The organism is Micromonospora sp. NPDC000663 (assembly GCF_042898105.1).
Classification (GTDB): Bacteria; Actinomycetota; Actinomycetes; order Mycobacteriales; family Micromonosporaceae; genus Micromonospora.
Genome location: NZ_JBIAYR010000005.1, coordinates 1 through 225,977, shown reverse-complemented (window position 1 = coordinate 225,977; position 225,977 = coordinate 1). Strand labels below are relative to the sequence as shown.

The window sequence follows — 225,977 nt, the reverse complement described above, 5'->3', positions numbered from 1 at the left end:
CACCGCGCCGGCAGGCCGACCGCTTCCCGGGCACTCGCCCACGTCCGCGAGAAGGTAGCCGCGTTGACGGGCTCGCCGCCGGCACCCTTGAATAGCAGGCGTGCGGCCCGGCGGACCGGCCGACGACGGTCCGTGTCGTCGTCGACCTCGACCGCGTCGCAGCCGTCGGCCAGGTGCTGACGCAGCGCCACCGCCACGACGTCAGGCAGCTCGACGGTGCGGGCGCTGGTGCTGGTCTTGACCGGTCCGAGGAACGGTTGACGGCCCTTGAGCACCTTGAGTTGGCGTCGAACGTGCACCTCCCGCACGTCGAAGTCGATGTCGTCCACCTCCAAGCCGAGGATTTCACCCAGGCGCAGCCCGCAGCCGGCCGCGAGATAGACAGTGGCGGCCAACCGGGCCGGAAGCAGACGCGCCAGGTCGTGCACCTGCTCCGCCGTGGGAAGCACCCGGCTCCCCCGGCTGACCGGCGGAAGCCGGATGCCCTTGTCGCACGGGCTGGCCGAGATCAGCCGGTCCCGCACCGCCATGGCGAACATCGAGCTGAGGTAGGTGTAGACCACCCGCAGCGTGGTCGGAGCGAGGACCGCGTTTCCTACAGGTGCGCCACTGAGCCGATGCCGGGGTAACCAGGTTTGCCAATGAGTAGGCCAACCCCGCCTGCGCTCAGGTGGCCTCATGTGGTCGAGCGTCCCCTCTTGGCGTCCACAAGGGCCCGTGCTCCGCGGCTTAGGACTTGTGAGGCGGAGTCTGCCGGCGGGCAGCGGCACGTGACTGATGACAGAACTAGAGCTAACGTATTTGGATGAACGTGAACTCTCGCAACTTTCGCTGCCGCGAGACGATTCATACGGTCACGACGGCGCAGCGGCCCGACCCAATGGAAGGCTCGATGCGGTGAGGCTAGTCATGGACGAGTCGGGGAACGGAAATACTTCCCAGCCGTTGATCGTCGGTGCCGTTGAACTGGGTGACGACGCAGATGACGTGGAGCAACAGGTCCGGGATCTGTATAAGCGCCTATGCGCAAAGAGGAGTTTTGTCGGACATCCGGGTTTCGATGAATTCCGAAAGAATGGATTTCACAGCGCAACTGACCCACTGGAGGTCTCCGGGCCATTCCTAGAGCTAATGCGCGTTCTCTTCTTTAGAGCGTATATAGTTGTCACTGATCGGACGGCCGTTCCCGGCAATACCGAAGCCGAGCGCATTGAGTTCATGTACGTAAAGCTGTTAAGCGATCTCTTGATCCGGCATCGTGACAAACCGGAGCTGCTCTGCATGATAGAGCAGAGCGAAGGCATGGGTGCCACTATTCGCCGGCTTCCCGGCAGCACTACCAGTCGGGCGCATAAAACGCTCGGCAAGGTAGCGCCTTTGCCGGAGCTGAAGATAGTTATGGTCGCCAAGGCGGACTACATGTCAGTCGCCATAATCGACTACATCATGTCGGCTGTGGCCAGATGGCTTCAAGCAAAACGCCCTGTAAGCCCTAAAGACTGGCCTTATAGAGCGTTCCGCGAGATAGAGCCATCCATTTCTCTACTCTATTCTTTTGAGGATGGGCGCATATCCAGCCGGAAGGAATCGCTTCATTGACGTGTGCTATACTGCGACCTGCGGTGGGGTTGCAGTCAACCTTGTGCGCGAGTTCGCGTGCGTTGCTTGATAGTCCTTGCATAGCGAGTGCGACCCTGCCGCCAAAAATCCGACGCCCGGGGTGATTAGTGCCATTCTCGGTTGATGATCTCGCGCAACATGCAGGCGTGTCGGCGGAAGTTCTGGAACGACTATCTTTGGCGCTTCCGCTTGGCGATGGACGACTCTATTTTTCCTGGACATCACGCAAGAAGCACGGCGGTATACGCGAAATATTCAAGCCGGCCGATCAATTCGATGCCATCACGAAAAACCTGCACCGAAGCTTCATGGACTTGTTGCCATACGATCCCCCCGGTCATGTCCATGGATTCGTCCGTGGGCGCTCCACGATCAGCAACGCGCGCCAACACCTCGGAAAGGACTGCGTATTGCGCGTAGACCTGGAGGACTTCTATCCCTCAATTAGAGCTGCAATGGTGCGAGCTTCATTGGAAGCGCAGGGATATGGCGATAAGGCTGCGGACACTGCGGTAAGCATCGTTACTATCGCCGGCAAGCTCCCAGCCGGGATAAGCACGTCACCCTTCTTGTCTAACCTGGTCTTCTGGGACACAGACCGGTCTCTTGCGGAGTATGCGGAGTCGGAGGGCCTTTCATTCACTCGATATGTGGACGATCTAGCCTTTTCCGGCGAGGTTAATGACCGTCATTTAGTGGATATCGAGCGCATTCTCGACGACGCTGGCTGGTCGGTGAATACACGCAAGACGGCCTTCATGCGCCGGGGTGGGCCGCAATATGTCACCGGCTTGTACGTCGGGGAGTCGGGCGGCCCACGGATCCCGCGAAAGACAAAGCGCCGCATGCGATGGATCCTGCACAAAATTTCAAAGTTCGGTTACGACACCTATATGGCAGAGTTCGGCGGCGAGGACGAGGCGATGCACCGGAATCGCCTATTGGGCTGGGCGTGTTACATTGCCGCAGTCGAGCCAGACTTTGGTTATCCCCTACTGCGAGCGTTCAATGACCTGGTTCCGGACGTGTATCCCGACTCAAGCGCATATGCTGACCTAGCTGGCTGGATCCACGTCGTAGACGACCTAGACGATCTCGCCTAGCCGCCCACGACAACTTTTCATCGTCCTCGCGGCGCAGCAGGCGTCGACGCCGAACTGATCTGCCGAGGTGATTGCGCTTGGCTTGCTGTCTAACGCGGCCGAGATTCCCGAAAACAGCACCTAGTCCGCCGCACATGCCCGCCAACATCAGCGTGTCGAGTCTCGCGATCGGGTGCCACTAGACTTGGCCTGGTAGATTCGCGTCTGGGGGTTGGTTGACCCTATATAGCCGTCGAGCAAAAGGAATTGTAGTAGCAGCTCGCCACCATCCCTTCTGGCGGAGATGTTCCTCCCAGTCTATTTCATTTAGTCTATCGACGGCAACGCAGTAGTGCAGGTCGTCTGCAGGGATGACGTTATGCTCGGTGAAATACCAGCCATCAAGCCGCTCAATGATCCGGCGAAGCGTTGACCGGTGGCCAAGAAGTTCCTGTGATCGAAGCTGGGTAACTTCGATGAGCATCTCAGAGAGGCTCTGGACCGACTCCGTGGGGTCGTTTAGGCCCACCCCAAGGTCGTGGCCCGATTTTCTGACCGCCCGCACAAGGACTTGATAAAAATCCTCTGCGGGCACCCCTTCCTCCCAGCGGTGCGACGAAATTATGTCGCCGCGATCCGTCTCCAGGCGAACTTCTAGGGTATGAGGTTCACTAATCACATACCGATAATGAAGATTCGTCTCCCAGATGGGAGATCGCACGCCGAGAGGGGTGATGATTCCGGTCTCAGTGGCGTTCTTTAGGCCGCGAAGTAGCGCTTCGCGTGACGGGTCCTGTGTCATTGAGCGATAGATATCCAGCTCTGATTCATGTTCTTGTCGCTGATTTTCAATCAGGGTCTGGCGAACGTCCTCAAGAGATCGCGCAGTCTCCTCGGATGCCTTCTTGGCCAAATCTGCCGTCACCTTGGCCTGATCCGCGACTTTCTCGATTCGCTCGAACCCAGTGCGCAACCGTGCGAGCACATACTCACCCGGAGCAAGCAGGAAAGCCACCACCGCAATATTGGCAAGCAAGTTGCTCCACCAAGGGTCGATGTCGCGCAGCAGCCAGGATGCCGCCGCGACGACTAGGCCTCCGGCCAGCGTTCCCCCGATCACAAGCATGCTTTTCATGTGCGGATACCCATTCTTGTTGAAGACGTGGTTAATCCTACGTTCCCCACGCAACCTAAGCACCGGCGCTAACGTCAGCGGCATTGCGGGACTTCAGCAGATCCACGTGCCGCAAAGCGCTCTAAATTCGCTACCCGTGCCACACAGACACCTCATCATTCGTCAATAGCGTTCGGAACACCACCCGCATGATCGGGTTCACTGACATGCGGCCGTCCGCGCGGAGGCCGCAGCTCAGTTGGCGTGCGACTGTCGCGCATCAGTCGACGGAGGCCAGCAGTTCGAGTGCAGTGCCGGTGAGAACTTTCCATACGTCTTCAAGGCGGCCCTGCGGGCCGCTCGCCGGCCACCTTCGCCGGCCGTCCGGCGGTGGCATCGGCGAGGCCAGCGGACGCGCCGAAGCCCGGCGGCATCCGATCAACGGTGACGCCGGGGCCTACAGCTTTCCGGGCTACGGACGAGCCGGTTGGTACTGTGCCGACGGAGGCCACCCGCCATGTCGATGGATGATCCACCGCAGGAAGCGACCGAAGCTGCCGTTGCGGAGTTGCTCAGTCTCACCTTCCTGTGGATCCGCGCCCTGTCCGCTCACCCGATCGAGGACCAATCGCCGGAAACGCTCGCGAAGCGCCGCCACCAGATCCACGAGTTGGCCGACATCTGCCACAACTTGCCGGGGCTGCTCCACCCGAGCAGGCGGCATAACCTCGCCGAAGGGCTTCGCTACCTGTGGCGCACATCGTCCCAGCGTAAGCGCGAGTGGATAACCGCCTGCTGGGACAGAGTCCACTATGACTACGGCTGGCTCACCGAACCGGGGTCCGAAGAGTTGGCCGCCGGCACTGGCAATAGCGCCTCCGGCGGGTAGGGCCTCCGGCCCTACGACCCGGGGATGGCCTCCGGCGGTCGGGGCTACTCGCCCCGAACCCTCGGCGACTCTGGGATGCCTCGGCCGCGACCGGGGACCCGTCGCCCACCAGAGGCCACCAGACCGCGCCGACCTGGTCCAGGTCGTTCGTCCAGTGGGGCGCTCCACCTGGACCAGGTCGGCGCGGTCTGGCAGGGCGGAGCCTGCGCGACGGGATGCCGCACCGGTCACCGTCGGAACCGCTCGCACACAACCCACCCCATGATCATTAGGTACACGAGGGGTACAGATGCCGCCTGGAAGCAGTGAATAACGATGAAAGTTGATATACGGCGTATGACCTGCTCAGGGGCTTGATCGACGCAACTCCCCCAGGTCAGCCGCCATGCGCGGTTAGTTCGCCATGTACTACGACTGCTGAGCTGCTACGACTGCTGATCAGTCACCCGCTCGAACGGCCCGGGCCGGCTTCGCAAACGCGGAGCCGGCCCGGCCCGTCTCCACACCCCGCTCCCCCACGCGCCCACGCCTACACACGCCCGCGCCCCCACGCGCCCACGCCCCGCGCCCCCACGCCCCGCGCCTGCACGCGCCCCGCTCCACGCCCCACGCCTCCGCCCGCCCCACGCCCCACGCGCCCACGCCCCGCGCCTGCACGCGCCCCGCCCCACGCCCCACGCCCCACGCGCCCACGCGCCCACGCGCCCACGCGCCCACGCCCCACGCCTCCGCGCCACGCGCCACGCGCCCGCGCCCGCGCCCGCGCCCGCGCCCGCGCCCAAGATCAGCTCAACTTCCCTGATGTTGCTGCCTCAGACGTCCGGGAGGCAGCAACATCCCCGATATTGCACGGATCTTCAATTGCCGATCTCACCGCACGACCTTGACCACTCCCGCGCGGTGATCACGCCGCCTGCGGGGCGTTCCGTCCGATTTGTTACAGGTCAACCTCATGATCACCGGGGCGGGGCCCGGGGGCCGTGGGAGTGGGCGGGGTGGGCGGGGTGCGGGCCGCGCGCGACGTATGCCGGAGGCGGGACACGCGCAGGATGAGCACGGCCAGGACCAGGGCGGTCATCGCCAGCGCGCCGGGGGCCTTGGTGAAGCGGGCCAGGTTGGTGCCGTCGGGCAGCACCAGGAAGGCGGCCGCCGCGACAGGCAGCACGAACCATGTCGTCCGGGTGGCGGTGAGTGCGAGCAGTGCCAGCGGCCAGGTCGCGTACCAGGGGTGGAAGACCGGGGACAGCACCACTGTGGCGACCAGTGCCAGCGCCGCGCCGTGCAGCGCCACCCGGGAGCGCACCACCTCCACCCGCTCCCCTGCGACACACGCATCGTCGAGCCGCGCCCCATCGAGCCACGCCCCATCGAGCCGCGCCCCGGCGACGCCCGCCCCATCGAGCCGCGCCCCGGCGACGCCCGCCCCATCGAGCCGCGCCCCGGCGACGCCCGCCCCGTCGACCCGCCGGGCGTCGTCGGATCCGTGCAGCACCCGCCAGGCCCGCCACCAGAGCACCACCAGCAGGATCGCGAGCAGCAGCAGCGCGGCAGCCCGAAGCACCTGCACCACCTGCGGGTCCTGGCCGATCAGCTCGCCGGCGTAGTCCACGACGAATCCGACGGCGGTGGGCGGGGAGGTCCACTGCTCCGAGTCGCCGCTGCGGGTCAGCCCGCCGATCCAGCCGAACCCGAGACCGGACAGCGCCGACGCGGCAAGCACCGCGCCGAGCAGCCCGCCGGCGAGCCAGCCGCCGTCGCGCAGCAGCTCCCGTACGGTGCAGCGGCCCCGCACTCCGGCCAGCACGGCGAACGGCACCACCACCACGGCGCTTGCCTTCACCGTCACCGCCAGACCGAGCAGCGCCCCGGCGAGCAGCAGCGCCGCCGGCCGGCCGGGCCGACGGAACACCATCAGCAGCCCGCACAGCAGCAGGCCCAGCATCACGGCGTCGTTGTGCGCGCCGGCCACCAGGTGTACGCCGACAAGCGGGCAGGCCAGCAGCAGCCAGACCGCCCGCCGGGGCGGCACTCCGGCCGCCCGGGCCAGTCGGGGCAGGCAGATCGCGGCCAGCAGCAGCCCTGCCACGGCGGTGACCCGTAGCAGCACCAGCGTCCCGGTGAGCCCGCCGCCGAGGTGCACCGCGAGTGCGGCGAGCAGCACGAACACCGGCCCGTACGGCGCCGGGGTGTCCCGCCAGATCGGCGCCACCGTCTCCACCCACGGGCAGCCGGCCGCGGCCACCCCGACGGCGTACGGGTCGACGCCGTGCGCGTACGTCCAGCCCTGGCAGGCGTACGAGTAGACGTCCCGGCTGCCCAAGGGTGGCGCGACGAGCAGTGGCAGTGCCCACAGTCCGGCGGTGACGTACGCCCACCGGGTCGACGGTGCTCCCCCGCGCAGTGACCACCATGCGCCGACCAGCAGCGCGGTGCCGGCCAGCCAGCAGGTGAGCGTGGCCGGGCCGTTCGGGGCTCGCCAGATCGACAGGGGTGTCACGCCCAGCGGGACGGCGTCGGGCAGAGCCCCGCCGAGACGGCCGGCCACGGCGAGCAGAACGGCGCCGAGCAGGCCCGCGTACCTGGCGGGAGAGGCACCGGGAGCGGTCACCGGCGCACCTTCCCCCAGTCGACGGCGACCGGCTGGCGGGCCGCCCGAGCCGACCGTACCAATCGGACGACAAGCACGATCACCAACAGCGTCATCAGTGGCGCCCCGACGGTCTTGGTGTAGCGGGGCAGGCCGGTGCCGTCGGGCAGCACCAGGAACGAGGCGACGAGCGCGACGACGATGAACCATCCGGTCCGTCGGGCGGTGGCGGCCAGCACGACCAGCGGCCACGTCCAGTACCAGGGGTGCACGACTGGGGCGAGCGCGACGGTGAGGGCGAGCGCGAGGCCGGCGTGGTGCAGGGGGTCGCGGGTGCGGGCCCGCCACCAGAGCCAGACGAGCAGCACGGCCAGGATGACAACGGCGATGCCGCGCGTCACCGGCAGCGCGTCGATGTGCCCGCCGAACAGCGCCGCGACATAGCCGACGGTCTGCCCGACGGCTGTCGACGGGGAGGTCCAGGCGACGGCGGCGCCGCCCTGGGAGAGTCCGCCGACCCAGCCGAAGTCCAGGCCGCCGAGGACCGTCACCCCCACGACGGACACGGCAGTGCCGGCGACCACCCAGCCGCCGTCGCGGATCAGCGTCCGGAGCCGGTACGGTCCGGCGGTGGCCGCCAGCGCGGCGAACGGCACCACCACCACGGCGGTCACCTTGATCGCCACCGCGAGTCCCAGGAGCAACCCGCCGACCAGCAGCATGGCGCGACGGCCCGGGTGGGATGCCACCACGGCCAGCCCGCCGACCAGCGCGGCGAGCATCAACACGTCGTTGTGCGGGCCGCCGATCAGATGCGCGGCGACGAGCGGGGATCCGAGTGCCAGCCACACGGCCCGCTGGGGCGGCACACCGGCCCGGCGGGCCAGGGCGGGCAGCGCCCACGCGGTCAGCACCACGCCGATCAGCGACAGTGCTCGGAACAGCACGATGCTGGCGGTCAACGAGCCGGTGATCTTGACCACCGCACCCGCGATGAGCACGAAGAGCGGCCCGTACGGCGCCGGGGTGTCGCGCCAGATCACCGACACGCTGTCCAGCCAGGGGCAGGGCAGCGCGGAGACGCCCTGCTCGTACGGGCTGATGCCGCCGACGAAGCTGGCGCCCTGGCAGGCGTACGCGTACACGTCGCGGCTGCCGAACGGCGGCGCGACGAGCAACGGCAGCAGCCAGAGCCCCACGGTGACCAGCGCCCACCGCGTCGACGGGCCTCCGTCGCGCAGAGCCCACCAGGCGTACGCCATGAGGCCGGCGCCTACCGCCCAGGCGGCGAGGATCAGCGGGCCGTGGGGCCCCTGCCAGATGCTGACCGGAGTGCTGCGCAGCGGGCCGCCGGGAAACGCGCCGCCGAGGTAGGCGGAGATCGCGAGCAGCGTCGAGCCGGCCAGGCCGGTCCAGCGCGCGAGGTGGGAAGGCACGCCCGACATGCTGCCAGCACCTCGGTCGGGGGACGACGGCAGCACCGTCAGCAGTGGTTCGCCGGCGTGAGTCCGCTGGACACCGTGTAGTCGCCTGCCGCACGGACCCGCACCTCGGTCCACCCGTCCGCGCCGGGGCGTACGCAGCCGTCCGGGCCGGTCAGCGAGAGCCAGCGTGACCAGCGCACCCGCACCGGCACGTCGCCGGGCGCGGCGGTCAGGCGGACCGAGCCGCGGTCGGCGGTGACGAGCTGCCCCGGGGCACCGACCAGCGGTGTCGGGTCGACAACTGCGTACATCCGCCAGGTCGGGTCGCTCCAGACCTCCCGCAGGTACGGCAGGCCGGCGCGGATCAGCGCGGCCTCGTCGCGGCCCCACCGGTCGGCGGGTGCGTCCGGGGCGAGCACGACGTAGCTCACCGCCTCGTGCCGTAACCACTGCTCGTACGTCTGCGCGCTCAGGCTGCCGTCGTAGAACAGCGCGTTGCGGTCGCTGTCGACCTGGCGTTCCCAGCCCCTGGCCAGTGGCACTGTCGGCGGCAGGTACGCGGACTCCCAGTGGTCGCGCAACGGCACCACCTCGACCCGTCCGACCGGCTGCCGCCTGTCGAGTTCGGTGACGAGCGGCCGGTAGAAGCCCGCGGCGCTCTCCGGCGAGCCGGCGCGGGTCACGTCGCTCGTCATCACCGGCGACTGCCACCACACGGTGGCGGCGAGCAGCCCGGCCAGCCACGGGCCGGGTAGCGCGGCGTAACCGGCGAGCACGGGCAGGGCGAACAGCATCGGCAGTCGCAGCGCGTTGGAGCCGATCGGGCTGGGCACGTAGTACGCGCCGACCAGGAGCAGCACGGTGAGCGCCGCGCCGATGCGCAGCACCCGGCGGCGGCGCGGCAGCACGACCGCCACCAGCACCGCGAGCGCGACGTTGATCCGCATCGACTCGGCCGAGTACGGCTGGGTGCCGCCGTTGCCGAAGAGGACCGCGACAGGTGCCAGCGTGACGGCGGGCGCCACGGCCAGGACGAGCCCCTCGGCGACAGGGCGGTCGATCCGCCAGCCGCCGGGCAGCGGGCGGCCCGGCCCGGCGCCGGTGCGCAGGGCGGACAGCAGCAGCGCCGCGCCGGCCAAGCCGGTGAACAGGCCCGCGACCGGGCTCGCCGCCGTGGCCAGGGCGGCGCATCCGGCGGCGAGTACCAGCCTCAGCCAGCGCGGCGGGCGGTCCGCGCTTACCGCGCAGAGCGCCAGCAGACCGAACGTCAGCCCGACGGCGAAGGTGATCCGACCGCTGGCCAGATTGCCGACAAGCACCACGGCGCCGAGGACGCCTGCCAGCAGGGGCCGGCGGGCCCGGTTGCGGGCGAACAGCCACGCCAGCGCGGCCGCGCCGAGCACGGCGGCGAGAGCCCCCAGCGGGCGCACCCCGACCAGCGCACCCCACCTGGCCGTGAAGAGGCTGTAGCCGTACTGGTTGACGCCGCCGTACCAGCCGAGGTCGATCGGTGTGCCGCCGTACCGGTCGGCGAACTCGGCGCGGGCCACCTGGGCGGCGAGGTCGGTGCCCATCGGCGGCGCGACCAGGAACACGGCGGCGAGGACCACCGCCACCCCGGTCGCCGCCGCCCAACCGGTGCGCTGCCCGGCCGGGCGCGTCGACGCGTCAGGCATCGAGGACACGTTCCGTGGCGGCTCGGGAGCGGCGGGCGGTGCGCAGGTACTCGTCGAGGAACTCCCCCGGGTCGTCGCGGCCGAGCAGCCGGACCACCCCGGCCAGCTCCACCCCGTGCCGGGGCAGTTGGTCACCGGCCCGACCCCGGACCAGCATCAACGCGTTGCGGACCTGCGCGGCCAGGGACCAGCCGGCGGCCATCTCCGCGGCGTCCGCCGGGTCGACCAGGCCCGCCTCGGCGGCGGCCGCGAGGGCGTCGAGGGTACGCGTGCCGCGCAGCGCCGGATTCGCGCCGGCATGCCGGAGCTGGACGAGCTGCACCGCCCACTCCACGTCGGCGAGCCCGCCCCGGCCCAGCTTGGTGTGGGTGGCCGGGTCGGCGCCCCGGGGCAGCCGCTCGGTCTCCACGCGGGCCTTGATCCGGCGGATCTCGACGACCTGCTCGCGGGTCAGCCCGTCGGCGGGGTAGCGCACCGGGTCGATCATCGCCTCGAACTCGGCGCCCAGGTCGGCGTCGCCGCAGACGAACCGGGCACGCAGCAGCGCCTGCGCCTCCCACACGCGGGACCAGCGGGCGTAGTACTGCGCGTACGCGGCGAGACTGCGCACCAGCGGACCCTGCCGGCCCTCCGGACGCAGGTCGGCGTCGACGCCGAGCGGCGGGTCGGGGGCGGGTACGCCGAGCAGCCGGCGCAGTTCCTCGGCGATGCCGTGCGCGGCGGCGCTGGCGGCGCTCTCGTTGCCGCCGGCGGGCGGGTCGTAGACGAAGAGGACGTCGGCGTCGGAGAGGTAGTTCGACTCGTACCCGCCGAGCCGGCCCATGCCGATGACGGCGAACCGCAGCCCTTCCGGTGCCGGTTGGCTGGCCTGGGCGGCCCGCAGCGCGGCGGCCAGTGTGGCGTCGGTGACGTCGGAGAGCGCCGTGCCGACCTCGGTGATGTCGGACAGCCCGGGTGCCCGCTTCGCGCCGTCCGCGCGGGTGGGCGCGGGTGCGAGCGCGCCCGCACGGCAGAGCACGTCGGCGCACGCCACCCGGACCAGTTCCCGACGCCGCAGTGCCCGCACCGCGCTTGTCGCCTCCACCGGATCGGTGTGCCGGGCCGCCGCCGCCAGGAACCCCTCGCGCAGCACCTCGCGGGAGCGCGGGGCCAGTTCGTTCTCCTCGGCCAGCAGCCGCAGCGCCTCCGGGTCGCGGGCGAGCAGGTCGGCGACGTACCGGGACAGGGCGAGGACGCGGGCCAGCCGCCGGGCCACCGGGCCGCCGTCGCGCAGCAGCCGCAGGTACCAGGGTGTGCTGCCCAGCTTGTCGGAGACCTTGCGGTAGTTGAGCAGCCCCCGGTCCGGTTCCGGCGCGTCGGCGAACTCGCTGAGCAGCACCGGCAGCAGGGTCCGCTGGATGGCCGCCGTACGGCTCACCCCGCCGGTGAGCGCCTGGAGGTGGCGCAGCGCCCCGGCCGGGTCGGCGAACCCGAGGATCTCCAGGCGGTGCCGCGCCGCTTCCGGAGTGAGCCGCAGCCCGTCGGCCGGGACCCGGGCCACCGACTCCAACAGCGGCCGGTAGAGCAGTTTGGCGTGCAGCCGGCGTACCTCGGCGGCGTGGGTGACCCACTCGGCCCGGAAGCTCTCCACGGCGCTGCGCCCCGGCGTGGCGGTGAAACCCAGCGCGGCGGCCAGCCAGCGCAGCGCGGCCGGCTCGGTGGGCACGGTGTGCGTACGCCGCAGGCCCTGTAGTTGCAGCCGGTGCTCGACGCTGCGCAGGAAGCGGTAGCCGCGCAGCAGGGCCTCGCCGTCGGCGCGACCGACGTAGCCTCCGGCGACGAGCGCCCGCAGCGCCGGGAGGGTGCCCGGCGCCCGCAGCGTCTCGTCGCCGCGCCCGTGCACGAGTTGCAGCAACTGGACGGCGAACTCGATGTCGCGCAGCCCGCCGGGGCCGCGCTTGATCTCGCGTTCCAGCTCCTTGGGCGGGATGTGGTCGATGATCCGGCGACGCATCGCCCGGACGTCCTCGACCGCCTCGGGCCGCTCGGCCGCCCGCCACACCAGCGGCGCGAGCTGGTCGATCCACTCCTGGGCCAGCGGCAGGTCACCGGCGGCCGGGCGGGCCTTGAGCAGCGCCTGGAACTCCCAGGTGCGCGCCCACCGGCGGTAGTAGGCGAGGTGGCTGGCGAGGGTACGCACCAGCGGGCCCCGGTTGCCCTCCGGGCGCAGCGCGGCGTCCACCGGCCAGGCGACAAGCCCACAGATCTGGATCAGCCGGGTCGCCACGAGGGTCGCGGCGGGCAGGTCGGCGTCCTCGGCCGCCACGAAGATGACGTCCACGTCGGAGACGTAGTTCAGTTCCCCGCCACCGCACTTGCCCATCGCCACGACCGCCAGCCGGGGCCGTTCGGTGCCCTCGGCCAGCTCGTCGACGGCGATCTCGTACGCCGCGGCAAGCGTCGCGTCGGCAAGCGCGGACAGCGCGGCCATGGTCTGTTCCAGGCCGCGCCCGCCGGTGAGGTCGGCCGCCGCGATGCGCAGCAACGCCAGCCGGTACGCGGCCCGCAGCACCGCCACCGAATTGCCGTCGCCTGCGGGTTCCAGCCGGCCCTCGGCGGTGGGCGCGAGCCCGTCCGGGGCGGTACGCAGCGCCTGGTAGTGCTCGGGGTGCGCCACCAGGTGGTCGCCGAGCGCCGACGAGGCGCCGAGCACCGCGATCACCCGCCGCCGCAGGCCGGGATCGGCGTGCAGATCCGCGAGCAGCGGCGACGCGGTGCCGCCTGTCGTGCGGCGTTCGGTCTCGACGATGCGGTGCAGTTGGCGCAGCGCCAGGTCCGGGTCGGCGGCCCGGGACAGCGCGGCCAGCAGTTCGGCGGCTGGCTCGTCGACCGGCTCCTGCTCGTCCGGTCGCCACAGCCCCAGCCCGTCGGGGCCGAGCAGGTCGGCGGCACGCGCCCCGCCGTCGCCGTCGGCGGTGCCGAAACCGTAGCGGGCAAGCCGGCCCGGCGCCCTGGTCGGTCGGCTCATCAGTGCCCGAGCAGCGGCAGGCCCCGCCGCACCGTGCTGTCGTCCAGCTCGCCGAGCGCGAGGGCGGCGAACCGGGCGGCGAACGGCTGCCAGACCTCCTCGACGTCCACCATCACCGAGTCGCACGCCGCGACGACAAGTTCGGGGTCGTACCCCAGCTCGGCGAGTTGAGCCGAGTCGGTGGCCCAGTCGGCGATCATCGCGGTGTCGCACTCGATGTGGAACTGCAGACCCCACGCCCGGTCACCGAGCCGGAACGCCTGATGGGGGTAGCGGGTGGAGGCGGCCAGCAGGGTGGCGCCCCGGGGCAGTTCGGTGATCTCGTCGGAGTGCCACTGCAGGACGTCCGGGATCAGCGGCACGTACCGGAACAGCGGGTCGTTCTCGGCGGCGTCGCGCCGGCCGACCACGCCGGGGCCGATCTCCGGCCCGGACGGGCTCCGCTCGACCAGGCCGGCGTGCGCGGTGGCGAGCAGCTGCGCGCCCAGGCAGACGGCCAGGGTGGGCACCCGGTAGCGGACCGCCTTGCGCAGCAGGCCCTCCACGGCGGGGAACCACGGCGCGCCGGGCGAGCCGTCCGGCAGCGGGTACGCCTGCTGGTCGCCGCCGAGCACCACGAGCGCCGCGTACCCCTCCAGGTCGGCGGGCATCTCGTCGCCGGCGTGTGGGCGTACGACCCACAGCTCCAGCCCGGCCTCGGTCAGCCACTCACCCAGCCGGCGGGCGTCATCCGTCGGGTCGTTCTCGATCACCAGCGCGGTTGCCACCCGTCGAGGCTAGCGGGTTCGCCGCGCAGGGCCACGCCCCGCCACGGGTCCGGCCGCCGGGCGCCGCCGCCCGCTGACGGTGTGGCTAGGCTCTGCGGTTGTGATCAGCGAGGATTCGGCAGTCGTCCGCCCACCGGTGCTGCGCCCGGGTGACGCGGTGGCACTCGTGTCACCGTCCGGGCCGACGTCGCCGGAGCGGGTGGCACGAGGGGTGGAACTGCTCACCGGTTGGGGTCTGCGGCCGGTGCCGGCGCCGAACGCGTACGCCCGGCACGGCTACCTGGCCGGTACTGACGACGTACGCGCCGCCGACCTGAACGCGGCCTTCGCCGACCCGGAGATCCGGGGGGTGATCTGCACCCGGGGCGGCTACGGCGTCCAGCGGATCGTCGACGCCATCGACATGGCGGCCGTGCGCCGCGACCCGAAGGTGGTGGCCGGCTTCTCCGACATCACGGCGTTGCAGTTCGCGCTGTGGCGGGGTGCCCGGCTGGCCGGCGTCCACGGCCCGGGCGCCGCCTGGCGGGACGAGCGCACCCCCCTGCGCTCGGCCGAGTCGTTGCACGCCGCCCTGATGACCACCGGGGACGTGTCGGTCAGCGCCGTCCCGGGCGAGGACACCTTCGCCGTCCGCGTCCCGGGTCGGGCCACCGGCACCCTGCTCGGCGGCAATCTCTGCATGATCGTCGCGTCGGTCGGCACCCCGGACCTGCCCGACCTGACCGGTGCGGTGCTGTTGATCGAGGACGTACAGGAGCCTCCGTACAAGGTCGACCGGATGCTCACCCAGCTGCGCCGGGCCGGCGCGCTGGACGGGCTGGCCGGGGTGGCGCTCGGGCAGTTCACCGACTGCGGGGACGGCTGGGACACCACGATCGTGGACGTCCTCACCGAACGCCTCGGCGACCTGGGCGTACCGGTCCTCGGCGGCCTACCGATCGGCCACGGCCCCGACCAACTGACCGTCCCGGTGGGCACCAGTGCGACCCTGGACACCGAAACCGGAACCCTGAGCGTCTCCCCCGCCGTCCGCTGACCCCCGGTGATCAAGAGGTTCGCGTCAGTTCCGGCCCGGATTCTGACGCGAACCTCTTGATCACGCGGCTGGGGTCAGGTGGGCCACCGCGCCGATCTCCAGGGCGGCCCAGACGCCGTCGGGGGTGACCGTGATGCCGTGGGGTTCGGCGTTGGGGGTTGGCAGGGGGTAGCTCTCGATCCGTCCGGTGGGGTCGAGGTGGCCGATCCGGTTGGCCCCCCACTCGGTGAACCAGGCGCCGCCGGCCGGGTCGGCCACGATGGCGTGCGGCCGGGCCGCCCGGTCCGGCAGCGGGATCTCGGTCACCTCGCCGTCCGGGGTGACCCGGCCGAGCTGACCGGCGGTGATCTCCACGAACCAGATGGCGCCGTCGCCACCGGGGGCGATGCCGACCGGGCCGGCGTTTCCGGTGGGCAGTGGGTGCAGGGTGACCCTGCCGTCGAGGTCGATCCGGCCGATGGCGTTCGCCTGGTTGAGGGTGAACCAGACCGCGTCGTCCGGCCCGGCGGTGATCATCGAGGCGAACGCGCCGGTCGCGGGTAGCGGGAACACCTCGACGCCTCCGTCGGTGTCCACCCGGCCGATCGTGTCGGAGGTCATGCCCGCGTACCAGAGCGCGCCGTCCGGGCCGGTGGCGATACCGCCCGGCCCCGTGCCGGCCGGCAGTGCGACCGTGCGCTGGTCGCCGTCGACGCTGATCCGGCCGATCCGGTCATCACCGGAGCGGGTAAACCAGAGCGCCCCGTCCGGACCGGCGGTGATGATCAGCGGTCGGCCACCCGCCGGGTCCAGCGGGTGGGTCCGTACCGCGCCGTCGACCCCCAGGCGGGCGATCGCGCCACCGTGGGCGAGCGTCAGCCAGAGTGCGCCGTCGGGGCCGGGCGTGATGCCGTACGGGCCGGCGCCCGGCTCGGCGAGGGGGATCTCCCGAATCTCGGCGGTCGTCACGAGGCGCGATCCTTTCGTCGGGGCTTTCCCACCCTGACCGTACGGACGGCGACGTCGCAACCGGTTTGTCCGGCTGCCGAGCCGGATTGCCAGCCCGCTGACAGGGTCGCCATGGGTTGCGCCCAGCCTCCCCGGTCACTGTCGGTGACGTCATCGCAGCACCAAACGACAATCTGGAGGACCGATGTTCCGCACGATGTCGAAGAAGCACCTGCTGGCCAGCGTGGCCGCAGCCGGTGTGCTCGGCGTGGGGATCGCCGCCCCCACGATGGCGTTCGCCGCTGACGGGGGCACCCCGACGCCGAGCGCCAGCAGCGCCGAGCGGAAGCAGGACCGGCACGGTGAGTTCGCCGAGAAGCTCGCCCAGGAGCTGGGTGTGCCCACCGAGAAGGTGACCGCCGCACTGGAGAAGCTGCGCGAGGAGCACAAGCCGGCCGACCGGCCGCAGCGCCCGTCCGCCGAGGACCGCCAGGCCGCCCTGAAGGAGCGGCTGGACCAGGCAGTCAAGGACGGCAAGATCACCCAGGAGCAGGCCGACGCCATCACCAAGGCCGTCGAGGCCGGCGTCTTCCCCGGCCCCGGCGAGAAGGGCGGCCCGGGTCACCGGGGCGGGCCGGTTGGCCACGGCGACAGGAGCGGGCCTGGTGCCAAGGACGGGCAGGGCGACAAGGGCGACAAGGGCAGCCCCGCCGGCGCCCCGGAGGGCTCCGACCAGCAGGACGCCCCGGAGGCCACGCCCGGCGCGTGATCCCGGCTTGATCCACACCGTTTCGCCGATGTGGCGGTGTCCGTACGCCTGGACACCGCCACATCGGGGATCTGGAGTCGATCAGCTCGCTGGACACCGCTCGGCGACCGGAGTCGATCAGCGCGGCGGACCGGCGCCGACGGCCTGCGTGGTCCGTCGGCCACAGCGGGCCGCCGGGCCGGGGCTCAGGCCTGCGCGGGTGGGGGCGCAAACAGTCCCACCCGGTTCCCGACCGGGTCGAGCAGTTGGGCGCGGACCAGGCCGCTCGGCGTCGTCGCCGGCGGCACCAGCACCGTGCCGCCGGCCGCCTCGGCCCGACGGCAGGTCTCCGCGACGTCGGCCACCTCGGCGTAGAACGCCGCGTAGTTCGGTGCGTCGTCGCTGATGGTCCGGATCGCCCCGCCGATCCCGGTGTCGCCACCGGCGCCTGTCACACGGTACGACGGGCCCTGCTGCTCGAAGGTCCAGCCGAACAGCTCTCCGTAGAACCGTTGCGCCTCTTCCGGCCGGTCCGTGCCGAACTCGAACCAGGTGATGGGCGTCGTGGACATGTACTGCCTCCAGTGTTTCCAAAGCCGGCCGTTCGGCCGTCGTCTGGAGCAGTCTCGGGCCCGTGCGCGACACCGTCCTGTCGGTGTTTCCGGATCACCTGACAGGGGTCAGACCAGGCTCACCGACCGGACCCGCTCGTGCGGAATGTCGAGATCGCTCGGGCGCCACTCCCGGGACACCACCTCGGACAGCGCCCGAACCATCCGGATCCGGTCGGTCCGGAAACAGCGCAGCTCGCCGCGGAGCCGACACCAGGCCACCAGATACCAGTGTCGGTGGTTGCCGAGGTAGCCCACCGGCTCGACGTCGCGGACCGAACCCGCGCCGTCGCGGTCGGCGTACCCGATGCGCAGCACCCGCCTCGCGGACACCGCGTCGGCGACGATGGCCGGGACGGGCGTGGCCGGCCCGTCGCCGACCAGGTGCACCCGGCCGGCGAGGCGGTGCGCCTCGGCGGCCTCGGCGGCCGGAAGCACCGCCACCAGCTTGCGCAGAGCGGTGCCACCCGGCCCGGCGAACGGCGTGCCCGCAAGCCGGTGCAGCGCGACAGCCATCGCCACCGCCTCGGCCGGGGTGAGGTTGACCGGTGGCAGGGTGCGGGCGCGGTCCAGCGTGTAGCCGCCGGTGCGCCCCGGCTCGGCCCAGATCGGCACCCCGGCCTCCTGGAGGGCGCCGAGGTCCCGTTCGATGGTCCGGCTGCTCACCTCGAAGCGGGCCGCCAGCCAGCGGGCGCTGCGCGGACGCGGCGACACCGCCCGCAACTCCTCGACCAGGGCGTAGAGCCGGTCCGTACGGTTCATGCCCGGCACGCTACGGCCGGGGTACGACGAACGCTCAGGCGATGCAGGCGCAGACGATGAGCGCTGCGCCGAAATGGGTGGCGGCGCTGACCCGGGCCGCCGGATGCGGCTCGGGCGAGCAGATGACCTCACCCAGCTTGCCGGGCGTGAGCAGGTCGAGCACGAAGAAGGCCAGCGCCATGATGCCCAGCCCGAGCAGGCCGAACACCACGGTGGAGGCGAGCCCCTTACCGAAGTCGCTGTAGCTGGTCAGGATCGCCGTGAAGACGATCCCGGCGATGCCGAGCTGGTTGGCGGCGAGCAGCAGCCCCGCGTTGGTGTTGCGGTCCACCCAGATCAGGTCCCGCAACCGCCCCGGCGTGAGCAGGTCGACCAGGCCGAACCCGGCCGCCATCAGCCCCACGCCGACGATCCCGAACACGACGCTCTGCCAGGCACCGCTGAGCAGATCCTCCAGCACCGACTGCCTCCCGACTCTCCGCCCGGAAGGGGTACCGGCGCGGTGATCGAGACGATAGCGGCAGCGCGCAACCGCGTCAGCCCCGGCGTTACAGCGCCAGGTAGCGCTGCCGCTCGTACGGGGTGACCTCGCGGCGGTACTGCTCCCACTCGGCCCGCTTGTTGCGCAGGAAGAAGTCGAAGACGTGCTCGCCCAGCACCTCGGCGACCAGCTCGGACTCGGCCATCACGTCGATCGCCTCGGCCAGGTTCTCCGGCAGCGCCTCGTACCCCATGGCGCGGCGTTCGGCGCTGGTCAGCGACCACACGTCGTCCTCGGCGCCCGGCGGCAGCTCGTACCCCTCCTCGATGCCCTTCATGCCGGCACCGAGCAGCACCGCGAACGCCAGGTACGGGTTGGCCGCCGAGTCCGGCGAGCGGACCTCGACCCTTGCCGAGTTCGGCTTGCCGTACGCGGGCACGCGGACCAGCGCGGAGCGGTTCAGGTGACCCCAGCAGACGTACGCCGGGCTCTCCGTGATGCGGTCCGGCAGGTGCTGCGGGAAGAGCCGCTTGTACGAGTTGACCCACTGGTTGGTGACGGCCGTGTATTCGCGGGCGTGCATCAGCAGGCCGGCGATGAACGACTTCGCCACCTTGGACAGCTTCATCGGGTCGCCCGAGTCGTGGAACGCGTTGCGCTCGCCCTCGAACAGCGACAGGTGGGTGTGCATCCCGCTGCCCGGCTGGTCGGTGAACGGCTTCGGCATGAAGCTGGCCTGCACGCCCGTGGAGAGCGCCACCTCCTTGACCACGTGCCGGAAGGTCATGATGTTGTCGGCGGTGGTGAGCGCGTCGGCGTACCGGAGGTCGATCTCCTGCTGGCCGGGCGCGACCTCGTGGTGGCTGAACTCGACCGAGATGCCGATGCGTTCCAGGGCCAGCACGCCCTGGCGGCGGAAGTCCCGGGCCACGGCGTGGGTGGTGTGCTCGAAGTAGCCGCCGGTGTCGACGGGCGTCGGCACGGACCCGTCCTGCGGGCCGTTCTCCAGCAGGAAGAACTCGATCTCGGGGTGGGTGTAGAAGGTGAAACCCTTCTCGGCGGCCTTGGACAGCCCTCGGCGCAGCACGTGCCGGGGGTCGGCCCAGGACGGGCTGCCGTCGGGCAGCAGGATGTCGCAGAACATCCTGGCGCTCTCGCCGCTGACCCCACCCTCGAACGGGAAGACCTGGAAGGTGGTCGGGTCGGGCATGGCCACCATGTCCGATTCGAAGACCCGCGCGAAGCCCTCGATCGCCGAACCGTCGAAGCCGATGCCCTCCTCGAAGGCCGACTCCAGCTCCGCGGGGGCCACCGACACGCTCTTGAGCGTGCCCAGCACGTCGGTGAACCACAGCCGGACGAACCGGATGTCCCGCTCTTCCAGCGTACGGAGGACGAACTCCTGCTGACGGTCCACTTCCCCAACCCCTCGCGACACTCTTTTGTCCGCCTTGGCCGGGCTCTACCCGACCTGACCGCCCAGTGTTCCCGGGCCCGGTTACGCAGACGTTACGCGAACCGCCGCCCGCCGTCCCCTCGTGTCCCGCCCGACGGTCGCAGACGCCGCCGTCGAACGCGCCGCTACCGCCGAATGACTCCGACGCGACTGGGGCAAGATGAGGACATGCCCACCCTGCGTCTCGCCCTGTCCCAGGTCAACCCGAGCGTCGGCGACCTCGCCGGCAACGCCGACCTGGTCCGCAGCTGGACTCGCCAGGCCGCCGATGCCGGTGCCCAGCTGGTGCTCTTCCCGGAGATGATGCTCACCGGCTACCCGGTCGAGGACCTGGTGTTCCGGCGGTCCTTCGTCGCCGCGTCCCGGGCGGCCCTGGAGCGGCTCGCCGCCGACCTCGCCGCGGACGGCCTCGGCGAGGTGCCGGTGGTGGTCGGCTACCTCGACGCAGACGGGCCGCCGCAGGTCAGCGGGGACGCGGAGCCCGGCCACGGTGCCCGCAACGCCGCCGCGCTCCTGCACGGCGGCACGGTGGCCACCCGCTACTTCAAGCACCACCTGCCCAACTACGGCGTGTTCGACGAGGACCGCTACTTCATCCCCGGCGACACGCTCACCGTGGTGCGCATCGCCGGGGTGGACGTGGCGTTGACGATCTGCGAGGACCTGTGGCAGGCCGGCGGCCCGTTCGCCGCCGCCCGGGAGGCAGGCGTCGGCCTGGTCGTCAACATCAACGGCTCGCCGTACGAGCTGAACAAGGACGACATCCGGTTGCCGCTGGTCCGCCGCCGGGCCGCCGAGGCGAACGCCACAATCGCGTACGTCAACATGATCGGCGGGCAGGACGAGCTGGTCTTCGAGGGCGACTCGATGATCGTGACCGCCGACGGGGAACTGCTCACCCGCGCCCCACAGTTCGTCGAGCACCTCCTCGTCCACGACGTGGACCTGCCGGCCGCGACCGAGCCGCCGGCCACCCAGACCGCCGCCGGCCTGCGGGTCGTCCGCGGCGCGGTGGACGGTGTCCCGCCCACCCCCTCGGGTCCGGCCGCCGTCGGCGGGCTGATCGAGCCGGTGGCCGACGAGGCCGAGGTGTGGCAGGCGCTGGTGCTGGGCCTGCGCGACTACGTCAACAAGAACCGCTTCCCGTCGGTGGTGCTCGGCCTCTCCGGCGGTATCGACTCGGCGGTGGTGGCCGCCCTGGCCGTCGACGCCCTCGGCGGAGACCGGGTCGTCGGGGTGTCGCTGCCCAGTCAGCACTCCTCCGAACACTCCCGTGAGGACGCCGCCGACCTGGCCAAGCGCACCGGACTGGACTACCGCGTCGAGCCGATCCAGCCGATGGTGGACGGCTTCCTGGCCAACCTGTCGCTGTCCGGGGTGGCGGTGGAGAACCTCCAGGCCCGGGTCCGCGGCGTCATCCTGATGGCGTTGTCGAACCAGGAGGGGCACCTGGTGCTGACCACCGGCAACAAGAGCGAGCTGGCGGTGGGCTACTCCACCCTGTACGGCGACTCGGTGGGCGGCTTCAACCCGATCAAGGACGTGTGGAAGACGCTTGTGTGGCGGCTCGCGAAGTGGCGCAACGCGGACGCCGCCCGCCGGGGCGAGACCCCGCCGATCCCGGAGAACTCGATCGGCAAGCCGCCGAGCGCCGAGCTGAGCCCCGGCCAGTTGGACAGCGACAGCCTGCCCGACTACGACGTACTGGACCCGATCCTGATCGGCTACGTCGACGGTGACCTGGGCCGCGACGGGCTCGTCGAGTCGGGCCACGACCCGGCGGTGGTCGACAAGGTGCTCCGCCTGGTGGATACCGCCGAGTACAAGCGTCGGCAGTCGGCTCCCGGCGCGAAGATCTCGATGAAGGCGTTCGGCCGGGACCGCCGCCTGCCCATCACCAACCGCTGGCGCGAGAAGGGCTGACCGTCCGGAGTGACATCCTGCACTGCGCCCTGCCGCGACCCGCTCCTGCGGTGCGACGATCGCGGTGGAACCCGGGGACCGCGCAGGCGGCCTCGAGGAAGGAGACAGTCATGGTGGAGTCCACTGCGAACGAGGTGACCGCCCTGTACGGCGGCCCGGCCACCAGGCGGGTCCGTACCCGCGACCTGATCGCCGCCAAGGAGCGCGGCGAACGGTGGCCGATGCTCACCTCGTACGACCAGTACACGGCGGGAATCTTCGACCAGGCCGGCGTGCCGGTGCTGCTGGTCGGCGACTCGGCAGCGAACAACGTGTTCGGCTACGAGACGACCCTGCCGATCACCGCCGACGAGCTGCTGCCGCTGGTGCGGGCGGTGGTGCGGGCCACCCGGCAGTCGCTGATCGTCGGCGACCTGCCCTTCGGCTCGTACGAGGAGGGCCCGGCCCAGGCACTGCGCACCGCCGTGCGGTTCATGAAGGAGGGTGGCTGCCACGCGGTGAAGCTGGAGGGTGGCCGTCGTTGCGCCGCGCAGATCGCCGCGATCGTCGGCGCCGGCATCCCGGTGATGGCGCACATCGGCTTCACCCCGCAGAGCGAGCACACCCTGGGCGGCTACCGGGTGCAGGGCCGGGGCGACACGGCCGAGGAGGTGCTCGCCGACGCGCGGGCGGTCTTCGAGGCGGGCGCCTTCGCGGTGGTGCTGGAGATGGTGCCCGGCGAGGTGGCCAAGCGGATCACCGCGGAGCTGCCGATCCCGACAGTGGGCATCGGGGCCGGCCCGGACACCGACGCGCAGGTGCTGGTCTGGCAGGACATGGCCGGTCTGCGCACCGGCAAGACCCCACGTTTCGTCAAGCGGTACGCGGACCTCGCCGGCACCCTGACCGACGCCACCCGCCGCTTCGCCGACGAGGTGCGCGGCGGCGAGTTCCCGGCCGCCGAACACACCTTCTAGACCGGGGGCGGCTCCTGAATGGGGGTGTTCCCCGCCCGGTCGGCGACGCCGCCGGGACGGCGGATGTTCGGCCGCTGCCGGCCGGGTAGCTGCCGGCCGGGCCGCTGCCGGTCAGGCCGCTGCCGGTCGGTAGCTGCCGGTCAGGTAGCTCTGGAGCGGCGGCCGGGTCCGCACGGCCTGAAGCTCGGCAGCCGCGGCATCCGCCGCTGGTCGGTCGCCGACGGATCCTCCAGTCAGGCGCATATCGATCTTGGTAACTGAAAGTGTCGTACGTTTGTTCTAGTGTCAGGACATGCTGGAGTCGTTGGCGCAGGCGGAGGAGGCAATCGCCGCCTGCACCGACGCACCAATCTGGGCTGCGGCGGAGCCCGACCTGCTCGCCACGCTCGACGCCGCACACCGCATCGAGCAGCGCCTCGCCGCCGTGAAACTGGCGGCGATCCGCGAACTCGACGGCCGTGGCACGCCGATTGCCCAGGGTGCGTCCTCCACCGCGGTCTGGCTCCGCGAGCGGCTGCGCCTCACCGTGCCCGCCGCCCGCCGGCTGGTCGACCTCGCCGCCACTCTCGACACCGGCAATCCCGGGGTACGACGCGCCCTCGCCGACGCGGACATCACCGTCGACCAGGCCCGAGTCATCGCCGACACCGTCGCGACCGTGCAGGATGTCGCCGGCACGCAGGCCGCCGACAAGGCCGTAGGCGTCCTCGTCGACTGGTCCGGCCAGTTCGACCCCGTCCGGCTGCGCATACTCGGCACCCGCATCCTCGACCACGTCGCTCCCGACCTGGCCGACCACGCCGCCAGGGCCGCACTCGACGCTGACGACCGCCGCGCCACCCGCGACCGGCACCTCACCCTCTCCGAGCAGACCGACGGCCGGCTGCGCCTCACCGGCACCCTCGACACCGAGGCCGCCGCCGTGCTGCGTGCCGCCCTCGACCCACTCACCGCGCCCTCGGGCCCCGACGACAAGCGCACCGCCGGGCAACGCCGCCACGACGCCCTCACCGACGTCTGCCGACTCGCCCTACGCACCGGCCAACTGCCCGAGAACGGCGGCGACCCCGCCCAGATCGTCGTCACCACCGGCTACGACGCGTTGACCCGCCAGCTGGGCGCGGGCAGCCTGGACACCGGCCTCGCACTCACCCCCGACACGGTGCGCCGGCTCGCCTGCGACGCCGCCATCCTGCCCGCCGTCCTCGGCGGCGGTGGTCACGTCCTCGACGTCGGCCGCCAACGACGCCTGTTCACCGGGCCGCTCCGGCGCGCTCTCGTCCTACGCGACCGAGGCTGCGCCTTCCCCGGCTGTGACCGTCCATCCCGCTGGTGCGACGCCCACCACATCCGGCACTGGGCCGACGGCGGGCCCACCAGCCTCGCCAACGCGGTCCTGCTCTGCGGCCACCACCACCGCCATCTTCACCGCGGCGACTGGACCGTCCACCTCGGCCATGACGGCCAACCCGAGTTCGTCCCACCCGCCTGGCTCGACCCCACGCAGGTTCCCCGCCGCAACCACTACCACCGACGAGCGTAGGCCGCCGACCAGCCACAACACCCGGCCACCCCCAAGGCCTGGCCGCTGACGAGCCGACGATTGGAGCTGGACCCGCCCCACACCCGTCGCCCGACGCACGACCGCCGGACGGGGCGACCAACGCCGCGCGCCAACAGCCACAGCAGTAGCGGCCGTGGCGTGCCCGTGGCCGCCCGCGACGCCGGGCCGCACAACGGTGGGCCGCGCAAACGCTAGGCCGCGCGACGCCGGACCGCGCGAAGGTGGGCCGCGCAAAGGCTAGGCCGCGCGACGCCGGACCGCGCGAAGGTGGGCCGCGCAAAGGCTAGGCCGCGCGACGGTGGGCCGCGCAAACGCCGGACCGCGCGACGCCGGACCGCGCGACGCCGGACAGACGAAACCCGGTACAACGAAACCCGGTACAACGAAACCAGGTACGACGAATCGCCGGCCAGCGAGTCTGGGTGGCGGCGGTCCGGTCAGAGGTCGGTGACGCGGATGCCGGCGTGGGCCTTGTAGCGCTTGTTGATGGCGATCAGGTTGGCGGTGAACGCCTCGATCTGGTGGGCGTTGCGGAGCCGACCGGCGTAGATGCCGCGCATCCCGGGGATCCGGGCGGCGAGCGCGGCGACCACGTCGACCAGTTCGCGGTCCTCGGTGCAGATCAGCACGTCCAGGTCGATGCGGTCGACGTCGGGGTCGGCGAGCAGCGGGGCGCTGACGTGGTTGAACGCCGCGCAGACCCGGGAGTCGGGCAGGAGCGCGGCGGCCTGCTGAACGGCGCTGCCCTCGGCGACTGTGAGCGCGTACGGGCCCTGCTTGTCGAAGCCGAGCGGGTTGACGCAGTCGACGACGATCCGGCCGGCGAGCGGCTCGGCGAGGGAGGCGACGGTTGCGGCGTGCCCGTCCCACGGCACCGCGATGATCACGATGTCGCTGCGCCGGGCCACCTCGTCGTTCGCCGCGCCGGCGATGCTGGCGTCGGCCGGCATTCCGGGCAGGGCGGCGATCTCGGCGGCGGACTCGGCGGCCCGCTCCGCGGAACGGGAGCCGATCAGCACCGTCTGCCCGGCCCGCGCGAACCGGTAGGCGAGGCCCCGCCCCTGGTCGCCTGTGCCACCGATGATGCCGACCGTCAGCCCGGACACGTCGGGCAGCGTGCTCGCGTCGTATGCCATGGGGTCATCCTTCCAAACCACCAGGCACGGCAGCAGCGCCGTGTGCTGTGACAATCCCCGCTGCCCCGGAAGGCCGCAACCGCGAGCCGGTTCAGGCCAGCTCGAACAGGACGGTGCGGGCCGCCGGGTCGGCGGTGACCAGGCGGACCCGGACCCGTTCGCCGAGCGGCAGGTCACCGAGGCAGCGGGCGCGTACCGGTGGGGTGTCCAGGGCGACAGTGCCGCCCGGCGGACGGGGGCGGGACTTGCCGTTGGGCGGGGCGTCGACGTCCAGGACCGCCGCGTCGAAGATCTCGCCGACCCGGTCCGCCAGCAGCACCGCCTCGGCCAGCTCGACAGCTCCCCGGCTGGCCGCCGAGGCGGTCCGGTCGGTGCTGGCCATCACCTCGGGCAGCCGGGTCAGGGCCTCACGCGCCCAGTCGGGCACCGACCGGCCCGCGTGCAGGGCCAGGCAGACCTCTGTGGCGTACCTGTCGGCGAGACGCCGCAGCGGCGCCGTGACGTGTGCGTACGCGGCGGCCACCCCGCCGTGCTGCGACTGCTCGGGAAGCGCGCCGTCGAAGGCGGTGTACGCGGCGCCGCGCATCAACTCGGCCGCCTGGTCGATGAACGCGGCGGCGCGCGGCTGGGCGGGGTCCAGCGCGGCGATCACCTCGCCCGGGCCGACGCCGTCGGGCCAGTGCACACCGAGCGGCGCGGCGGCGGCGCGCAGCCGCTGCACCGCCTCCGGTTTCGGGGCCGGCATGGTGCGCAGCAGGCCGACCCGGCCGGCCAGCATGATGTCGGCGGCGGCCATTCCGGTCAGCAGGGAGATCTGCGCGTTGTACTCCTCCATGGGGGCCGGGCCGCGCAGCACCAGCCGCCAGCCGTCGCCGTCGGGTTCCACGTCCTGCTCGGGAAGCGGCAGGTTGATGGCGCCGCGGCGCAGCCCTCGTACGGTCAGCAGGTCGCCGATCTCCGGCAGCAGGGCGATCGGCTCGGGCAGCCGTCCGGCGTCCGCGGCTGCCTGCACGCCTGTGTAGTCGAGTTTGGCCCGGCTGCGCACCAGTGCCCGTTCCAGTTCGACGGCCAGGGTGCCGCCGTCGGCGTCCAGGTCGATGGTCCACACCACGGCGGCCCTGTCGTCGTCGGGCAGCAGGCTGGCCGCGCCCTCGCTGAGCGTCAGCGGGTGCAGCGGCACGTGGCCGTCGGGCAGGTAGACGGTCTGCCCACGCCGCCACGTCTCGGCCTCCAACGCGCCGCCCGGGGAGACGTGCGCGGCGACGTCCGCGATCGCGTACCGCACCCGGTAGCCGCCGCCCGCGCGGCGCGCGAGGTGCATCGCCTGGTCCAGGTCGCGGGAGCTGGCCGGGTCGACAGTGACGAACGGTACGTCGGTGCGGTCGACGGGCGGCCGCGGTGGTGCCGCGGCCGCCTCGTCGGCCTCCTGCTGCGCGTCGGCCGGGAAGCCCTCGGGCAGGCCGAGTTCGCGGCGCAGCGCGCCGAAGTCGATGCGGGGTGCGAGCACGCGTCGGATGACCACATGTCAATCCTGACAGCGCCGCCGGTGATCCGCTTCCGGTGACCGGCCGAGATCTTCCGACAGCCCCACACCCGACGGGCGGCGGCCGCTCAGCCGGTCGCCTTCCGGGCGGTGCTGCGCGTACCCCGGCCGGTGGTGGCCCGCGCGGCGGCCGGGCGGGCCGGCGACTTGCGGGCGGTCACCTTGCGGGCCGGCGCCTTGGCCGCGACTGTCTTCTTCACGGGCGCCTTCTTCGCCGCCGCCTTGCGGGCGGCCGTCGACGAGGTGCCTGTCGACTTCGCGGCCGGAGCCTTCTTCGCCGGCGCCTTGCGGGCGCCGCCGCTCGGGCGGGTGGAGGCCGTCTTCTTCGCCGTCGTCTTCTTCGCGGGCGCCTTCTTGGCCGGTGCCTTCTTCGCGGCGGTCTTCTTCACGGCGGTCGCTTTGGTCGCGGCCTTACGCGCCGGCGCCTTCGCCGCGGCGGTTGTCTTCTTCGCCGCCGACGAGGTGGTCTTCTTCGCGGCGCCTGCCGTCTTCTTCGCCGCGGCGGTGGTCCTCTTCGCCGTACCCGTGGTCTTCGCCGCGGCGGTGGTGGTCTTGCGCGTCGCGGACGCCGGGGTCCGCTTCGCGGCGGTGGTCGTCTTGCGGGTGGTGGTCTTCTTCGCGGGGGCCTTCTCGGCCGCCGTCGTGGTCTTGGTGGTGGTCTTCTTCGCCGGCGCCTTCTTGGCCGCCGTGGTGGTCTTCTTCGCCGGGGCACGCCCCGCGCCGCCGGCCGCCTTGCGGGCCGGCGCCTTCGCGGCGCCCGTGGTGGACTTGCGCACGGGGGTGGTCCGGCTCGCCGCCGTGTTCCGCTCGGCCGCGGCGGTCTTCTTCGCGGTGGTGCGTCGGGCGGCCGGGCGGGTGGTGGCCTGCTGTGCTTCGGCCATCGTGGTTCCCTCCTTGGGGGCGTGCTCTCGCGTGCGTCCTCGCGGAGCACGAAATGCCTCGGCGCGGGCCGTCCCGCGCCGCCTACCTGTTCTCCCCGGCCCAACGGGCGTCCTCGGCGTCCCACGCTTCGTTGCGCTCCTGCACCCGTTGCAGGGCGTTCTCCGCGTCGGCCGCCGAGTCGTACGGACCGAGGACGTGCTTCGCCGGGCACACGTCGGCGTCGGTCTCGACCCGGTGGTGCCGGGTGCACCAGTAGTACTTCCCACCACGCTCACTGTCCGTCATGGGAATCACTGTGCACCGCCTACCGGCCGGCCGCCACCGGATCACGCAAGTGACCGACCTTCTCCACAGTAGATATGCTTTCCGCCCACGGGAGCAAAACGCCAGAAAACGGCCAGAACAATCAGCCGACTGTGGCCGTCGGATCGCGGCCTATGATCGGCCGGTGGCGATTCCGGACTACATCGCGGGGATGCGCAGGCACGTCGGACACGACCTGCTCTGGCTGCCGAGTGTCAGCGCGGTGATCCGCAACGACGCCGGTGAACTGCTGCTGGGGCAACGGGCCGACGACGGGCGCTGGTCGGTGATCAGCGGATTCGTCGAGCCCGGTGAGCAGCCGGCCACCGCGCTGGTCCGTGAGGTACGCGAGGAGACAGGCCTCGACGTGGCGCCGGTGCGGATGTCGAGCGCCGTCTCGCACCCGCACACCTACCCCAACGGCGACCGCTGCGAATACCTCAACCTGGGCTTCCTGTGCCGGGTGGTGGCCGGCACGGCACGGGTCAACGACGACGAGTCGCTGGATGTCCGGTGGTTCGCGATGGACCGGCTGCCCGAGTTGGACAAGCACGCCCTGCTGGTCCTCGCCTACGCCCTGCGGGACAACCAGGTGGCCGGCTACCTGCCGCCGGGCACCGGCTGGGACGACGTTCCGGACTGAGTCCGCGTACGCTGGCGGACTTTGCTTCTCCGGGAAGGGTCTGCCGTGGCCGAATATCCGCAGGACGTCGTACGCCGATTCCACGCCACCCCTGATCAGGTGGACGCGGGTCTGGTGGGCGAACCGCCCCGGGCATGGCGCTCGGTCGTCGTCGAGGACCACGACCCGGCGTGGGAGCTGCGGTACGCGAGCGTCCGTGCGCTGCTCACCGAGGCGCTCGGCGCCGTGGCGATCGGTGTGGAGCACGTCGGGTCGACTGCCGTGCCGGGCCTCGTGGCCAAGCCCGTCATCGACATCGACCTGCTCGTCGAGGACACCGCGGACGAGTCCGGCTACCTTCCCGCCCTCGAACGGCTCGGCTACCGACTGGTGCTGCGCGAGCCGTGGTGGCACGGGCACCGGATGCTCCTCAGCGCGGCGGAGGACGTCAATCTGCACGTCTGGCCGAGGGGCGCGCCCGAGCCCGTCCGGCACCTGCTGTTCCGCGACTGGTTGCGGGCGCATCCGGACGACCGTGAGCGGTACGCCGTGGCGAAGCGACGCCTGGCACGCGACACCGCCGGTCGACCGCGCGACTACAGCCTCGCGAAGAACGACGTCATCGACGAGATCTACGCTCGGATCTTCGCGGACAGCCAAGCGCCCTGAGCGATCGGACCCGGCGCGGCCGGTCGACCGCCCGCGCCCACCGACCGTCAGAGGGGCTGCTGCCGCATGATCCAGGTGGGCACCGGCTCCGGCAGGTGACCCGCCACCTCCCAGCCGGCGCGGCGGTACAGCTCGACGTTCGCCGGGTTGCTCGTCTCCAGGACGGTCGGTAGGCCGTCGGCGGCGGCGCGGGCCAGACCGGCGCGCATGACGGCCCGGCCCCAGCCGCGTCCGGCGTGGTCGGGGTGGGTGCCGAGGACGCCGAGGTACCAGAACGGGACGGTTGGCAGGGCGGCGTGCACGGCGTCGTCGTAGGCCTGCACGCGGGCCAGCACGTCGGCGGGGAAATGACCGGCGAAGCCGCCGCCCCCGTCATCGTGGCCGCCCGTGGCCGGGTCGGCTGGCGGCTCCCAAATGGCGACGGAGGCGCCGGCGCCGATCGTCCAGATGGACGACAGGTGCACCCGCTTGTCGAAGAGGTGCCCGAAGAAGGCGGCGGCGTGGACCGGGTACGTGTCCTCGTCGGGGAACAGGTACCGCAGGACGGGGTCCTTGACGAACGCGGCAACCAGGGAAACGACCACCGCGTCACGGTCCGCTGGGGTGGCGATGGTGATCTCGGGGGTGGTCACAGCAGACGACACTACCCCGAGATTGTGCGTCGATTCTGACCTCGCGACGGCCGTGATCCGGCGGAAGAAGGCAGACTCGCCTGATGGACATCGATCACTACCGACAGCACTCCCCGTACAGCGACCCCGGTCGGCATGCCGCGCTGCTCGACGCCGTCCCGGCCGACATCGCCTCGGTGGCGGCGACCGTCCGCAACGTGATCGTCCACTACCGCGCCGGCGGCGTCGAGTTGCCACCCGACCGGCTGGAGGAGGTGAACGGCCGCTGGGTGGACCGCATCCTCGACACCGACCAGTCCCGATTCCCGCTGCCCCTCGCCGCCGAGCGTCCGGCCGTCGACCGGGTGGCCGGCTGCTGTCGGGACTACACGCTGCTCTCGGTCGCGGTGCTCCGCCAGCACGGCGTTCCCAGCCGCAGCCGGGTCGGTTTCGCCTCGTACTTCGTGCCCGGCTGGCACCACGATCACGTGCTTGTGGAGTACTGGAACGGCCGCCGGTGGGTCTGGGCCGACCCGGAGGTCGACCCGGCCGGCGACTGGGGCTTCGACGGCTACGACATCGACCCGAAGGCCGGTCTCTTCGACTCGGCGGCGCGGGTGTGGTCGGCGTACCGGGCCGGGACGATCGACCCCGAGGTGTACGGCGTCAACCCGGAACTACCGATCCGCGGCGACTGGTTCATCCACAACTCCGTCCTGCTCGAGCTGGCCCACCGGCAGAAGGACGAGCTGCTGCTCTGGGACAGTCTGGACGCGATGACCGACGACGTCTCCACCGGGGACCTCACCGTCGTGGACGAGATCGCCGCGTTGCTGCTCGCCGCCGACGACGGCGACGAGGCCGCGGAGAAGGCACTCGCCGACAGGTACGCCAGTGACGCCCGGTTCCGCCCTGGCTCGCGGGTGCGCAGCATCTCGCCGGTCTCCGGCACCGTCAGCACTGTCGACCTGGGCACCCGCCCTACCCGAAGGTGAAGGCGTACGCCTCGGCGCCGGGCTCACCGAACGTGATCTCCAGGGTCCGCTCCCGGACCGCGCCGTCCTGGCGGACGAGCTGGTAGAGCCGGCCGTCCTGAAGTACGCCGTTGCCGTCCTCGTCGACGTCGACGCCGTGTGACGGGCCGGGAGCGTCACCGTCGAGCAGGACGCGGAACGGGATCGGCGCTCCCGCCCCGGAGGCCAGCACGAGATGCGCGTCGCGGGCGTGGAACCGGAAGGCGATGCCGCCGTCGGCCTGCTCCAGCACGACGTTCTCCGACCCGATCGTCCACTCCCCCGCCAACGCCCACTGGTTGAGGTCCAGGCGCTCGGGGATGTCGTAGGCGCGACGTTCGTCGAGCGCGGCGCCGGTCGGCGACGCGAAGTGTTCGCCGCGACTGAAACCGAGGTACGTCTCGGGCGTGCGCAGGTTGGTCCAGTCGGCCTCCGCCTCCGGGCCGAGCCCGTTGACGGGTACGGGGTTCCGCTCGATGCCGAGCAGTTGCTGGAGCACCCGCTCGGACTGCTCGTACCGTCCCTCACCGAAGTGTTCGTCACGGATGACACCGTCGGTATCAGCGAAATAGAGGGCCGGCCAGTACTGGTTGGCGAATGCTCGCCAGATCGCGAAGTCGCTGTCGACCGCGACCGGGTAGTCGATGGAGCGCGCCGCAACCGCCCGCCGTACCTGGTCGGTGTCGTGCTCGAACGAGAACTCCGGCGTGTGCACGCCGACGACGACCAGCCCGTCGTCGCGGTAGGCCCGCGACCAGGCCCGGACGTAGGGCTCCTGACGTAGCCAGTTGATGCACGTAAGCGTCCAGAAGTTCACGAGGACGACGCGCCCGCGCAGGTCGGCGGGGCCGAGTGGCTCGGAGTTGAGCCACTCGACCGCCCCGCCGAACGGGGGCAGGTGCACGGCCATCTAGCGCAGCGACCGAAAGGCGGTCCGAAGCTCCTCGGAGAAGATCTTTGGCTGTTCCCAGGCCGCGAAGTGCCCGCCCACGTCGAGCTTGTTGTAGTAGATGAGGTTGGGGTACGCCTGCTCGGCCCAGCTCTGCGGTGCCTCGTACAGCTCGTCGGGGAACACGCTCACGGCGACCGGGACGGTCACGCCCTTTGCCGCGAAGAACGACAGCTTGTTCTCCGCGTACAGGCGCGACGCGGAGATCGCCGTGTTCGTCAACCAGTAGAGCGAGATGTTGTCCAGGATGTCGTCGCGGGTGAGGCCCGCTTTCGCCCCGTCGAAGACCTGCGCGATCAGGGCCAGACTCTTCGCGTCGTGGTCGAGCAGGAACGACGCCAGCCCGACAGGGGAATCCGCGAGCCCGGTAAGCGTCTGCGGACGCGTCGCCATCATGAGGGCGTACGCGACGTGCTTCCAGACGTAGTTGGCTTCCTCGGCGGCACGCATCTCGTCGTCGGAGAGACCGGACGGCAGCGAGCCCATGGCGTTGTTCGCGCCCGTGGTGTCGCCCTGGAACAACAGGTCTATCTCGGTGGGGATCGCACCTGGCATGTTGGTGTGGATGCCGAGCAGTTCCGGGGGCGCCTGGATGCCCATCTGGTCCACGATTACCGCACCCCAGTCGCCGCCCTGCGCGACGAACCGGTCGTAGCCGAGCCGCTTCATCAACTCCGTCCAGGCGGTCGCGATCTTCTGCGGATTCCACCCCGACTCGGTCGGCTTGCCGGAGAAACCGTGCCCGGGTAGCGACGGGATCACCAGGTGGAAGGCGTCCGACGCGCTCCCGCCGTGTGCGGTGGGATCGGTGAGCGGCTCGATGATCTTCATTTGCTCGATCACCGAGCCCGGCCACCCGTGGGTGACGATGAGGGGCAGCGCGTCCTCGTGCTTCGAGCGCACGTGGATGAAGTGGATGTCCACCCCGTCGATGGTGGTCATGAACTGCGGTACGGCATTCAGTCGCGCCTCGACCTTGCGCCAGTCGTACTCCTTTTCCCAGTAGCGGGCGACGGCCTGGATCGTCGCGAGTGGCACGCCCTGCGACTGGTCGTCAACCGTTTCCTTGTCCGGCCAGCGGGTGGCCTTGATGCGCCTCTTCAGGTCATCGAGGTCGGCCTGGGGAATGTCGACCGAGAACGGCCGAATCTCCGTGGTGCCCGGACGGGTCCTGGTTGTGACAGCCATGCGTGTTTCCTCTCCGTCTAGGTTTGCGCCTCGCGAGGAGAAAATCATCTAGTGAAGGCTCTGCCCGGACTTGTGTGCCAATGGATTGGGCACGCCGCCGCCATATCTCGGAGCCTAGAACGCCCCACCCCGGGCCCGTGGCGATACGGCTCGTCAGCGCGTCTGCCCGGGGGCCGCGACGGCATGCTCGGCGGCTCGGCTGACCTGCTCCCAGCTCGCCCAGGTGTCCATCCGTCGGCGGGAGATGTCGAACGCCAGGTCGTAGACCATGCTCCCGAGCAGGAGCCGCAGCGGCGGGTCGTCGCTGTCGACCAGTTGCAGCAGCGCCTCGGCGGCCAGCCGCGGTTCGCTGTCGATCGAGCCTTCCGCCCACTGCCGTTCCAGCTCGGCGCGCAGTGGCGCGTAGGCGTCCATCGGGGTGGTGGCGCGCACGCTGGTGTAGAGGTCGGTCCAGTATCCGCCCGGCTGCACGATGCTGACAGTGATGTCGAAGGCCGCCGCCTCCATCGCCAGCGCCTCGCTCATGCCCTCCAGGGCGAATTTGCTCGCGCTGTACAGGCCGGTGCTCGGGAAGCCGCCGAGCGCGGCGATGCTGGAGACCTGCACGATGTGGCCGGACCGCTGGGCGCGCAGGTGCGGCAGCACTGCCTGACTGACCCAGAGCGCGCCGAAGAGGTTGACTTCGAACTGGGCACGCGCCTCGGCCTCGGTGAACTCCTCGATCATGCCCATGGACAGGGTGCCGGCGTTGTTGACGACGATGTCGAGCCGGCCGAAGTGCTCGACTGCGGTGTCAACTGCGGCGATGACCGCCGCCCGGTCGGTCACGTCGAGGGTCAGGGTCAGCAACTGGTCGGCGTACTTCTTGTCGAAGTCGGCCCGGGCGATTGTCCGGGCGGCGGCGACCACCCGGTCGCCCCGGTCGAGTGCGGCGTCGGCGAAGGCGCGGCCCAGGCCGCGGCTGGCACCGGTGATGAACCAGGTACGCATGCGCTTCTCCCCATTCCGAGACGAGACGGTCCGTCTCGCGATGGGCCGAGACTAGGGCCGCGACACCGCCACCGTCAAGACGAGACGGTTCGTCTCGTCGACTGGTACCCTGCCGCCCATGACGCCCAACACGGCCCGCCGGCGCGAGACCTCCCGCCGCGCCATCCTCACCGCGGCCTTCGACCTGCTTCAGGAAACGGGGTACGCGAAGCTCAGCATCGAGGGCATCGCCGCGCGGGCCGGCGTCGGCAAACAGACCATCTACCGCTGGTGGCCGTCGAAGGGCGCTGTCATCTTCGACGCCTTCCTCATGCTCAGCGAGGCCACCGAGGGTGGGCCGCCGACGCTGCCGGACACCGGCGACCTGGCGGCGGACCTGACAGTGGTGCTGCGCGCCACTGTCGAGGAGATGAACGACCCCCGGTACGAGCAACCGATGCGCGCGCTGGCCACCGAGATCGCGCTCGACCCCGAGCTGGCAGCGGCGTACGCCGAACGGTTGGACGGGCCGTTGAAGGAGGCCAAACGGCAACGCCTACGCAGCGCCCAGCAGGCGGGTCAGATCGCCGACGACGTCGACCTCGGCGTGGCGGTGGACCTGATCTGGGGTCCGTTGTTCAGCCGCTGGCTGCAGCGCAGCGGGCCGCTCACCGCCGAGTACGCCGACCTCGTCGTCGCCACCGCCCTCAACGGACTGTGCCCCCGCCGATCTGCCGGGTGACCAGCCCGACCGACCCGGCAGCCCGCAGCCGCCGGGCCGGCACTCGCCGAACTGTCAGAGCAGCTCGGAGCGGTACACGGGAGCCAGCTCGGCCGCGCGCTGCCGGCGCTCCGCTTTCTCCCCGTCGGTGAGCTGCGGCGGCGGCGCGTCCCTGCTCGCGACCTCGTCGCCGACGCGCATGAAGTATTCGTCCTGGGCCGCCGGGGTGCACATGCACAGCATGTGCGCGGGAGCGCCGGAGACGTTGCGGAAATTGTGCGGGGCGTTGGCCGGGATGTTCACGGTTGACCCGGCCCGCACGCTGCGCTTCTCGTCGCGGAAGGTGAACTCGATCTCGCCCTCAAGGATTGTGAACATCTCCTCGAAGTCGTGCCGGTGTGGCGGCGGGCCGCCGCCGTCGGGCACGAGCATGTCGATGAGGCAGTACTGCCCGTTGGTCTGCTCGCCGCTGATCAGGATGGTGTAGGTGCCCCCGGCGAGGGAGATGTGGGTGGTCGCGGGGTCGTCGGGGTCGACCACCGTCAGACTTCGGGTCGGGTCATCGTCCGGGATGCCAGCGGCGGCGCTGTTGAATTCGGTCATGCTGCTTGTCTCCCTGGCGCTGCAGTCATGACTCGCATCCTAGGGACTCCGTTACGGCGAGGTACCGCAACCGAACCGACCCGGGGCGGTCCGCTCGGGCGTTGTTGCGTCGCCGCGGCGTGCTGCGGCAACATCAGGCGCCGTGACGGCACCAGGCGCGGCCCGCGACAACGACATCCCGGCCAGCACGCCCCGGTTGAGTCGGCGGGTCCGGCACTGGTTGGCCGGTGCCGGGGTCACCGCCCTGGCCGCCGTCCTCGGCATCACCCTCGCCGTACGCGGCGGCGGCACCCCGGCCTGCGCCGCGCCGCCCACGGGCAACGCCGTCCACAAGGGAACGGCCAGCTTCTACGACGCGGGACGCTCGGGCGGCAACTGCTCCTTCCCGGGCCGTCCGGCGGACCGGCTGTACGTGGCCCTCGGCGCGTCCCAGTACTCCGGATCGGCTGCTTGCGGCAGCTACCTGGAGGTGAGCGGCCCGAAGGGCACGGTCCGGGTCATGGTGATGGACCAGTGCGGTGGCTGCGGACCCGGCAAGATCGACCTGTCCACCGAGGCGTTCACCAAGATCGCGGACCTGTCGCAGGGCATCGCGCCAGTGACGTACCGGGCGGTGGTGAACCCGCCACTCGACGGAGGGCTCACCTTCCGGATGAAGGGCGGCGCCTCGAAGTACTGGTTCGCGGTGCAGGTCGGCAACCACGGCAACCCGCTGCGCTCGGTCGAGGCGAAGGGGCCGGGTGGTGGCTTCCGCAAGGCCGCCCGGCAGAGCGACAACCACTGGACCATCGAGGGCGGGCTCGGGCCCGGGCCGTACAGCATCAGGGTCACCGACGTGTACGGACGCCAGGCGACCGCCACCGGCATCCGCATGGTCACCAAGCAGGTGCAACGCAGCACGGCCATCCTCGCCAGCGCTTCCCCCACGCCCAGCAGCTCACCCTCTGCCCCGCCGAGCCCCACCATCGCGCCCGCACCGACGCCTACGGAGTCGATCGCGCCGACTGCGGCGGTCGAAGCGCTCGCGGGTGCCGCCGCTCCACTCGACCGCCCCCGCTGCTGACCGCTTGGCCTTGAGGACCCGGTCGCGCCATGGTGCAACGGCCACCTACCTGACGAGTACGGCGGAGGCGAAAGAGAGAAGGGACACTCTCCGAGGCCCGTTGACATCCGTTTCGCGCGGGGACAGCGTTGTCATCGACTCATTTCCTCCATATGAGACGAGGAGCGCATCTTGCTCTATCGGAGTTCACGCCGCCGCAGCGCCACAGCAGCAGCCGCAGTCGGCATTCTCATCACGGGGCTGACACTCGCTCCCTCCGCGCCGGCCCAGGCCAGCCGTCACCACGCCCAAGACGGAGCCGTACGCTCGGGCAACGCACGGTTCGAAGTGCTGTCCCCCACCCTGATCCGTACCGAGTACCAGAAGGACGGCCGTTTCACCGACGCCGCCACGTTCAACGCCATCGGGCGCGACGACTTCCCCCGTACGCGTTTCACCAAGCGCGTCGATCACGGCTGGCTCACCATCGACACCGGCGCGATGACGGTGCGGTATCAGGTCGGCTCGGGCGCGTTCACCTCCGACAACCTGACAGTCCAGCTCAAGGCCGGCAAGCAGATCGTGCAGGGCAAGCCCTGGGCCGGTCACACCGCCCCGGCCTGCGCGTTCGGCGCGCTCTGCGAGGCCGAATCGCTGCAACTGAACGGCCCCGGCGTGGCCACCGACCACCGGGGATACACCGGGCGCGGCTTCGCGGCCGGCTTCGCCTCGTCAGGCGACTCGGTCACCTTCGCGCTCGACGCCCCGGCGGGCGGCACGAAGCAGCTCAGCGTTCGCTACGCCAACAGCACAGGCGGCGACGGCCAGAACGTGGCCCGCACCCTGACGGTCCGGGTCGACGGCGACGCCGGTCGCACGCTGACCCTGCCACCCACCGCGAACTGGGACACCTGGGGCCTGGCCACCGTGCCTGTCGACCTCACTCCGGGCCGGCACGAGATCAGCATCGTGCGAGGTCCCGACGACTCCGGCAACGTGAACATCGACAGCCTCGCCGTGGTCAACCCGGGTGACGCGTTCCCCGCGCCGGCCACGCCCCAGCCGCAGCCCCTGCGGTTCGGCACCCTGGGAGAGGCCGAGACCGGCGCGCTTACCGGCGGTGCGAAACCCGCCAACGACCACAACGGCGCTTCCGGTACGGGATTCCTTGCCGGCCTGGAGAACACCACCTCCGCCGTGGCTCTCACCGTGACCGACGTTCCGGCCGCTGGCGACTACCAGGTGCAGATCCGGTACGCCAACGGCCAGGCCGGTTCCCAACCGATCCAGACGCGCACCATGTCGGTCACTGCCGGAACCGCGGCGCCGGTCACGGCCACCCTTCCGCCGACCAGCGGGTGGGACTACTGGAACACCGTCTCCGTGCCGGTCCACCTCGACCGTGGCACCAACACCGTGACGCTGGGGTGCCCCACCGACGCCAGCTGCAACGTCAACGTGGACACTGTCGCCGTCACGAGCAAGGATTCCCCGCTGCTCGCCCCGCACGCGCCACTCGGCGGCTACCGCCGAGGTCTGGACGGCGTGACCGGTTCCGCCCTCACCGCACCGGGCCTGCTCTACCAGGACGGCTGGTACCTGCTCGACGACTCGGCCTCGGCGCTACGCGACACCAAGCCCCGGCCCGCCCCCGAGCAGGACGGCTACATCTTCGCGTACGGGCAGGACTTCACCCGGGGTCTGAAGGACCTGTCGACCCTGACCGGGCCCACGAAGCTGCTGCCCAAGTGGGCGTACGGCGTGTGGTACTCCGAGTACTACGACCGCACCGCCACGGAGTTCCAGGACCTGGTGGCCCGGGCCAAGGCCGAAGGCGTACCCATGGATGTTCTTGTCCTTGACACGGACATCAAGGCGCCTGACAAGTGGAACGGCTGGAGCATCGACCCCACCCGCATCCCCGACCCGAAGGCGTTCTTCGACTGGGCCAGGAAGCAGGGCCTGCACACCGGCATCAACATCCACCCGAGCATCCTCGGCTCGGACCCGAAGTTCGCCCAGGCGCAGGCCACCGCCAAGGGCAAGCTCCAGCGCGTCGGCTGCAACGGCGGCCCCGACTGCTACACGTTCGACTTCGGCGACCCGGACCAGCTCAAGGCGTACCTTCAGCTGCACGACCAGATGATCCCGAAGGGCAGCAAGGGCCCGGACCTGTGGTGGCTGGACTGGTGCTGCGACAACACGAAGTCCTCCCTCGAAGGGGTGACCGGGGACGCCTGGATCAACAAGCAGTACGCCGACAAGACAGGCTTCGCGTTCTCCCGGGCGTACGGCTCGTTGCAGGCCGGCGGCTACAGCAGCCCGACCCCGGTGGCGACCGGTCCGTGGGCCGACAAGCGCACCACGCTGCACTTCACCGGCGACACCACGTCGGACTGGTCGACCTTGCGGATGGAGGTCGGCTACACGCCCGGTGAGTCGGCCGCGACCGGGCTGGCAGCGGTCAGCCACGACATCGGCGGACACACCGGCGGCCTCCAGGAGCCGGGCACCGAACCGGGCAGCACCAAGCTGCCCGACGACCTCTACGCCCGGTGGGTGCAGTTCGGCACGTTCCAGCCGATCGACAGGCTGCACTCCAACCACAGTGACCGGCTGCCCTGGCAGTACGGCCCGGAGGCGAACGCGTCGGCCAAGAAGTTCCTGAACCTGCGCAAGGAACTGCAGCCGTACACCTACGCCGCCGCCAAGGAGGCCACCCGCACGGGTACGCCAATCGTCCGCTCGATGTACCTGGCGTACCCGAACGAGCAGGCCGCGTACGCCACCGCCGGTTCCCAGTACCTCTACGGGCCGGACTACCTGGTGGCACCCGTGACGACGCCGGGCACCACCGCCACGACGTCGGTGTGGTTCCCGCCGGGCAACAGCTGGACCGACATCTTCACCGGGAAGACGTACCGGGGCGGCACCACGCAGAACATCACCACCACCCTGGACACCATGCCGGTGTTCAAGAAGCACTGACGGCCGCCAGCCTTACGGGCTGGCTTCCACGGATCCAGACATCGGCCGGGTGGGGCAACCCACCCGGCCGGTTCGTCGGCGCGGCTCGTGGCGCCCAACAGGCCGGGCAACTCGCCGACGACGTCGACCTCGACGTGGCGGTGGACCTGATCTGGGGACCGTTGTTCAGCCGATGGCTGCAGCGCAGTGGACCGCTCACCGCCGAGTACGCCGACCTCGTCGTCACCACCGCCCTCGACGGGTTGCGCCCCCGCCAATGACCGCTTGATCCACTCGGCTCGGCTGTAGCGGACTGTCGGGTCGTCTCACCGTTTCGGTCGAGGCCAGCGCCACGCGGCCGCGTTGACGGCCCAGTATGCGGAGCGCGGGGATCGTGACCAGATTCAGCGCGAGCACGACGAGGAACGGCGTGCTGTGGTGGAGCGTGAACAGTGTGCCGAAGAGGATGGGGCCACCGATCTCGGCTGCCATGAACGAGTACTGCCACACGGCCAGGTAGTCGCCCCGTTCCGCCTCGGGTGCCATGTTGCTGACGATGGCGACCGATGTCGGCGCATGGAGGATCTCGGCGAGACTGAACGCGAGGACCGCCGCGGCGAGAGGAGCGACCGCGAACGGAAGCGCGGAGGATGCCGCGAACGCCAGCAGCGCGCAGCCCACAACCCATGCGACGGCCGCGGTCCGCAGCACGGCGAACGGTTCGCGGCGACCCGCTTGGCGGGCGCCGATGATGCCGAAGCCAGAGATGAGCAGCGCGTTCCAGACCAGCACGACGGAGCTGACCCATCCCGGGCCGTCCAGCGCCGTGTTCATGACCACCGGCACAGTCAGGCCCAGGAGGAGCGTCGAGATCGCGAAGACGACGTTTGTCGACAGCAGACCGAGAAGACGCCCGTCACGCAGCACCGTCCCCTGAGCGTGCGATGCGCCGGGAACCCGTGCGCGCGCTCGCGACCGTGCGACAGGCAGCATGAGCAGGACGGATGCCGCCAGACAGCCGGCGGCGACGAGTGCGAGCACGATATAGACCCGCGTGCCCGGAATCGTCAGCGCGACGCCGGTGATGATCCCGCCTGCCGCAATCCCCGCGGTGCGGGCGATGTTCGCCAGCGCGAACCAGTGCTGCTGCCTGGGACCGTCCTGCGCATGATCAGCGAGCGCCGCGAAGATCGTCGACCAGAACAGCCGACCGCCGATCGACATGGCCGCAGTGACGACGAAGACGCTCAGCGGGTCTCGGGCGAAGGCATAGCCGAGGTAGGCGAGCGCCTGAATGCCTTGCGCGATGAGTACGAGTCGGCGTGCACCGTATCTGTCGGCCAACCGGCCGGCCACGGCGGGCACCGGCACAGACGTGAAACCCGCGAGCCCCACGAGAACGCCGAGCATGCTCAGGCGGATGTCGGTGAGCTCGACGAAGAACACCAGCGAGAGCGGTAGGAACAGTCCGCTTCCGATGGAAGCGAACACAAGGGAGGCAGTAAGCGACGCGTCAATAGCGCGGCGCCCGGAGTGGACAGACATTGAAGACCTTCGCGAAAGAGGTGAACAGGGCAGCATCCATCGCCCGCGCGCCTCAAAGACCCGCGGGAGCTAGCCCTGTCTCACGTCCATTGCGAACTTCACGGCCATGACTGTACCCGCGCGCACGCCACTGAACGTCCGCGCCCGACTGCCTGCATCACCCACCCGCGCGCAGACCTCTCTGCGGGAGCGACACCTTCCGCCTGAGCCGTCACGTGTAGGCCGCCGAGCTGGGGGGGCGACGGACGGGTCGGTCTGAACGCCGGCTCATGAAGGTTAGACGTGCCCTGAGCAGGCAGCCGAGGCCGATAGCGATATCCCCGGGGCCCTTTCAGCGGTGGCCATGAGCGGGGGGCGTGGGCTGACCGAGGACCGCTTGCGACTCGTCGACGAGTCCGGTCAGGCGCGCGACCTCGGTGTCGGTCAATTGTTCGGCAACGTCGGAAGCTGCGATGTTGGACTGCAGGTGGTCGGTACTGCTCGTGCCGGGGATGACGACCATGGAGGGCGAACGGCGCAGCAGCCAGGCCAGTGCGATCTGGGCTGGTGTGGCACCTAGACGCTCTGCCGGGCCGGTCAGCTCTTGGTGGCCGCTGAGCCGTCCGGCGGCCAGCGGGAAGTAGGGGATGAAGAGGATGCCCTGGGTCTCGCAGTCGGCGAGGACCTGGACGCCACTGCGGTCAAGCAGGTTGAAGCGGTTCTGCACCGCCGCGATGGGCGTCATCTGCTGGGCGCGGGCCAGCATCTGCGGGGACGCGCCGGACAGGCCGATGCGGCGGATCAGCCCCTGGTCTCGCAGCTGGACGAGTACGCCGAGCGACTCCTCCAGCGGTACGTCCTGGTGCGCGCCGGGGGTGTCGCCGACGAGTCGGAGGTAGGTCAGCTCGCTCGCGTCCGTTCCCATGTCGGTAAGGGCCTCGTGAACCTGCCGCCGGACCGTCTCCGGGCGACCGTCGACGACCCAGGACTTGTCCGGGCCGCGCTCTGCGCCGACCTTGTTGCCCACGATCACGCCCTCGGGGATCGGTCCCAGCGCCTGCCCGATCAGCTGGTTCACCGTTCGTGGCCCGTAGGCGTTCGCGGTGTCGAAGAAGGTCACGCCCAGCTCGACAGCCAGGCGCAACACCCGCCGCGCCGCCTCCGGGTCGTCCGGGAATCCCCAGACCTGAGGGCCCGCGAGCTGCATGGCTCCGTATCCCACACGATTCATCGATCTCTCCTGCTGTATCACTGCGACGGCATTTACCGTATCGCTGACCGAACCAGTGATACGCCTTATGCCGTAGCATTGCAACCGTGGATGATGCGAAGACCCGCAGCCGGCGGCAGATCCTGGAAGTCGCAGCCGAGCTCCTGGAACGAAAGGGCGCGGAGGCGCTCTCCACCCGCGCCGTCGCAGCGGCGGCAGGCATCCGTGCCGCCTCCCTGTACCAGCTCTTCGGCGACAAGGACGGGCTCCTTTCGGCGCTGGCCATCCACGCCTTCGACCTTTACCTGGCGCAGAAGCACACCTTGTCGTCGAGCGGCAACCCGGTCGACGACATGCGCCGCGGATGGGACATGCATGTCGAGTTCGGCCTGAAACACCCCGCCTTCTACCTGCTGATGTACGGCACCGACCGCCCCGGCCGGCGCCCACCCGCCGCGCGGGAGGCTCAGGAACTCCTCATGACGTTCCTCGGCCGCGCCGCCTCCCACGGCCGCCTACGGGTGCCGCCCGTCCTAGCCGCCCACCTCACGCTGGCAGCGGTAACCGGCACCACGCTCTCCCTGATCGGCATCCCCGAGAGCGAACGCGACCCGGAGGTCTCACCGCGCATGCGAGAAGCACTCATCGACGCCCTGACCACCGACACGAGCCCAGCCCCGGACTCCACCCTCGCCGCTCGCGCCCTCGCGCTCGATGCCGCCCTCGGCGGGGCGGATCCAGCTGTCGTCCCGCTCCGCCCCGTCGAGACCGCACTCCTGCAGGACTGGCTCCAGCAGCTCGCCCGCTAGGACGAGCCGGCCCTCGAAGGCCAATTGTCAGACACGGCCTAGTTGCCGACGCCGAGGCTCGACATGAACGCCGCCGGGTAACGGTCACCGCGCGCGGCACCCTTCGGCACGGCCGCCTCGATCTGGTCGAGATCATCGGCCGACAGCTGTACGTCCAGCGCCGGCAACGCCTCGGTCAGCCGCTGCCGGGTGCGCGCACCGACCAGCGGAACGATGGACGGGTCCTGCGCCGCCACCCACGCGATCGCCAACTGCGCCACCGTGCACCCCTTGGCGTCGGCGACCCGGCGCAACGCCTCCACCAGGGCGAGGTTGTGCGACGCGTTCTCGGCGGAGAAGCGGGGACTGCGGTTACGCGGATCGTCCGCCCGCGCCGGCACCCAGTTTCCCGAGAGCAGGCCACGGCCCAGCACCCCGTACGCGGTCAGCCCGATGCCCAACTCCCGCAGCGTGGGCAGCACGTCTGCCTCAACCGCCCGCGACAGCAGCGAATATTCAATCTGAAGATCAGCGATCGGATGTACGGCGTGCGCCCGCCGGACGGTCTCCGCGTCGACCTCGGAGAGCCCCACGTACCGCACGTAACCGGCGTCGATCATCTCCTTGATCGCGCCGATCGTGTCCTCGACCGGCACCGACCGGTCCAACCGCGCAGGCCGGTAGATGTCCACGTAGTCAACGCCCAGCCGGGTCAGCGAGTAGCTGAGGAAGTTCCGCACCGAAGCCGGGCGGGAGTCCTGACCGGCAAACCGCATGCCCGGCCCCATTTGCTGCCCGAACTTCACACTCAGCAGGTAGCTGTCCCGGTCGCGTCCCCGCAACGCCTCCGACAGCAGCAGCTCGTTGTGCCCCATGCCATAGAAGTCGCCTGTGTCGACAAGCGTGACCCCCGCGTCCAGCGCGGCCCGTACGGTGGCGATGCTCTCCTCGCGATCGGCCGGGCCGTACGTGCCCGACATGCTCATCGCCCCCAGCCCCACCGCGGAAACCGTGGGACCCGTGTTGCCCAGAGTGCGTGTCTGCATCGAAACTCTCCCTCATCGGTCGATGTCAGCTCCACCCTGCGCCGCTTTCCGGCCCGCCGGCAGCGGAGCGCTTATCGTGGGAGCGCCGCTCCCTGGCTGGGTGCCCAGTCCCCGGGGCAGCATGGAGGCATGCAGCGTGAGCAGCTCGCCGACTTCCTGCGACGCCGGCGCGAGGCCATCCGCCCCGCCGAGGTCGGCATCGCCGACGGTCCCCGTCGCCGCACCGCCGGCCTGCGCCGCGAGGAGGTCGCCCTGCTCGCGGGCATGTCCGTCGACTACGTCGTCCGTCTTGAGCAGGGCCGCAGCAGCCAGCCGTCGACCCAGCTGCTCGGCGCCCTGGCCCGGGCCCTGCGCCTGACCGACGACGAGCGAAACCACCTGTTCCACCTGGCCGGCCACCAGCCGCCGCCCGCCGACGGCACCGCCCGCCTGGCCCGGACCGGCCTGGTCCGCCTGCTCGACCTGGTGGGCGACACCCCCGCCATGGTCCTGTCCGACCTCGGCGAGGTCCTGGCGCAGAACCGCATGTCGATCCTGCTCAGCGGCGACCACACCGGGCTGACCGGTGACCGCCGCTACGTCGCCTACCGCTACTTCACCGACCCGGCCATCCGCGACCTCCACGGCCCCGAGGAGTGGCAACGCCACGCCCGCCAGCAGGTCGCCGACCTGCGCGCCGTGGCTGGCCGGCGGGCCGGCGACCCGGCCGTGACCGGCCTGATCGAACGATTGCGGGCGGCGAGCGACGATTTCCGGCGGCTGTGGGCCGAGCACGAGGTGGCGGTGCGCCGGGCGGACCGCAAGACGTTCATGCACCCGCGCGTGGGCCGCGTCAGGATGGACTGCGAGACCCTGGTCACCCCCGACCTCGGCCAGCAACTGCTGGTGCTGACCCCGGCCGACGCCGAGGCCCGGGAGAAGCTTGAGCTGCTGCGCGTGCTGGGGATCGAGGAGTTCCCGGCCGCCGTGCCGCACTGACCCCTGTCGCAAACTTCCGCCGAGCTACACAAACACGGCCATGCGCTGCCCTCGCCATGCAGCCTTGAGCGGGTGAGCCGGGTGCACGGCGTCCCAGGCGGCCTGGTGGGCGACGGACGAGTCGACCTGTACGCCGGATTCTGTGCGCGGCGCGTACCCCTGAAGGTTTGCGCCGGCGGCGGCCATCCATCTCGGCCTGCCGTTGCCGGCAGGCTCCAGCGGCCTACCCGCAGACATCGGGCGGGCAGCCCTCAAGCGTCTGCGCCGGGTCGTCATCTTGCGGTGACGGCCCTTGCTTGGCCTTGCTCCGGGTGGGGTTTACCGAGCCACCCCGGTCACCCGGGGTGCTGGTGGGCTCTTACCCCACCGTTTCACCCTTACCGTCCCCGATGGGGTCGGCGGTCTGTTTTCTGTGGCACTGTCCCGCGGGTCGCCCCGGGTTGCCGTTAACAACCACCCTGCCCTGTGGAGTCCGGACGTTCCTCGGCGGCGGGCCGGAACCCGCCGACGCGACCGCCCGGTCGACTCGTCCGTCGCGCTCTCATCCTAACGACGTGCGTGCCGCAGGTATTGCCGCCCCGCCTGGGCAAGATCGCGCAGCTCGTGGGAGATCCGGCGAATCCGTCTCGCGGGGCGGCGGCTAGCCTCGTGGGGCTATGGATCTCTCCCACGCCGCGCTGCTGCTCGCCGCCGGTCTCGCCGCTGGCACGGTCAACGCGGTGGCCGGTGGCGGTTCGCTGATCACCTTTCCGGCGATGATCGCGGCTGGTCTGCCGCCGGTGCCGGCGAACGTCAGCAACTCCGTCGCGGTGTTCCCCGGGTATCTGGCCAGTGTGGCGGGCAGCCGGCAGGACCTGCCGCGCCCCCGTGCGCTGGCCACCCTTGTGCCGACCACGATCGTCGGCACGATCCTCGGGGCGTTGCTGCTGCTGGCGACTCCGGCTCGCGCGTTCGAGCTGGTCGTACCGTTTCTGGTGCTCGGGGCGACAGCGGTGCTGGCCTTTCAGGATCCGCTGCGTCGGCTGGTCGGGCATCCCCGGGATCTGTCGCCACGGCAGCGGACGGTCGCCGTGCAGACGATGGTCGGGCTGGGTGCGGTGTACGGCGGGTACTTCGGCGCGGCCCTCGGGGTGATGCTGGTCGCCGGACTGGCCCTGGTGCTGGACGCGACGCTGGTGCGGGTGAGCGCGATCAAGAATCTGCTCTCCGCGCTTGTGGGGTTGACCACGCTCGTGGTGTTCGCCCTGTTCGGCCCGGTGAACTGGGCGGCCGTCGCGGTGGTCGCGCCGGCCACCCTGATCGGGGGGTACGCGGGCGCCCGGCTGGTCCGCCGGCTGCCGTCGGTGGTGCTCAAGACCATGATCGTGGTGTTCGGCACGACGATCGGGCTCTACCTGCTGTGGCGCGCCCTGAACTGACGCCGCCACGACGCCCCTCGCCCGCGACACCGCCGCTCAAGATCTGCGCTACTTCAGGGAAACTGCTGCTTCAGCGGCGACGGAGGCAGCAGTTTCCCCGAAAGTGTGCGGATCTTGAGCGGCGGCGCCGCCAAGGGGACGGCGGTCAGTAGGCCTCGCCTACCGGCTCTTCGGGGGCGTGTTCGGTGTCGGCGGCGGCGCGGTTCCAGCGGGACCAGAGGACCCGTTCGCCGTAGCCGGCGGCCATCACGTGCGCGAAGGCCAGGTAGACGAGCACGCCGACGGCGAGCACCCCGAAGCCGACCCAGTACGGCAGGGACAGCGAGTGCTCGGCGAGCTTGCCGGAGATGATCGGCGCCGGCGCGGCGGCACCCCAGCGGACCAGGTTGAACGCGCCGGTGGCGAGCCTGCGGTCGCTGGAGCCGAGGCCGAGCGCCAGGTCGGTGAGGTTGGCGTTGGCGAGGCCCATGCAGAGCCCGGAGAGCACCAGCACGACGAGCGCCTCGGCGGTGCTGGTGGAGGTGGCGAAGAGGACCATGCAGACCAGCAGGCCGGCGATGGCCACGCCGACGGTCTGCACGGCGCCGATCCGGTGGGCCAGGCGGTGACCGATCACCAGGATGCCGGCGGCCAGACCGAGCCCCCACCCGGTGAACGCCAGCCCCAGCGGGATGACGTCGAGGCCGAGGAAGAGGGGCGTGTAGCCGAGCACCACGAAGAACACGAAGTTGTACGCCGCGGTGACCGCGCAGAGCGCGATGAACGCCGGTCGGCGGTACGTGGCGAAGATCTGGCCGACGCGTACCGGGGCCTGCCTGTTGGTGGGTTCACGGAGCTTGCTGGCGGCCACACCGAGGGCGAGGACCATGAAGACGCCGCAGACGAAGAACGGCAGCCGCCAGCTGATCTCGCCGAGCAGGCCGCCGATGAGGGGGCCGACGGCGAAGCCGAGTCCGAGGGCGGTCTCGAAGAGGCCGACCACCCATTCCCGGTCCAGGGCGAGGTTGACCAGCACCACCATGGCGGTGGCGAAGAACATCGCGTTGCCCAGGCCCCAGACGCCCCGCAGCACCGACAGTTGGACGATGTTGTCGCTGAACGAGGCGAGGATCGCGGCCAGGCCGACCACGGAGACGCCGGTGACGAGCACCGGTTTGAAGCCGAACCGTCCGCTGGCGAGCGTCGCCGGGATCATGCCGAGGGCCATGACCGCGATGTACGCGGTGAACAGCAGCTCGACCTGCCAGGCGGTGACCCCGATCGCCTCGCCGATGGCCGGCAGGATCGGGTCGACGACGGCGATGCCGGCGATGGCGAGGAAGGCCACCAGTGTGGTGGCGTAGATGGCACTGCGGTTCGGTTCGGAACGCCGATCCACTCCGACTCCTCAATTAGCTGTATATTACAGGTACTTATCCTGTATCATACAGCTATGAGTGCTGACGACGACGAGACCACCCTCGGCCGGATCGAGACCGAGGTGGCCCTGCTGATGCGCTTCGGCGAGGCCACCCGGCGGGCCACCGGCACCGCCGAGCACCGGGTGCTCGACCGCGCGGCGTACGTCATCCTGCGCCACCTGGCCGACGCCGGCCCGCAGAACGTCTCCGCGCTCGCCGCCCGGCTCAACCTGGACGGGTCGACGGTGACCCGGCAGGTCTCCGCCCTGCAACGCGACGGCCTCATCGTCCGCGCCCCCGACCCGACGGACGGCCGGGGCACGGTCATCTCCCCCACCCCGGCCGGCCTGCAACGGATGGCCGCCGTGCAGGCCGCCCGCACCCGGCTCTACGGCGACATGCTGGCCGACTGGAACGCCGAGGACCGGGCCGCCCTGGCGACCCTCCTGGGCCGCCTCAACCAGGCCCTGATAAACCGCAACCGCCCCCGCTGACCCCCGCCCCAGGAGGGGCGCGGGACAGGCAACGCCCGGGCACCGACCCACGTCGGCGCCCGGGCGCGTACCCGATCTCAGGCGACCGGTTCGCGGGCCGACTCGGCGTCGCGGTCGGTGCCCGGGGTGACGCGGGGGTCGCCCTCGTCGGCGAAGTAGTCGTCCGGCTCGGTGCCGTCGACACCCTCGTCGACCTTCGCGGCCCGCAGCGCCAGGGTGACAAGCGCCGCGACGGCCAGGTTCACCAACACCGCCACGATGCCGACGTAGATCGTCCTGGTGGTGTCGAAGCCGAACTCGGACAGCGGGAACGCCGACCCACCGAAATGCTTCTTCGTCGGGCTGGCCACCTGGTAGAGCATCCACATGCCCAGCCCCATGCCGACCGCCCAGCCGACGATCAGCCCGGTGCGGTGGAACCAGCGGGTGTAGAGGCCCAGCGCCACCGCCGGCAGCGTCTGAAGGATGATCACGCCGCCGATCAGCTGGAGGTCGATGGAGAACTGCGGGTCGAGGAAGACGATGCAGGCCACCGCGCCGACCTTCACCACCAGCGAGGTGATCTTCGAGACGTTGGCCTCCTGGGCAGGGGAGGCGTCCCGCTTCAGGTACTCCTTGTAGATGTTGCGGGTGAACAGGTTCGCCGCCGCGATCGACATGATCGCCGCCGGCACCAGCGCGCCGATGCCGATGGCCGCGTACGCCACACCGGCGAACCAGTTCGGGAACTGCTGGTCGAACAGCAGCGGGACGATCGTGTTGTTGTCCACCGACCCGGCCGAGTTGCCGGGCAGCGGCTTGACCCCGGCCGCGATGGCCATGTAGCCGAGCAGCGCGATCAGCCCGAGCAGCAGGCTGTACGCGGGCAGCGCCGACATGTTGCGCTTGATCACGTCGCGGTTCCGGCTGGCCAGCACACCTGTGATGCTGTGCGGGTAGAGGAAGAGCGCCAACGCCGAACCGAGCGCCAGCGTCACGTACTGGAGCTGGTTGTTGCCGTTGAGCAGGATGCCGTCGTTCGGGTTGGGTGACGCGTCGAACTTCGCGTCCGCTGCGGCGAAGATGTCTCCCCAGCCGCCCAGCTTGTAGGGCAGGTAGATGACCGCCACCAGGATGACGATGTAGATCAGGCTGTCCTTGACGAACGCGATCAGAGCCGGGGCGCGCAGCCCCGACTGGTAGGTGTAGGCGGCCAGGATCGCGAACGCGATGATGATCGGCAGGTGCCGGGCCAGCGCGTTGTCGCCGGTCACGCCCATCGTCTTGAGCACCGCCTCGATGCCGACCAGCTGCAACGCGATGTACGGCATGGTGGCGACGATGCCGGTGATCGCGATCAGCAGCGCCAGCACCGGCGAGTCGAACCGGTTGCGGACGAAGTCGGCGGGCGTCACGAACCCGTGCCGGTGCGACACCGACCAGAGCCGGACCAGCACCAGGAAGACCAGCGGGTAGATGACGATCGTGTACGGCACGGCGAAGAACCCGGCCGCGCCCGCGCCGAACATCAGCGCCGGCACCGCCACGAAGGTGTACGCCGTGTAGAGGTCACCGCCGACCAGGAACCAGGTGATCCAGCCGCCGAAGCTGCGCCCGCCCAGACCCCACTCGTCCAGGTGGGCCATGTCCTTCGGCGCCCGCCAGCGGGCGGCCACGAAGCCCATCACGCTGACCAGCAGGAACAGGAACGAGAAGACGATGATCTCGGTGAGATGGTCGCGCCACATCACTGGACCTCCTTCGTTCGCGACTGCGGGGCTCGCAAGCCCGGCTCACTCCTCGCGCTCACCGGTGTCCTCGCTTCTTGGTCATCTGGTACACAAGCGTCGTGGTGCCGACGCCGAGCAGGATGAACGCCAGTTGCAGCCAGTAGAAACGCGGGAAGCCGAACACCCGGGGCGAGTCGCCATTGAAGAAGACCGGGATCAGCGGCACCACGATGGGGATGAAGAGCAACCAGTTCCAGGGGCTGTGATCCTTAGCCCTGGTCGGCGCCGTGGTGGGCGCCTCCGGTTCCGGTGCAGCCATCTGACACACCTCCGGGGAGTCGAGGCTCTCGATGTAACGGCCGGAGGCTACGACCCTGTGATGGCGGTCACTGCTCCTGCTCGGAGGGTGCTGCGCCGAGCGGCCGGCCGGCTGCGCCGAACGGCGCGACCGACCGGCCGGGTGGAGTGGAGGTGGGCGGGCTCAGCCGGCCGGGAGGTGGGCGGTGTCGTTGACCGTGCGCACCGCGACGCCACCGTCGGGCCACATGTCGACAAGTGAGATGCCTGCCGCGTCCAGGAAGAGCCGGTGCAGGAAGCCGTCGCCGGCCGCGAGGGCGTCGCGCAGCACCAGCTTGATCGGCGACACGTGCGAGACGACCACGACGGTCTCCCCGGGGTACGACGTGACGAGCCCGGCGATCACGCGGTGCGCGCGTTCGGCGACCTGGGTGAACGACTCACCCCCAGGCGGGGCGACCCGGGGAGAGGCGAGCCAGGCGTCCATCTCCCCCGCCCACCGTTCGCGTACCTCGGCGAAGGTGCGCCCCTCCCACTCACCGAAGTCGCACTCGATCAGGTCGTCCTCCGTCCGCACCGGCACGTCGCCGAGCGCTTCGGCGATCGCCGCGGCGGTGGCCGTACACCGGGACAGCGGTGAGCTGAGCACCGCCGCGACGGACGGGGCCAGCGCGGCCACCCGGGTGGCGGTGGCCGCGACCTGTGCCCGGCCGCGCTCGGAGAGCGGCACGTCGCCGCGGCCGGAGTACCGCCGCTGCTCGGTGTACTCGGTCTCGCCGTGCCGGACCAGGATCAGCCGGGTTGCGGTGAAGCTCGGTCGCGGCTCCCACGACGCCGGCGCGGTCGCCGGGTCGCTGCCGGTGGCCGGCGTCGCCGGAGGTTGGCCAGTCGTCGGGGTACGCGTGGGTCGGCCGGCGGCGGCGTCCATCGCGGCGTTCGCGAGCGCGTCGGCGTGCCGGTTCTGCTCGCGGGGAATCCACGCGAACCGCACCGCCGTGAACCGGCCCACCAGCCCGGCCGCCTGGGCGGCGAGCGGACGCAGACCTGGGTGCTTGATCTGCCACCTGCCGCACATCTGCTCGACCACCAGCTTGGAGTCCATCCGGACGTCCACCTCGGCGGCACCCAACTCGGCGGCGGCGCTCAAGCCGGCGATCAGGCCCTGGTACTCGGCCACGTTGTTCGTCGCGGTGCCGAGCGACTCGGAGCGCTCGGCGAGCACCTCGCCGGTCTCCGGGTCGCGCACCACCGCGCCGTAGCCGGCCGGCCCCGGATTGCCCCGGGACCCGCCGTCGGCCTCCACCACGACCACGCGCGGCGCCACGACCTACAGACCCGACTCGTTGGTGCGGACCATGATCCGTCGGCAGTCCTCGCAGCGGACCACGTCGTCGGGGGCGGCCTTGCGGATCCGGGCCAGGTCGGCGCCGGACAGCTCCAACCGGCAGCCGCCGCAGCGGCCCGCGGTGAGCAGCGCGGCACCCAGCCCGGTGTCCTCGCGGATCTTGTCGTAGAGGGCGACCAGGTCGGCCGGGAGGTCGGCGGCGAGCGGCTGACGGGCGCCCCGCTTGAACTCCTCCTCCTTGGCGATCTCGGCCAGCGCGTCGTCGCGGCGCTGCTCGGTGGCGGCCCGCTTGTCCCGGGTGTCGGCCAGTCGCTGCTCCACGCCGTCCAGTACGCCCTGGGCGGTTTCCCGCTGCTCCATCAGCTCCAGCTCGGCGTCCTCCAGGTCGCCCTGGCGCCGGTTCAGCGAGACCAGTTCGTGCTGGAGCGCCTCCAGCTCCCGGGCCGGCCCGGTGCCGGCGGCCAGCCGGTTCTGGTCCTTCTCCTTGCGGGCACGGACCTGCTCGACGTCCTTCTCCAACCGGGCGATGTCCCGGTCCAGGTCGTCGACCGCCACCTGGGCGCGGACCCGGTCGTCCTCCAGCGACGACAACTCCCGGGCCAGCGCCTCCAGCTCGGCCCGCTCCGGCAGCGAACGCCTGCGGTGGGCGAGCTGGGCGAGATTGGTGTCGATCGCCTGGAGGTCGAGCAGGCGGCGCTGCACCTGGGGGTCAGCCTTCACGGTCGGGCTCCTTGTCGTCCACAACGGGTGCGGCGGCGTGCACTGTCCACGGGTCGGTGTCCAGGTCGGACACCAGCGTCTCGACGTCCAGCGCTTCCCGCAGGAGAGCGGCCAGGTCGTCCAGCCACGGTCGTTCGGTCGCCCAGTGGGCGGCGTCGATCAGGGCGGGACCATCGGCGGCGAGGTGCTCGCCGGCCGGATGGTGCCGCAGGTCGGCGGTGAGGAACGCGTCCACCCCGGCGGCGGTCGCGGCGCCGAGGAAGCTGTCCCCCGACCCGCCGCTGACGGCGAGGGTACGAACCATACGCCCGGGATCCCCCGCGGCGCGAACTCCCCAGGACGTGACGGGGAGCACGGCGGCGGCGTGCCGGGTCAGCTCGGCGAGGGTCATCGGGCGGGGCAGCTCACCGATCCGGCCGAAGCCCCGGTCGTCGCCTGTCGCGGGCGAGCCGGGCGCCGGCCGTTGCAGCGGGCGGAGCCCGGTCAGGCCGAACCGGGCGGCGAGGGCGTCGGAGACACCCGGGCAGGCCACGTCGGCGTTTGTGTGCGCCACGTGCAGCGCCACCCCGGCGCGGATCAACTGGTGGACGATGCGCCCCTTGAACGTCGTCGGCGCCACCGAGGAGACCCCGCGCAGCAGCAGCGGGTGGTGCGCGACGATCATGTCGGCGCCTGCGGCCAGGGCCTCGGCTACCGTCTCGGGCACCACGTCGACCACGCAGAGCACCCGGCGCACCGGGGCGGCCGGCTCGCCGAGCACCAGGCCCACGCGGTCCCATTCCTCCGCCCAGGCCGGCGGGTAGCGCCGTTCCAGCTCGGCCACCACGTCGGCCACCGTGGGGGTGGTTCCGATTGTGCTCACGGCGGGCCAGCTTACCGGCGTACGGGCCACCGGGCGGCGACGCCCGGCCCGGCCGCGCCGGGTGGGCGACGGGCGGGGCACGCCGCCGGGTGGTCAGGCGACGCGGCAGGAGACGCTGCGCAGCGCGGTCAACGGCAACTGCCACGGGAACGCGTGCAGGTGCTGCTCGCCCGTCCCCGGCGGGTGCAGGGCGACGACGTGGTCACCGAAGAGCACCGTGACACCCCAGTCGGCCAGCCGGGCCACGCCGGCCCGGAACGCCGGATGGGCGGCCATCGCGGCGTTGGTGTACGGCACCGCGATGATGGGGATGCCCTTGCCCTGCGCCTCGACAAGCAACCCGAGGGCGAGTGTGTCGGCGATCCCGGCCACCCACTTGTTGACGGTGTTGACCGTGGCCGGGCAGACGATCATGGCGTCGGCGGGCGGCAGGACGTCCGGGTCTCCGGGATTCTTGTAGTGCGTCCGCACCGGGTGGCCGGTCTGCCGGACCAGGGCGGCCTGGTCGACGAACTTGGCCCCGTCCGGTGTGACGACCACACAGACGTCCCAGCCGTCCTGCTGGGCCAGGTCGACCAGGTGCCCCACCTTGCTGGCCAGCGGTGAACCGCAGGCGATGACGTAGAGCACCTCGCGGTGCCCGCTGGTGTGCGGTGAACCGGCCATCAGACCGGCTCCGCGCTCATACCCCTACTCCCATGTGCTCAGCCAACTCCGCAATCGGAGAAGGCGGCGCACCACGTGTGCGACGAAGGATGTCCGACATCACCTCGTGCGCGATGGGCCGGCAGCGGATCTCCGACGCGGCGAGCCGGTCACCGCGCAGCAGCGCCTCGCCCGCGTTCGCCACGTCGCCGATCTGGGCGTACCCGCGGGCGATGTCGAGCAGGTGGTGCGCGCGGCGTTCGGGGAGCAACGCGTTGAAGGCGGGCTCCGGGATGCGCAGCTGGTGCACCTCCACCGCCCGACCCCCGTCGCCCAGCTCCACGGCGGCGGCGGCCCGGTGCAGTTCCACGTTCGTCGGGCCGAACGAGGTCCAGTAGTGGTTGTGGTCGCCGCCGAGCCGGGCGGCAGCCTCCGCGGCACCGTTGATCAGGTCGTCGACGCTCGCCGAGTCACCGATGCGCGAGGCCGCCATCGCGCCCTGGAGAAGCAGCATCCCGTAGACGGAGAGCTGGGCCGGGGACACCATGGCGCTGCCGGTGGGGGCCAGCCGGTTGGCGATCTGGACGTTCAGCTCCAGCGCCGGCCGGGCCCGGCCCATCGCGACGAGCGCGTTGCAGACCCGGGTGGTGGCGATGCCGGCCAGCAGCGGGTCGTCGGCCCGCTGGGCAACGGCCATCGACCTGTCGGCGGCCAGCCAGGCCAGCTCGCACTCGCCGAGCTTGCGCAGCACCGACGACGCGATCTGGTAGACCTGCCCGAGCAGGTGGGCCGCCTCAGCCGCGTGCTCCCCGCCGTACGCGGCGTCGGCCGCCTGGGCGTCACGCAGCAGCTTGGGCAGCGCCCGGGTGAGCATCCCGTAGCGGCCGTACTGGTAGGTGAGCCAGGCGTGGTTGACAGCCTTGCGCATGTCGTCGAGCGGCGGCGGGTACGGCGCCGCGTCGAAGTACGCGCTCATCGAGTCGTACCGTTCCAACGCCGCCCGGATCTCCTGCACCTCGACCTGGTCGATGCAGTTCAGCGCGTCGGCCCGGCGCTCCGGATCCTTACCCAGGAGCAGTTGGACGTCCATCTGGAGGATGTCGGCGATCTCGTAGAGGACGGAGAACTTGTCCAGTCGGCGGACGCCCCGCTCGACCTTGTCCACCCAGCTCTTCGACTTGCCCAGCCGATCGGCGAAGACCTGCTGCGACATCTTGCGCCGACCCCGCCAGTAGGCCACTCGTCGCCCTATGGGTAGCTCGTCCATCTCCCCATCCCTCCCCTGCCGCCACCGACCCAGGGGGCCGGGACGATGTCCGCGGGTGCGGCGATCCGTCGTGCGTCTTCAGGTTTTCGCTGGTCGCACAGAGTGTGCGTCAGCCGTACAGCCAGTCCTCGTACTTTTCGTGCAAGTTGCATGAGCCGTTCGTCAACCTCAACGATCGTGGGTTACGGCAGTGACGGTGCTCGAACTGCGACCTGGCGTCCGCCGGGCCCGACGAGGGGAGATGGCACACATGTGGGGGAACGTCGGACCGCGCGTCGCCGAACTGTCGCCGTTGGAACGCGTACGGCTGCGCCGGGTCGCCATCCGGTACGCCGTACACGGGTGGGAGGTCACGCCCGGCGCCTGTCTGGCTCGCAGCCGCTTCGTCTGCGGCCGGGCCGGCTGTCCCACGGTGGGTTGCCACCCCGCCCTGGAGAACTGGGAGCTGGCCGCCAGCGCCGACCCGGCCCGGGTGGCGACCTGGTGGCGTAACCGCCCGCACGGCGTACTGCTGCCCACCGGTCGCGCCTTCGACGTGCTGGAGGTGCCCGCCAACCTCGGCCGGCACGTGCTCGACGCGGTGCAGATCCACCCGGCCGGCACCGGCGTCCGCGGTCCGGTGCTTGTCACCCCCACCGGGCGGTGGATGTTCCTGGTCCGCCCCGGCGACCCGCTGCGCCCGGAGCTGGAGCACTGCTTCCACGTGGTCCGGCACGGGCCGGGCTCGTGGATTCCGGCGCCACCCACCCGGCTGCCGGAGGGGACGGTCCGCTGGGCGGTCGCCCCGGAGCAGGCCCGCTGGCAGCTTCCCGACTCGTACCTCGTGCAGAACACACTCATCGAGGCGTTGCGGGCCAGCGGCGTGACGCTCGCACCCGACCTGTTCCCCGGTCACCTGCCGCTGCCCCGGCGCGGCATGTGACACCGGCCGAGCCACCGATCCATCCGGTGGCCGACAGCGTCGCCGGGGCGCCGGTCCTCGTTGACAGGGGGACGGCGCGAACGAGCGCCACGAACGGGGGAACGATGTCCACCAACGACAGAGCGTCGCATCCCGGCGGGACGGAACCGCCCCGGCGCGGCAACCCGCGACACCGCTGGGCCGGCACCCGTCCGTCCGGCTCGCGGCCGGGCCGCCCGCGCCCCACCGGCTCCCGACCCGCTGGCACCCACCGACCGCTGCGCTAGTCGGTCACGGGCAGGCCTGCGGAGTGGTACTGCCGGGCGTCGTCGGTGATGACGGCATGGGTGTGGTCGTCGAGGCGGTCCAGCCAACCGATACCGGTGACCCCCATGGCCAGGGCGGCGGTGGCGTACGCGTCGGCGACCCCCAGGTCGGTGCCGACAACTGTCACCGATCGCAGCCCACCGGCCGGTGCGCCCCGGCGCGGGTCCAGCACGTGCCGTCCCCGCTCGTAGACGCCGGACGTGGCCACGGCCAGGTCGGTGCCGCTGAGCACCAGGCAGGCCTCCATCGCGTCCCACGGGTGCCGGATGCCGATCCGCCACGGCTCCCCGGACGGGGACAGGCCCCGCACCCGCACGTCGCCGCCGGCGTTTACGCAGTGGTTGCCCGCCCCGGCGGCGAGCAGCCGGTCGGAGGCGACCTGCGCCGCCCAGCCCTTCACGAAGCCGGACGGGTCGAGCCGTCCGGTGGCGTACGCGTCAAAGAACCCGTCGGTGTCACCCCACAGGTCGGCGCACGCCTCCAGCACGAACCGCAGGTCCGCCGACGCCTCGGAGAGCAGCACCTCGCCCCTGTCGAAGCGGCTCACCTCGCTGTCCGCCCGGTACGTGCTGAACCGGGCGTCCACCTCGCGCATCCAGGCGAAGACCTGGTCGGCCAGCTCGTGCAGGCGCCCGGGCGGCAGGTCGTCGGCGAGGTCGAGGGTGATCGCCGTACCCATGATCTGCTCGACCCGGCACAACCCCGGTCGGGTCAGCGCGGCCCGCACGTCAGAACGCCTGCTCGATGGCGGCCCGCAGGGACTGCTTGTAGGCGTTGCTGGTCGAGGTGGCACCGGAGACGGTGTTGAGATTGGCGCTCTGCTTCTTGACGACCTCGCCACCGCTGCCGTCGTAGCTGCTCCGAACGTCGGCGCTGTGGATGTCCGACTCGTCCCCGCTGGGCAGGGAGAGCGCGACGGCATCCACGATGCGGGTGCCGGAGATGACGATCTGGACCGTGACGGCCCCGTACCGTCCGGAGGTGTCGACAGGCGGCCCGGTGACCCGCCGGGTGGTCGACTGCGGCGCCTTGGTGGTGGTCTTCGGCGCGGAGGGGGCCTTGGTGGTCGTCTTCGTGCCCGAGGGTCGGGCGGTGGTCTTGCCCGGCTTGGGCGACGTGGACGGGTCGGCGCTTCCCGACGGCTTCGGTGCCGCGGCCGCCGGGTCGACTCCCGGGGCGTCCGGGGCGAGGCTCGGGTCGGTGCCCGCCCCGGAGGGGTTGACCGGCTGGGCGGTCGGCAGGTTCTGGGCGACCTGGGTGGCGTCCGGTGAACCCTTGAGCACCACAAGCGCGGTGGTGCTGGCCGCCAGGCCGGTGATCGCGAGGAACGCGCGACGCATGCGATGCCTTCCCTACAGTTCGAAGGTGGCCAGGTGGATCTGCCGGCGGGGCACTCCGGCGCGGCGTAGCGCGCGCACCGACTGCTCCACCAGCCCGGGCGGCCCGCACAGGTAGACGTCGCGCCTTGCCACGTCGGGCACGAGCTGGCGCAGCCCGTCCGGGCTCATGAGTTGGCGGGGGCCGGGGTCGTCGCGGGAGCCGATGACGTACCAGAGCGAGGTGTCGCGTTCCTGGGCCAGCCAGTCCAGTTCGCGGCTGAGCAGCACGTCGGCGGGTGTGCGGGCCCGGTAGATGAGCGCGGCGCCCGGCGGCAACTCCTCGAGCATCGCCCGGATCGGCGTGATACCGCTGCCGCCGGCGATCAGCAGCGCCCGTTCCCGGGTCCGGTGCGCGGCCGTGAACGTGCCGGACGGGCCGGACGCCCAGACCCGGGTGCCCGGTTCCAGGTCGCGCAGGTCCCCGGTGTGCGTGCCGACCACCTTGACGGTGAGCCGCAGCCAGCGGCCGTTCGCGGCGGCCGAGACGGAGAACGGGTGCGACTGCCACCAGCAGCCCCGGGTGAGGAACCGCCAGCGGAAGTACTGGCCGCCGAGCATCGCCAGCCGGCCCAGTCGCTCGCCGGTCAGGTAGATGGAGATGGTGTCGGGGCTCTCCGCCACCACGTCGGCGACCCGCAGCTTGTAGCGCATGTTGAACGCCAGCGGCCCGATCACCCGACCCCACAGCAGGGCGGCGACCACCAGCAGGTAGAGGGCGATCCAGCCGGTGCGTACCGGGCCGGGCCGGTAGAGCTGCGCGCCGTGGGTGAACTGGTGCCCGTAGCCGAGCAGCAGCACCAGGTAGCTGGAGCGGTGCAGCAGGTGCCACAGCTCGTACGGCAGCGCCCGCCGGATGGCCCGGATGCTGCTGAACCCGACGGCCAGCATGATGGCGGCGGCGGCGAACGCGGACAGCATGTCCTCGTAGTCGCCGAGCAGCGTGCCCACCTCGTCGATGATCGAGGAGTTCCGCAGGTCCGCGTAGCCGACGAGGATCAGCGACATGTGCGCCAGCACGGCGACCAGCAGGGTCGCGCCGATGTCGCGGTGCCAGCGGGCCATCTGCTCGCCGCCGATCCACCGTTCCAGCACCGGCAGCCGGCTCATCATGAGCACCTGCACGAGCAGCAGGTACCCGGCGACCAGGCCGGTGATCCGGCCGGCCGCGGTGAGGGTGGCCGCGCTGCTGCGCAGCGAGCCGGCGGGGGTGCCCAGCCACCACGGCAGCACGCTGGCGAGCAGGCCGACCAGGAGCAGCGCGGCCAGCAGCCGCCGGCCGCCGGGTCCGCGCCGGGCCGGGATCTGCGGGGGCACGGGCGCCGACCGGCCGCCGTGCCGGGACGAGGTCCCGGTGCGGCGGCCGGCGGCGTGGGTGTGCGGGTACGTCACGCGTACAGCTTCATCGGGGCGTACTTCATGCGGGGGAACACCTTCTGCACCTCCGCGTTGGTGAGCCCGAACCGGCCCTGTGCCAGGGAGCCGTACACGTTGAACATGTTGTTGTATTCCGGCACGTCGCCGGAGTCCAGCTTGTCCAGACCGTTCCAGGTGCCCAGCAGCGAGCCGGCCAGCTTCTTGCCGGACAGGACGGTGATCACGCCGCCGTGGCCGTGGTCGGTGCCGCCGCCGTTGGAGCCGACCCGCCGGCCGAACTCGCTGGACACCATGACCGTCACGTCGGCGGCCTGCGGGCCGAGGTCGGTGAAGAACGCGGCCATCGCCTTGGCCAACTCGTTCAGCCGGCGGTGCAGCTGGCCGCCCTCACGGGTGCCCTGGTTCTCGTGGGTGTCGTAGCCACCCATGCCGACGGTCGCGACCCGGACGTTGGCGCCGCCCTTGATCAGTTGGGCGAGCTGCTGGAAGGCCCGGCCGACGCCCTCGTACGTGACGCCCTCGGCGGGCTGGTACGGCTTGGCGGCGAGCTTCTGCGCGGTGGCCAGGGCACCCATGCCCTCCTGCACGGCCTCCTCGACGGGGTGGTTGATCCCGGTGAAGAGGCCCTTGATGGCCTTCTCGGTGGCCGCCCGGAACCGGTCGTCACCGTTGAGTCGCAGCGAGCCGACGCTGTTCAGCGAGATCGCGCCGTTGTTGCCGACGAGCGAGCGGGGCAGCGTGCTGCCGATGCCGACGCTGCGGAACGCGGTGCCCTTGCCGAGGTTGTCGACCAGGCCGTCGAGCCAACCCCGGCCGCCGGTCTCGTTGGGCAGCCCACCCAGGTTGCAGGCGTCCGCGGCCTGGAAGTGGCTGCGCGACAACCGCTCGTCGGAGACGGCCGGGATGAAGCCCAACTGGCCGGCCTTGAGCCACTGCTCCAGCGGCTTGAAGGCACTGGTCAGCTTGAAGCCCCGGCTCAGGGCGAGCGAGTCACTGCCGAGCAGCAGGTCGGGGCGGGCCTTGGCGAGCACCGGGTCGTTGTCCGGCGCGACGAGGCTCAGCCCGTCCAGCCCGCCGTAGAGGAAGACGTGGATCAGGGTGCCGGTCTTGGTCGCCGCGAACGACGCCGACGTGGTGACGAACTGGGCGGTGGCCAGGGCGGTGGCGGTGGCGGCGGCACCGGCGACGAAGGTCCGCCGGGTCACGCCGCGACCGTCCTGCTGGGCCTCCTCCAGGTCCTCCAGGGTGCGGTACCTGTCGGCCTCGGCGGCGTTCTCGGCGGCGACGATGTCCGCCTCGGCACGCAGTAGCGCCTCGGTCGGGTTGTCGGCCAACCGCCGCAGGTCCGGGCATTCGGGGTGCAGGGGGAAAGAGTTGTACACAGTCTTCTCCATCGGGTGCCTCACCGGAGGTGGTGCTGGGGGGAAGCGAGGATCGCCCGCGCGACGGCGGTGATGGCCCCGTTGAACGTGGCGTCGACCTTGGCGGTCGCCGCCACACCGGCCACGCCGAGGATCAGGTTCTTCTCCCTGGTGCTCAGCTTCTGGCCCACCAGGCGCAGGGAGAGCGCGTCCACGTACGCGCCGGCCGTCGCCGGCGGCTTGGCGATCAGCTTCTCCGGCGCCGTGTACGTGAACACGGTGCGGTAGCCGGCGAGCAGCTCACCTGCCTCGTTCCAGCCGTTGAGCATGGTGCCGGCCGACGTCCACGCGACGTAGACGTCCGGGTAGCCGTCCGGGGTGGGCTGGCCCATCGGGAAGTGGCCCAGCTCGCGCATCTTGTCGTGGATCTGCCGCAGGCCCCTGGCGAACGGGGTGCGCTTGTTGTCGCCGTTGTTGTGCTTCGGCGACGCCTCCGGCGACACGCCCAGGGTGCGGTACGTGGCGACCAGGTACTCCATCGGCCGGCGCACCTTCTGACCCACGGCCGCCCAGAACTCCGAGGAGCTGAACAGCGTCATCAGCACCGGCTTGATCATGCCGTTGTTGGTGGTGTACGTCTTGGCGAGCCGGTCCACAAGGGACTTCGGCGGGGTGTCCGAGACGAACCGGGTGGCCAGGCTCTGCGCCACGTACTTCGCGGTCGACGGGTGCAGCGCGATGTAGGTGATGTACGCGTCGATCGCCGCTTCGGCCTTCTTCGGGTCCGACGAGTTGTTGGCGTGGGTGAAGCCGAGGATCTTCACCTTGCCGACGTAGTGCTGCTCGGGCCGGAAGACGTACTTGCCGTCCTGGACGCCACGGCCGGTCTGGAGCATGGCGGCCTGCCGGACGTCCGGCTCCTTGTAGCCGCCGTCGACGCCCACCGAGTACAGCTCCAGGTTCTCCCGGGCGAGGTTCTCGTTGATGGCGTCCTTGCGGGAGTCCTTCTGGTTCAGGTAGATCAGCAGCGCCGGGTGCCTGTTCGCGGCGACGAGCATCTCCGGGTAGCTGCCCAGGGCGTGCTTGCGCACCACGTCCTTGTCGAAGGAGTTCCGGTACACCTCACCGCCGTCGAAGTCGGCGGCGACGTGCAGGAAGTCGTTCCAGAAGTCGACCATCACCTCGAACAGCTGGCGCTTGGACCAGATCTGCCGGGCGATGGTCGCGTCGACCATCTCCCGCTCCGGCTGGGCGCCCTGGTCGTTGAGCTGGTCCCGCTGGGTGCGCAACTGCTGCACGTCGAGCTTCTGGGTGGGCAGCTCGGCGAGCTTCAGCTCGGCCTTGCTCGGTTCGAGCTTGTCCGGCTCCATCTGGGAGCGGATCCAACCGTCGATGCCGAGCTTCTTGATGTCGGAGACCACGGCGGGCGTGGCGCCGAAGGTGGCCCGCCGGGCCAGGTGCAGGATCGGGTCCTTCGCCAGCACCGTCTTGACCGTCACCTTGGTCTCCGCCGCCGCGGCGGCGGGACCGGAGAAGGCCCGGCCACCGGTGGGCGCGTTCTTCTTCAGCGCCTCACCGGCGCGCGAGCCCATGTAGCTCTCGTTCTGCTCGGTGTAGGTGCGCACCGTGCTGGGCTGCTGGCCGCTGGGCCGCGCCGCGGTGCCGTCGGTGACCGTGCTGCCGGTCGCGTCGCCGGCCGCGTCGTCGCCGAAGAGGCTGCGGATCTGCGGGGTCATGGCGAGCGCCGCGCCACCGGCCACGACGGCGGCGGTACCGCCGAGCGCGACCATGGCCTTGCGCCGGCCGACCTTGCGACCCGGCTCGTCGTCATCGTCCAGGGTGGGCAGTCCGGCGCCCGCGGTACGGGCGGAGGCCGGGCGGCCGAGGCCCTCCGGGCCGACCCACTGCGGCCCACGCGGGGCGGGAGCGGGCTGCGCGTAGCCGTCGGCGTACTGCTCGCGCGGGTCACCCTGCGCCGGGTATCCGCCCTGGTAGGGGTGGGGCGAGTCGTACCCGTACGGCGCGGACGAGGTGTGCTCGGCGTACCCGTCCGCGGTGTGGTGCTGGCGTCCGTCCCAACCGCGGTCGTCCCGCGGTCGACGTGGTGGCACATTCTGGTCGGCCATGTACCAATCCCGATTTCTGATGAGCGCCGGAAAGCTGCGACCGGACAGGTGCGGCAGGTGCGGCGACTGTTGCCTGAGGGGGTTGCTACGGCAAAGTAACCAAGGCCCCAGGTGCCTTCAAGGCAGCCCGAACGCCCTCGTGGGGGCACTTAAGACAGCCCTCACCACCGTGGTCGCCGCGTACGGCCGGCCGGGGTGGACCCCGCACCTTCCCAGCAGGGCGTACGCGCGGCAGCCGGGCACGGATCGGACCGTGGGGGCGTACCCGGCACTTTCCGCGCCGTTCACCACCACAGGCAAACTTAAGGTTCGGATAAGCCAGACGTGAGACGCCCTCGTGCGAGGCAAAAGTAGCAGCAGAGGGTGAGCGTGAGCCGCCGCCGCAACGGGTATGCCGCCGAACCGCTGAACGCGTGAGGGGAAGGCAGCGCCATGCTCAGCAAAGAGGATCAGCGCAGGTTCGACCAGATCACCCGTCAGCTCCGGGAGAGCGATCCGGCATTCTTCGCCCGGCTGGACCACCGGGTCCGGGCCCGGAGGGGCCGTTACCTGATGTTGTTGACGATCGTGCTGTGGGCGTCGCTGCCGGCGATGACCGTGTTCGCCGGCCGGCTCGCCGGGGCGATCTGCGCGGTGGTGCTGGTGGCGAACGCCGCGATCATGTGGCGGTTCCGTCGCCGGTGGACGTGACGGCTCACCTGTCGGCCGGGCCGAACGCCCGGTAGGCACGGCGCAGCCGTTCGAGCAGTCCCGGCCCGCCGATGCTCGGCGCCGGTGGGCCGAGCTGACGCAGCAGCAGATCGGGGCCGGTCGCCAGTCGCGGCGGCCGGTCGGGCAGCGGCACGGGCGGCGACCAGAACCGGTCCGGCGCCTCGGCCACCGGGGTCGCGGACAGGCCGGCGAGCGCACGGGCCGCGCCGGCCGGCGACGCCGGTACGTCCACAGCGGACGCCACGTCGTCCTGGGTGGACGGACTGTCCGGTTCGGGCGGTGGCGGTGTGCCGGTGGCCTCGGCGCGACGGGCGCGCAGCTGGTCGAGCAGGTCCGCCCGGGACCGACCGCGCCAGTGCAGCAGCTCGAACGGGTCCGCGTCGAACGCCTCGGCCAGGAGATAGAAGGTGGCCGCGAGGTGCTTGCACGGCACCGCAAAGTCGGGGCAGTTGCACCGCTGGGTCAGCTCGTCCACGCCGGTCGGGAAGAGCGGCGCCCCGGCGGCGACGAACAGCTCCTCCAACTCGTCGGGGAGGTCCCCGGCGAGCAGCCGCGCGCTGAAGAACGCCTGCCCGGCCAGCTGCGTCTCGATCCGGGACCAGAGCGCGGCCGGGAACGGCGTCAGCGCGATCGAGACCTGGTACGGCTGCGGCCGGGAACCCTGCACCTCGGCGCTGACCCGCCCCGGCGCGACGTCGAGGCGCAGCACCTGACCGGCCCGCGCGTACGACCGGCCCCGGGTCAGCCGGGTGCCGAGCGCGAACGACTCCAGCACCTCCAGGAAGCGCCGCGACCACCAGGATCTGCCGATGGCGCCCCGGGCGCTGCGCGCCCGCAGCCCTCCGTCCACCCGTCGGGGACGGCCGTAGTCGGCGAACCGGTCCGTACTCATCACTCGACCACCGCGCCGGCCTCCAGTGCGAACAGCTCCCGCAGCTGCCCGGTGGACAGCTCGGTGATCCACTGCTCGCCCGTGCCGACCACCCGTTCGGCGAGACTGCGCTTGTCGGCGATCAGCGCGGCCACCTTCTCCTCAACCGTGCCGGCGCAGACGAACTTGCGGACCTGCACCCGCCGCCGCTGCCCGATCCGGAACGCGCGGTCGGTGGCCTGGTCCTCCACCGCCGGATTCCACCACCGGTCCACGTGCACCACGTGGTTGGCGGCGGTCAGGGTGAGCCCGGTGCCGCCGGCCTTGAGCGACAGGACGAACAGCGGCGGACCGTCCGCCGACTGGAAGCGCTGCACGAGGGCGTCCCGTTCGGCCTTGCCGAGCCCGCCGTGCAGGAACAGCACCTCCCGGCCGAACCGGGCCGACAGGTGACCGCGCAGCATCGCGCCGAACTCGGCGTACTGGGTGAACAGCAGCGCCCGCTCCCCCGCCGCGAGGACCTCCTCCAGGATCTCGGTGAGCCGGGCCAGCTTGCCGGAGCGGCCCTCCAGCGCCGAGCCGTCGCGCAGCAGTTGGGCCGGGTGGTTGCAGACCTGCTTGAGCCGGGTCATGGTGGCCAGCACCAGCCCACGTCGTTCGATGCCGTCGCTGGTCTCGATCCGGTTGAGCATGTCGTCGACCACCACCCGGTACAGGGCGGCCTGCTCGGCGGTGAGGTTGCAGAGCACCTCCATCTCCAGCTTCTCCGGCAGGTCGGAGATGATCGACGAGTCGGTCTTGAGCCGGCGCAGCACGAACGGGCCGGTGATCCGGCGCAGCCGCTCGGCGGCCTCGGCGTCACCGTTGCGCTCGATCGGCTCGGCGAACCGCTTGCGGAACGTCGCGGCCGGCCCCAGCAGGCCCGGGTTGGCGAACTGCATGATCGACCAGAGGTCGGCGAGCCGGTTCTCCACAGGCGTACCTGTCACCGCCACCCGCTGCCGCGCGGGCAGCGCACGGACCGCCTCGGCCTGCCGGGTGGAGGCGTTCTTGATGGCCTGTGCCTCGTCCACCACCACCCGGTGCCAGTCGATGCCGGCCAGGTCGACGGCGTCGCGGGCGGCCACCGAGTAGGTGGTGAGGACCAGGTCCGCGCCGTGCGCGGCCGCGGTGAACTCCGCCCCCCGCGCCCGCTCCGCCCCATGGTGTACGTGCACACGCAGCGTCGGCGTGAACCGTGCCGCCTCGCGCTGCCAGTTGCCGACAAGCGACATCGGACAGACAAGCAGCGTCGGCCCGGCGTCCGGCGGGTCACCGGCGAGCAGCGCCAGCAGTTGGACCGTCTTGCCCAGTCCCATGTCGTCGGCGAGGACACCGCCCAGCCCGAGCGAGCGCAGGAAGGCCAGCCAGGCCAGCCCGCGCCGCTGGTACGGCCGCAACGTGCCCACGAAGCCCGGCGGCGGGTCCAGCGGGGTGAGCCGACGCTCGACCGCACCGGCGAGCAGGTCGCCGAGCGCACCGTCGGCGGTCACCTCCAGCACCGGCAACGCCCCGCTGTCCTCACCGTCGGTCAGCCCGAGGCGGAGCAGGTCGGCGACTGTCAGCTCGCCCGCCGAGCGGAGCAGACGCAGGCCCGCCGCGAGGCGACCCGGGTCCAGTTCGACCCACCGGCCGCGCAACCGCACCAGCGGGGTCTTCATCTCGGCAAGCGCCGCCAGCTCGTCGGCGGTCAACGGCTGGTCCCCGAGCGCCACCTCCCAGCGGTAGTCGACGAGGGCGTCCAGGCCGACACCGGCGTCGACGCTGGCCACCGTGCCGGGCGCGGTACGGCTTCGGGCGCGCAGCCGGGCGCCGAGCCGCGCCGACCGGCGCTGCCACCAGGAGGGCAGGAGCACCCCGAAACCGGCGGCGTGCAGCACCGGGGCGCCCTCGCTGAGGAAGCGGTGCGCGCCGTCGACGTCCAGCTCCATCGCCTCGGGGGCGGCGGTCCGCAGCGCGGAGTCCAGGTCGGGCCAGAGCCGGCTGGCCCGGCCCAGCTCGGCGAGCAGCGTCTCCTGCGGGCTGTTCGTGCGGCCGGCCAGGGTGCCGAGGGTCTGCGGCGCCCGCCAGACCTGCCCGGCGTCGACGTGCAGTCCCGGTTCGTCGGCCGGCTGCAACCCGAACTCCAGCCGCCACCGCCCGCCGGCGGCGGAGTCCACAGGCGTCGGCGGGTCGCCGGTCGGACGGGTGGCCAGGATCGGCTCGGTGATCTCCTCGGGCGCCGGCTCGACCAGCCGGAAGCTGGCCCGCACCGGGCCGCCCGCGGCGTCCCGCTGCCAGGCGTCCAGCTCGGCACGCAGCGTGTCCAGCGCCGTCGGGTCGACCGTGAAGTCGCGGTGCGGGCCGGCGAGCGCGGCCAGCCAGGCCGGCGCCGGGCCACCCGGGCGCAGCCCCCGCGCCAGGGTGGTTGTCGCGAGGGCGGCCCGCGCGGCGGCGTCGGTGAACGCGTCGAGGGCGTCCGCGACGAGCGCCCCGGCGGTCAGCTCGGTGCCGTCGGCGACGGCTCGGGCGGCGGGCGGCAGGGCCAACGCCAGCGACCGCGCCCAGCCGGCGTCGGTGCCGGTCAGCAGCGGACGCCACACCGCCTGCGCGGTGACCTGGGCGTCTTCCCCGGCCACCGGCGGCGCGGCAGCGGGCACGCTCGCCGATCCCGTCGTGCTGACGGCCGGCAGGACGCGGCCCCGGGTCACCAGGTCGGCGGCGAAGTCGGCAAGCTCGGCGAAGTGGCGCAGGGTGGCCCCGGACACCACGGGAAGCTCGTTCAGAGCGCGCAGGAGAGCGAGGGCGTCGTCCGGGGCGTACACCAGGGTGGGGACCCGCCACGCGGCCAGGGTGAGCCGGCCGCGGGCCGGGGGTGCGACGGTGGTCCGGATCAGCTCGGGTGAGTCGGTCGGCCCGCCCGCCCGCGTGGGCAGGGTGACGAGCGCGGTGTCCGGGCCTGCCGGCGCGGCGGCGTCGGCGAGGGCGGCGGCCAGGTCGGTGTGCCCGGCGGCGAAGGGGTGGGGGCGTTCGCGGGGTGGCCGGCCGGAGCGGGCCGCAGGGGGCGGCGCGGCGCTGTCCTCGCCCCAGAGCGCGAGACCGCCTGTCGAACCGTCGCTGGGCAACCACAGCCCGTGGATGACCAGCACGCACTTCCCCCTCGTCGCCGTCCACGCCCAGGATAGGCGGCCCCGGTGACCCGGCGCCGGCACCCACCGGCCCGCGCGACACCGTGCGGGAGGCTAGCGTCGCGGTCATGGTCGATCTGCTGGTCCTCGGCGGGCTCGGGGTGGATGTGCGGGTCCGGGTGCCCGCGCTGCCGCTACCGGCCGCCGATTCGCACACCGTCGAGCCGATCGAGCTGCGGATCGGCAACACCGGCGCCGGGGTGGCGCTGGCCGCCCGGGCGCTCGGCCTGCGGGTGCTTGTTGTCGACACCCTCGGCGCGGACCCGGCCGGTGACGTCGTCCGGGCGGCGCTGACCCGGGCCGGGGTGCCGGCGTTGCTGGCCGAGAACCCGGGCGGCACCCGCCGATCGGTGAACCTGGTGGACCCGGGTGGGCGGCGCACGTCGCTGTACGACCCGCGCCCGTGGCGGGGTGATCCGCCTTTCTCCGCCGCGCAGGTGAGCGACCTGGCCCGCGACGCCCGGCACGTCCACGTTTCGATAATGGATTGGGTGGTGCCGCTGCTGCCCGCCGTGCGGGCCGCCGTCCCGGCCGCCGTCCCGGCCGGCGTGGCGCTCACCACCGACCTGCACGACTGGGACGGCGAGAACCCCTACCACCTGCCGTTCGCCGAGGTCGCCGACGTGGTCCTGGTGAGCGGGGTACGGCTGGACGGGCGGGCTCCGGCGGTCGCCGGGACGCTGGCGCCCCGGACGGTGGTGGTGACCCGGGGCGCGGACGGCGCCGACCTGTACCCGGGCGACGGCTCGTCGCTGCCGGTGCCACCGGCCGCCCCGCCGGGACCGGTGGTGGACAGCAACGGCGCCGGCGACGCGTTCGTGGCCGGGCTGGTCGCCGGCCGCCTGCGGGACCGGCCGCTGCCGGAGGCGGCCCGGTACGCCGCGAGGGTCGCCGCTGCGGCCTGCACCCACGACGGGATGGAGTACCCGTCGGGCCTGCTGCCCACCTGGTGACCGCCGGCCCGACTCAGAGCGCGCCGGTCGACCCGTCGGTCAACTCACGCAGGATGTCGGCGTGGCCGGCGTGCCGGGCCGTCTCCTCGATCATGTGCACCAGGATCCAGCGCACCGACACCTCGCCGAGCTGCGGGTGCGGCACCACGTGGTCGAGGTCGAAACGCGCGACGACCTCCCGGGACCTGTCGCAGGCCCGCTCGTACGCCTCGACGAGCGCGGCGACGGTGTCCTCGTCGCCGATCGTGAAGTGCGCCACCTCGTCCTCGGTCGCGGTCAGGTAGACGTCGCCGGCCTCGGGGGCCAGCAGGGTGGGGAACCAGTTCCGCTCGACCATGGTCAGGTGCTTGACCAGACCGGCGAGCGTCGTCGCCGACGGCACCAACCGCTGCCGGGCGTCGGCGTCGGTCAGCCCGCGCACCTTGCGCAGCACCACGCCACGGTGGAAGTCGAGGAAGGAGTCGAGCACGGCACGTTCGTCGCCGGTGCGGGCCAGCACCGGGCCGAGCGTCGGATCGATCGTTTGCTCCATCCACCGACCGTAGGCCGCTCCGCGCGCCCGCGCTGCCCCGCTATCCGCTGCAAACGGGCGGCACGACAGGCAGGATGGGCGCATGGCTTCATCCGTGCAGATCCTGCTCGTCGGCGGAACGGCGGACGGGCAGACCGTCACCGTCGAATTGGACACCAATGGCCGCCCGCCGCTGACCCACCACCACATCGGGTCCGGTGGCCTGGCCCACGCCGAGATCTACGAGCTGGAGAACGCGCGGGAGGAGTCCCGCGATTGGCGCTACCGGTGGACCGGCCCGGCCATGTGACCGGCCGGATCAGACCCGGATCAGGGTCTGACTGCGCAGGCTGTCCAGCACGCCACGGGTGACGTCCGAGGTGCCGCGGGCCTGCTCGCAGACCTCCGCGACCCGTCGGGCGGTGGCGTCGGCGCGCTGCTCCCGCTCGTCCCACAGCCTGTCGACCTCGGCCAGCAGCGGCCCCTCGACCTCGCGTTCCACGCCGCGCAGGGCCGGCACGCCGAGACGCTGGGCCAGGTCGAAGACCTTGCCTGCGTACGGCAGCGGCAGGAACGGTGTGCCCACCATCGCCGCGAAGATCAGGAAGTGCAGGCGCATGCCGACGGCCAGGTCGAAGTGGCGCATCAACCCGAGCACCTGCTGCGGCGAGTACGTGCCGTGCAGGATCCGCCCCCGTTCGGCGGCGACCATGTGCGACAGCACCCCGTGGGAGTGCCTGATGTCGTCGCGTTCCATGGGCACGAACAACACGTACGCGTCGATCCGGTGCACGAGGAAGTCGCCGATCTGCGCCAGCAGCCGGTGGTAGCCGTCCACGTCGAGGCGCTCGGCCGCCCGTCCCGGCTCCCGCACGCTGATGCCGACCAGCCGCTTGCCGGCCGGCACACCCTCCTCGCTCAGCAGGTGGGCCGGGAAGTCGGCCGGCTGGAGGAGGAAGGCCGGGTCGGCGGTGACCGTGATCGGGTTGAGCAGTCCGGCCTCCTCCAGCACCATCCGGGACTCCTGGTCACGGACGGTCACCTGGGTGGCGCTGGCGAGCGTCTCCCGGACCATGCCGGTGTCCACGCTGTCGCTCAGCGGCCCGACCCCCACCGCGTACGTGATCAGGGGCAGGCCACGTTCCTGGGCGACCCGGACGACCCGCAGGTAGCGACGGGCCTCCCGGTCGTACAGGATCCCGCCGCCGCCCAGGATGAGCAGGTCGAGCTGGGCCAGCACCAGTGCGGAGTCGGTACGGCTGACGCCCTCCCACGGCACCGCCTCGACGCCCGGGTGGGCGGCCCGGGTGTGCTCCGGGTTACGGGAGAACACGATGATCCGGGCATTCGGCTCCTGCGTCCGCAGATCGGTCAGCAGACCGGTGAGGATCGCCTCGTCGCCGAGATTCCGGCCTCCGTACGAGCCGAGCACACCGATGGTCAGTCCGGCGCCGTGCGTCATCCGTCGCTCCTCCCCAGGTGCGGTCCGCGCGGGTTTCCCGCTGGGCAGGTGAACAGTCCTGCCGGCCGGACCGCGCGGCTCAGCGCGCCGGGTCGATCCGCTTGGCCATCTGCTGCGCGGTGACCTCGAAGCCCAGACTGCGGTACAGCCCGATCGCCACGGTGTTCGTCCCGAAGACGTTCAGCCCCAGCTCGGCGACGCCGAGTCGGGCCAGTTCGTCCTCCATGAGCTGGATCATCCGGCGCGCGTGGCCCCGTCCCTGGTGCGCCGGATCCACCTCGATGTTGTGGATCCAGGCCCGGCGGGTGTCGGTCGCGCCGGCCGCCCCGGGCAGGGTCACCCAGATCCAGCCGACCTCTGTGTCGCCGACCCGGGCCAGGCGCAGCAGGGTCCCCTCGGTGGCCGCGCCCGCGGGCAGCAGCTCCCACAGCTGGCGTACGGCGTGCTCCAGGGCGGCCTGCGGGGTGAACCCCCGGTGCGCCGCCAGGTCCTCGGCGTACGCCTGCTCCAGCGGCCCGCGCAACCGGGCGAGGTCCTGCTCGGTCATGGGCGTCAACGTCAGCGTCACCCGACCAACCTTTCCAGTCGCCGTCCCGCACCGTCACGCCGGCCGGTGGGGCCGGGTCGACCGCGCGGGGCTCAGGGCGCGGCAGGCGCCGACTCCAGCTGGTACGCCAGGTGCGCCAGGTCGTCGAGGCGCACGTCGCCGTCGAGCCCCTTCAGCGCGGCGGTCATCGCGCCGGCGGCCCGGCCGGCCTCCAGCCCCACCTCGGCGTCCTCGACGACCAGGCAGCGCGCCGGCGACACGTCGAGCAGCGCGGCGGCGCGCAGGTACCCCTCCGGCGCCGGCTTGCCGACGCTGACGTCCTCGACGGTGACCAGCACCGCCGGTTCGATGCCCGCGGCACCGAGACGGGCTTTGGCCAGCCGGGCGTCAGCGCTTGTCACCACCGCCCAGGGCATCCCCAGCCGGGCCAGCGTCAGCAGCAGCTCGTGGGCGCCGGGGGTGGCCGTCACGTCGGACAGGTCGTCGTACTGCAACGCCAGCTGGCGTGCCGACGCGGCGGCGACCGCCGCGTCGTCGAGCCCGGGCAGCAGGCGGCGGACGGTCCGGTCGGCGGGACTGCCGTGCGCGATGGCCAGCGCGGCCCTCGGGTCGGTGCCGTACTCGGCGGCCCACCGCTCCCAGGCCCGCTCGACTGCGGCGTCGGAGTCGACGAGGGTGCCATCCATGTCGAACAGGACGGCCTCGATACCGGACAGGTCCACGATCATCCTCCCCACCTGAGCTGATCCCCGAGCATAGGCCGAGCGGATCACGGCGCGAACCGACCGCTCGGCGGGGTCAGCCGTCGCGGCCAAGCACCGGCCGGACGGCGTCGACGAACGAGATCCGGCGAGTGGTCCGTTGCTCGATCGCGGCGAGCCACAGGTCCCGGTGCCTGTCGCGCAGCGGCGTCGCCGAGCCGTCCCGCTCGTCCCCAAACCGGCGCTGGTCGGCGTACTCGGTCGTGATGCTGGCCAGCACCGACCGGGCCGCCGCCGCGACGTCCGCCGGACCCTCCAGCAACACCAGGTTGTACGCCTCGTCCACGCCGCGCGTCGCCGAGTACGCCTCGTCGTAGCCGGACCCCGGCTCGTCCGCGCCGGCCTGTAGCCATCGCCGGTCCAACTGCCGGTACGCCCGGTCACAGGCGCTCAGGAACCCGACGTACGCGTCACGACGCAGCTCGTCCCGACGCGCCGCCCGCGCCTCGGCGCTCTCCAGCCGGGCGACGGCGAGCTGGTGGGCCAGTTGCCGGCGGGTGCTGAACGCGCCGATCAGCCCGGTGAGGGCGGCGGCGGCCAATGTGGACAGCGCGGTGATCAGCGCGACGGCGACGGTGTCCTGCACGCGCCCATCATCGCCTCCACGCTGTCGGCGCCGGCAGGGGGCCGATCGAAAACGGGGTCACGTTCCGTACGCGGCCTTGATACAGTCACGACTCCCCTTGATCAACAAAGGACGTCGCCATGACCGGTGCCGAACCTGCCGACAGTCCGTCGCCGGACCCCGCCCGGGCCGCGGACCCGACTCCGACACCGGACGCATCGCCCGCCGCGCAAGCGCCGATGGTCGCCGAGGCCGCGCCGACCGAGCCCGCCGTGGCCCCCGTGACGCCCGAGGCCCCCGGCTGGGCCGCCCCGGCGCCGCCCACCGGCTCGAACCACACCGCCATCGTCGCCGCAGTCGTCGGCGGCGCCGTGGTGCTCCTGCTCGTGGCCTGCCTCGGCCTGGTCGGCGGCATCTTCCTGCTGCGCGACGGAGACAGCACCGCGTCCGACTCGGAGACCACCGCACCGGTGCGACCCCGCAGCAGCGGCGGCGGTGGCCCGACCGCGAGCGCCGCCCCGACCGAGGAACCAGTCGTGCAGGGCCCGCAGGCCAGCGCGTACCCGGCGGAGAAGATCGAGGACCTGAACCGGGTGTGCGACGAGGACATCTACTACCCCGAGCTGCCCAAGCGGGCCGGCAAGGCGCCACACCCGGTCGTCCTGCTCCTGTCGGACACCCCGGGGCTGCGCTACAAGGACGACGGCTACTACTACGACCTGGGTCTGTCCAAGAAGGTCGAACAGACGTGGGCGTCGGAGGATCCCCGCACGGTGCAGATGGTGGCGTGCCTGGATCGGATCAGCGCCGGCTCCACGATCCGCACCTGCAAGTTCGACGACCCGAAACCGCAGACCCTGACGCTGGTGCGGACGAGCTGGCGTCTGCGGGTGTACGAGGCAGCGACAGGCCGCAAGCTGCTGGAGAAGACGATGCCCGGCGACGACCAGAAGTGCCCGTACGTCGTCATGGTCGGCGCCGACAAGAAGATCTACGCCGAGGTCAGCGACCGGGCGGCCATCGCGGCGCTGCGCAACCTCGTCACCAGGTAGCCCTGTTCAGCGCGGCGGGTCCTCACCGGTGAGCCCGTCCACCGACTCCCGGATCAGATCGGCGTGCCCGACGTGCCGGGCGTACTCCTCGATCAGGTCCACGAGGATCCGCCGCAGGCTCGGCACCCGACCCTCGGGCCATTCGCCCCGGGCCAACTGTTCCGGCCCCGCGTCGGCGAGCGCCTCGGCCACCGTCGCCCGGGAGCGGGCCACCGCGTCCCGCCACAGCGCGTACACCTGCTCCGGAGTGTCCTCGGCCGCTGAGCGCCAGTCCCAACCGGGATTCGCGTCCCAGTCGACGGACTCCCACGGCTGCCCCGGTGAACGCCCGCACAGCTTGTACGAGAAGTAGAAGTCCTCCACGAAGGCCAGGTGCTTGAGCAGCCCGCCGAGGGTGATCGACGACGGGCCGAGCGTCGCCCGCAGGCCGGCGGCGTCCAGCCCGCCGGTCTTCCACGCCAGGGTGGCCCGCTGACGGTCCAAGGAGCCCAGCAGGGTGGCCGTCTCGTCGCCCGCGATCGGCGGCTCGGGATGAGCGTTCTCGTCCGCGTACGTCATGGGGTCCGAGGCTAGCGGTCCCACTGATGATGGTGGGCGCGGCAGGTTTCGAACCTGCGACCCCCCGCTTGTAAGGCGGGTGCTCTCCCACTGAGCTACGCGCCCGGAACGCCCCGTGTGGCGGGCCGGTGGCTGGCAAGCTTACCTGCTTGCCGCCGGCCCGGACGCACGGCGTACCCCGGTCAGACGGCCGCTTCGGCGATGGCCTTGCGCCAGGCCTGCTGGTCGCGGGCCTCGCCCGGGCCGTTCATCTCGGCGAAACGCACCACGCCGCCGCGGTCGATGACGAAGGTGCCCCGGTTGGCGATGCCGGCGACGTCGTTGAAGACCCCGTACGCCTGGGCGACGCCTCCGTGCGGCCAGAAGTCGGCCAGCAGGGGAAACTGGTAGCCCTCCCGCTCGGCCCAGACCTTGTGGCTGTACACCGAGTCGACGCTCACCGTCAGGACCTGGACGTCGTCGTTCACGTACTGGTCGAGGTTGTCCCGCACCTCGGACAACTCACCCTGGCAGGTGCCGGTGAAGGCGAGCGGGTAGAAGATCAGCAGCACCGTACGCCGGCCACGGAAGTCGGAGAGCCGGACCTGCTGGTTGTTCTGGTCCTTCAACACGAAGTCCGGTGCCTCGGCACCCACCTCGATGGGCATGCGAACTCCCTCGGTCGGGTCAGGGACGGCACCAACCTGCCACACCCGGCGGTACCGACCGCCGGGCGTGTGGGCGGCTGGAGGCTACTTCTTGGCCTTGGCCCCGCGGCGCAGCACCAGGCGGGCGCCGCTCCAGTCCCGGCCGGCGTTGACGGTCGAGGTCTGCTGAAGGCCGGCGGTGGGCGCGGACTCCGCGACCTCGCTCGGCTCGACGTGCCCGTCACGCCCCGCCTTCGGCGTGAGGAGCCACACGACCCCGTTGTCGGCCAGCGGGCCGAGGGCGTCGACGAGAAGCTCGAAGAGGTCACCGTCGCCGTCGCGATACCACACCAGCACCGCGTCGACCACCTCGTCGGTGTCCTCGTCGACAAGCTCTCCACAGCGGTCGGTCAGGGCGTCGCGGAGATCCTGGTCGACGTCGTCGTCGTACCCCATCTCCATGACGACCATCCCCGGTTCGATTCCGAACCGGTCCGCCAGGCTGCGTACCCCGTCGGCGGCCTGACCAGCGGTCGCGCTCACTGTCGCGTGCCTCCTCATCTCGTCCCTGCTCGCGGCGTCGGACCGACGCCGTCAGGCAAAGTCCACACACTTGTGCCTCTGCGCGCAAGTGGCGCACCGGGTGGAACGGAATTTACCGTGCCAGCAGCGTACGGGCACCGTCGGTAATGGCTTCCGCGGAGACCAGAACCTGACGTGCTGCCGGACCTAATGGTACAAACGAGTCAACTCCGGCGACTCGACGTGCCGCGCCGACATATCCGGCGTCGACAAGCGCGGCGATGACCCCCTCGCCCACCCCACCGGATCGGCGCGTCTCGTCCACCACCAGCACCCGGCCCGTCGCCGAGGACTCCCGAATGATGTCCGCCACCGGCAGCGGCGCCAACCAGCGCAGGTCCACCACGCGTGTGCCCACCCCCTCCTCGGCGAGGACGGCCGCCGCCCGCAGCGACATCCGCACCCCGTTACCGAAGGTGATGATGGTCAGGTCGTCGGCCGAGCCCACCTGGTAGACCCGCGCGCGGCCGACCGGCACGTGCCCGGCCACCCACGCCCCCGGCTCCGCATAGCCCGCCAACCACTCACCGTCACCGTCGGCGTACAGATCACGTGTGTGGTAGAGCGCGATCGGCTCCAGGAACACGCAGACGCTGCCGTCCACCGCCGCGCTCGCCAGGCAGGTCCGCAGCATGGGCGCGGCGTCGTCCGGCCGCGCCGGCACCGCGACCACCAGACCCGGCACATCCCGGAGTACGGCCACCGAGTTGTCGTTGTGGAAGTGCCCGCCGAACCCCTCCTGGTACGCCAACCCGGCCACCCGCACCACCATCGGGTTGCGGAACGCGCCCCGCGAGAAGAACTGCATGGTGGCCGCCTCGCCGCGCAGCTGATCCTCGGCGTTGTGCAGGTACGCCAGGTACTGGATCTCCGGCACCGGCAGCATCCCGGCCAGCCCCGCGCCCAACCCGAGCCCCAGCACCGACGTCTCGTCGAGCAGGGTGTCGAAGACCCGGGCCGCGCCGAACCGGTCGCGCAACCCCTTGGTCACCCCGTACACGCCGCCCTTGGCGGCCACGTCCTCGCCGAAGACGGCCATCTGCGGATGGTCGAGCATCCCGTCGGCGAGCGCCGCGTTGATGCTCTGCGCGAGAGTCAACGGGCCGGCCAGCTCCGGCGGCTTACCCCCGAACGCCTCCTCCCGCGCCGCCGCGCCCGGCCCGCTGGCCCGGGCCGCCGCGTCGGCCACCGCCCGTGCCACGCGCACCGGACGCCGGGGCGCCAGCGCGGCCACCACGTCGGCCGCGGACGCCAGCTTCGGCTCGCCCAGCACCTCCTCGGCGAGCCGGCGTACCTGCCAGCCGGTCTCGTCGTACCGGCCCAGCAGTTCCTCCCCACTTGCCACGCCGGCCTCGGCGAGCAGCCGCGCGGTGGCGACCACCGGATCCCGGGCCAGGTCCTCGGCAAGTTCGGCGGGGCTGCGGTACGCCGACTCCGCGTCGGCGCCGGCGTGCCCCATCAGCCGGATGGTGCGCAGGTGCAGCACGGCCGGCCGCCGATGCCGGCGCACCCAGGCCGCCGCCTCGGTCGCCACCGCGTACGTCTGCACCGGGTCGGCCCCGTCGGCGCTGAAGTAGCGGATGCCCGGCCTGGCCCGCAGCGTCGCCTCCACCCAGCCCTGCGGGGAACGGACGCTGATGCCCAGCCCGTTGTCCTCGCAGACGAAGAGCACCGGAATGCGCAGCCCGGCGTGGTCGTACCAGCCGGCGGTGTTGAACGCGGCGGTGGCGCTCGCGTGGTTGACCGAGGCGTCGCCGAAGGAGCAGACCACGATGGCGTCCGACGGCCACGGGGCGTGCGCGGCACCGGCGCCGCTGCCCACCCGCGCAGCGGTGCCGGTGCGCCGTCCGGCGCTGTCGAGTCGGCGCAGTCGCTCCACGGCCAGTCCCATCCCGACCGCCCGGGGCAGGTGCGAGGCGATGGTGGAGGTGGTCGGTACGACGTTCAGGTCGGCACGGCCGAACACCTTGTGCCGGCCGCCGGCGATCGGCTCCTGACTGGACGCGACCATGCCGCGCAGCACATCGCGGGCCGCCTCGGCGTACGGCGCAAACCCGCCGGCGGACGGCGCGGACCCGGCCGGCTCAGGCTCGGTGGCCGGGTCCGGGTCGGTGGCCGGCTGCCCGTCGACGGCCTGCTCACGGTCAGCGGTCGGCTGCCGGTCGGCGACCTGCTGCTGGTCGGCGGTCGGCTGCTGGTCGGTGGCCTGCTGCTGGTCGGTGGCCTGCTGCTGGTCGGTGGCCTGCTTCCCGTCGATTGCCTGCTCACGGTCGGCGGCCGGTTCGGCGTGGGGGGTGTCGGTCGGCGCGGCGGCGGCCTGGGCCGCCCGCACGCAGTAGAACGCCCCGGAGCGGTAGTGCAGCAACGCCGGATCGGTGGGGCGCAGCGCGGCGGCGACCGCCGCGTTGCCCTCGTGCCCGGCCGAGCCGATGGTGTAGAAGCCCTCCCCGAAACTACGCAGCCAACGACCGGCGAGGTCGAGCTGGCGGCTGGTCACCTGCGCGTCGAACAACTCCAGCAGGCGCTCGCCGGTCAGCGGGGCGTCATCGGTGACCGGGTCGGCGGGGTCACGCCTGCGCTGCGCGGCGGGCAGCGCCGCCAGCGTCTCCCGGAACCGGTCGTCGAGATCTTGCGGGGTGGTCACGTCCGACAGCATTACCGACGCGGGCCATGCTCGCCCAGTGGGACACGGCCGACGCCCCTCCACTCACGCCGGATCGCACGGCTCCGGACAGCCGCCGTCGGACACCTTCCACACCAGGTCACGCAGGGTGGACAGCTCCTGGTCACTCAACCCGGCCAGGAGTCGGGAGTCGGACATCACCTCGATCACCCGGTCCCGCACACCCCGGCCGCCACCGGTCACCACCAGCGTCTTCTGCCTGCGGTCGGCCGGATCGGTACGGCGCTCGACCAGGCCGGCCTGCTCCAGCCGGTCGACAAGCGCCGTCACGTTGGACCGGTCACAGCCCAGCCGATCGGCGAGGTCCCGCGCCGGCAGTGGACGGTCCGGGTCCAGCTCGTGCAGCGCCCGGGCCGTGGCCGGGGTGAGCCCCAACTCGGCGAACGCGGTGCCCTGCCGGTGACGCAGGGAGGCGGTCAGGTGTGCCATCCGGCGCACCACATCGGCCGCGAGGCCGGCCCGGTCCACCGGTCGTCCCGCCGCGGAACCCTCCTCCGGTGCCACCGCCACATCGTACGCGCCGCGCCGACCGCCCAGATCGACGATCAGCTCCGGCCGCGCCGCGCAACATCGGTGAAACTGCTGCCTCCGCACGCCCGGAGGCAGCAGTTTCAGGTTAGTTGCGCGGATCGTGGACCGGGACGGTGGCCTGCGCCGCCCGCCCGCGGCCATGATCGCGCTGGAACACGGAAGTAGTGGCCTCCCGCCGTCCACGACACCACCAGATCCAGGATCGAGCACGATCTTGGCGGGATCGGGCCGCCTAGACCGGGCCGGGGGGGCCGAGGCGAGGCGGGGCGAGGCGGGGCGGGGCGAGCGAGGCGAGGCGAGGCGAGGCGAGGCGGGCGGCCGGGTGTCAGGCGGGGAGGAACGAGAAGCGGACCTGGCGGGTCGGGTTGTCGCCGTTGGTGTCGACAAGGCAGATGGACTGCCAGGTGCCCAGTGCCAGTCGCCCGTCCAGCACGGGCAGCGTGGCGTACGGCGGGACGAACGCGGGCAGCACGTGGTCGCGGCCGTGGCCGGGTGAGCCGTGCCGGTGCCGCCAGCGGTTGTCGGTGGGCAGCAGCGCGTCGATGGCGGTGAGCAGGTCGTCGTCGGAGCCCGACCCGGTCTCGATGATGGCCAGGCCGGCGGTGGCGTGCGGCACGAAGACGTGCAGCAGGCCGTCGCCCTGGCCGGAGACGAATCCCTGGGCCTCGGCGGTGATGTCCCGGACGGTCGGCCGGGACCCGGTCTGGACGGTGATCACGTCACTGCGCATACGTCGCATTCTGCCGCAGCGCGACCCGCGAGCCACCGCCACCGCGGCCGGAACCGCCCGCCGCCGCGACCCGCGAGCCACCGCCACCGCGGCCGGAACCGCCCGCCGCCGCGACCCGCGAGCCACCGCCACTGCGGCCGGAGCCGCCGGAGCCGCCAGCCACCCCCGCACGCCCGGGTTGCCGGAGGAGGTCTGGCTGACCATGACATCGCCCGCACAGGGCGGGGCGCGCGGCGGGCGGGGCACGGCTGATCGTCGCGCTAAGTTACCGACGGGTACCTGTGTCGCTCATCGCGTCGGGGGGACCTAGACGTGACGACGGGTGCCACCAGGGGGCAGGATGGCGCTAGAGACCTATCCCACACACAACCGAGGGAACGCCTGTGGCTACGGAACGCAAGCGCCCGGTGATCAGCGACGGCCTACCGAGCCAGCTTCCGGACATCGACCCTGACGAGACAAGCGAATGGGTCGAGTCGCTTGATGGTGTCATCGACGAGCGGGGCGCCAAACGCGCCCGCTACGTCATGCTGCGCCTGCTGGAGCGGGCCCGCGAACGCCAGGTCGGGGTGCCGCCCCTGACCACCACCGACTACATCAACACCATCACGCCGGAGCGCGAGCCCTGGTTCCCGGGCGACGAGCACGTCGAGCGGCGGATCCGGGCGTACGTGCGCTGGAACGCGGCAATGCTGGTGCACCGGGCGCAGCGCCCGGAGATCGGCGTGGGTGGGCACATCTCCACCTTCGCCAGCTCGGCGTCGCTGTACGAGGTGGGCTTCAACCACTTCTTCCGGGGCAAGAACCACCCGGGCGGCGGCGACCAGATCTTCTACCAGGGCCACGCCTCCCCCGGTATGTACGCGCGGGCGTTCCTCGAGGGCCGGCTCAGCGAGCACCAGCTCGACGGATTCCGCCAGGAGCTGTCCCACCCGGGCGGCGGCCTGCCGTCGTACCCGCACCCGCGGCTCATGCCGGACTTCTGGGAGTTCCCCACCGTCTCGATGGGTCTCGGCGGCCTGAACGCGATCTACCAGGCCCGGTTCAACAGGTACCTGCAGCACCGCGGCATCAAGGACACCTCGCAGCAGCACGTGTGGGCGTTCCTCGGCGACGGCGAGATGGACGAGCCGGAGACGCTCGGCGCGATCGGCGTGGCCGCCCGCGAGGAGTTGGACAACCTCACCTTCGTGATCAACTGCAACCTCCAGCGGCTGGACGGTCCGGTCCGTGGCAACGGCAAGGTCATGCAGGAGCTGGAGGCGTTCTTCCGGGGCGCCGGCTGGAACGTGATCAAGGTGGTCTGGGGCCGCGAGTGGGACCCGCTGCTCGCCGCCGACACCGACGGCGCGCTCGTCAACCTCATGAACACCACTACCGACGGTGACTACCAGACGTACAAGGCCGAGTCCGGCGCGTACGTCCGGGAGCACTTCTTCGGCCGTGACCCGCGTACCCGCAAGATGGTCGACCCGCTGAGCGACGACGAGATCTGGAACCTCAAGCGGGGTGGGCACGACTACCGCAAGCTCTACGCGGCCTACAAGGCGGCCACCGAGCACACCGGTCAGCCCACGGTCATCCTGGCGAAGACGATCAAGGGCTGGACCCTCGGCTCGCACTTCGAGGGCCGCAACGCGACCCACCAGATGAAGAAGCTGACGCTTGAGGACCTGAAGACCTTTCGCGACCGGCTCTACCTGGACATCCCGGACTCGGCGCTGGAGGACAACCCCTACCTGCCGCCGTACTACAACCCGGGTGAGAAGTCCGAGGAGATCCAGTACCTGAAGGAGCGGCGCGAGCAGCTCGGCGGGTACCTGCCGTCGCGGCGGACCAGCACCAAGCGGCTGAGCATCCCCGGTCCGGAGCGGTTCGCCGACGTCAAGCGCGGCTCGGGCAAGCAGAAGGTGGCCACCACGATGGCCTTCGTCCGCCTGCTCAAGGACATCATGAAGGACAAGGAGTTCGGCAAGCGCTGGGTGCCGATCATCCCGGACGAGGCTCGTACCTTCGGCCTCGACTCGATCTTCCCGACCGCGAAGATCTACTCGCCGCACGGGCAGCGCTACACCTCGGTCGACCGGGAGCTGTTCCTGTCGTACAAGGAGTCGACGACCGGGCAGATCCTGCACGAGGGCATCAACGAGGCCGGCTCGGTCGCCTCGTTCACCGCCGCCGGCTCGGCGTACGCCACCCACGACGAGCCGATGATCCCGATGTACATCTTCTACTCGATGTTCGGGTTCCAGCGGACCGCCGACGGGCTGTGGGCGGCTGCCGACCAGATGGCGCGGGGCTTCCTGCTCGGCGCGACCGCGGGGCGTACGACGCTCAACGGTGAGGGCCTCCAGCACGAGGACGGGCATTCGCTGCTGATCGCCGCCACCAACCCGGCGGTGGTCGCGTACGACCCGGCGTTCTCCTTCGAGATCGCGCACATCATGGAGAACGGCCTGCACCGGATGTACGGGGACGCGCAGGAGAACGTCTTCTACTACCTGACGGTCTACAACGAGCCGATCCTCCAGCCGGCCGAGCCGGACGGGGTCGACGTGGAGGGCCTGCTCAAGGGCATCTACCGCTACTCGCCGGCACCCCAGGTCGACGGCCCGAAGGCGAACGTGCTCGCCTCCGGCACCGGCATGCAGTGGGCGCTCAAGGCCCAGCAGCTGCTCGCCCAGGACTGGGGGGTGGCCGCCGACGTCTGGTCGGTGACCTCCTGGACCGAGCTGCGCCGCGACGCGGTGCAGGCCGAGGAGTACAACCTGCTCAACCCGGGCGCCGACGCGAAGGTTCCGTACATCACGCAGAAGCTCGCCGACGCCGACGGGCCGAAGGTCGCGGTCAGCGACTGGATGCGCGCGGTACCGGACCTGATCGCCCGCTGGGTACCGGGCGACTACACGTCGCTCGGCACCGACGGCTTCGGCATGTCGGACACCCGGCACGCGCTGCGCCGGCACTTCCACGTCGACGCCGAGTCGATCGTGGTGGCCACGCTGCGGCAGCTCGCCCGCAGCGGCGCGGTGCCGGCCACCGTGCCGGCCGAGGCCGCCAAGAAGTACGCGATCGACGACGTCAACGCCGCGCCGGTCGGGGAGACCGGCGGCGACAGCTGACGTCCCCGCACGACGAGAGGAAGGGCCCGGCGCACCCGCGCCGGGCCCTTTTTCGGGTACGACCCCGGCCAGCACCGCCCGGGAAGGGCGTCAGCAAGCACCGCCCGGGAAGGGCGTCAGCAAGCACCGCCCGGGAAGGGCGTCAGCCGACGGCGGCCAGGTCGGTCAGGCGGGCCAGCGAGTCTTCCAGGTCGGCGCCCACCCTGCGCAGGCCGAGGCGCAGCAGGGCCGCCTTGACCGGGCCTGCCGGCCAGCGGACGACGATGAGCCGCACGATGGTCCCGCCCTCCTCCTCGTCGGGAGTGAGCTGGACGTAGATCTCGGTGCGCGCCTCCGCACGGGCACCGGCCCCCTTCGCCCGTTCCCGCCAGCCGATCAGGGTCGGCTCCTGATAGGCGATCACCTCGGCCTCATGCGCCGAACCGCGCCCCGCCTGGACCAACTGCCGCCGCCCGAAGCCCTCTCCGGAGAGCACTTCGGCCGCGCGGACTCCCGCCAGCCAGGCCGGCAACTGCTCGGCCCGCTGGACGACGTCCCAGACCACTTCCATCGGCGCCGCCACGTGCGCACTGCGTTCCACGAGGATCATTTCCGTCTTTCCTCCAGTGAGGACATCCCACGATATCGGCACTCTATGCGCTAAATCGGACTTACCTGGACGGGTTTGGAAAAAGACACGCCGATCAACCATTGCGGAATGCGGCAGCCCGGCCTATGGCGCATTCATCGACAGCGTCCTAAAGTCCCGAGCACGTTTCACATTGACCGGGAGGGCGCATGTCGACCGCACCGATGCCCGAGTTCCCCGTCGGCTTCCGCTGGGGCGTCTCCACGTCCGCCCACCAGATCGAGGGCGCCGCCACGGCCGACGGACGCCTACCGTCCATCTGGGACACGTTCGCGCACTCCCCCGGGCGGATCGGCGACGGCAGCAGCGGCGCCGACGCCTGCGACCACTACCACAGGTATGCCGAGGACGTCGCGCTGATGGCCGGGCTGGGCGTCTCCGCGTACCGGTTCTCGATCGCCTGGCCCCGGGTGCAACCCACCGGCTCCGGCCCGGTCAACGCCGCAGGTCTGGACTTCTACGACAGGCTCGTCGACGAGCTGCTGGCCTCCGGCGTCGACCCGGTGGCGACGCTCTACCACTGGGACCTACCCCAGCCCCTGGAGGACGCCGGCGGCTGGCTGAACCGCGACACCGCCGCCCGTTTCGCCGAGTACGCCGACCTGGCCACCGGTCGGCTCGGGGACCGGGTGGGACTCTGGATCACCCTGAACGAACCCTTCGTCCATATGAGCATGGGGTACGGCATGGGCGTGCACGCCCCCGGCCGGATGCTGCTCTTCGACGCGTTCGGCGTCGCACACCACCAACTGCTCGGGCACGGGCTCGCGGTAGCCGCGCTGCGCGCCCGCACCACCAGCCCGGTCGCGATCGCCAACAACTACTCGCCGGTGCGGGTGCTCGGCGACAGCGACGCCGACCGCGCCGCCGGGGACGCGTACGAGGCTCTGCACAACCGGCTCTTCACCGACCCGCTGCTCGGGCGGGGCTATCCGGACCTGCCCGGCTTCGACCCTGGCCTCGTCCACCCCGGCGACCTCGACACCATCGCCGCGCCGATCGACGTGCTGGGGGTCAACTACTACAACCCCACAGGTGTACGGGCCGCCGAGGAGGGCTCACCGCTCCCGTTCGACCTGGTGCCGCTGGACGGCTACCCGCGTACCGCCTTCGACTGGCCGGTGGCCCCCGACGGGCTGCGCGAGATGCTCGGCTGGCTCCGGGACACGTACGCCGACGCGCTGCCGCCCATCGAGATCACCGAGAGCGGCTGCGCGTACGACGACGTGCCGGACGCCGACGGCCGGGTGGCGGACCCGGAACGGATCGCGTACCTCGACGGGCACCTGCGCGCCGTCCGCGCCGCCATCGACGACGGGGTGGACGTGCGCGAGTACTTCGTCTGGTCGCTGCTCGACAACTGGGAGTGGGCCGAGGGGTTCACCAAGCGCTTCGGCCTGGTGCACGTCGACTACGCCACCCAGAGGCGTACGCCCAAGTCGTCGTACACCTGGCTGCGGGACGTGATCGCGGCCAGCCGGCCGGGGTCGGCGCGGTGACCACTGTCGACCCGACGCCGGCGGCGCTGCCGGCGGCCCTCGCCGAGCCGACGGTGCCGGTGCGGCGCGGCTGGATCGGTCTGATCTTCGCGGCGAACCTGGGCGTCTGGATGGCGTTCTTCACGCCCATCCAGGTGCTGCTGCCGCAGCAGATCGAGCAGATCGCGCCCGGCGACAAGGAGAACATGCTGGCCGTGGTCACCGGCCTGGGCGCGCTGGCCGCGGTGCTCGCCAACCCCCTGGCGGGCGCGCTGTCCGACCGGACCTGCCTGCGGATCGGCGGCCGGGAGTTCGGCAGGCGGCACGTCTGGACGGCGGGCGGGGCGGTGATCGGCGCGGCGGCGCTCGTGCTGCTGGCCCAGCAGCGCACCATCCTCGGGGTCGCCCTGGGCTGGGTCGCCGCCCAGGTGTGCTTCAACGCGATGCTTGCCAGCCTCACGGCCGCCATCCCGGACCGGGTGCCGGTGACGCAGCGTGGCGGGGTCTCCGGCTGGGTGGGCATCCCGCAGGCGCTCGGGCTGGTGCTCGGCGCGGTGCTGGTCACCGCCGTGGTCACCGGCAACGCGGCGGGCTACCTGGCCATCGCGGTGGCCATCCTGCTGCTGTCACTACCGTTCGCGCTGTTCACACCCGACGAGCCGCTGCCGCGTACGCACCGGCCGGCGCTGCGCGTCCGGGTGCTGCTGACCTCGATGTGGATCAGCCCCCGCCGGCACCCGGACTTCGCCTGGGCGTGGATCACCCGGTTCCTGGTCCAGCTCGGCAACGCCCTGGGCACCCTCTACCTGCTGTACTTCCTCACCGACGGGGTCCGTTACCCCGACCCCGAGGGTGGCCTGCTGGTGCTGATCCTGCTCTACACGCTCGGCATGATGCTGACCGCCGTGGTCGCCGGCCGGCTCTCCGACCGCTCCGGGCGACGCAAGAGCTACGTGATCACCTCCGGGCTGATCATGGCGGTGGCGGCGCTGCTGCTCGCGGTCGCGCCGGTCTGGCCGATGGCGATCGTCGCCGCGCTGCTGCTCGGCGCCGGCTACGGCGTCTACCTCTCGGTCGACGCCGCGCTGATCACCCAGGTGCTCCCCCGGGCCACCGACCGGGCCAAGGACCTCGGCGTGATCAACATCGCCAACTCGGCGCCGCAGGTGCTCGGCCCCGCGCTCTCCGCGCCGCTCGTCGTCCACCTGGGCGGGTATCCGACCCTCTACGCGGTCACCGCCGCGGTCACCCTCATCGGCAGCGTCCTGGTCGTCAAGATCCGGTCGGTCCCCTGAGTCGAGGCCCCTGGCGGAAAGCTCTCGACCGCCGCCGTAGGCTGGGGGACGTGACAGTACGTGTGCGCTTCGCCCCCTCCCCGACCGGTATGTTCCACGTCGGCGGCGCCCGCTCGGCGCTGCAGAACTGGATCTACGCCAAGCAGCAGGGCGGCGTGTTCGTGCTGCGCATCGAGGACACCGACGCGGCGCGCAACAAGCCCGAGTGGACCGAGGGCATCCTCTCCGCGCTGGACTGGATCGGCATCTCCCGGGGCAGCTACGAGGGCCCGCACTTCCAGTCGGAGAACGCAGGCGAGCACCGCGCCGCCGCCGCCCGGCTCTACGAGTCCGGCCGCGCCTACTACTGCGACTGCACCCGCGAGGACGTCCAGGCCCGCACCGGCTCGCAGTACCAGGGCTACGACGGCTACCACCGCGATCTCGGCCTCGGCCCGGGCGAGGGTCGCGCGCTGCGCTTCCGTACGCCCGACGAGGGCCTGACCGTCGTGGTGGACCTGATCCGCGGCGAGCCCACCTTCGAGAACAAGCTCATCGAGGACTTCGTCATCGCCCGTGGCGACGGCTCGCCGGTCTTCCTGCTGGCGAACGTCGTCGACGACATGACCATGGGGATCACGCACGTGATCCGGGCCGAGGAGCACCTGCCGAACACTCCCAAGCAGCAGCTGCTCTGGGACGCCCTCGGGGTCAAGCCGCCGGTCTGGGCGCACGTGCCGGTGGTGGTCAACGAGAAGCGGCAGAAGCTCTCCAAGCGCCGCGACAAGGTGGCCCTGGAGGCGTACCGGGAGGAGGGCTACCTCTCCGGCGCGATGCGCAACTACCTCATGCTGCTCGGCTGGGCGCCCTCCGGCGACCGGGAGATCGTCCCCTGGTCGGTCATCGAGGAGGAGTTCCGGCTGGAGGACGTCAACCCCTCCCCGGCGTTCTTCGACGAGAAGAAGCTGCGCGCGTTCAACGGCGAGTACATCCGCGCGCTGCCGGTGCCCGAGTTCATCGAGGCCTGCCAGCCGTGGCTGACCGGCACCGGCACCATCGCGCCGCCGCCGTGGCAGCCCGAGGAGTACGACGCCGACGCGTTCGCCGCCGTCGCGCCGCTGGCCCAGACCCGGATCGCGGTGCTCAGCGAGATCGTGCCGAACGTCGACTTCCTCTTCCTGGCCTCGCCGCTGATCGACGAGGCGGCCTGGACCAAGACGATGAAGGACGGCTCGGCGGAGCTGCTGGACGAGGCAGTCGCGGCCTTCGAGGCGCTGGAGTCCTGGGACGCCGAGTCGCTGAAGTCGACGCTGGAGGCGGTCGGCACCGCTCGTGGTCTCAAGCTCGGCAAGACGCAGGCGCCGGTCCGGGTCGCGGTCACCGGCCGCACCGTGGGCCTCCCGCTGTTCGAGTCGCTCGAGGTGCTCGGCCGCGAGCGCACCCTGACCCGGATCCGCGCCGCCCGCCTCCGCCTGGTCTGACCCGGCCTGGCGCGACGGTGGGCGGGGCGGGCTCAGCGCGGTTGGCGACGGCGGAGGATCAGGGCTGCCGTCAGTGCGGCTAGCACCACGAGGCCGCCCAGCGCCCAGAGCCACGGGCGTGCGCCCGAGTCGGACTGCTCCCCGGCTACCGGGGTCGTGGATGGCGTCGGGCTGGCGGGTGCGGCCGACGCCGGCCCGGCGGAGGGGTTCGCCGCCGGGGGTGATCCGGCAGGGCTCGGCTGGCCGGCGGCCGACGGCGTCGCGGACGGGTCCGCGGCGGTGCCGGTGGTGAGGGTGAACCGCACCTCGCCCCGGACCGGGTGCCCGTCGGCGGAGGCGAGCTGGTAGCCGACGGTGTAGAGCCCCGCGGCGGCCGGCTTGAACGGCACCCGTACCCGGCTGCCGTCGAACGTCGGCTGCCCGCCAGCGACCACATTGTCCGGTCCGGTTACTGTGATCTTCGTCGTAGTCGGCGACGGCCTGGCCAGGAACCGCAGCTCGATCCGGGCGGGTGCCGTCGCCACCCGAGCGCCGTCGCGCGGGTCGCTGCCGGTCAGCTCGTTGTGGGCGGCGGCAGGCGTGGCCGGGGCCAACAACGACACACCGAACGCCACGCCGAAGACCACTGGCACGACCCGTCCCAAACGTGTAACCCTGCCCCCCATGAACCCCTCCGTAAGGGTACGATCCGCCCGCTGATCAAACCGCTCCTCATTAGTCGAGCAGAGATCGCAGATAGTTCCAATTACTTGTTCCACAAGCTGCACGTCATCGACGTTCTGCAAGTCTGTGAGGGTGCCCGGCCAACCGGTCGGTGCCGTCACCGGCCGACCGATCCGGGCGTCGCGACGAAAGCCATCCATCGAACGGGGCGAGGAGGCGGGATGGTCCGACAGATGAGGCGGTGGGCCACCGTGCTGGCGGGCGCGTTGGCGGCGGCGCTGCTGTCGCTCGGCACCGCCGGTCCGGCCGCCGCGGCGCCGGCTCCGGCGCCCGCCGGGGTGGACATCGCCGGCACGGATCTGCCCGAGCCGCTGCGGCTGCGCGCGGACACGCAACCCGACCTCGTGGTCGCGGTCATCGACCAGGTCAACTTCCTCGGCCGCACCGGCGCTCCGACCGGGCCGAAGGCGGCCAACCTCGGTCCGAAGTACACGGTCGTGGTGCTCGTCGGGGACACCCCGAAGCAGACGTACGACCTCTACCCCGAGGCGGCCGGCGGTCCCCGGATCTTCCGGCCCGCGAAGCAGCCGGACGGGCACAAGACCAGCGCCGGCTGGTTCCTCGGCCGGCTCAGCATGTCCGAGACGCTGCGCGCCGCCGGGGTGCCGCTGGAGCGGCAGTTCGACACCGTCAGCGGTGGTGTGGGCGGCGGCGAGCGGGTCCTTCCGGAGGACACTCTCGATCCGGCCAAGGACCTCGACGAGGCACTCGGCGAGTTGCAGCACCTGCTGCTGCTCAACGTCGCGGTGATGCTGACCATCACGGTCGGCCTCGCCGGGATCGCGCTGCTGATTCGCCGCCGCACCCGCTGAGCTGAGCCGCCCGGCGGGTCGGAGCAGGCCAGCCGCCGGGCGACCCCGGGTCAGCACCAGCGGCGCGGCGGGCGCTCCCGGCGGGTGGCCCGCTGACGGGGCCGCACCGGACCGTGCCGGTGGGCCCCGGCCCACCCGGGACGTTCACTGAGGCAACCAGGCGGGACGTCCGACTCCGACTCCGACTCGGCGAGGGGCGCGGGCTCGGCGGAGCGCTGACGCGGGAGCATGGCCTCGTCGTCGGGGCGGCCGGCGAGCGGCTCGACCGGGTGCGACGGCGTACCGCCCACGGGCCGGCGGTGCTTGGCGGCCGACTGAGGGTCATGGTGCCCCGGCCGGCAGGGCTCGCCCTGGGCGCAGCCGTGTTCGGCCTCCCCGTGCGCCATCCCGGTCTCCTCACGCTCACACTCACCCGCGGGTGCTCCCCCGTGCCCTGCCACCGTACTGGCCGGGGCCGACGGGCCTGCACGGCGTACCCCGCGGTCAGTGCTTCGGGCGGCGCGGGAAGATCGTCTCCCAGACCGGGAACGCGACAAGCCAGATCACGATGGCGACGGTGAGCTTGTGGATCCAGCCCACCAGCTCGCGGGTGCGGTCCGCGTCGTTGACCCAGAGGATCGCGGCGCCGAGCAGGGCGCACGCGACGGCCCAGCCGAGCAGCGCCTTGGCCCACTCCCGCCACTCGTGACGGGTACGCGCCCAGCCGTGGCGGGGCGGCCGGACCGGCGGTGGTCCACCGGCGAACCGGTGGGCGAAGTGCTGGTCGGCCCAGCGCACCATCGAGTGCCCGAAGGCCACCGAGAAACCGAGGTAGGCGGCGGCGAGACCGTGGCTGACACCGGCGGTCGCGCCTCGGCGCAGGTCGAGCGCCGACGCGGCGAGCAGGGCGAGGTCCACAAGCGGTACGCAGACCAGCAGCGCCGCCCCGAGCCGGGGCCGCCGCAGCGGATAGCGGGCCACCAGCCCGGCGGCGAGCACCACCCAGAACGCGATCTCGCAGCCGATGATCACAGCGACCAGCACGTCGACCTCCCCCGTCTCACCACAAGCGTCACCGACCAGGAAGGCGTCGGCCTCGACGTAGGAGAGGAGATCCGGATCCACACTTCGACGGACCCGCCGGTCGCGTGCGGCGGCCGGCGCGGGGTGCGCGTACCCCTTTCGGCGCATGCCGGGGCCGGCAAGGTCCTCCCCTGGTCGGAGCCCGCGGGCCGACGGCTGTGGTGGGATCGGAGCATGCGACTGCCATCGTGGCTCGGCTCCGGCACACCCGGCCGGGACCTCGCGTTGGCCGGCGCGTCACTCGGCGGTGGCCTGCTGCTGTACGGCCTGGGCATGCAACCGCAGATCAAGCCGCACCCGGACGTGCCGCCCGCCGTCTTCCTGGCGCCCCTGCTGGCGGTGTGCGTCGCAGTCGGCCTCCGTCGGGTCGCACCACGCACCAGCCTGGCCGTGGGTACGGCGGCGCTCGTGGTGGACACGGCGCTTGGCAACTCGCTGGGCACCGTCGTGGTCTACACGCAGGTGATCTACGACGCCTGCGTGTACGGCCCGCCCCGTTTGTGGCGGTGGCTGCTGCGGATCACCGTGGCGCTGAGCCTCATCGGGGTCGCGGCCGGTGTGCTCGGGTTCGGCCAGTGGCGCGGTGCGGCTGTCGGGGTTCCGGTGGTGCTCGCGGGACTGCTGCCGGTGCTGACCGGGATCAGCGTGCGGCAGTACCGCGACCAGGCGGCCGCCGAGCGGGCCCGGGCCGAGCAGACCGCCCGGCTGGTCGAGCTGGACCGCCGGCAGGCGGTGAGCGCCGAACGGGCCCGGATGGCGCGGGAGCTGCACGACGTGGTGGCCAACCACCTGAGCGCGGTGGCCATCCACGCGACCGCCGCGTTGTCGGTGCGCGGGTTGGATCGCGGCCAGGTCGAGTCGGCGTTGCGGGTGATCCGGGAGAGCAGCGTGCAGGGCCTGGCGGAGATGCGGCAGATGATCGAGGTGCTACGGGATCCGGGAACCGGCGGCACGCCACCGGACGGCGCGCTGGGCGAAACGGTCACCGCGCGGCTCGCCGAGACGGACCGGCTGGTGGAGGGGATCCGGGCCGCCGGCCTCGCGGTACGGGTCCGTACCGACGGCACGCCGGGCCCGCTGCCGGTGGGGGTGGACCTGGCCGCGTACCGGATCGTGCAGGAGTCGCTGACCAACGCGCTCAAGCACGGCGCCGGCGACGCGGAGCTGGTCATCGCGTACCGGCCGGCGGAGGTGGTGGTGACTGTGGAGAATCCGGTGCGCCGAGGCGGGGCGGGACTGCCCGGCGCCAGAGCCGGGCTGATCGGGATGCGGGAACGCGCCACGCTGCTCGCCGGGCGGTTCAGCGCCGGGCCACAGGACGGCCGCTGGCAGGTGCGCGCGTCGCTGCCCACCGGGGTCGACGAATGAGCGGGCCGGCCGACGTCGAGACGACGGTGCGGGTGGTGCTGGCGGACGACCAGCCGGCGGTCCGCGCCGGACTGACGCTCATCCTGGCCGGCGCTCCCGGCGTCGAGGTGGTCGGCGAGGCCGCCGACGGCGACGAGGCGGTCGTGCTGTGCCGGGAGCTGCGCCCGGACGTTGCGGTGCTCGACATCCGGATGCCGCGCCGGGACGGGATCTCCGCGACCCGCGCCATCGTCGCCGAAGGGCTCGCCGACGTGCTTGTGCTCACCACCTTCGACCTGGACGAGTACGTCTTCGGCGCGCTGCGCGCCGGAGCGGCAGGTTTCCTGCTCAAGCACACCGACGCCGCCGGACTGGTCGAGGCGGTGCGGACCGTGGCGCGCGGGGACGGGTTCATCGCGCCCGCCGTGACCCGCCGGTTGATCGCTGCCTTCGCGTCGACCGCGCCTGGCGCCTCGACGGCCACCCACGCCGCGCTCCGCACGCTCACCCCACGCGAACGGGACGTCCTGGCCTGCCTGGGGCTGGGATTGTCCAACCAGCAGATCGCCGAGCGGCTGACGATGGCGGAGAGCACCACCAAGACACACGTGAGCCGGATCCTGGCGAAGTTGGACCTGCGCAGCCGGGTGCAGGCCGCGATCCTGGCCCAGGAGGTGGGCCTGCCCGCGCCGCCGTGACCGCGCCCACCCCGGCCCGACCGGAAGATCCAGGTCAGCGCGTGTCAGGCTAGGGCCGTGGGTACGTCCGGCGGTGGAGAGCTGACGGCCACGCTGCGCCGGATCGAGCGCGCGGCGGGGGCCCTCGCCACCGCGAGCGTGGCCCGGATGGACGAAACCCTGCCCTGGTTCCGCGCGCTGCCTGCCGACCAGCGGTCCTGGGTGATGCTCGTGGCTCAGGCGGGCGCCCGGTCGCTGGTGCAGTGGTTGCAGGACGGCGGCGGCACGGCGGACAGCACCCAGGAGGTCTCCGACGAGGTCTTCGCCGCCGCCCCGCAGGCCCTGGCCCGGTCGATCACCCTCCAGCAGACCGTGGCGTTGATCAAGGTGACCATCGACGTGGTCGAGGAACAGGTGTCACACCTGGCCGCCGAGGGCGAGGAGCAGCAACTGCGCGAGGCGGTGCTGCGTTTCTCCCGGGAGATCGCGTTCGCCGCCGCCCGGGTGTACGCGCGGGCCGCCGAGTCGCGCGGCGCGTGGGACGCCCGGTTGCAGGCCCTGCTCGTCGACGCGCTGCTGCGGGGCGACTCGCCGGACGTGCTGGCCAGCCGGGCCGCCGCGCTGGGCTGGGCGGACGCGCCACCGGTCGCCGTGGCGGTAGGTCGTTCCCCCGGCGGGGAGGTCTCCGCCGTACTGCACGTGGTCTACCGCCAGGCCCGCCGGATCGGCGTGGAGGTGATCGGCGGGGTGCACGGCGACCGGCTGGTGATCGTGCTGGGCGGCGCACCGGACCCGTTGGCGGCGACGGCCAACCTGCTGGAGGCGTTCGGGGACGGTCCGGTGGTTGTCGGTCCGGCCGTACCGAGCCTGGACGAGGCGACGGAGTCGGCGCGGGCCGCGCTGTCCGGTTTCCGGGCGGCGCCGGCGTGGCCGACGGCCCCCCGACCGGTGCCGGCCGCCGACCTGCTGCCCGAGCGGGCCCTCGCCGGCGACGCGGAGGCCCGCCGCCGGCTGCGGCACGACGTGTACGCGACGCTGGTACGCGCCGGAGGCGAACTGCTGGGCACCCTTGACGCGTTCCTGGCGGCCGGTGGCACGCTGGAGAGCGCCGCGCGGGCGCTGTTCGTGCACCCGAACACGGTGCGGTACCGGCTGCGCCGGATCGCCGAGGTGACGGGCTTCTCGCCGCTGTCCCCCCGGGACGCCTTCGCGCTCCAGGTGGCGCTGACCGTCGGTCGCCTGGATCCGGCCCCGGTGACCCCGCCCGTCCCGACTCAGACAATGACCCCGACCAACCGGAAAACCGTCCAAACCGATGATGACCCCCGACGATCTTTGTAGGAAACCTCCAACGGTCCTAGTGTGGTTTGGTCGAGGCCGGCACCGCGTCGGAAGCGCTTATCCGGGAGAGTCATAGTCGTGCTCGCCGTACTTAGTCCCGGCCAGGGTTCCCAGAAACCCGGCTTCCTGACCCCCTGGCTCGACCTGACCGGCACCGAGGCGCGACTGCGCTCGTGGTCCGCGCTGGCCGGGGTCGACCTGACGCACCTGGGCACCACCGCCGACGCGGACGAGATCAAGGACACCGCCCGCACCCAGCCGCTGCTCGTCGCCGCAGCGCTGCTCGCCGCCGAGCACCTGCCGCTGCACGACGTGACGCTCACCGCCGGTCACAGCGTCGGCGAGCTGGGCGCGGCGGCGCTGGCCGAAGTGCTGACCGCCGACGCCGCGATCACCCTCGCCGGCGTACGCGGCCGGGAGATGGCCGCGGCGTGCGCGCTGGAGCCGACCGGGATGGCAGCCGTGCTCGGCGGTGACCCCGACGAGGTGCTCGCCGCCATCGCGGCGCACGGACTGCACGCCGCCAACCGCAACGGGGCCGGTCAGATCGTCGCCGCCGGCTCGGTCGACGGGCTGGACAAGCTCGCCGCCGAACCGCCGGCGAAGGCCCGGGTCATCCGGCTCCAGGTGGCGGGCGCGTTCCACACCCCGTACATGGCGCCGGCCGAGACCGCGCTTGCCGCGGTCGCCGCCGGGATCACGCCCGCCGACCCGGAACGGATCCTGCTGTCCAACCTCGACGGCACCGCCGTCGAGGACGGCCAGGAGATGGTGCGGCGCCTGGTCCGCCAGGTCACCGCCCCGGTCCGGTGGGACCTGTGCATGCGCGCGCTGGCCGACCTCGGGGTGACCGGGGTGATCGAGCTTCCCCCGGCGGGCACGCTCGCCGGGCTGGTCAAGCGCGAGCTGAAGGGCAACGGAGCCCCGGAGATCGTCACCCTGAACACCCCGGACGACCTGCCCGCCGCCCGCGACCTGATCGCGCGACACGGCACGCCCGGCCAATCGCCCGCCCTCACCGGAGGTCTCTCATGACTGGCAGTCGCATCGTCTCGATGGGGCACTACCAGCCCTCGCGGGTGGTGACCAACGACGACATCGCCCAACTCGTCGACACCAACGACGAGTGGATCCGGGACCGGGTCGGCATCGTCAGCCGGCGGATCGCCGACAGCGAGACGGTCGCCGACATGGCCACCGCCGCCGCCGGCAAGGCGCTCGCCAACTCGGGCCTGAGCCCCGCCGACATCGACCTGGTAGTGGTCGCCACCTGCTCCTCGATCGACCGCAGCCCCAACGTGGCCTGTCGGGTCGCCGCGAAGTTGGGCATCACCGCGCCGGGCGCGTTCGACGTCAACACCGCCTGCTCGGGCTTCGCGTACGCGCTGGGCATCGTCGACCACGCCGTCCGGGCCGGCGCGTCGCGCAACGCGATAGTCATCGGCGCGGAGAAGCTCTCCGACTTCACCGACTGGACCGACCGCTCCACCTGCATCATCTTCGCCGACGGCGCCGGTGCCGCGGTGGTGACCGCGAGCGCCGAGGACGAGCCGGCCGGCATCGGCCCGGTGGTCTGGGGTTCGGTTCCGGAGAAGAGCGACGCGGTCCGCATCGAGGGCTGGCGCCCGTACATCCAGCAGGAGGGGCAGTCGGTGTTCCGGTGGGCCACCACGGCGCTGGCGCCGCTGGCCCTGCAGGCGTGCGAGCGCGCCGGGGTGGCCCCGTCGGAGCTTGCCGCGTTCGTGCCGCACCAGGCCAACTCCCGGATCATCGACGGCATCGCCAAGCGGCTCAACATCCCCGACGCGATCATCGCCAAGGACATCGTCGAGTCGGGCAACACCTCGGCGGCGAGCGTCCCGCTGGCCCTGTCCAAGCTGGTCGAGCGGCGGGAGGTGCCCTCGGGCGCACCGGTGCTGCTGTTCGGCTTCGGCGGTGGTCTGACCTACGCCGGTCAGGTCGTCCGCTGTCCCTGAGATCCCCTCGGGCGCGTAACGCGCGCCCAGGAGTGGCGGCCGGCGACGCCGACCGTCGGACAACCCCCGATGAAAGGAACCAACCGCAATGACCCGTGACGAGATCACCACCGGCCTCGCCGAGATCCTCGAAGAGGTTGCCGGGGTGAACCCGGACGACGTGGCCGAGGGGAAGTCCTTCACCGACGACCTCGATGTCGACTCGCTGTCCATGGTCGAGGTCGTCGTGGCCGCCGAGGAGAAGTTCGGCGTCAAGATCCCGGACAACGAGGTGCAGAACCTGAAGACCGTCGGGGACGCCGTCAGCTACATCGAGGCGCAGTCCTGATCATGAGTCGTCCTGACGTCGTCGTCACCGGGCTCGGCGCGACGACCCCGCTTGGCGGGGACGTCGCGTCGACCTGGGACGCCATGCTCGCCGGCCGCTCCGGGGTGAGTGCGCTCACCCAGGAGTGGGCCGAGCAACTGCCGGTCCGGATCGCCGCCCAGTTGGCCGTGGAGCCGTCCGAGGTGCTGGACCGGGTCCGGCTGCGCCGGCTGGACCGTTCCGAGGCGATCGCGCTCATCGCGGCCCAGCAGGCCTGGGCGGATGCCGGCCTGACCGACTCCGGCATCGACGGGGAGCGCCTCGCGGTGAGCGTCGGCTCCGGTATCGGCGGTGCCACCACCCTGCTCGCCCAGGACGACATCCTGGAGGCGTCCGGGCCGCGGCGGGTCTCCCCGCACACCATCCCGATGCTCATGCCCAACGGTCCGGCCGCGTGGGTCGGGCTGGAGCTGGGCGCCAAGGCCGGCGTGCACACGGTGGCCAGCGCCTGCGCCACAGGTGCCGAGGCGATCGCACTGGGTTTGGACATCATCCGCGCCGGCCGCGCCGACGTGGTGGTGGCAGGCGGCACCGAGGCGGTCATCCACCCGCTGCCGATCGCCGGGTTCAGCTCGATGCGGGCCATGTCGACCCGCAACGACGAGCCGGAGCGCGCCTCCCGCCCGTGGGACACCGGCCGCGACGGCTTCGTCCTCGGCGAGGGCGCGGGCGTCGTGGTGCTGGAGCGGGCCGACCACGCCGCCGCCCGGGGTGCCCGGGTGTACGCGCGTCTGGCCGGCGCCGGCATCACGTCCGACGCGTACGACATCGTGCAGCCGCACGCCGAGGGTGAGGGCGCCATCCGGGCCATCGCCAAGGCGATCGCGGACGCGGACGTGGCCAAGCGGGACATCGTGCACGTCAACGCGCACGCCACCTCGACCCCGGTCGGTGACATGCTGGAGATCGGCGCGCTGCACAAGGCGCTCGGCGATCACCCGGTGCTCGCCGCCACCAAGTCGATGACCGGTCACCTGCTCGGTGCGGCAGGCGCGCTGGAGTCGATCGCCACCATCCTGGCCATCCGCGACGGCGTCGTTCCTCCGACGATCAACCTGGATGACCCGGAGCCCGGCCTCACCCTCGAGGTGGCCGCGCACAAGGCCCGGCACATGGAGATCCCCGCCGCGCTGAACAACGCGTTCGGCTTCGGCGGGCACAACGTGGCTCTCGTGTTCACGCGTCCCTGAGCCTGCCCCGCGACGGGCCTCCTCCGCGCCGGAGGGGGCCCGTCGCGCGTTTTCACGCCCGGTTGCGGGGGTGTTGCCGCGCGACGCGCTCGCTGCCTCGGCGGTAGTTGCCCGTCCAGCGGGCCATCACCAACTGCGGGTCGTCGTCGACCTCGGCGAGGAACTGCGCCGCCCGGGCGCCGCGCAGCGTGCCGGCAACCCGCCCGTGATGGGTGATCACCACCGCGCCGTCCGCCCGGTGTACGAACCCGAATCCCTCTGCCACGCCCATCCGCGAAGGCTGTCAGACCCACCGGAGGCGGGCGAGCGGATTTCCACCATGTCCGACGATTGACGTCACGGTTCCGCCCCGCTTTGATGGGCCCACTGAAGATCGACTTACCGGGACTCGCCACCATGGACACTCGTACCCGCGTCGCCGCGCTGGGCGCCCTCACCCTCTGCCTGCTGGTCGGCTGCGGCAAGGAGGCCGGCGCTCCCGCCGGGCGGACCAGCGGGCAGCCGGCCCCGCAGGCCACCGGCGAACCGTGGTACGACGAGGTGGCCGCCGCCCCGTCGAACGGCACCGCGGGCGGTGCCGGCTCGCCCTGCCCGGTGCCTGTCTCGTTTCCGCTGGCCGACGGGTGGACGGCGGAGGCGGTCAAGCTCCCCGAGGGCGAGTTGGCGGAACTGGTAGGTGACGCGCTCACCAAGCAGGGCGGCACCACCGCGCGCTGCGAGGTCGACGGGCGGCGTGCCGGCGGCGGATTCCTGCGGATCTGGACGGCCGACTCGCCGACGCTCGCGCCGCGCGCAGTGCTCGAGCGGTTCGCCGCCGGTACCGGCGACACCGTCAGCGGTCAACAGTTCCGCGACGTCCGGGCCGGTGCCTTCGACGCCACCGAGACCAGCTGGCTGACCACCAGCGAGCTGACCGCGGAGACCTCGCGAGCCTGGGCGCTGGCCGTCCGGTCAGCGGGGCAGACCCTGGTCTTCACAGTCAACGAGGGCCTCGTCACCGAACGGGACGACGTCCTGCCGGCGTACCGGCTCGCGGTGCGGGGCCTCGCGACCACGACGTGAGACCGTCCGGGGCGGGCCGGGTCAGTCGCTGACGCAGGTGGTGGCGGGCAGGCCGGGCACCGCCACCGGAGAGCGCCCACCCGGTCGTGCCTTCCCCGCCAGCACCGCCGCCAGTGCGGTCATCGACGCCCGGGTGGAGGAGTACGTGGCCAGCAGCGTCGGCGACTTCGCCTTGGCCAGCACGTACGGGGTGTCCATGGCGACTGTGACGGTGGCGTCGGCGCGCAGATCACCGTCACCGTCGCCGTAGCCCACCAGGTGGACCACCGTGCCGCCGCTGGGCTTGACCGCCACGCCTGCCGCGGTCAGCGCCGAGGTGAGGGCCGCCCGGGTGCCGTCCCGGCCGTCCGACGAGGTGACTGTCACCGGTCCGCGTACCGGGCCACCGCAGGCGCCGCGCAGCACGGTGACGGCGCCCGCGGCCAGCGCCTGCGCGGCCGACCGGTGCGCCGGGGCGTTGAGCGTGGACATCGGCGCGGCCGGCGCCTCCGCGAGCCGGAACTTCATGGTGAGTACCCGGGTGACCGCCTCGACGAGCCGGGCCCGGGGCAGCGACCCGCCACGCAGCGCGGCGAGCAGCCCGTCGTACGCCTGGCCGACGTTCGGGGTCATCAGGATGAGGTCGTTGCCGGCGTTCAACGCGCGCACGGCGGCCTCGCCGGGCGCCCAGCGCTTCGCGGGAGCCATGTTCATCCCGTCGGTGATCACCACGCCCTGGAATCCGAGCTGGCCGCGCAGCACGTCGGTGAGCAGCTTGTGCGAGAAGGTCGCCGGGGTGCCCGGGTCGATCTCCCGGGCGTCCAGGTGCCCGGACATGACGGCCATCGCTCCGGCGTCCATGCCTGCGGTGAACGGCGGCCACGCGCCGCTCTTCAGCGCCGCCGCGGACTGGGTGAGCACCGGCAGGTCCTGGTGCGAGTCGTCGGCGCTGTGGCCGTGGCCCGGGAAGTGCTTGAGGGTGGCCGCGACGCCACCGGCCTGGAGGCCCCGGACGGCGCCGCCGACCTGGGCCGCGGCGCGCTTCGGGTCCGCCCCGTACGACCGGGAGCCGATCACTGTGCTGCGGGTGGCGAGCACGTCGGCGACCGGGGCGAAGTCGACGTTGATCCCCATGGCGGCGAGTTCGGTGCCGGCGGCCCGCCAGGCGGCCTCGGTGAGCTTCGGGTCGCCTGCCGCGCCTGCCGCGAGGGCGCTGGGCAGCACGGTGACGCCGTCGCTGATGCGGGTGACCACGCCGAACTCCTGGTCGGTGCCGATCAGGAAGGGCGCCGGCCCGGTGGCGAGCCGGCCGGCGGCGGCGCGCAGCCCCGTGGTCAGCTCGTGCACCTGCTTCGGGTTGTCGACGTTCGTGGTCTCCTGGTTGCCCTTGGTCGGGTCGTCCGCGCTGAACCCGACCAGGATCAGCCCACCCAGCCGGTACTTGGCGATCATCTGCGCGGGGGTGTCGACACCGGCGAGGGCCTGGTTGCCGGCCGCCGAGCCGGTTGAGACCTTCGTCGCCGAGTCGCCGTACGCGTACGGCATCAGCACCTGGCCGACCAGGTCCTCGTCGGAGAGGGTGGCGGCCAGAGCGGCGGCACGGGCGGCGGGGTCGGCGGGCGGCGTCGTGGCGGGAGCGCTGGGGCCGGCGGGCGTGCCGGTCGGGCCGGGCGTCGGCTCGGGGCTCTTCGGGGTACCCGAGCAGCCGGAGACGAGCAGGGCGGTCAGGGCGGCGACGGCGACGCTGGCGCGTAGCGGGCGAATCGGCACGCCGACCATCCCACCAGTTCCCCCTTATCGGGGCAACTTGACCTTACCGGTCGGCACCGTGGCCGCCCGGTGAGTGCCAGGGTGACGGCCTGGTCAGCCGACCCTGGTGAGCAAGGTCACCGGCGCGCCGTCCCCGGCGTACCGGTACGGCTCCAGGTCGGTGTCCCACGCGGTGCCGAGCGCCTTGTCCAGAGCGTGCGCCAGCGCCTCCGGGGCACGGGAGCCGGCCATCAGGGCCCGCAAGCGGTCCTCGCCGAGCTGGATGTCACCTGCCGCGCCGACGGTGGCCCGGAACAGACCACGGGCCGGCACGTACATGAATCGTTCCCCGTCGACGCCGGGACTCGGCTCCTCGGTGACCTCGAAACGGATCATGGGCCACTGCCGTAGGGCAGCAGCCAGCTCGGCGCCCGTCCCCGGACGACCGGTCCACCCGCATTCGGCCCGGCGGGCGCCGGGATCGACGGGCTGAGCCGTCCACTGCAGGTTGACCGGCGCGGCTAGGACGCGCGCGATCGCCCACTCGACGTGCGAGCACACGGCGAGCGGGGTCGAGTGGACGTATACGACGCCACGCGTTGGCACGGTGACCTCCCGGAGAGCGAGGTGCGTCTTCCCCTACGACCTCGTCCACCCGAGTGGTTGCTGCAACACATGATGACTCGTGTGACTGATGATGCGCCAGGGAATCGGAAAAAACGCCGGGTGGAATAGCCGGACGGGTGGTCTCCGTTGCCTCTCAGGACACCGCGACGACCAGCCTGATGTCGTGGTCATGTACAGTTCCACCGGCGGCTTATGCCGCGTTACACCCTCGCGGGCCGAGTCAGTGTGGTCCGCACACAGCCCCCGGACGTCCAGTCCTCCCGTACGTCTTGCAAGGAGTACCTCCGTGGCGAGCAACACCTCTAAGACCGCGCGCGCGTCCGTCCGGGCCGGCCAGGCTGGCCAGGGTGGCGCCCTCAGCGTGCTGGGCGAGTTCAAGTACCTCATCCCGCTCAACGGCGGCAAGCACGCCTACGTGCGGAACCTGACCAACGGCAAGACCGCGCACCTGCGTACCGACTCCGACGCCTTCGTCGAGGAGATCCGGGTGCTGGCCGCCGCCGGCCACGCCGCCAAGATCCGGGCGGAGATCAACAACCTGGCCACCACCTACCCGAACGACGGCTGGGAGGCCACCGAGAAGCGCCTGGTCGCGGCCGGCGTCTTCGAGGGCTGACCTCTCCCCCACCACAGCACCGCCGAACCGCCCGCCGAGATGTCCCGGCGGGCGGTTTCGCGTCCGCACCCGCGACCCGCAGCGGTTCAGGCCGGCAGCGGTTCAGGCCGGTTCGACCAGGGCCACCTCGCCGGTGGCCAGGTCGTAGAGGCCGCCGACCACGGCCACCCGCCCCGCGCCTACCGGCCCGGCCAGCAGATCGTCGACCCGCAGCGCGTCCACCGTGCGGCGGACGTGCCGGCGGATCGCCAGCGCGAGCACCTCCGGGTCGTCCAACCCCACCTCCAGCACCGCCGGGGCGATCTCGTCGACGAGGTGGCCCAGCGAACCTCCGGGGCGCTCACCGCCGCGCAACGCGTCCACCGTGGCGCCCACCGCGCCGCACCGCTCGTGGCCGAGCACCATCACCAGAGGTACGCCGAGCTGGCCGACCACGTACTCGATGGAGCCGCACACCGCGCGGTCGAGCACGTGCCCGCCGGTGCGGATCACGCAGATCGCGCCGAAGGTCTGGTCGAAGATCGCCTCCAGTGGAACCCGCGAGTCGATGCAGCCGAGCACCACGGCGTACGGCTGCTGATCGCCGGAGGCGGTCGCCGCGGCTGCCGTCACGTCGTGCCCGTGGATCGGTTGGCCGCTGACGAACCGCCTGTTTCCGCTGAGCAGGTCGGCCAGCGCGGCGCGGGGCGTGCCGCCGGCCAGCCGCCCCGGTTCCGGCGTCGCGCCCATCGGCGCTCCCGACGACCCCATGCCGTTCAGCTTGGCCCGCCGTGCGTGGTTCGCGGGCGGGGTCGGGAATGTTCGCCACGACGCGATTGACGTGGTCTGATGGCGGGTAGCCGGTGTTACCGCCGGGTATCCCGGTGCTGATGGTGCCGGGCGGCCCTGGGGAGGTGGCGATGCCGGAGCGTTTCGAGGTCGGTGTACCCGACGGCGTGCGGCTGCACGTCGAGGTGACGGGGCCGGCAGACGCCGAGGTCACTGCCGTCCTGCTGCACGGCTGGACGCTGGACGGGCGGGCCTGGCACCGGCAGGTCGAGGCGCTCACCGCGGCAGCCGGCGGCGAGGCCGTGCGGGTGGTCACCTACGACGCGCGGGGGCACGGGCGATCCAGCTGCATGGCGCTGCCGACCGCGACCCTGGAACAGCTCGGCGATGATTTGGCGGCGGTGCTCGACACCGTGGCGCCGACCGGGCGGGTCGTCCTGGTCGGTCACTCGTTGGGCGGCATGACGATCATGGAGTACGCGCACCGCCATCCCGAGCACTTCGCCGCCCGTACGGCCGGGCTGGTCTTCGTCTCGACCACCGCCGAGGGGCACACCCACACGGTGTACGGCCTCTCGCCCCGCATCGCCCGGCTGATCCGGCTCGCCGAGACCACAGGCGCCGGGGTGCTGGCCCGGTGCGGGTCCTGGCGGGCGCCCCGGGCGCTGCTGCGGGCGCTGCAACCGAGCATCAGGTGGATGCTCTTCGGCGACAGGTGCGAACCTGCCGACATCCGGCTGGTCACCTCGGCGGTGGCCCGCGCCTCGCTGCGCTCGATAGGCGGTTTCCGGGCCTCCATCGGCGCCCAGCACCGGCTGGACACCCTCGCCGCGCTTGCCCACCTGCCGGCCGCCGCGCTCGTCGGCGACCGCGACCGGCTGACCCCTCCCCCGTGTGCCGAGTCGATCGCCGCGGCGCTGCCGGCCACCGAGCTGACGGTGTGCCCGGGCGCCGGGCACATGCTGATGATGGAACGCCCGGACGAGGTGAACTCCGCGTTGACAGGCGTCCTGCGTCGCGTACTCGCCGGGGCGCCGATGGGCGGCGCGACTCCCGCCGGCGCGGGCGCCTGAGCGCACGTTCGCGCACCTCGGGCGCGGCGGGCCCGGCCCGGGGCCGTACCCTTCTGCGGTTGGCCCGCGCGGTTCGCGCCGTCTGCCGGCGACATCGAAGGAGCGTGCGTTGACCGACCAGACCGCCCTGGATCAGGAGATAGCCGTCGAGCAACGGCACCTCGACCGGGTGTACGCCCGACTGGCGGAGCTGCGCCGGTCGGCGGTTCGCGCCGAGCGGGACGGCTACCGGATGGCGCGGGTGGGCACGTTCGGCGCGCTCGTCGAACGCGACGCGATGGTCTTCCACGCCGCGCAGCGGCGGCACACCCTCGACGCCGAGCACGAGGGGCTGGTCTTCGGCCGTCTGGACCTGCGGGACCGGCAGACGCTTCACGTCGGGCGGCTCGGCATCCGCGACGAGGACGCCAGCACGCTCGTCGTCGACTGGCGGGCGCCGGCCGCCGCCGCCTTCTACCAGGCCACCCCGAACCAGCCGCTGGGCGTGGTGCGCCGCCGCACCATCCAGTCCCGTGGTGAACGGGTCACCCGTGTCGAGGACGACCTGCTGGACCCGTCCGCCGCCCCGGAGGGGATGACCGTGGTCGGGGACGGCGCTCTGCTGGCCACCCTGTCGCGGGCCACCGGCCGGGGCATGCGCGACATCGTGGCGACGATCCAGCGGGAGCAGGACGAGGCGATCCGCTCGCCCGGTTCCGGTGTGACGATCGTCGCCGGCGGTCCGGGGACCGGCAAGACGGCTGTCGCCCTGCACCGGGCCGCCTTCCTGCTGTACTCCGACCGCAGCCGGTACGCCGGCGGCGGCATCCTGGTGGTCGGCCCGTCGTCGGTCTTCGTCGAGTACATCGCCTCGGTGCTGCCGTCGCTCGGTGAGGACACCGCGACCCTGCACTCGTTGGGCACCCTCTTCCCGGGGATGACCGCGACCCGTACCGACTCGCCCGAGGTGGCGGCGGTGAAGGGCTCGCTGCGGATGCGCCGGGTGTTGGAGCGGGCGGTCCGCGACGCCGTGCCGGGCGGGCCTGGCGAGCTGCGGCTGCTCTACCGGGGTGCGTTGCTGCGGCTGGACCGGGCCGAGCTGGACGCGATCCGGGACCGCGTGCTGCACCGGGGCACCCGGCGCAACGAGGTGCGGCGGGCGGGTTTCGACGGGGTGTTCGCCGCGCTCTGGGCACAGGCCCGCCGGCTGAACGTGGGCCGGTTGCCGGAGCAGCGAGCCTTCGAGGACGAGATCGCCGAGCGCACGGAGTTCCGGGAGTTCCTCAAGGCCTGGTGGCCGCGACTGCACCCCCGGCACGTGCTCGGCTGGCTGGCCCGGCCGGACCGCCTGCGCCGCTACGCGGGCGGGATTCTCTCCGGCGCGGAGATCCGGTTGCTGGGCGCGGCGTACCGGGAACTGGACTCCGCCGGGTTGACCATCGCGGACGTGGCGCTGCTCGACGAGTTGGACGCACTGCTCGGCAAGCCGGCGCAGCCGGCGCGGGCGCGGCGCGACCCGTTCCAGCTCGCGGGCGGGGTCCGTGAGCTGACCACCCTCGGCGACCGGCAGCGCGCCGCGCGGGCGGCGGCCCGGGAACGGCCGGCGGACTACCGGGAGTACGCGCACGTGGTGGTCGACGAGGCGCAGGACGTCTCGCCGATGCAGTGGCGCATGATCGGTAGGCGCGGCCGGTTGGCGTCCTGGACGGTGGTGGGCGATCCGGCGCAGACGGCGTGGACCGGTGACCCGGAGGAGCTGACCCGCGCGCGGGACCAGGCGCTGGGCCGGCGCAAGCGGCACGATTTCACGCTCACCACCAACTACCGCAACTCGTCCGAGATCTTCGCGGTGGCGGCGGCGGAGATCCGCCGGCTCTACCCGGACCTGCCGCTGCCGACGGCCGTGCGTTCCACGGGGGTCGACCCGGTCGAGCTGATCGTGCCCGCCGCCGGGTTGGAGACGGCCGTCGTGGAGGCGGCCGCCGGTCTGCTGGCGGAGGTGGACGGCACGGTCGGCGTGATCACGCCGGTCCCCCGCCGCGACGAGGTCGCCGGCTGGCTGGGCACGCTCGGCGCACCGCGCCTGCAGGTGGTGACCAGCCTGGAGGCAAAGGGCATGGAGTACGACGGGGTGGTGCTTGTCGCCCCGAGCGAGATCCGCGCGGATCCGGGTGCCGGGGTACGGACGCTCTACGTGGCGCTCTCCCGGGCCACGCAGCGGCTCACCACCGTCGACCCGACCGGCTGATCGGGCCCGGACGAGCACCGTCGGGGCGGGTGCCACCGTATAGTTGCACACATAGCGATGTGCGCATACATTTGACCGGTCCCGACTGGCGGCGGAGGGTGGGTTTCGTGGGCGCAGGTCATGACCACCACCACGCGTCGGTCGCCAATGCCGCACACCAGCACCGGGGACGGCTCTGGGCAGCGTTCGGGCTGCTCGCCGCCCTGATGGTGGTCGAGGCGGTGGCGGCCTTCCGCACCGGCTCGCTGGCTCTGCTCTCCGACGCCGGGCACATGTTCACCGACGTGCTCGGCATCGGCATGGCACTCGCCGCGATCACCGCCACCCGCCGGTCGACAGGCGACCCGCAGCGCACCTTCGGCCTCTACCGCCTCGAGGTGCTCGCCGCGCTCGCGAACGCCGTCCTGCTCTCCGGCGTGGCGGTCTACGTGGTGATCGAGGCGATCCGCCGGTTCGGCGACCCGCACGAGGTGCTGGCCGGCCCGATGCTCGCGGTCGCCGTACTCGGCCTGCTCGCGAACGTGGTCGCCTTCGCGCTGCTGCGTGCCGGCGCGCGGGAGAGCATCAACCTTCAGGGGGCGTACCTGGAGGTGCTCGGCGACCTCCTCGGCTCAGTCGGCGTGATCGGCGCGGCGCTGCTCATCACGGTCACCGACTGGTGGTGGGCCGACCCGCTGGTCGCGGTCGCCATCGGCGTGTTCATCCTGCCGCGCACGTGGCGACTCGGCCGGGCCGCCGTCCGCATCCTCGTGCAGGCCGCCCCGGAACACCTCCAGGTCACTGCCGTACACGACCGGCTCGCCGCAGTGCCCGGCGTGGTCGAGGTCCACGACCTGCACGTCTGGACGCTCACCTCGGGCATGGAGGTGGCTTCCGCACACCTGACCATGGCGCCCGGCGCGGAGGTCGGCACGGTGCTCAGCGCGGCGCGTACCGCCCTGCACGACGACTTCCGGATCGAACACGCGACGCTCCAGATCGAGCCCGGTGCCGCGCCCGGCGCCTGCGGCTCGGTGGAATGGTGACCGCGTTTCGAGAAGTAGGTTCATATTTGTCCGAGTTTTTGGTCATGACGCACGCACCGTCCGTCACATCGGCTGCAAGTGCCCCACCTGCCCCGGTAGGCTCGGTCCCGGCCTCCACCAGGCGGCGCCCTCCCGGCGCCGGTGGCGGTCGCCGCCTAATCGCCCGAGCGGGCGAACCGGGGAACCATGTTCCTGGGGTGCATCCGCGTCAGCGGTAGGGATCTTCCGTCCCGAACCCGTCAGCTAACCCGGTCGGCGGCTGACGGAAGGACATGCGTAGTGGCACCAGCACGACCACCCGCCGCCCGCCTGGCGGCCCTGATCGTCGCGATGCTCGCCCTCGGCGTCGCACTCCCGGCCGGGGCGGCGGCCGCTCCCCCGACCACCCACCGGGCCGCCGCGGCGCCCGACAGCGACGAAGAGGGCGGCACCCCCGCGCTTCGCGCCCAACTGGAAGCCGCCAGCAAGGGCTACCTGGACGCCAAGCGCGCCCTGGACACCTCCGTGCAGCGGCAGCAGCAGCTCACCACCCAGCTCAAGACCACCGAGGCCGAACTGGAGGCCCGCAGCGGCAAGGTCGGCGAGATCGCCGGCGTCGCCTACCGCACCGGCCGCCTCGGCGCGATGTCGGCGCTGCTCAACAGCAACACCCCGGAAGGCTTCATGGACCGGGCCGCCGCGCTGGACGCGGTCGCCGCCAACGAGGACCGGGTGCTACGCGACCTGATCGCCACCAAGGACGAGGCCACCCGCACCCGGGTCGCCCTGGACGGCGAGATCCGCGAGCAGCGCAAGCAGGTCGCCGTGATGGCCAAGCGCAAGGAACAGGCCGAACGGGCCCTGACCGTGGCCACCACACCCAAGCCGCAGACCACCTCCGACGGCGGCTCCAACCGGGGGACGTCCAGCGCGAACGCCACGGCCGCGCCGCGCAACTCCGACGGCTCCTGGCCCTCGGAGTCGTGCAGCGTCAACGACCCCACCCCGGCCAGCGGCTGCATCACCCCGCGGACCCTGCACGCGCTCAACCAGGCAAAGGCCGCCGGCTTCACCCGGTACGTCTCCTGCCACCGCTCCGGCGGCTCAGGCGAACACCCGAAGGGTCGGGCCTGCGACTTCGCCGCGCAGAAGAACGGCTTCGGCGGTGACGCCACCGGCGGCGACAAGACGTACGGCAACAACCTGGCCGCCTACTTCATCCGCAACGCCGACCGGCTCGCCGTGCTGTACGTGATCTGGTACCGGCAGATCTGGCTGCCCAGCAGCGGGTGGAAGTCGTACAGCGGGGCGGGTGGCGACCCGTCCAGCGACCACACCAACCACGTGCACCTGTCGGTGTACTGACCCCACCCGTGGCCGGCGCCCCGAACCGGGGGTGCCGGCCACGGGTACGTCAGCGGGCGTACCCCTGATGTCGCCGACGGTCGGACGACCCGGCGGCGGCCCGGCGGCAGCATCGTTCCCATGCGACTTCCGCCCACGGCCCGCAAGGCACTGCTCACTCTGCACCTGGTCACCTCCCTCGGCTGGCTCGGCACCGACCTGGTGCTGCTCACCCTGGGCGTGGCGGTCCAGCGCGGCGCCGACCCGGCCACGGTCTACCCGGTCACGGCACTGCTCGGCACCGTGCTGTTCGCGCCGCTGAGCGTGGCGGTCTGGCTGATCGGCGTGGCCAGCGCACTCCTCACCCCCTGGGGACTGCTGCGCTACCGCTGGGTGCTCGTCAAACTCGTGCTCACCACGGTGATGGTCGGGCTGGTCCTGTTCCTGCTCACCCCGAACCTGCGCCACGCCGGAGCCCTGGGGGCCGCACTGCCCGCCCGGGACCGCGCCGACCTGGTGATCGCCCCCGCCGTCTCGACCAGCCTCATGATCATCGCGACGGTGCTCTCCACCTACAAGCCCTGGGGCCGCCGCCCCATCCGCCCAACCCGCCCCACCCGCTCAGCGGACACCGCCCGCGCCGGTCGCACCGGTCGCGATCGCGCCGACCGCGCACGCCCTGCCACCCCCGCTGCCCCCGCCGCCCTTGTCGGACCCGCCGGACCCGACGGACCGGCCGGACCCAGCGCGCCTGCCGGCCCCGCCGCGCATGCCGGACCTGCCGGACCTGCCGGAGCCGCCGGAGCCGCCGGAGCCGCCGGAGCCGCCGGCCATGATCGCGCTCGCTCCAGGATGTAGTGGCCTCTGCGTCGTGGGACGCCACTACATCCTGGATCGAGTGCGATCTTGCGGGAGCGCACCCGCCCGCCGGAGCAAGATCCGCGCAAGTTCAGGGATGTTGCTGCCTCCAGCGCGCCGGAGGCAGCAACATCGGGGAAGCTGCGCGGATCTTGGCGGCACGGCCGCAGGGCGGGCGCGGCGGGGCGGGGCGCGGCGCGGTGCGGTGCGGCGGAGGCGCGGTGCGGTGCGGCGGAGGCGCGGAGGTGGGTCAGGCGGGTGGTGGGGGGTCGCTGGCGCGTTCGAGGGCCGGGCCGAGGCGGCTGGCGAGGGCGAGGTGGGCGGCGCGGGCCTGGCGGAACGCGTACCGGAACAGCGGCGCGGGAGCGCTCAGGGTGATTTCGACGTCCACCCGGAGCAGGCCGTCCGATTCGGGGCGTAGGCGGGTGTGGTTGTGCACCGTGGTGGCGGGCCACTGGCGGGCCACCATCACGATCTCGTCGTCGTCGCTGGTGAGCACGTCCGCCTGGTAGGTGGTCCGGAAGCGTAGCGGGCCGGCCACCAGCCGGTCGCTGATGGAGTAGCTCGCCAGGGTGCCGGGGCGGGGCGGCAGTTGTCGGACGTCCACGATCAGTGGGTGCAGTTCGCCCTGCCGGGTCAGGTCGCTGAGCAGCGCGGCGGCGTCAGCGGCTGAGCACCGGGCCTGGACGGTGTAACTGAAGGTATCTCGCCTGAGCACACCGTCTCCCGCCGTCGCTTGTCGCCCGATCGTGCCGTACGTCGATCGGGCTGGCAACGCCCGTCGGACAGCGGCCGATGCCACGTCGGCCGCCAATTGTCCCATTAAGATCGGTTAGTACGAAATCACTGGCCGTGATGGAGGGCGGATTCATGAACGTTGGCGACAGGTGAGCGGGCACGTGATGGTCTTCGCGCCCACTCCGCAACTGACCGTGACCGTGGACCAGCCCAACGACCGAACCGAACTGCACCTGCACCCCGGTGGTCAGGGCGTGTGGCAGGCCCGGATGGTGCTGTCGCTGGGGGTCGACGTGGTGCTCTGCGCCGCTCTCGGCGGCGAGATCGGCCAGGTGCTGGAACCGTTGCTGGTCAGCGAGGGGGTGGACCTCAAGGTGGTGGTCCGCGACTCCGGCAGCGGCGGGTACGTGCACGACCGGCGGGACGGGTCCCGGCAGGAGATCGTCGACGTGCCAGGGCAGCCGTTGAGCCGCCACGAGCTCGACGAGCTCTACAACCTGGCCCTGGGTGAGGGTCTGCGAGCCCCTGTGAGCATCCTCAGTGGACCCAACGAGCCGTGGCTCGTCCCGCCCGACCTGTATCGGCGCTTCGCCGCCGACCTCGGGGCCAACGGTGGTCAGGTCGTCGTCGACCTTTCCGGCGACCACCTCGGGGCGGTGCTGGACAGCGGAGTCTTCTTCCTCAAGGTGAGCCACGAGGAGCTGATCCGTGACGGCCGTGCCCGCAGCGACGAGATGCCGGAGCTGACCCGGGCCATGTACGACCTGCACGCCGCGGGCGCCGAGACGGTGGTGGTGAGCCGGGCCGATCAGCCGGCGTTGGCGCTCATCGACGGGGAGCTGTTCGACGTGGAGATGCCCCGGCTGGAGGCCGCCGACCCGCGCGGAGCGGGCGACTCGATGACCGCCGGGGTGGCCGCAGTGGTGGCGCGCGGCGGGGACATCCGGACCGCCATCCGTACCGGCGCCGCCGCCGGAGCGCTCAACGTGACACGGCACGGCCTGGGCACCGGTCGCCTGGACTCGATCACGGGTCTGGTGGAGCGGGTGCGGCTGGTACCTGCCGACAGCCGCCCGCAGGAGCGCACCACCCCGGACGAGCTGGCCGACCGGGTGGTCGAGCGATGACGCTGCGGGTCCTCGTCACCAACGACGACGGGATCGCCGCCCCGGGCATCCAGGCGCTGGCCTGGGCGGCGACGCGGCGAGGGCTGGACGTGGTGGTCGCCGCACCGCTTGAGGAGGCCAGCGGCACCAGCGCCGCGATGAGCGCGACGGAGCGCGACGGGCGGGTGGTCGTGCACGACCATCCCCTGCCCGATCTGGACGGTGTGCCGGCGTACGGAGTTGGCGGCACTCCCGGTTTCATCACGCTCATCGCGCTGCACGGGGCGTTCGGCCCGCCGCCGTCGGTGGTGCTGTCCGGCATCAACCGGGGCGCCAACGCCGGTCGCGCGGTGCTGCACTCCGGCACTGTGGGCGCCGCGTTCACCGCCGCCACGAACGGCTGCCGGGCGATGGCCGTCTCCCTGGACGTCCTGTCCGCCGGTGAGGCCACCGCCGCCAGCGGTGGCGCAGCGGTGGACGCCGCCGCCCGGGTACGCGACGCCGAACGGCACTGGAGCACCGCCGCCCGGGTCGCTCTCGACCTGCTCCCCCGACTGACCTCCGCGCCGATGGAGAGCGTGCTCAACGTGAACGCCCCGGACCTGCCGTACGAGCGTCTGCGCGGAGTGCGTCGAGGGACGCTTGCGAGTTTCGGTCAGGTGCAGATGACGGTCGCCGAGTCCGGGCACGGCTTCGTGCGTACCGCACTGGAGGAGCCGGGTCAGGCCGCGCAGCCCGGCACGGACGTGGCGTTGCTGGCAGCGGGGTACGCGTCGGTGACGGCCATCCGGTCGGTGACCGAGCTGACCGACGTCGACCTGACCGACCTGGACGAGCAGCGCTGACGCGACACTCAGGCGCCGGGAAGCACCTCGGGAGTGGCGGCGCCTGCGAAGTAGGGCTCCGGAGCGCCGAAGAGGCCGAGCAGGCCGGTCACCCAGAGCTGCCGGTGCACGAACCGGCTCGGCTCGGTGACCACCAGCTTGACGCCACTGACCTCGGCGGTCTGGAAGCCGGCGACCATGGCGCTGATGCCGACGGAGTCGATGAAGGTGACAAGCCTCATGTTCAGTTCGATGCGCAGGGGGCGGCCCTTGGCCAACACCTCCGCGATCGCCTCGCGTACCTCGTACGCGGTGTCGACGTCGATCTCACCTCGCGGGGCGATCTCCACCACACCACCGGACAGAACCGACTTCACGATCGACAGGCTCACGCGAGCACCTCCACCCGCCCGTCCCCCGGGCGCCTCATCAGTACGCGGGCCGCGACCGAGAGTATTCCTCCGACGGCCTCGGTCGCCACCCCTCGGGATGAGCAATTCGCGGATCTGGGCATAACAGGGCTCCCAGTTCCGAAATTTTTGTTATTCGATCACTCGGCGGCCGGTCGGAGCCGGCGCGCCGCCGAACCAGGGTAACGGTCCCGGTCCGAACCGCCCGACGACCCGCCGCCGCCGGTGTGGGTTGCCGACGCCACTTAGCATCGGCCCGGGACACCCACGGTGACGGAGAGGACCTTCAATGATCAAGAGACTGGCCGGCCTGGCCGGCGTCGGCGTCCTGCTCGCCCTCGTACTGGCCTGCGGTTTCGGTGGTGGTGGCGACGACGATGACGACGATGACGACTTCGCAGCTGGCCCGGCGGTGGTGACGGTTCGCTGACCGGCGCCGGGCGGGCAGCGGGCCGGGTTTGCGCCGGGCCGCAGCGGGGCACTGCCAGTGAGGCGAACCGTGACGCGCTGAACAGACGCCGAGGTCCGATGTGGCCGGCGGATTCGGCACCCGAGGAGGTAACCACGATGTTCGGAACCAACCTGCTGGACCGCCGCAGCAAGCCGGAGCGGATCGCGGACCAGGCGTGGGAGCACCTGGTCTCCGCCGTCAGCTCCGCGGGGGACAGCGTCCGTGACACCGCTCGTTCGGCCCGTCGCAGCGGCGGCGACCTCGCCGACGGGGCCGGTGACCTGGTCGGCTCCGCCGCCGAGGAGGCGCGGCGACGGGCGTCGCTGGCCTTCGACGCGCTCGCCGGGCGTCAGCCGGCCCTGCCCTGGACGCTGCTGATCGGCGCCGCGCTCGTCGGCGCGGCTGTCGGCTGGGCCGTCGGCTCGGCCGCCCGGGCCGCCGGCAGCCGCGACGACCGCGCGGTCGAGGACGTGGAGTTCGTCGACGTGGACCGCCCCAACTCCCCCGCCGTCTGAACCGGACCGTCCGAGCCGAGGCGCCTGGACCAAGCCGCCTGAGACGACACGCGTGAGCCCCGCCCGACCACGGTCGGAGCGGGGCTCATTCGTGCCCCGCTCCGCCGCGCCTTCCCGAGTCGCGAGCGGAGGGGTACGCGACGCGGGGGCGGTCCTGGTGGGCCGGTCCGCCGGGTTGCCGGACCCCTCAGGCAGCCCGGCGGACCGGTGATCTGGGTCGGTCCCGGTGCTGGGCGCACGACGGGACCGCTTGCGCAGCTGCGGTTTCTTCGGAGTGGACGCCCGGGGGACGGGGCCGAACTCCGGTGGTGGCGCCGGGCCCGGGGGACGAGCACGGCGGCGGGGGCGACGACGGTGAAGGCGCGGGGCTGCCCTGGCTCCCACCACCCGACGCGACGGCTCCCGCTGTCGAGGAACTTCTTCACCGTAACCGATAGTCAACAACTTTGGAAGCGCTCCCATCATCGACGTTCGTGACCGCCGCGAAGCGTCCCACCACAAGCTCCGGGCACCTCCGTCACCCGCACCGGGCGAGGACGGCTCACCCCTTTACCCGGCAGCATCGGACCCCGGCGGGCCTGGGCGGCCACTGTCGTCGGCCGGTCCGCCGTACCGACGTACCGGAGGAGGGACAGATGGCCATCGCGACGATCAGCCGCACCGACCAGGACATCCAGTCCGCCGTACTCGACGAGCTGACCTGGGAACCGCGCGTGCAGCCGCACGAGATCGGGGTGACCGTCGACGAGGGCGTCGTCACGCTCACCGGGCGGGTGGACAGCTACGCGAAGAAGTGGGCCGCCGAACGGGCCACGCACCGGATCGTCGGGGTCCGGGCGGTCGCCAACGACGTGACAGTCCAACTGCCCGGCAGCTCCGAACGCGCCGACCCCGACCTGGCCGCCGCGGCCGGCCACGCCCTGGAATGGGACGCGTTCGTACCCGTCGAGAAGCTCCAGGTGACCGTCTCGGCCGGCTGGGTGACACTGCACGGCGAGGTCGAGTGGGAGTACCAGCGGCGCGCCGCCGAGCGTTCGGTAGGTCGGCTCACCGGGGTACGCGGGGTGAGCAACGGGATCACCGTGCGCCCGGCCGCACCACCGGACGGACAGAACCTCGCCGAGCGGATCGTCGACGCCCTCGCCCGCGCCGGAGCCACCGAGGCCGAACGGATCACCGTGCGGGTGCACGGCGACACGGCAGTGCTCGCCGGGCTGGTGCACTCGATGCCCGAGCGGGCCGAGGTGGAGCAGGTGGTCTGGTCGGCGCCGGGCATCCGGGAGGTGCAGAACCACATCGCCGTCGCCCCGGTGCTGCACTGACCGCGTACGCGGAACCACCCGGGGCGGGTGAGCCGGCCTCACCCGCCCCGGACGCAGGCTGGGGGCATGAGTGATCCGAACGGGCTGATCCAACCTGGGAACCCCGCGCCCGGCTTCACCCTCGCGGCCACACCCGACGGGCAGCAGATGGGGCCGGAGCAGTTCCGCGGCCGGCCGGTCGTGCTCGCCTTCTATCCCGCCGACTGGAGCCCCGTCTGCGGTGACCAGATGGCGCTCTACCAGGCGGCGGCGCCGGTGTTCGACAAGTACCGCGCCGTGGTGCTGGGCATCTCCGTGGACAGCATCTGGTCGCACCGGGCGTTCGCGCAGGCCCGGGGCATCGAGTTCCCGCTCCTGGCCGACTTCGAGCCCAAGGGTGAGGTGGCCCGCCGCTACGGCGCGTACGCCCCGTGGGGCGAGGCGCAGCGGGCCCTTGTGGTGCTCGACCAGAACGGGACTGTGGCGTGGAGCTACCTCTCCCCGCCGGACGTCAATCCGGGCGCGGACGGCATCTTCGACGCACTGGACCGGCTCGCCCAGCAGGGGGTGATGGCGCGATGAGCACGCCACTTCAGGTCACCGCCCGACTCCGGGATCCGGTGACCGCCGAGGACCACGCCCGGGGGCCTGTCGACGCCCCCGTGACGGTCGTCGAGTACGGCGACTTCCAGTGCCCGTTCTGCGGCGCGGCGTACCCGAACCTGCACGAGATGCTGCGGCAGCGGGCCGACACCGTACGCCTGGTCTACCGCTACTTCCCGATCGCCAACGTGCACCCGTACGCCGAACGTGCCGCCGAGATCGCCGAGGCCGCCGCGGCCCGGGGAAGGTTCTGGGAGATGCACGACTGGCTCTACGAGCACCAGGACCAGTTGGATCCGGTGCACCTGTCGCTCGGCGTCGAGCAGGTGGGTCTGCCACCTGACGAGCTGGACGCGGAGGTGCAGAGCCGGACGCACGCCGACCGGGTACGCCGCGACTTCGTGGGCGGCATCCGCAGCGGTGTGAACGGCACCCCGACCCTGTTCGTCAACGAGGTCCGGCACGAGGGCGGGTACGACCTGCCCGACCTGTTGGCCGCGGTGGACGCCGCCGCGAACGCCTGACCGCCCGACGGCTCAGAGGAGCCGCAGCTCGCGCGCCCGCCGGACCGCTTCACGCCGGCGGGTCGCGTCGAGCTTGCGGTAGATGTTGCGTACGTGCGTCTTCACCGTGTTGACCGACAGGGACAGTTCGCTGGCGATCTCCACGTTGGACAGGATGCTCTGCAGGTACCGCAGGATCGTCAGTTCCCGCTCGGTGAGCGGCTCGTCGAGCGTTCCCGCCGGTTCGGTGGGCTGTCGCGTCGGCGCCTGGCCGGCGTCCCGCACCAGGTCGCTGACCAGCGCGAAGTGGGCGGTACCCGCGTCCAGGTGGGCGGCCAGCAGATCCCGGACCGGCCCTTCGGCACGGGTGAAGACCCGTCGGCAGCCGTGCGGGCCGGCCAGGTCGAGCACCTGTTCGAGGATCCGACCGGCGCGTCGTCCGTCTCCGCCCCGCTCGGCGAGGACCGCGTCCAGCAGGCCGGCGTCGAGGCGTACCGGCAGGGGCCACGCCTGCGCCCCCGGCGCCTGCCAGTCCGGTAGCGCCCGGCCTGCGGCACCGGCGTCGCCGGACCGCAACTCCAGGCGCGCCAGGCCCACCGCGAGCGCCGGCTCGGCGTGGCCGCCGGCCAGCAGCTCGCGGGCGCCGTCCAGGTCACCCCGCTCGGCCCGCAGCTCCGCCTCGGCGGCCCGCAGCAGGCCCGCCAGTTCGGCGGCGTGCGGAAGGTCGACCAGCGCCTCCCGGGCCCGCACGAGCAGCCGCTGGCCGGCTGCCGGGTCGCCCGCGTCGCCGTGCAGCCGTGCCCGGCACAGGGCGGCCACGGCCGCCGCCACCGGCTCGCCGCTCTCCGGCTGCGAGCCGTCCGCGCCGGTCGCCGGGGTGGCCACCGCGAGGTTCGCGGCGGCCTCGTCGGGCTGGTCGCGGTGCAGCGCCGCCACCGCCAACGCCAGGTACGCGTAGCCGCAGTCGAGGCGGCAGGACCAGCCCCGGCAGGGCGGCATGCCCAGCGCGTCGCGGGCCGCCCGCTCGGCCGCGCGCAGGTCGCCACGCACCGCGAGCAGCAGGGCGGAACGGCTGGCGGCGACCAGCTCGGTGCGGGCCCGACCGGCCTCGCGGGCCGCCGCCCGGGCCCGGACGAACCGCGCCTTGGGCAAGGCGCCGGCGGCCAGCTCCACCAGCCCCAACGCGGCGCCGGTGAAGGCCCGCACGTCCGCGTCCCCGGCCGCGTCACCTCCACCGCCGGTCGGCGCGGCGTCCGGCACCCCGGTCGGGCCGGCCCCGGGTGGACGGGTACGCAGCAATCGAGCGGCGGCGGCCCGCACCTCCACCGGATCGTCGGCGAGCCGGGCCACGGTCAGCTCCAGCGCGGTGGCCAACCGCAGGAACCGGTCCCGGCGGGGCATCGGCAGACCACCGGCGTACGCGGCGGCGGTGCGCAGGTGGTCCGTGGCGCCCGGGAGGTCACAGGCGTACGCCCGCTCGGCGGCGCAGGCCAGGGCAACTTCCGGCTGGGCGCGCAGCACGTCCGGCGGTGGGGACGAGGGCCGTGGACCGGCCGCCGTGTCCCGGTCGTAGCGGGTCAGCTCCGGCCAGTGCGCGACGAACAGGTCGCCGGCCAGGTCCCACCGACCGGCGACCAACGCGTGCCGCAGACCGTCGGCCGGGCGGCCGCCGTGGGCGTACCACTCGGCGGCCCGTACGTGCAGCTCGCGCAGCTCGTCGGCGGGCATCCGGGCCAGCTCCGCCCGGAGCAGGTCGGCCAGCAGAGGTTCGCAGCGGTACCAGGGTGGGCGGCCGTCCTCCCGGTGCAGCACGCCTCCCGCCCCGGCCAGGTCGGCAAGGGCCTGGGCGGCGTCGGTACGGCCGGTCAACGCCTCAGCGAGGTCGGCGCAGACCGTGTCGGCCAGGGCGGTGCGTCGCAGCAGGTCCCGGTCGGCCGGGTCGATCGTGCCGAGCACCTCCTCCTGGAGGTAACCGGCGATCTCCGGCTGGTCGCCGCCGAACTGCCCCACCCAGCGTTCCGGGTCGGCCTGCCCGCGTACGGCAAGGGCGGCGATCCGCAGCGCGGCCGGCCACCCGCCGGTGCGTTCGCGCAGCCGGTGCACCGCACGCGCCGGCAGTGCCGCGCCGTGGGCGGTGAGCAGGTCGGCCACCTCGTCGTCGGTGAAGGCCAGCTCGTCGGGGCCGATCTCGGTCAGCTCACCGGCGAGGCGGAGCCGGTGCAGGGCCAACGGCAGCCCGGCCCGCGCGCCGACCACCAGGCGCAGCCGCTGCTCGGCGTGCCGCAACAGGAACTCCAGGCCGGTCAGGGCCGCCGGGTCGGTGATCCGGTGCAGGTCGTCCAGGACCAGCAGGACCGGCCGGTCCGCGCCGGCGAGGGCGGCGGCGAGGGCTTCGAGCTGGTCGGGGCGGGGCGGCCGGTCGGGCACCGGACCGTCGTCGGCCGGCCCGGTCGCGGCCCGCAGCGCCGCCGCGAGGTACGCCCACAGCCGTTCGCCGTCGTCGCCGGTCTCCACCGACACCCACGCCGGCTCAAGCCCGGCCACCGTCGGCGCCGCCCCGGCGTCGGGCACCACCGCTCCCGGCCCGGTCTCCTGGATGCCGCCGGTCAGCCGCACCCACGAGGCGAGGAGTGTCGTCTTGCCCCAGCCTGCAGGTGCGGCGACCAGGGTGACAGGTCCCGCGCTGCCCTCGTCGAGCCGGCGCAGCAGGCGGGGTCGGGCCACCACCGCCTCCGGTGGCGCGGCGGGCGTCAACCGGGACGCCAGCAACGGCAGGTCCCCCGAACGCCCCGGTGCCGTACCCACTGACGCGTGATCCTGCTGTTCCGGCACCCGGCTCCACCCCCACGACGCGTCCCACCCCCGGTCGGCGAGCGGTTACCCGACCGGGACGGGTTCACCCCTTCCGGGCGAGCCCGCTTCACCCGCTCGCGACCGACCATGGAGAACGTGGACCGGGAGGACGGGTGGGACCGATGCGACGGCTGACGCGTGTGGGAACCGCCCTCGGCGGCTCGGCGCTGGCCGGGGCGGCACGCGTGCTGCGCGTACCCCTGCGGCGTGGCCGGTCCGGCGCGGACGGCGACCCCGTCGCGGCGGCCCGGTGGGAGGTCGTGACTGTGGACCGGCCGCCGGACGAGGTGCTGCCCGGCGGTCGATGGCCTGAGCCGCTGCGCCTCCTGGACGGCGCCGTCGAGGTGCGGGTGCGCCAGGCACCGGGCCACCGGGGCACCGAGCTGGCGGCCCGTTCGCTGACCGGGGCCACCCCGACCGTCGGGCTCGCCGCGCACCTGGTCGGCGACGACCCACGGCACCTGGTCCGCCGGACGTTGCGCCAGGTCAAGCAGCGCGTCGAAACCGGCGAGGTGCTGCGCGCGGACCGCTCCGCGCTGGACCGACCGGAGGCCGGCGGGTGAAGGCGCTGTGCTGGGTGGGCGCGGACCAACTGGCGGTACGTGAGGTGCCGGACCCGGAGCTGCGCAACGAACGGGACATCATCGTCCGGGTCCGTCGAAGCGCCACCTGCGGCGCCGACCTGCCGTTGCTGGCCGGGCGGGATCCGCTGCTGCGCAGCGGTGACGTGCTCGGGGCGGAGTTCCTCGGCGACGTGGTCGAGGCCGGTCCGGAGGTACGCCGGCACCGCGACGGCGACCGGGTGGTGGTGGGCGCGGGCGTCGCCTGTGGCGGCTGCTGGTACTGCCGTGCGGGCCTGCACGCCTGCTGCGACAACGGCAGCACGGAACCGGCGAGCGGGGACGAGGGTTGGGGACGGTCGGACGCGGGCTGCTTCGGGCGGCCCCGAGCGGCGGGCGGCTTCGCCGGCGGCCACGCCGAGTACGTGCGGGTGCCGTACGCGGACGTGACAGCCGTCCGGGTGCCGGACGCGGTCGGCGACGACCGGGCGCTGTTCGCCGCCGACGCGGCGCCGGCCGGCTGGCTGGCGGCCGAGCTGGGCGCGGTGCGGCCGGGTGACGTGGTGGCGGTCTGGGGCGCCGGCGCGGTGGGCCACCTGGCCGCCCGGGCGGCCACGCTGCGCGGCTGCGCCCGGGTGGTGGTCGTGGACCGGCACGAGGACCGGTTGCGGATGGCCGAACGGCACGCGGGCGCGGAGCCGCTGAACTACCGCCACACAGACGTGTCGGCCGAGTTGCGGGACCGCAGCGGTGGGCGTGGCCCGGACGTGTGCGTGGTGGCGGTCGGCCAGCGGCCGGCCCGGTCGGTGGTCGACCGCTTCGGCGACCGCCCGGACGCCCTGCGCGAGGCGGTGTACGCCTGCCGCAAGGGCGGCACGGTGGTGGTGCTCGGCGGGACGGACGGGTTCGTCGACGCGTTCCCGCTGGGCGCGGTGACCGACAAGCGGCTCGCGGTGCGCGGGGCCCGGCGGCCCGACCTGCGGGACGTGCCGATGCTGCTGGACCGGATGGCCCGCGACGAGTTGCGGACCGAACACCTGGCCACCCACCGGCTGCCGCTCGAGGAGGCCCCGCGCGGGTACGAGCTGTTCCGCGACCGGGCCCACGGCTGCGTCCGCGCGGTCTTCAGCCCGTGACCGATGAGCCATCGGCTCCGGCGGATGGCAGACTCGCAGGATGGCCGGGGAGCGAACGTACGACGTGGTCCTGTTCGGGGCGACCGGGTTCACCGGAGGGCTCACTGCCGAATACCTGGCCCGACACGCCCCACCGGGGCTGCGGTGGGCGCTTGCGGGGCGTAGCCCGGACCGGCTCGCGGCCGTACGGGACCGGCTCACCGCGATCGACCCGAGGCTGGCCGACCTGCCGCTGCTGGCCGCCGACGTCACCGACGCCGACTCGCTACGGGCGGTGGCCCGCGACGCCCGGGTGGTCGCCAGCACCGTCGGCCCGTACGTGAGGCACGGCGAGCCGCTGGTCGCCGCCTGCGCCGCAGCCGGCACCGACTACCTGGACATCACTGGCGAGCCGGAGTTCGTCGACCTGATGTACGTCCGCCACCACGACGAGGCCGCCCGCACCGGCGCGCGGCTGGTGCACGCCTGCGGGTTCGACTCCATCCCGCACGACCTGGGCGTCTGGTTCACCGTCAAGCAGCTGCCCGCCGACGTGCCGATCACCGTGGACGGCTACGTCCGGGCCTCGGGTCGGTTCTCCGCAGGCACGTACCATTCCGCGCTCACCGCGTTCTCCCGTACCGGCCCGGCCAGCCGCGCGGCCCGCGACCGCCGCGCGGTCGAGCCGTGCCCCGCCGACCGTCGGGTCCGGGCGATGCCGGGCCGGCTGGCCCGCTCGGCGGAGCTGGGCATCTGGACCGTGCCGCTGCCCACCATCGACCCGCAGGTGGTGCGCCGCTCGGCGGCGGCCCGCCCGGAGTACGGACCGGACTTCCGCTACCGGCACTTCGCCGCCGTGAAGCGGTTGCCGACCGTACTGGCCGGCGGGGTCGGCCTCGGCGCGCTGGTCGGCCTGGTCAAACTGCCGCCGACGCGGCGCTGGCTGCTCGGTCGGCTCGCCTCCGGGCAGGGGCCGACCCCGCAGCAGCGTGCGGCGGCCTGGTTCCGGGTCCGGTTCGTGGGCACCGGCGGCGGTCGGCGGGTGCTCACCGAGGTCGCCGGCGGCGACCCGGGCTACGACGAGACGGCGAAGATGCTCGCCGAGTCGGCGCTCTGCCTGGCGCTCGACGAGCTGCCACCGACCGCCGGGCAGGTCACCCCGGTCGCCGCGATGGGCGACGCGTTGCTGGACCGGCTGGTCCGGGCCGGGCTCACCTTCCGGGTGCTCGAGGACACCCCGGTGGAGCGCCCGGCTTGACCCTCGACCGGGTCGAGGGGGCAGGATTCCCGCGTGAATGACCTGCACAGCATCGGTGAGCTGGCCCGGGCCAGCGGCCTGACCGTCAGCGCGCTGCGCTTCTACGACGCGGCGGGGGTGCTGGAGCCGGCCCTGGTCGACCCGGTGACCGGCTACCGCTGGTACACCCACGAGCAGATCGCGCCGGCCCGGCTGGTGGCCGGGTTGCGCCGGATCGGCATGCCGGTGCCGGAGATCGCCGCGGCGGTACGCGCCGAGCCGACGGCCGTGCACCGGCTGCTCGACACGCACCTGCGCCGGCTGGTCGACGGGCTGGCCGACGCCCGTCGTGAGGTGACCCGGCTGCGGGCCCTCGTCGACCCGGCCCGGCCGGTCACCACCACGCTGCTGCTCTCCCCCGCCGAGCTGGCCGCCGCGGTCGACGCGGTGCGCTTCGCCGTCGGCGTCGACCCGGAGCTGCCGATGCTCTCCGGTGTGCTGCTCGACGTGGAGTCCGACGGCGTCCGGCTCGTCGCCACCGACAGGTACCGGCTCGCGCAGGCTCGGGCCGGTGCGCACGTCGACGGCCCGCCGGTGCGGGTGTCCGTCCCGGTGGACCTCGTCGACCGGGTGCGGGCGCTGCTCGACGCCGCCGACACCGCTCCGGTGCGGCTGAGCGTGACCGGCACCGACGTGCGGATGGTGGTGGCCGGCCGGACCCTTACCGGTACCGCGCTGCACGACGACTTCCCGGACTACCGTCGACTGCTGCGCAAGGCCGTCGGCGAGCGGCCGGCCGCGTACCGGATCCCGGTGGACGTGGCGGCGCTGCGCGCCGCGCTGGCGGACCCGGCGGCCCCCACGGTGGCCCGCGACCACGACGGCGAGCGGCTGGCCGTCACCGTACTCGGCCTCGACGACCACGGCGGTCTGCGCCTGCTCCCCGCCGACGAGGCCGGCACCGAGGCGGTACACGTGGGCGTCAACGGCGGCTACCTGCTTGACGCGTTGAACGCGGCGGGCGCCGCCCAGCTGGTGCTGGAGTTGGACGGGCCGGTCGCCCCGCTCGCCGTGCGGCGGCCGGACGACGCGGACACCTTCTCCGTGCTGATGCCGATCCGACTGTAGAACCGGGTCCGTCACTCCCCGTCGCCTGTCGAAACGGGCGCGACGGTAGCATCTGGTGGTCCACCTGACCCCGGACGGAGGCGTACGGAGCAGCATGCTCGACATGGAGTTGATCCGGAAGGATCGCGAGGCGGTGGCGACCGCGCTGGCGAAGCGTCTGGATCCCGCCGAGGTCACCCGGGCCCTGGACGAGATCCAGCGGCTCGACCAGGAGCGACGCGCCCTCATCACGGAGATCGACGCCGATCGGCAGCGCCGCAAGGCGGAGGCGCGGGCGTACGCGGAGGCGAAACGCGCCGGCCGCGAGCCGGACGTCGCCGCGCCCGAGGCCGGTCGCAGGCAGCTCTCCGAGCTGGAGTCCGAGCTGGACGAGGTGCAGGGGCGGCTGCGCACCGCGATGAGCGAGCTGCCCAACCTGCCCGCCGACGATGTCCTTCCCGGCGGCAAGGAGGCCAACCGGGTCGTCAAGACCTTCGGTGAGCCGCCGGTGATCGACAAGGTCCGCGATCACGTGGAGCTGTCCCGGATGCTCGGTCTGGTCGACCACGAGCGCGGCGTGAAGCTCGGTGGCTCCGGCTTCTGGATGTACACGGGGATGGGTGCCCGGCTGGAGTGGGCGCTGCTCAACTTCCTCATCGACGAGAACGTCAAGGCCGGCTACGAGTTCCTGCTGCCGCCGCACCTGCTTCTCGACACGGCAGGCTTCGCCGCCGGGCAGTTCCCGAAGTTCTACGACGACGTCTACCACCTGGACCGGGAGTCCGCCCCGCGTGGACAGTTCCTGCTGCCCACCTCGGAGACGGCGATCCTCGGCGCCTACCAGGACGAGATCCTGGAGACGTCGAAGCTGCCGCTGAAGCGTTTCGCGTACACGCCGTGCTACCGCCGGGAGGCGGCCGGCTCGCACTCGGACGAGCGCGGCACCGTGCGGGGCCACCAGTTCAACAAGGTGGAGATCTTCCAGTTCACGCTGCCCGAGCAGGCGGACGCGGCGCTGGAGGAGATGGTCACCCACGCCGAGAGCCTGGTGGAGAAGCTGGGGCTGCACTACCAGCGCAGCCTGCTGTCGGCCGGCGACGCCAGCGCGTCGATGCGCAAGACCCTCGACATCGAGGTGTGGATGCCGAGCATGGACAAGTACAAGGAGGTGTCGTCCGTCTCCTGGGGCGGCGACTACCAGGCCCGCCGGGCGGCCATCCGCTACCGCGAGCCGGGCGGCAAGCAGACCCGCTTCGTGCACACGCTCAACGGCTCCGCCCTGGCGACGAGCCGGCTCTTCCCGGCCATCCTCGAGCAGTACCAGCAGGCCGACGGCAGTGTCCTGATCCCCAAGGTCCTCCAGGACCGCCTAGGAACAGACCGCCTGACCCCCCGCTAACCCGCGCCCGCGTCGCCGCGCCCCACACAGCCCGTCGATCTTGCAGTTTCGGCGCCCGAAATTAGGTGCTCTGCGACTTCTGTCGCGGCAGAAACTGCAAGATCGCGGGATGGAGGGCGGGAGCGGGCTGCATGCAGCAGCAGGGCTGTCAGGGCCACCAGAAGCAGCGCTGGGCCGAGGCTGTCCAGGGATTGCGCCAGGGCCTGCTGGACCTGCGATGCCACCTGGATCACCGGGTCGTGCAGGGCGTCGCGGCGGCCGGCGGCGAGCCGCACCTCGTACCAGCCGTACCAGGCGACGTAACCGCCGGCGAGCAGCAGCACCAGGCCACTGAGGCGGGGCACCAGGGCACCGGCGCCGCGTAACCGGGCCACCAGCCCGTCGCGCAGCAGGGCCACGCCGAGCGCGGCGACCGCGACCACCAGACCCATCCCGAGGGCGTACGCCCCGAACAGAGCCAGCCCCCGCCCGGTCGAGCCGGCCCGGAGGCTGGTCACCACGATGGCCAGGAACGGCGCGATGGCGCAGCCCAGCGACGCCAGCGCGTACGCCGCCCCGAACAGCGCCATCGACGGCCAGGACCGGGTCAGCCGGGGCGCTCGGGCGGACCAGCCGGGGGCGGGCAGTCGCCTGCCGGCGAGCAGCCAGCAGCCGGCCACCAGCAGCAGAGCGCCGAGGGTCACCGTCAGCCACGGCAGCCGGGGCCGCAGCCAGCCGGCCAGCGGCGCGAGGGCCAGGCCGAAGGCGCCGAAGACCAGCACGTACCCCAGGGTGAGCCCGGCCGCCGCGGTGAGCGCGCGGCCGACCGCGCCGCGGGTGTCCGACGCCCCGGCGACCAACAGCGAGAGGTACGCGGGCAGCAACGCGAAGCCGCACGGGTTGACCGCGCCGAGCATGCCGGCGGTCAGCGCGAGCAGCAGTGCGGCGGTCACGCCCCGGCCAGTGCGGCGACCCGGGCGGTGAGCGCCTCACCGTCCAGGAAGCCCTGGTGCACGACCGTGCCGTCCCGGTCGATGATCACGAAGATGCTCTGTTCGGTCACCCTGAACCGGCGCCAGATCGCACCTGCCTCGTCGTCGATCTGTGGCGTCCCGGCGAGGTCGAACTCGGTGACGAACTCCTTCATCGCCTTCTGCTCGCCCAGCCCGGCGACGCCGACGATCGGGACGGTGTCCCGGTACTTCGGGGCGATCTCGGCAACCGTCCACGCCTGGCTGGCGCAGGTGGCGCACCACGGCGCCCAGAACCACAGCACCACCGGCCTGCCGGCGAGCCGCGCGGCGTCGAACGCGGCGCCGCCGAGGGTGGTCCCGGTGAAGCGCAGCACGTCCGGGACCTGCGCCGGAGCGGCCGGCGGTCCGCCGGTGGGCGAGTCGGTCGGCGAGGGCGGTGTCGCGGTCGGCGCGGCAACGGTCGAGGCCGACCCGGCGGCGGTGGGTCCGCCCGGCGCGGTGCCGGTGCAGGCGGCGACGCCGAGCAGGGCCACCACGAGCGCCCCAGCGGTGGCGCCACGGCGTACCGGTCCGGCCGCTGTCCAGCGGCTCAGCTGCCCGGCCGCTGTCCACGTCCTGCTGATCCGCATCCGCTTCTCCGTCTCCGGTCCGGAAGGGACCCTTGCTGGACCTGAGGCTTACCTACTCGGCCTTGGCGAGTCGGAGGGCCAACTCGGGGCAGACCTTTACCGCCTTCAGCGCCCCCTCCCGCAGCCAGGTCGGCACGGGGGTGGCCGGGAAGGCCGGATATCCGTTCGCGTCGAGGCGGATGAAGTCCGGGACGACGTGCGCGCACAGGCCGTGCCCGTCACAGCGCGACCAGTCCAGGGTGAGCTTCTGCGGGTTCGCGTCGGGTGCGCCCGGCAGCCCCATCACGCCCTTGACCCGTCTGCCGCAGCCGTCGCCGGTGCTGTGCAGCCGCAGGTCCTCGGCGAAGACCTCGATCGCGGAGAGCGCGAACCGGGCGGTGCCGTCCGGGTGGCTGCACGCGCCCCGGCCCTTCACCTCGCCGGCGGCGGCCCGCACCACGTCCGCCGGTTGGCTGCCGGCGACGGCCAGGTCCACCGCGCGGGCCAGGTCCGGCAGGCCCATCTTGCACGGTCCGCACTGCCCGGCGGACTCACCGGCCAGGTAACGCACCACCTGGGCGGCCTCGCCGAGCGGGCAGGTGTCGACACCGAGCGGGACGATGATGCCCGCGCCGAGCGTGCCGCCGACCGCCGCCAGACCCTTGCGGGAGACCTCGGCCTTCTCCGCCGCCTCCGGGGTGATCCACTTGCCGTGGTAGCCGCCCATCAGGATGCCCTGGACGTCCGGCACCTCGCACAGGTCGAGGACGTCGCGCAGCGGCATGCCGGCGGTGCACTCCACCACGGCCGGTCGACCGGCCGCCCCGGTCACGGTGAGCAGCACGGTGCCCGGCTCGTCGTCGGTGCCGAGCGCCGCGTACTCGTACGGGCCCAGTCGGGCGCCGACAGCGAGCTGGGCGTACGTCTCGGCGTTGGACAGCAGGGTGGGCAGGCCGCTGACCCCGGAGTCGCTGGAGCGCTTCTTGGTGCCCGGCGGGATGTGCGGCAACCCGTTGATCCCGTTGACGAGTGCGCCGCCCTCGCCGGAGATGAACCGGTGCGGCACGGTGACGATCGTTGTCTGCACCGGCATCCGGCGCTCGTCGAGGGCGTCCATCAGCGAGTCCCGGCCGACCCCGTCGTCCGCCACGCCGATCACGATCTCGTCGGCGTCCAGGGCGTACGCGGCAAGCGCCGCGCCGTCCAGGATCAGGTGCGGGGCGCGGGTCAGCAGCACCTTGTCCTTCCAGCTGGCCGGCTCCCCCTCGGTGGCGTTGACCACCACCACGGCGGCGAGGTCCTGCCGCTCGCAGGACTCCAGCACCGCGCGGAGTTTGCGGGCGAACGGGAACCCTGCCCCGCCCTTGCCCTTGAGCTGCATGCCCTCGGCGAGCCGGAGCAGCTGCGCCGGCTCGATCGGGCCGATCGGTCCGTGCACCTCCTCGTGCGCGAGCAGGTCGAGTCGACCGTACTCGGCGAAGCCGGCGGTGAGCCGGGGCTCACCCACACAGGCGACCGGTGGCACGGCGGTGCGCATCACTTCGCCTCACCCCGCAGCCCGGCCCAGTACGCCCCGTCCACCGCGTCGGCGCTTGCCTTGCGACGCTTGGACCGGCCCTCGCCAGCGGCCCGCTTGGCGCGGCGGGACGCCAGGTCGACAAGGGTCGGGGTGTCGTCGACGGGCGGCACCTCGTCCGGCACGTACCGGGCCGGCGGACGCCAGTAGTCCGGCTCCTCGGGCAGGTCGTCCTCGACGCTGTGCCGACCGCTGCCGCTGCGCGGCGCCGCCGAGATCGGGCCGGCGGAGATCGGCTCGGCGGAGACGGGGCCGGCCGAGATCGGCTCGGCGTCCTGCCAGCGGCGCGGGCTGTCCCACGGTTCCTCGGCCTCGTCGAGCGTCCGCTGCGGCGGCACCGAGTAGCGGCTGCCGTCGTCCTCGGAGCGGGATCGGCGGTTGGTCCGCTCGGCGGCCGGTTCCTCGGCGCGTCGCCGCCGGGGCGGGGCCGTCTCATCGCCCCGGTCGCGGGTACGCGACGTGCGCCGCCGGGTCACCGGCTCGACCTCCTCCTCGTCGCGTCGACGGGTGTCGGTCTCGCCCACGCCGCGGCGGGTCGACCGGCGGGTCGTCGGCTCCTCCTCGGCGCGCCGGGCGCGCGAGGACCGTTCGGTGTCGCGGTAGGCCGCCGGCTCCTGCTCCCCTCGGCGTCGGCTGGGCCGGGTCGGCTCGACGAGCGAGCCGGGCTCGGGCACCACCGGGACGGTGAACCGTTCCGGGTCGCGGCGGGCGGGTGGGGCGGTCCAGGTGGCGGTGGTGGTGTCCGCCCAGGCGGGACGCTTGTCGGTGGCCTTCGGGCGCCGACCCAACCCGGCCAGCAGCGATCGGGCGGTCTTCGCCTCCTCGGCCCGGCCGACCATCACCGCGTTGCGCACCGCTGCCTGGTGCTGCTCGCGGCTGCGCCGACCGATGGTGACCGAGAACCGCACCAGCAGGGCCAGCACCACCAGCAGGACGCAGCCCAGGTAGCTGAACATCACCCAGGGCGCCGCGGCCCGACCGGCGTTGAGGCCGTGCGCGATGGCGAAGGGCCAGGCCAGGTACGCGGTCGAGTGCAGCGCGCGCCACAGCCACTTCGGACCGACGCCCGCGAAGCGGGCGCGGATGATGCCGGTCCAGATCACGCTGACCATCAGCAGCGCGGCGACGGTGCCGAGCCCGACGTAGAGGCCCCCGCCGCCGACGAACGGCACCAGCGCGTCGGTCGCCGCCGCCCGCCCCGTGCCGATCTTGGTGAGGACGTGGAAGCCCAGCCCGGCAACGCCGAGCACACCTGTGGCGCGGTGCGCCGACTGCATCAGCACCCGGTGCGAAATGCCCAGCACCAGCCGGTCGGTGGCGAGCAGGCCGAGCATCACCGTGAGGCTCAACGACACCAGGGCGACCACCCCGGCGAAGAACTCGGTGAAGAAGAAGCCGTACGCGTACGCCGTCTGACCGGCGCCGGTCAGCATTGTCGCCGCCCAGAGCGCGGCGAGCGCCGACGCGATGAGCGCGGTGGTCGCGCCCCGCGACCGGGTGCGTACCCCCCGGCTGCTCTCGCTGGTCCGGACGGTAGCCGCCTTCTGGTCCTGCTGTGCCCGGGCCATCTGCTCCTCGATCGTCTCGCGGCGGCGTACCACCGGCCGACCCCTGCTCCCCCATCCAGTACGGACGAGCGGGGTCGGCGGATCACCCGGTTGTGAAAATTTCTGGGCCGCGATCGAACCAGGTGACGCCAGCGTGCGTTGTGCCCCGCGCACGATCTGGATGGGACAGCGACAAACGTCCATGCGTTGACAGTGGTTGCAACACGCTTGTAATCTTTCGGCAAATTTCAGCCTGGGTTGCAAGATTGCGGCAACGTCAGGCTCTCCCCCGCAGCGCCACCACCCCCACCCCCGCTCCCGTCAGGAGTCCCGATGCACCGACGTCGACGCGGCTCAGCGATCCTCGCCCTCGGCCTGATCGCCAGCCTGCTCGCCCCCACTGCCGTGACGGCACCCCCGGCCGTCGCCGCCCCGTCCGGCGCCAAGAAGGTCATCGTCCAGCTCTTCGAGTGGAACTGGCCCTCGGTGGCCAGCGAGTGCCAGAGCACGCTCGGCCCGAAGGGCTACGGCTACGTCCAGGTGTCACCCCCGCAGGAGCACGTGCGGGGCAACCAGTGGTGGCTGGCGTACCAGCCGGTCAGCTACCGGATCGAGTCCCGCAAGGGCACCCGCGCCCAGTTCCAGTCGATGGTGAACACCTGCCACGCGGCCGGGGTCAAGGTGATCGTCGACGCGGTCGTCAACCACATGTCCGGTCAGGACAACGGCGGCACCGGCTGGGCCGGGTCGTCCTACTCGCACTACGACTACCCGGGCATCTACCAGACCCAGGACTTCCACCACTGCGGGCGCAACGGCGGCGACGACATCGCCAACTACAACGACAGGTACGAGGTGCAGAACTGCGAGCTGGTCAACCTCTCGGACCTGAAGACCGAGTCGGACTACGTCCGCACGAAGATCGCCTCGTACCTCAACGACCTGCTCTCCCTCGGCGTGGACGGCTTCCGGATGGACGCCAGCAAGCACATGCCCGCCGCCGACATCGCCGCGATCAAGGGCAAGCTGTCCCGCTCGGCGTACATCGTGCAGGAGGTCATCTACGGCGCGGGCGAGCCGGTGCAGCCGACCGAGTACACAGGCATCGGCGACGTGCACGAGTTCCGCTACGGCAAGGACCTGGCCCGGGTGTTCCGCTCCGAGCGGCTGGCGTACCTGCGCAACTTCGGCGAGGGCTGGGGTCACCTGCCCAGCGGCCCGGCCTCGGTGTTCGTGGACAACCACGACACCCAGCGCGACTCCGGCGGGGTCCTCACCTACAAGGATCGCGGGATCTACGCCCTGGCGAACGCCTTCATGCTGGCCTGGCCGTACGGGTCGCCGACGGTCATGTCCAGTTACACCTTCAGCAACCGGGACGCCGGCCCGCCGTCGGACGGCGCCAACAAGACCCTCAACACCACCTGCTACTCCGGCTGGGAGTGCGAGCACCGCTGGCCGGTGATCGCCAACATGGTCGGGTTCCGCAACGCCACCGAGGGCGCCGGCGTCGCCAACTGGTACGACAACGGCAACAACCACATCGCGTTCAGCCGTACCGGAAAGGGCTTCATCACCGTCAACGACGAGGACTCCGCGGTGAACGGCCGCTCCTACTACACGGGCCTGCCCGCCGGCAGGTACTGCGACGTCATCCACGGCACGTACGCGGGCGGCACGTGCAGCGGCCCGGTGATCACCGTGGACGGTAACGGCTGGTTCACCGCCAACGTACCGGCGCACGACGCCGTGGCCGTCCACATCGGCGCCCGGGTCTGACCCCGCGCAAGGAAGGGCCCCTTCTTATCGGTTTTTGTATAAGAAGGGGCCCTTCCTTGCATCCCTGCGTCCGATACAGTCGTTTCGTGTCGTTTGATCGGATTACTCCGTACCGCCGCCGCGCCGGCTGGATCGCCGCCGCCATCGCCGTACCGGCGCTGCTGGTCGCCGCGCTGCTGGTCGGCCAGGCCCTCACCCCACGCTCGACGGCCCCCGACGACAGCCGCGTGGTGGCCGCCGACCCGACGCCGAGCAGCGTCGAGCAGAGCCCTGAGGAGTCGGTCCCGCCGGCCGCGCCCGCCCCGGACGGGCTGCCGGTGGTCGACTACGACCCCGCGCCCAAGGGCTTCCCCGCCGACCCGGCCACCATGGACACCACGCCGCTGACCGAGGGCGTGCACCCGACCCGACGCGTCGCCGCGTACGACGCGCCCGGCGGACGTCCGCTGGCCTTCCTCGAACCGACGCTCGCCGGTGTCGAGCTGACCGTGCCGGTCGCCCAGAAGCGGGCCGGCTGGACGGCAGTCCTGCTGCCCTCGGCCAACCGGCGCCTGGCCTGGCTGCCACCGGGCGGGTTCGCCACTGTGGCACTGCGCGACCAGATCGTGGTGGAACGCAAGGTGCACCGGCTCACCTGGTACCGCGCCGGCAAGGCGGTGCGCTCCTGGAGGACGAGCCTCGGCCAGGAGGGGCAGGAGACCCCGCTCGGTCGCACCTTCATCCTGGGCCGCACCCCGCCGCCGGAGCAGGTCTACGGCGGCGTGGACATCTACGCCCTCGGCTCGGTGCCGGACGACCCCGAGGCGGTGCCGACCGGGCTGCGCGGCGCGCACATCGGCCTGCACACCTGGTACAACGACGACGAGTTGGGCGAGAACACCACGAACGGCTGCATCCGGGTGACCCGCAGCGGCCAGTGGGAACTGCTCGCCGAGGTGCGTCCCGGCAGCAGCCTGGTGGTGGTCGACCAACTGCCCACGCCGCCGCCGACCGCCTGAGCGGCGTCGGTCACTCGCCGAGCAGCCAGCCGTTGCGCTCGGCGACGCGGACGGCGTCCGCCCGGTTGCGGCCACCTGTCTTGCCGATCGCCGCCGAGAGGTGGTTGCGCACCGTCCCCTCGGACAGGTGCAGCGCCGCCGCCAGATCGGCGACCGTACCCCCGCCCCGCGCCGCGCGCAGCACCTCGGTCTCCCGCTCGGTGAGCGGGCTGGCGCCGGTGGCCAGGGTCTCGGCGGCAAGCGTCGGATCGACCACCCGCAGGCCGGCGTGCACCCGGCGGACCGCGTCGGCGAGCTGCCGGGCCGGGGTGTCCTTGACCACGAAGCCGTTCGCGCCGGCCTCCATGGCCCGGCGCAGGTAGCCGGGCCGCCCGAAGGTGGTCACCACGAGCACCCGGCAGGTCGGCAGCGCCGCCCGCAGCGCGGCAGTCGCGGCGATCCCGTCCAGGCCGGGCATCTCGACGTCCAGCAGCGTCACGTCGGGCGTGTGCCGTAGGGCCTCAGTCACCACCTCGTCGCCCCGACCGACCTCGGCCACCACCGTCAGGTCCGGCTCCAGCGACAACAGGGCGGCCAGCGCGCCGCGGACCAGCGCCTGGTCGTCGGCGAGCAGCAGCCGGATCGGCCCGCTCACCGGGCCTCCCCCGGCGCGTGCACCCGCAGCAGGAAGCCACCGGCCGGCCGTCGACCGACGGTCACCACCGCGTCCAGCCGCCGCGCCCGCTCGCGCAGGCCCACCAACCCGTGGCCGGTGACGTCGGGAGTGGACGGACCGCGTCCGTCGTCGCTCACCTCGACTCCGTTGCGGTCCACTAGGACCGTGCAGCACCGCGCCCCGCTGTGCCGGACCACGTTCGTCACCCCTTCCCGCACCGCCCAGCCGAACAACCGGTCCCACTCCGCCGGCAGCGACGGCACGTCGGCCGGCAGGTCCGCCGCGATGCCCGCCGCGGCCAGCGCGGAACGGGCGCCGGTCAGCTCCGCGGCCAGGGTCACCTCGCGGTACGCCCCGACGGTCTGCCGCACGTCGGCCAACGCGGCCCGGGCCAGCCTCTCCACCTCGGCGATCTCGGCGGCGGCACGGTCGGTGTCCACCTCGATCAGTCGCCCGGCCAGCTCGGCCTTGATCGCCACCACGGTCAACGAATGCCCGAGGATGTCGTGCAGGTCGCGGGCGGCGCGGGCCCGCTCCTCGGCGACCGCGAGCCGGCCGATCTCCCGCTGGGCGGCCTGGAGTTCGCTGTTGCGCTGGGCCAGCCGGGACACCCCGAACATGGCGAACGAGGCGAGCAGCACCGCCCAGACGATGCCGGTCTCGGTCCCCCATCCCGGCACCAGCCAGGAGGCAAGCGCGGGGGTGACCGCGCAGACCACCACGGCCGCCAGCGCCTCCCACGCCGGCAGCAGGAACACCGCCGCGGCGGCCACGTAGACCAGTGTGGCCAGCCAGTCCCCACCGGTGCCCGGCATGCTGGCCAGACCCACCGCGAGCAGCAGCACCAGCCCGGCCCGCGCCCGGCCCACCGGGATCGGCAGCAGTGACTGGCGCAGCCTCCGGGCCCACTGGAACAGCAGCACGTAGCCGACGCCGAAGGCGACCAGGGCGGACACGCCGAGGATCCGCCTCCACGGCTCCGGCTGGCGCAGCGCGGTGGAGAGCGGCACGTTGAGGAAGAACAGCCACACGGCGGCGAGCAGCCAGCCGGTGAACCGCCAGTGGCGGCTCACCGGCTGGGACTGCCCGGTCGCGAGGTCCATCGGGTCCACGCTAACGGTCGCCGGCCGTCAGACCCGCGCGGTGTCGCGGCGGAACAGCCGGGCCGCGCCGATGCCGAAGGCCAGCGCCCAGAAGACCATGTTCGCCACCCCTGCCATGCTCACCCCGTCACCGGTCAGCGGGGCGCGGGCCAGCTCACCCACGCCGTACACCGGGGTGAACGTCGCGACCTGCTGGAGCACGTGCGGCAGGACCTCGACCGGGACGAAGAGCCCGCCGAACATGGCGAGCACGGCCAGGATCGGCCCGAGGAACTGCATGACGTTCTCGGCCGGCACCAGGTAACCGATGAACAGCCCGAACGCGGCGAAGACCAGCGAACCGAGCCAGGCCGCCAGACCGGACAGCAGCCAGACGTACGCCGGGATGCGGACCCCGGCCACCGCGCCCACCGCGAACTCCACGACGACCGCGAGCAGGCCGAGGGTCATCGCGGTGACCAGCTTCGTGGCCACGTACGCGCTCGGGCGCAGCGGGGTGAGCCGCAACTGCCGGCTCCAGCCCAGGGCGCGTTCGGTGGCCACCGCGCCCCCCGCGCTCGTCGTCGCCACCATGGCCGCGTACACGGCCAGGCTGATCATGACGTACGCGGTCACCGGGCGGCCGTTGTCGAGGTTCTGCCCACCCTGCGGCGGGCCGAAGATGAGGAAGAAGACGCCCGGCATGATCAGCGTGAAGGCGAGGGTACGGCGGTTGCGTAGCACGCGGCGCAGCTCGATGCCGAGCACGGCCGGGGCGAAGCCGCCCAGGGTGGCCAGCCGCCGGTCCGGCTCGACGGTACGGGTGGGGGTGGCCGGCACTGTCGTCATCTCAGGCTCCGGTCTGCTGGGCGGTGGTCAGGGCGAGGAAGGCGTCCTCGAGGTTGCGGGAGGTGATCTCCACGTCCCGGGCGTGGGTGCGGGTGAGCAGGTGCCTGGCGATCGCGTCCGAGTCGCCGGTGCGCACCAGCACGCTGTCGCCGCGTACCTCCACGGCGTCCACGCCCGGCAGCGCCGCGAGCGCGGCCTGGTCGGCGCCGGGAAGCGTGGCGCGCACCGTACGGCCGGCGGCCAGGTTCTTGATCTCGGCCGTGGTGCCGTCGGCCACCACGCGTCCCTGCCGGACCAGCACGATCCGGTCGGCGTACGCGTCCGCCTCGTCCAGGTAGTGGGTGGCGAAGATGACCGTCCGTCCGGCCCGCGCGTCCCGGCGCAGGGCCTGCCAGAAGTCCCGCCGGCCCTCGACGTCCATGCCGGTGGTCGGCTCGTCGAGCACCATGAGGTCCGGGTCCGGCAGCAGGGCCAGCGCGAACCGCAGCCGCTGCTGCTGACCGCCCGAGCAGCGCCCGACCACCCGCCCGGCGATGTCGGCGATGCCGGCCCGCTCCAGCACCTCCGCCGCCGGACGGGTGTGCCTGTAGAAGTGGGAGGTCATCTCGACCGTCTCGCCCATGGTCAGGTCCTTGAGCAGCCCGCCGGTCTGGAGTACGGCGGCGACCCGGCCCCGGGCCACCGCCTCGTCAGGCGTACCGCCGAGGACGCGGACGGTGCCCGCGCCCGGGCGGGCCAGCCCGAGCAGCATGTCGATGGTGGTGGTCTTGCCCGCGCCGTTCGGGCCGAGGAACGCCACCACCTCGCCGGGTTGCACCCGCAGGCTCAGCCCGTCGACAGCGGTGACCGTACCGAAGGTCTTGGTGAGGCCGTCCAGCTCGACGGCCGGATGCGTACTGGTCATGCCACTGATGCTCCGGCGGCGCGTACCCCCGTGCCCGGAGCGGCCGTCACGTCCCGACCGTGACATCTGTCAGGGGCGGTTCCCGGGGTTTCCCGGCCCCGCAGTGGGTAACCGCCGGGCCGGACACGCGACACCGGGGGGACGCGATGGGTGCCACGCCGCAGGGCCGGGTCGACACGGTCGTGCTGATCCACGGACTCTGGATGACACCGCGCAGCTGGGAGGGGTGGATCGAGCGGTTCACGGCGCGCGGCATGCACGTGATCGCCCCCGCCTGGCCGGGCATGGACCGCTCCGTGGAGCAGTTGCGCGACGATCCCACCCCGATCGCCGAGCAGAGCATCGCCACGATCGTCGCGCACTACGACCGGACCATCCGGGCGCTGCCCCGCCCGCCGATCATCATGGGGCACTCGTTCGGCGGCCTGATCACCCAGGTCCTCGTCGACCGGGGCCTCGGCGCGGCGGCGGTAGGCGTGCACCCCGCGCAGGTGAAGGGCGTGCTCAAGGTGCCGCTGAGCCAACTGCGCTCCGGCTTCCCGATCCTGCGCAGCCCCGCCAACCGCAACAAGGCCGTCCCCTTCACCCCTGACGACTTCGCCTACACCTTCGGCAACACGATGAGCCGGGAGGACTCGGACCGCGCCTGGGAGCGCTACGCCGTCCCCGGTGCCGGGCGGGTCTACTTCGAGGGCGCCTTCGCCAACCTCGACCCGCGCTCCCCCGCACGGGTCGACGTCGGGCGCAACGACCGGGCCCCGCTGCTGCTGATGGCCGGCGGACTCGACAACGTGGTGCCGGCGTCGGTGGTCCGCTCCAACGCGGGGCTCTACCAGAAGTCGCGGGCCCTCACCGCGTACGAGGAATTCCCGGGGCGGTCGCACTTCACAGTCGGGCAGGACGGCTGGGAGCAGATCGCCGACTACGCGCTGGACTGGGCGCTTCGCGCGGCGGCGCTGCCCCGGGAGGCGACCATCGCCAGCGAGAGCCCTCGCAGGTACGGGGCCTGATTCGCGGCATGCCCGCGACCTTCGGGGGTATCTCGGTGGGATGAGGGCGAGTTTCCGGATCGGTCGGGTCGCGGGGGTGCCGGTCGGCGTCAACTGGAGCGTGCTTGTCATCTTCGCGCTGATCGCGTGGGGCCTTGCCGCCAACCAGTTCCCCCGCTCGTACCCCGATCGCTCGCCTGTGGCGTACGCCCTCGCGGGCCTGGCCGCGGCGGTGGTCTTCTTCGTCGGCCTGCTGGCCCACGAGGTGTCGCACGCGGTGGTGGCGAAGCGCAACGGGCTGGAGGTCGACGGCATCACGCTCTGGTTGTTCGGTGGGGTGGCCGAGCTGCGGGGCGAGCCGCGCGACCCGGGCGCGGAGCTGCGGATCTCCGGGGTGGGACCGCTGGTCAGCCTGCTGCTCGGGGCGTTCTTCGGTGCCATCGCGTTGCTGCTGGCGCTGGCCGGGCAGGGCGGGCTGCTCTTCGGGGCGGTGGCGTGGCTGGCCGGCATCAACGTGCTGCTCGCGGTCTTCAACGTGCTGCCGGCGGCGCCGCTGGACGGCGGGCGGCTGCTGCGCGCCGCCGTGTGGAAGGCCACCGGCGACCGGACCAGGGCCTCAGTCGTCGCGGCCCGGGCCGGCTGGGTGCTTGGCGTGCTGCTGATCGGTCTGGGGCTGTGGCAGTTCCTGTCCGGGGTCGGGTTCGGTGGCCTCTGGCTGGCGCTGATCGGCTGGTTCCTGATCGGGGCGGCCGGCATGGAGGAGCGGCAGGCCCGCACCGGCAGCGCACTGCGCGGGATCCGGGTCGGTGAGGTGATGACCCCGCAGCCGCAGACCGCCTCGGCGGACATGACCATTGCCGACTTCGTCGACCACTACCTGTTCGCGTACCGGCATTCGGCGTTGCCGTTGACCGAGGAGGGCCGGCCTACCGGTCTGGTCACCCTGGACCGGGTGCGGGGCGTACCTGCCGACCGCCGGGCGTCGACCACGCTTGCCGAGGTGGCCTGTCGGGCCGACCAACTGGTCCTCGCCCAGCCCGGTGAACAGCTCAACGACCTGCTGCCCCGGCTCAGTGAGTGCGCCGACGGCCGCGCCCTGGTGGTGGACGACGACGGCCGCCTGGCCGGCATCGTCTCCCCCAGCGACATCAGCCGCGCCGTCCAGCGGGGCACCCTGCGCACCCCGGCCGGTCAGCGGGGTACGTAGCGGTCCAGCAGGTCGGTCCGGAACTTTCCGGTCGGGTCCATCCGCGTCAGCAGGGCGGTGAAGTCGTCGTACCTCGGGTAGCGGGCGGCCAGCTCCGCCGGGTCGGTGACGAAGACCTTGCCCCAGTGCGGGCGGGGCGCGAACGGCGCCAACCGCTCCTCCACGGCGGCCAGGACCGGGAGCACCCGGGTGGCGTCGTCGATCCAGGTGAAGTGCACGACGAAGCTGTCCCGCCTGTGGTTCGGGCTGAGCCACAACTCGTCCGCCGCGACCGTCCGCAACTCGCACACCTGGAGCACCGGGGCGATCAGGTGCGCCACCTCGTCCAGCGCGGCCATCGCCTCGGTGGCCGCCGAGCGGGGCAGGTGGTACTCGGACTGGAGTTCGTCGCCGCTGCTGGGTGTGAAGCCGAGCTTGAAGTGCGGCAGCCGCTCGTGCCAGGGGCCGGGCTCACCGAGCTGCGGTGTGCAGTTCTCCGCCGGCATGCCGAGCACCGGGTGCCGGGGCTCGGCGGCGGCGGTGGTGCCGAGCCAGTCCGCCTCCGGTGGCGTCTGGTCCACCGCCTGTTTGCGCCACACCTCGCGCAGCCCTGGCGTACGCCAGTCGGTGAAGACGCTCACGCTGTACGCCGAGCTGAGCGCCTCGTCCAGCGCTTCCCTGGCCAGGTCGAGGCGTACGTACTGGCGCAGTTCGAAGGCCGGCACCAGGTCCAGGGTGACCCGGGTGACCAGGCCGAGCGCGCCGAGCCCGACCACCATGCCGTTGAACGTGTCCCCGTCGGTGTCGCGGTCCATGTGCAGCAGGTCGCCGTCGGCGGTGACCAGTTCCAGGGCGGCGACGGAGGTGGCCAGGTTGCCGTTTGTCCGCCCGGAGCCGTGGGTGGCGGTGGCCACCGCGCCGGCCACCGAGATGTGCGGCAGCGAGGCGAGGTTCGCCAGCGCGTACCCCTGGGTGTGCAGGCGTCGGGCGACGTCGCCGTAGCGCAGCGCGGCGGCGACGGTGACCCGCCGGCGCTCCGGGTCGACGGCGATCTCCGGCGGCAGACCGGCGAGGGTGACCAGGTCGCCGTCGGTGTCGCCGAGGCGGTTGAAGGAGTGCCCGGTGCCGACCGCCCGGATCCTGTCGCTGGCGGCGACGAGCCGGCGCAGGTCGTCGGTGGACGTGGGCCTGTGGAACGCCCCGGCGCTGTAGCGCACGTTTCCGGCCCAGTTGCGGCGCGGCACGTCGGCCGCCGTGGCGTCCTGTCCCTGCACGGTCATGTGGCGGTCTCCCGGTCGGTGGACTGGTGGTCGGCCAGCGCGGCGGCGAGGGCGTCCAGGGCGGCGTCGGTCGGATAGGTGCCGTACCCCCGCTGGGCGATCGGCAGGCCGGCGGCGCGGACGCGTTCGATCTCGGTGCGGGCCGCCCGGCAGGCCGACGCGTCGGCGGACACCAGGGCGTCCTGGCCGCGCCGGATCAACCGGTCCACCTGGTCCATCCGGTATCCCCGAAGGCCGGTGGGGAGTTCCGGGTCGGCGAACGCGGCGCGGCGCAACGCCTGCAGGTCCACGAAACGGTCGCCGGCGTGGCGGACGAGCGCGGCGGAGACCTGTTCGGGCTGTTCGCGGACCTGGTCGAGGACGAGCAGTTCGATGGCGGGCCGGCCGTCGAGCGGGTGCCGGGCGGTCGCCGGCCCGACCGTCACGCCCGGCGCGGGCACCAGCAGCAGGCGCGGCGGCTCCGGCCGGCCGTCACGCCGGGGCGGCTCGTCGAGGACAAGCGCGTCGACCTCGGCCCACGGCAGCGACAGTCGCAGGCCCGGCCGTCGGATGGTGAGCCCGTCCGCGCCGATTCCGAACCGGAACGGCCGCAGCGCGCTGACCAGCGCGACGCCGCCGAGTGCGATGGCACCGATCGCGACGATCGTCCGGAGCAGTGCCCCGTCGCGGGGCAGGGCCAGCAGGACCACCCCACCGAGTACGCAGACCAGGGCGAGCACGCGGGCGCCCCGACTCCGGCGCAGTTCCACGCTCGGACCCCCGTTCATGACCGTGGCGTCGGTCCCAGCATCCTCCGACAGACCGGGCGCCACGGACACCGGACGATCGGGCACGGTTGTTCTCGCCATCGTCGGGGAACCCTACGCCCATGAGCAGCTACCGTGATCCAGCCCCACGGGGCGACGTCTTCCCCTCCGAGGAGGAGCTGGACCCGACCGGCAGCGAGGTCGAGCAGGCCAGCGCCCCGCCTGTCGACGGCATGCCGGGTCATCCGGCGCCCACGCCCGGCCCGCGACCCACACCTGCGCCCGCGCCGGCCCCGACGCCTGTGCCGTCGCCCGGGCCGCCGCCGCGCGCTCCCGGGTCGCAGTCCATCGTGACCCGTCACCTGGACGGGTCGGTGGAGGTGGTCACCGACCTCGACGGCGACGGTGTCGCCGACATCGTCCAGATCGACGTGGACGGCGACGGCGTTCCGGACATCACCTACGTGGACAGTGACCACGACGGCCGGTTGGACACCGTGCTGCGCGACCCGTGGGCGGTCGGCGCCCACCGGGCCGTCTGACCTGCCGCTCGGCTCAGAGTTTCGCCATCACCTCGCTGGCCACCAGTTCGAGGTGCGCCAGGTCGGAGAGGTCCAGCACCTGGAAGTAGATGCGCTGGCTGCCGGCCTCCGCGTACCGGCCGATGGTGTCGATGACCTCGGCGGGCGTACCGGCGACGCCGTTGGCGCGCAACTCCTCCGGCTCGCGGCCGATGGCGGCGGCCCGGCGGGCCACCTCGGCGTCGTCCCGCCCGCAGCAGAGCACAAGCGCGTTGGACCAGATCATCTGGGCCGGGTCACGCCCGATCTCGGCGCACGCCGCGCGGACCCTGTCGAACTGGGCAACCGTGTCCGGCACGGACGCGAACGGCAGGTTGAACTCGTCGGCGTAGCGGGCGGCCAGCCGGGGGGTGCGCTTCGGCCCCATCCCGCCCAGCAGGATCGGCGGGCGGGGCTGCTGGACTGGCTTGGGCAGGGCTGGTGAGTCGACGATCGGGTAGTACGTGCCGTCGTACCGGAACCGCTCCCCCGCAGGGGTCTCCCAGAGCCCGGTGATGACGGCGAGCTGCTCCTCCAGGCGGTCGAACCGCTCCCCGAGTGCCGGGAACGGGATGCCGTACGCGGTGTGCTCCTCGGCGTACCAGCCGGTGCCGATGCCCAGCTCCACCCGGCCGCCGCTCATCTGGTCGACCTGCGCCACGGTGATCGCCAGCGGGCCGGGCAGCCGGAAGGTGGCAGCCGTCATCAGCGTGCCCAGCCGGATCCGGCTGGTGTCCCGGGCCAGCCCGGCCAGGGTGGTCCAGGCGTCGGTCGGGCCGGGGTCGCCGCTGACGTCGCCCATCTTCAGGTAGTGGTCGGATCGGAAGAACGCCCCGTAGCCGGCGTCCTCCGCGCAGCGGGCCACGGCGAGCAACTGGTCGTAGGTCGCGCCCTGCTGGGGCTCGGTGAAGATCCGCAGTTCCATGATCCCGAGCATAGGGAGCGGACCGGGTGTGCCGCTCGCGGACGGAGAGGCAGCAGTCATATGCCTTGACAGTCATATGGCTTGAGACGCATGTTAGGTGGGTGTCCAGTGACGCCTTCACCGTCCTCGCCGAACCGACCCGGCGCCGGATCCTCGACCAGCTCCGCGACGCCGAGCGCAGCGTCGGCGAGCTGGTCGACGGGCTCGGAGTCAGCCAGCCGGCCGTCTCCAAGCACCTACGGGTGCTCCGCGAGGCAGGATTCGTCACCTGCCGCACGGCAGCCAGGCAACGGATCTACCGCCTCGATGTGGGCCCGCTGCGGGCCGTCGACGACTGGCTCCACCCGTACCGCCGACTCTGGGCCCGGCACCTGGACGCCCTCGCACGGCACCTCGACAGTCAGGAGCAGTGACATGGGCCGCGACGCGTTCCGCCCGAGCCCACCCGCGGGTTGGCACCTCTGCCTCGACGTGGCCGACCGGCTGCTCGACGGCGACCCGGTCGGCCCGATCCGTGGCGCCGAAGCCAAGGACTTCGGCTGGCCCGGGCTGCGCGACACGTACGCCGAACGACTCGGCGAGGCCTGACCGGGCGGCCCCGGGCGAACCGGAGCCGCCGGGACCACTCAGACGTACGGCCGGGTGGCGTACGCGGTGCGCAGCGCGGCCAACCCGGCCGCCTTCGGTGACAGGGTGCCCCACCCGGAGTTGAAGTAGTTGGTCCGGACGATCCGCGGCCCACGCTCGGCGTTGAGCTGAGCGATGGCCGCCGGGACGGTGGCGATCCAGGCCGGCTGGTCGGGGATCTCGGCGGACCGCACCCCCCACTCGGCGATGATCGCTGGTCGGGACAGCGCCACCGGTCCGAGGTCCGCCACCGCCCAGTCCTTGGTGCGGCGGAACCGGGACAACGCGGTCTGCCCGGCGGCCGTGGCGTAGGCGTTCCACTGCAGGAAGTCCAACCGGGACATCAGCGACTCCGGGTGGGTGCGCTGGAAGCAGGCCCTGTCGAAGCCGGCGACCCCGACCGAGAAGGTGGTTCTGGGCGGCAGCGTCCGTGCCTTGAACCAGGTGAGGATGTAGTTCATCGCCTGCACTGCCCGTGCGTCCGACTCGGCCCAGGTGTACGCCTTGCCGTCCTCGGTGGTGCCGAACTCGTGATCGGTGTCCAACTCCGAGGCGAGCTGGATGTTCACCCCGAAGCCGAGGAACCGGTACTGCGCCAGGGCCCGGTGCAGCAACCCGTCACACTGGCCTTTGAGCACCTGGCCGTACCCGTACGCCCTGGGCCAGGTGGTGCCGGGGCGCTGCTGGATGGTCATCGACGGCGCCGGCACGGTGTAGTCGGTGACGTCCACCCGGAAGCTCTGCGGCCCGGCGTTCGGGGCACCGTAGTGCTTCAACTCCAGCACCATGTTCATCTGCACCCCGGCCTTTCCGAGGTCGATCAGCCATGGCCGGTTGTATCCGGGGAAGACGTACCCGTCGGCGAAACTGCGGTACTGGGTGAGCGAACGGAAGTTACCGCCTGCCATGTCGGCGGTCGGGTCGGCGCCCCCGGAGAGGTAGTAGCCGCCGAGCACCGGCTGGCTCAGGGCGTACTCGGCGGCGGCGTTCGCTGTGTGTCCGGCGGAGTCACGGACCTGGACGGTGACGCGAGGCATCACGCCACCGCCCGGTACTCGGCCACCGAACCGCTGTCGGAGACCCGGGTCCAGGTACGTCCCGAGTCGTCGGTGACCGTCACGGTCAGCGGGTCGATGACGGCGGCGACCTTGATCGGCGCGCTGCTGTTGCCCTGCGCGTCGGTCACCACGATGGTGACCGTCAACGGTTTGGTGTCGGCGTCGGAGTAGGTGACGGTCAGCAGCATCTGGTCCCCCGGTGCGTACACGGATGCGTTCAGGGCTGCGGTCACTGTGGGATTGGCCATGTCGGACCCTCTCTGCTTGGGTCTGCCGTGGGTCGGGCGTACGCATGAGCGACGCCGAGCCCACGCGGAGTCCACGGTGGCGAAAGGCCGGCAGGCGCGGATGCGAGGGCATGACCGCGTAGGCGGTGGAGCCTTACTGCCGGAGTGATGACGTCCTTGTCCGGGCGGGCGGATGGCATCGCTGCGGGCGCCCGCAGCGGCGGGGATGGGCTGGGCCGGGTGGACGATGCTGTCCGCGCCGTGCCCGAGGAATGGGATGTGGCCCGACACCCGTCCGCCTCTTCCCCTGGCCTCAACAGTGCTCTACCAGGGGCTTTACCGTCTTGTCCTGTTTGCGACAGTGGTGCCGACTTGCCGATTAAGGGCGTGGCTCTGGCGCGGCGCGACGGCCCGCCGGCGGACACATTCGTAGACTTGGACGGCAACTCGGCAGGATTGTGGCGCTTTCCGCCGCGGATACCATGCGGTCGTCTCCGTCAGGCGCGACCGGAAAAGGTGCCGAGTGCTCAGGACGGCGAGAAGAGCCACCACGACGATCGTGGGCGAAGTGCTGGCCGTCCACGTGCCGCCCACCGGCGAATGGGACGCGGACACGCCGTTGGCGCTGCTACCCGCCGAGAAGCGGCACACCGCTTCCTGGCCGTTGGCGTTCAGCCTGACCTGCCTCGCCGAATGCATGACCGACGAGACGTGGCCGCAGCGCGCCGCCGTGTCGGCGCTCGTCGACCAAAGACCGCCCGCCCACCGGCGGCGCGGACCGCACGGCGCTCACGCCTGGTCGAGGTGGTCGGCGGGCGCCGTCTGGAGCAGCCACGCCAACGGCATGCGCGCCCGCTCCTCGTAACTGCCGTTCCCGCCCAGTCGGTGCAGGGTCACCGTCTGCGCGCCATCCCGGTCCGCCACCCAGTACTGCGGAATACCCGCCGAGGCATACTCGCGGACCTTGCTCACCGAATCCATCGCCTCGGAGCCCGGGGAGACGATCTCCACAACAAGCACGACGTCGGCCACCGTGGCCCAGACGCTGCGGGTCGGCGGCTTTCGCCAGACGGTGAGGTCCGGAATACGGCCACCGTCACCGTCCGGCCCGGGGATGCGCACACCTGCCGCCTGGAGCACGTGATCCGCAGGCCAGCCGGCCATGATCAGCCACGCGAAGAGGCGGCTGGCGATCATCGCGTGTTCCGAGTCTGGCGGCGGCATGACCGACAGGACCCCCTCGGGGCTGGTCTCGTAGCGGTGGCCGTTCGGATCGGCAGCGTTCATCGCCGCCACGTCGTCGAGCGTCACGACGGCGGGCATGTGCATGCCAACGGCCTCGGCGCTCATGAGCCTCATCCTAGGCGAATTCCGGTGGTGACCCGGTGGCACGGCGCGGCCGCTACGGCTGCGGACGCCCGGCGGCTGGAGCCCTTCCGCCTGGCGTCACGCTCGAACACGAAGATCCGGTCGACACGGTTCATGTTCCGTGGCCACTGTCAATGTAATGTTGACACGTGATGGCGGAGCTGGCCCAGCTGGCCGACGTTCAGGCCACCCGCGTGGATCTGGACGAGCGGGAGCTGGACCTCATCGGCCGGGCCCGGCACGGTGGTGCCACGTGGGCGCAGGTCGCGACGGCGTTGGGTCTGGGCAGTCGGCAGGCCGCCGAGCAGCGCCGCCAACGCCTGATGGCCGCGCGCAGATCGCGACGGCAGCGCCTCGACCTCGGTCTCCCGTCGCAGATCGTGGCGCTGCGCACGGCCGTGGCCGACCTCGATCGGTGGCTCGCCACGGACCGTCGGTGGGACGGCCGGTTCCGTCGGGCGGCGCTCGTCCGCCGCACGGTGGACGCCTGCCTGGATGCCGCCCCGGGTTCGCTGTACGCGTTGGCGCTGCACCTCGTCGCCGACCTGTCCGGGGCGCACGAGTGGCTGCCGCCACCGGTGCGGGCCGTCGAGGCGAAGCTCTCCGCCGCGCTGTCAACCACTCGTTGACAGCGCCGTAGCGGTATTGCCGCCGCAAGACTCAAGAACCAGGGTGTGAGTCATCCCGACTCAACCTGGAGGGCTCGTGCGCCGTAACGCCTGGTTGTTCGTGGCCATCTCACTCCTGTCCGGCTTCGGGAGCAGCGCCATGTCGCTTGTCGCCGGCATCTGGATCCTGGACCTGACCGGTTCGACGAGCCTGGCCGCGCTCGCCGGCCTCTGCGTGTACGCCCCGGTACTCGCCGGTCCGTGGCTGGGGGCCGTGGTGGACCGGGTGCCCAGGCGACCACTTGTCATAGGCGTCAACCTCGCGCTGGCGGCCATCCTGCCGGCGCTCTTCGCGGTTCGCGGACCGGGGCAGACCTGGCTGATCTTCGCCGTGTCGTGCGCCTACGGCGTCAGCTACGTCCTCATCGACGCCGGCGAGACCGCGCTGCTGCCGTCCGCGCTGTCACCGTCGGAACTCGGCGACGTCAACGGCTGGCGTTCCAGCGCGCAGGAGGGCATGAAGCTGATCGCTCCGCTTGCCGGCGCGGGTCTCTACGCGTGGCGCGGCGGTCACGCAGTCGTCGTGCTCAGCGCCGCGACGCCGATCCTGGTTGCCCTCCTGTACGCGGCGGTCCGCCTGCGCCGGACGCCGCCCGACCGGCCGAACCGCTCGGACCGGGGCCTCCGGGCCGGGATCTCCGTCCTGGCCCGGCAGCGGGCGACCCGGGTACCTGTGGCGCTCGCCGCCGTGTCGATCGCCATGTCCGGCTTCTCGACCGCGGCGATCTACGCGATAGTCGTCTCGGAGCTGCGCCTGCCGACGACATTCCTCGGGGTGCTTGCCAGTGCGCAGGGCGCGGGTTCCATCGCCGGTGGCCTTGTCGTCGGGCGGCTCATCAGGCGCTGGGGGCCGGTCGGCGTCGGCGGGGCCGGTACGGCGCTGTTCGCCCTCGGTTGCCTGGCGCGCTGCCTGCCGTGGTGGCAGGTCACTGTCGGCGGGGCGGTCCTCGCCGGCGTCGGCCTGCCCTGGACCCTGGTCGCCGCGGTGACCGCCGTGCAGACACACACGCCGACACCACTGCTGGGGCGGGTCGCCGCGACGGCCAACACCGCGATGTTCGGGCCGCTTGTCGTAGCGATTCCACTCGGCTCGGCGGCCGTCCACCTCGGCGCCCGCCCGACGCTCATCGCCGCCGTCGTGATCTGCCTGACGGCCGTGGTCGCCACGCTCTACCGTCCACCGACACCGCACGACGCCCGCCCGGTGGCCGCACGAGATCCCGCAATCCGCTGACCGGGCCCCCGGCCTGCGGGTGAGCGACACACGCTCGGGCCACCCCTCAGAGGAGTCTGGCCAGGGCCTGCGCGGCGGGGGTTTCCGCTGCCGCCTGGTACGCGATGATCACCTGTCCCTCGGCGCTGGCGATGGCGAGCGTTTCCCGTCGCAGCGTGAGCGGCCCGACGATTTCGTGGTTGAAGCGCTTGACCTCGTCCCGCGTCGGCCGTACGTCGTACCCCGCCCAGACCTCGCGAAAGAGGCTGTCGGTCGACAGCGAGGTGATGAGTTCGGCAGTCGCGGGATCACGCGGGTCGGCTTCGGCGCGGAGTGCGCCGGCGCTCTGTGCGGCGATCTCCTTCCAGTCGGGAAACAGCGTCCGTGCCTCGGGATCGAGGAAGATGCCGCGGATCAGGTTCCGACCGGGCGTGTACAGCGGGGACAGCGCCATGGCGAGCTTGTTGGCCGCCAGCACGTCGAAGCGGCGGTCGCGGACGTACGCGGGTGTCTGACTCCACGAGTCGATGAGCTGCCGCACCGCGTCGGAGACCGCCGGGTGCTCGACCCCGGGCGTCGGGGCTGCGGCGAGCGCGGCCAGATGTGCCCTCTCGTCACGATCCAGCCGTAACGCGTTCGCCAGGGCATTGAGCACCTGCGGTGAGGGGTTACGGTCCTTGCCCTGCTCCAGGCGGGTCAGATAGTGCTGGCTCACACCCGCCAGGCGGGCCAGTTCGTCACGGCGCAGTCCCGGTACGCGGCGACGCCCGAACGAGGGCACCCCCGGCTCGTCCGGCCGGACCCGCCCGCGGCGTGCCTTGAGGAAGTCGCCGAGCGCGTTCTCGCCCTTCATTCCCGTCAGCCTAACCCCGTCAGGGTGCTGGTAGCCCTGCCTCCGCCGACGCATGGTCGAGTCATGAAGACATGGTTCATCACCGGCGCATCCCGCGGCTTCGGCCGCATCTGGGCCGAGGCCGCGCTCGCCCGCGGAGACACGGTCGCCGCGACCGCACGCGACGGGAAAGCGCTACAGGATCTGACCGAGGCGTACGGAGACCGCGTTCTGCCGCTGACTCTCGATGTGACCGACCGCCCGGCCGTGTTCGACGCGGTGACCCGGGCAGCGGAGACGTTCGGCCGCCTGGACGTCGTCGTCAACAACGCAGGCTTCGGACTGTTCGGCATGGTCGAGGAGACGACCGAGGAGCAGGCCCGCGCGCAGTTGGAGACGAACCTCTTCGGCGCCCTCTGGGTGACCCAGGCCGTCCTGCCGGTGCTGCGCGCGCAGGGCGCCGGTCACATCCTCCAGGTTTCCAGCATCGGAGGGGTCGGCGCCTTCCCCACCCTCGGGCTGTACAACGCGTCGAAGTGGGCACTGGAGGGTCTCAGCGAGGCGCTGTCCGCCGAGCTCGCCCCACTCGGCCCGAAGGTGACGATCGTGGAGCCAGGACCGTACGGCACCGACTGGTCCGGCGACTCGGCGGTGCACACCGAGCCGATCGCGGCCTACGAGCCCGTACGGCAGGCACGCCGGGCCGGGGCGACCGCCCGCACACCCGACGATCCCGCGCTGACCGCCGGAGTCATCCTGCAACTTGTCGACACCGAGGAGCCGCCGCTGCGCCTGTTCCTCGGGCCGTACCCGTACCGTCTCGCTGAGACGTTGTACCGGGACCGGCTCGCCACCTGGAACGACTGGCGCTGGCTGGCGGAGCAGGCAGCGCCGGGCCACGGGAACAACAAGGGCTGAGTACCTGCCGGTCCCGTGTTTCTCCGGCCGGGTGCCGAGACCGGCAGGTCCCGGCACCCGGTCGGAGCTACCGCCCGTTCACCCCGTCGTGGCTGGCCTGACCGGCGGACGGAGGCTCCCAGAACGGGTCGTCGCCGTCTACGGTCATCCGGGCGCGTGCCGCCAGGGTCTGCCGGCGTGCCCTGCCCCGCGCCACGGCCCCGGCCAGCGCGCGGACCGGACGCGGCAGCAGGTACGCCAGGATCAACAGGACGGCGAGGGCGGCCCCGACCAGGGACAGCACCCGGCTCAGCGTCTCCATACCGCTGGTGGGTGTCGTGGTCGCGGCCTGCACCCCCACGCCGTCGGGGAGCGGCGTCGTGATCGCGGCGACCGGGCTGACCAGGCCCTCGGCGGCCGTGTCCCGCACCTGCCTGCTCACGTCGGCGGCGTGCAGTTTGGGGTGGGCCGAGCGAACGAGGGCGACGGTACCGGCCACGAACGCCGCGGCGTACTCGGCTCCGCTGCCGGAGCGACCGATGGTCGCCACGTCGATGCCGGGGGCCAGCAGGTCCACCGAGTCGCCGGGATAGGCCTCGACCGGTTGCCCGTCGGCTCCGACGCCGCCGACCCGGAGCAGGCCGTCCATCGCTGTGGTCCCGGCCGGCGGGCTCCCCGCCGGCACCACCACCACGACGTCCCGCCCGATCGCCTCGCTGACCGCAGTGCGGATCGCCGGGTCGGCGGCGTCGACGCCGGCGCCGATCAGGACGACCTGGGCGCCGGACGCGGCGGCGACGTCGATGGCGGTGGCCACGGTTCGTGCCGAGACACCCGCTTTGACAGGCACGATCCGCGCCTTCGGCGCCACCCCGAACGTCTTGCCCTCGGCGCCGTCGTCGCCGGCGACGATTCCCGCCAGGGCGGTGCCGATGCCCGCGCAGCCGGTGTCACCGCGACCGGTGCCGGTGGCGATGTCAGCGCCTGTTGATACCCGGTTGGCCAGCTCGGGGGCGGTACCGTCCACACCGGAGGCGATCACCGCGACCGTGACTCCCGAGCCGTCCGCCTCGGGCCACGCCCGGCTCGGCGTCAGCAACGCCTGCCCCCACCCGGCCGCGGCCGGGACGGTCGCCTCGCGGCCGCAGGCCGGGGCGGCACTGCCGCCCGCCGGGGGTACGCCGTACTGCAACTCGGCACCCACCGCGTCCCACGGCAGGATCAGGTGCCAGCCGGCGCTCAGGCGGCTCGGGTCCACGACCCGGCGGCCGTCCGGCTGGACACGGCCCGCGTTGAGGGCGAGGATCTCGCCGGCTCGGCCCGGGTCGCCCAGGAAGCGGGCAGAGATCTCCCAGAGGTTCTCCGGCGCACCCTGGTGGGAGGCGGCAACCGTGTAGTAGGACTGGTTCGCGGCGGTGCCCGGCGGCGGGGCCGCAGCGGCTCCGACAGTGGTCAGGCCGGTCAGCGCGGTCGACAGCAGGGCCGTCAACACGGCTCGGCGGAGCATCATCGTGGGCACCTCACCACTCGGACTTCTCGACGAGCGCCCACTCGTGGTCGTTGTTCGAGCTGCAGGCGAAGAGCGTCAGAGGGGCCCTGGGGTCGGCGTTGCCCTCGCTGGGGATGTCGAGGCACAGCTTGGAGGCCGTATTGCGCAGCCAGTAGTACTGCCAACCGCCGGAGGTGACCTTCGGCTCCAGCCGGAAGTACTGGTTGTCGTTGTCGTAGCAGCCGGTCTCGTTGACCGGGGTGTTCGACTCGACCTTCCCGATGCCCGGCGCGTCGAGGCAGAAGCCGTCGTCCTTGTTGCGGACCCAGTAGAGCTGGTAACCGTCCCGGTCGGTGCCCCGCAGCTCGAACGTCCACTCCTGGTTGTCGTCGCCGGTCTTCGCGCACGTGAACTGGCCCACCGGGCCGTCGCGCGTGCCCGCCCCGAAGTTGGGCAGGTCAACGCAGGTCTTGCGGCGGAGGTTGACGATGAAGTACGGCCCGAAGCTGCCTCCCGCCCCGACGCCGTCGGTCGCCTTGACCGGCGGCTGGTTGTCCCGCGCGGGGGCCTTCGTACCCGTCGGACTCTTCGGCTTCGTGGTGGCCGACGGCGACGGCGCGGAACGGGCGGGAGTCTTTGGCGACTGCAGGCGCGTGTCCTTTGCGTACTCCGCCTGCGCCTTGGTCACGACCTCGGCGAACGCGGTGGCTCGCTCGCGGCCGCCGGTGAAGGTGGCCAGGGCCGCCGGGTACTGGCCGCCGGACTGCTCGACGAGCCTGCACATCGTCTGGCCGAGCGCGGGGATCGCCACCGACGGATCCCACGGGGTCCGTTTCGCGGCCGATTTCACGGTGGTCGTCCAGACTCCCGGGAGGAACTGCGCGATGCCCTGTTCACCGGCGGGGCCCAGCTTGTTCGGGTCGAAGCCGGACGTCGCCGAGATCTGCGCCGCGATCAGCGCGGGCGGCATCTCGGGGCAGACCCTTCCGGCGGCGGCGACAGCCTTCACGTACGCCTCGGGCACCGGGACCACAGAGCCACCGGCGGCCGTCGTTCCGGCCGCCCGGGCCGGTGACGCCGGGCCGCCGCCGAAGGCGGGCTGCAGGGCATACCAGCTGGCGTACCTGTCGGCGGTGTCCACATAGTCACGCGCGCCCGCGGGGATGTCACCTGCCGCGACCACCTGGTCCATGCCGAGCCGGTGCGCCGCCAGCGCGACCCGCCACGGGTCCTGGTCGATCTTCAGGGCCCGGGCCTGGCCGACCAACTGGCACATGGCGTGCGCGAGGGCGGTGATGGCGGCCTCGCGATCGGACGGTTCGGCACCGGGCCACGGCGCGTACTTCCGCCACTGCTCGGGGGTCAACGCGGCGACTCCTGTCGCACCCCCCGCCCGCATGTCGTCCACCGGCTCGTCGCGGAAGTTCGAGGCGACCATGATCTGCCCGGCCAGCCGGGCCGGGGTGAGCGCCGGGCAGGAGGAGGCCGCGCGTACGAGGATCCGCACGTCCGACGCGGTGACCCGGTTGCCCTCAAGCGGCTCGGCGGCGTTGGCCGCCTGTCGTGCCACGAAGGCGCCGACCCCGAGCAGGACGATCAGCGCCAGGGCCGAACCCAGGAACACCGGACGGCTCAGCTTCGGCATCCGGAACATCAGTAACGCTCTCTCTCCGTGGGGATCGGGGTGTCACTCGGCCGGCAGGGCGGCGAGCAGCTCGTCCTCGGTGGGGACGGCGACCTCGTCGTTCCAGCGCAGCGTGCCGACGACCATGTCGAACAGCAGGACGATTGCCTGCACCGCTTCGGCCTCGACGTCGCCGTCGGTCAGCACGGTGTAGGTCAGCACGCCCCAGACGCCGGGCGCGTCGGGGGCCGCCACGAAGTAGCTGACCCGGACCGATGGGGCCTTGCGGTTGAGTGCCTCACTGTCGATGATCTGGCGGATCCTGACGGCCGGGCAACCGTCGATCTCCAGGGCCGTCCCGTCGGGGCCGGCGTCGGCGGCAATCGAGTTCAGCACAGGCACCGGATCCTGCTGGTCCTCGCCGTCGTCGATGACCGACAGCAGAAGCGTGCCGGGCAGCCGCATGCCACGCATCTCCTGCACGGGCAGCACCACCGCCCGGGCACCCTGCCGCTGGGCCTCGTCGGTGGCCTCGGTGAGATCCTTGCGCAGCATCCGCCGCCACGGCCCGGCCTTGTCCCGGGGCAGCGTGTCGGGCAGCGCCTGCTTGACGATCTCGTTGATGACGCGGTCCCGGACGCGGCTGAACTCGGGCGTGGTGGGGATGTGCGCCCAGCCGTCCGGGACGATGAGCTCGAAGTCGATCACGCGACGCCGCCGGCGGGCACGAACCGCAACGGTGCCACGGCGTCCTGGGGCTGTGCACCGAACTGGGTGGCGATCAGGTGCATCACCGCTTCCACGCCGGCGCCGATCACCGCCACCTGCTCAAGGTCGCTGACCCGGGTCGTGAGCAGTACGTCGATCTCCCGGTCCGACCCTTCGAGACGCAGGGCGGCGTTGACCCGACCGTGCAGCCCTTCGGCCTCGTTGCGGGCAAGCGCCAGCACCCGGATGCCATCGCCGTGATCCGTGGACACGTACTCGACGTTCGGTGGCCGCACGTCGTCGGGCAGACCCTCGGCGCCGACCATGGACATCAGATATGCGGGATCGCCGGGTCCCGCCTCCCGAAACTCGGCCAGGACGAGCAGCGGAAGCCAGCGCACCCGGTCGTCGACGAAGCCGGCGCCCCAGACGAGGCGGCAGTTGGCGGGCAGGCCGTCAGCGCGTTCCAACAGGTCTCGGGCCACCGCCGAGCCCACCGCGCCAGGGCTGAACGGGAACTCCTCGGTGGCATCGGCGGGCCAGGCCGCGCGGGCTGCCTCCACCTGCTCGCTCACCCATCCGTCGAGCAGTCCGGCCATGAATTCGGTCCAGGGGCCCCGGTCCGCCTCGTCGGACGGCACGAAGTCCCAGGCCCAGGAGACTTCGATGGGCGTGGCCGCCGATGTCATCAGGCACCCTCGACCAAGTGGTGCTCGGTCGCCTGGAGTCCCGCGACGAACAGCCCGGCGGCCAGGGCGAACGCCTGGTTGATGCCGCCCCAGGTCGCGAATATCGACTGCAGACCGGTGCCGTACCTGCCGAAGGCGCCGCCGAAGAAGGGCAGGCTCTTCAAGAAGCTCAGATCCTTGATGGGGTTGATCCCCATGAAGGCGTTCCACCACGTCTTCATCATGCCGGCGAACCCGTTGCCGAACACCTTGTTGATGGTGCTGCCGACGAAGTTGAAGAATCCGGGCTTGCCAGTTGCGATGGCGAGGGGCTTGGCGAAGTCGAACAGTTCGATGATCTGACCGCCGGGCCTCCAGTTCGCATTGATCCTGATGTTCGACATCGACTTGATGAACTTGCTCACCGATTCGATCTGCTTGCCGAAGGCGCCGACGGCGGCTCCCAGCCCGGCGAACCCGAGCCCGAGCGCGCCGAGCACGACGGACAGCACACTGCCGTCGCCGCCGCCCAGCAACACGCTGTCGGCTATCAGTGTGACCGCCCCGGCGACCACGGCGGCGAGCGCGAGCGCGCCCACCCCCGGGATCAGGATGGCCAGCGCCGTCAGGATCATGGCGATGATCCCGAAGATCTTGCTGATCATCTTGAAGATGTTCATGACCCGCCAGTTGATCTTGTCGGTGAGACCGTCGTCGTAGTTCTTGCAGTTCACCGCGTCACCCAGTCGCTTGCCGGCCACCCCCAGCGCGTCGAGGGCGCCGGTCAGCCGGTTCTTCGCGGCGCTGATCTGCGCGTTCGCGTCGTCCTGCGCGCGCCGCTTGTCCTCGCCCTTCTGCTGCTCCTCCGGCGGGACAGTGCCGTCGGCACCCTTCTGCGGGTCGGGCATCGCGTTCGCCCGGCTCAACGAGGCGGTCGCGTCACCCTCGTCCCGCTCGGCCGCGTTCACCTCGGTGATCGCGCGATCGAGGTCCGGCTCGTACTTCTTGATCTCGGTGGCGACGTCGCGGTAGCGCACCCCGGCCTTGGTGAGACTCTCCGTGAGGGACTTGGCGTCGTCCTTGACCTCGTCGACCCACTTGCCCCGCAGGGCCTCCTCCCCGGCGTCGACGATCTTCTGCAGCTTGCTGACCGTGTCGTCGATCGTGTCGGAGATGAGCTGGTAACGCTTCTGTGCGGCCTCGATGTCGACCGGATCTGCCCTGCGGAGGGTCTCGAGGCGGCGGTCGCTCACTTGCCGCCATCCTCGAGGCTCTTCAGCATCTGCAGATCCGCGTCGGTCCAGGCCTGGTCGGCGCCCTCGATCCGCTCACGGAACTTCTTCATCGCCTCGACCATCTTGTCGCGGCTGCCGGTCCAATTGTCGGCGAAGTCACCCATCGACAGGTTCGCGTTGTGCTGCCCCCACTGGCCCTTCCGCTCGTTCTGGAAGTCCAGCGCACCCTCGAACTGGCTGATCAGCTCGCTGAGGTCCCGAGCCAGATCGGCCAGTCCCTTCACCACGATGTCGGCCATCACACCACCGCTTCCACAGTCGTCGCGTTCACACGCCGGCCCCGGCCGCCGGCTCCAGGAGAGGAATCTGGACGGTCTGGAGTGTCCCGTCGCCCAGGTGCACCCGGGCGACCCCGGGCACCACCTTGTCAGCCAGTGCGGCCCGGGTCAGCCGGACACCCACCAGGTCACCTGCACCCAGGGTAGGCGGGGAGAGCAGCGCGCCCCGCCGGTTCTTCTTGACCTCCACCTGCCAGCCGGAGAAGCCCATCGCCACCGAGGAGATCTCGCCGGCGATCACGACGGCCCGACGCCTGCCGGAAGCGGTGCGGACCAGTTGCCGCAGGTAGTCCCGGCACGGGACGTCACGCCACGCCTCGGCGTCGTCCACGAGAAGCGCGACCGCGTCGTCACCGCTGTCGAGCAGCGCGGAGAACTCCTCCTCGGTAGGGCTCTCCCCGGTCACGACGCCGCGAACCCCGGGACGGCCGACGAGATCGAGCAGCGGCGTCCGCATGGGGGCGCCGATGACGAGTTGAACGCCCGAGCGCAGCAGCGACTCGGCCATCACCCGGAGCGCGGTGCTGCGACCGGACCGGGACGGCCCGGCGATCAGGAACGTCGGTGCCTCGTCGAGCAGGTTCGTGCCGACCGGCGCCAACTCGTCGCCGCCGACACCGACCAACGCCCAGCCCTGCCTCGCGGTGCCGACGGACTCCCAGGCCTGCTCGAAGGTGAGCTGGGTGGGCATGACGGCGATCGTCGCCGGACGCCGCTCGCGGGGCACGTACGCCTCGCGCTCGGTCAGCCGGGTCGCCAGCCTGTGCATCGCGGCAACCTGCGCCGGACCACTCGGGTCGTTCGCCACCAGGCAGACCTGCACCTCGATCGCGGTGTGCGCCCGATAGCCGCGGCCTGCCGGCAGGTTCTCCGGCATCTTGCGCGGATTCAGCCCGGCAAGTGTGGCGTCACTGCGGTCGGAGAGCCGCAGCACCACCTTCTCCTCGCACAGCCCGGCCATCCGGCCGCTCAGCAGACTGTGGTCACCTGTCACGATCAGGTGCACGCCGGCGCTCGCGCCCTCGCGCATCAGGATGTGCACGAGGTCGGTCAGCGCACCGCTGTCGTGCTCGCTGAGGGTTCCCATGAACCCCTCCCAGCGGTCGAGCAACAGCAGGATGTGCGGTAGGCGCTCGGCGACCGGGGCGGCCGCCCGCTGCTCGGTCAGGTCGGCGAAGCCGCCCTGACCGAGGATCCTCTGCCGGCGCTGCACCTCCTCGTGCAGGCGGCGCAGCAGGCGGTCGGCCCGTTCCACATCCGTACGCTGCGCGACCGCTCCGCAGTGCGGGAACCGGGTGATCGGCAGAAGGGCGCCGTTGCCGCAGTCCAACCCGTACAGGTGCAGGTCGCCGACGCTCGCGGCGCTGGCCGCGGCACTGGCGATGGTCCGCAGTGCCTGCGACCGCCCCGACCGGGGAGCCCCGACGATGTGCAGATGACCGAAGGTCGACAGGTCGATCGTCATCGGCGCCTGCTGCTGACTGCGCGGCAGGTCCTGCACGGCCCAGGCGAACGACGGCTCACCGCGCTCGTCGCGCGGCGGCTCGTCGGGCAGGTCCACCACGGAGACCGTCGGCAGTGCCGGCAGCCAGGGACGGCGCTGCGCCGGCACGCCCAGCATGTCGTTGGTCTGCCGGATCGTCGACACCAGCACCGACAGGTCGGTGGCCTCGTCGACCTCGGCCGCGGCACGTGGCCGCTGCGGCGCGGGTCGTCCCAGGTCGAACCAGCCCACCTGGTGCAGGAACGGCGCGGCCACGGCCTCCGTCGGGTTCTGCCGTGGGCGCCGGCCACCGATCCGGCCCGTCTGGAACGGGATGAGCGAGCTGTGGCCGAGCCGGGCGTACGCGCGGCCGGGGTGCGCCGCGGAGATGCTCGCCGCCTCCCGGGCGTCGATCACGTCGGCGCTCTCCCCGGCATCGGTGACCCGCAACGCGACCCGCAGATTGGTGTTGGCCCGGATCTCGGCGGAGACCACGCCGTTGGGGCGCTGGGTGGCGAGGATCAGGTGGATGCCGAGCGACCGGCCCCGCTGGGCGATGTTGACCAGGCCGGTGACGAAGTCCGGCAGCTCACGCGCCATCGAGGCGAACTCGTCGATGACGATCAGCAGTCGCGGGATCGGCTCCGGCACGGGCCGCCTGGTCGCGTAGTCGACGTAGTCCTCGAGGTCCTTGGCGCCGACCGCGGCGAGCAGGTGCTCCCGGTGGGTCAACTCCGCCCCGAGCGAGGTGAGGGCGCGCTCGACCAGGTGGGTGTCGAGGTCGGTGACCATGCCCACGGTGTGTGGCAGGTCGACGCAGTCCTTGAACGCGGCCCCGCCCTTGTAGTCGACGAGTACGAAGTTCATCGCGTCCGGCCGGTTCGCCACGGCGAGCGAGGCCACCACCGTCTGCAGAAACTCCGACTTGCCGGAACCGGTGGTGCCGGCGACCAGCGCGTGCGGACCGTGCTGGACCAGGTCGAGCGCGAACGGCCCGTCGAGGCTGTAGCCGACGGTCGCCCGGGTGCTGCGCGGCGAGGCGTTCCACCGGGCGGCGATCGCGGCGACCGACGGGTCCTCCATCCCCATGATCTCGAGCAGACGCGCGGAGGACGGTAGTGCAGCGTCGCCGTGGCTGTCGCTGACGTCGCGGATCGGCGCCAACCGCCGCGCGGTGGCCGGGAACCAGTCGTCGATCACCTCGTCGACCCGGATGCCGTCGACCTGCGCGGCTCGTTGCCGGCGCAGCGTCGTGGGCAGGCCGTCACCGCCGGCCACCACTGTGGTGCACTCCTCCGGCAGGGTGCGCTCGTCGTTGTCGACGCAGATGAAGTAGACGCCCACGGCCGGGCCGCCGAGCAGGATGGAGACGACGCCGGGCAGGGCGCGCAGCCGCCGGGCGCCGTCCAGCACGACTACCACGTCAGGGTCGGCGAACATCGCGCCCGATCCGACGTCGAGGCGGGCCTGCCGGCGGGCCTCGATCAGCTCGATCAGCTCGGCGATCCGGCGGGCGATGGTCTCGGTGTCCGTGCCGAGCAGGGTCAGGGTCTGCTGCCCCAGCAGGGGACGGGTGTGCGGCAGCCAGGCCGCCCACTCCCACAACGTGCCGCCGCCCGGGTCGGTGAGCACGTAGAGCTGAAGGTCGCGGGGGCTCTGCGCGACGGCCAACTGGCCGACCATCCACCGCGCCAGCCGGCGCGGCCACTCGCCCCGGCCGGCGACGCCCACCACGCCCGCTTGCACGACGGAGAACGAGACCGGTACGTCGTCCAACTGCCTGTCGGTCTGACGGTCCTGGCCGGACTCCTCCACGGTGATCTTGCTGGGCAGGTCGGCGATGCCGACCCGTACCACCAGATGGTCCGGATCGGTGCGGCGCCGCTCCCACAGCCGGGCCCGCGGGCCGGTCGCGACGATCAGCAGTTCGGCCGGGTCGGGTGCGGCAACGCGGCGATCGTGGCGCTCCAGGATGAGCGCCTCGGCGATGTCCTCCTCGATGGCGGCGACACGCGCCGCGTGCTCGGCCGCCTGCCTCCGGTGGCTGGTCCGGCCCTGGCGGCGTCCGGTCCACCAGTTGGCCATCACCATGATCGGCGACATCGCCGCGAACATCAGGTAGATCGGGTTCCGCAGCACGGTGGCCATGACGGCGCCGAACGCGGCGGGCAGCGCGGCGGCCAGCCACGGCAGAGCGTTGGGGATCGGCGCCTTGACCTCGGCCGGGATCTTGAACTTGTCCGGCCGGACCGGCGGGAGCAGCCGCGGCGGGCGGTTGTAGTCGAGGTACTCGCTCTCCGGGGACGGCTCGACGACCGCGTCAGGGCAGAGGACCGGATGTGCCTCCAGTGTGGTGGCACCCACGGTCAGCTGTGTGGTCTCCCGCCACCGCACCTCGGCGCCGGGCAGCTCCTCCCGATCCAGCAGCAGGTCACCCTCGGCGCCGCGGACGTACACCTCGGCGTCGAAGGTGACCCGGACGACGGCTGCCACCGGGGGGACCCCGTCCAGGCGCACCGGGCAGCCCTCGACCGAGCCGATCCGGTGCTCACCCGGCCCGAGGGCCCAGACCCGGCCGGCGCCGGCACCTGTCACCGCCCGGATGGTGACCAGACCACCGGTCGGGACGTACGGGGCCGGCCCGGGCCCGCCGACCCACAGCACCGAACCGTCGTGCACGCCGCTGGCGGACAACGGAACGTCGAGGTCGAGCGGCCCGTGGTCGAGATAGATCCGGCCGGATCCCGGGAGTTGACCGTGCGCGATGGAGGACGGGTCGAGACTGTCCAGCAGGTTCTTGACGATGTCCCGCACCGGGGTGGCGGGGTCGGCGTCCACGACCACGTCGGCCGACCACGCCTGCGGGGACGCCAGGGTGATCAGCATGCGCACGGCGTATCCCTGTTACTTGTTCAGCGAACCGGCGAGCTGGGTGTCCATGTCGCGCAGCGCCTCAACGGCCTTGTCCAGCCACTCGGAGAGCAGGTCGAGGTTCTGCATCAGCTCGTTCGCCGCGCTCACGAACTCGGTGTGCACCTCGTCGAACTTGGTGGACGCCTGGTCGGTCACGAAGCCGGAGGCGGTCAGGTTGTCCACGATCGACTTGCACTCGGTCAGCCGGGAGTCGATCTCGTTCTTGTTGTTGCGCATGCGGGTCGCGCTGTCCGACATCTCCGTGTAGGTGATGTTGAGATTCGCCATCGGGTCGTCCCTTCGAATGGTGCGAGCCCACGCAGCACGCCCGGCCCGCTTGGCATCGCGCATCAACGTAGGAAGGCCGCCCGTTCGCGGTCCAGACCGGAGTTCGCCCGCTGGGCCCGTGGGCCCAGGGTTTTCGTTGACAGCCGTCACCGCGCCACCGACGATGCCAAGGCCCGAGTGAAGGAGTGGACGATGAGCTGGCTGGGACGTTCCCCCGGTGACCTCCGCTCGCCCGAATCGGGGGCCCACGAGCGGTCCGGCGCCTGGACCATCGACCGGGCGGTACGCGCCCTCGCCACCGGATGCGCCGACGGGCAGCGAGCTGTTCCGGCCGTCGGCGCCGTGGTCCTGGGCCCGGAGGCCGTGGTGTTGCGCCTGACCACCCCCGACGAGGCGCCGCCACCCGGCTGGACCACCGAGGACCACGGCCGCACCTGGCGGGCGTCCCTCGGGTGGCTGGCGACCGCGGCGCCGGTGAACGACCGGCTCGCGCACCCGTTCCCGCTGCTCGTCTCGCTCGGCGTGACCGACGGCGGACGGCTGCTGCTCAACCTCGCAGAGGCGGACGGGCTCATCAGCGTAGGCGGCGACCTCGGGCTGGCCCGAGGCCTGGTCCGGTCGTGGTCCCGGCGGCTCACCACCAGCCCGTGGTCGACCGGTTCGCGGGTGATCAGGGTCGGATTCGAGCCCGACCACGACTTCACCGGGCTGGACGTGTCGCGGCTGGTCGAGGCCGGACAGGCGTTGAACGACCCGCAGGGCGGCGTCCTGGTGTTCGCCGACCCGCCAGTGGGCCGCGACGTCTACCAGGTCGACCGGCTGCTGGCCGAGCCGGTGCGACGCTGGTCGGTGGTGGCCGTCGGTATGGATGGCGCGACCTGGCGATTCACGGTCGGGATGGACGGCACCATCGACACCGGCATCCTGGCGGAGCAGGTGCGCCTGCGCCCGTAGCGGGCCGTGTGAAGCGAACGTGAAGGCGTCGTGAAGCCGGCGGCAGCAGACTGGTTGCCATGATCACGGTTCCCGCGCAGCCGGGGGCGGCCGGTGCCCGGGTGCGGGTTGCGATCTCCAGCCCGGAGATCCTTGCCCACATCCGCCACGAATTCGCCAGCAAGGGCTTGGACGCGCACATCGACGGCCTGCCCTCGGTAGACGTCGTCGTCACCCCCAGGGGCGACGCCACACCGGCGACGGGTGCGCTCGCCGGTGCCCTGAACGAGCTGGCCGGGCCGCACACCAGGCAACGGGAGCCGGCCACGGCCCGCTACCGGCTGGGGCTGGTCCCGCGCGTCCGCCGCCCGTCCCCCACGCTCGGTGGCAACCGCGCGCCGGCCGGCGGTACGTCGTGCACGCACAGGCACCCGTCACTGTCACGGCGCGAGGCCGAGGTGATGGACTCGATCAGCAGGGGGATGCGCAACGCCGACATCGCCGCGCTGCTGCGGATCCGGGAAAAGACTGTGAAGAACCACGTGAACCGCATCTTCACCAAACTTGGCGCCCGCACCCGCATCGAGGCCGTGCTGATCTGGCAGCGGGAGCGGGTGGCCGGCTAGACGTCCAGAGCCGCCAGGAAGGCCCGCACCTCGACCACCTCCTCGGCGTGCAACTGCTCGAGCGGGGCGAGGGCCCGGCGAGCGAGGTCAGCGACGACCTCTGCCCGTACGCCGTGCTCCACGACGCCGCCGCGTGCGCTCGCCCTGGCGAGCCCGAACAGCGCGAGGCCCTCGTGGTAGAGGTCCCCGACGTCCCTGCTGATCCGCAGTGCCTCGCCGAACGACTCCTCGGCCGCCCCCTGCCGTCCGAGACCGTGCTGAGCCAGTCCGATGTTGATGAGCAGGTTGGCCTCGAGGATCCGGCTCCGCGACCGGCGGGCGTACTCCAGACCGGGCAGCCCGTCGCGCATCGCCTCCTCCCACCGGCCCGTCTCCGCGTTCAGTTCGCAGAGGACGTCGTGCGTGGCCGCCAGGTAGTAGTCGATCCCCTCCCGACGCGCGAGCGCCAACGCCTCGCGGGCCGGGCCACGGGCCGCCTCGTACTCCTTCGCCTCGCGCATCGTCGACGCCAGGTTGCCGAGCAGGCTGATCCGGTACCGCCAGTCGTCCGGGTGGCCGAGCAGTTCCAGGCCGCGGTTGAGCTGCCGTACCGCGATCTCGTTCTGCCCGAGCCGCGAGTACGCGACGCCGCGATGGTTGAACAGGATCGCGCGGGCGACGTGGTTGCCGGCGGCCTCGGCGGAACGCATCGCCACGCGCAGCAGATCCAGCCACTCCAACGGCTGGCCGGCCACGTAGAAGTAGTCGAACACCAGGCAGGCCAGGTGCCAGGCCGCCCCGTGCTGCCCCTCACGCTGGGCCGCGCGCACGAGCGCCACGATGTTCGGCCGCTCCGCCTCGCACCACCGCAGGCAGTCCTGCTGCCCGTGGAACACGACAGGCGGGACGTCGCTGTGCGGCGGCTCGACCGGCGTGCCGCGCAGGAACATCCCGTTGCCGCTCCACCCCGACAGCGTGACGCGGTACCAGGACAGGACCCGCGACAGGGCATCGCGCCGCTCGCCCGGCTCGAGGTCACCGGACAGCTCGGCGGCGTACACCCGGGTGAGGTCGTGCAACGTGAACCTGTCGTTCTCCTGCTCCAGGAGGCAGAGCGCGCTGAGCTTGCCGAGCAGGATCTCGGCCCGCTCGACCGGGACGCCGAACAGCGCCGAGGCGATGTACCGGGTCACGCTCGCACCGGGGAAGACACCGAGGAGCCGGAAGGCCCAGGCCGCGTCGTCGCTGAGCGCGGCGAACGACCAGGACAGCACGCCGCGTACGGAGCAGAGTGGGTCGTCGTCCAGTTGCAGCCCGTCCAGCCGTTGCCGGACGTCCTCCAGTTGGCCGACGAGGTCGCCGATGCGCGTGCCCCTGGTCGACACCACCCGCTCGGCCGCGATCTGCAGGGCGAACGGCGACCTGTCGCACAGCGCCATGAGCCGGTGGGCGGATTCCGGCTCGGCCCGTACCCGGTCCTCCCCGATCGCGGTGGTGAGCAGGCTCAGTGACTCCTGGTCGTTGAGCGCTCCGAGTTGGATGCGGCGCGCGGCATGGCGGACGACCAGTCTGGAGAGGCGGTTGCGGCTCGTCACGATGACGAAGCAGGTGTTGCCGCCGGGCAGCAGGTCCTCGATCTGGTCGTCCGACTTGGCGTTGTCGAGGACCAGCAGCATGCGTTTGTCGGCGACTAGGCTGCGCCACAGCACGATGCGGTCCTCCCGTCCGCTCGGGATGTGGCGGGCGCCGACCGAGGTGAGCAACTGGTGCAGGGCGGCGTCGGGCGTGAGGGCGGCGTGCGACGGGTCGAACCCGCGCAGGTTGAGGTAGATCTGCCCGTCCGGGTACTGGTCGCGCAGCAGATGCCCGGCGCGTACCGCGAGCGCGGTCTTGCCGATGCCGCCGACGCCCACGATCCCGACGATCCGCCTCCGTGATTCGGTCACCCCGCCGGCGCACTGCATCACGGTGAGCAGCTCGGCGGTCCGTCCCACGAAGGCATCGTTGTCGGACGGCAGCTGGGCGGGCCGGACGGGTTCCCCGGGCGGCGGTGCCCCGGGCGGCGGTTCCCCGGCTCTGCGACGTTCGTCGGCCAGGATCTCGGCGTAGACCTCCTGGATGGCAAGTGACGGACTGATGCCCAGCTCGGCGGCGAGCCCGCTGCGCAGATTCTCGTACTGGGCCAGGGCGTCGGCGGTCCGTCCGCTGCCGTGGAGCGCTCTCATGAGGACAGTGCGGAGCCGCTCGTCGAATGGATGGGCCGGAACCTCCAGCAGCAGCCGGCTGACCACATCCGGGAGTCCACGAGGACCGGTGATCTCGGCGTACTCGATGAGAAGTTGCAGCCGCAGCTCGGCGAACCTGTCGCGGGCCAGCGCGACGAAGGGGCCCGGCACCCCTGTGCAGAGTGTGCCCACGGTCCACGCCTCCAGGGCGCGCTCGTACGCGGCAGGAGCGTTCGGGGTGCCGCGGGCCGCCCGCGCCCGATCGGCCAGATCCTTGGCCCGGATGGCGTCGAACATCGTTCGGTCGAGTCGCAGGCAGTAACCGGCACGGTCACTGACCAGGGCGTCCTTCGCCGGCCCGAGTGCACGGCGGAGCCCTGAGACATAGGTGTGCAGACTCCCGGCGGCGGTGGCGGGAGCCGCCTCACCCCAGACCCGCTCGATGAGTTCCCCACGGGAGACGGTGGTGCCCGCGCAGAGGGCGAGCACGGCGAACGCGGCACGCTGCTTGGGCGGGCCGATCTCGATCTCTTCGCCGTCGACGTAGGCGCGGAGCGGCCCGATTCCCTGGACCAGCAACCTGCCGTCACTCAATGCGACCCCGTCCCGCCAGGGTCCGCAGTCGTCGTCGTCGCTGCCAAGAGGCACTCCTCGCGGTCAACACCCCCGACCGATCCCCGACCCGACACCCCCGTCGGTACGGGACGAACCGGGCGGCATTAACGATAGCCCACTCATGTTTCCGCGATTGCACATCTTTCACCGCGCCGAACGCCCGCCGCCGGGCGATCCAGATCGCCACGGCTGCCATCCGGGTCAGCCGTGACATCGCGATGGTGTTCGGCAGGGCGTGCGCGGGTGGTTAACTATCAGGCCATGCCGCTGCGTACGGACGAGGTCGAGCTGTTCGAGCGCTCCAGGGCCCGTCTGGAGGCGATCGCCTACCGTCTGCTGGGCTCGGCGAGCGACGCCGAGGACGCGGTCCAGGACACGTTCCTGCGCTGGCAGGCCGCCGACCGGGAGCACGTGGAGACGCCCGAGGCGTGGCTGACGAAGGTGCTCACCAACGTGTGCCTCAACCAGCTGACCTCGGCGCGCGCCAGGCGGGAGACCTATGTGGGCACCTGGCTTCCCGAGCCCGTCCTCGCCGGGGACCGGATGCTCGGCCCTGTCGACACCGTCGAGCAGCGCGAGTCGGTGTCGATGGCCGTGCTCACCCTGATGGAGCGGCTGACGCCCAACGAACGCGCGGTGTACGTGCTGCGCGAGGCCTTCGGCTACCCGCACACCGAGATCGCCGACATCCTGGGCGTCACCGAGTCGAACTGCCAGCAGATCTACCGCCGCGCGAAGCAGCACGTCGCCGCGGGTCGTTCCCGCGTCGAGGTGGACGAGGCGGCCACCCGCAGAATCGTCGCGGAGTTCCTCGCCGCCGCCACCAGCGGCGAGACCCGGCGCCTGGTCGAGTTGCTTACCGACGACGTGACAAGCGTCGGCGACGGCGGGGGCAAGATCCCGGCCCGGACCGCTCCGATCGTGGGTGCGCTGGCGGTGGCGAAGTTCCTGCGTGGCCTGTTCAAGCCCAGCGACGTCAAGCGCGACCTGGTGGGTGGCCGGCCGGCCCTCTACGTCCAGGTCGCCAACGGCAGCCCGGCGGTGGTGGTCGTGATCGACGACCGGGTCGTCGGCGTCATGTCCCTGGAGGTGACACCTGAAGGCGTCGCCGACATTCGCAGCCAGGTCAACCCCGACAAGCTCGAACGGGCCACCCGCCACTGGTCCACCTCCGAACACGGGGAACCCCTCCGCACGGTCTGGTGACCCAGGTCTCAGCCGACTCCTGTCAGCAATCGCGTCGCTGCCCGGTTCAGGAAGCGACCACCAAGCGAGACAGGAGTGCCACCATGAAGCACCGCATCGTCGTCCTCGGGGCCGGATACGCCGGGGCCACAGCCGCCGGTCGCCTCGCCCGCCGGCTGCACCCGGACGACACCGAGATCACCGTCGTCAACGCCGACCCCGACTTCGTCGAGCGGGTCCGCATGCACCAGCTCGCCACCGGGCAGGACCTCAAGACCCACGAGCTGAGCAGGGTGTACGCGGGCACCGGCGTACGGGTCCGCCTGGCCCGGGTCACCGCCGTCGACGTCGACCGCCGGACCGTCGCCCTCGTCGACGACAAGGGCGCCGACGAGGTGGCGTACGACACCCTGGTCTACGCCCTCGGCAGCGCCGCCGCCGACCACGGCGTGGCGGGCGTCGCCGAGCACGCGTACGACATCTCGGGCCGGGCGTCGGCGCTGCGGCTGCGCGACCGCCTCGCCCACCTCGGCACCGGCGGGACCGTGCTCGTCGTCGGCGGCGGCCTCACCGGCCTGGAGGCGGTCACCGAGATCGCCGAGGCCCGGCCCGACATCGACGTCGCGCTCGCCGCCCGTGGCGGCCTCGGCGACTGGCTCACCGGCAGGGCGCAGCAGCACCTGCGTGGCGTCTGTGACCGGCTCGGCATCACCGTGCACGAGCACACCGACATCGCCCGGGTCGACGGGACCGGCGCGGTCACCGCCGACGGCCTGGTGATCCCGGCCGACGTGACGGTGTGGACGACGGGCTTCGCCGTCCACACCATCGCCGCCGCCACGACCCTGACCGTCGCGGACACCGGACAGATCGTCGTGGACGACACCATGCGCTCGGTCTCCCACCCCGACGTGTACGCCGTCGGCGACGCCGGACTCGCCCAGGGGCCGGGCGGCAGGCCGCTGCGGATGTCCTGCGCCTCGGGCGTCCCGATGGCCTGGCAGGCCGCCGACGCCATCGCCGCACGCCTGACCGGGCAGCGCCGGTACGCCAAGGCGCCGCTGCGCTACTTCAACCAGTGCATCAGCCTCGGCCGCCGCGACGGCATCATCCAGTACGTGACAGCCGACGACAGGGCCAAGCCGTCCTTCCTCGCAGGCCGGCTGGCGGCCGGCTACAAGGAGGTCGTCTGCAAGGGTGCGGCCTGGGGCATCGCCCACCCGGTGCTGTACCCGGTGCGCCGCCGCCGCATCGTCGCGCCCCGGACGGAGACCGTCCCGACGATGTCGTGAGGTGTCAGGAGAACGTCCGGCGCGCCCACGTACGGAAGTCGGTGGTGGGCAGGCCGAGGGCACGGGTCATCTCCGGTCGGGCGGGACTGCCGTTCTCGTTGATCTGCTCGACCGCGTTGACCATGGCGGGCAGCAGGCCGTGCTCGACGGCCTGCTGCGGGGTGAGCACGGGCGCGGTGACCGCCCGGCCGGTGACCTCACCGAGGATGGCGGCGACCTCGGTCATGGTGAGCAGGTCGCCGGCGAGTTCGACGTCCAGGCCGTCGAGCTTGCCCGGGCTGGTGAACGCGGTCGCCGCGGCCTCGCCGATGTCGTCGACGGCGATCCACGGAAGCCGCGTGTCCGCCGCGAAGCCGGTGATGATCGTGCCGCTGGACCAGTCGCCGAAGAGGTAGGACCAGCCGACGAGGTTCTCCATGAAGGTCGAGGGCTTGAGGATGGTCCAGTGCGCGAAGCCACCGGTGCGCACCATCTCGTCGATCGCCGCCTTGCTCTCCCAGTAGTGCCTGTCCCACCGACCCTCGGCCCATCCGGGCTGGTTGCGGTGGAAGTCGCCGGCGCCGGAGACGCTGCTGTGCACCACGTGCGACACGCCGGCCCGGCGCGCCGCCTCGACGACGTTGCGGCCGCGGGTCACCTCGGCGTCGCCAGGCATGTTCGTCACGTCGGGGTACGGGATGGAGAAGAGGCCGTCCATCCCGTCCGCCGCGGCGAGCAGCGACTCCGTGTCGTCCAGGTCGCCCGTGACCAGTTCGGCGCCCCGCTCCCGCAGAGCCTTGGCGCCGTCGCTGCCCGGGTCCCGGGCCAGGGCACGGACCGCGACGCCTCGGTCCAGCAGCGCGCGGGCCGTGGCCCCGCCCTGCTTGCCTGTCGCGCCGATGACGAGAACAGCCATGATGCCTCCCCAGGACAAAGTGGGGTGACCCCCCACTTCTCGTCAGTTACGATATGGGGGACCACCCCACTTTGGCAAGGCGGGCCATGAGAGCGGACGCACGGCGCAACTACGACCTCATCGTCGAAGCGGCCTCCCAGGCGATCGCCCGCGACGGCGCGTACGCCTCGCTGGAGGAGATCGCCCGGTCCGCCGGAGTGGGCTCGGCGACCCTGCACCGGCACTTCCCCACCCGCTGGTCGCTGCTCCAGGCCGTCTTCCGCACCTGCGTCGGCAACCTGGCGGCCCGCGCCGGAGACCTGCTCACCGCGCCGGACGCCCTCGACGCGCTGACCACCTGGCTGCACGAGGTCACCGCGTACGCCACGACAACCCGCGGCCTCGCGGATTCCCTCCTGAACGAGCCCACCGAGGAGACCGACGCCTGCGGTTCGACGCTCGTCGCGGCAGGTGAACCGCTGCTGCGTCGCGCCGTCGACGAGGGCTCGGTACGCCCCGACATCACGATGGCCGACCTGATGATGCTCGCCAACGGCATCTCACTCGCGGCGCAACCGGCGGGCGCGGCCAAGGCGGAACAACTCCTGACCCTCGCCCTCGAGGGAATACGCGGCCACGCCCACCGAGCGTGATCAAGACGCGGTCAGTCGCGGCGCTCGATCCACAACGGAGCGGGGAATGCTCACGCGTCCCGTTCCGCCGACCTCGGCGCTCCGGCGGCCCGCAGGGTCTCGTTGGGGTGGCACCCGTACACCTCGCGGTACGCCTGCGCGAACCGGCCGAGGTGCGCCCAGCCCCAGCGTCGGGCCGTCCGCGCCACCGTCTGGCCCGGTTCGGGGTGGCGCAGGTCCATGTGCGCCTGGCGCAGGCGGACCGAGCGCAGGAACGCCATCGGGGACTGACCCTGGTGCCGCCGGAACGCGGCCTGCAACGCGCGTTGGCTGATCTCGCAGGCCGCGGCGATCTGACCCACGGTCAACGGCTCGGCGGCGTGCGCCTCGATGAACTCGGCGGCCCGCCGCACGACCACGTGGCCGACATCCGACTGGCCGGGAAGGTAGTGGATGGTCATTGTCGTGTTGGGAAAGACCGCGACGGCAGTGTTCGCCACGAGGTCCACCAGACCGGAGCGTGCCAGCGGGCTGGCGAGAACGGCGGTGACACCGAGTTGCTGCCGGGCGAAGGAGGTCACCGACTGCCACAGCAGGTCCATCTCCGAGGAGAGGGGCGCCAGCGCGGTGAACCGGAAGTTGGTGGCCGGCAGGCCCGTCCGGGCGGCGGCCCCGGCCGCGATCCGCGTCATCGGCAGCCGGACCACGACAGAGGTGATGTCGTCGACCATGTGCGTCGCGCCGACCTCCGGGTAGCGGCCGGTCATGCCCGGTCCGAGGTGCAGTTCCTCGTTCCTGGTGCGGACGGCGTACCTGCCGTGCGTCAGGGTCACCGTGGCGAAGTCCGGATAGGGCGAGGACTCGGTACGGTTGCGCATCGTGTAGCGGGTCTCGCTGATGTCCAGGTCGTCGACCCGCAGGGTGACCCGCCGGTAGCGGAAGCTGGCCCGCGGCCCGTAGATCCGGGCCCGATGTTCCAGGAACCTGAGGGCGATCAGATGGTGCCCCTTCTCCGGATCAGAGGTCTCCACCACCTCACGTGTCACAGCGTCGGGCCTACCCTGGTGTGCCATCGCCGGCATCAGCCGTCACCTCCGGTGGACCGTCGCCGTCCGACCTGATTGAACGTGGTGCTGAGGGTCGCGACCGTCCGAGTCGACGCGACACGCCGATCGACGACCCGATCCACTTTCCGTACGGGCCTGGCCGTTTCGCGAAGGCAGGGTCGGACACACGACATTTGCGCGTAACAATCACAGTCGATGCTCTCGCCTACCTCGCTACCTCGGAGCCATCCGTCCGTCGACGGACCGGTGACTGCGTCGTCCGGGTTACCTGCCACCGGGCCGGAAAAGTCGCGTTCCCGACACAATGGCACGCCGGGCGGGCTCCGCCTCTCGGTCCTAACCTCTGCCTGTCCGAGCCATTCACCCTGGCACGGCCCACACGGCCGGCCGATCGGGGTCCGCGACGCTGCGACCCGATCGGCCGGTCCCGTGTCCGTTGGTTCCGCGGGTCCAGTTGCCCGTCGGCCACATTCGGGGAGGCAGACGTGCGGAGGTCCGAGAGGGCGGGGGCGGGATCGCCGAGCGGCAGCGAAAGTCCCCACCATGGAGGTACCGAAGTGAGCTCCGAGCCATCGACCGTGTATCGCGTCCGAGGTGAGCGCGTCACCTGGCGTGCGGCCGGTGACCAGACAGTGCGGCTCGACATCCGCAAGTCCGTCTACCTGGCGCTGGACCGTTCCGCCGCCATGCTGTGGCCGCACCTCATGGCCGGAGCCACCGAGACGGACCTGGTCAAGGTGCTCACCGACAGCGGGACGGTGGAGCCCGCTCGCGCCCTCGCCGACGTCCGGAGGTTCCTCGCCGAACTTCAGGACATCGATATGATCGAACGCCTCGACGCCCGCCCCGAGGACGGTCCGTCGCAGGCCTGACCAGGTCACCACGGCCGCGTCACTCCCACCCGGGCGACAACCGGTCCACATATCGACAATGCCTGGTACGCAGGAACCACGTCGGCTGACCCCCGGCTTCGTTGAGAGGAAGCAGCGCCGTCACGTCTCTTCCGCCCGGTTCACGTCGCCGGATGGATGTCACTGGTGGTGCTGTCTTGTCTGGGCAGGAGGGAGACACCGTGCAGCAGAACCCCGATACCGCAGCCTCGATCATTCAGCACGAATTTTCCACCGACGAGGTGTCGCAGGCGCACGACGTGATACGTCAGCGGTGCGCGGGCCTCACGCTACGACCGCAGGGCGTCGCCACGCCGTTCTCGTTCCGGGAGGAACTTATCGACGCCGGCCCGGTTCTGACCAGTCGCGTGTGGTGCGGCATGGACTACGAGTTGCAGCTCGAACCACTCAGAGACCTGCTGCTCGTCGCGGTCGTGAACGGCCGGACGGTGGTGCGGGACGGCCGGGAGGAGGCACAGGCCGGCCCCGGAGACGTACTCCTGCAACGGACCGGCCGGCCACTCACCAACATCTGTGACCGATCCGAGCTCTACAACATCAGCCTGGACGCGCGCACCGTGACCGAGGCGGCCGTCGACAAGACAGGCATCGCGCCGCACCTCTTCCGGTTCGAGGCGATGACACCCGTCTCGGACGAGATGGGCCAGTTCTGGCACGACACCGCGACACATCTGCATCGCCTGCTCACCGGCCCGGCGGAGCCGCTGCGAAGCCCGCTGGTGATCCACGCCGCCGCCGACCTGGCCGCGGCGGCCGCGCTGGCCGCGTTCCCGCACTCCGCGATGACGATGACGCACCGGCTACGGGTGGGCCAGTTGCCCGTCGGGCCGGTACGCCGGGCCGTGTCGTTCATCGAGACGCACTGCCGCGAGGCGATCACCCCCATGCAGATCGCCGAGGCGGTCCGCGTCACCCCTCGCGCCCTGCGGATGGCGTTCCGCCGGCATCTGGGCACCACACCCCGGGCGTACCTGTGGCGGGCGCGACTCGACGGCGCACACCAGGACCTACTCGCCGCCGATCCGGCCCGGGGTGACACCGTGGCCGCGATCGCGCACCGCTGGGGGTACCTGCGCCCGAGCCGCTTTGCGTCCGCTTACCGGGCGGCGCACGGCCGATCCCCCAGCGACACCCTGCACTCCTGATCCGGTCGGCCCGACTGCCCGGTGGCGCACCCACCACCGGGCAGCCGCCTCAGCCATCGGTGGCGCAGAGCGCCGTCTCGACGCTCCGGTTCACCGCGCCCAGCATCTCCTCGCCGGTCGGCAGGCCGGTCACCGCGACGACGGCGCTCCGGCCGTCACTGGTGGCCAGATTCCGGGTCTCGAAGCCCTGGATGTCACCGCCGTGGCCCCAGGCGAAGCCGCCGCAGGGCAGCTCGTAGCGCGCGACCCCGAGCCCGTAGGCGTACTCCCCGGTCGGTTCGAAGCCGGGCGCGGGCACTGTCGTCGTCAGGGCCGCCTGCTGCGCGGGCTTGAGCAGCCTGCCACCGACAAGCGCGTCGAAGAAGGTCCGCAGCTCGTCCGGGGTCGACACGAGTTGACCGGCGGCCCAGCCCAGAGACGGGTCCATCTCGGTGACGTCCACCCACGGCGCGCCCGGCCCCACGGCGACGTACCCGTGCGGGTGGGCGCCGCGCAGGCGCTGCTCCCCGACACCCGGCCAGTAGGTGTCGCGCAGACCGAGCGGCCTGATGATGCGGTTGGTGATTTCCTCGCCGATCGGGCGTTCGGTGACCTGCTCGACGATGAGCCCGGCGAGGACGTAGTTGGTGTTGCTGTACTCCCACTTCTCCCCCGGCGCGAAGTGCGGTGCGCCGGTGAGCGCCGCGTCCACCAGCCGGCGCGGCTCGTAGTACGAGTGACTCTTGTCGACCAGGTCCTGCGGCCTGGTGAACAGCACGTCGTCGTAGTCCGGCAGGCCGCTCGTCTGTTGCAGCAGCTGCCGTACGGTGATCCTGCCCCCGTCGTTGCCGTTGCCGCGCACGACCCCGGGCAGGTAGTACTCGACCGTGGCGTCCAGGTCGATGCGGCCCTCGCCGACCAGTTGCAGGACGACCACGGCGGTGAAGGTCTTCGTGTTGCTGCCGATGCGGACCTGGCCGTCGCGGGAAACCGGGCGGCGCTTCTGGAGGTCGGAGACCCCTGCGGTGTAGTCCCGGACCCGCCCGTCGGTCCCCCGCACCGAGGCGAGTACGCCGGGGAAGCCGCTCTCGCTGACCAGACCGTCCAGTTGACGCTGCACGACGTCGCGCGGACCGTCTCGCCGGCCGGTGTCGGCGAACGCCGAGGGGCCGATCAGGGCGGCGCCGACGGTGACGGCAGCCACCGCGGCGGCGGCCGCCATCCGCACGGTGCGGCGGCGGGAGGGATCGTTAGGTGTCGTGAGCATGATGACTCCTCGGTATCGGCAATGCTTGACACCATCAATGGTGCAAGAAGTCCGATTCCTGGACGATCCCCCCTGCTGCCCTCCTCCGGTACAGCCTGCGCTACCCCGGCCGGCCGGTGATCAGTACCTGACCGCGTCGGGAGTGAGCCAGGGCGACGCGCCGCTTCGCTGACCATCCACTGTGGCTCCCGCGAAGGCGAGCCTCGGCGCGAGGAACCGGTTGTTGTCGGCGGGGAAGTTCAACGCGGGCGTCGACACCTCGTCGAGTCGTTCCGTCTGCCCCGGCGACAACCGCACGTCCACCGCGTCCAGGTTGGCCCTGAGCTGGTCGAGACGCCGCGCGCCGATCAGCACCGAGGTCACGCCGGGTCGAGCGCCGACCCAGGCCAGCGCCGCCGCCGCAGGGGTCACTCCCGCCTCGTTCGCCACCTCGTGCAGCACGTCGATGACCTGCCAGTCCCGCTCGGCGGGGCCGCCCACCAGCGCACCGCGCTTCGTGTCCACGGCGTCGTTGCCACGGACGAACTTGCCGGAGAGCCAGCCGCTCTTGAGCGGGCTCCAGGGGAGCACTCCGAGACCGTGCTCGGCCGCCATCGGGATCAACTCCCCCTCGACGGTCCGTTCGAGCAGCGAGTACTCGAGCTGCAACCCGATCGCCGGCGTCCACCCCCGGAAGTGGGCGACGATCTGCGCCTCGGCCGCCTTCCACGCGGGCAGATCCGACAGGCCCACGTACCGGATCCTGCCGCCCGCGACGAGGTCGTCGAGGGCACGCAGCGTCTCCTCGACAGGTACGCCCCGGTCCCAGTTGTGCAGCCAGTAGATGTCCAGGTAGTCGGTGCGCAGCCGGCGCAACGACTCCTCCACCTGGGCCACCACGGCCTTGCGTCCGGCGCCTCCGCCGTTGGGGTCGCCGAGGAACAGGTTGCCGAAGAACTTGGAGCCGAGGACGATCCGGTCGCGCAGGCCGGGCCGGGCGGCCAGGTAATCGCCGATGATCTTCTCGGAGTGGCCGTTGGTGTAGATGTTGGCGGTGTCGATGGAATTGCCGCCGCGTTCCAGATACTCGGTGATCATCGCCTCCGACTCGGCGACCGAGGCTCCCCACCCATGATCCTCCCCGAAGGTCATGGCACCGAGGGTGTACGGACTGACGCGCAGGCCGGAGCGGCCCAGAGTGACGAAATTGTTAAGTGGCATGCGTCCAGTGCACACCCACAGGCTCTGATGCGGGTAGATCGATGCTGCCAGCGCGTTGCCTGATCCTGCCAAACCCGGCAGGATGGGCACCGTGAGCGCGCTGCCCGAGATCTGCGACCTGGTGCGGCGCCACGCCGGCCGGCCGGCACCGGCCGGGCTCGCCCTGCACCGCAGTGACTCCCCCACCGAGCCGGTGCCGGCTCAGACCGCGCCGACCTTCGCCATGGTCGCGCAGGGCGCGAAGCACGCGGTCCTGGGCCGGAACGTCTTCGCGTACGCGGCCGGGCAGTACGTCGTCGCGTCGGTGGAACTGCCGGTGATCGCCCACGTCACCCGGGCCACTCCCGACGAGCCGTACCTGGTGCTGGGCCTCACGCTGCGCCCGCCGCTGATCGCGGAACTGCTGCTGGACGCACCGCCGGCGCGGGGCGAACCGGCGGCGGGCATCGCGGTCAGCACCGCCGGCGACGACCTGCTCGACGCGGTGGTACGGCTGTTGCGACTACTCGACCGTCCCGAGGACCAGCGCGTGCTGTGGGCCGGCCTGGAGCGCGAGGTGGTCTGGCGGTTGCTGACCAGCGAGCAGGGTGGCACGGTCCGGCAGATCGGGCTGGGCGACGGCAACGTCGTACAGATCGAGCGGGCGATCCGCTGGATCCGCGACCATCACGCCGACCTATTCCGGGTCGAGGACGTGGCGCGCGTCGCCGGGATGAGCGTGACGTCCCTGCACCGCCACTTCCGGGCGATCACCACGATGACGCCGATCCAGTTCCAGAAGCTGATCCGGCTCCAGGAGGCTCGGGCTCGGCTGCTCGTGGAGCCCGGTGACGTGGCGGCCGTCGGATTCGCGGTCGGCTACGAGAGCGCGTCGCAGTTCAGCCGCGAGTACCGCCGACTGTTCGGGCTGCCGCCCGGCCAGGACGCGGCCCGCCTCGCCCGGCTCGACCCGACGCAGCTCGCCGACGTATGAGCCTCATCGCAGCAGTCGGAAGAAGGCACGCAGGTCCGCGATCAACAGCTCCGGCACTTCGAGCGCCGGGAAGTGCCCCCCACCGTCGTGCTCCTTCCAGTACCGGATGTCCGGGTAGCGACGGGCCGCCCACCGCTGGGACGGCCGAGGAAGCTCGGCCGGGAAGATCGACGCCCCGACGGGTACGCGAATCTCAGCGGTGTCCTCGCCGCTGATCCACGCCGACACCTGCTCGATGCTCTCGGCGTAGAGACGCGCCGAGGACGCCGCAGTGCCGGTCAGCCAGTACAGCGTCACCTGGTCGAGGACCTGGTCCCGGGTGAGGCCACCGGGTCGGGCGGGCGTGGGGTCGGCCCAGGTGAGCAACTTCTCGGCCATCCACGCGCACAGCCCGACCGGCGAGTCCGTGAGGGCGTACCCGGCGGTCTGCGGGGCGGTGCGGTGCACCTCGGAGTACGCCGAACTTGTCCGCCCGCGACGGCGCAACCGCTCCAATGCCTCGCGCTCGGCGTCGGTGAGGTCCCCGTCGGCGGACGGGTCCGGCCCGGCGAGGGGCGGGACGAGGTGAATGCCGGCCACGTGCTCGCCGTCCCGGGCCGCCAACATGCTGGAGATGCTGGTGCCCCAGTCACTGCCCGCGGCGCCGTAACGGGTGTACCCGAGTGCCGCCATGATCTGTGCCCAGGCGGCGGCGATCCGGCCGATCCCCCAGCCCGGCTGGGTGGGCTTGCCGCTGAAGCCGTACCCGGGCAGCGACGGGATCACCACATCGAAGGCGTCCCCGGCGGTGCCGCCGTGCCGCACCGGGTCGGTGAGCGGGGCGACCAGGTCGACCAGTTCCAGCACCGATCCCGGCCAGCCGTGGGTGAGGATCAGCGGCATCGCGCCCGGGTGTGGTGATCTGGCGTGGAGCACGTGGATGTCCACTCCGTTTACGCCGACGAGGTACTGCGGGACCGCGTTGAGCCGCGCCTCGGCCGCTCGCCAGTCGTACCCCTCGGCCCAGAACCCGCACAGGTCCCGCATCACGGACCGGGGTATGCCCTGTGCCCACCCGGGGGCGGGCGCCGCCTCCGGCCACCGCGTACGCGCCAGCCGGTCACGCAGGTCGGCCACCTCGGCTTCCGGTACGCGTACCCGGTAGGGACGGAACTCGATCGACACGGGCCTCCCTTCGTCCGCCCTCCACTGTGCCCGGTCTGGGCCGAGCAGGCACCAGTCCCGGCCGAGGCGTTTCTCCGCAAGACACTGCCTGACCCGCCCACCTGCCTCGTCGCGTGGGTGGTCGGCTCACTCCGGGTACCCGTCCATGGACGGCCCCTCGGACCGGGCCTGCTGGCGAGCCTGCCAGATCGCGTGCCCCTTCAGGAGGTAGCCGAGCCAGTAGATCGTGAACAGGATCAGGAAGCACATGAAGAAGACCCCAGAGACGATTATCGCGAGCACCAGCGCCGTTCCACCGTCTGCCATTCCATATATCGTGAAGCCGACCAGGCCGAGCAGGAAGAAGAAGACCATGTACAGCGGAAGCGTCGAACTGTCGGCGGGATGAGGCACGCGAGACAGCCCGGGCACACCGGGGTCGTTGTCGATCATGCAGCCGAGTATCCGGGACGCATTCGAACAAGTCACTGGGACAGGTGGGCGAGGAAGGTCGGTCCGTACCCCGGAAGTCCGCAGCCACGCAGCTCTGCTGCGCCCTAGCGGTCGCCCCGCCCTCGACGGCCAACAACCCCGACGGCGATCGTCCCGTCAGGATCCCGTCCATTGCTCAGCCGCGTTAATGTGCCCCGTGATCGTATGGCTCAACGGCACCCACGGCGCGGGCAAGACGACGACGAGCGCGCTCGTGCAACAGCTGATCCCGGATTCACGGGTATTCGACGCCGAGAAGGTCGGCGAGACGCTCATGGACATCACGCCAGGGCTGCCCGAGACGGACAACTTCCAGCACTGGCCGCCGTGGCGGCAACTCGTCGTCGAGACCGCCCGCCGCGTGCTCGACTACACCGGCGGCACGCTGGTGATGCCCATGACCGTCCTGGTGGAGCAGTACTGGCGCGAAATCAGCGAGGGTCTCGCCCGACACGCCATACCGGTGAGGCACTTCGTCCTCCACGCGGACCAGGACACCCTGCGCCTGCGTATCGAGGGGGAACATCCCGTCCCCTCACCGTTCCGCCTCAAATACCTTGAGCCCTACGCCGAGGCGGCCCGCACGTGGCTGCATGCCGAGGCCGAGGTCGTCGACACCACGCACCTCACGCCCGCCGAAGCAGCCCGGCAGATCGTCCTCCGAGTTACCGGGGGTGGCTCGGGCACTCTCCTGGCGAGATCTGAGGACTGCCACTGACGATCGGGCCCGCGTGCGCCACCTGCGGGCCGCCTTGGTGAGGACGGCATCTGCCGTGGTGAGCCGATCGACCCGGCTCTCTCGCGTCACGCGACGTCTGGCGGGTGAGGCTATCGCGGCTCGCGCTCGTGGATCCGGCGCAAGGTCTTCAGCGCGGTCTTCGCCGCGGTGCTGACACGGGCACCGAATCCGGTGGTGCTGTGATCGTCAGAGGCCAGGCGGGTCAGGACCTCAACAGCCCGCTCGTCACCGCTCGCGCCGAGAGCCCTGGCAGCCCAGAACCGCATCTCGGGGTCGCGATGGCTGGTCGCCTGTACCAGTCGCTCGAAGACAGTTGGACCGAACCTGGCCAGGGCGGACGTGAGATAGCCCGCCCGCGAGGATCGCCGGGACTCGAATGCGGCCCACAGGGAGGCGAGCGCATCGTCGCTGCCGATGTCGGCCAACGCCTCACTCGCGGCGGCCCTGACGAACTCCGCCGGGTCGTCGAGGCGGCGCGTCAGCGGCTGGATCGCCGCCGAACTCGACAGGTTTCCCAACGCCTGGCATGCGCTCTCCCGTGTCAGCCCGTCCGGATGCTCCAGCAGGTCGATCAGCAGCGGCTCGGCTGCTCTGATCCCGAGCTGTCCGCAGGCTCTGGCCGCCCACGCCTGGCAGCCGTACTGCTCATCGGCCAAAGCGACGAGCAGCGGCTCCTCAAGCGTCGCGTCGCCGAACAGCCACAGCCTGTTGAGGGCGCGGGTATAGATCTCCGGGTCGAACCGCCGATACCCGGCAACGACGGCGCGCAGCGCCCGCACAGCGCGCTCGTCGCCGCCGGCCGCGAGGTCCACGAGTCTGTCCAGGGCCTCTCCCCGCAGCACCCGATCCGGGCCGGTGAGCTGTTGCAACTCCTCTGGCACACGACCAACTTACGGCCTGTCGGCGGCCCATCCCAGATCCACTGTCAAGCTTCGGCTGGGACGGCACCGGCAGGGAGTGGTGCCAGCCCTAGCAGGCGGGCTGGGAGTCCCACCATCGCGGCGGATCGACGAGCGAAGCTTCCGGATCGAGGAAGCCGAAGGGGACGCCGAGATCGTGCGCCACCGCCGATAGTTGTCGCCTGTCACCTCGACCATCGAGCACGACGTGCGCACGGTGCCGGCGACCGACCAACCGCCGGCACCTCCACCGCGCCTCAGACCGGGTGGCACCTCACCAAGCGCATCCGGATCTGCCACGATGGCCCAGGCCCGAGCAGCCAAGGCCGCTGACGCACGCGGCCAAGCAGGCTAAACTAACTCCTTAGCTAACCGAGGAGGCTGGACCATGTCGGCTGAGGCCGTGCACTACAACATGCATGACGCCAAGACCCATCTGTCGCGCATCATCGAACGGGTGGAACGCGGTGAGGAGATCATCATCGACCGCGCGGGCACCCCGGTGGCGAAGGTCGTACCGCTGGTCCGGCGGGCCAACCGCACTGCAATCGGCTCCCTCGCCGGCCAACTGGATCTCTCCGGTGACTGGGACTCGCCACAGACCAACGCGGAGATCGCCGACGACTTCGGCATCGGCGCATGAACCTACTGCTGGACACTCACGTCGCGCTCTGGGCCATCGCCGGCGACCCGACCCTCGGCACCGAGTTGCTCGATCGACTACGCCACGAGCCGGACATCTTCCTCTCCCCGGTCACCCTGTGGGAGATAACCATCAAACAGAGCACTGGGAAACTCGCCGGACCGCCTGACCTTGCAGAGCGGGTGAGAGACATGGGCTTCCGCGAACTCCCGGTGTCCCACGCCCACGCCATCGCCGCCGGTCGCCTGCCATCGCATCACCGCGATCCCTTCGACCGCATGCTCGTGGCACAGGCAATCACCGAAGGGCTGACCGTCGCCTCCCGTGACGCGTCGATAGCGCTGTACGACGTGGATGTCCTCAAGGTGTGAGAACACCTCTGTGCACTCCTGATACCCGCGAGAGGCCCAGGCCGTCTCGCCCGCTGACCGCCCCTCCCATTCCGAGCGGCATCTGTTGCTCAGCCCAGGCACAAGCCGGCCTGCAGATACGCGGGTCCTTAGACCCCTCCCTTCGGTATCCGGTTTGGTGGGGCGCGCGGGACTCGAACCCGCGACCGAGGGATTATGAGATCAAACTGCCCGTCCCGCCGACCTCGCCACATAGCGGCCTAGCAGCGGAAACGCCTCTCGACATCTCACACTGCTCCCCCGCTGTCCGCCGACCTCTTGCGGACTAGATGCGGACCGCTCGGTCAGGAGGCAGGCACGCTCGAACCTGCCTTGCACGTCAACGCGTCCCTCCGCCGCATTGGGAAGTGGTCGGGCCCACGGACTCAATGAGGGCTGGAAAGATCGCATGCATGATCTCCCTACCTCAACCCGACGACCTGGCGTCCCTGGTCTCGCGCACCGGCCTTCACGACGAGGCGGCCGGGGCGGTTCGGTGAAACCCAACAAGGCGGCCCCCCGGGTTGTGGCGGAAGAGGATCTAGCCGGCTTCACAGCCGGCCAACTCGTGGAGGTGATGAAAGCCCTCACGGTGATCCTGACCCTTCCCCAATCAGCCGCCGACCACGTCGACGCGCTCGTGGTAGCCACCGGTCAGGGCGAAGAATGGCGTCTCACTCATGCGATCCGTAACTGGGAGGCGAACCCAGCGCTTCGCTACCTTCTGGTGGCGAACGGGAACCCGGATGAAGAGACGTACGTCGAGATCACGCTCGACTACCTGCGGTGCCTCGGCCTTCGTCGCACCAATGGGGTCTACCTCCAAGCCGAGCCGGCTCCCAACACCGGCTTGCAGGCCGCATGGATCGTCAACCAGGTCCAAGTAGGCGGCATCACCAGCCTTGCGCTCGTTGTCTCCCCCTACCACCTGGCCCGCGTCTACCTCACGGTCCTCAAAGCCTTTACCAGGACTGGATTTCGCCTCCCCATGATCCCGCTCCCCGTGGCCGTCCCGCCTGACACACCCGTCCCGGAAACCGGAGCGACCGCCTACGACCTCGTACCCGGCGAGATCAAACGCATCCTCAACTACATGGACAACGGATGGCTCGCCACGCCGGAGGAATTGCAGCAGTACCTACAGTGGCTTTGGAGCCACCACAATCCCCTGGTCACCGGGCTGGTCTGAGGCAGCGGGAGACCGTCCGGCCTCCCTGCGGAAGGTCGCCGCCACTCTTCCCCCGTCCCCCGGATAGGTGCCAAGGACTGCGGCGCCCGGTTGGTGTCAAGGGTGGCCGTAGGCCATTGGCGTGCCGACGCGCAGCGCCCTTGACGCCGGCCGGGTGGCGTAGAGGATCGGGCACCCGGGGGATGGTCACGCCCTGGTCCTCGTCGTCATCTCGCTGCGGACAGTGCCCGCGTGACTCGGAGGCAAGCAGCTCTGCTGCGCGGCAGCGATCGCCCCGCCCTCGACGGAGAGCAACACCGACGGCGATCGTCCCGCCTCAGCCCATCATGCCCTCAGTTCTCCGCAGCGTTGGCCGGCCGGCCCGGCCGATGCCGGCCGGAGGTCGCCAGCAAGCCGGGGCCGGCCCGGCGCGGCCCGCTTGCGGGCCGCCTTGATCTGATAGAGCGGAATTCGGCAGTGTCTCGGGCTTACGTCATGTCCTCCGTCGACTGATGCTCGACAGTCCTCCGCCAACTGATCTGCGACATCCGAGCGCGGATCGCGGCATGAGAGTGTGTTACTGCAGGCGGCGGCACCCATAGTCTCAATTGTTGAGGAGAGAGCGCACGGCAAGGTGATCAGCCGAAATGGCGTTGCGCAATTTCGATGAGGGCGAACAACGTATCGCGGCAGTCCTCGGCGTTCGTCATGGCGGCGACCGCGGTGCCTGACGCTGGCCAGGCGAACGCGAAACAGCTGTAGCCGGTGTTCTGCCCGGTATGGCCGAAGCGACCGTCGCCGATCTCCGTGCCCAGACCGAATCCGCCTGGCGACTGACGCTCCAGCATCTGCGTGGCTAAATCCGGTGGGAGCAGCGCGGAGTCGCCGGCGTGGGCTCGGGTGATTTCCAGCTCGAGCCGGACCAGGTCGAGCGGGGTGCTCCACAGTCCGGCCCCGGCCATCTCCGGTTGCGTGTGCCAACCGCCGGGTACAGCGGCACCGTTGGCATGGCCGCGAGCCGCACGTTCCTGGTGTTCATTCGGGAAGTGTTGATCGAAGCTGCTGTCTGCCATACCCACTGGTTCCAGCACCAGCGCCGCCATGAGCTCGTCAAACGGGGTCGCCGTCACATCGGTCAAGAGCTGTTGAAGTAAGGCGTAGTGGCTTCCTGAATAGCGGAACTCGGAGCCTGGCAGCAGCTCACGCCGGACTGCGGGCGTGTTGGCCGGTGGTGCACCCGCCAGGATTTGCAGCAGCGACGGTACTGGCTCACCTACGGCATACCCCGGGAACCAATTCTCGGTCAGTCCGGCAGTGTGCGCCAGGACCTGACGCACGGTCACTGTGCCCGTACCAGGGAGCTGCCAGGATGAGAGGTAGGTGTTGACATCGGCATCGAGGTCGATCGTCGTGTCGGCAACCAGCCGCAGAGCGCCGAACGCGGCGACGTGCTTGCTGATCGAACAGGCCGGGAACAACAGGTCGCGGCCGCCGGTCCAGACATCGCCGTCGACCCCTCCGACCGCGATACCAATGTCAAGAGTCGGATCGGTGCCCGCTGTCAAGTCCCGCCAGTCCTCTTCGAAACCCACGGCTCAGTAGTATGCCGTGGGATGGGCTGGCGCACTCAACTCGACGACCTCTCCGCCGATGACGACGATGGCACCGAACGGTGTCTTCCCCTCGTCTTCCAACGCTCACCGTGAGATCTCGATGGCCCTGGCGAGAAAGCGCTCGTCCGGGGCGGTCAGTGGGTGGTCACGGTTTTCCTCCTTGCCGCTCTGGCGGCTTGCCGCCGTTGACCCTTCGCTTGGGCCGGGGCTTGAGTGGGGTGGCGAACCGGAGTTCGGTCCGATCGGCCGGGTATTCGGCGTCGGAGACAGGGCTGCGGAGTCGATCGGTCTCGTCGGCCTGACGCCGCACGAGCTGCGGCACACGGCGGCCAGTCTGGCGGTGGCGGAGGGCGCCAACGTCAAGGCGGTGCAGCGGATGCTCGGGCACGCCTCGGCGGCGATGACGCTGGATGTGTACGCGGACCTGTTCGAGGACGACCTGGACCAGGTGGCGGACCGCCTCGACCGGGCGGCGGGTCGTGCTGCTGCGGACTCAGTGCGGACCGAGGGCGTCGGTCCGGACCTCGACGCGGTGCGCCCGGATCGTCGGCAGCACGGCTGACCAGGGAAAACGGGTGGTGGGGCGGGCGGGACTCGAACCCGCGACCGAGGGATTATGAGTCCCCTGCTCTAACCGGCTGAGCTACCGCCCCGAAACACCGCGCCGGATCTTATCCCGCTCGGCGGTCAGCAGCCAGCACCGCGCCGGCCGGCGCCCACGCCTGCACCAGCACGAAGGGCTACAGGAATATAACAGCGCGCTCGGGTACGGCGGTCAGCCGGCGCGCAGCTCTTCAAGCACCGCGCCGGCGGCGCGCCAGCCGCTGGCGAGGGCGCCCTGGATCGATGGGCTGTCGCGGTGGTCACCGGCCACGAACAGGCCCTCCCCCAACGACACGGGCTTGCGCAGCCGCCCCTGCGGTGGTGGTGCGGCGGGCAGCGCCTGCGGCACGGCGGCTGTGGTGAGGTGTGTCCAGTCGGCGGTGGATCGACCGTACAGGCGGGTCAACTCGGCCCGGATGGTCGGCTCGGGTGGGGCCGTCGGGCCGACCACCGAGGTCGCGATCAGGTACCGTCCGGCGGGGGCGTACGTGCTGGCGGCGTTGCTGAGCACCACCGTGTTCGCGACGATCTCCCGCCGGTCGCCGTCGACGAGCAGGATCGGTTCGGCTAGGGGTGGTTCGGGCGCGCTGTGGTAGTAGGTGGTGTAGCTGTGCATCCGTACCGTCGCCAGGGCCGGCAGCAGCGCGGCCGCGGCGGGCGGGTCGACGGCGACCACGACGGCCCGGCAGCGGATGTCGCCGGCCTGGGTGCGGACCCGGCCGGGCGCGACCTCGGCGACCGGGATGTTCAGGTCGAGCAGGTCGGCCGGCAGCGGGTCGGCGACGGCCCGGGGCAGCGCGGCCATCCCCTCGGCGGGCAGGCCGATGCGGCCGCGGGCGAAGGACCGCAGCACCATCGCGAGGACGTGGCTGGAGGTGGCCAGTTCCCGGTCGATGAACACACCGGACAGGAACGGGCGCAGCAGCTCCTCGATGATCGCGTCGGAGAGGCCGGCGCGGCGCAGCGCCGCCTCGGCGCTGGTCTCCGGGGCGGTGAGCAGTCGGGAGGCGGGCAGTGTGGCGCAGCCCGCGGCGAGCGCCGCGAAGCGCAGCCGGTCGCGCAGGGACCCGACGCCGGCGAGGGCGGTGCCCGGGCCGCCGGTGGGCTCGCGCAGCGGGTTGACCAGCCGCAGCAGGTCGTCGCCCTTGCGGACGAGCACCCCGGAGGTGAAGTAGCCGAGGTTGAGCCGGGCGGTGTCGAGCAGCGTGCCGAGCCGGGGGTAGGCGGTGTTGAGCACCTGGAAACCCCTGTCGATCAGGTAGCCGTCGACGACGTCGGTGGCGACCCGGCCGCCGAGTCGGCCGTCGGCCTCCAGCAGCCGCCAGGGCACGCCCGCGCGGTGCAGCCGCCGGGCGGCGGCGAGGCCGGCCAGGCCGCCGCCGACGATGACCACGTCGGTCTCAGCCAGCATCGCGCGCCTCCCGCTCACCGTTCGCCCGGGACAACCGGCCCGGCCACCAGACCTTCGGCCCGATGTCGTACGCGAGTGCCGGCACCAGCAGCGACCGGACGATGATCGTGTCGATGAGTACCCCGACGGCGACGGCGGTGCCCAGTTCGACGAGTACCACCAGGGGCAGGACGGCGAGGGCGGAGAAGGTCGCGGCGAGCACGATGCCGGCGGACGTGATCACCCCGCCGGTGACGGCGAGGCCGGCGAGCACACCGGCGCGGGTGCCGCGCTTGACGGACTCCTCGCGGACCCGGCTCATCAGGAAGATGTTGTAGTCGATGCCGAGCGCCACCAGGAACACGAACGCGAACAGCGGGAACGACGAGTCGACGCCGGGGAAGTCGAAGACGTGCCGGAACAGCAGCGCGCACAGGCCCAGGGTGGCGGCGAAGCTGAGCAGCACCGTGGCGATCAGCAGTAGCGGGGCGAGCAGGGCGCGCAGCAGCAGGGCCAGGATGACGGCGATGACCACCAGCACGATCGGGATGATGACGTTCTGGTCGCGTGTCGCGGCGTCGGAGGTGTCCACGTTGATCGCGGTGAAGCCGCCGACAACGGCGTCCGCGTCGGGCACCCGGTGGACGGCGACCCGCAGCTCGCGGATGGCCCGTTCGGCGCCGTCGCTGTCCGGCGGGTCGGCCAGGGTCGCCTCCAGTTGCACCCGCCCGTCGACGACCTTCGGTGCGGCGTTCGGGTCCGGCGGGCCGGTCTGCGGGCCGGTGGTGAGCGGGCGGACGTCGGCGACGCCGGGTACGCCCTGCGCCACCTGGGCGACCTGCCGGGCGGTCTGTTCGGTGGTGAAGATGGTGGCCGGGCTGCCGGTGCCGGCCGGGTAGTGCCGGGCGATCACCTCCTGCCCGTCGACCGAGTCGGTGCGCTTGGTGAACAGGTCGGACTGGCCGAGGGTGGTGGCGCCGAGCTGGGTGAGGCCGAGCGTGAGCAGGGCCAGCACGACTGCTGTGCTCAGCCAGATCGGCCGGGCGTGCCGGGCCACGAAGCCGGCGATGCGGCTCCAGATGCCGTGTTCGGCGCGCGGGTCGGCCTGGTCCTCTCGCGGCCGGCGGGGCCAGAACGCCCACCGCCCGCCGAGCACCAGCAGCGCGGGCAGGAAGGTGAGCATCACCAGCAGGGTGGCGGCGATGCCGATGGCGGCGACCGGGCCGAGCGCCCGGTTGGAGTTGAGGCTGGACAGCAGCAGGCAGAGCAGGCTGACGATGACGGTGCCGCCGGACGCGATGATGGCGGGTGCGGCGCCCTTCCAGGCGGTGCGCATGGCGTCCCACGGTCGGTCGTGTCGGTGCAGCTCCTCCCGGTAGCGGGCGATGAGCAGCAGCGCGTAGTCGGTGCCGGCGCCGAAGACCAGCACGGTGAGGATGCCCTGGGCCTGCCCGTTGAGCTTGATCACGTCGGCGTCGGCGAGCAGGTAGACGAAGACCGAGGCCAGCGCGTACGACATTCCGGCGGCGAGCAGCGGAAAGATCCAGAGCACCGGGCTGCGGTAGACGATCAGCAGGATGACCAGCACCACGACGAGGGTGACGAGCAGCAGTGGCCCGTCGATGGCGGCGAACACCTCGATCAGGTCGGCGAGCAGGCCGGCCGGTCCGGCGACGTCCACGGTGAGGCCGTTCTGGCCGGCGCCGGTGATGTCGCGCAGCTGCTCGACGACAGTGCCGATCTCCTCACCCTCGGCGTCGTCCACCGGGACGACCACCTGGAGGGCCTGGCCGTCCGCGCTGGGGATGGGTGGGGGCAGCGGGGTGACCACGCCGGGCACCTGGGCGAACCGGGCGAGGTCGGCGCCCACCCGCTGCCTGTCCGCGTCGGTGATGCCTGAGGTCCGTTCGTAGACGACAAGCGCCGGGACGGTCTCGCGGTCGACGAACCCGCCGGCGAGGTCCTGGGCGCGTGTCGCCTCGGCGTCGGTGGGCAGGAACGCGGCGTTGTCGTTGGTGGCGACCTCGCTGAGGCGCCCCGAGTACGGGCCGGCCACCCCGCCGATCACCAGCCAGGCCAGCACGACCGCCACCGCGATCAGCGTGGCCCTGCCGCCTCGTCCGGCCATCCGCACCAACCCCTAGAATCGACGCATCAATCGACGCAGCGGGAGTCTAAGTCGACATCGACCATCCTGCCGGGCGAGTGCGGTGCGGGAGGGCGAAACCGGGCCATGCGCACGAAAACGCCCGTCGGCCGGGGCCGACGGGCGTGGGGTGAAACTGTGCTCCCCCGATTGGACTCGAACCAATAACCTGCCGGTTAACAGCCGGCTGCTCTGCCAATTGAGCTACAGGGGATCGTGCACCGCCCGGAACCGGATCTCACCGGCGCCGTGCGACGGGACAAGAGTACAGGACATACCCGGGTTGCGGTCCAGTGGGTTCCCTCCCGGTCCGCAGCTCGACAATCCGGATAAATTGCCATCCCGGCACACAGATGCTTGAGCGCAGAGCAGGATGGGTAGTTAGCTGCGGACAGAGGACGCAGGCGCGAATTGGTCGCCTTCGGACGGGGAAACCCGCCCGGGCGACGGCGCGTCAGGTACGGAAGGAGCCGCCATGCGCGGAAAGATCATGTTTCTTGGCGGGCTGGCTGCGGGATTCGTCCTGGGCGCCCGTGCCGGCCGGGAAAAGTACGAGGAGCTCGTGGTCCGGGGCCGCAAGGTGCTCGACCACCCGACCGTCCAGGAGGCGGCCGGGGTCGCGCAGGCCCAAGCCAACAAGCTCTACAGCGAGGGTAAGGACAAGCTCGGCCAGACCAAGCTGGGCGAGAAGCTGGGCACCGGCAACGGCGGCACCGGCAAGCAGGAACTGACCGCCGCCGACGACGCGTTCGCCGGCACGCCCGCCACCGTGGGCGCCAAGACGGGCAGCAGCTCGGTCGGCACGACCTCCGGGTCGCCGTCGGCCACCAACCCCCGCACCAAGCCGTCCGGCTCGGGCACCAACGCCAGCACGCTCTGATCCACCGCACGTAGACCCATCGCACGTCGACGGGCCGGTCGCCGAGAGGGCGACCGGCCCGTGGTCTGTCCGGGTGCGGTCAGTCCTTGCTGCTGAACGCCGCGTCGAAGGCGGCGCTCGGGGCGTCGAAGGCGAGCCTCCTGACGAACTGCAACGCCTCCGGCGCGCCGAGCAGGCGGTCCATTCCGGCGTCCTCCCACTCGATCGAGATGGGACCGGTGTAGCCGATCGCGTTCAACGCGCGGAAGCAGTCCTCCCAGGGCACGTCGCCGTGCCCGGTGGAGACGAAGTCCCACCCGCGGCGCAGGTCCGCCCAGGGCAGGTGCGAGGCGAGCCGGCCACGGCGGCCGTCCCCGGTACGCACCTTCGCGTCCTTGCAGTCCACGTGGTAGATCCGGTCGGCGAAGTCGAAGATGAAGTTCACCGGGTCCAGTTCCTGCCAGACGAAGTGCGACGGGTCCCAGTTCAACCCGAACGCGGGCCGGTTGCCGATCGCCTCCAGGGCCCGCTTGGTCGTCCAGTAGTCGTACGCGATCTCGCTGGGGTGCACCTCGTGTGCGAACCGCACCCCCACCTCGTCGAACACGTCGAGGATCGGGTTCCACCGGTCGGCGAAGTCCTGGTAGCCGCGCTCGATCATCGACGGCGGCACCGGCGGGAACATCGCCAGGGTGTGCCAGATAGACGAGCCGGTGAAACCGACGACGGTCTTCACACCGAGCTTCGCCGCCGCCCGCGCGGTGTCCTTGATCTCCTCGGCGGCCCGCTGACGGACGCCCTCGGGCTCCCCGTCGCCCCAGATCCGGGCGGGCAGGATGTCCTGGTGCCGCTCGTCGATCGGGTGGTCACAGACCGCCTGACCGACCAGGTGGTTGGAGATCGTGAAGACCTGAAGGTTGTGCTTCGCGAGCGTCTCCCGCTTGCGGTCGACGTACGAGTCGTCGGCGAGCGCCTTGTCGACCTCGAAGTGGTCGCCCCAGCAGGCGATCTCCAGACCGTCGTAGCCCCACTCGGAGGCGAGCCGGCAGACCTCCTCGAACGGAAGGTCGGCCCACTGGCCGGTGAAGAGCGTGATGGGTCGCGCCATTGTCCTTCTCCCCTGTTGTGATGGGGATTCCATGTGCGGACCAGGGCGAGGGTGACCGGTCGGACCGGTGCGTGGCGTCGGGGCGGTCACCGGTGGGTGCGGAACACACCTGGGCCCGGCGGGTTGCGCCTCCCACCGGGTCACCGGCCACCGTCACGGTCGCCGGTCCCACCCTATTTGCGCCGCACCCCATCGGGGAAGCCCCGGATCGTCACTCGGCCGCTTCCTCGGGCGCCGGCAGGACCGCCCGGACGGTGAAACCGCCGTCGGGTCGCGGGCCTGCGGAGAAGGTGCCGCCGATGCGTTCGGCGCGTCTGCGTACGGCGATCAGCCCTCGGTCGGCACCCCGGGGCTCCCCCGCCGGCGCGGCGGCGTCGGCGCCGTCGTCGCGTACCTCGATGGTGATGCCCTGGGGGTCGTAGCGCAGGCGGACCGCGACCGGCGCACCCGGGGCGTGCCGGCGCGCGTTGGTAAGCGACTCCTCGATGATCCGGTACGCCGCCACGTCGACCGCCTCCGGCAGCGGCCTGGGCGCTCCGGCCAGTGCCCAGCGCACCGACTGGCCGGCGGCGAAGCCCTCCACCAGCGCGTCGAGACGGTTCAGGCTGGGCGGCGGCCCGGTCAACGGGTCGGGCTCGCCGGCCCGGTCCAGCAGCCGGTGCCCGTGCGCCAGCACCATCCGGCGCCACTGCGCGAAAGCCCCCACGACGTGCACGGTACGGCAGCGACCTGTGAGCCGGGCTGCGCCCTCACCCCGCCGATCTTGCACTTTGTGTTGCCGAAAGGTCGGTGTTGCGGCACTGATCCCCGCGGAAAGTGCAAGATCGGCGAGGACGGGACCACGCCCGGCCGAGCGGGGCACGCTCGGCCGGGCCTGGTCGCGCTCAGTCGGTCAGGGCAGGGTCCACTTCTGGTTTGCCGCGTTGAGGCAGGTCCAGAGGTGCACGATGGTGCTGTCCGCCGAGTTGTTGCCGGAGACGTCGAGGCACTTGCCCGACGACGGGTTGCGCAGGGTGCCGTCGGACTGGGCCGCCCAGTTCTGCGCGCCGCTGCCGTTGCAGGTCCAGAGCTGGATCTTGGTGCCGTCGGCGGTGCCGCTGCCGGACACGTCCAGGCACTTGCCGAGCGCCTTGATCGTCGAGTTCGGCGTCACGGTCCAGGTCTGCGCCGCGCTGCCGTTACAGGTGTAGATCTGGATCTGGGTGCCGTCGGCCGTGCCGGCGTTGCGCACGTCCAGGCACTTGCCGGCCAGGCCCTTGACCGGGCCGACCCGGGTGCCGCCGCCGGTCCCCTTGACCAGGGTGAAGTCGTCCACGTCGAAGAGCCCCGTGCCGCTACCGGTGAACGTGAGGTAGAGGTTCTGGGCGCCGGACGGGACGCCCGACAGGGCGGTCGTGACGTTCGCGAAGGTGCTCCAACTGCCGGTGTTCGGTACCGCGACCGAGCCGAGCACCGGGCCGGTGGCCGAGCCGGTACGCACCTGGATGGTGCCGCCCGCGCCGCCCGAGACGACCCGGGAGGTGAACGACGTGACCCCGGTCAGGTCCACCCCGTTGTACGCGGCCCAGTCGCCCGGGTCGATGTAGCCGATGGTCTGCCCGCCGTTGGCGCCCGCCTTGGTGAACGCGGAGACCCCGTTGGCCGAGCTGAACGCCTCGGCCTGGATCGTGCCGGTCGGCGGCGGCGTGGTGCCCAGCTCCTTGATCCGGATGTTGCGGAACGAGGCGTCGTCACCGGTGCCGTGGTTCTGGATGCCGATGTGGCCGGCCAGCGACCGTACCGGATTGGTGTTGGTGAAGTCGTTGATCTTCACGCCGTTGAGGAAGATCTGCAACCGCTCACCCTCGACCAGCAGCTCGTACGTGTTCCACTCCCCCGGCGCGTTGAGCGCCGCGTCCCGGGCCGCGATGTCGGCGGACTTGAACGTGTAGACCGCTCCTGTGGTGCGGTCCACCGCGTCGGTGGCGTCGATCTGGATCTCGTAACCGTTGTCCACAGCCGACCACGGGTCACTCGACGGCGGGAACCCGATGAAGATGCCGGAGTTGTCGTCCCCGGCCAGCTTCCAGTCCAGCTTCAACGAGTAGTTGGTGAACTGCTTCGCGTTGTACCAGAACAGCCCCATCCCGCCCACCGAGGTGAGGGTGGCGTCGGAGTTGGTGAAGCTGCCCGGACCGGCCTGCGACCAACCGGCAGTCGACCCGTTGAACAGCGGGGTGTAGCCGGTCTCCGGCCGGCAGTCGGCCTTGCTCCGGCCGGCCGCGTACCTGATGCCGCCGAGCAGGTGCGCCCGGAACGCCGGCTCCGCGTACGACGCCTGGGTGTGCCCGGCGCCGGTGTAGAAGGACCGGCCGCCGCCGTAACCCTTGCACCAGCTCAGCGGGTGGTCCGCGCCCATGCCGCCACCGGAGTACGACGACTCGTCCAGGGTGGCCAGCACGTGCGCGGTGGACCGGGCGTTGGTCCGGTAGTTGTACCACTCGTCGGTGCGGGTCCAGGTCTGCGGCAGGTGCGCGGTCGCCGCGTGACCCCTGTCCTCCACCTTCATGTTGGCCTGCTGGATCGCCGGATGCGAGGCGAACCACGCGCCGACCAGGTTGCCGTAGAACGGCCAGTCGTACTCGGTGTCGGCGGCGGCGTGCACACCCACGTACCCGCGACCCGAGCCGATGTACGACTCGAAGGCGGTCTGCTGGCTGGCGTTGAGCACGTCGCCTGTGGTGTTGAGGAAGACCACAGCCTCGTACTGGGCGAGGTTGCCCGTGGTGAAGGCGGCGGCGTCCTCGGTGGCGGTCACCGTGAAGTTGTTCGCGGCGCCCAGGTCACGGATGGTCTGGATACCGACCGGGATCGCGTCGTGCCGGAAGCCGGCGGTCTTGGAGAAGACAAGCACGTCGTACGGGGCGTCGGCGGCACTGGCCGGGGTGGCCGGGGTGGTGCAGGCGAGAACGGCGAGGGCGGCCATCGCCGCGCCGAGGACGGGTCGCAGGATTCTCATGGCAGGGTCCACTTCTGGTTGGCGGCCGCGGTGCAGGTCCACAGGTGGACCACCGTGCTGTCGGCCGAGTTGTTGCCTGAGACGTCGAGACACTTGCCGGATGCCACGTTGCGCAGCGTGCCGTCGGCCTGGGCGGACCAGTTCTGCGCCCCGGTGCCGTTGCAGGTCCAGAGCTGGATCTTGGTGCCGTCGGCGGTGGCGCCACCCGAGACGTCCAGGCACTTGCCCAACGACTTGACTGTCGAGTTCGGCGTGACCGCCCAGGTCTGCGCGGCGCTGCCGTTGCAGGTGTAGATCTGGATCTGGGTGCCGTCCGCGGTGGCGGCGTTGCGCACGTCCAGGCACTTGCCGCCCAGACCCTTGATCGCGCCCGTCCCGCCGGCCGGTGGCGTACCGGTGACGAAGGTGAACGCGTCCAGGTCGAAGAGCGCCCCGGTGCCCGAGCCGGCGAACGTCAGGTAGAGCGTCGTCGTACCGGTCGGCGGGTTGCTGATCGCGCCGGTGACAGTGGTGAACGTCTCCCAGCCGCCGGTCACCGGGACCGTGGCCGAGCCGAGCACCGTGCCGGTGGCCGAGCCGGCCCGGACCTGGAGGGTGCCACCGGCACCCGCCGAGGAGACCCGGGCGGTGAACGACGTGACGTTGCCCAACCGGTACGGCTGGAACGCGATCCAGTCGCCGTTGTTGATGTCGCCGACGGTCTTGCCACCCTCGGCCGGGGTCTTGCTGAACACGTTGATGCCGGACGAGGTGCCGAAGAACTCGGCCTGCCGGTGCCGCGGCGGCAGCGTGTGCTGGGTGTGCGTGGTCAGCCCACCGGCGTCGGTGTACTCGGCGTCGAAGATCGCGAAGATGTTCGCCGCGTCGTCGTGCTCACCGTCGACCGGGATGGTGATCGAACCGGAGCAGCCGGTCTTCGAGGTGATCTGGTGCCCGTGCTGGTCGTGCCCGAGCACGTAGGTCATCTTGACCTTCGTGCAGTCGATCGTGCCGTCCTCCGGGTCGGTCACCGTGATGCTGAACGGCACCGTGTCACCGAAGCTGAACAGCTGCCCGTTGCCGGGGTTGTTGATGGTCACCGTCGGCGCGGTGTTGCCGACGCTGATCCGTACGCTGCTGCTGCCGGTGGCGCCCTGCGGGTCCCGCACCGTCAGCGTGGCCGTGTAGGTGCCGTTCGTGGTGTACGTCTTCGTCGGGTTGGCGGCCGTCGAGGTGGTGCCGTCACCGAACGCCCACGAGTAGGTGAGCGCGCCGCCCTCGGGGTCGGACGAGCCGGCCGAGGAGAAGGTGACCGCGAGCGGGGCGGCGCCGGAGGTCCGGTTGGCGCTGGCCACCGCGGACGGCGCCCGGTTGCCGCCGCCGACGTAGTCGAAGCGGTAGAGCGCCGAGTTGGCGTCGCCGTTGAAGTAGCCGGTGCCGTAGTCGAGCACGTAGTACGCGCCGTCCGGGCCGAACGCCGAGTCCATCACCTGCTTGCCGACCCAGGGGAAGGTGTCGATGGTGCCCCGGGAGCCGTCGGCGTTGACGTGGATGGGCTTGATCCAGCCCCTGCCGAACTCGGTGGCGAAGAACTGCCCGTCGAACGACTGCGGGAACTTCGTGGTGGAGGTCGACGAGGCGTTGTACCGGTAGACCGGGCCGCCCATCGGCGACTCCGAGCCGCCGCCGAACTCGGTGGGGGTGCCGGCGTCGCCCGCGTACCGGATCCAGGCCGGCTGGGCCGGCGGCAGGGTGGTCAGGCCGGTGTTGCGGAACGAGTTGTTCGTCGGCCCGCCCGTGCAGTTGTACTTCGCCCCGCCGGTGTTTGTGGCGAAGTCCCACTCGTTGTACGTCTCGGTGGTGGTGTTGGTGCCCGTGCAGTACGGCCATCCGTAGTTGCCCGGCGCGGCGACCCGGTTGAACTCGACCTGACCGGACGGGCCTCTGGTGGAGCTGGTGGAGCCGGCGTCCGGCCCGTAGTCACCGACGTAGACGACGCCTGTGGCCTTGTCCACGCTGATCCGGAACGGGTTGCGGAAGCCCATCGCGTAGATCTCCGGGCGGGTCCTGGCCGTGCCGGGCGCGAACAGGTTGCCCGACGGGATGGAGTACGTCCCGTTGGCGTTCACCTTGATCCGCAGGATCTTGCCCCGCAGGTCGTTGGTGTTGCCGGCGCTGCGCTGGGCGTCGTACGCCGGGTTGCGGTTGGTCCGCTCGTCGAGCGGCGAGTAGCCGGCGGACTCGAACGGGTTGGTGTCGTCGCCGGTGGAGAGGTAGAGGTTGCCGGCGGCGTCGAAGTCGATGTCCCCGCCGACGTGGCAGCACAGGCCCCGGTCGGCGGGTACGTCGAGCACGTCGACCTTGCTGGCCTGGTTGACTGTGAAGTCGGCATGGAGGGTGAACCGGGAGAGGCGGTTCACGCCCTGCCAGGCCGAGAAGTCGGTGCCGGTGGCGGGCGCGTCCCCGGCGGGGGTGGACAGCGGCGGGGCGTAGTAGAGGAAGATCTGCCTGTTGCTGGCGAAGTTCGGGTCGACCCCGACGCCCTGCAATCCCTCCTCGTCGTGGTTGTAGACGGCCAGGGTGCCGATCACCGAGGTGGTGCCGCCCGCGTCGGTGCGGCGCAGGGTGCCGTTGCGGGCGGTGTGCAGGACGGAGCGGTCCGGCAGCACGGCGAGCGACATCGGCTCGCCCATGTCGGAGACACCGCGGGCCAGCTCGACCTGCTGGAAGTCACTCGCGGTGATGGTGTGCGCCTGGGCGGGTGTCGAGCCGAGCGCGAGTGCGACGGTGCCACCCGCGATCGTGAGCAGCAGGGCCGATCCGGCGGAGAACCATCGTCGGGACCGGTGGGTGGGTGTGTCCTTCATGGACATCTGTGCTGTCCCTTCCTGACGGATGCCAGGCCGGGCGCGCGCCGTCGCGCCGGATGCCGTAGCGGTGGTGGGGGTCGATGGGTTACCGCGCCGCCGGTTCACCTCGACGAAACATTGTCGTGTTGGTCACGACACTAAATTGCGGCGTGTCGATGTGTCTATACCTTCCGGTGATCCGGCAACAACTTTCGTCGATATCGCCGAAAGTCGGCAGGATTCAGGCGCGGCGGTCGATCGCCTGCGCGGCCAACGCGATAAGCGCGGCACGGGCCTCGTCGGCCACCTGGGCGCTCTCCAGGGCGGTCAGCGCCGCCTCGGTACGGACCCGGATCATCTGTTCGATGCGCTCCCGCGCGCCGGTCCCCTCGATGATCGTCCGCAGCTCCGCCGCGCCGTCGGAGTCCAGCGTGGGGTTGCCGAACAGCTCCCGCAGCCGCGCGGTCTGCGTCCGGTCGGCGGCGCTGCGAGCCAGCGCCATCATCACCGTCGGCTTGCCCTCGCGCAGGTCGTCGAGCACCGACTTGCCGGTGACCGCCGGGTCACCGAAGACGCCAAGCACGTCGTCGCGCAGCTGGAACGCGTCACCCAACGGGTCACCGAACTCGCCCAGCGCCTCGATCAGCTCCGGTCCCGCACCGGCCAGCGCGGCGCCGATCTGCAACGGCCGGGTCACCGTGTAGCGGGCGGCCTTCATCCTTATCACCGTGAGCGCGCTGGCCACCGAACCGTCGCCCACCCCGGAGACCAGGTCCAGGTACTCCCCCGCGATCACCTCGGTACGCATCAACGCGAACACGCCGTAGCCGCGGTGCACCTGCTCGGTGCCCAGACCGCACTCGTGGAACATCTGGTCCGACCAGGCGGCGCAGAGATCGCCGCAGAGCAGCGCGGTGTTGCGCCCGTACGCCTCCGGGTCGCCGCGCCACGACGAACGGGCGTGCAGGTCGGCGAAGAGCCTGTGCACCGACGGCTCCCCCCGACGGCGGTCGCTGCCGTCGAGGATGTCGTCGTGGATCAGCGCGAACGCGTGGAACAGCTCCAGGGCCGCCGCCGCCACCACGATCGGGGTGCCGTCGGCGGCGCCCGCCCCGCGCCAACCCCAGTAGCAGAAGAGCGGACGCAGCCGTTTCCCGCCGGCCAACACGAACCGTTGCAGCGCGGTGAACACCCCGCGCGGCGCGCCGTCCGGCCAGTCCGGCCCCTGCCGGTCGAGGAACGCGGCCAGCTCCGCGTCGAAGCGCGCGCGCAGCCCGCTGGTGTCGGTGGGCGCGACGGTGACCGTCATGTCCGCTCCCCCGACCCCTCCGCGCCGCCGGCCCCTAACCCGGCCAACTCCAGTAACAACCCCTTGACCTCGGTGGCGGCGATCCGGTCCCGGGCCGCGCCCGGGTCGGAGCAGAGCAGCACCGGGGCGTCCGCCGGGTCGTCCGGCAGCCGTCCGTGCGAGCCGCGTACCGCGCGGGCGCCGGCGTCCAGGCCGACGGCGCTCATCAGGTACCGCATGCCCACCTTCTTGCGGGCCAGCGCGGCGGCCGCCCGCAACTTCGCCGCCCCGGGGTTGGCCGGGTCGAAGAACAGCTCGGCGGGGTCGTACCCGGGCTTGCGGTGGATCTCGACCAGCCGGGCGAAGTCCGGCGCGCGGGCGTCGTCGAGCCAGTAGTAGTAGGTGAACCAGGCGTCCGGCTCGGCCACGAGCACCAGCTCACCGGCGCGCGGATGATCCAGCCCGTGCGCGGCCTTGCCCTCGGCGTCGAGGACCTCGGCCACCCCGGGCAGGCCGGCGCAGAGCTTCGCCACCGCCGGCACGTAGGCCGGATCCTTGACGTAGACGTGCGCGATCTGGTGGTCGGCTACCGCGAACGCCTTCGACGTCCACGGGTCGAGGTACTCCATGCCGGCCTGCGTGTGCACCCGCAGCAGCCCTTCGGAGCGCAGCAGCCGGTTGACGTCCACCGGTCGGGACACGTCGGTGATGCCGTACTCGGACAGCACCACCACTGTGGCGTCGCGGGCACGGGCGGCGTCCAGCAGTGGCCCGAGCACGGTGTCCAGCTCGGCCGCCGCGGCGGCGGCCTGCGCCGACGAGGGACCGAAGCGTTGCAGGTCGTAGTCCAGGTGCGGGACGTAGACGAGGGTGAGGTCGGGCGACACATCTGCCAGGATCTGCTCGGCGGCCTGGCAGATCCACTTCGACGATGCCAGGCTGGCCGTCGGCCCCCAGTACGTGAACAGCGGGAAGGTGCCCAGCCGGCCGGTGAGCGCGTCGTGCAGCTCCGGCGGGTCGGTGTAGCAGTCCGGCTCCTTGCGCCCGTCGGCGTAGTACACCGGGCGCGGGGTGACCGTCCAGTCGACGTCGGCGCCCATGGCGTACCACCAGCAGACGTTGGCGACGGTGTAGCCGGGCTCGGCCCTGCGGGCCGCCTGCCAGAGCTTCTCCCCGCCGACGAGCGCGTTGTGCTGCCGCCACAGCAGCACCTCGCCCAGTTCCCGGAAGTACCAGCCGTTGCCGACGATGCCGTGCCCGCTCGGCGGTTCGCCGGTGAGGAAGGTGGACTGCACCGAACAGGTCACGGCGGGCAGCACGGTGCCCAGCTCGGCCCGGAAGCCGCCGTCGGCGACACCGCGCAGGCGGGGCATGTGCGCCAGCAGTCGCGGGGTCAGCCCCACCACGTCGAGGACCACCAGTCGTCGGCTCATCGCGTCACTCCCGTGTTCACTGTGCTCTCCGGGGTCAGCCCGAGGCCGACCAGTTCGTCACGGGCGAAGGCCAGCTCGGCGGCGATGCCGCCGGCCAGCTCCGCGTCGGTGCCCGGCCTCCGCGCGGCCGGCAACACCCCCCAGGTGTACGTCTCGACGTCGAGGTGGTCGCACCCCGCGGTCGGACCGGTGTAGAGCGCTCTCAGGGCGGCGCGCAGAACAGGCAGGGTCGAGCCGAGCGGTTCCTCCGGCGGGGCGTGCAGGGGCACGTGGTAGTGCACCCGCCACGGGCCGGGCAGCGCCCGGTCCAGGGCCTCGTCCAGGTCGTCGGCGGCGTACGCCTCGTCGGCGGGGTCGCTGCCGCCGGCGCACCCGGCGCCCCGGGTCTGGTGCATGAAGCGAGGCTCCACCCAGCGGTGCAGCGCCTCGGCCCCACCGACCGGGTCGGCGGCCTCGACGGCGGCGGAGACCTGCACCTTCACCACCGGCAGCCCGGCCGCCCGGAGCCGGTCCAGTGCCGCCACGGGGTCTTCCCAGGCACACGCCAGGTGGGCCAGGTCGAGACAGATGCCCAACCGCTCGGTGTCCATGCCGGACAGCAGGGCGGCGGCCTGACCGGTGCTCTCCACCACGCAGCCGGGCTCCGGTTCGAAGCCGACCCGCACCTCGCGGCCGGTGTCCCGCTGCACCGCTGCCAGGCCGGCGGCGAGCTGGTCCAGCCGGCGTCGGGAGGCGTCGGCCCGGTCGGTGTCCCAGGGCTGCCGCCAGGCCAGCGGCAGGGTGGAGATCGAGCCTCGGGCCGCGTCGTCGGGCAGCAGGTCGGCGAGCACCCGGGCCAGGTCGAGTGTGTACGTCAACCGCTGCTCGGTGGTCCAGTCGGGGTGGTAGACGTCCTTCTTGACCACCGGGGCCTGGAAGGCCGCGTACGGGAAGCCGTTGAGGGTGACCACCTCGAGGCCTCGCGCGTCGAGTTCGGTGCGCAGCCGGCGGCGCAGCGCCGGGTCCGCGGCCAGCTCGGCGGCGACCGGGGCGGCCAGCCACAGGCCGAGCCCGAGCCTGTCGCTGCCGAGCGCCTCGCGGACGGGAAGGGCGTAGGTGTCCAGTTGACCGATGATGCCGGCGAGGTCCTCGGCGGGGTGCACGTTCGTGCAGTAGCCGAGGTGCACGGTGTCGCCGCCGGCATGTCGTAGCCGCATCAGCTGCCGCCGCGCAGGATCGAGTTGCCGGTCTGCGGGTCCACGGCCGCCGGGTCCTCCAGATCGCTGAGGTCGAGCCGGCCGGACTGCCCGTAGAACTCCACCGGGTTGCGCCACAGCACCCTGTCGATGTCGTCGTCGCTGAACCCGGCCTGTGACATCGCCTCGCCGGTGGCCCGGGTCAGCAGCGGGTCGGAGCGCCCCCAGTCGGCGGCCGAGTTGACGAGCATCCGTTCGGTGCCGTACTCGCGCAGCAGCTCGACCATCCGCGACGGGGTCATCTTGGTGTCCGGGTAGATGGAGAAGCCCAGCCAGCAGCCGGTGTCCCGGACCAGCTTGACCGTCACCTCGTTGAGGTGGTCGACGACCACCCGTCCCGGTTCGATGCCGGACTCGGCGACCACGGCGAGGGTGCGTTCGACGCCCCGGGCCTTGTCCCGGTGCGGGGTGTGCACGAGCGCCGGCAGGTCGTGCGCCACGGCCAGCGCGAGCTGGGCGGCGAACGCCTCGTCCTCCTCCGGGGTCATCGAGTCGTAGCCGATCTCGCCGACCGCCACCACCGCGTCCTTGTCCAGGTAGCGGGGCAGCAGGTCCAGGACCGGGCGGCAGCGGCTGTCGTTGGCCTCCTTGGGGTTCAGCGCCACGGTGGCGAAGTGCCGCACCCCGAACTGCCCGGCCCGGAACGGCTCCCAGCCGATAAGCGAGTCGAAGTAGTCGGTGAACGAGGCGGCGCTGGTGCGCGGCTGACCCAGCCAGAACGACGGTTCCACCACGGCGCGGACGCCTGCGGCGGCCATCCGTTCGTAGTCGTCGGTGGTGCGTGAGGTCATGTGGATGTGTGGGTCGAAGATGCGCATGTCACGCCTCCCGGGGCAGTGCGGCGGTGAGCCGGTCGAGCAGTTCGGTGGCGTCGGCGGGCAACTCCCGACCGGCGGCGTGCCGTTCGGCGGCGAGAGCGGCCAGCATGGCGGCCAGTTCCCCGTCGGCGCGGGCGTCCAGGTCGGCCACCGAGGAGAGGGGGACGCCACTGAACACGCACTTGAGCACCGCCTGCCGCCACGCCGCCGCGTCGAGGTGCCTGGCGTACGGGCCGAGGGCGGCGGCGACCAGCCGGGTGTCGTTGGTCCGGATCGCGTCGTGCAGCAGCGGCACCCCGGCGGCGCCGATCGGCAGCAGCGGCAGGGCGCGCAACACGGCCCGCCGCTCGGCCGCGTCGCCGTGCCGGTAGAGGGTGTCGGCGTACGAGGCGTGGTCGCCGGGGAGCGCGGTGAGCAGCAGTACCCGGGCCGCGTCATCGGCGGTCCAGCCGGGGGCGTCGGGCAGCGCGGCGCGTCCGCAGCGCCGGCCCGCGGCGGGGAAGAGCCGGATGATCTCGGTGGGCTCGGTCGCGACCCGGCGCACCGCCGTGTCCAGCCAGTCGGGATCGGGTACGCCTCGAAGTGCGGCCCGTAGTGAATCCGGTGTCATGCCGTCTCCTCCCTCGTGCTGCTCCCAGGTGTGCCCCGCCACCCCTTTGCTCTGCAGCTATATGTGCACCGGGGCCTCGTCGGTGGGTGTCGCCTCGGCGGATGTCGCGGCAGTGGATGTCGCGGCAGTGGATGTCGCGGCCGCGGCTGCTGCGGCGGCGGCGCGCAGGAACTCGATCGACCGGGCCGCCACGGCAGGTGCGGCGTGTGAGTCGCGGGGCAGCTCCACCGCGACCAGACCCCGGTAGCCGGCCTGCGCCAGGGCCGCCAGCACCGGCGGGAAGTCGATCTCGCCGACGCCGAACTCCAGATGCTCGTGCACACCCCGGCGCATGTCGTCGATCTGCACGTTGACCAGGTGGTCGGCCACCTCGGCGACGCACTGCGGCACCGGCCACGGCTCCAGGCAACGGCAGTGTCCGATGTCGAGGGTGATGCCGAGGCGGGCCGGCGCCCCGAGGGCGGTGTGCAGTCGACGCCAGTCGGCGATGTCCTCGACGAGCATTCCGGGCTCCGGTTCGAAGCCGAGGGTGACGCCTGCGGAGTCGGCGGCGTCGACGACTGTGGCGCACCCGGCGACCAGACGGTCCCAGGCGCACTGCGGCGACACCGCCTCGGGGCGTACGCCGGCCCAGAACGAGACCGCCTCCGCGCCGAGGTCGGCGCCGACCCGGACGGCCCGCCGCAGGAACTCGATCCGCCGCGTCGGGTCGTCGTGCAGCAGCGTCGGGGCGTGCTTGTGCCACGGGTCGAGCAGGTACCGGGCCCCGGTCTCGATCACCACGGAGAGGCCCAGCTCGTTCAGTCGTCGGCCGACTGCGGTGACCCGGCGGGTGAGGCCGGGCGCGAACGGGTCGAGGTGGTCGTGGTCCAGGGTGAGCGCCACCCCGTCGTACCCGAGGTCGGCGATGACGGCGAGCGCGTCGTCGAGCCTGTGGTTGGCGAAGCCGTTGGTGCCGTACCCCAGGCGCAGGGTCGTCGCGTCGGCGGCCGGCGGCGCGGGTCGGGGCGCGGGGGCGCTCATGTCGGGGACATCTTCCGGGCCAGCCGCCGGCCCAACGGCGCCGCCGCCGCGACGGCGACGCCGAGCAGGCCGGCTCCGCCGCGTGCGGTGAGCGCCCCCTGGAGGGCGGGTAGACCGGTGATCCCCGCGCCGACGGCGGCACGGACCCGTCCGGCCGACGGGTCACGGACCACCTCGGCCTGCGCCGCGCCGTACCGGGCCGCGTACCAACCGGCCAGCACGGCGGGCAGCACGGCCGCGATCCCGGCCGACCGGGAGCGGGCTCCGTGGACAGGGGTCTCGTCGACGGCCCCGCCCCGGTCGGTCGTTTCGGCATGCGGGGCCGCATCGGCCCGGCCAGACAACCCGGCCCGATCGGTCTGCCCGGTCGGGGGGCGGCGGGTGCCCGGCGCGGCGACGGCGGCGCTTGCGGCTACCAGGGCGGTGCCGGCGAGCGTGCGCATCGGCAGGACCCGGTCGGCGCCGGTGACCTCCCGCCGGGACAGCGCGGTGACCGTCCAGGTGTGCGCGGCGACTGTCGCCGCCGCCGGCAACGCCCGGGTCAGCCGGCCGCCGGACGCGCCGAGCAGCACGTCCAGCCCTCGGCAGGCGGCCATCACCGCCGGCCCGGCGGCGGTGTTCTTGGCCAGCAGGTCGTACCCCCAGATGGTGGCGGCCAGGGGCACGGCGAGGGCGGCGGCGCGGCGACCGCCCACGGCGGCGGCCAGGCCCACGCCGGCGGCGGTGAGACCGGCGGCGAGACCGACAGCGACGGTAGGGGTGACCCGGCCGCTGGGGATCGGCCGCTCGGGCCGCTCCACGGCGTCCAGGCGGCGGTCCGCCCAGTCGTTGGCGGCCATGCCGGCCCAGTAGAGCAGGACCGATGCGCCGGCCAGGGCGGGAGTACGCGGGCCCAGCGCGCCGGCCGCCGCCGCACCGGCGATCACGTCACCGGGCACCGAGAGCGCCGCCGGTGCCCGGACCAGCTCGGCGACGTCAGACAGCGTGGTCATGGCCACCGTCCCGGCCGGCGTGCAACTGGCGGGTGAAGTCGGTAAGCCGCGTCCACTGCTCGGCCAGCGAGTGGGTGGGGGCGCCGAGCGGGTCCTTGAAGAAGAAGCCCAGCTCGGGCAGCGGCCCGACGCGTCCGGCGGCGTGCGCGGCGGCGGTAAGTCGGGCCAGGTCCAGCACCAGCGGCGCGGCCAGGGCGGAGTCGCAGCCGTGCCAGGTGAACTCCATCCGCATGCCGGTCCCGAGGAAGCCGGCGAACGTGATCAGATCCCAGGCGGTCTTGAAGTCGCCCAGCTCCTCGACGTACTCGATCCGGGTGCCGCCCTGCGGGACGTAGCCCAGCGTCTCGCCGAGCACCCGCTGCTTGCTCTGCACCTTCGCCGCGTTGGCGGCCGGGTCGGCGAGGGTGGCGCCGTCGCCGCCGCCCAGCAGGTTCATCCCGGACCAGGAGCGCACCGCCAGGTTGCGCATCGCGAACATCGGCGCGAGCACCGACTTGACCAGGGTCTCCCCGGTCTTGCCGTCGTGCCCGGCGTACGGCAGTCGCAGCTCCTCGGCAAGCGCGGCGAGCGCCGGCAGCCGCAGCCCGGTGGACGGGGTGAAGTCGACGTACGGGGAGCCGGCCAGCAGCGCCGCGTACGCGTACAGGGAACTGGACGGCAGCACCTCGTCCGGGCCGGTGAGCGCGGCACGCAGCGCGTCCGGGTCGGCGTGCCCCGGGTGCGGTCGGGGGGCCGGTTCGGTGGCGGAGACGTTGACCACCACCACCCTTTCCAGTGCGTGCCGTTCCCGGAAGCTGGTGAGGTCGTCGACGGCGGCGGCGGCCCGGTCGGCCTGGGTGGCACCGGTCGGCGCGGGGCGCAGCTCCTGCTCGACGGCGGCCAGCTCGTCGGGGAGCGCGGCGACCAGCCTGCCGGGGACGACACCGGCGTCGGCGAGCGTCTCGGCGCGCTTGCACAGCGGGGTGGTGGTCAGGTCGTGCCCGCCGAAGACCAGGTCGGCGAAGGACGGCAGGGCGGGACCCCGCAGCTCGGGCAGTTCCGTGACGCAGCCGGTCGGCCCGGCCAGGCCGGCTCGCAGCGCGAGCCCTCCGACGATGCTGGTGGTCGCGACCGAACCGCGCGCTCCCACCAACCAGACACCCGTTCGCATGGTGCACCCTCCTCATCCAGAGGAACCGTCGGTACCACTAAATATAGGAATATCAGAATATTGTTCGGAAAGATACGCCCTTGGTGGATGGGCCCCGCCCGCCCGGCCCGCACCAGGACGGCACCCGGTTCCGACGTCGGCGTCGGCGGCGACGACGCCGGACCGGTTCCCGGTGCGGGTACGGACAGACGGGGCTGGCAGGCAGGGTCGGTCGGCGTCTCGACCCTGCCTCCCCCGCATCCGGCCGGCCAGAGCGTTGGCATGCCCGGACCGGACGTCTCAGGCCGGCGGAACGTCGGATTCTCCGGCCCGCCGGGAATGGTGGCGGTCCTCCGGTGCGGCCGGGGAATCCCGGTCCGGCCGCACCGGACGACCGTCCTGCTCGTGCGCCACCGGGCCGTACGGCCCGGCTGCACGCCCTCCGTCGCCGACCTCGTCCCGGCCGCGGGGCGCAAACCGCGGCCGGTCCCTCGCCGGTCGGCTTCGGAAAGCCGGTCGGGCGATGACGGCGGAGAACACCGCCATCGCGGGTGATCGATGGTCAGACGGCCACCGCGGCCAGTGTCGGCTCCACCTCGGTCCACGAGGAGCCGATCTCCGCCGAACGGGTCACCGCGTCCAGCACGAGCTGGACCTGCAACGCGTCGGCGAAGGACGGGGCGGGGTCGACACCGGTGGCGACCGCCTCGATGAAGTCACGCATCTCGTGCGTGAAGGAGTGCTCGTAGCCGATGATGTGACCCGGCGGCCACCAGGCCGACATGTACGGGTGTTCACCCTCGGTCACGAGGATCCGGCTGAAGCCCTGCTCGGCACCCGGCCGGGTGGCGTCGTAGAACTCCAGCTCGTTGAGGCGTTCCAGGTCGAAGACGACACTGCCGAGCGAGCCGTTGATCTCGACACGCAGGGCGTTCTTGCGGCCCGTGGCGAAACGGCTCGCCTCGTACGTGGCAAGCGCGCCGCCGTCCAGCCGGGCCACGAAGACCGCGGCGTCGTCGACGGTCACCGGCCCGGTGGGCGCCGAGCCGCCGTCCACGGTGGCCGCCAGACCGCTCGACTCGGCCGGCAGCGGCCGCTCCTTGACGAACGTCTCGGTGACGGCGCTGACCCCGGTGATCCGCTGGCCGGTGACGAACTGGGTCAGGTCGATGATGTGCGCACCGATGTCGCCGAGCGCCCCGGAGCCCGCCCTGTCCTTCTGCAACCGCCAGACCAGCGGGAACTGCGGATCCACGATCCAGTCCTGCAGGTACGTCGCACGGACGTGTCGAATCACCCCGAGTCGTCCGTCGGCGACCAGCTGGCGCATCATCGTGACCGCGGGGACCCGGCGGTAGTTGAACCCGCACATCGACCGCACCCCGGCGGCCCGGGCTGTCTCCGCCGCGGCGGTCATCGCCCGTGCCTCGGCCACCGAATTGGCCAACGGCTTCTCGCACAGGACGTGCTTACCGGCGGCCAACGCGGCGAGCGCGATCTCGGCGTGACTGTCGCCCGGTGTGCAGACGTCGACCACGTCGATGTCGTCCCGGTTGATCAGGTCACGCCAGTCCGTCGTGTACGCGTCCCAGCCGAGCCGGTCGGCGGCGTCAGCCACCTTTCCGGTGTCCCGGCCGCAGATCAGCGCCATCCGGGCCCGCGCCGGCAGGTCGAACACGCGGTTCACGGTGCGCCACGCCTGTGAGTGCGCGGCGCCCATGAACGCGTAACCGACCATGCCGATCCGCAGTTCTCTGTCTGTCGTGGACAAGGTGGGTCTCCCCCCGGTATGTCAGAACCCGAGCTTGTCGTAGCTGCTCGCGTTCTCCTTGGTGATCGTCTCGGAGGCGAGGGTCACTTCCTTGGGCACCTGCAGCTCGGTCAGGTCGCCCAGGCCCCGACCCTGCGCGATGAGCCGCGCGAGCGAGACCGCCGAGGAGGCCATCGACGGGTTGTAGGTGACTGTCGCCTTGAGCACTGAGTTGTCGGCCTTGATCGCGTCGATCGCGAGCTTGGAGCCCGCGCCGCCGACCATGAAGAACTCCGACCGGTTGGCCTGCTTGATGGCGGCGAGCACGCCGATGCCCTGGTCGTCGTCGTGGTTCCAGATCGCGTCGATCTTCGGCAGCGCCTGGAGCAGCTGGGCCGCCTCGCGCTGTCCGCTGTCGGAGGTGAACTCGGCCGAGCGCCTGTTGCCCACCTTGAACCCGTAGGTCGCCAGGGCCGCCGCGAAGCCGGCGCTGCGCTCGACGGTCAGCGGGATCTCCAGGCCGGCGATCTCACCGATCACCGGGTTGGCGATGCCCTTGTCCTTGAGCTGCTTGCCGATGAAGTGCCCGGCCGAGACGCCCATGCCGTAGTTGTCGCCCTTGATGACCAGCCGCGAGGCAAGCGCGTCGGGGAAGGCCCGGTCGAGGTTCACGATGGGGATGCCCGCCTGCATGGCCTGGAGGGCAACGGCGTTGACCTCCTTGCCGTCGTGCGGGAGCACGACGATGATGTCCGGCTTCTGGGCGATGAGCGTGCCGAGCGTGGAGCGCTGGGCCTCGGAGTTCGACCCGCCGTCGACCTCCTTGAACTCCACGTCGGAGTACGCGGCGGCCTGGGCCTTGGCGTTGGCGTGGATCGCACCCATCCAGCCGTGGTCGGCGGCCGGGGCGGAGAAGCCGATGACGACCTTCTTGCCCGGGGCGTTGTTGCCTTCGCTGTTTCCGGCGGCCTTGGTCTGGGTGCTGGCGGCCGGGGTCTCGTTGCTGGTGCAGGCGGTCAGCAGGGTGGCGGCGCCGACTGCGGCTCCACCGAAGAGCAACCGGCGGCGCGACACGTCGCGACTGTGCTGGGTCATGAAAGACCTCCTGGGAGCGGTTTCTTTGGGGGTGAGGGTGTGCGGAGCCCGGCCACTGTCGAAGATCTCGACGTCGCCAGGGAGAACGGTGCGGTGCGTCAGGTTGCGGTGGTGACCCTGTTCCGCGCGAGGAGCCGAGTGACTGACTTGAACTGGAACTGCTGGACCAGGACGGCGGCGACGATGATGCCGCCCTTGACCATGTTCTGCGCCTCGATGGAGAGGCCGTTGATGGCGAAGAGGTTCGTGATCGTGGCGAAGATGATGACGCCGAGCAGCGAGCCGACGATGGTGCCCCGGCCACCGCTGAGCAGCGTCCCGCCGATGATCGCGGCGGCGATCGCGTCCAACTCGTAGAGGTTGGCCATCGCCGCCTGCGCCGAGGTGGCCTGCGAGGTGAGCATGATGGCGGCGATGCCGCAGCAGAGACCCGAGAGCGCGTACAGCAGCATGGTGTGCCGGCGGACGTTGATGCCAGCCAGCCGCGCGGCCTCCGGGTTGCCGCCGACGGCGATGGTCCGCCGGCCGAACGTCGTGCGGTTGAGCAGGACCCAGCCGGCCAGCACCACCGCGCCGAGGATGTAGACGAGGATCGGAATCCCGAGCACCTTGCGGGCGGCGATGTCGTTGATGAAGGTGCTGCTGGACACCTGGGTCTGCTTGTTGGAGATCGACGCCGCGAGGCCGCGGGCGGCGACAAGCATCGCGAGCGTCGCGATGAACGGCACCAACCGGCCGTACGAGATGAGCACGCCGTTGACCAGGCCGACGCAGATGCCGACGACGAGCGCCGTGAAGATCATGCCGCCGGCGCCGTAGCTCTGCGTGGCCACCGTGGTGCACCAGACGCCGGCCAGCGCGACGATCGCCCCGACCGACAGGTCGATGCCACCGCCGATGATTACGAAGGTCATGCCGACCGTGACCACGCCGACGACGGAGGCGAGTTGCAGGATGGCCAGGACGTTGTTCCACACCCAGGTCGGGTCGCCGTAGAGGTCCGGTTTGGTGACCGCGCCGACCACGATGAGCGCGGCCAGCACACCGATCAGACCGAGGTTGCGCTTGGCGCCGTCGCCGCCGTCCCCCCGCCACCAGGAGAGCCGGCCCGTGCCCGCCGCCTTGTCACTGGCCACCGCCGTCTCCGCCGGGTCCACAGGCGGCGACTGCGCCGGAAGCTGCGGGCGCTCCGGTGTCGCGGTGGGAGTGGGAGTCGCGTCGCTCATGCCGGTGCGCCTTCCATCAGGGACCCCGCCATCACGAGGTCGAGCACGGTGTTCTCGTCGAGTTCGCCGGCCGCGGCCTCGCGGACGACCCGTCCTTCCCGCATCACCAGCACCCGGTCGGCCAGGCCCAGCACCTCGGGGACCTCGCTGGAGACCAGCAGCACCCCGACGCCCTGGGCGGCAAGCGAGCGGATGACCTGGTACAGCTCAGCCCGGGCACCCACGTCCACACCCCGGGTGGGCTCGTCGAGCAGCAGCAACTTGGTGCCGCCGAGCAGCCACCGCCCGACCACCACCTTCTGCTGGTTGCCGCCGGAGAGGGTGCGCACCGGCCGGTCGACGTCCCGGGGCCGCAACTCCAGGCGCTCGGCGATCCGGTCCGCCTCGGCGCGTTCCTTGGCGGCGTCGGTGAAGCCGAGCCGCGCGTACCGGCCGAAGGTGGCAAGCGTGACGTTGCGGTAGATCGGCTCGCCGAGCAGCAACGCCTGACTCTTGCGTTCCTCAGGAGCCATTCCCATGCCGGCCCGCACCGCGGCGCCGACGCCGGGACGCAGCACCCGCCCCTCCATCCGCACCGAGCCGACCTCCGGGAGGCGGGCACCGTAGATGGTCTCCAGCAGCTCGGACCGGCCGGAGCCGACCAGGCCGGCGATGCCGACGATCTCCCCGGCGCGCACGTTGAGCGACACGTCGGCGAACTCGCCGGCGCGGGTCAGCCCCTGCACCTCGAGCAGATCGGCACCGGCGCCGTCGTCGGTGGGGCGGTCCGGGAAGACGTACTCGATGGTCCGGCCGGTCATCCGGCTGACCAGGTCGCGGGTCGGGGTGTCGCGCGCCGGCAGGTTCGCCGCGGTGGTCCGGCCGTCCTTGAGTACGGTGACCCGGTCGCCGATCTCGCGGATCTCCTCCAGCCGGTGGGAGATGTAGATGACGGCGATGCCCTGCGCGGTCAGCTCCCGGATGATCCGGAACAGGTTGCCCACCTCGTCGTGCGCCAGCACCGCGCTCGGCTCGTCCATGATGATCAGTCGGGCCTCGTGCGACAGCGCCCGGGCCATGCTGACGATCTGCTTGCCGGCGGCCGGCAGCGACCGGACCATCCGTCCGGGCGGGATCTCGCCGTGGCCGAGCCGGGCCAGGATCTGCCGCGTCTGCCGGGCCATCCGACCCCGCCTGACGAACCCGAACCTGCGGTGCTCGTGACCGAGGAAGGCGTTCTCCGCCACCGAGAGGTCCTCGACCAGGTCGAGCTCCTGGTAGATGGTGGCGATACCGGCCTTCATGGCGGCCTGCGGGTTGGTGAAGGTGACCGGCTCGCCGCGCCACTCCACCTGCCCGGAATCCGGCTGGTGCACGCCGGACAGCACCTTGATCAGGGTGGACTTGCCGGCGCCGTTCTGACCCAGCAGGCAGTGCACCTCGCCGGCGCGCACCTCAAGCTGCACACCGTCCAGGGCGCGTACGCCGGGAAAGGTCTTGACCAGGTCGGTGAGGCGCAGGACCACCTCGCCCGCGACGGTGTCGGGGGGAGCTTCGACAAGCGGCGCCTCGACGCCGGCCTCGGCCGACTCGGTGGCGGCGGTCTCCTCGGGCAGGGCCACTGTCTCCTCCTCGCTCAGGAATGTCTGTGTGTCGGTGGCAGCATCAGGAGGCCTCCCCGAAGGCGACGTCACTGGCGAGCACTGCCGCGCCGGCGACCCCTGCCCGACCGCCCAACTCGGACAGCACGACTGGCAGGTTGCCTGTGGCAAGTGGCAGCGACCGGCGGTAGACCACGCTGCGGATCTCGGCGAGCAGGATGTGCCCGAGCTGGGCCAGCCCTCCGCCGATCACGATCATCGACGGGTTGGTGAAGCTGACCAGGCCGGCGAGGACACCGCCGACCCGTCGTCCGCCGTCGCGGATGAGCTGGATGCATGTCACGTCGCCCTCGACGGCGCCCTCGGCGACGTCCAGGGCGGTGACCGCGCCACGCTGGGTCAGCCGCTCGGCCAGCGCCGGCGACGCGCCGCTGCGCGCGGCGGCGGTGGCGTCCTTGGCCAGCGCCGCGCCGCTGAACAGCGCCTCCAGGCAGCCGATGTTGCCGCAGGAGCACATCGGGCCGTGCGAGTCGACCTGGATGTGGCCGATGTCCCCGGCGCAGCCGTCGGTGCCCCGGTAGACCTCGCCGGTGAGGTAGATGCCGCAGCCGATGCCGGTGCCGATCTTCACGAAGAGGAAGTCGTCCACCGAGTGGGCGACGCCCCCGTGGCGCTCACCGATCGCCATGATGTTGACGTCGTTGTCGACCACCGCCGGGCAGCCGTGCTCCCGGCTGAGCAGCTCGCGCACCGGGAACCGGTCCCAGCCCGGCATGATCGGCGGCGAGACCGGGACGCCGTCGCGGAAGCTGACCGGCCCGGGTACGCCGATGCCCACCGCGTCCAACCGCTCGTACGCCCCGTCGACCCGGGCCTTGTGCAGCAACTCGTTCACCCGTTGCAGGGTGACCTTCGGGCCGTTGCGGATGTCGGCGGGCTCGGCGTAGTGCGCTACCGGTTCGAGGCGGCCGTTCACCACCTCGACGTCCATCGAGCTGGCGCCCAGGTCGACGGCGGCGAAGCGCAGGTTCGGGTTCAGTTCGACGAGTGTGGAGCGGCGTCCACCCCGGGAGGCGGCGAGGCCGGCCTCGGCGACGTAGCCCAGTGCGACGAGGCGGTCCAGCTCGGCCAGCAGCCGGGGCCGCGGCATCTGGAGTCGGTCGCCCAGTTCGGCCCGGGACACGGCCCCTTCGTCGCGGAGCAGCCGCAACAGGCGGACGTGCAGGGGGTCGACGGTCCGCACCGGGACTCACCTCATCATCGGACTCGTTCACATCGACGTCATGCAGATGTGTTGTGTCCGACACAGTAGGAGCGTTCCGCACCACCTGTCCAGAGCTTCAACCGTTCTGTTCCCAACTTTTGTCCGAAAGAACAAAAGCTACTAGTCGATCTAGGAAAGGATCACGGGGCGCCCGCATCCGCTCGCGTGCAGTTTCATCGACGGACACGAAACCGCCCCCGCCAGCGGTTCTCCGGTGGCGAGGGCGGTCCGTGCCTGTCAGTGGCTGCCCGCGGCGTTGCGCTTCTTGCGGAGCTTGCGGTCGTCGCGCAGCTCGACATACGGCTCGTCGTCGACCGAGTGGCCGGCCGAGATGGCCCGGCTGCGCTCCAGCTCCGCGTCGAACTCGGCGCCCAGCAGGATCGCGATGTTGCTCAACCAGAGCCAGATCAAGAAGATGATCACGCCGGCCAGCGCCCCGTACGTCTTGTTGTACGAGCCGAAGTTGCTCACGTAGAAGGCGAACAGAGCGGAGATCACCAGCCAGATCACCACGGCCAGGACACCACCCGGGCTGACCCAGCGGAACCCGCCGTGCCGGGCGTTCGGCGAGGCCCAGTAGAGGATGGCGAACATCAGGCTGACCAGGATCAGCAGCACCGGCCACTTCGCGATGTCCCACACCGTGACTGCCGTCGAGCCGAGGCCGACCACATCCCCCACGGCCTCGGCGAGACGACCGGTGAAGACCACGATCACCGCGCTGACCAGCAGCAGCACCCCGATCACCGCGGTCACGCCCAGCCGGATCGGCAGCGTCTTCCAGATCGGCCGGCCCTCCGGCACGTCGTAGATGGTGTTCGAGGCACGCATGAACGCGCCGATGTAGCCGGACGCGGACCAGAACGCGGCAAGCACACCGATGATCGCCGCGATGCTGGCCAGGCCGCCGTTGTCCTGTGCCGTGCCGATCGCGTCGTTGATGATCTTCTGGATGCTGTCGTTGGGCACCGCCTGGTTGACGGTGTCCCGGACGCCGTTCGTGGCGCTCTCGCCCAGCAGACCTAGGATGGAGATCAGCACCAGCAGGCCAGGGAAGATCGACAGCACGCCGTAGTAGGTGAGCGCCGCCGCCCAGTCGGTCAGGCTGTCGTCCTGGAACTCGGTGACGGTACGGCGCAGCGCCGCCTTCCACCCGCTGCCGGGCAGTTCGGTCGGGCTGTCCGGCCCCGCGTCGGGCCCGACCGGCGCGCTCGCGTCGGCGCGGTCACGCTCCCGGTGGGCGGAAGTCTCGTCCGAGGCCATCGCCCCTCCTCGTCATCGGTGGTGGTGTGTCACCTCCGACATGCCCCACCAGCGGCGGCGCGTAACCCCTACGGGTAGAGCAACCTGCCCATCCTCCGCGACGCGACAAGCAGGCCGACCGCCATCATCGCCACCAGGTAGAGCACGTCGAGCAGCCACGTCCACCCCCCGACACCGAGGGTGACGCCACGGATCAGGTGCACCGCCCGGTACAGCGGGGTGACCTCGACCAGCCAGTGCAGAAGCGTCGGGTACGCCTGCGCCGGCACGAACGTGCCGGAGAAGAGGAACAGGGTGAACTGGGCCGACCCCAACAGGTCGAAATCCTGCCAACTCCGCATGAGCGTCGCCACCGCCATGCCGAGCGCGCCGAACGCGAACCCGACGAGCACCGCCGCCGGCAGAGCCGTCAACGCCCGGGTCACGGTGGTCAGGTCGAACGCGACCATCACCGCCAGGAACGCCGCCGAGTAGGCGCTGCCCCGCAGCATCGCCCACCCCAACTCGCCGAGCGCGATCTCGAACGGCCGTACCGGGGTGGCGATCACCCCGTCGTACAGCTTCATGTACTTCATCTTGCCGAAGAAGTTGAACGTGGTCTCCGCGAGCGCCCCGGTCATGGCCGACGAGGCGAGCATCGCCGGAGCCACGAACTCCGGGTACGACACGAGGCGGCCGTCGGGCAGCGGCAGGTCACCGACCAGCGCCCCGACACCCACCCCGATGGAGAGCAGGTAGAGCAGCGGCTCCACGAAGCCGGAGAGCAGCAGCAGCCAGTAGACCGACTTCAGCGCCGCGACGTTTCGTTCGACCACCGACACCGACCGCCGGGACGCGGCGGAGACGTCGACCAGCCGGGGCAGGACCAACGTGAGCACGAACCCTCCCTAGACGACGAGCCGGCGACGGAACGCACGCAGCGCCAGCAGCCACCCGGCGACCGCCCAGGCGGACAGGTAGAGCAGGTGCCCGACGATCGACCACTGCGGTGCGACACCGAGCGTGGCGGCCCGGCACAGGTCGACGGCGTGCCACAGCGGCGTCGCGTACGCCAGCCAGCGCAACGCCTCGGGCACCGACGCGACCGGGAAGAACACACCGGCGAACAGCGTCATCGGGATGACCGCGAACCGGAACAGCATCGCCAGCCAACTGTCGCTGGACACCGCCGCCGCGTACGCGAAGGCGGGCGCGGCCACGGCCAACCCGAGCAGCGCCACCACCGGGAGGGTGGCCACCGCCCACGGCGAGGGCAACGCCCCGAACAGGGCGGTGACAAGCAGGAACGCCGCGATCGTGGTGAGCACCCGGAACAACACGAAGGCCAGGTGCCCGGCCAGAATGTCAGCCACCCGCAGCGGCGACGCGCTCTGCGCGAAGTAGGTCTTGACCCACCGGAAGTTGCTGAACACCGGCCAGGTCGAGTCGCCCACGGTCACCTGGAGCGCGGTCGAGGCGATCAGCCCAGGGACCAGCCAGTCCAGATATCGCACCCCGCCGACGCCCTGGTCGATGTACGCGCCGACGCCGAGCCCGAAGCCGAGCACCGTCAACACCGGCAGCAGGAACGAGGAGAACACCCCCGCCCGCCAGGTGCGCCGCAGACCGACCAGATAGTGCTCGAACACCGCGTACGCCGGCACCCAGGGAACATGTGCCCGGATCGCCGCACCCACCATGACCACCCCCGTCCCCGACCTTCCTACCCCCGGGGTACGACAGGCCGCCGGCCACCCTACGACGACCCTGTCGACGCGTCGCCCGGGTTTCGGCGGGGGCGCGCGCCGTGCAAACGCCACATCGGCGATGTGGCGGCATCCCGCCGCCTGGACACGCCCACATCGGCGATCTGGAGTGGATCAACAGAAAGGGCGGGGCGCAGCTCCGCCACTTCCGCGATCAGGTCGAGGGACTGCTGTTGCGATAGTGCCTCACCCCGGACCGACTCCCACACCTCGACCGGTCAGTCGACGAGGGTGCGGCCGGTCAGGTGTAGGAAGACGTCCTCCAGGCCGCTGCGCCGCACCAGCACGTTAGCGGGGTTGAGCCCCAACGCGGAGACCTCGGCGACCGCCGCGTCGCCGTCGGGCACGTAGAGCAGCACCCGGTCGGGCAGCACCTCCACCCGCTCGCCCAGCCCGTCGAGCTTGCCGGCGAACGGCTCCTGCGACTCGGCGGCGAAGCGCAGCTCGACCACCTCGCGGGTGGAGTGTCGCTCGATGAGCGAGCGGGGTGAGCCCTCGGCCACGATCCGCCCGCCGTCCATCACCACCAGCCGGTCGCAGAGCTGCTCGGCCTCGTCCATGTAGTGCGTGGTGAGCACCAGCGTGACGCCCTGCTGCTTGAGCCGGAACAGCCGCTCCCACACCAGGTGCCTCGCCTGCGGATCCAGGCCTGTGGTCGGCTCGTCGAGCAGCACGATCTCCGGATCGTTGACAAGCGCCCGGGCGATGGTCAGGCGGCGCTTCATCCCGCCGGAGAGCGGCTCGACCCTGCTGTCGGCGCGTTCGCCGAGCTGGACGAAGTCGAGCAGCTCGTCGGCCCGCTCCCGGGCCGCGCGGCGCGAGATGCCGAAGTAGCGGGCGTACACCGTCAGGTTTTCCCTGACGGTCAGCTCCGGATCGAGATTGTCCAACTGTGGGCACACGCCGAGCCGGGCCCGGATCGCCGGCCCGTCAGCCACCGGATCCATGCCCAGGATGCGCAGCTCACCGCCCGTCGGCGGGGAGATGCAGCCGACCATCCGCATGGTGGAGGACTTGCCGGCGCCGTTGGGCCCGAGGAAACCGAACGCCTCACCCGAGCGCACCTCGACGTCGATGCCGTCCACGGCCGTGAAGTCGCCGAACCGCTTCACCAGCCCCCGCGCCTGAATCAGTGGTCGCCCCGAAGTCACCGCCCGACCCTAACCGCCGGGTCCGACACCCCTCCACGCGAATACGCGGGTACGACGCCGGGCCGCGAGGCGCGGAGCCGAAACACCGATCACTGCCCCACCGGCCGACCGATCGACGTGTATCGTCCCTCTGTGCCGCCCATCAGCTCGCCCGATGGCCCGTCTTCACCTGCCCGACCAGCCAACTCTCCCAGCGGCGACCCCGACGCGGGCGCCGACGGCGCACCACCCCGACCCCGCGCGACACCCGAGCCGCTCGGGGCCGACCCGAGCGAACGCCGCGACGACGACCACCGCTCGGCCGCCGAGCGCGCGACGCAGGACCTGGCCGCCCAGTTCGAGGACGAGAAGCCGGGCCGCGTGCTGTCCGGCCCGGCGGGGCTGCTCCTCACGGCCGCGACGCTGGCTGTCGGGGCCCTCGCCCTCTGGCAGGTGTTCCGCCCGCTGTCGCAGGGCAGCAAGTATTACCTGATCATCTTCCTGGCCGGCGTACTCCCGCTTGTCTTCCTCGCCTACCCGGCCGACCTGCGGCTGCCCGCCCGCCTGCGCGCCCGATGGTCCGATGGGAACCGCTCCGACACGTTGGCGGCGTCGACGCGACCCACCGTGCCGGACTGGGTCCTGGTCGCCCTCGCGGTGGCCGCCTGCCTCTACCCCGTCCTGCCGATCCCCATGGGCGACGGCGGCGGGGGCTACAACGCCTTCCTCGACCGGCAGGGCCTGCTGGCGCCGACGGATCTGGTGTTCGGCACCGTCCTGCTGCTCCTGCTGCTCGAAGCGTGCCGGCGCACCACCGGCTGGATCCTGCCGGCGGTCTGCCTGCTGTTCCTCGGGTACGGCTACTACGGTGGCCTGCTGCCGCAGTCCTGGCCGGTCGCCCACGCCGGGCTCGACTTCAGTCAACTTGTCGACGCGTTCTACAACTCCGACAGCGGCTTCTACGGCACCCCGCTGGACGTGGCCGCCTCGTACATCGTGCTGTTCACCATCTACGGCGCGGTGCTGGAGCTGTCCGGGGCCGGTCGGTTCTTCGTCGAGCTGTCGGCCGCCGCGTTCCGCCGCTCGCGTACCGCCGCCGGTCGCACGGCTGTCGCCTCCGGCTTCCTGCTCGGCACCGTCTCCGGCTCCGGCGCGGCGACGACCGTGAGCATCGGCGCGGTCACCTGGCCGCTGCTGCGCCGCGCCGGCTACCCCCCGGAGCGCGCCGGAGGCATGCTGGCCGCCGCCGGGGTCGGCGCGATCCTCTCGCCACCCACCCTGGGCGCGGCGGCGTTCATCATCGCCGAGTACCTGAACGTCTCCTACCTCCAGGTGCTGGGCTGGGCCACCGTACCGACGGTTCTGTACTACCTCGGGATCCTGCTCTCCGTGGAGATCGACGCCCGCCGCTCGGGCGTACGGCCCGTGGTGATCGACGTCGGATCGCCGTGGCGCATGGTGGCCCGGTTCGGCTACCACTTCGCCTCGCTGATCGCCATCGTCGTGTTCCTCGCCGTGGGCATGTCCGCGACGAGGGCTGTCGTCTTCGCCACACTCCTGGCCGCCGCGCTGTCCTTCCTGGACCGCACCCACCGGCTCACCCCGGCCCGGCTGGTGACCGCGCTCGTCACAGGCGTACGCGGGGTGCTCGCGGTCACCGCCGTCTGCGCCGCCGCCGGCATCGTCACGGCCACCACCACGAAGACCGGCCTCGGGCCGCAGGCGGCGGCGCTGCTGGTCGGCGGGGCGAAGGCCGCCACCTCGGACCCGACCCTGGTGCTGGTGCTCACCGCGCTGCTCGCGGCCGTCGCCCTCAGCCTGCTGGGCCTGGCCGTGCCGGTCACCGCCTCGTTCGTGATCGGCTGGGTGATCGTCGGACCGGCCCTTCTCGACCTCGGGGTGACCGCGCCCGCCGTGGCGATGTTCGTCTTCTACTTCGCGGTGCTGTCCGAGGTGTCCCCACCGACCGCGCTGGCCTCGGTGGCCGCCGCCGCCGTCACCGGCGGCCGGCTGGTGCCGACCATGTGGCAGACCCTGCGGTACGCGCTGCCGGCGTACCTGACCCCGATCGCCTTCGTCATCACCCCGGCCGGGCTGGGGCTGCTCGGCATCGGCGGCGTCCAACGGATCGCCGTCGCCGCCGTGGTGACCGCCCTCAGCGTCGCCGTGCTCGCCGTCGCCGCCGGCGGTTGGCTGCCCGGTGTCGGTCCCGCCGGCCCACCGGAGCGCGTGCTCGGCGTCCTCGCCGGCGTCACCCTGCTCTGGCTCGAACCCGTCCCGGTCACGGTAGGCGTCGCGCTGGCCGCCGTCGCGGCGGCGGGTGTCGTCGCCCGACGCGCTTCCGCCCGCCGGCCGCCAGCCGGATCACCAGCAAGTCCCGTGGAGGAGAAACTGTGAGACGAATCGACGTACGGCTCGCTGCCGGCCTGGGCGTGCTCGCCCTCGCCACGACCGGCGTCGCCGGCTGTGGAGGCCAGCAGGGCGGCGCGGCCAAGGACGACGCGTCAAGCGAGGTCACCTGCGAGGTGGGCCAGCCGACCCGGGTCGGCATCGCCACCGGCAACGCGACAGGCGTCTACTACCCGATCGGCAACGCCCTGGCCGGGCAGTTGTCCGGGGCGACCGGCGGCAAGCTCACCGGCACGGCCGCCGAGACCGGGGCCTCCGTGCAGAACGTCGAACAGCTCGTCGGCGGCCAGTACGATGTGGCGTTCTCGCTGTTCGACACGGCTGTCAACGCGGTCGAGGGCAAGGACAACTTCACCGCGCCGCAGCCGGTCGAGGCGCTGGCGCGCATCTACGACAACTACACGCAGGTGGTGGTCCGCAAGGATTCCGGGATCACCTCGGTCGCCGGAATGCGCGGCAAGCGGATCTCCACCGGCTCCCCGAAGTCCGGCACCGAGGTGATCGCCAACCGGCTGCTGGAGGCCGCCGGTCTCGACCCCGCCAAGGACGTACGGGCGCAGCGGCTCGACCTGACCAAGACGGTCGAGGGCATCAAGGACGGCAGTGTCGATGGTTTCTTCTGGTCCGGGGGCCTGCCCACCGGCGGCCTGACCGACCTGTTCACCACCGCCGGTGACACCGTGACGTTCGTCGACCTCGCGTCCCTGCTGCCGAAGATGGCCGCGCTGAGCCCCGGCTACCAGGCGGGCACGATCGGGCGGGACGTGTACCGGACGGCGACCGACACCCCCACCATCGTCGTGCCGAACGTGCTGCTGGTCCGCAGGGACCTGGACGCCAACGTCGCCTGCGCGATCACCCGGACGCTGTTCGAGAAGCGCGACGTCCTGGCCCAGGCCAACCCGGCCGCCAAGGGGATCTCGCTGGAGAGGGCCCGCAGGACCCTCCCGGTGCCGCTGCACCGGGGTGCCGACAAGGCGTTGAGGGATCTGGGCGCGAACTGACGGCCGGTCAGTCGGCGGGCGCGGTCGCCGCGCGGGCGACGCCGACAAGGCGGTCGGTCTCGGCGAGCAGGGTGTCGTCGTCCACAGGGGTGCCGGGGTCGAGCCGGACGGTCCACGTCAGGCCGTCGACCCCGGCCACCCGCCGGGCCGCGACCCGCGCCGCGCCGCCGGGCAGCCGCTGGTGTTCGGTGTACGCGACCGAGCGGGTCACCCGGGCCCGCACCTGGTGCGGCAGCTCACCCGGGTCGAGCAGCAGGTACGTCTCGGCGGGACCGTCGGTCACCAGCGCGTAGCCGTCGCGCTCGGCGACCGGCTCGGCGGGCGTGACAGTCAACTCCCGACCGGACCACACCGCCTTGAGGATGTCGTGCCAGCCGAGGCGGTGACCCCGGCCGGGCAGCCACAGCCCGAGGTTGCTGGCCACGACCACCCCGTCGCCCTCGCCGTTGCCCACCGCGGCCCACGCGAGCACCCGCTCATCGGCGGCCAGCGGCGGCCGGTCGGCCGGGGGCAGTTTCGGCTTGCGGCTGAACAGTCCCATGTCACAACCCTCCCGCGGCCTGCTCGCGCAGCGCCCGGGCGTGCTGCTCCAGTGACAGCAGCTCGCCGAACGCGGCGAAGTACTCGTCCTTGTTGTTGACCGGGTTGATCCGCTGGATCCGGGACTTCAGCTCCTGGATCCGGGCGGTCACCGACCCGAACTGCACACGCGCCATCGTGATCGACACGTATCGCGGATCCGCTTCGCCGTCGATCCGCAGCGGCTCCACCGCCAGCTCACCGACGAGGGCCGCCGCGGCCAGATCGTCGCAGGAGTCGCGGACCTTCTCGATCCAGACCGCGCCGCCGGTCGCCGAGGCGACCCCGCCGGCCGCCGCGATTGCCGTCCGCACCGCCACGTGCACCGGATGGCGGTACTCCGTCGCCTCGACCGTGTCGAACATCGGCCCGGCCAGCACCGGCTGTTGCAGGGCCAGTTTCAGCGCCTCCCGCTCGACCATCGACTGCGGGCTGTCCACCGCTGGCTCGGGACGCGCCGGAGCGGGGCGGGCGGCGGGTGCGGCGTCCCGGCCGCCGGACGGCGGGGTGTTGGCGGCGGCGAGCACCGCCCGCTGCACCGGCTCGATCTCCATGCCGAGGTCCATGGCGAGCTTGCGGACGTACTCCGGGCGCTTCTCCCGGTCCTTCAGTTGCGCGACGAGCGGCGCGGCCCGGCGCATCGCCTCCACCCGGCCGTCGACCGTGTCCAGGTCGAAGCGGCTCAGCTCGTGCCGCAGCGCGAAGTCGACGAGCGGCTCGCGCCTGGCCACCAGGTCCCGCACCGCCAGGTCACCCTTGGCGAGCCGCAGCTCGCACGGGTCCATGTTGTCGGGACTGACCGCGATGAACGTCCGGCCCACGAAGCGCTGGTCGTCGGAGAAGGCGCGCAGCGCGGCCTTCTGCCCGGCGGCGTCCCCGTCGAAGGTGAAGATGATCTCGCCGGCCACCGAGTCGGTGTCCAGCAGGAGCCGGCGCAGCACGCCTATGTGGTCCGCGCCGAACGCGGTGCCGCACGTCGCCACCGCCGTGGTCACCCCGGCCAGGTGGCAGGCCATCACGTCGGTGTACCCCTCGACGATCACCGCCCGCCCCTGCTTGGCGATCTCCCGCTTGGCCTGGTCGATGCCGTAGAGCACGTGCGACTTCTTGTAGATCGGCGTCTCGGGGGTGTTCAGGTACTTCGGACCGTCGTCGTCGTCGAAGAGCTTGCGCGCCCCGAAGCCGATCACGTCCCCGGTGAGGTCCCGGATCGGCCAGAGCAGCCGACGACGGAACCGGTCGATGAGCGTGCCGGAGCGCGACTCCCGGGACAGCCCGGCCGTCACCAGTTCCTGGTGGGTGAAGCCCTGCTGGCGCAGGTGCTTGGTGAGCGGATCCCAGCCCTCCGGTGCGAAACCGCAGCCGTAGCGCTGGGCGGCGGCCCTGTCGAAACCCCGCTGGGCCAGGAATTCGCGGGCCGGCCGGGCACCCGCGGTGCTGAGCTGCGCCTGGTAGAACTCCACGGCGGCGGCGTGCGCGGCGACGAGGCGCTGACGCTGGCCCTGCTGCGGGCGCGGGCGCGGGGTGCTCCGGTCGTCCTCCACGTAACGCAACTGGATGCCGGCGCGGCCGGCCAGCCGCTCGACGGACTCGACGAAGCTGAGGTGCTCCGCGTCCATCAGGAACTTGATGGCGTCGCCGCCGGCCCCGCAGCCGAAGCAGTACCAGACGTTGCGGGCCGGGGAGACGTTGAACGACGGGCTCTTCTCGTCGTGGAACGGGCACAGGCCCTTGAGGTTGCCGCCACCAGCCGACTTCAGGGTGACCGTCTCGGAGATCACATCCCCGATCGAGGTGCGTTCCCGGACCAGTGCGATGTCCTCGTCCCGGATCCGCCCAGCCATGCGCCACCCCCTCGCCGTACATCCTGCCCTGCCGGACCGACGACGTGCCCGCCGGGGGACGCCGGTGTGGCGGCCACCGCCGCGGCTCGCCGGTTTCCGCCCGTGGGTCGGGCCCGCGCGGGGAGCATGACCAGATGCGCAGGGTACGTACCGGCGGTGTCCACTGGCCGGGCCGGCTGGCCGGCCGGCTCGGCCTGCGCGGCGCCGAACCCCGGTCGGACGAGGACGGGCACCGGCACGCCACCTGGCTGGAACTCTTCCTCGACCTCATCTTCGTGTACGCGCTGGCGGCGGTGGTCGCCCGGCTGGGCAACGACCCGACCCCGGCGCCGACGGAGGTGCTGGCCGTGCTCGGCCTGTTCCTGGTGATCCAGTGGGCGTGGGTGGGGCAGGTCTACTACGACACCCGGTTCGACCCGGACGACGCGCCGCACCGCGTCCTGGTGCTGGTCGCGCTGATCGGCGCGGGCGCCATGACGCTGGGCGTCGACGAGGTGCCCGAGAGCGTGCTCCTGCCCGTCGGATACCTGATCGTGCGGGGCGTGCTGCTCCTGCTGTACCTGCGGGCCCGGCCCACCAGCCCGATGGCCCGTACGGTGACCTCGGTGTACCTGACCGGCTTCGGCACGGGCTGGCTGATCTGGCTGGCCTCGCTGGCCGCCCCCGCCACGGCACGCCCGGTGCTGTGGATCGTCGCGATGGTCATCGAGCTGGCCACCCCCTGGGTCGGGTGGCGCTGGCTCGACAGGTGGCCGGTGGACAACAGGCACCTGCCGGAGCGCATCGGGCAGTTCACCATCATCGTCCTGGGCAGCGCGCTGGCCAGCCTGCTCTTCGCGGTGCCGGACCACCCCCGGCCGTACATGATCGCGACCGCCGGGGTGGCGTTCCTGTGCCGGCGGCCGTCTGGTGGGTCTACACCACGTTCGTCACCACCCGCCTGTTGCAGACCCGGCTGCGCGGCGGGCAGGCGTACAGCTATCTGCACCTCCCTCTGGACGGTGCGCTGCTGCTGCTCGGCTGGGCTCTCGGGCAGGTGGTCCGGCTGGTCGACGACGACGCGACACGGCTGCCGCTGGAACTGCGGCTCGTGCTGGCCGCCTCGGTACTGGTCTGGATGCTCTGCGGTCTGGTGCTGTACTGGCTGTGGAGCCGGCCGACCGCCGGCCGGCTGGCGATCACCGGCTACGGCATCGTCGCGGCCAGTCTGGTCGCCGCGACGGTAGGTGAACCGAGACTCCTGCTGTTCCTGCTCGCGCTGGTGATCGTCGTGTACGCCGTGCTGCTCACCCGCCGACTCACCGCGGCCAGTCAGGAGACCGATGGCTGACCGGCGCTCAGGCGGCAGTCGCCTCCTCGGCCGCCACCTGCCGGTTCCAGTCGGCCTTGGTGGAGCGCCAACCCTCGTCGTCCATCCCGCGCCGCCAGTAACCCGAGATGGAGAGCCGGTCGGCGGGCACCCCCCGCTCGGCGCGCAGCAGCCGGCGCAGCTCACGGACGAACGTCGCCTCACCGTGCACGAAGGCGTGCACCTGACCGGGCGGGAACTCCAGCTCACGGACCGCCGCCACCAGCGCGGCGCCCACCGGAGCCGCCCCACGGTGGAGCCAGGTCAGCTGGACCGCGCCGGGGCTGAGCAGCTTCTGCTCCTCGGCCGGCTCGGCGACCTCCACGAACACGTGCGCCGGGGCGCCCAGCGGCAGCCGCTCCAGGGCGGCGGCGATCGCCGGCAACGCGCTCTCGTCACCCACCAACAGATGCCAGTCTGCCTCCGGGCTCGGCGCGTACGCCCCGCCGGGGCCCACGAAGTACACCGGGTCGCCGGGGCGCAGCGCGGCGGCCCACGGGCCGGCGAGCCCTTCGTCGCCGTGGTGCACCACGTCCACCGTCAACTCCTCGGCCAGCGGATCCCACCGCCGCACGGTGTACGCGCGCAGCCGGGGCCACTGCTCCCGGGGCAGCTCCCGACGGATCACCGCCATGTCCATCGGTTGCGGATACACCACACCCGGCTGCGGGAAGACCAGCTTGATGTAGTGGTCGGTGAACTCCCCCACCGGCAGGTCGGCAAGCTCGTCCCCACCGAGGACGAGCCGGATCACATGCGGGGTGGGTCGCTCGGTGCGCAGCACCTGGACCGAGGTGACCGTCATGTTGTTAGGTTAACCTAAGTAGTTGGTGGGCACTCGCCGACCAGACGCGTGTGCCACGTCACCGCCGCCGGATCGGTGAGAGACGCGACCTGGTCGATCACCACCCGCAGCCGCGCCGCGTCGTCGGGCGCGGCCCGCCACAGCGGCGCGAAGATCGGATCCAGTCCGTCCGGCGCCCGCCGGACCAGCGCGGACACGACCTCCGCCAACATGGTGCGCTGCCGCTCGTAACGACCCCGAAAGCCCGAACGGCGCATCACATAGCGCAGGGCAATGCCCTTGAGCAGGGCGCAGTGCGCCCGGACCAGGCGCGGCACCACCAGATCGGCGGCGTACCGACGATGCGGTCCCGGACCGAAGCGCTCCTCGGTGGCGGCGACCGCCGCGGACACGAACCGGCCCGTCAGCCCGCTGGTCGTGGCCTTCAGGGCGACCTGGGCGCGATGGCTGCCGTCGTACCCGGCGAGCGGGGCGAGCAGCGGATCGGCAAGCAACTCCACAAGCACGCCCGCCAGGTCGTCGGCCGACTCCCCCGAGTACGTGGCGGCCACGTCCGCGCAGAGCGCGGCCCGCTCGTCGGCGTCGTCGAGCAGCGGTCGCAGCGTGACGTACCCGCCGTGCACGCCGTCCTCCACGTCGTGCACCGAGTACGCGACGTCGTCCGCCCAGTCCATCACCTGGGCCTCCAGACAGCGGCGGTCCCCGGGGGCACCCTCCCGGATCCAGTCGAAGACCACCGTGTCGTCGGCGTACACCCCGAACTTGCGCTGCCCGGCACGGCGCGGCCACGGGTACTTGCCGATCGCGTCCAGCGACGCCCGGGTCAGGTTCAGCCCGGCGGACGAGCCGTCCGGGGCGAGCACCTTCGCCTCCAGGCGGGTCAGCACCCGCAGCGTCTGCGCGTTGCCCTCGAAACCGCCGCACGGCGTGGCCAGCAGATCCAACGCGGCCTCGCCGTTGTGCCCGAACGGCGGATGACCGAGATCGTGGGCGAGGCCTGCGACGTCCACCACGTCCGGGTCACAGCCCAGCCGGGCACCCATCTCCCGGGCGATCTGCGCCACCTCCAGCGAGTGCGTCAGTCGCGTACGCAGGAAGTCGTCGGTGCCGGCGGTGTGCACCTGGGTCTTGGTGGCCAGCCGGCGAAACGCCGCCGAGTGCAGCACCCGGGCCCGGTCACGCTCGTACGGCGACCGGCGATGCCCGGTGTCCTTGGGCGGCTCCTCGACGAGGCGAGCCTCCGGAGCGCCGCTCACGCAGAACGCAGGACGCAGAACTCGTTGCCCTCCGGGTCGGCCAGCACCGTCCACTCGACGTCACCCTGGCCGATGTCGACGTGCCGGGCACCCATGTCGACAAGCCGCTCGACCTCGGCCTCCTGGTCGGCCGGACGGAGGTCGAGGTGCAGCCGGTTCTTGCGCTCCTTGCCGTCGGCCACCGGCACGAAGACCAGGCCGGGCAGGCGGTCGGCGGACTGGCGGATCTCCACCTCGTCGGGCTTCTCGGTGACTACCTGATAGCCGAGCGCCTCGGCCCACCAGCGGGCCAGTCGGGCCGGATCACGGGCATCGACGGTCAGGCTCTCCCAGACGCTTGTCATGCAGTCACCCTTCCCCCTCGACGGCGTACGCAATCGGCCGTGTGCGAGGAGCCAAGGTTACGCCCGCCACGGCCGCTCGACCTGCCCACGACGCATCGACATCGGGTCCACAATCGCCGATTGGCAGGCAGTTGTCGACCGATTGCCGAGGGTTACGGGCTCGCGAGGTTGCAGTGGCCGCCGACAGCCTTCCCGGCACGGAACGTGACCACGCAGCTGCACCGCTCGCCCCGACCACCTGGCGTCGCCCGCCCGTCTGAACGTCGGTGCCCGGCGGCGGCCGGGAGGCCCCGGTCCGCCGCCGGCCCCACGTCAGCGGCTGTCCGACCCGCCACTCTCCACGACCGCCCGGCCCGCCTCCAGCCGCGCCACCGGCACCCGGAACGGCGAGCAGGACACGTAGTCCAGGCCGACCTCGTGGAAGAAGTGCACCGAGTCGGGGTCGCCACCGTGCTCGCCGCACACACCGAGCTTCAGCCCGGGCCGGGCGGCCCGGCCCTCCTCGGCGGCGATCCGCACCAGCCGGCCGACGCCGTCCCGGTCGATCGACTCGAACGGCGAGATGCCGAAGATGCCCAGCTCCAGGTAGCGCCAGAAGAACGCGCCCTCGACGTCGTCGCGGGAGAAACCCCAGCCCATCTGGGTCAGGTCGTTGGTGCCGAAGGAGAAGAACTCGGCGGCCTCGGCGATCTGGCCGGCGGTCAGTGCCGCGCGCGGCACCTCGATCATGGTGCCGATCAGCACCTCGACCCCGCTGTCCCCGACCACCTCCGCGATGATCTTCTCGGCCTCGGTACGGACCGTCTCCAGCTCCTGCACCGCCCCGACCAGCGGCACCATGATCTCCGGCTTGGCCACCCCACCGCCCCTGGCGCAGCTGACGGCCGCCTCGGCGATGGCCCGCACCTGCATCGCGAACAGGCCGGGGATGACCAGGCCGAGGCGTACGCCCCGCAACCCGAGCATCGGGTTCTCCTCGTGCATCCGCCGGACGGCGGCGAGCAGGGCCTCCTCCTTCGCGACGTCCTCGCCCCGCTCCTGAGCGACAGCCACGTTCACCGCGAGCTGCTCCAACGGCGGCAGGAACTCGTGCAGCGGCGGGTCGATCAGCCGGACGGTGACCGGCAGCCCGTCCATCTCGCGGAAGATCTCCTCGAAGTCGGCCCGCTGCAACGGCAGCAGCGCCGCAAGCGCCGCCTCCCGCTCACCCTCGGCGCGGGCCAGGATCAGCCGCTCGACCAGCTCCCGCCGGTCACCGAGGAACATGTGCTCGGTGCGACACAACCCGATGCCCTCGGCGCCGAAGCGCCGCGCCCGGGCCGCGTCCGCGCCGGTGTCGGCGTTCGTGCGGACCGCGAGCCGCCGCTTGCCGTCGGCGTGCGTCATGATCCGGTGTACGGCCCGGACCAGCGCGTTGTCGATGTGCTCCGGGTCGAGGCTGCCCTCGAAGTACTGCACGACCTCCGACGGCATGACAGGCACCTCGCCGAGGTAGACCTTGCCGGTGGTGCCGTCGATGGACACGACGTCGCCCTCGTTCACTGTCTGCCCGGCCACTGTGAACCGCTTCGCCGGCACGTTCACGTCGATCTCGTCGGCGCCGGAGACGCAGGTCTTGCCCATCCCCCGGGCCACCACTGCCGCGTGGCTGGTCTTACCGCCCCGCGACGTCAGGATGCCCTTCGCGGCGATCATGCCGTTCAGGTCGTCCGGGTTGGTCTCGCGGCGGACCAGGATCACCGACTCACCCTCGGCGGCCAGCTCGACGGCTCGCGCGGAGGTGAACACGACCTTGCCCGACGCCGCGCCGGGCGACGCGCCGATGCCCTTCGCGACAGCCTCGAACTCGTGGTCGAGCTGGAAACGGGGGAACATCAGCTGCGCCAGCTGCGCGCCGTTGACCCGGTGCAGCGCCTCGTCGAGGTCGATGAGGCCCTCGTCGACGAGCTGCCCCGCGATGACGAACGCGGCGGCGGCCGTCCGTTTGCCGACCCGGGTCTGCAACATCCACAGCTTGCCGCGCTCGATGGTGAACTCGATGTCGCAGAGGTCCTTGTAGTGCTCCTCCAGCCGGGCCATGATGCCGAGCAGCTCGTCGTAGGAGGACTTGTCGAGCTGTTCCAGCTCCTGCAACGGCACCGTGTTGCGGATGCCGGCGACGACATCCTCGCCCTGCGCGTTGGCCAGGTAGTCGCCGTAGATGCCCTGCGCCCCGCTGCCCGGGTCGCGGGTGAACGCGACGCCGGTGCCGGAATCCGGGCCGAGGTTGCCGAAGACCATGCTCACCACGTTTACCGCGGTGCCCAGGTCGGCCGGGATCCGCTCCTGGCGGCGGTAGAGCACCGCGCGCTCGGCGTTCCACGACTCGAAGACGGCGCGGATGGCCAGGTCGAGCTGCTCACGCGGCTGCTGCGGGAACTCCCGACCGGTGTGCTTCACGAAGATCTTCTTGTACGCGTCGACAAGCCCGCGCAGGTCGTCGGCGTCCAGATCCAGGTCGTTGGAGGTGCCCTTGGCGCTCTTGGCCTCGTCGAGGGCGTGCTCGAACTCCTCGCCGGGCACCTCGCAGACGGTCTTGCCGAACATCTGGATGAGCCGGCGGTAGGAGTCCCAGGCGAACCGGTCTGCACCGCCGGAGGCGGCCTGGTTGCCTTCGCCGCTGGCCTGTCGTGCGAGTCCTTGCACGCTCTGGTCGTTGAGGCCGACGTTGAGGACGGTCTCCATCATGCCGGGCATGGAGAACTTCGCGCCGGAGCGGACGGACACCAGCAGGGGGTCCTGCGGGTCGCCGAGGCGCTTGCCCATGGCACGCTCCAGCGACTCCAGGTGCTTCTCGATCTGACCGGCCAGCCCGTCGGGCTCCCGCCCGGTCGCGAGGTACGCCTGGCAGGCCTCGGTGGTGATGGTGAAGCCGGGCGGAACGGGCAGGCCGAGGTTTGTCATCTCGGCGAGGTTGGCCCCCTTGCCGCCGAGCAGGTCCTTGAGATCCTTGTTGCCTTCAGAGAAGTCGTAGACGTACTTGTGATCGACGGTCTCTTGCGCTGCCACCAGAGCCTCCACAACACACGCGCCGGAATGACACTTAACGAAGGTTCAGTTTTCCTCTACCCCGCAGCGGACCACAGGTAATCCCCGGGTCGACGCCGATTGGTGGGCGAAGGTTAAGCGAACATCGAGCGACCTGGGACCGTTCGGTGACAATTGGCACAGCCATCACGACTATCCGTGTTCGTACCAGTTTTTGGGAACGCTTCCATGCGCACCATCACGCATCCCGGCCGAGCACCGTACGCTTGATGGCACGCCAGCCGGTGAAGGTCGCTTTTGCCATAACCGACGCGAATACACCCCCCCGGAGTCGCCGCCGTGTCGACAATCCCCTCCCCCGGCCCCACCGCTGCGCCCGCGCCACTGTCGGTCGGGGAGCCGGACGCGGCCACGCTGGCCCGCACGGCCGAGCAGAGCGCGGTCACGGTGCTCACCGCAGCGACCCCGCACCGGCTCGCCGACGTCGTGCCCGCCCCGCAGCAGGTCCAGCCGGACCCGACCGCGGGCTGGGTGCTGACGGCCGACGTCACGATCGTGGCCAGCGCGGACCCGGCCGCGCTGGCGGTCGCCGAGCACCTCGCCGAGCTGCTGCGCCCGGCCACCGGCTACCCGCTCCCGGTCACCGAGGCTGCCGCCCACCCACTGCCGGTCGCCGACACCGCCGGGCCGGAGCCGGTCGGCGGCATCGCGCTGCTGCTGGACGAGGCCGCCGATCTCGGTGCGGAGGGCTACCGGCTCGACATCGCCCTCGATGGGGTACGCCTCACCGCCGGCACCGCCACCGGCCTCTTCCACGGCGTGCAGACCCTGCGCCAACTGTTGCCGGCGGCGATCGAGAGCCCGACCCCGGTCGCCGCGCACTGGGCGCTGCCCGGCGGGACGATCACCGACGCGCCCCGGTTCCCGTACCGCGGCGCGATGCTCGACGTCGCGCGGCACTTCTTCGCCGTCGAGGACGTGCTGCGGGTGATCGACCACCTGGCCCGCTACAAGCTCAACCACCTGCACCTGCACCTCACCGACGACCAGGGCTGGCGGATCGCCGTCGACTCCTGGCCGAGGTTGACCACCGTCGGCGGGGCGACCGAGGTCGGCGGCGGCCCCGGCGGGCACTACACGACTGCCGACTACGCGCGGATCGTCTCCTATGCCGCCGCCCGGCACATCACCGTCGTGCCGGAGATCGACCTCCCCGGCCACACGAACGCGGCGCTTGTCGCGTACCCGGAGCTGGCACCGGACAAGCTCGCACCACCGCCGTACACCGGCACCGAGGTCGGTTTCAGCTACGTCGACCCGGCCGACGAGCGGACGTACGACTTCGTCGCCGACGTGCTGGGCGAGGTGGCCGCGCTCACCCCCGGCCCGTGGCTGCACATCGGTGGTGACGAGGCGTTCAAGGTCAACGGCGAGGTCTACACCGGTTTCGTCGAGCGGGTCCAGCGCATCGTCGCCGACCTCGGCAAGACCGTCGTGGGTTGGCACCAGCTCGCCCCGGCCGCCCACCTCGACGGGCGGGTCCTGCAGTGGTGGGGCACGAACGGCGAAGACCCCACCACGGCCGAGGCCGTACGCCGGGGCGCCCGACTGATCGTCTCCCCCGGCAACCACGCCTACCTGGACATGAAGTACGCCCCGGACACCCCGATCGGGCACGACTGGGCCGGCCTGATCGACGTGCGGAAGGCGTACGACTGGGAGCCCGGCACACACGTCACCGGCGTCCCCTCGACGGCGGTCATCGGGGTGGAGGCCCCGCTCTGGACCGAATCGGTCACCTCGCTTGCCGACATCGAGTTCCTGCTGCTGCCCCGGCTCCCCGCCATCGCCGAGCTGAGTTGGTCGCCCCGGGCGACCCACGACTGGAACGGCTTCCGCGACCGCCTGGCCGGCCACGGCCCACGCTGGAAGGCCGCCGGCATCACCTTCCACCGAGCCCCCGAGATCCCGTGGCCGAGCAACCCGGCGATCCCTGGACAGCGCCGAACCACCCCCGCAGGCATCAATCCGACATAACACCCGACTCGATTCGGACGCAGGGCTCCGGGCCGATCCGCCTGCCCGGTATCGGGCGGGTCGTCCCGTGGTCGAGGCCACCCCGGTGGCGGAATCCTGGGCCGGGCCGGGCCGTTGTACCTGGCACGCCACCGCGACTCTCGGGTCGTACGCGGAGACATCCGCCGCCGACTCGAACACCGTGCGGGGCGGCCGCCGGGAACACCGGCCGGGCCACCCCGGTTACATCCCCTGCACAGCCGAACAGCACGGGCCGAGGAGCCCGGTGGAATGATCCGCCGCCCCGGACCGTTGTGATCCGTCCCGACGCCGGCCCACGGGCCGCCGGGGCGAGAACATCCCCCGAACTCCCGCGCGGGAGCTGTCCCTTGACACGCGCGCGGAACCCCCGATGAAGCAGAGGAGCACGCCATCATGCGTACCGATCTGATCCGTAAGACCGCTCTGACCGCCGCTGGCCTCGCGTTCACCGGTGGCGCCATCGCCGGACCGGTCACCGCCGCGTATGCCGCGTCGGACGCCAAGCCCACCGCGCAGACGCAGTCCGACCGCAAGCCCGCCGGTGAGCGTCAGCTGGGTGTGCGCTACGAGGCCCAGCCGAACTTCTACTACTGCGGCCCCGCCGCCGCCCGCAACGCCCTGTCCGTGCAGGGCAAGGACATCAGCGTCGACGC

The 225,977-nt window shown here is 71.8% G+C and carries 201 protein-coding genes, 3 tRNA genes, 1 other RNA gene, 7 pseudogenes and 1 riboswitch (1 of these 213 running past the window's edge); of the genes and pseudogenes, 85 read left to right on the top strand and 127 right to left on the bottom strand.

Annotation, left to right across the window (positions count from 1 at the left end; genetic code table 11):
* Positions 1–563 carry the 5' portion of a tyrosine-type recombinase/integrase gene (locus ACFY1S_RS19590; protein WP_387119830.1) on the bottom strand. The gene continues 220 nt to the left of window position 1, outside the view, so only the first 563 of its 783 coding nucleotides appear in the window; its start codon is at positions 561–563; the stop codon falls past the left edge of the window.
* 214 nt (positions 564–777) lie between these two features.
* Between ACFY1S_RS19590 and ACFY1S_RS19585 the strand changes: the two genes are divergently transcribed.
* Both ACFY1S_RS19585 and ACFY1S_RS19580 read left to right on the top strand, forming a co-directional pair.
* Complete coding sequence (locus ACFY1S_RS19585) at positions 778–1,599, top strand: hypothetical protein (protein WP_387119827.1); 822 nt, start codon at positions 778–780, stop codon at positions 1,597–1,599.
* A gap of 128 nt (positions 1,600–1,727) precedes the next feature.
* On the top strand, positions 1,728–2,723 hold the full coding sequence (locus ACFY1S_RS19580; protein WP_387119824.1) for a reverse transcriptase family protein: 996 nt from the start codon (positions 1,728–1,730) through the stop codon (positions 2,721–2,723).
* Positions 2,724–2,901: 178 nt separating this feature from the next.
* Here ACFY1S_RS19580 and ACFY1S_RS19575 read toward each other — a convergent pair whose 3' ends face one another.
* Positions 2,902–3,837 carry a hypothetical protein gene (locus ACFY1S_RS19575; RefSeq protein WP_387119821.1) on the bottom strand — a complete coding sequence of 312 codons (936 nt, stop codon included), beginning with the start codon at positions 3,835–3,837 and terminating at the stop codon, positions 2,902–2,904.
* 496 nt (positions 3,838–4,333) lie between these two features.
* Here ACFY1S_RS19575 and ACFY1S_RS19570 point away from each other — a divergent pair, with 496 nt between their 5' ends.
* Positions 4,334–4,705, top strand: coding sequence for a hypothetical protein (locus ACFY1S_RS19570; protein WP_387119819.1), 372 nt, complete (start codon positions 4,334–4,336; stop codon positions 4,703–4,705).
* Between the two features lie 937 nt (positions 4,706–5,642).
* On the opposite strand, the gene mptB (ACFY1S_RS19565) is transcribed toward ACFY1S_RS19570, so the two are convergent.
* The 5 genes from mptB (ACFY1S_RS19565) to ACFY1S_RS19545 are packed head-to-tail and all read right to left on the bottom strand — an operon-like array spanning position 5,643 to position 14,166.
* The gene (gene mptB / locus ACFY1S_RS19565; RefSeq protein WP_387119816.1) at positions 5,643–7,313 is read right to left on the bottom strand and encodes a polyprenol phosphomannose-dependent alpha 1,6 mannosyltransferase MptB; all 1,671 of its coding nucleotides are present in this window, start codon (positions 7,311–7,313) and stop codon (positions 5,643–5,645) included.
* On the bottom strand, positions 7,310–8,728 hold the full coding sequence (mptB, locus tag ACFY1S_RS19560; protein ID WP_387119813.1) for a polyprenol phosphomannose-dependent alpha 1,6 mannosyltransferase MptB: 1,419 nt from the start codon (positions 8,726–8,728) through the stop codon (positions 7,310–7,312). Before mptB (ACFY1S_RS19560) ends, mptB (ACFY1S_RS19565) begins: the two co-directional genes overlap by 4 nt.
* A gap of 47 nt (positions 8,729–8,775) precedes the next feature.
* Complete coding sequence (locus ACFY1S_RS19555) at positions 8,776–10,392, bottom strand: hypothetical protein (RefSeq protein ID WP_387119810.1); 1,617 nt, start codon at positions 10,390–10,392, stop codon at positions 8,776–8,778.
* Positions 10,385–13,399 (bottom strand): bifunctional [glutamine synthetase] adenylyltransferase/[glutamine synthetase]-adenylyl-L-tyrosine phosphorylase, encoded by a 3,015-nt coding sequence (locus ACFY1S_RS19550; protein ID WP_387119807.1) that lies wholly within the window; start codon positions 13,397–13,399, stop codon positions 10,385–10,387. The genes ACFY1S_RS19555 and ACFY1S_RS19550 overlap by 8 nt, the downstream gene beginning before the upstream one ends.
* Complete coding sequence (locus tag ACFY1S_RS19545) at positions 13,399–14,166, bottom strand: type 1 glutamine amidotransferase (RefSeq protein WP_387119804.1); 768 nt, start codon at positions 14,164–14,166, stop codon at positions 13,399–13,401. Before ACFY1S_RS19545 ends, ACFY1S_RS19550 begins: the two co-directional genes overlap by 1 nt.
* A gap of 100 nt (positions 14,167–14,266) precedes the next feature.
* Here ACFY1S_RS19545 and ACFY1S_RS19540 point away from each other — a divergent pair, with 100 nt between their 5' ends.
* Positions 14,267–15,202: an LD-carboxypeptidase gene (locus ACFY1S_RS19540; protein WP_387119802.1), complete on the top strand. Its 936-nt coding sequence runs from the start codon at positions 14,267–14,269 to the stop codon at positions 15,200–15,202.
* A 60-nt stretch (positions 15,203–15,262) separates the two neighbouring features.
* On the opposite strand, the gene ACFY1S_RS19535 is transcribed toward ACFY1S_RS19540, so the two are convergent.
* Complete coding sequence (locus ACFY1S_RS19535) at positions 15,263–16,150, bottom strand: virginiamycin B lyase (RefSeq protein WP_387119799.1); 888 nt, start codon at positions 16,148–16,150, stop codon at positions 15,263–15,265.
* 184 nt (positions 16,151–16,334) lie between these two features.
* Between ACFY1S_RS19535 and ACFY1S_RS19530 the strand changes: the two are divergent.
* A pseudogene (locus ACFY1S_RS19530) lies at positions 16,335–16,772 on the top strand (hypothetical protein); the annotation flags it as partial.
* Positions 16,773–17,083: 311 nt separating this feature from the next.
* Here ACFY1S_RS19530 and ACFY1S_RS19525 read toward each other — a convergent pair.
* The 4 genes from ACFY1S_RS19525 to glnA all read right to left on the bottom strand — a co-directional run bounded on the left by ACFY1S_RS19525 (position 17,084) and on the right by glnA (position 20,148).
* Positions 17,084–17,449: a VOC family protein gene (locus ACFY1S_RS19525; RefSeq protein WP_387119796.1), complete on the bottom strand. Its 366-nt coding sequence runs from the start codon at positions 17,447–17,449 to the stop codon at positions 17,084–17,086.
* 108 nt (positions 17,450–17,557) lie between these two features.
* The gene (locus ACFY1S_RS19520) at positions 17,558–18,250 is read right to left on the bottom strand and encodes a helix-turn-helix transcriptional regulator (protein ID WP_387119792.1); all 693 of its coding nucleotides are present in this window, start codon (positions 18,248–18,250) and stop codon (positions 17,558–17,560) included.
* A 34-nt stretch (positions 18,251–18,284) separates the two neighbouring features.
* Positions 18,285–18,710 (bottom strand): DUF350 domain-containing protein, encoded by a 426-nt coding sequence (locus ACFY1S_RS19515; protein ID WP_364362486.1) that lies wholly within the window; start codon positions 18,708–18,710, stop codon positions 18,285–18,287.
* Between the two features lie 88 nt (positions 18,711–18,798).
* Positions 18,799–20,148 (bottom strand): type I glutamate--ammonia ligase, encoded by a 1,350-nt coding sequence (glnA, locus tag ACFY1S_RS19510; RefSeq protein WP_364362485.1) that lies wholly within the window; start codon positions 20,146–20,148, stop codon positions 18,799–18,801.
* Positions 20,149–20,355: 207 nt separating this feature from the next.
* On the opposite strand from glnA, the gene ACFY1S_RS19505 reads away from it, so the two are divergent.
* From ACFY1S_RS19505 to ACFY1S_RS19495, 3 genes are all read left to right on the top strand, one after another.
* The gene (locus ACFY1S_RS19505; protein WP_387119789.1) at positions 20,356–22,110 is read left to right on the top strand and encodes an NAD+ synthase; all 1,755 of its coding nucleotides are present in this window, start codon (positions 20,356–20,358) and stop codon (positions 22,108–22,110) included.
* A 110-nt stretch (positions 22,111–22,220) separates the two neighbouring features.
* Positions 22,221–23,066, top strand: coding sequence for a 3-methyl-2-oxobutanoate hydroxymethyltransferase (panB, locus tag ACFY1S_RS19500; RefSeq protein ID WP_387119786.1), 846 nt, complete (start codon positions 22,221–22,223; stop codon positions 23,064–23,066).
* A 292-nt stretch (positions 23,067–23,358) separates the two neighbouring features.
* Positions 23,359–24,609 carry a DUF222 domain-containing protein gene (locus ACFY1S_RS19495; protein ID WP_387119783.1) on the top strand — a complete coding sequence of 417 codons (1,251 nt, stop codon included), beginning with the start codon at positions 23,359–23,361 and terminating at the stop codon, positions 24,607–24,609.
* Positions 24,610–25,067: 458 nt separating this feature from the next.
* On the opposite strand, the gene npdG is transcribed toward ACFY1S_RS19495, so the two are convergent.
* The 4 genes from npdG to ACFY1S_RS19475 all read right to left on the bottom strand — a co-directional run bounded on the left by npdG (position 25,068) and on the right by ACFY1S_RS19475 (position 28,476).
* Positions 25,068–25,766: an NADPH-dependent F420 reductase gene (npdG, locus tag ACFY1S_RS19490; protein WP_364362482.1), complete on the bottom strand. Its 699-nt coding sequence runs from the start codon at positions 25,764–25,766 to the stop codon at positions 25,068–25,070.
* A gap of 91 nt (positions 25,767–25,857) precedes the next feature.
* On the bottom strand, positions 25,858–27,288 hold the full coding sequence (locus ACFY1S_RS19485; protein ID WP_387119779.1) for an RNB domain-containing ribonuclease: 1,431 nt from the start codon (positions 27,286–27,288) through the stop codon (positions 25,858–25,860).
* 89 nt (positions 27,289–27,377) lie between these two features.
* A complete protein-coding gene (locus ACFY1S_RS19480; RefSeq protein WP_387119776.1) occupies positions 27,378–28,190 on the bottom strand; it encodes a histone in 813 nt (270 codons plus the stop codon).
* An 82-nt stretch (positions 28,191–28,272) separates the two neighbouring features.
* Positions 28,273–28,476 (bottom strand): hypothetical protein, encoded by a 204-nt coding sequence (locus ACFY1S_RS19475; RefSeq protein ID WP_387119773.1) that lies wholly within the window; start codon positions 28,474–28,476, stop codon positions 28,273–28,275.
* Positions 28,477–28,639: 163 nt separating this feature from the next.
* Between ACFY1S_RS19475 and ACFY1S_RS19470 the strand changes: the two genes are divergently transcribed.
* Both ACFY1S_RS19470 and ACFY1S_RS19465 read left to right on the top strand, forming a co-directional pair.
* Positions 28,640–29,137 (top strand): NUDIX domain-containing protein, encoded by a 498-nt coding sequence (locus ACFY1S_RS19470; protein ID WP_364362479.1) that lies wholly within the window; start codon positions 28,640–28,642, stop codon positions 29,135–29,137.
* A 45-nt stretch (positions 29,138–29,182) separates the two neighbouring features.
* Positions 29,183–29,785, top strand: coding sequence for a GrpB family protein (locus tag ACFY1S_RS19465; RefSeq protein WP_387119769.1), 603 nt, complete (start codon positions 29,183–29,185; stop codon positions 29,783–29,785).
* A gap of 47 nt (positions 29,786–29,832) precedes the next feature.
* Here the strand turns inward: ACFY1S_RS19465 and ACFY1S_RS19460 are convergent, their stop codons facing one another.
* Positions 29,833–30,417 (bottom strand): GNAT family N-acetyltransferase, encoded by a 585-nt coding sequence (locus ACFY1S_RS19460; protein ID WP_387119766.1) that lies wholly within the window; start codon positions 30,415–30,417, stop codon positions 29,833–29,835.
* 83 nt (positions 30,418–30,500) lie between these two features.
* Between ACFY1S_RS19460 and ACFY1S_RS19455 the strand changes: the two genes are divergently transcribed.
* Positions 30,501–31,391 carry a transglutaminase domain-containing protein gene (locus ACFY1S_RS19455; RefSeq protein WP_387119763.1) on the top strand — a complete coding sequence of 297 codons (891 nt, stop codon included), beginning with the start codon at positions 30,501–30,503 and terminating at the stop codon, positions 31,389–31,391.
* On the opposite strand, the gene ACFY1S_RS19450 is transcribed toward ACFY1S_RS19455, so the two are convergent.
* From ACFY1S_RS19450 to ACFY1S_RS19440, 3 genes are all read right to left on the bottom strand, one after another.
* Positions 31,378–32,319: a redoxin domain-containing protein gene (locus tag ACFY1S_RS19450; RefSeq protein WP_387119760.1), complete on the bottom strand. Its 942-nt coding sequence runs from the start codon at positions 32,317–32,319 to the stop codon at positions 31,378–31,380. The genes ACFY1S_RS19455 and ACFY1S_RS19450 overlap by 14 nt on opposite strands.
* Positions 32,320–33,546, bottom strand: a complete 1,227-nt coding sequence (locus ACFY1S_RS19445) for an epoxide hydrolase family protein (RefSeq protein WP_387119757.1) — start codon at positions 33,544–33,546, stop codon at positions 32,320–32,322. It lies immediately after the preceding gene.
* 153 nt (positions 33,547–33,699) lie between these two features.
* Complete coding sequence (locus ACFY1S_RS19440) at positions 33,700–34,536, bottom strand: SDR family oxidoreductase (RefSeq protein WP_387119754.1); 837 nt, start codon at positions 34,534–34,536, stop codon at positions 33,700–33,702.
* A 118-nt stretch (positions 34,537–34,654) separates the two neighbouring features.
* On the opposite strand from ACFY1S_RS19440, the gene ACFY1S_RS19435 reads away from it, so the two are divergent.
* Complete coding sequence (locus ACFY1S_RS19435) at positions 34,655–35,257, top strand: TetR/AcrR family transcriptional regulator (RefSeq protein ID WP_387119751.1); 603 nt, start codon at positions 34,655–34,657, stop codon at positions 35,255–35,257.
* 54 nt (positions 35,258–35,311) lie between these two features.
* Here ACFY1S_RS19435 and ACFY1S_RS19430 read toward each other — a convergent pair whose 3' ends face one another.
* Complete coding sequence (locus ACFY1S_RS19430; protein WP_387119748.1) at positions 35,312–35,839, bottom strand: cupin domain-containing protein; 528 nt, start codon at positions 35,837–35,839, stop codon at positions 35,312–35,314.
* 142 nt (positions 35,840–35,981) lie between these two features.
* On the opposite strand from ACFY1S_RS19430, the gene ACFY1S_RS19425 reads away from it, so the two are divergent.
* The 3 genes and pseudogenes from ACFY1S_RS19425 to ACFY1S_RS19415 all read left to right on the top strand — a co-directional run.
* A complete protein-coding gene (locus tag ACFY1S_RS19425) occupies positions 35,982–36,902 on the top strand; it encodes an expansin EXLX1 family cellulose-binding protein (RefSeq protein ID WP_387119745.1) in 921 nt (306 codons plus the stop codon).
* A gap of 327 nt (positions 36,903–37,229) precedes the next feature.
* Entirely contained in the window at positions 37,230–39,869 is a 2,640-nt protein-coding gene (locus ACFY1S_RS19420; RefSeq protein WP_387119742.1) for a TIM-barrel domain-containing protein, read from the top strand.
* Between the two features lie 86 nt (positions 39,870–39,955).
* Positions 39,956–40,129: pseudogene (locus tag ACFY1S_RS19415) on the top strand (TetR/AcrR family transcriptional regulator C-terminal ligand-binding domain-containing protein); the annotation flags it as partial.
* Here the strand turns inward: ACFY1S_RS19415 and ACFY1S_RS19410 are convergent.
* Together ACFY1S_RS19410 and ACFY1S_RS19405 are read right to left on the bottom strand one after the other, a co-directional pair.
* Complete coding sequence (locus ACFY1S_RS19410) at positions 40,092–41,393, bottom strand: MFS transporter (RefSeq protein WP_387119739.1); 1,302 nt, start codon at positions 41,391–41,393, stop codon at positions 40,092–40,094. The pseudogene ACFY1S_RS19415 and the gene ACFY1S_RS19410 overlap by 38 nt on opposite strands.
* A 331-nt stretch (positions 41,394–41,724) precedes the next feature.
* Positions 41,725–42,603, bottom strand: a complete 879-nt coding sequence (locus tag ACFY1S_RS19405) for an aldo/keto reductase (RefSeq protein ID WP_387120272.1) — start codon at positions 42,601–42,603, stop codon at positions 41,725–41,727.
* Between the two features lie 86 nt (positions 42,604–42,689).
* Here ACFY1S_RS19405 and ACFY1S_RS19400 point away from each other — a divergent pair, with 86 nt between their 5' ends.
* Positions 42,690–43,391, top strand: a complete 702-nt coding sequence (locus tag ACFY1S_RS19400) for a TetR/AcrR family transcriptional regulator (protein WP_387119736.1) — start codon at positions 42,690–42,692, stop codon at positions 43,389–43,391.
* 38 nt (positions 43,392–43,429) lie between these two features.
* Here ACFY1S_RS19400 and ACFY1S_RS19395 read toward each other — a convergent pair whose 3' ends face one another.
* Positions 43,430–44,416, bottom strand: coding sequence for an aldo/keto reductase (locus ACFY1S_RS19395; protein ID WP_387119733.1), 987 nt, complete (start codon positions 44,414–44,416; stop codon positions 43,430–43,432).
* Between the two features lie 129 nt (positions 44,417–44,545).
* On the opposite strand from ACFY1S_RS19395, the gene ACFY1S_RS19390 reads away from it, so the two are divergent.
* Positions 44,546–45,394, top strand: a complete 849-nt coding sequence (locus ACFY1S_RS19390; protein ID WP_387119730.1) for a helix-turn-helix transcriptional regulator — start codon at positions 44,546–44,548, stop codon at positions 45,392–45,394.
* Positions 45,395–45,507: 113 nt separating this feature from the next.
* Here ACFY1S_RS19390 and rnpB read toward each other — a convergent pair.
* An RNA gene (gene rnpB / locus ACFY1S_RS19385) (RNase P RNA component class A) lies at positions 45,508–45,923 on the bottom strand.
* A 127-nt stretch (positions 45,924–46,050) separates the two neighbouring features.
* Between rnpB and ACFY1S_RS19380 the strand changes: the two genes are divergently transcribed.
* Positions 46,051–46,812 carry a sulfite exporter TauE/SafE family protein gene (locus ACFY1S_RS19380; protein ID WP_387119727.1) on the top strand — a complete coding sequence of 254 codons (762 nt, stop codon included), beginning with the start codon at positions 46,051–46,053 and terminating at the stop codon, positions 46,810–46,812.
* Positions 46,813–46,957: 145 nt separating this feature from the next.
* Here the strand turns inward: ACFY1S_RS19380 and ACFY1S_RS19375 are convergent, their stop codons facing one another.
* The gene (locus ACFY1S_RS19375; RefSeq protein ID WP_387119724.1) at positions 46,958–48,190 is read right to left on the bottom strand and encodes an MFS transporter; all 1,233 of its coding nucleotides are present in this window, start codon (positions 48,188–48,190) and stop codon (positions 46,958–46,960) included.
* Positions 48,191–48,244: 54 nt separating this feature from the next.
* Between ACFY1S_RS19375 and ACFY1S_RS19370 the strand changes: the two genes are divergently transcribed.
* The gene (locus tag ACFY1S_RS19370; RefSeq protein ID WP_364362460.1) at positions 48,245–48,706 is read left to right on the top strand and encodes a MarR family transcriptional regulator; all 462 of its coding nucleotides are present in this window, start codon (positions 48,245–48,247) and stop codon (positions 48,704–48,706) included.
* A 77-nt stretch (positions 48,707–48,783) separates the two neighbouring features.
* Here the strand turns inward: ACFY1S_RS19370 and mctP are convergent, their stop codons facing one another.
* The 7 genes from mctP to ACFY1S_RS19335 form a co-directional block, all read right to left on the bottom strand.
* Positions 48,784–50,433: a monocarboxylate uptake permease MctP gene (mctP, locus tag ACFY1S_RS19365; protein ID WP_387119721.1), complete on the bottom strand. Its 1,650-nt coding sequence runs from the start codon at positions 50,431–50,433 to the stop codon at positions 48,784–48,786.
* Positions 50,434–50,491: 58 nt separating this feature from the next.
* On the bottom strand, positions 50,492–50,734 hold the full coding sequence (locus ACFY1S_RS19360; RefSeq protein ID WP_387119718.1) for a DUF3311 domain-containing protein: 243 nt from the start codon (positions 50,732–50,734) through the stop codon (positions 50,492–50,494).
* A gap of 162 nt (positions 50,735–50,896) precedes the next feature.
* Positions 50,897–52,036, bottom strand: a complete 1,140-nt coding sequence (locus ACFY1S_RS19355) for a bifunctional RNase H/acid phosphatase (RefSeq protein ID WP_364362458.1) — start codon at positions 52,034–52,036, stop codon at positions 50,897–50,899.
* 3 nt (positions 52,037–52,039) lie between these two features.
* Positions 52,040–52,777: a zinc ribbon domain-containing protein gene (locus tag ACFY1S_RS19350; protein WP_139587745.1), complete on the bottom strand. Its 738-nt coding sequence runs from the start codon at positions 52,775–52,777 to the stop codon at positions 52,040–52,042.
* Positions 52,767–53,639, bottom strand: coding sequence for a Nif3-like dinuclear metal center hexameric protein (locus tag ACFY1S_RS19345; protein WP_387119715.1), 873 nt, complete (start codon positions 53,637–53,639; stop codon positions 52,767–52,769). Before ACFY1S_RS19345 ends, ACFY1S_RS19350 begins: the two co-directional genes overlap by 11 nt.
* A 93-nt stretch (positions 53,640–53,732) precedes the next feature.
* The gene (locus ACFY1S_RS19340; protein WP_364362456.1) at positions 53,733–54,305 is read right to left on the bottom strand and encodes a flavoprotein; all 573 of its coding nucleotides are present in this window, start codon (positions 54,303–54,305) and stop codon (positions 53,733–53,735) included.
* A 16-nt stretch (positions 54,306–54,321) separates the two neighbouring features.
* Positions 54,322–55,551, bottom strand: a complete 1,230-nt coding sequence (locus ACFY1S_RS19335) for a helix-turn-helix domain-containing protein (RefSeq protein WP_364362455.1) — start codon at positions 55,549–55,551, stop codon at positions 54,322–54,324.
* Between the two features lie 250 nt (positions 55,552–55,801).
* On the opposite strand from ACFY1S_RS19335, the gene ACFY1S_RS19330 reads away from it, so the two are divergent.
* Complete coding sequence (locus ACFY1S_RS19330; protein ID WP_357991213.1) at positions 55,802–56,473, top strand: bifunctional DNA primase/polymerase; 672 nt, start codon at positions 55,802–55,804, stop codon at positions 56,471–56,473.
* Positions 56,474–56,735: 262 nt separating this feature from the next.
* Here the strand turns inward: ACFY1S_RS19330 and ACFY1S_RS19325 are convergent, their stop codons facing one another.
* Genes ACFY1S_RS19325 through ACFY1S_RS19305 form a run of 5 tightly spaced genes read right to left on the bottom strand, consistent with a single transcriptional unit; the run spans position 56,736 to position 63,019 of the window.
* A complete protein-coding gene (locus ACFY1S_RS19325) occupies positions 56,736–57,458 on the bottom strand; it encodes an FAD:protein FMN transferase (RefSeq protein WP_387120269.1) in 723 nt (240 codons plus the stop codon).
* A 49-nt stretch (positions 57,459–57,507) separates the two neighbouring features.
* Positions 57,508–58,119 carry an FMN-binding protein gene (locus tag ACFY1S_RS19320; RefSeq protein ID WP_387119711.1) on the bottom strand — a complete coding sequence of 204 codons (612 nt, stop codon included), beginning with the start codon at positions 58,117–58,119 and terminating at the stop codon, positions 57,508–57,510.
* Positions 58,120–58,131: 12 nt separating this feature from the next.
* On the bottom strand, positions 58,132–59,547 hold the full coding sequence (locus tag ACFY1S_RS19315) for a ferric reductase-like transmembrane domain-containing protein (protein ID WP_387119708.1): 1,416 nt from the start codon (positions 59,545–59,547) through the stop codon (positions 58,132–58,134).
* Positions 59,544–60,926, bottom strand: a complete 1,383-nt coding sequence (locus ACFY1S_RS19310) for a DUF1501 domain-containing protein (protein ID WP_387119706.1) — start codon at positions 60,924–60,926, stop codon at positions 59,544–59,546. The genes ACFY1S_RS19315 and ACFY1S_RS19310 overlap by 4 nt, the downstream gene beginning before the upstream one ends.
* A gap of 8 nt (positions 60,927–60,934) precedes the next feature.
* Complete coding sequence (locus tag ACFY1S_RS19305) at positions 60,935–63,019, bottom strand: DUF1800 domain-containing protein (RefSeq protein WP_387119703.1); 2,085 nt, start codon at positions 63,017–63,019, stop codon at positions 60,935–60,937.
* Between the two features lie 432 nt (positions 63,020–63,451).
* On the opposite strand from ACFY1S_RS19305, the gene ACFY1S_RS19300 reads away from it, so the two are divergent.
* Complete coding sequence (locus ACFY1S_RS19300; RefSeq protein WP_139586530.1) at positions 63,452–63,709, top strand: DUF3040 domain-containing protein; 258 nt, start codon at positions 63,452–63,454, stop codon at positions 63,707–63,709.
* A 4-nt stretch (positions 63,710–63,713) separates the two neighbouring features.
* Here ACFY1S_RS19300 and ACFY1S_RS19295 read toward each other — a convergent pair whose 3' ends face one another.
* The 3 genes and pseudogenes from ACFY1S_RS19295 to ACFY1S_RS19285 form a co-directional block, all read right to left on the bottom strand.
* Positions 63,714–64,622: an SWIM zinc finger family protein gene (locus ACFY1S_RS19295; protein WP_387119700.1), complete on the bottom strand. Its 909-nt coding sequence runs from the start codon at positions 64,620–64,622 to the stop codon at positions 63,714–63,716.
* Positions 64,622–66,790 (bottom strand): annotated as a pseudogene (locus ACFY1S_RS19290) (DEAD/DEAH box helicase); the annotation flags it as partial. The pseudogene ACFY1S_RS19290 and the gene ACFY1S_RS19295, both read right to left, overlap by 1 nt.
* Before the next feature lie 65 nt (positions 66,791–66,855).
* Positions 66,856–67,768, bottom strand: a pseudogene (locus ACFY1S_RS19285) (ATP-dependent helicase); the annotation flags it as partial.
* Between the two features lie 107 nt (positions 67,769–67,875).
* Between ACFY1S_RS19285 and ACFY1S_RS19280 the strand changes: the two are divergent.
* On the top strand, positions 67,876–68,760 hold the full coding sequence (locus tag ACFY1S_RS19280) for a carbohydrate kinase family protein (RefSeq protein WP_387119697.1): 885 nt from the start codon (positions 67,876–67,878) through the stop codon (positions 68,758–68,760).
* Positions 68,761–68,773: 13 nt separating this feature from the next.
* On the opposite strand, the gene ACFY1S_RS19275 is transcribed toward ACFY1S_RS19280, so the two are convergent.
* Positions 68,774–69,292 carry a DinB family protein gene (locus tag ACFY1S_RS19275; protein WP_387119694.1) on the bottom strand — a complete coding sequence of 173 codons (519 nt, stop codon included), beginning with the start codon at positions 69,290–69,292 and terminating at the stop codon, positions 68,774–68,776.
* Positions 69,293–69,374: 82 nt separating this feature from the next.
* Here ACFY1S_RS19275 and ACFY1S_RS19270 point away from each other — a divergent pair, with 82 nt between their 5' ends.
* The gene (locus tag ACFY1S_RS19270) at positions 69,375–69,581 is read left to right on the top strand and encodes a hypothetical protein (RefSeq protein WP_364362447.1); all 207 of its coding nucleotides are present in this window, start codon (positions 69,375–69,377) and stop codon (positions 69,579–69,581) included.
* A gap of 9 nt (positions 69,582–69,590) precedes the next feature.
* Here ACFY1S_RS19270 and ACFY1S_RS19265 read toward each other — a convergent pair whose 3' ends face one another.
* The 4 genes from ACFY1S_RS19265 to ACFY1S_RS19250 form a co-directional block, all read right to left on the bottom strand.
* Positions 69,591–70,733, bottom strand: a complete 1,143-nt coding sequence (locus ACFY1S_RS19265) for a polysaccharide pyruvyl transferase family protein (RefSeq protein WP_387119691.1) — start codon at positions 70,731–70,733, stop codon at positions 69,591–69,593.
* 79 nt (positions 70,734–70,812) lie between these two features.
* Positions 70,813–71,301: a GNAT family N-acetyltransferase gene (locus tag ACFY1S_RS19260; protein WP_387119688.1), complete on the bottom strand. Its 489-nt coding sequence runs from the start codon at positions 71,299–71,301 to the stop codon at positions 70,813–70,815.
* Positions 71,302–71,372: 71 nt separating this feature from the next.
* Entirely contained in the window at positions 71,373–72,008 is a 636-nt protein-coding gene (locus ACFY1S_RS19255; protein ID WP_387119685.1) for an HAD-IA family hydrolase, read from the bottom strand.
* A gap of 70 nt (positions 72,009–72,078) precedes the next feature.
* Positions 72,079–72,627: a hypothetical protein gene (locus tag ACFY1S_RS19250; protein WP_387119682.1), complete on the bottom strand. Its 549-nt coding sequence runs from the start codon at positions 72,625–72,627 to the stop codon at positions 72,079–72,081.
* Positions 72,628–72,746: 119 nt separating this feature from the next.
* Between ACFY1S_RS19250 and ACFY1S_RS19245 the strand changes: the two genes are divergently transcribed.
* Entirely contained in the window at positions 72,747–73,658 is a 912-nt protein-coding gene (locus ACFY1S_RS19245; RefSeq protein WP_387119679.1) for a hypothetical protein, read from the top strand.
* A gap of 6 nt (positions 73,659–73,664) precedes the next feature.
* Here the strand turns inward: ACFY1S_RS19245 and ACFY1S_RS19240 are convergent, their stop codons facing one another.
* The 7 genes from ACFY1S_RS19240 to ACFY1S_RS19210 form a co-directional block, all read right to left on the bottom strand.
* The gene (locus ACFY1S_RS19240) at positions 73,665–74,216 is read right to left on the bottom strand and encodes a DinB family protein (protein ID WP_387119676.1); all 552 of its coding nucleotides are present in this window, start codon (positions 74,214–74,216) and stop codon (positions 73,665–73,667) included.
* A gap of 30 nt (positions 74,217–74,246) precedes the next feature.
* Positions 74,247–74,321, bottom strand: a tRNA-Val gene (locus tag ACFY1S_RS19235).
* A 77-nt stretch (positions 74,322–74,398) separates the two neighbouring features.
* Complete coding sequence (locus tag ACFY1S_RS19230; RefSeq protein ID WP_387119673.1) at positions 74,399–74,863, bottom strand: peroxiredoxin; 465 nt, start codon at positions 74,861–74,863, stop codon at positions 74,399–74,401.
* A gap of 84 nt (positions 74,864–74,947) precedes the next feature.
* Entirely contained in the window at positions 74,948–75,385 is a 438-nt protein-coding gene (locus tag ACFY1S_RS19225; protein ID WP_110565654.1) for a DUF3052 domain-containing protein, read from the bottom strand.
* Positions 75,386–75,497: 112 nt separating this feature from the next.
* Positions 75,498–77,921, bottom strand: a complete 2,424-nt coding sequence (locus ACFY1S_RS19220) for a thiamine pyrophosphate-dependent enzyme (RefSeq protein ID WP_387120266.1) — start codon at positions 77,919–77,921, stop codon at positions 75,498–75,500.
* 210 nt (positions 77,922–78,131) lie between these two features.
* Positions 78,132–78,536, bottom strand: coding sequence for a MarR family winged helix-turn-helix transcriptional regulator (locus tag ACFY1S_RS19215; protein WP_387120263.1), 405 nt, complete (start codon positions 78,534–78,536; stop codon positions 78,132–78,134).
* 427 nt (positions 78,537–78,963) lie between these two features.
* The gene (locus ACFY1S_RS19210; RefSeq protein WP_364362438.1) at positions 78,964–79,368 is read right to left on the bottom strand and encodes a YjbQ family protein; all 405 of its coding nucleotides are present in this window, start codon (positions 79,366–79,368) and stop codon (positions 78,964–78,966) included.
* A gap of 383 nt (positions 79,369–79,751) precedes the next feature.
* Between ACFY1S_RS19210 and aceE the strand changes: the two genes are divergently transcribed.
* Positions 79,752–82,490: a pyruvate dehydrogenase (acetyl-transferring), homodimeric type gene (aceE, locus tag ACFY1S_RS19205; protein WP_387119668.1), complete on the top strand. Its 2,739-nt coding sequence runs from the start codon at positions 79,752–79,754 to the stop codon at positions 82,488–82,490.
* 142 nt (positions 82,491–82,632) lie between these two features.
* Here the strand turns inward: aceE and ACFY1S_RS19200 are convergent, their stop codons facing one another.
* Positions 82,633–83,079 carry an SRPBCC family protein gene (locus ACFY1S_RS19200; RefSeq protein ID WP_139585931.1) on the bottom strand — a complete coding sequence of 149 codons (447 nt, stop codon included), beginning with the start codon at positions 83,077–83,079 and terminating at the stop codon, positions 82,633–82,635.
* Positions 83,080–83,267: 188 nt separating this feature from the next.
* Between ACFY1S_RS19200 and ACFY1S_RS19195 the strand changes: the two genes are divergently transcribed.
* Genes ACFY1S_RS19195 through gltX form a run of 3 tightly spaced genes read left to right on the top strand, consistent with a single transcriptional unit; the run spans position 83,268 to position 87,351 of the window.
* Positions 83,268–84,617: a GH1 family beta-glucosidase gene (locus tag ACFY1S_RS19195; RefSeq protein ID WP_387119665.1), complete on the top strand. Its 1,350-nt coding sequence runs from the start codon at positions 83,268–83,270 to the stop codon at positions 84,615–84,617.
* Complete coding sequence (locus ACFY1S_RS19190) at positions 84,614–85,891, top strand: MFS transporter (RefSeq protein ID WP_387119662.1); 1,278 nt, start codon at positions 84,614–84,616, stop codon at positions 85,889–85,891. The genes ACFY1S_RS19195 and ACFY1S_RS19190 overlap by 4 nt, the downstream gene beginning before the upstream one ends.
* A 50-nt stretch (positions 85,892–85,941) precedes the next feature.
* On the top strand, positions 85,942–87,351 hold the full coding sequence (gene gltX / locus ACFY1S_RS19185; RefSeq protein ID WP_387119659.1) for a glutamate--tRNA ligase: 1,410 nt from the start codon (positions 85,942–85,944) through the stop codon (positions 87,349–87,351).
* Positions 87,352–87,383: 32 nt separating this feature from the next.
* Here the strand turns inward: gltX and ACFY1S_RS19180 are convergent, their stop codons facing one another.
* On the bottom strand, positions 87,384–87,983 hold the full coding sequence (locus ACFY1S_RS19180; protein WP_387119656.1) for a copper resistance CopC family protein: 600 nt from the start codon (positions 87,981–87,983) through the stop codon (positions 87,384–87,386).
* Between the two features lie 252 nt (positions 87,984–88,235).
* On the opposite strand from ACFY1S_RS19180, the gene ACFY1S_RS19175 reads away from it, so the two are divergent.
* Positions 88,236–88,886 (top strand): hypothetical protein, encoded by a 651-nt coding sequence (locus ACFY1S_RS19175; protein ID WP_387119654.1) that lies wholly within the window; start codon positions 88,236–88,238, stop codon positions 88,884–88,886.
* 50 nt (positions 88,887–88,936) lie between these two features.
* On the opposite strand, the gene ACFY1S_RS19170 is transcribed toward ACFY1S_RS19175, so the two are convergent.
* Positions 88,937–89,272, bottom strand: a complete 336-nt coding sequence (locus ACFY1S_RS19170) for a hypothetical protein (RefSeq protein ID WP_387119651.1) — start codon at positions 89,270–89,272, stop codon at positions 88,937–88,939.
* A 97-nt stretch (positions 89,273–89,369) separates the two neighbouring features.
* Positions 89,370–89,909, bottom strand: coding sequence for a hypothetical protein (locus tag ACFY1S_RS19165; RefSeq protein WP_387120260.1), 540 nt, complete (start codon positions 89,907–89,909; stop codon positions 89,370–89,372).
* Positions 89,910–90,122: 213 nt separating this feature from the next.
* On the opposite strand from ACFY1S_RS19165, the gene ACFY1S_RS19160 reads away from it, so the two are divergent.
* From ACFY1S_RS19160 to fabF, 7 genes are all read left to right on the top strand, one after another.
* Complete coding sequence (locus tag ACFY1S_RS19160) at positions 90,123–91,316, top strand: sensor histidine kinase (protein ID WP_387119648.1); 1,194 nt, start codon at positions 90,123–90,125, stop codon at positions 91,314–91,316.
* The gene (locus tag ACFY1S_RS19155; RefSeq protein WP_387119645.1) at positions 91,313–91,993 is read left to right on the top strand and encodes a response regulator; all 681 of its coding nucleotides are present in this window, start codon (positions 91,313–91,315) and stop codon (positions 91,991–91,993) included. The genes ACFY1S_RS19160 and ACFY1S_RS19155 overlap by 4 nt, the downstream gene beginning before the upstream one ends.
* A gap of 27 nt (positions 91,994–92,020) precedes the next feature.
* Positions 92,021–93,313: a PucR family transcriptional regulator gene (locus ACFY1S_RS19150; RefSeq protein ID WP_387120257.1), complete on the top strand. Its 1,293-nt coding sequence runs from the start codon at positions 92,021–92,023 to the stop codon at positions 93,311–93,313.
* Positions 93,314–93,391: 78 nt separating this feature from the next.
* Positions 93,392–94,348, top strand: coding sequence for an ACP S-malonyltransferase (locus tag ACFY1S_RS19145; protein WP_387119642.1), 957 nt, complete (start codon positions 93,392–93,394; stop codon positions 94,346–94,348).
* Positions 94,345–95,289, top strand: coding sequence for a beta-ketoacyl-ACP synthase III (locus tag ACFY1S_RS19140; protein WP_364362429.1), 945 nt, complete (start codon positions 94,345–94,347; stop codon positions 95,287–95,289). Before ACFY1S_RS19145 ends, ACFY1S_RS19140 begins: the two co-directional genes overlap by 4 nt.
* A gap of 88 nt (positions 95,290–95,377) precedes the next feature.
* Positions 95,378–95,617 carry an acyl carrier protein gene (locus tag ACFY1S_RS19135; RefSeq protein ID WP_053653162.1) on the top strand — a complete coding sequence of 80 codons (240 nt, stop codon included), beginning with the start codon at positions 95,378–95,380 and terminating at the stop codon, positions 95,615–95,617.
* Between the two features lie 2 nt (positions 95,618–95,619).
* The gene (fabF, locus tag ACFY1S_RS19130) at positions 95,620–96,846 is read left to right on the top strand and encodes a beta-ketoacyl-ACP synthase II (RefSeq protein WP_357990302.1); all 1,227 of its coding nucleotides are present in this window, start codon (positions 95,620–95,622) and stop codon (positions 96,844–96,846) included.
* 52 nt (positions 96,847–96,898) lie between these two features.
* On the opposite strand, the gene ACFY1S_RS19125 is transcribed toward fabF, so the two are convergent.
* Positions 96,899–97,117: a hypothetical protein gene (locus ACFY1S_RS19125; RefSeq protein WP_387119638.1), complete on the bottom strand. Its 219-nt coding sequence runs from the start codon at positions 97,115–97,117 to the stop codon at positions 96,899–96,901.
* A gap of 125 nt (positions 97,118–97,242) precedes the next feature.
* On the opposite strand from ACFY1S_RS19125, the gene ACFY1S_RS19120 reads away from it, so the two are divergent.
* Positions 97,243–97,908: a lipoprotein gene (locus ACFY1S_RS19120; RefSeq protein ID WP_387119635.1), complete on the top strand. Its 666-nt coding sequence runs from the start codon at positions 97,243–97,245 to the stop codon at positions 97,906–97,908.
* A 21-nt stretch (positions 97,909–97,929) separates the two neighbouring features.
* Here the strand turns inward: ACFY1S_RS19120 and ACFY1S_RS19115 are convergent, their stop codons facing one another.
* Both ACFY1S_RS19115 and ACFY1S_RS19110 read right to left on the bottom strand, forming a co-directional pair.
* Positions 97,930–99,666, bottom strand: a complete 1,737-nt coding sequence (locus tag ACFY1S_RS19115; RefSeq protein WP_387119632.1) for a glycoside hydrolase family 3 protein — start codon at positions 99,664–99,666, stop codon at positions 97,930–97,932.
* 84 nt (positions 99,667–99,750) lie between these two features.
* Positions 99,751–100,242 carry a DUF3145 domain-containing protein gene (locus ACFY1S_RS19110; protein WP_387119629.1) on the bottom strand — a complete coding sequence of 164 codons (492 nt, stop codon included), beginning with the start codon at positions 100,240–100,242 and terminating at the stop codon, positions 99,751–99,753.
* Between the two features lie 307 nt (positions 100,243–100,549).
* Between ACFY1S_RS19110 and ACFY1S_RS19105 the strand changes: the two genes are divergently transcribed.
* The gene (locus ACFY1S_RS19105) at positions 100,550–100,879 is read left to right on the top strand and encodes a hypothetical protein (RefSeq protein WP_139585908.1); all 330 of its coding nucleotides are present in this window, start codon (positions 100,550–100,552) and stop codon (positions 100,877–100,879) included.
* Positions 100,880–100,981: 102 nt separating this feature from the next.
* Here ACFY1S_RS19105 and ACFY1S_RS19100 read toward each other — a convergent pair whose 3' ends face one another.
* A complete protein-coding gene (locus ACFY1S_RS19100; protein WP_387119626.1) occupies positions 100,982–101,608 on the bottom strand; it encodes a carbonic anhydrase in 627 nt (208 codons plus the stop codon).
* Between the two features lie 170 nt (positions 101,609–101,778).
* Between ACFY1S_RS19100 and ACFY1S_RS19095 the strand changes: the two genes are divergently transcribed.
* The 5 genes from ACFY1S_RS19095 (at position 101,779) to ACFY1S_RS19075 (ending at position 108,153) form a co-directional block, all read left to right on the top strand.
* Positions 101,779–102,720 (top strand): alpha/beta fold hydrolase, encoded by a 942-nt coding sequence (locus ACFY1S_RS19095; RefSeq protein ID WP_387119623.1) that lies wholly within the window; start codon positions 101,779–101,781, stop codon positions 102,718–102,720.
* A gap of 109 nt (positions 102,721–102,829) precedes the next feature.
* Positions 102,830–104,947 (top strand): HelD family protein, encoded by a 2,118-nt coding sequence (locus ACFY1S_RS19090; RefSeq protein ID WP_387119620.1) that lies wholly within the window; start codon positions 102,830–102,832, stop codon positions 104,945–104,947.
* 107 nt (positions 104,948–105,054) lie between these two features.
* Entirely contained in the window at positions 105,055–105,972 is a 918-nt protein-coding gene (locus ACFY1S_RS19085) for a cation diffusion facilitator family transporter (RefSeq protein ID WP_364362423.1), read from the top strand.
* Positions 105,973–106,114: 142 nt separating this feature from the next.
* A riboswitch (cyclic di-AMP (ydaO/yuaA leader) is annotated at positions 106,115–106,246 on the top strand.
* Between the two features lie 5 nt (positions 106,247–106,251).
* Positions 106,252–107,316: a coiled-coil domain-containing protein gene (locus tag ACFY1S_RS19080; RefSeq protein ID WP_387119617.1), complete on the top strand. Its 1,065-nt coding sequence runs from the start codon at positions 106,252–106,254 to the stop codon at positions 107,314–107,316.
* Positions 107,317–107,436: 120 nt separating this feature from the next.
* On the top strand, positions 107,437–108,153 hold the full coding sequence (locus ACFY1S_RS19075) for a hypothetical protein (RefSeq protein WP_387119614.1): 717 nt from the start codon (positions 107,437–107,439) through the stop codon (positions 108,151–108,153).
* Positions 108,154–108,403: 250 nt separating this feature from the next.
* Here the strand turns inward: ACFY1S_RS19075 and ACFY1S_RS19070 are convergent, their stop codons facing one another.
* Entirely contained in the window at positions 108,404–108,871 is a 468-nt protein-coding gene (locus ACFY1S_RS19070) for an SRPBCC family protein (protein WP_387119611.1), read from the bottom strand.
* A 184-nt stretch (positions 108,872–109,055) separates the two neighbouring features.
* Between ACFY1S_RS19070 and ACFY1S_RS19065 the strand changes: the two genes are divergently transcribed.
* Both ACFY1S_RS19065 and surE read left to right on the top strand, forming a co-directional pair.
* Positions 109,056–110,018: a PfkB family carbohydrate kinase gene (locus tag ACFY1S_RS19065; RefSeq protein WP_387120254.1), complete on the top strand. Its 963-nt coding sequence runs from the start codon at positions 109,056–109,058 to the stop codon at positions 110,016–110,018.
* Positions 110,015–110,842, top strand: coding sequence for a 5'/3'-nucleotidase SurE (gene surE, locus ACFY1S_RS19060; protein WP_364362419.1), 828 nt, complete (start codon positions 110,015–110,017; stop codon positions 110,840–110,842). The genes ACFY1S_RS19065 and surE overlap by 4 nt, the downstream gene beginning before the upstream one ends.
* A gap of 8 nt (positions 110,843–110,850) precedes the next feature.
* Here surE and ACFY1S_RS19055 read toward each other — a convergent pair whose 3' ends face one another.
* Positions 110,851–111,213, bottom strand: a complete 363-nt coding sequence (locus ACFY1S_RS19055; protein ID WP_130403378.1) for an STAS domain-containing protein — start codon at positions 111,211–111,213, stop codon at positions 110,851–110,853.
* 307 nt (positions 111,214–111,520) lie between these two features.
* On the opposite strand from ACFY1S_RS19055, the gene ACFY1S_RS19050 reads away from it, so the two are divergent.
* The 5 genes from ACFY1S_RS19050 to ACFY1S_RS19030 all read left to right on the top strand — a co-directional run bounded on the left by ACFY1S_RS19050 (position 111,521) and on the right by ACFY1S_RS19030 (position 114,625).
* The gene (locus tag ACFY1S_RS19050) at positions 111,521–111,661 is read left to right on the top strand and encodes a hypothetical protein (protein ID WP_387119607.1); all 141 of its coding nucleotides are present in this window, start codon (positions 111,521–111,523) and stop codon (positions 111,659–111,661) included.
* 137 nt (positions 111,662–111,798) lie between these two features.
* Positions 111,799–112,197: a hypothetical protein gene (locus ACFY1S_RS19045; protein WP_387119603.1), complete on the top strand. Its 399-nt coding sequence runs from the start codon at positions 111,799–111,801 to the stop codon at positions 112,195–112,197.
* 635 nt (positions 112,198–112,832) lie between these two features.
* The gene (locus ACFY1S_RS19040; protein WP_387119600.1) at positions 112,833–113,519 is read left to right on the top strand and encodes a BON domain-containing protein; all 687 of its coding nucleotides are present in this window, start codon (positions 112,833–112,835) and stop codon (positions 113,517–113,519) included.
* Positions 113,520–113,585: 66 nt separating this feature from the next.
* Positions 113,586–114,080, top strand: coding sequence for a redoxin domain-containing protein (locus tag ACFY1S_RS19035; RefSeq protein ID WP_387119597.1), 495 nt, complete (start codon positions 113,586–113,588; stop codon positions 114,078–114,080).
* Complete coding sequence (locus ACFY1S_RS19030; RefSeq protein ID WP_387119594.1) at positions 114,077–114,625, top strand: DsbA family protein; 549 nt, start codon at positions 114,077–114,079, stop codon at positions 114,623–114,625. The genes ACFY1S_RS19035 and ACFY1S_RS19030 overlap by 4 nt, the downstream gene beginning before the upstream one ends.
* Positions 114,626–114,637: 12 nt before the next feature.
* Here the strand turns inward: ACFY1S_RS19030 and ACFY1S_RS19025 are convergent, their stop codons facing one another.
* A complete protein-coding gene (locus tag ACFY1S_RS19025) occupies positions 114,638–117,409 on the bottom strand; it encodes a LuxR C-terminal-related transcriptional regulator (protein ID WP_387119591.1) in 2,772 nt (923 codons plus the stop codon).
* Positions 117,410–117,579: 170 nt separating this feature from the next.
* Here ACFY1S_RS19025 and ACFY1S_RS19020 point away from each other — a divergent pair, with 170 nt between their 5' ends.
* The 5 genes from ACFY1S_RS19020 (at position 117,580) to serS (ending at position 122,875) form a co-directional block, all read left to right on the top strand.
* Positions 117,580–118,020, top strand: a complete 441-nt coding sequence (locus ACFY1S_RS19020; protein ID WP_387119588.1) for a hypothetical protein — start codon at positions 117,580–117,582, stop codon at positions 118,018–118,020.
* Positions 118,017–119,153, top strand: coding sequence for a zinc-binding dehydrogenase (locus ACFY1S_RS19015; protein WP_387119585.1), 1,137 nt, complete (start codon positions 118,017–118,019; stop codon positions 119,151–119,153). Before ACFY1S_RS19020 ends, ACFY1S_RS19015 begins: the two co-directional genes overlap by 4 nt.
* 40 nt (positions 119,154–119,193) lie before the next feature.
* Positions 119,194–120,390 carry a saccharopine dehydrogenase family protein gene (locus ACFY1S_RS19010; protein ID WP_387119582.1) on the top strand — a complete coding sequence of 399 codons (1,197 nt, stop codon included), beginning with the start codon at positions 119,194–119,196 and terminating at the stop codon, positions 120,388–120,390.
* 42 nt (positions 120,391–120,432) lie between these two features.
* A complete protein-coding gene (locus tag ACFY1S_RS19005; protein WP_387120251.1) occupies positions 120,433–121,497 on the top strand; it encodes a MerR family transcriptional regulator in 1,065 nt (354 codons plus the stop codon).
* A 94-nt stretch (positions 121,498–121,591) separates the two neighbouring features.
* On the top strand, positions 121,592–122,875 hold the full coding sequence (gene serS, locus ACFY1S_RS19000) for a serine--tRNA ligase (RefSeq protein WP_387120247.1): 1,284 nt from the start codon (positions 121,592–121,594) through the stop codon (positions 122,873–122,875).
* Here serS and ACFY1S_RS18995 read toward each other — a convergent pair.
* The 4 genes from ACFY1S_RS18995 to ACFY1S_RS18980 are packed head-to-tail and all read right to left on the bottom strand — an operon-like array spanning position 122,872 to position 127,613.
* On the bottom strand, positions 122,872–123,807 hold the full coding sequence (locus tag ACFY1S_RS18995; protein WP_387119579.1) for a cytochrome c biogenesis CcdA family protein: 936 nt from the start codon (positions 123,805–123,807) through the stop codon (positions 122,872–122,874). The two genes, serS and ACFY1S_RS18995, sit on opposite strands and share 4 nt — an antisense overlap.
* The gene (locus tag ACFY1S_RS18990) at positions 123,804–124,457 is read right to left on the bottom strand and encodes a redoxin domain-containing protein (RefSeq protein ID WP_387119576.1); all 654 of its coding nucleotides are present in this window, start codon (positions 124,455–124,457) and stop codon (positions 123,804–123,806) included. The genes ACFY1S_RS18995 and ACFY1S_RS18990 overlap by 4 nt, the downstream gene beginning before the upstream one ends.
* A gap of 52 nt (positions 124,458–124,509) precedes the next feature.
* On the bottom strand, positions 124,510–125,973 hold the full coding sequence (locus tag ACFY1S_RS18985; protein ID WP_387119574.1) for an NADH-ubiquinone oxidoreductase-F iron-sulfur binding region domain-containing protein: 1,464 nt from the start codon (positions 125,971–125,973) through the stop codon (positions 124,510–124,512).
* Positions 125,973–127,613, bottom strand: a complete 1,641-nt coding sequence (locus ACFY1S_RS18980) for a hypothetical protein (protein WP_387119571.1) — start codon at positions 127,611–127,613, stop codon at positions 125,973–125,975. The genes ACFY1S_RS18985 and ACFY1S_RS18980 overlap by 1 nt, the downstream gene beginning before the upstream one ends.
* Before the next feature lie 279 nt (positions 127,614–127,892).
* Here ACFY1S_RS18980 and ACFY1S_RS18975 point away from each other — a divergent pair, with 279 nt between their 5' ends.
* Both ACFY1S_RS18975 and ACFY1S_RS18970 read left to right on the top strand, forming a co-directional pair.
* Positions 127,893–129,338, top strand: a complete 1,446-nt coding sequence (locus ACFY1S_RS18975) for an alpha-amylase family glycosyl hydrolase (RefSeq protein WP_387119568.1) — start codon at positions 127,893–127,895, stop codon at positions 129,336–129,338.
* 86 nt (positions 129,339–129,424) lie between these two features.
* The gene (locus ACFY1S_RS18970; protein WP_387119566.1) at positions 129,425–130,336 is read left to right on the top strand and encodes a L,D-transpeptidase family protein; all 912 of its coding nucleotides are present in this window, start codon (positions 129,425–129,427) and stop codon (positions 130,334–130,336) included.
* 10 nt (positions 130,337–130,346) lie between these two features.
* Here ACFY1S_RS18970 and ACFY1S_RS18965 read toward each other — a convergent pair whose 3' ends face one another.
* Genes ACFY1S_RS18965 through ACFY1S_RS18950 form a run of 4 tightly spaced genes read right to left on the bottom strand, consistent with a single transcriptional unit; the run spans position 130,347 to position 133,826 of the window.
* A complete protein-coding gene (locus tag ACFY1S_RS18965; protein WP_387119563.1) occupies positions 130,347–130,970 on the bottom strand; it encodes a response regulator in 624 nt (207 codons plus the stop codon).
* A complete protein-coding gene (locus ACFY1S_RS18960) occupies positions 130,967–132,094 on the bottom strand; it encodes a sensor histidine kinase (RefSeq protein ID WP_387119560.1) in 1,128 nt (375 codons plus the stop codon). The genes ACFY1S_RS18965 and ACFY1S_RS18960 overlap by 4 nt, the downstream gene beginning before the upstream one ends.
* A 27-nt stretch (positions 132,095–132,121) precedes the next feature.
* Complete coding sequence (locus ACFY1S_RS18955) at positions 132,122–132,922, bottom strand: ABC transporter permease (protein WP_387119557.1); 801 nt, start codon at positions 132,920–132,922, stop codon at positions 132,122–132,124.
* A 1-nt stretch (position 132,923) separates the two neighbouring features.
* Positions 132,924–133,826, bottom strand: coding sequence for an ABC transporter ATP-binding protein (locus tag ACFY1S_RS18950; RefSeq protein WP_387119554.1), 903 nt, complete (start codon positions 133,824–133,826; stop codon positions 132,924–132,926).
* Between the two features lie 146 nt (positions 133,827–133,972).
* Here ACFY1S_RS18950 and ACFY1S_RS18945 point away from each other — a divergent pair, with 146 nt between their 5' ends.
* Both ACFY1S_RS18945 and ACFY1S_RS18940 read left to right on the top strand, forming a co-directional pair.
* The gene (locus ACFY1S_RS18945) at positions 133,973–134,836 is read left to right on the top strand and encodes an alpha/beta hydrolase (RefSeq protein WP_387119551.1); all 864 of its coding nucleotides are present in this window, start codon (positions 133,973–133,975) and stop codon (positions 134,834–134,836) included.
* A 40-nt stretch (positions 134,837–134,876) separates the two neighbouring features.
* On the top strand, positions 134,877–136,022 hold the full coding sequence (locus ACFY1S_RS18940) for a site-2 protease family protein (protein ID WP_387119548.1): 1,146 nt from the start codon (positions 134,877–134,879) through the stop codon (positions 136,020–136,022).
* On the opposite strand, the gene ACFY1S_RS18935 is transcribed toward ACFY1S_RS18940, so the two are convergent.
* Both ACFY1S_RS18935 and ACFY1S_RS18930 read right to left on the bottom strand, forming a co-directional pair.
* Positions 136,007–137,281 carry an FAD-binding protein gene (locus ACFY1S_RS18935; protein ID WP_387119545.1) on the bottom strand — a complete coding sequence of 425 codons (1,275 nt, stop codon included), beginning with the start codon at positions 137,279–137,281 and terminating at the stop codon, positions 136,007–136,009. The genes ACFY1S_RS18940 and ACFY1S_RS18935 overlap by 16 nt on opposite strands.
* A complete protein-coding gene (locus ACFY1S_RS18930; protein ID WP_387119542.1) occupies positions 137,278–138,048 on the bottom strand; it encodes a hypothetical protein in 771 nt (256 codons plus the stop codon). The genes ACFY1S_RS18935 and ACFY1S_RS18930 overlap by 4 nt, the downstream gene beginning before the upstream one ends.
* Positions 138,049–138,149: 101 nt before the next feature.
* Between ACFY1S_RS18930 and ACFY1S_RS18925 the strand changes: the two genes are divergently transcribed.
* Positions 138,150–138,569 carry a hypothetical protein gene (locus ACFY1S_RS18925; protein WP_387119540.1) on the top strand — a complete coding sequence of 140 codons (420 nt, stop codon included), beginning with the start codon at positions 138,150–138,152 and terminating at the stop codon, positions 138,567–138,569.
* A 13-nt stretch (positions 138,570–138,582) separates the two neighbouring features.
* Here ACFY1S_RS18925 and ACFY1S_RS18920 read toward each other — a convergent pair whose 3' ends face one another.
* A complete protein-coding gene (locus tag ACFY1S_RS18920) occupies positions 138,583–139,512 on the bottom strand; it encodes an LLM class F420-dependent oxidoreductase (protein WP_387119537.1) in 930 nt (309 codons plus the stop codon).
* A gap of 101 nt (positions 139,513–139,613) precedes the next feature.
* Here ACFY1S_RS18920 and ACFY1S_RS18915 point away from each other — a divergent pair, with 101 nt between their 5' ends.
* Both ACFY1S_RS18915 and ACFY1S_RS18910 read left to right on the top strand, forming a co-directional pair.
* Complete coding sequence (locus ACFY1S_RS18915; protein ID WP_387119534.1) at positions 139,614–139,925, top strand: ArsR/SmtB family transcription factor; 312 nt, start codon at positions 139,614–139,616, stop codon at positions 139,923–139,925.
* 1 nt (position 139,926) lies between these two features.
* Positions 139,927–140,100, top strand: coding sequence for a hypothetical protein (locus tag ACFY1S_RS18910; protein ID WP_387119531.1), 174 nt, complete (start codon positions 139,927–139,929; stop codon positions 140,098–140,100).
* Between the two features lie 38 nt (positions 140,101–140,138).
* Here ACFY1S_RS18910 and ACFY1S_RS18905 read toward each other — a convergent pair whose 3' ends face one another.
* The 3 genes from ACFY1S_RS18905 to ACFY1S_RS18895 form a co-directional block, all read right to left on the bottom strand.
* Positions 140,139–141,176 (bottom strand): hypothetical protein, encoded by a 1,038-nt coding sequence (locus tag ACFY1S_RS18905; protein WP_387119528.1) that lies wholly within the window; start codon positions 141,174–141,176, stop codon positions 140,139–140,141.
* The gene (locus tag ACFY1S_RS18900) at positions 141,176–141,445 is read right to left on the bottom strand and encodes a hypothetical protein (protein WP_364362372.1); all 270 of its coding nucleotides are present in this window, start codon (positions 141,443–141,445) and stop codon (positions 141,176–141,178) included. Before ACFY1S_RS18900 ends, ACFY1S_RS18905 begins: the two co-directional genes overlap by 1 nt.
* 768 nt (positions 141,446–142,213) lie before the next feature.
* The gene (locus ACFY1S_RS18895) at positions 142,214–142,774 is read right to left on the bottom strand and encodes a Uma2 family endonuclease (protein ID WP_387119525.1); all 561 of its coding nucleotides are present in this window, start codon (positions 142,772–142,774) and stop codon (positions 142,214–142,216) included.
* Positions 142,775–142,941: 167 nt separating this feature from the next.
* On the opposite strand from ACFY1S_RS18895, the gene ACFY1S_RS18890 reads away from it, so the two are divergent.
* Positions 142,942–143,421: a hypothetical protein gene (locus tag ACFY1S_RS18890; RefSeq protein ID WP_387119522.1), complete on the top strand. Its 480-nt coding sequence runs from the start codon at positions 142,942–142,944 to the stop codon at positions 143,419–143,421.
* Positions 143,422–143,497: 76 nt separating this feature from the next.
* Positions 143,498–144,694, top strand: a complete 1,197-nt coding sequence (locus ACFY1S_RS18885; protein ID WP_387119519.1) for an MFS transporter — start codon at positions 143,498–143,500, stop codon at positions 144,692–144,694.
* A 46-nt stretch (positions 144,695–144,740) separates the two neighbouring features.
* Here ACFY1S_RS18885 and ACFY1S_RS18880 read toward each other — a convergent pair whose 3' ends face one another.
* Complete coding sequence (locus tag ACFY1S_RS18880) at positions 144,741–145,526, bottom strand: helix-turn-helix domain-containing protein (protein WP_387119516.1); 786 nt, start codon at positions 145,524–145,526, stop codon at positions 144,741–144,743.
* A 63-nt stretch (positions 145,527–145,589) separates the two neighbouring features.
* Here ACFY1S_RS18880 and ACFY1S_RS18875 point away from each other — a divergent pair, with 63 nt between their 5' ends.
* Positions 145,590–146,423, top strand: coding sequence for an SDR family NAD(P)-dependent oxidoreductase (locus ACFY1S_RS18875; protein WP_387119513.1), 834 nt, complete (start codon positions 145,590–145,592; stop codon positions 146,421–146,423).
* A 67-nt stretch (positions 146,424–146,490) separates the two neighbouring features.
* On the opposite strand, the gene ACFY1S_RS18870 is transcribed toward ACFY1S_RS18875, so the two are convergent.
* Genes ACFY1S_RS18870 through ACFY1S_RS18835 form a run of 8 tightly spaced genes read right to left on the bottom strand, consistent with a single transcriptional unit; the run spans position 146,491 to position 157,148 of the window.
* Positions 146,491–147,912 carry a S8 family serine peptidase gene (locus ACFY1S_RS18870; RefSeq protein ID WP_387119509.1) on the bottom strand — a complete coding sequence of 474 codons (1,422 nt, stop codon included), beginning with the start codon at positions 147,910–147,912 and terminating at the stop codon, positions 146,491–146,493.
* A 10-nt stretch (positions 147,913–147,922) separates the two neighbouring features.
* Positions 147,923–149,545: an RICIN domain-containing protein gene (locus tag ACFY1S_RS18865; RefSeq protein ID WP_387119506.1), complete on the bottom strand. Its 1,623-nt coding sequence runs from the start codon at positions 149,543–149,545 to the stop codon at positions 147,923–147,925.
* Between the two features lie 33 nt (positions 149,546–149,578).
* Positions 149,579–150,223: a hypothetical protein gene (locus ACFY1S_RS18860; RefSeq protein ID WP_387119503.1), complete on the bottom strand. Its 645-nt coding sequence runs from the start codon at positions 150,221–150,223 to the stop codon at positions 149,579–149,581.
* Complete coding sequence (locus tag ACFY1S_RS18855) at positions 150,220–150,912, bottom strand: hypothetical protein (protein ID WP_387119500.1); 693 nt, start codon at positions 150,910–150,912, stop codon at positions 150,220–150,222. Before ACFY1S_RS18855 ends, ACFY1S_RS18860 begins: the two co-directional genes overlap by 4 nt.
* Positions 150,912–152,144, bottom strand: a complete 1,233-nt coding sequence (locus ACFY1S_RS18850) for a hypothetical protein (protein WP_387119497.1) — start codon at positions 152,142–152,144, stop codon at positions 150,912–150,914. The genes ACFY1S_RS18855 and ACFY1S_RS18850 overlap by 1 nt, the downstream gene beginning before the upstream one ends.
* Complete coding sequence (locus ACFY1S_RS18845) at positions 152,141–152,425, bottom strand: hypothetical protein (protein WP_387119494.1); 285 nt, start codon at positions 152,423–152,425, stop codon at positions 152,141–152,143. The genes ACFY1S_RS18850 and ACFY1S_RS18845 overlap by 4 nt, the downstream gene beginning before the upstream one ends.
* 28 nt (positions 152,426–152,453) lie before the next feature.
* Entirely contained in the window at positions 152,454–156,833 is a 4,380-nt protein-coding gene (locus tag ACFY1S_RS18840) for an FtsK/SpoIIIE domain-containing protein (protein ID WP_387120244.1), read from the bottom strand.
* Between the two features lie 18 nt (positions 156,834–156,851).
* Positions 156,852–157,148 carry a WXG100 family type VII secretion target gene (locus ACFY1S_RS18835; RefSeq protein ID WP_364362360.1) on the bottom strand — a complete coding sequence of 99 codons (297 nt, stop codon included), beginning with the start codon at positions 157,146–157,148 and terminating at the stop codon, positions 156,852–156,854.
* Between the two features lie 192 nt (positions 157,149–157,340).
* Between ACFY1S_RS18835 and ACFY1S_RS18830 the strand changes: the two genes are divergently transcribed.
* Both ACFY1S_RS18830 and ACFY1S_RS18825 read left to right on the top strand, forming a co-directional pair.
* Complete coding sequence (locus tag ACFY1S_RS18830) at positions 157,341–158,102, top strand: hypothetical protein (RefSeq protein ID WP_387119491.1); 762 nt, start codon at positions 157,341–157,343, stop codon at positions 158,100–158,102.
* Between the two features lie 59 nt (positions 158,103–158,161).
* Positions 158,162–158,707, top strand: coding sequence for a helix-turn-helix transcriptional regulator (locus tag ACFY1S_RS18825; RefSeq protein ID WP_387119488.1), 546 nt, complete (start codon positions 158,162–158,164; stop codon positions 158,705–158,707).
* Here ACFY1S_RS18825 and ACFY1S_RS18820 read toward each other — a convergent pair.
* A complete protein-coding gene (locus ACFY1S_RS18820; protein ID WP_387119485.1) occupies positions 158,704–161,505 on the bottom strand; it encodes a BTAD domain-containing putative transcriptional regulator in 2,802 nt (933 codons plus the stop codon). The two genes, ACFY1S_RS18825 and ACFY1S_RS18820, sit on opposite strands and share 4 nt — an antisense overlap.
* Before the next feature lie 282 nt (positions 161,506–161,787).
* Here ACFY1S_RS18820 and ACFY1S_RS18815 point away from each other — a divergent pair, with 282 nt between their 5' ends.
* Entirely contained in the window at positions 161,788–162,732 is a 945-nt protein-coding gene (locus ACFY1S_RS18815; RefSeq protein WP_387119482.1) for an RNA polymerase sigma-70 factor, read from the top strand.
* 83 nt (positions 162,733–162,815) lie between these two features.
* Positions 162,816–164,003, top strand: coding sequence for an NAD(P)/FAD-dependent oxidoreductase (locus ACFY1S_RS18810; RefSeq protein ID WP_387119479.1), 1,188 nt, complete (start codon positions 162,816–162,818; stop codon positions 164,001–164,003).
* 4 nt (positions 164,004–164,007) lie between these two features.
* Here the strand turns inward: ACFY1S_RS18810 and ACFY1S_RS18805 are convergent, their stop codons facing one another.
* Positions 164,008–164,898, bottom strand: a complete 891-nt coding sequence (locus tag ACFY1S_RS18805; protein ID WP_387119476.1) for an NmrA/HSCARG family protein — start codon at positions 164,896–164,898, stop codon at positions 164,008–164,010.
* A gap of 86 nt (positions 164,899–164,984) precedes the next feature.
* Here ACFY1S_RS18805 and ACFY1S_RS18800 point away from each other — a divergent pair, with 86 nt between their 5' ends.
* Positions 164,985–165,530 carry a TetR/AcrR family transcriptional regulator gene (locus ACFY1S_RS18800; RefSeq protein WP_387119473.1) on the top strand — a complete coding sequence of 182 codons (546 nt, stop codon included), beginning with the start codon at positions 164,985–164,987 and terminating at the stop codon, positions 165,528–165,530.
* Positions 165,531–165,580: 50 nt separating this feature from the next.
* Here ACFY1S_RS18800 and ACFY1S_RS18795 read toward each other — a convergent pair whose 3' ends face one another.
* On the bottom strand, positions 165,581–166,555 hold the full coding sequence (locus ACFY1S_RS18795) for a helix-turn-helix transcriptional regulator (protein WP_387119470.1): 975 nt from the start codon (positions 166,553–166,555) through the stop codon (positions 165,581–165,583).
* A 578-nt stretch (positions 166,556–167,133) separates the two neighbouring features.
* On the opposite strand from ACFY1S_RS18795, the gene ACFY1S_RS18790 reads away from it, so the two are divergent.
* On the top strand, positions 167,134–167,448 hold the full coding sequence (locus tag ACFY1S_RS18790) for a PqqD family protein (RefSeq protein ID WP_387119467.1): 315 nt from the start codon (positions 167,134–167,136) through the stop codon (positions 167,446–167,448).
* A gap of 200 nt (positions 167,449–167,648) precedes the next feature.
* Complete coding sequence (locus tag ACFY1S_RS18785; RefSeq protein ID WP_387119464.1) at positions 167,649–168,632, top strand: AraC family transcriptional regulator; 984 nt, start codon at positions 167,649–167,651, stop codon at positions 168,630–168,632.
* Between the two features lie 49 nt (positions 168,633–168,681).
* Here ACFY1S_RS18785 and ACFY1S_RS18780 read toward each other — a convergent pair whose 3' ends face one another.
* Positions 168,682–169,878 (bottom strand): serine hydrolase domain-containing protein, encoded by a 1,197-nt coding sequence (locus ACFY1S_RS18780; RefSeq protein ID WP_387119461.1) that lies wholly within the window; start codon positions 169,876–169,878, stop codon positions 168,682–168,684.
* A gap of 120 nt (positions 169,879–169,998) precedes the next feature.
* Positions 169,999–171,078 carry an aldo/keto reductase gene (locus ACFY1S_RS18775; protein ID WP_387119458.1) on the bottom strand — a complete coding sequence of 360 codons (1,080 nt, stop codon included), beginning with the start codon at positions 171,076–171,078 and terminating at the stop codon, positions 169,999–170,001.
* A gap of 91 nt (positions 171,079–171,169) precedes the next feature.
* On the opposite strand from ACFY1S_RS18775, the gene ACFY1S_RS18770 reads away from it, so the two are divergent.
* Positions 171,170–172,051, top strand: a complete 882-nt coding sequence (locus ACFY1S_RS18770; protein WP_387119455.1) for an AraC family transcriptional regulator N-terminal domain-containing protein — start codon at positions 171,170–171,172, stop codon at positions 172,049–172,051.
* Positions 172,052–172,054: 3 nt separating this feature from the next.
* Here ACFY1S_RS18770 and ACFY1S_RS18765 read toward each other — a convergent pair whose 3' ends face one another.
* Entirely contained in the window at positions 172,055–173,215 is a 1,161-nt protein-coding gene (locus ACFY1S_RS18765; RefSeq protein ID WP_387119452.1) for an epoxide hydrolase family protein, read from the bottom strand.
* 126 nt (positions 173,216–173,341) lie between these two features.
* Entirely contained in the window at positions 173,342–173,647 is a 306-nt protein-coding gene (locus ACFY1S_RS18760; RefSeq protein ID WP_387119449.1) for a hypothetical protein, read from the bottom strand.
* Positions 173,648–173,843: 196 nt separating this feature from the next.
* Here ACFY1S_RS18760 and ACFY1S_RS18755 point away from each other — a divergent pair, with 196 nt between their 5' ends.
* Positions 173,844–174,404: an AAA family ATPase gene (locus ACFY1S_RS18755; protein WP_387119446.1), complete on the top strand. Its 561-nt coding sequence runs from the start codon at positions 173,844–173,846 to the stop codon at positions 174,402–174,404.
* A 110-nt stretch (positions 174,405–174,514) separates the two neighbouring features.
* On the opposite strand, the gene ACFY1S_RS18750 is transcribed toward ACFY1S_RS18755, so the two are convergent.
* Positions 174,515–175,306, bottom strand: a complete 792-nt coding sequence (locus tag ACFY1S_RS18750; protein ID WP_387119443.1) for a HEAT repeat domain-containing protein — start codon at positions 175,304–175,306, stop codon at positions 174,515–174,517.
* A 406-nt stretch (positions 175,307–175,712) separates the two neighbouring features.
* On the opposite strand from ACFY1S_RS18750, the gene ACFY1S_RS18745 reads away from it, so the two are divergent.
* From ACFY1S_RS18745 to ACFY1S_RS18735, 3 genes are all read left to right on the top strand, one after another.
* The gene (locus tag ACFY1S_RS18745; protein ID WP_357597832.1) at positions 175,713–175,967 is read left to right on the top strand and encodes a type II toxin-antitoxin system prevent-host-death family antitoxin; all 255 of its coding nucleotides are present in this window, start codon (positions 175,713–175,715) and stop codon (positions 175,965–175,967) included.
* Positions 175,964–176,338, top strand: coding sequence for a type II toxin-antitoxin system VapC family toxin (locus tag ACFY1S_RS18740; protein ID WP_387119439.1), 375 nt, complete (start codon positions 175,964–175,966; stop codon positions 176,336–176,338). Before ACFY1S_RS18745 ends, ACFY1S_RS18740 begins: the two co-directional genes overlap by 4 nt.
* Positions 176,339–176,852: 514 nt before the next feature.
* Positions 176,853–177,545 (top strand): ElyC/SanA/YdcF family protein, encoded by a 693-nt coding sequence (locus tag ACFY1S_RS18735; protein ID WP_387119436.1) that lies wholly within the window; start codon positions 176,853–176,855, stop codon positions 177,543–177,545.
* A gap of 617 nt (positions 177,546–178,162) precedes the next feature.
* Here the strand turns inward: ACFY1S_RS18735 and ACFY1S_RS18730 are convergent.
* Positions 178,163–179,116: a serine hydrolase domain-containing protein gene (locus ACFY1S_RS18730; protein WP_387119433.1), complete on the bottom strand. Its 954-nt coding sequence runs from the start codon at positions 179,114–179,116 to the stop codon at positions 178,163–178,165.
* A 58-nt stretch (positions 179,117–179,174) separates the two neighbouring features.
* On the opposite strand from ACFY1S_RS18730, the gene ACFY1S_RS18725 reads away from it, so the two are divergent.
* Positions 179,175–179,699: a tyrosine-type recombinase/integrase gene (locus ACFY1S_RS18725; RefSeq protein WP_387119430.1), complete on the top strand. Its 525-nt coding sequence runs from the start codon at positions 179,175–179,177 to the stop codon at positions 179,697–179,699.
* Positions 179,700–179,713: 14 nt separating this feature from the next.
* Here ACFY1S_RS18725 and ACFY1S_RS18720 read toward each other — a convergent pair.
* The 4 genes from ACFY1S_RS18720 to ACFY1S_RS18705 all read right to left on the bottom strand — a co-directional run bounded on the left by ACFY1S_RS18720 (position 179,714) and on the right by ACFY1S_RS18705 (position 183,490).
* Positions 179,714–179,790: transfer RNA gene (locus tag ACFY1S_RS18720), tRNA-Ile, on the bottom strand.
* A 122-nt stretch (positions 179,791–179,912) separates the two neighbouring features.
* The gene (locus ACFY1S_RS18715; RefSeq protein ID WP_387119427.1) at positions 179,913–181,151 is read right to left on the bottom strand and encodes an FAD-dependent oxidoreductase; all 1,239 of its coding nucleotides are present in this window, start codon (positions 181,149–181,151) and stop codon (positions 179,913–179,915) included.
* The gene (locus ACFY1S_RS18710; protein ID WP_387119424.1) at positions 181,141–183,258 is read right to left on the bottom strand and encodes an MMPL family transporter; all 2,118 of its coding nucleotides are present in this window, start codon (positions 183,256–183,258) and stop codon (positions 181,141–181,143) included. Before ACFY1S_RS18710 ends, ACFY1S_RS18715 begins: the two co-directional genes overlap by 11 nt.
* Positions 183,259–183,417: 159 nt before the next feature.
* Positions 183,418–183,490 (bottom strand) — tRNA-Asn (locus ACFY1S_RS18705).
* Between the two features lie 261 nt (positions 183,491–183,751).
* Here ACFY1S_RS18705 and ACFY1S_RS18700 point away from each other — a divergent pair.
* Positions 183,752–184,156 carry a hypothetical protein gene (locus tag ACFY1S_RS18700; protein WP_387119422.1) on the top strand — a complete coding sequence of 135 codons (405 nt, stop codon included), beginning with the start codon at positions 183,752–183,754 and terminating at the stop codon, positions 184,154–184,156.
* Between the two features lie 79 nt (positions 184,157–184,235).
* Here ACFY1S_RS18700 and ACFY1S_RS18695 read toward each other — a convergent pair whose 3' ends face one another.
* From ACFY1S_RS18695 to ACFY1S_RS18595, 21 genes are all read right to left on the bottom strand, one after another.
* A complete protein-coding gene (locus tag ACFY1S_RS18695) occupies positions 184,236–185,243 on the bottom strand; it encodes a sugar phosphate isomerase/epimerase family protein (RefSeq protein WP_354824957.1) in 1,008 nt (335 codons plus the stop codon).
* Between the two features lie 211 nt (positions 185,244–185,454).
* Positions 185,455–185,949, bottom strand: a complete 495-nt coding sequence (locus ACFY1S_RS18690; protein WP_387119418.1) for a sensor histidine kinase — start codon at positions 185,947–185,949, stop codon at positions 185,455–185,457.
* Positions 185,950–186,135: 186 nt separating this feature from the next.
* On the bottom strand, positions 186,136–188,241 hold the full coding sequence (locus ACFY1S_RS18685) for a ThuA domain-containing protein (RefSeq protein ID WP_387119415.1): 2,106 nt from the start codon (positions 188,239–188,241) through the stop codon (positions 186,136–186,138).
* Positions 188,238–191,093, bottom strand: a complete 2,856-nt coding sequence (locus tag ACFY1S_RS18680; protein ID WP_387119412.1) for a PQQ-dependent sugar dehydrogenase — start codon at positions 191,091–191,093, stop codon at positions 188,238–188,240. Before ACFY1S_RS18680 ends, ACFY1S_RS18685 begins: the two co-directional genes overlap by 4 nt.
* A gap of 217 nt (positions 191,094–191,310) precedes the next feature.
* Positions 191,311–192,378, bottom strand: coding sequence for a polyprenyl synthetase family protein (locus ACFY1S_RS18675; protein WP_387119410.1), 1,068 nt, complete (start codon positions 192,376–192,378; stop codon positions 191,311–191,313).
* Positions 192,375–193,790, bottom strand: coding sequence for an alkaline phosphatase family protein (locus tag ACFY1S_RS18670; RefSeq protein ID WP_387119407.1), 1,416 nt, complete (start codon positions 193,788–193,790; stop codon positions 192,375–192,377). The genes ACFY1S_RS18675 and ACFY1S_RS18670 overlap by 4 nt, the downstream gene beginning before the upstream one ends.
* Positions 193,787–194,986 carry a metabolite traffic protein EboE gene (gene eboE / locus ACFY1S_RS18665; RefSeq protein WP_387119404.1) on the bottom strand — a complete coding sequence of 400 codons (1,200 nt, stop codon included), beginning with the start codon at positions 194,984–194,986 and terminating at the stop codon, positions 193,787–193,789. Before eboE ends, ACFY1S_RS18670 begins: the two co-directional genes overlap by 4 nt.
* The gene (locus ACFY1S_RS18660; protein ID WP_364362330.1) at positions 194,986–195,843 is read right to left on the bottom strand and encodes a TatD family hydrolase; all 858 of its coding nucleotides are present in this window, start codon (positions 195,841–195,843) and stop codon (positions 194,986–194,988) included. The genes eboE and ACFY1S_RS18660 overlap by 1 nt, the downstream gene beginning before the upstream one ends.
* 1 nt (position 195,844) lies before the next feature.
* Positions 195,845–196,453, bottom strand: a complete 609-nt coding sequence (locus tag ACFY1S_RS18655; RefSeq protein ID WP_387119400.1) for an EboA domain-containing protein — start codon at positions 196,451–196,453, stop codon at positions 195,845–195,847.
* A 57-nt stretch (positions 196,454–196,510) separates the two neighbouring features.
* Positions 196,511–197,476, bottom strand: a complete 966-nt coding sequence (locus ACFY1S_RS18650; RefSeq protein WP_387119397.1) for a sugar phosphate isomerase/epimerase family protein — start codon at positions 197,474–197,476, stop codon at positions 196,511–196,513.
* Positions 197,473–198,468 (bottom strand): SCO3242 family prenyltransferase, encoded by a 996-nt coding sequence (locus ACFY1S_RS18645; protein WP_387119394.1) that lies wholly within the window; start codon positions 198,466–198,468, stop codon positions 197,473–197,475. The genes ACFY1S_RS18650 and ACFY1S_RS18645 overlap by 4 nt, the downstream gene beginning before the upstream one ends.
* Positions 198,452–199,618, bottom strand: coding sequence for an inositol-3-phosphate synthase (locus ACFY1S_RS18640; RefSeq protein WP_387119391.1), 1,167 nt, complete (start codon positions 199,616–199,618; stop codon positions 198,452–198,454). Before ACFY1S_RS18640 ends, ACFY1S_RS18645 begins: the two co-directional genes overlap by 17 nt.
* 541 nt (positions 199,619–200,159) lie before the next feature.
* Positions 200,160–201,335: a Gfo/Idh/MocA family protein gene (locus ACFY1S_RS18635; RefSeq protein ID WP_387120241.1), complete on the bottom strand. Its 1,176-nt coding sequence runs from the start codon at positions 201,333–201,335 to the stop codon at positions 200,160–200,162.
* Between the two features lie 54 nt (positions 201,336–201,389).
* Positions 201,390–202,442 carry a substrate-binding domain-containing protein gene (locus ACFY1S_RS18630; protein WP_387119388.1) on the bottom strand — a complete coding sequence of 351 codons (1,053 nt, stop codon included), beginning with the start codon at positions 202,440–202,442 and terminating at the stop codon, positions 201,390–201,392.
* Positions 202,443–202,540: 98 nt separating this feature from the next.
* The gene (locus ACFY1S_RS18625; RefSeq protein WP_357985898.1) at positions 202,541–203,668 is read right to left on the bottom strand and encodes an ABC transporter permease; all 1,128 of its coding nucleotides are present in this window, start codon (positions 203,666–203,668) and stop codon (positions 202,541–202,543) included.
* A complete protein-coding gene (locus tag ACFY1S_RS18620; protein WP_387120238.1) occupies positions 203,665–205,173 on the bottom strand; it encodes a sugar ABC transporter ATP-binding protein in 1,509 nt (502 codons plus the stop codon). Before ACFY1S_RS18620 ends, ACFY1S_RS18625 begins: the two co-directional genes overlap by 4 nt.
* A gap of 139 nt (positions 205,174–205,312) precedes the next feature.
* Entirely contained in the window at positions 205,313–206,491 is a 1,179-nt protein-coding gene (locus ACFY1S_RS18615) for an ROK family protein (RefSeq protein ID WP_357985901.1), read from the bottom strand.
* Positions 206,492–206,749: 258 nt separating this feature from the next.
* On the bottom strand, positions 206,750–207,775 hold the full coding sequence (locus ACFY1S_RS18610; RefSeq protein ID WP_387119384.1) for a YihY/virulence factor BrkB family protein: 1,026 nt from the start codon (positions 207,773–207,775) through the stop codon (positions 206,750–206,752).
* Positions 207,776–207,843: 68 nt separating this feature from the next.
* Complete coding sequence (locus ACFY1S_RS18605; RefSeq protein ID WP_387119381.1) at positions 207,844–208,653, bottom strand: ABC transporter permease; 810 nt, start codon at positions 208,651–208,653, stop codon at positions 207,844–207,846.
* 9 nt (positions 208,654–208,662) lie between these two features.
* The gene (locus ACFY1S_RS18600; RefSeq protein WP_387119378.1) at positions 208,663–209,454 is read right to left on the bottom strand and encodes an ABC transporter permease; all 792 of its coding nucleotides are present in this window, start codon (positions 209,452–209,454) and stop codon (positions 208,663–208,665) included.
* A gap of 284 nt (positions 209,455–209,738) precedes the next feature.
* The gene (locus ACFY1S_RS18595) at positions 209,739–210,671 is read right to left on the bottom strand and encodes an ABC transporter ATP-binding protein (protein ID WP_387119375.1); all 933 of its coding nucleotides are present in this window, start codon (positions 210,669–210,671) and stop codon (positions 209,739–209,741) included.
* 132 nt (positions 210,672–210,803) lie between these two features.
* Between ACFY1S_RS18595 and ACFY1S_RS18590 the strand changes: the two genes are divergently transcribed.
* Complete coding sequence (locus ACFY1S_RS18590; RefSeq protein ID WP_387119372.1) at positions 210,804–213,047, top strand: TRAP transporter permease; 2,244 nt, start codon at positions 210,804–210,806, stop codon at positions 213,045–213,047.
* Complete coding sequence (locus ACFY1S_RS18585; RefSeq protein ID WP_387119369.1) at positions 213,044–214,063, top strand: TAXI family TRAP transporter solute-binding subunit; 1,020 nt, start codon at positions 213,044–213,046, stop codon at positions 214,061–214,063. Before ACFY1S_RS18590 ends, ACFY1S_RS18585 begins: the two co-directional genes overlap by 4 nt.
* Before the next feature lie 7 nt (positions 214,064–214,070).
* On the opposite strand, the gene ACFY1S_RS18580 is transcribed toward ACFY1S_RS18585, so the two are convergent.
* Positions 214,071–214,604 (bottom strand): hypothetical protein, encoded by a 534-nt coding sequence (locus ACFY1S_RS18580; RefSeq protein WP_387119366.1) that lies wholly within the window; start codon positions 214,602–214,604, stop codon positions 214,071–214,073.
* A 1-nt stretch (position 214,605) separates the two neighbouring features.
* Positions 214,606–216,508, bottom strand: a pseudogene (gene dnaG / locus ACFY1S_RS18575) (DNA primase).
* Between the two features lie 112 nt (positions 216,509–216,620).
* Between dnaG and ACFY1S_RS18570 the strand changes: the two are divergent.
* Positions 216,621–217,316: pseudogene (locus ACFY1S_RS18570) on the top strand (low temperature requirement protein A); the annotation flags it as partial.
* Positions 217,317–217,378: 62 nt separating this feature from the next.
* Entirely contained in the window at positions 217,379–217,816 is a 438-nt protein-coding gene (locus tag ACFY1S_RS18565) for a hypothetical protein (RefSeq protein WP_387120318.1), read from the top strand.
* 7 nt (positions 217,817–217,823) lie between these two features.
* Here ACFY1S_RS18565 and ACFY1S_RS18560 read toward each other — a convergent pair whose 3' ends face one another.
* From ACFY1S_RS18560 to ppdK, 4 genes are all read right to left on the bottom strand, one after another.
* Positions 217,824–218,639, bottom strand: a complete 816-nt coding sequence (locus ACFY1S_RS18560) for a siderophore-interacting protein (protein WP_387119364.1) — start codon at positions 218,637–218,639, stop codon at positions 217,824–217,826.
* 14 nt (positions 218,640–218,653) lie between these two features.
* Positions 218,654–219,895 carry a deoxyguanosinetriphosphate triphosphohydrolase gene (locus ACFY1S_RS18555; protein ID WP_387119361.1) on the bottom strand — a complete coding sequence of 414 codons (1,242 nt, stop codon included), beginning with the start codon at positions 219,893–219,895 and terminating at the stop codon, positions 218,654–218,656.
* Positions 219,892–220,239: a VOC family protein gene (locus tag ACFY1S_RS18550; RefSeq protein WP_387119358.1), complete on the bottom strand. Its 348-nt coding sequence runs from the start codon at positions 220,237–220,239 to the stop codon at positions 219,892–219,894. Before ACFY1S_RS18550 ends, ACFY1S_RS18555 begins: the two co-directional genes overlap by 4 nt.
* Before the next feature lie 312 nt (positions 220,240–220,551).
* Positions 220,552–223,287, bottom strand: coding sequence for a pyruvate, phosphate dikinase (ppdK, locus tag ACFY1S_RS18545; RefSeq protein ID WP_387119355.1), 2,736 nt, complete (start codon positions 223,285–223,287; stop codon positions 220,552–220,554).
* 294 nt (positions 223,288–223,581) lie between these two features.
* Here ppdK and ACFY1S_RS18540 point away from each other — a divergent pair, with 294 nt between their 5' ends.
* Positions 223,582–225,303: a beta-N-acetylhexosaminidase gene (locus ACFY1S_RS18540; RefSeq protein WP_387120235.1), complete on the top strand. Its 1,722-nt coding sequence runs from the start codon at positions 223,582–223,584 to the stop codon at positions 225,301–225,303.
* A gap of 414 nt (positions 225,304–225,717) precedes the next feature.
* A pseudogene (locus ACFY1S_RS18535) lies at positions 225,718–225,977 on the top strand (phytochelatin synthase); the annotation flags it as partial.

Excerpts from the sequence above, each read along its gene's own strand:
- ACFY1S_RS19585 (WP_387119827.1), top strand. The coding sequence starts at position 778 with ATGACAGAACTAGAGCTAACGTATTTGGATGAACGTGAACTCTCGCAA.
- ACFY1S_RS19575 (WP_387119821.1), bottom strand. The coding sequence starts at position 3,837 with ATGAAAAGCATGCTTGTGATCGGGGGAACGCTGGCCGGAGGCCTAGTC.
- ACFY1S_RS19570 (WP_387119819.1), top strand. The coding sequence starts at position 4,334 with ATGTCGATGGATGATCCACCGCAGGAAGCGACCGAAGCTGCCGTTGCG.
- ACFY1S_RS19555 (WP_387119810.1), bottom strand. The coding sequence starts at position 10,392 with ATGCCTGACGCGTCGACGCGCCCGGCCGGGCAGCGCACCGGTTGGGCG.
- ACFY1S_RS19550 (WP_387119807.1), bottom strand. The coding sequence starts at position 13,399 with ATGAGCCGACCGACCAGGGCGCCGGGCCGGCTTGCCCGCTACGGTTTC.
- ACFY1S_RS19525 (WP_387119796.1), bottom strand. The coding sequence starts at position 17,449 with ATGTCCACGACGCCCATCACCTGGTTCGAGTTCGGCACGGACCGGCCG.
- ACFY1S_RS19520 (WP_387119792.1), bottom strand. The coding sequence starts at position 18,250 with ATGAACCGTACGGACCGGCTCTACGCCCTGGTCGAGGAGTTGCGGGCG.
- ACFY1S_RS19505 (WP_387119789.1), top strand. The coding sequence starts at position 20,356 with ATGCCCACCCTGCGTCTCGCCCTGTCCCAGGTCAACCCGAGCGTCGGC.
- panB (WP_387119786.1), top strand. The coding sequence starts at position 22,221 with ATGGTGGAGTCCACTGCGAACGAGGTGACCGCCCTGTACGGCGGCCCG.
- ACFY1S_RS19495 (WP_387119783.1), top strand. The coding sequence starts at position 23,359 with ATGCTGGAGTCGTTGGCGCAGGCGGAGGAGGCAATCGCCGCCTGCACC.
- npdG (WP_364362482.1), bottom strand. The coding sequence starts at position 25,766 with ATGGCATACGACGCGAGCACGCTGCCCGACGTGTCCGGGCTGACGGTC.
- ACFY1S_RS19480 (WP_387119776.1), bottom strand. The coding sequence starts at position 28,190 with ATGGCCGAAGCACAGCAGGCCACCACCCGCCCGGCCGCCCGACGCACC.
- ACFY1S_RS19475 (WP_387119773.1), bottom strand. The coding sequence starts at position 28,476 with ATGACGGACAGTGAGCGTGGTGGGAAGTACTACTGGTGCACCCGGCAC.
- ACFY1S_RS19455 (WP_387119763.1), top strand. The coding sequence starts at position 30,501 with ATGGACATCGATCACTACCGACAGCACTCCCCGTACAGCGACCCCGGT.
- ACFY1S_RS19450 (WP_387119760.1), bottom strand. The coding sequence starts at position 32,319 with ATGGCCGTGCACCTGCCCCCGTTCGGCGGGGCGGTCGAGTGGCTCAAC.
- ACFY1S_RS19445 (WP_387119757.1), bottom strand. The coding sequence starts at position 33,546 with ATGGCTGTCACAACCAGGACCCGTCCGGGCACCACGGAGATTCGGCCG.
- ACFY1S_RS19440 (WP_387119754.1), bottom strand. The coding sequence starts at position 34,536 with ATGCGTACCTGGTTCATCACCGGTGCCAGCCGCGGCCTGGGCCGCGCC.
- ACFY1S_RS19435 (WP_387119751.1), top strand. The coding sequence starts at position 34,655 with ATGACGCCCAACACGGCCCGCCGGCGCGAGACCTCCCGCCGCGCCATC.
- ACFY1S_RS19430 (WP_387119748.1), bottom strand. The coding sequence starts at position 35,839 with ATGACCGAATTCAACAGCGCCGCCGCTGGCATCCCGGACGATGACCCG.
- ACFY1S_RS19410 (WP_387119739.1), bottom strand. The coding sequence starts at position 41,393 with ATGTCTGTCCACTCCGGGCGCCGCGCTATTGACGCGTCGCTTACTGCC.
- ACFY1S_RS19405 (WP_387120272.1), bottom strand. The coding sequence starts at position 42,603 with ATGAATCGTGTGGGATACGGAGCCATGCAGCTCGCGGGCCCTCAGGTC.
- ACFY1S_RS19395 (WP_387119733.1), bottom strand. The coding sequence starts at position 44,416 with ATGCAGACACGCACTCTGGGCAACACGGGTCCCACGGTTTCCGCGGTG.
- ACFY1S_RS19390 (WP_387119730.1), top strand. The coding sequence starts at position 44,546 with ATGCAGCGTGAGCAGCTCGCCGACTTCCTGCGACGCCGGCGCGAGGCC.
- ACFY1S_RS19380 (WP_387119727.1), top strand. The coding sequence starts at position 46,051 with ATGGATCTCTCCCACGCCGCGCTGCTGCTCGCCGCCGGTCTCGCCGCT.
- ACFY1S_RS19370 (WP_364362460.1), top strand. The coding sequence starts at position 48,245 with ATGAGTGCTGACGACGACGAGACCACCCTCGGCCGGATCGAGACCGAG.
- mctP (WP_387119721.1), bottom strand. The coding sequence starts at position 50,433 with ATGTGGCGCGACCATCTCACCGAGATCATCGTCTTCTCGTTCCTGTTC.
- ACFY1S_RS19360 (WP_387119718.1), bottom strand. The coding sequence starts at position 50,734 with ATGGCTGCACCGGAACCGGAGGCGCCCACCACGGCGCCGACCAGGGCT.
- ACFY1S_RS19340 (WP_364362456.1), bottom strand. The coding sequence starts at position 54,305 with ATGGCCGGTTCACCGCACACCAGCGGGCACCGCGAGGTGCTCTACGTC.
- ACFY1S_RS19335 (WP_364362455.1), bottom strand. The coding sequence starts at position 55,551 with ATGGACGAGCTACCCATAGGGCGACGAGTGGCCTACTGGCGGGGTCGG.
- ACFY1S_RS19330 (WP_357991213.1), top strand. The coding sequence starts at position 55,802 with ATGTGGGGGAACGTCGGACCGCGCGTCGCCGAACTGTCGCCGTTGGAA.
- ACFY1S_RS19325 (WP_387120269.1), bottom strand. The coding sequence starts at position 57,458 with ATGGGTACGGCGATCACCCTCGACCTCGCCGACGACCTGCCGCCCGGG.
- ACFY1S_RS19320 (WP_387119711.1), bottom strand. The coding sequence starts at position 58,119 with ATGCGTCGCGCGTTCCTCGCGATCACCGGCCTGGCGGCCAGCACCACC.
- ACFY1S_RS19310 (WP_387119706.1), bottom strand. The coding sequence starts at position 60,926 with ATGGAGAAGACTGTGTACAACTCTTTCCCCCTGCACCCCGAATGCCCG.
- ACFY1S_RS19305 (WP_387119703.1), bottom strand. The coding sequence starts at position 63,019 with ATGGCCGACCAGAATGTGCCACCACGTCGACCGCGGGACGACCGCGGT.
- ACFY1S_RS19300 (WP_139586530.1), top strand. The coding sequence starts at position 63,452 with ATGCTCAGCAAAGAGGATCAGCGCAGGTTCGACCAGATCACCCGTCAG.
- ACFY1S_RS19295 (WP_387119700.1), bottom strand. The coding sequence starts at position 64,622 with ATGAGTACGGACCGGTTCGCCGACTACGGCCGTCCCCGACGGGTGGAC.
- ACFY1S_RS19280 (WP_387119697.1), top strand. The coding sequence starts at position 67,876 with ATGGTCGATCTGCTGGTCCTCGGCGGGCTCGGGGTGGATGTGCGGGTC.
- ACFY1S_RS19275 (WP_387119694.1), bottom strand. The coding sequence starts at position 69,292 with ATGGAGCAAACGATCGATCCGACGCTCGGCCCGGTGCTGGCCCGCACC.
- ACFY1S_RS19270 (WP_364362447.1), top strand. The coding sequence starts at position 69,375 with ATGGCTTCATCCGTGCAGATCCTGCTCGTCGGCGGAACGGCGGACGGG.
- ACFY1S_RS19265 (WP_387119691.1), bottom strand. The coding sequence starts at position 70,733 with ATGACGCACGGCGCCGGACTGACCATCGGTGTGCTCGGCTCGTACGGA.
- ACFY1S_RS19255 (WP_387119685.1), bottom strand. The coding sequence starts at position 72,008 with ATGATCGTGGACCTGTCCGGTATCGAGGCCGTCCTGTTCGACATGGAT.
- ACFY1S_RS19245 (WP_387119679.1), top strand. The coding sequence starts at position 72,747 with ATGACCGGTGCCGAACCTGCCGACAGTCCGTCGCCGGACCCCGCCCGG.
- ACFY1S_RS19240 (WP_387119676.1), bottom strand. The coding sequence starts at position 74,216 with ATGACGTACGCGGACGAGAACGCTCATCCCGAGCCGCCGATCGCGGGC.
- ACFY1S_RS19230 (WP_387119673.1), bottom strand. The coding sequence starts at position 74,863 with ATGCCCATCGAGGTGGGTGCCGAGGCACCGGACTTCGTGTTGAAGGAC.
- ACFY1S_RS19215 (WP_387120263.1), bottom strand. The coding sequence starts at position 78,536 with ATGGCACACCTGACCGCCTCCCTGCGTCACCGGCAGGGCACCGCGTTC.
- ACFY1S_RS19210 (WP_364362438.1), bottom strand. The coding sequence starts at position 79,368 with ATGCGCAGTGACGTGATCACCGTCCAGACCGGGTCCCGGCCGACCGTC.
- ACFY1S_RS19200 (WP_139585931.1), bottom strand. The coding sequence starts at position 83,079 with ATGATCCTCGTGGAACGCAGTGCGCACGTGGCGGCGCCGATGGAAGTG.
- ACFY1S_RS19195 (WP_387119665.1), top strand. The coding sequence starts at position 83,268 with ATGTCGACCGCACCGATGCCCGAGTTCCCCGTCGGCTTCCGCTGGGGC.
- ACFY1S_RS19175 (WP_387119654.1), top strand. The coding sequence starts at position 88,236 with ATGGTCCGACAGATGAGGCGGTGGGCCACCGTGCTGGCGGGCGCGTTG.
- ACFY1S_RS19170 (WP_387119651.1), bottom strand. The coding sequence starts at position 89,272 with ATGGCGCACGGGGAGGCCGAACACGGCTGCGCCCAGGGCGAGCCCTGC.
- ACFY1S_RS19160 (WP_387119648.1), top strand. The coding sequence starts at position 90,123 with ATGCGACTGCCATCGTGGCTCGGCTCCGGCACACCCGGCCGGGACCTC.
- ACFY1S_RS19155 (WP_387119645.1), top strand. The coding sequence starts at position 91,313 with ATGAGCGGGCCGGCCGACGTCGAGACGACGGTGCGGGTGGTGCTGGCG.
- ACFY1S_RS19140 (WP_364362429.1), top strand. The coding sequence starts at position 94,345 with ATGACTGGCAGTCGCATCGTCTCGATGGGGCACTACCAGCCCTCGCGG.
- ACFY1S_RS19135 (WP_053653162.1), top strand. The coding sequence starts at position 95,378 with ATGACCCGTGACGAGATCACCACCGGCCTCGCCGAGATCCTCGAAGAG.
- fabF (WP_357990302.1), top strand. The coding sequence starts at position 95,620 with ATGAGTCGTCCTGACGTCGTCGTCACCGGGCTCGGCGCGACGACCCCG.
- ACFY1S_RS19125 (WP_387119638.1), bottom strand. The coding sequence starts at position 97,117 with ATGGGCGTGGCAGAGGGATTCGGGTTCGTACACCGGGCGGACGGCGCG.
- ACFY1S_RS19120 (WP_387119635.1), top strand. The coding sequence starts at position 97,243 with ATGGACACTCGTACCCGCGTCGCCGCGCTGGGCGCCCTCACCCTCTGC.
- ACFY1S_RS19115 (WP_387119632.1), bottom strand. The coding sequence starts at position 99,666 with ATGGTCGGCGTGCCGATTCGCCCGCTACGCGCCAGCGTCGCCGTCGCC.
- ACFY1S_RS19100 (WP_387119626.1), bottom strand. The coding sequence starts at position 101,608 with ATGGGCGCGACGCCGGAACCGGGGCGGCTGGCCGGCGGCACGCCCCGC.
- ACFY1S_RS19095 (WP_387119623.1), top strand. The coding sequence starts at position 101,779 with ATGCCGGAGCGTTTCGAGGTCGGTGTACCCGACGGCGTGCGGCTGCAC.
- ACFY1S_RS19075 (WP_387119614.1), top strand. The coding sequence starts at position 107,437 with ATGCGACTTCCGCCCACGGCCCGCAAGGCACTGCTCACTCTGCACCTG.
- ACFY1S_RS19065 (WP_387120254.1), top strand. The coding sequence starts at position 109,056 with ATGGTCTTCGCGCCCACTCCGCAACTGACCGTGACCGTGGACCAGCCC.
- surE (WP_364362419.1), top strand. The coding sequence starts at position 110,015 with ATGACGCTGCGGGTCCTCGTCACCAACGACGACGGGATCGCCGCCCCG.
- ACFY1S_RS19050 (WP_387119607.1), top strand. The coding sequence starts at position 111,521 with ATGATCAAGAGACTGGCCGGCCTGGCCGGCGTCGGCGTCCTGCTCGCC.
- ACFY1S_RS19045 (WP_387119603.1), top strand. The coding sequence starts at position 111,799 with ATGTTCGGAACCAACCTGCTGGACCGCCGCAGCAAGCCGGAGCGGATC.
- ACFY1S_RS19040 (WP_387119600.1), top strand. The coding sequence starts at position 112,833 with ATGGCCATCGCGACGATCAGCCGCACCGACCAGGACATCCAGTCCGCC.
- ACFY1S_RS19035 (WP_387119597.1), top strand. The coding sequence starts at position 113,586 with ATGAGTGATCCGAACGGGCTGATCCAACCTGGGAACCCCGCGCCCGGC.
- ACFY1S_RS19030 (WP_387119594.1), top strand. The coding sequence starts at position 114,077 with ATGAGCACGCCACTTCAGGTCACCGCCCGACTCCGGGATCCGGTGACC.
- ACFY1S_RS19020 (WP_387119588.1), top strand. The coding sequence starts at position 117,580 with ATGCGACGGCTGACGCGTGTGGGAACCGCCCTCGGCGGCTCGGCGCTG.
- ACFY1S_RS19010 (WP_387119582.1), top strand. The coding sequence starts at position 119,194 with ATGGCCGGGGAGCGAACGTACGACGTGGTCCTGTTCGGGGCGACCGGG.
- serS (WP_387120247.1), top strand. The coding sequence starts at position 121,592 with ATGCTCGACATGGAGTTGATCCGGAAGGATCGCGAGGCGGTGGCGACC.
- ACFY1S_RS18990 (WP_387119576.1), bottom strand. The coding sequence starts at position 124,457 with ATGCGGATCAGCAGGACGTGGACAGCGGCCGGGCAGCTGAGCCGCTGG.
- ACFY1S_RS18985 (WP_387119574.1), bottom strand. The coding sequence starts at position 125,973 with ATGCGCACCGCCGTGCCACCGGTCGCCTGTGTGGGTGAGCCCCGGCTC.
- ACFY1S_RS18975 (WP_387119568.1), top strand. The coding sequence starts at position 127,893 with ATGCACCGACGTCGACGCGGCTCAGCGATCCTCGCCCTCGGCCTGATC.
- ACFY1S_RS18960 (WP_387119560.1), bottom strand. The coding sequence starts at position 132,094 with ATGGACCTCGCGACCGGGCAGTCCCAGCCGGTGAGCCGCCACTGGCGG.
- ACFY1S_RS18955 (WP_387119557.1), bottom strand. The coding sequence starts at position 132,922 with ATGACGACAGTGCCGGCCACCCCCACCCGTACCGTCGAGCCGGACCGG.
- ACFY1S_RS18950 (WP_387119554.1), bottom strand. The coding sequence starts at position 133,826 with ATGACCAGTACGCATCCGGCCGTCGAGCTGGACGGCCTCACCAAGACC.
- ACFY1S_RS18945 (WP_387119551.1), top strand. The coding sequence starts at position 133,973 with ATGGGTGCCACGCCGCAGGGCCGGGTCGACACGGTCGTGCTGATCCAC.
- ACFY1S_RS18940 (WP_387119548.1), top strand. The coding sequence starts at position 134,877 with ATGAGGGCGAGTTTCCGGATCGGTCGGGTCGCGGGGGTGCCGGTCGGC.
- ACFY1S_RS18935 (WP_387119545.1), bottom strand. The coding sequence starts at position 137,281 with ATGACCGTGCAGGGACAGGACGCCACGGCGGCCGACGTGCCGCGCCGC.
- ACFY1S_RS18930 (WP_387119542.1), bottom strand. The coding sequence starts at position 138,048 with ATGAACGGGGGTCCGAGCGTGGAACTGCGCCGGAGTCGGGGCGCCCGC.
- ACFY1S_RS18925 (WP_387119540.1), top strand. The coding sequence starts at position 138,150 with ATGAGCAGCTACCGTGATCCAGCCCCACGGGGCGACGTCTTCCCCTCC.
- ACFY1S_RS18920 (WP_387119537.1), bottom strand. The coding sequence starts at position 139,512 with ATGGAACTGCGGATCTTCACCGAGCCCCAGCAGGGCGCGACCTACGAC.
- ACFY1S_RS18910 (WP_387119531.1), top strand. The coding sequence starts at position 139,927 with ATGGGCCGCGACGCGTTCCGCCCGAGCCCACCCGCGGGTTGGCACCTC.
- ACFY1S_RS18905 (WP_387119528.1), bottom strand. The coding sequence starts at position 141,176 with ATGCCTCGCGTCACCGTCCAGGTCCGTGACTCCGCCGGACACACAGCG.
- ACFY1S_RS18900 (WP_364362372.1), bottom strand. The coding sequence starts at position 141,445 with ATGGCCAATCCCACAGTGACCGCAGCCCTGAACGCATCCGTGTACGCA.
- ACFY1S_RS18895 (WP_387119525.1), bottom strand. The coding sequence starts at position 142,774 with ATGAGCGCCGAGGCCGTTGGCATGCACATGCCCGCCGTCGTGACGCTC.
- ACFY1S_RS18880 (WP_387119516.1), bottom strand. The coding sequence starts at position 145,526 with ATGAAGGGCGAGAACGCGCTCGGCGACTTCCTCAAGGCACGCCGCGGG.
- ACFY1S_RS18875 (WP_387119513.1), top strand. The coding sequence starts at position 145,590 with ATGAAGACATGGTTCATCACCGGCGCATCCCGCGGCTTCGGCCGCATC.
- ACFY1S_RS18870 (WP_387119509.1), bottom strand. The coding sequence starts at position 147,912 with ATGATGCTCCGCCGAGCCGTGTTGACGGCCCTGCTGTCGACCGCGCTG.
- ACFY1S_RS18865 (WP_387119506.1), bottom strand. The coding sequence starts at position 149,545 with ATGTTCCGGATGCCGAAGCTGAGCCGTCCGGTGTTCCTGGGTTCGGCC.
- ACFY1S_RS18855 (WP_387119500.1), bottom strand. The coding sequence starts at position 150,912 with ATGACATCGGCGGCCACGCCCATCGAAGTCTCCTGGGCCTGGGACTTC.
- ACFY1S_RS18845 (WP_387119494.1), bottom strand. The coding sequence starts at position 152,425 with ATGGCCGACATCGTGGTGAAGGGACTGGCCGATCTGGCTCGGGACCTC.
- ACFY1S_RS18840 (WP_387120244.1), bottom strand. The coding sequence starts at position 156,833 with ATGCTGATCACCCTGGCGTCCCCGCAGGCGTGGTCGGCCGACGTGGTC.
- ACFY1S_RS18835 (WP_364362360.1), bottom strand. The coding sequence starts at position 157,148 with ATGGCGAATCTCAACATCACCTACACGGAGATGTCGGACAGCGCGACC.
- ACFY1S_RS18830 (WP_387119491.1), top strand. The coding sequence starts at position 157,341 with ATGAGCTGGCTGGGACGTTCCCCCGGTGACCTCCGCTCGCCCGAATCG.
- ACFY1S_RS18825 (WP_387119488.1), top strand. The coding sequence starts at position 158,162 with ATGATCACGGTTCCCGCGCAGCCGGGGGCGGCCGGTGCCCGGGTGCGG.
- ACFY1S_RS18815 (WP_387119482.1), top strand. The coding sequence starts at position 161,788 with ATGCCGCTGCGTACGGACGAGGTCGAGCTGTTCGAGCGCTCCAGGGCC.
- ACFY1S_RS18810 (WP_387119479.1), top strand. The coding sequence starts at position 162,816 with ATGAAGCACCGCATCGTCGTCCTCGGGGCCGGATACGCCGGGGCCACA.
- ACFY1S_RS18805 (WP_387119476.1), bottom strand. The coding sequence starts at position 164,898 with ATGGCTGTTCTCGTCATCGGCGCGACAGGCAAGCAGGGCGGGGCCACG.
- ACFY1S_RS18800 (WP_387119473.1), top strand. The coding sequence starts at position 164,985 with ATGAGAGCGGACGCACGGCGCAACTACGACCTCATCGTCGAAGCGGCC.
- ACFY1S_RS18780 (WP_387119461.1), bottom strand. The coding sequence starts at position 169,878 with ATGCTCACGACACCTAACGATCCCTCCCGCCGCCGCACCGTGCGGATG.
- ACFY1S_RS18775 (WP_387119458.1), bottom strand. The coding sequence starts at position 171,078 with ATGCCACTTAACAATTTCGTCACTCTGGGCCGCTCCGGCCTGCGCGTC.
- ACFY1S_RS18760 (WP_387119449.1), bottom strand. The coding sequence starts at position 173,647 with ATGATCGACAACGACCCCGGTGTGCCCGGGCTGTCTCGCGTGCCTCAT.
- ACFY1S_RS18745 (WP_357597832.1), top strand. The coding sequence starts at position 175,713 with ATGTCGGCTGAGGCCGTGCACTACAACATGCATGACGCCAAGACCCAT.
- ACFY1S_RS18740 (WP_387119439.1), top strand. The coding sequence starts at position 175,964 with ATGAACCTACTGCTGGACACTCACGTCGCGCTCTGGGCCATCGCCGGC.
- ACFY1S_RS18725 (WP_387119430.1), top strand. The coding sequence starts at position 179,175 with ATGACGACGATGGCACCGAACGGTGTCTTCCCCTCGTCTTCCAACGCT.
- ACFY1S_RS18715 (WP_387119427.1), bottom strand. The coding sequence starts at position 181,151 with ATGCTGGCTGAGACCGACGTGGTCATCGTCGGCGGCGGCCTGGCCGGC.
- ACFY1S_RS18710 (WP_387119424.1), bottom strand. The coding sequence starts at position 183,258 with ATGGCCGGACGAGGCGGCAGGGCCACGCTGATCGCGGTGGCGGTCGTG.
- ACFY1S_RS18700 (WP_387119422.1), top strand. The coding sequence starts at position 183,752 with ATGCGCGGAAAGATCATGTTTCTTGGCGGGCTGGCTGCGGGATTCGTC.
- ACFY1S_RS18695 (WP_354824957.1), bottom strand. The coding sequence starts at position 185,243 with ATGGCGCGACCCATCACGCTCTTCACCGGCCAGTGGGCCGACCTTCCG.
- ACFY1S_RS18685 (WP_387119415.1), bottom strand. The coding sequence starts at position 188,241 with ATGAGAATCCTGCGACCCGTCCTCGGCGCGGCGATGGCCGCCCTCGCC.
- ACFY1S_RS18680 (WP_387119412.1), bottom strand. The coding sequence starts at position 191,093 with ATGTCCATGAAGGACACACCCACCCACCGGTCCCGACGATGGTTCTCC.
- ACFY1S_RS18675 (WP_387119410.1), bottom strand. The coding sequence starts at position 192,378 with ATGACGGTCACCGTCGCGCCCACCGACACCAGCGGGCTGCGCGCGCGC.
- ACFY1S_RS18670 (WP_387119407.1), bottom strand. The coding sequence starts at position 193,790 with ATGAGCCGACGACTGGTGGTCCTCGACGTGGTGGGGCTGACCCCGCGA.
- eboE (WP_387119404.1), bottom strand. The coding sequence starts at position 194,986 with ATGCGGCTACGACATGCCGGCGGCGACACCGTGCACCTCGGCTACTGC.
- ACFY1S_RS18660 (WP_364362330.1), bottom strand. The coding sequence starts at position 195,843 with ATGCGCATCTTCGACCCACACATCCACATGACCTCACGCACCACCGAC.
- ACFY1S_RS18655 (WP_387119400.1), bottom strand. The coding sequence starts at position 196,453 with ATGACACCGGATTCACTACGGGCCGCACTTCGAGGCGTACCCGATCCC.
- ACFY1S_RS18650 (WP_387119397.1), bottom strand. The coding sequence starts at position 197,476 with ATGAGCGCCCCCGCGCCCCGACCCGCGCCGCCGGCCGCCGACGCGACG.
- ACFY1S_RS18645 (WP_387119394.1), bottom strand. The coding sequence starts at position 198,468 with ATGACCACGCTGTCTGACGTCGCCGAGCTGGTCCGGGCACCGGCGGCG.
- ACFY1S_RS18640 (WP_387119391.1), bottom strand. The coding sequence starts at position 199,618 with ATGCGAACGGGTGTCTGGTTGGTGGGAGCGCGCGGTTCGGTCGCGACC.
- ACFY1S_RS18635 (WP_387120241.1), bottom strand. The coding sequence starts at position 201,335 with ATGGTCGGTTACGCGTTCATGGGCGCCGCGCACTCACAGGCGTGGCGC.
- ACFY1S_RS18630 (WP_387119388.1), bottom strand. The coding sequence starts at position 202,442 with ATGACCCAGCACAGTCGCGACGTGTCGCGCCGCCGGTTGCTCTTCGGT.
- ACFY1S_RS18625 (WP_357985898.1), bottom strand. The coding sequence starts at position 203,668 with ATGAGCGACGCGACTCCCACTCCCACCGCGACACCGGAGCGCCCGCAG.
- ACFY1S_RS18610 (WP_387119384.1), bottom strand. The coding sequence starts at position 207,775 with ATGGCCTCGGACGAGACTTCCGCCCACCGGGAGCGTGACCGCGCCGAC.
- ACFY1S_RS18600 (WP_387119378.1), bottom strand. The coding sequence starts at position 209,454 with ATGGTGGGTGCGGCGATCCGGGCACATGTTCCCTGGGTGCCGGCGTAC.
- ACFY1S_RS18580 (WP_387119366.1), bottom strand. The coding sequence starts at position 214,604 with ATGGGACTGTTCAGCCGCAAGCCGAAACTGCCCCCGGCCGACCGGCCG.
- ACFY1S_RS18560 (WP_387119364.1), bottom strand. The coding sequence starts at position 218,639 with ATGACGGTCACCTCGGTCCAGGTGCTGCGCACCGAGCGACCCACCCCG.
- ACFY1S_RS18550 (WP_387119358.1), bottom strand. The coding sequence starts at position 220,239 with ATGACAAGCGTCTGGGAGAGCCTGACCGTCGATGCCCGTGATCCGGCC.